Source organism: Chitinophaga sp. S165 (assembly GCF_003182155.1).
In the GTDB taxonomy this organism is placed as follows: Bacteria; Bacteroidota; Bacteroidia; order Chitinophagales; family Chitinophagaceae; genus Chitinophaga.
The window spans coordinates 346,029-576,714 of sequence record NZ_QGTG01000002.1; the positions used below are offsets into that span (position 1 = coordinate 346,029).

Below are 230,686 nucleotides of genomic sequence, written 5' to 3' on the forward strand. Positions count from 1 at the left end.
CATAATATTCATCGGACACAAAATAATAAACTGCTGCGCCCAGCAACAATGCCGGCATTACCCAACGTGCAATATTCAGCCACTTATTATTCAGGAAATCCAGGGGAAGAGATAACCATTTATATAAACCCGATACATCGTCCGGCTGTTCTCCCGTAAGGGATGCCTGTGCCGCAAACAATTGCCTGAATTTAAACCAGGCTGCCATTTCCCTGATCACATCCTGCTGCTTCCTGATCTGCCCCGCTTCCTGCACCGTCAGTTTTAAAGCGTCAGACAGCGCCTTTGCGCCCATCAGCGTACCGGTACGGTTGATATGCCCGTAAAGCGATGAGTGCCCGAATACATCAAGATCTCCTGTGTAAGGATGCTGCTCATCCGCGAAGCGGTTACCATCATCAAAACCCGACTGCCCCGTACCCGCCAGCCGCCATTCTTTTTCGTTCAGCTCAAGCAACGTTTTCAGCAATGTAAGTTTCTCCTGTTGCGCGAGATAACGCACCAGTACAAAAACAAAAGCTGCCAGCGGAACTACTCCCGCCAGCAACCAGGTAGCGTCAAAGCTGCTACGAAAGAACATATATCCACAGTATAAGACGGCCAGGAAACATCCCAGTCTTATCCAACCCAGAAAACTCAATCGCTGCTGTACCTGCGATATCTCTGCCTTATAATTGTTGATCTGCTGCTCGTATATGGCTATAGGGGCCATGGGTTTCGGATTAAGGTTAAAACAGTCCCAAAAATACACATCCTTCGCATGAATACGAAGGATGTGCATGATAAGATATTTATTGAGATCAATTAAGCATATTGTCTTTTGAGCAGTTCCGGATGCTCATTGCTTACTTTCATCATCAGTTCACCGAACAGTGTGTTAGCCCATGCAAACCACTTACGGGTGTATTTGGTCGGATCATCTTTATGATAAGACTCATGGATAAAGCCTGTATCGCCATCCGTATTACGTAATGTTTTCAGACACTCTGCTATTTCTTCCGGATTGCTGCTGGTCAGCGCTTTCATGATGATACTCATCGGCCAGATAAAATCAGGCCCGGTATGCGGACTACCTACGCCATCTCCGTATTTACCCTTGTAGAACCAGCAATGGAAGGTGCTCCATACAAAGTGACGCGAGTTCTGATAAATAGGATCATCTACTGTTGTATAACCCAGGTAAGGAATTGACAGCAGGCTTGGTACGTTGGTATCGTCCAGGAACAGGCGGTTACCATAACCATCTACTTCCAGCGGGTACATGTGCCCCAGCTGCGGATGCTCTACGATAGCATATGCCTTGATAGCCCTGTCCACTTCATCTGCCAGATCGCGGCACTCTTTCGAGAACGCAGCATCTTTGAACACCACATCACTGATCTCGGCCAGCTGACGCAGGGAAACTACGGCAAACATGTTGGATGGGATCAGGAACGGGAACACGGTTGCATCATCAGAAGGACGGAAGATGGACACGATCAGTCCTACCGGCTGCATAGGTGCGCCATATCCTCCGTTTGGTGCGGTATCAGACTGGATCGGTGTTTTACGCTGGAACTTGTAAGGACCTTTACCTTCCTTGCGCTGTTGTTCCTTGAATGTTTTTACAATCAGTTTAGCTGCCTTTTTATAGTTGTCGTCCAGAACGCTCTTATCGCCGCTTTCTTTCCAGTAGTGGTAAGCCAGACGCACGGTATAACACAGAGAGTCAATTTCCCATTTACGTTCGTGCAGTTCCGGTTTCATTTCTGTCAGGTCGGAATCCCATTCGCTACCGGTAGGTCCTTCGTTGAAGGCATTTGCATACGGATCGATCAGGACACATTTGGTTTGCCTGTTCACCACCCCTGCAATCAGTTGTTTCAGTTTCTCATCTTCCTTTATCAGGGCCAGGTAAGGCCATACCTGTGCAGTGGAGTCGCGCAGCCACATAGCATGGATATCGCCGGTCAGTACGAATGTATCCGGACGGCCGTTCTTTTCCACTTTGAACTGAACGGTGGTGTCCAGTGTGTTAGGAAAACAGTTTTCGAACATCCAGGCCAGTTTCGGATCTGCGATCTGTCCTTTAATTGCAGCGATCGTTCTTTCTACTGCCTCGCTGGTAAACTTACGTTGTGCCAGGGGGGGACGCTGGGACGTATAATCTGCCGCCATACCCAGTACCGCTTTAGGGAAACCCAGCGCCACAGCGCCTGCCAGCAAACTGCTGTTCCTGATAAAATCTCTTCTTGCCACCATTTCTGATATAGATTTTCTATTACGATTGCCTTTGTTTCTACGAAATGCAACTCATAAACGTGAATAATAGAGTGTAAAATAAAAAAAAGGTTGAATTTTCCACAGTTACGATTTTCGTAAATTACATGCTTAACCGGCTCCACGTTGCCGTAATACGTAAAACACCAGAACAATATGACTGACATTTCAACTCATAAGATCCGTATCGTAACGGCAGCTTCCCTTTTTGACGGCCACGATGCAGCCATTAATATTATGCGCCGCATCATGCAGACAAAAGGTGCGGAAGTGATCCACCTGGGACATAACCGTTCGGCAGCGGAGATTGTGGACTGCGCCATCCAGGAAGACGCCCAGGGTATCGCCATCACTTCCTACCAGGGCGGGCACCTGGAATTCTTTAAATACATGTATGACCTGCTTCACGAGAAAGGCTGCGGTCATATTAAGATATTCGGCGGAGGCGGAGGTACCATCCTTCCTTCAGAGATCGAAGAGTTGCATCAATATGGCATCACCCGCCTCTACTCGCCTGACGATGGCCGCCATATGGGCCTGGAAGGTATGATAGAAGACGTGATCCGCCAGTGTGATTTCGCCACTACCACGGGCCTGAACGGACATGTACATGAACTGCCTTCCCGGAACGATAAACTGATCGCACAGGCTATTACTGTTGCGGAGAATGATAAACTGGATACTTCCCTCCCACCCGCTACAGCAGGCAAAGGTGTGGTACTCGGCATCACCGGTACCGGCGGTGCAGGTAAAAGCAGTGTGACCGACGAAATTGTAAGACGCTTCCTGCACAGCTTTGACAACAAGACCATTGCCGTTATTTCGGTAGATCCTTCTAAAAAGAAGACAGGCGGTGCTTTGCTGGGCGACCGTATCCGGATGAATGCCATCCACCACCCGCGGGCCTATATGCGCTCACTCGCCACCCGGGAAAGCGATAAGGCCGTTAGCGCACACGTTCAGGAAGCTATCGACATCTGTAAGACTGCCTCTTTCGATTTGATCATCCTGGAGACTTCCGGTATCGGCCAGAGTGATACGGCCATTACCGACCATTGCGATGTCTCCCTCTATGTCATGACACCGGAGTATGGCGCGGCCTCCCAGTTGGAAAAGATCAATATGCTGGACTATGCGGACGTTATCGCCATCAACAAATTTGACAAAGCCGGCGCACTGGATGCCTTGCATGATGTGCGTAAACAATATAAACGTAACCACGGACTATGGACCGCCACCGACGACCAGCTTCCGGTGATCGGCTCCATCGCCTCCCAGTTCAACGACCATGGCATTAACCAGCTGTTCGAAAAACTACTGGCCGTGATCGGTGAGAAAACCGGTGTCCGCTTCGGTGAAGTGACCCACGAAACAACAGATGCTACTACGACCAAATCCCAGATCATCCCGCCTTCACGTACCCGCTACCTGGCGGAGATCGGAGAAAGCATCAAAGATTATGGCAAGTGGGTAGAAGAACAATGTGGTATCGCCTCCCGCTTATACCAGCTGGAAGGTGTCGCTGCCTTGGTGAACGACACACAAAAGGCAGGACTGGCGGATATTGCCGGTCAGCTACGTACACAATTACATCCGGAATGCCAGCAGTTGCTGGACAACTGGGCCAATCTCCAAAAGCAATTCAGCGCTGAATTTTATGAATACCAGGTGAGGGATAAGGTGATCAAACTTCCTCTTTATAGCGAGAGTTTATCACATTCTTCCATCCCCAAGATCAGCCTTCCGAGGTATAAGGACTGGGGCGACATCCTGCGGTGGCAGCTGACAGAGAACGTGCCGGGAGAATTTCCTTATGCGGCAGGCGTATTCCCCCTGAAACGGGAAGGAGAAGACCCTACCCGTATGTTTGCAGGAGAAGGCGGCCCGGAACGGACGAACAAACGTTTTCACTACGTCTCCGTCGACCAGCCGGCCAAGCGGCTTAGTACCGCTTTTGACAGCGTAACGCTGTATGGCGAAGATCCGGCACACCGGCCCGACATCTACGGCAAGGTGGGTAATTCCGGCGTAAGCATCGCCACGGTGGATGACGCCAAGAAACTGTACAGCGGCTTTGATCTCTGCGATCCGAAAACCTCTGTATCCATGACCATCAATGGCCCTGCACCGATATTGCTCGCATTTTTTATGAATGCAGCCATCGACCAGCAGTGTGAAAAATATATTGCACAGCATGGGCTGACCGATAAGGTTAATGCCATTATCAAGGAGAAGTTCAAAGATCATCCCCTGCCACACTACAATGGGGACCTGCCGACAGGTAATAATGGTCTGGGCCTTCACCTGCTGGGTATTTCAGGAGATGAAGTACTTGATAAAGATGTTTACGAAAAGATTAAAGCGCATGCCCTCAGTACAGCCCGTGGCACGGTGCAGGCAGATATCCTGAAGGAAGATCAGGCACAGAACACCTGTATCTTCTCTACAGAATTTGCCCTCAAACTGATGGGAGACGTACAGGAATATTTCATCAGCCAGAAAGTAAGGAATTTTTACTCTGTCAGCATTTCCGGTTACCATATAGCCGAAGCAGGAGCGAATCCTATTACCCAGCTGGCCTTTACGCTGGCAAATGGTTTCACGTATGTTGAATACTACCTGAGCCGGGGTATGCATATAGATGATTTCGCACCTAACCTCTCCTTCTTCTTCAGCAATGGAATGGACCCGGAATACGCGGTTATAGGCCGTGTAGCAAGGAGGATATGGGCGAAGGCTATTAAGTATAAGTACAAGGGTAATGACCGCTCTCAGAAGCTGAAATATCATATTCAGACCTCGGGACGCAGCCTGCATGCCCAGGAGATAGATTTCAATGATATCCGCACCACGCTCCAGGCGCTGTATGCCATTTACGACAATTGTAATTCATTACATACTAACGCCTACGACGAGGCAATTACTACCCCGACGGAAGAAAGTGTACGCAGGGCTATGGCCATTCAGCTGATCATCAACCGGGAACTGGGCACCGCGAAAAATGAGAACCCTGTGCAGGGCTCCTTCTTCATAGAAGACCTGACCGACCTGGTAGAAGAAGCTGTACTGGCAGAATTTGACCGGCTGACGGAAAGAGGCGGCGTATTGGGCGCTATGGAAAGAATGTACCAGCGGAATAAGATCCAGGAAGAAAGCATGCATTACGAACTTCTGAAGCACACTGGCGAGTACCCGATCGTAGGCGTAAACACTTTCCTGAACAAGAAAGGTTCCCCGACCGTTATTCCAGGTGAAGTGATCCGCTCCTCACAGGAGGAAAAAGAGTTCCAGATCAAAACACTGGAGGCCTTCCACCACAGGCACCAGCACCGGAGTACTGCAGCATTGGAGCAATTACAGCAGGTTGCAGTCAATAATGGTAACTTGTTCGAGGCTTTGATGGAAACAGTGAAACACTGTTCCCTGGGCCAGATCACACACGCGCTGTACGAAGTTGGAGGCCAGTACAGGCGGAATATGTAAGCATTTATAGCGGGAAAATTCCCATGGTTATACCAGAACGATGCCCGTGCATAGGCAAAACTGTGTACGGGCTATTTTTATGCCTTTGGCATTCGTTTACTATGCTTTAGCCATGACTTTCGGGTATTGTTATTATGAAATATGGCAGGGAAGTTGGAATAAGGTATGCCCTAAAACAAAATGCCCCTGCATAAAAAATTTATGCAGGGGAAGAAAATCTCACGGATCAATATCACGCTGTGAGACTTCATTGACGTGGAATTAGATAATATTTTACGTGGAATCTATAAAACGTGGAACTTATAAAGACTAATATTCTAACATGGAATTACATAAAAGCATTAACGTAGAATCATAAAAGCACTAACATGGAAATTTATAAAAGCATTTTAACCTAACATGGAAATATTATAAAAGCAATAAGTTCGGATATCTTAATTTCTTCGTTCATTTGAATTTCAGTGTAGCGGGTTTTCGAAAATTGGCACTTGCTACTTCAGAAATTCACGATTTAAATTTTGGCCTTTCAGATACTTTCGTTTCGTTACACAATCTTAATTAAATTTTTGTTAATAAAAAACTTTTTTAACATCTTTTTCTAAAAAAACAATAGTGTAAAAAGTACGAGATTTATTATAAACTAGCCACTAGAGAGGACTACAATCATTTTAAACATAACATTCAAAGTATTTGTATTTTACGTACTGATAGTATTTTCATATGTATACGAAAGAAATAGAAATCACTTTGCTACAATTAGCAAAGGACCTGTTAAGAAAATTGCAGCAAAAAGAAAGCATCACGGACCTTGATGAGACGTTGGACGGGCTGCGCCGTGTCATTATTTACAGCGACTGGCGCTATTACGTGCAGAGCGAACCCGTGTTAAGTGATTACGAATACGATCAGTTGTATGCCTGGTTGAAGGAACTCGAAGCAGAAAACCCCGACAAGGTGAGCGCCGATTCTCCTACGCAGCGTGTAGCACAGGGCCTTACAAAGAACTTCCCTACTGTACAACACCTGGTACCGATGTTGAGCCTCGAAAACTCTTACGATGCCGACGACCTGAATGACTGGGACCGTAAAGCCCGGGAAATCAGCGGACTGGACGAAATAGAGTACTGCATTGAGCCTAAATTTGATGGGGCCAGCATTTCCCTTATATATGAAAACGACCGGCTCACCAGGGGCGCCACCCGCGGTGATGGCGTATCCGGTGAAGATATTACTACCAACATCCGGCAGATCCGTTCCATTCCTCTAAGCGCCAGCTTTGCCACACACGGCATTCAGAGCATTGAAATAAGAGGAGAAGTGCTGATCAATAAGAACACTTTCAAGGCCTATAATGAACAGCGTGCGGCCGATAACCTGCCGCCACTGGCCAATCCGCGTAACGCTGCCTCCGGCTCGCTTCGCATGGTAGACCCGCGCGAAGTAGCGAAACGCGGTCTGGAAGCCTTCCTTTATCATATGAGCTATCACACTATGGACGACGGTAAGAACGAACCCGAAGAGATCAGGACACATAGTAATACCCTGGATATGCTATCCAGCCTCGGCTTCCGCTCTCCTTCAAAGCAAATGAAAGTCGTAAAAGGCATCAAGGCGGTCATTGAATATGTACTGGCTTTCGAAAAGGAAAGAGATAGCCTGCCATATGAGATCGACGGTATGGTGATCAAGGTGAATGACTATGCCCTGCAGGATAAGCTGGGTATGACCACACACCACCCACGCTGGGCCATGGCCTATAAATTCGCAGCCAGACAGGCTACCAGCAAACTCCGGAAAGTAGAATTCCAGGTGGGCAGAACAGGCTCAGTTACTCCGGTAGCTAAAATAGACCCGGTTCCTATCGGCGGGGTTACAGTTGGTTCCATTTCCTTATTTAACGAGGATGTTGTTCGCGAAAAAGACCTGAAGATCGGCGATACCGTGTTAGTGGAAAGGGCTGGTGACGTTATACCATATATCGTTAAATCGCTCGCCGATCTACGAAATGGAGAGGAAGAAGAGATCAAATTCCCTACTCATTGCCCGGTGTGTCACGAACCTCTGTTCAAACCGGAAGGTGAAAGTGTATGGCGTTGTATCAACCTGACCTGCGAGGCGCAGGTAGTGGAAAGGATGATCCATTTTGTAAGCAAAGACGCTATGGATATTCGTAGTCTGGGTGAAAGCAATGTACGTAAGTTCTATGGACTGGGCATCATGAAAAACATTCCCGGCATCTATAAAATGGACTTCGACATACTGGCGAAACAAGACGGCTTTGGCAAGAAATCACTCACTAACCTGCAAACTGCTATAGAACAGTCCAAGAGCCAGCCTTTACACCGCCTGGTGTTTGGGTTAGGTATACGTTACGTGGGAGAAACTACTGCGAAAACGCTTGCCAACGCGGTCAATCATTTACTTGACCTAAGGGAATGGACGGAAGAACAGGTACTTGCCCTGGAAGATATCGGCCCTAAAGTAGCAGGCAGTATAAAACAGTTCTTCCAGACAGAGGATAATATACATATGCTGCAGGAACTGGAAGCCCTGGGCATCAACCTGAAAAGTACTAAGGCTGATCATCCTGTGGGCGGCAGCCTTGACGGGCAGACCTTCTTATTCACCGGTACGTTGAACAAACTGAAACGCAGTGATGCGGAGGCTATGGTGGAAGAACAGGGAGGAAAGATCCTCGGCGGTGTGAGCAGCAAACTGAACTTCCTCGTAGTAGGCGAAGACGCAGGCAGCAAGCTGGAAAAGGCGAAAAAGATCAACACGATCAGGATACTGAGTGAAGATGATTTCCTTAACCTGATGCAATCTCCGGCCACAGAACAATAGACAGCACTATGGACGATAAATATTACATGCAGCAGGCACTTCGTGAGGCCAGGAAAGCTTTTGACGACGGAGAGGTACCTGTAGGCGCTATCGTGGTGCTGAGCGATAAAATAATAGGCAAAGGCTACAACCAGGTGGAAAAACTGAATGACTGTACTGCACATGCAGAAATGCTGGCGCTGACGGCCGCATTCAACTACCTGGGCAGTAAATACCTGATGGAGGCCACCCTGTATGTTACACTGGAGCCCTGCCTGATGTGCGCAGGCGCTCTTTACTGGAGTAAGATCGGACGTATCGTATATGCGGCAAAGGACGACAAGAACAGTTACCGCAGGGTAGCTGGCGATACCTCTCCTTTCCATCCGAAAACCAAAGTAGAGCAAGGCCCTTGTGAAGAAGAAAGCCTTCAGCTTGTTAAGACCTTCTTTGAACAGAGAAGGTTATAAAATAAAACCGGCGTTGCCTTTTACAGACAACGCCGGTTTTATTTTTATTTATCCGGAGATTACCGCTGGTTTTTCTGCTCCATCAGCTTATTCATGGCCATCATCTGCTGCATAGTATGGTCCATACCTTCAGATGAACCATCCAGGAAGATCACATTACCTTTTGAGTTTTCAGCAAAATGTTTGATAGCTTCTGTCCACATAGAGAAGAGGATCACAGAAGTATCAAGGTTAGCCTGTTGCATTTCTTTCGCTGCCATAGTCATACCTTTAGCTACTTCTTCACGGAACAGGGCCACACCCATACCACGTAACTGAGCAGCCTGACGTTCCGCTTCTGCAGCAATCTTGATAGCGTTACCATCTGCTTCCGCAGCTTTGGTCTTGGTGATCAGTAATGCCTGACCTTCATTCTCAGCTGCCGCTTTCAGGTTGTTAGATGCTACTACCTGCGCCATGGATTTCATGATCACTTCGTCAAAGGTGATATCGTTCATCTGCAGGTCTTGCAGGTGATATCCCCACTCTTCCAGCGTCTGGTCGATCTGTTCTTTTACGTGCTCGGTGATATCGCGGCGTAGTCCCAGTACTTCAGATTGACGTTTAGTTGCCACGAAACCGCGGATAGAGCCCTCAATGGTACGCACCAACGCCTGCATGAAGCTACGCTCGTCTACGAACTTGAAGGCAACGTTCTTGATGGTCTCTTCATCCTGGTTCCATACGGAATAGAGCAGCATGGCTTTGAAGTAAACATTGGCCTGATCTATTGTAATGGCCTGAAATTCCAGTTCTACAGAGCGATTCTGGATAGAGATGCGTTTAAATACTTTTTCGATAAGAGGGATCTTGAAATTAAGTCCGGGGAATAACACTCTGTTGTATTTTCCGAAAATTGTGGTGACGCCGATTGTTCCCTGTTGTACCGTCACGAAGCTTGATAGGATGATCAGTACAACCAATACGGCGATAACGATGTATACAGTACCCATATATTGGAGTTTATGGGTATAAATATATGATAAAAGACGACAATATGGTTGTGACTTGGATTGAGAAAGTTAATATTTGAAGAAGATACAAACAACGGACGAAAGCCAGGCTAAAAACACAACGAATGAACAAACTAATCGCTTTACTTATTTATATCCTCTGATTTCTCCTGAAATAGATGTATACATCATCCAGCTCTATCTGTTTTAGTTGATAGGCCAGTCGGGTCTTGAGATCTCCCGTCTCATCTTTAATTTTCTTGTATTGAAATTTCAACATCTCATACCTTGCAATTATCTCCTCCGCCGTTGCAGAATAGTCCAGTTGCAGGATACTCAACGCACTTTCCTCTGTAATCATAGCAATAGGGGGTTTCAGATTGTCTTTCTAACGTTTAAAATCTGTTTTCGGTTAATGCCACTAAATTAGTAGACTTAGTTTTGGCGTCAAATACCCAAGCTTGGGTATTTTTACCGTCCTGCTCTGTCTTCGGGCAGCATAAAAAGATCCATAAATTATTGATAACCAACTTTTCTGGCGAGGGCTATCAACTCGGCTGTATTACGCACCTTGAGTTTGATCCTGATATTCTTCCGGTGGGTTTCAATGGTATACCGGCTCAGGTTTAACTCTGCAGCTATCTCTTTATTATTCAATCCTTTAACTGTCAATTGCACAATATCCCTCTCACGGGGCGTCAGTTTACTGATCAGGTCTTCATGCTTACGCCTCATTACGTCCAGCATGGCTTCTGTTAACTGATCATTCGTGTCCATGGCATGGGTCATATCCACAAATGCACAGATCACCTCCTTTACCTTTCCCTGTTCATCACGGGTATACGGAATGGCAATGCCGGCCAGCCAAACCCAGTTGTCGGTACCGCGTTTACGGAATCTTAATACCCCTCCAAAAACATTCTTATTTTCTTTGAACGACTGTTGGGCTATCACAGCCAGATCAAAATCATCAGGATGCATGATGTCTTTAAAGAAATCCAATCCCATACTGTTCATCTCCGCCATTGTGTATCCTGTTACATCTTCCATATAGCGGTTACACCAGTTGACCGTTTTTGTCGCATTCTGGTGCGTGTAAAGCATCGCGGGTACATTGTTCAGAAGACTTTCCAGTGATTGGATACGAGTCTTTAATAGTTCATTTTCCTTCTGCAAGGCGTTGAGGGAATAGTCGTGGCCCATGTCCGAATCTGTCAACATACATTAAGTTTTATACAAACAATAGCTGAAACCAATAGGTCTAGAATGGCGCAAGAATCCTCACTTCCTATACACTCAGCGTAGGATTTGTATAGTATTGTAACTTTAACGTTTATACGAACAGGAATATAGTACGAAAATTTGTTACAACGCTTAATGTAAATATAAAATAAAAAAGCATATATCCAACACAATTGGTATGCGAATTGGGCAGAACTACCTAATCTGACATGATATATACAACAAAGGGAAAATGACCTGTTTTGATATTTATGATATTAGGCAGTAAATTTGGAAACTCTTTTGGAGACACATATTCATTAACGCAATAAAAACATTAAGTTATGGCATTCACACTTCCGAGCTTACCGTACGCACACGACGCACTGGAACCACATATTGACAAACAGACGATGGAAATTCACCACGGAAAGCATCATCAGGCTTATGTCGACAACCTGAATAAAGCAATTGCCGGTACTGAAAATGAAAATAAATCCCTGGAAGAGCTGGTAGCAAGCGCAGGTAAAATAAGCCCTGCTGTAAGAAACAACGGTGGTGGTCACTGGAACCACAGCTTCTTCTGGAAAGTGCTGGGACCTAATGCAGGTGGTGAACCTACAGGTAAGCTGGCTGATGCTATTAAGAGCACTTTCGGTTCTTTCGCTGAATTCCAGGAGAAATTCGCGAATGCAGGTGCTACCCGTTTCGGTTCAGGTTGGGCCTGGCTGATCGTAAAAGACGGCAAACTGGAAATCACTTCCACTCCTAACCAGGACAATCCGCTGATGGATGTTGCTGAAGTAAAAGGTACACCAGTATTGGGTATCGACGTTTGGGAACACGCTTACTATCTGAAGTATCAGAACCGTCGTCCTGAATACCTGAAGGCGTTCTGGAACGCAGTAAACTGGGATGCAGTTACCAAGAACTACGAAGCTGCTATCTAAGCATTACAAATTGCTATAAACCAGGAGGCCGTATCATATGATACGGCCTCTTTCGTTTGTTATTTTTTGCTTAAAGCGATGCGCTTACAGCTGTTTGATCTTTACATTCTTGAACCATACTTCACTTCCGTGGTCCTGCAGGTCGATGTGGCCTTTCTTGGTTTCGCCATAAGGCTTTGTATCTTTCCACTTTCCTTCTGCTTTTGCTTTCTTCCACTCGGGAGAACCGATCTGATAATCGGCCGTTTTCTGACCATTCAGCCAATGTTCTACATGTCCCTTATTAACTACAATACGGGTATGATTCCACTCGCCTACAGGTTTTGCTGCAGCTACCAATGGTGCGCCCATTGCGTAGTTAGCACCTGTTTTCTGCCAGTCTTCCAGCTTCTCAGGGAAATTCTCATCATCTATTAACTGATATTCCGGACCGCTCTGGTAAGCTGCATCATTATCTTCAGATGCCAGATAAATAATACCGCTGTTACCTTTCGGCGCTATTTTCCAGTCTGTACGGAACTCGAAGTTCTCATATGTATCGTTAGAGGTCAGGTCCGCACGTTTATCACTCTTGTCTTTTTCACTACCCAGGCAATGTAATTCTCCATTTTCAGCTACCCAGCTGTTAGATGTTTTGCCTTTGTAAACGTGCCATCCATCCAAGTTCTGCCCGTTGAACAGTAATACCCAGCCTTCTGCTTTTTCTGTATCTGACAATACATTCTTTGCAGTGTCTGTTACAGGAGCTGTAGCAGCTGCACTACTATCTACCACTACAGTAGAAGAATCGTTACTGGCGGAACCTGTACCACCACCACATGACATTACACTAATCGCCATTACTGACAATGCAGGAACAAATAATTTCTTCATCATGATTACATTTTTATTTGTTTATCGATTTGAGAGCTTTCGGATCCCAATGCATAATACGGTTTTGAAAATAGCTGTCGTTACATAACAGCGCCGGTGCTGCCGCACGATAGCCGAACAGGGCGTCTTCACTTACTTTACCACCGGTACGCATAGCGTTGAACAGGTTGTAGAAGTGGTCAAAATGCGCGCCTTTATATCCTTTCTCTGCAACGTACTCCAGCTTATCTGGTGGCAACATATCCTTACGGTTGTAAACATATTGTTTACCGGAGTCGCCATCTTTTTTACCCTGCAGCAATGGATCGCTTTCATCTACATGGGAGGTGTTACGGTACAATGTCACTTTATCCCATTCCACCGTCATAGAGCCTTCGCTACCTACCATGCGCAGGTAGTTAGTACCACCTGTACCATCTACAAAGTTCACACGCAGTGACAGGTTAAAGGCAGGATGTGCTTCCGTTTCAGGATAGTCAAACATACCCAGCATAATATCGGGTACTTCACGTCCGTCTTTCCAATAACGCAGGCCGCCGGTAGCCATGATCTTCTCAGGACCGACAGACCCTGTTACAAAGTGCAGGCTGGAAAACAGGTGCACAAACAGATCGCCTGATACGCCAGTCCCATAGTCCCTGTAATTACGCCAGCGGAAGAAACGTAGTGGATCAAAATCACGTTTGGTGGCATGTTCCAGATAAGTCGTCCAGTCAACTGTCTTCGGTGACGCATCGGCCGGAATAGGATATTGCCAGGCGCCGAACGGAGACATACGGGCCCAGAAGCCTTCTGCATAGTTCAGCTTACCAATAGCACCTTCTTTTAATAATTGTTTTGCTTTTTCATTTCCGAGAGAGCTCATACCCTGGCTGCCTACCTGGTATACCACCTTGCCATTCTTCTGTTGTGCTTCCACCACGGCAGGGCCTTCAGTAATATCGTGCACCATCGGCTTCTCACAATAAACGGACTTGCCTTTATTCATAGCCGCCACGGAGATATCCTTATGCCAGAAGTCGGGAGTAGCAATGATCACCGCATCCACATCTTTCCTGTCCAGGATCTCGCGGTAGTCGCGTGTTGTAGCAATATCATTACCCCATTTCTTCTTAGCGTCAGCCAACCGGCCGTCATACAGGTCACACGCAGCGATCAGTTTTACGCCCGGCACTGTGATGGCCGTATTGGTATCTGCTGTACCCATGCCGCCTGCACCGATCAATGCGATCTGGATCTGATCGTTGGCACTGTATTTTTCGTTGGCACGGGACAGTGACTCCAGATTACGCTTTCTGTCAGCAGCAGTGATAATATTGGGCAACAAAGATGCGCCTACGACCCCTTTAGCCATCTTGGTAATAAATCCCCGGCGTGAGTTGTTGTTAGAATTTTCAGGCATGTTCTTTAGTTTGGTTTTACGATAACGTGTCTTGCAGAATAAGAGAGGTATAATTTATAATTAAAAAGCGGGAAATCATAATTTTCCCGCTTTTCTCTTAAAATATCAGCGTTGCCAGGACCGGCAGATGGTCCGATGCGTACCGTTCAGGGATCACCTGGTGCTGTACTACACGAAAGGCTTTAGCCGGCGTATACATGATAAAATCTATGGCCCTTTTTGGCATCTCCACGGGTATTGTAAAGGGACAATCTCTACAGGTACGGGTGAAACTGCTGTCAAGTATATTAATGGCCATACTGCCTTCTCTGGCGTTCATATCGCCTGCCAGTATCACAGGCATTCCGGCATTTCCCAGAATGCGGACGATCTCTTTTGTTTGCAGCACCCTGTTACTGTCACTCTTCGTTACATCCAGGTGTGTGCTGGCCATCATGACCTGTCTCCCGTCAGGTAAAGTAACAGTGACAGTGCACAATGCGCGTGGCTCGGCCTTAACACCAGATACGGACGGCAGGGCGTATGCATGTCCTTCCTTCACCGGGAAGCGGGAAAGTACTGCAATACCGTATTCTCCGCCATCATAAGGAATACCCTTTGCGAAAAAGGAATGCATGCCTGTTTTTGCAGCCAGCACCTCCGCTTCATGTACATCCTTGCCGGAACGGCCGGTGTGTACATCCACTTCCTGCAGGGCGACGAAGTCAGGATGTTGTTCATTGATGACCCGCGCTATTGCATCCAGGTCTATTAATCCCGGACGGGAAGGCGGGTTCGCATGATGAATATTATAACTTAATACCTTCAGCGTGTCCTGTTGCTTATCCGTATGCTTTGCAAGCCCTTTTCCACCGCTGCATCCGGCGACTGCCAGCACAATAACTGCAATTGTTAAGATCCTCATATTTCAATCGTTTTTTATCATCACTCCCATCCCGGGTTCTGTCCCAGTGCCGGATTACGTTGCCATTGCGTCAATGGTATCGGCCACAAATAGTTCTTAGGGTCCTGAAAGCGGCGATTAGTGTTGATGATCATATATCCTTTGGCATCTACCGGTACACTGGCCACATATGGCTGCATATAATCAGGAATAAAAGCCTTCTTCATACCTTTCACATCTTCTGCAAGTAATGCTCCTTTCTTCCAGCGCAGCAGATCGAAATAACGTTGTCCTTCCAGCGCCAGTTCCACACGTCTTTCCCGGCGGATCTCTTCACGCAGGTCCATGCCCCAGCCAGCCAGCTCTGTGATGATCATGTGGTGCATGCCCACACGGTCTCTCAGCAGGTTGATTGAAATATCCAGGTCGGCCTGTGTCAGCTTGCCCTGCATTTCCCTGGCTTCTGCATAATTCAACAGCATCTCCGCATAACGCATGATGTGAATGTCGTTCGGGTCTTTATTGTAAGTAGCTACTGCAGATACCTGCACATATTTGGTAAAATAATAGCCGGTTGCCGTTACACAGCCCTTTTTATCGGAATTGAATTTAGGAAGATTATAAATGTCTGCCGGGCTCGCGTCTGCGTCTCCATCATCCTTTCCGCCCCAGGTAGCGCCAGGCGCCAGTACTGTTTGTTTCAACCTCGGGTCTCTGTTGACGAAAACATCAGCGTATGCTGTTTGTGTAGCTTCATTGTACAAAGGAGATTTTTCAATAGGCATACCATCTGTACACAGGTACGCATCCATGAGCGACTTGGTAGGATTGAAACGGGCTGTCTGGTCAGGCACCTGCGCTTCGCGGCTCATGTTATGCATAGAAACATCGATGAGATACAGGCGTGCCAGCATTGTTTCTTTATTAGCACCTGCTGCGAGTTTTCCTTTGTGCGTAAACAGCTCATTGTAGCTGGTAGCAGTATTTCCGTTCGTATAAAGCTTGTATACATTCAGGTCCATTACCGCTTTCGCTGCAGCTTCAGCTACATCATACTTCCCATAGAACATTGCTACGCGAGACTTCCAGCCCAGTGCTGCTCCTTTTGTAATACGACCCAGGTCAGCAGAACCATAGGACGTAGGTAATTCCGCTGCTGCAGAATCCAGCTCCTGCAATATAAAATCCACCACCTGCGCTCTTGGCGTGCGTGTTCCATATACCTGCTCATCACCGATGTTCAGGGTATTTGTTACCAGTGGAACATCTCCAAAAAAGAAAGTCAGATAGCTGTACAGGAAGGCCCGCAGAAAGCGTACTTCTCCTGCATATTGTTTTAGTGTCGTTTCCTTCACACCCTGTGCTTTCTGGTAGTTTTCCAGGAAGTGGTTACATCGGCGGATACCGTAGTATTGATTCACCCATTCGTTATTCAACGTATTTGTTGTGAAATCGTAATTGCCGGTAGAGATATTCAGGTAGTCACTAAGAGGAGGATAAATAGTATTATCTCCCAGGTTCTCCATATCAACTACATTCTTACCCTTCAGGTAGTCATAGCAGGCATTCGCTGCCAGTTTCAGTTGTGCTTCCGTTTTCCAGAACTGTTCGCTGGTAATAGCGTCCAGTGCGGAGCGGTCGAGGAAATCCTTTGAACAGCCGGCGATACAGCCTGCCAGTATTATCAGGATACCGTATAAAATATGTTGACGACGCATTGCTGTAGTTATTTAAAGTTGACATTAATACCGAACACCACGGTTTTTATCTGTGGATATTCACCACCGTTGGTAGTCACTGTTTCAGGATCGTAAGCATAGAAGAATTTAGTCTTCGTAAGCAGATTATCCGCACTTACATAAGCCCTTATTCTCTGGATCCTGGCTTTGCTAAGCCATTGTGAAGGCAGTGTATAACCGATCTGGATATTTTTCAGGCGGAGGTATGCAGCATTCTGCAGCCAATAGTCAGACTGACGGCCGCTATTGCGGGTATCCAGGAAAGTGAAACGAGGGTACCAGGCATCTGTATGTTCAGGCGTCCAGTGGTCTCTGTGTACTTCCTGCGGATAAGAGCCATATGCCTGGAAGGTATGTATACCTATTCCACCTACATAACCGTTGCCCTTACCAACTCCCTGCAGAAAGAAGGCGAAATCGATGTTCTTCCAACCCAGGTTTCCTCTCAGGGAATATGTGTAGCGTGGAAATGCATTACCGATCACTTCACGGTCTTTGTCTGCCGTGATCTTGTTATCGCCATTCAGGTCCCTGTATTTTATATCGCCGGGAGCAACCTTACCCTGGTCTGCATCGAAGATGGCAAATTTAGGGATAAGCTTTCCCGTTGTCGCATCTTTGGTAAAGTCAGCTTCCTGTGCCAAACCATCTGTTCTGTATCCATAGAACGCATCGATCGGATAACCTACCTGGCGGATCCTGTCTTCCAGCACTGCCGGCGCACCGCCCAGGCTTTCTATCTTGTTCCTTACATCGGACAACTGCGCAGTAAGACCGTATGTAAAGTCCTGGATATGATCATTCCATCCTATGCTAAGCTCCCAGCCTTTATTGGATACGTTACCTGCATTCTGATCAGGGACCTGCAAGCCCAGCACATCCGGCTGTGGTACTCTCAACTGTATATCCATCGTGCGTTTGTTGAACCAGTCGGCAGTTACAGCGAGGCGGTTATTCAGGAAAGCCAGATCAACACCAATGTTGAGCATATTTACTTTCTCCCATCTTAACAGTACGTTAGCCAGGTTCGTTTGTGCCAATCCACGGGTCAGTATGTTACCGATAGGCATAGTACCTACACCGGTTACTACCTGCTGATAAGGATACCATTCTGAATAAGCATTGCCATCGGCTCCGTACTGGTTACCAAGATTACCGTAAGACACACGCAGCTTACCTTCATTCAACCAACGCATACTACTGCTTTCTTTCAGGAAATTTTCCTGCGTAAAACGCCAAGCTGCAGATGCAGAAGGGAATGCGCCGTAACGCTCATCAGGTGCATATCGGGAAGAACCATCGTAGCGGAGATTCAGTTCCAACAGATACTTTTCTTTATAGTCGTAATTCACACGACCGAACCAGGAACGTAATGCATATTGATATGCATCTCCTGATGCATTAGGATTATCAGAACCCAGGTTAAACACCGGCACATCATCACTTACGAAGTTTTGTTTGCTTGCCGCCCATGATTCATAACGGTAAGTTTCCTGCTGGTAACCTCCCAGTAATTTCACATGGTGTTGTCTCATCTGGAAATCATAGTTGATCAACAGGGAGAGGTTGTTCATACGGCTGGTGTAGTCTCTCATGTCAAGACTGTTGCTGGTTGAGTTGGTATACCAGAATTCTCCGGAATCAGGATAGTAATAATCGAGCTTGCGACTGAAAGTAGCGCGTCGCTGATTGATGATGTTTGTTCCGTATTGACCAGTTATATCGAGGTGAGGAAGCAGGTGTAATTTACCAGTGATATTTCCTGTTACTTCCTGCGACTTGAAATTGTTGTATCCGCCATCTGTGGCAATAGCCGCAGGGTTGCTGGAACCACCACCATAGCCCCAGCCACCATTGGTGAACTTAACAGGAGTTAATGGCGACATGGTGAGTGCAGAATAGATAGGCCCACTATTATAGTCGGTACCACCGGCTGGCTGATTTTGCGAACGATCGATATAACCGATGTTAGCATCTACATCCAGGATATCAAATAAAGTGAACGCATTAATCCTTGCACGGAGATTATTACGCAGGGCTTTATACTGATCTCCTATTATGAGTCCTTTCTGGTCCAGCCTTCCATAAGAAAGATAATAAGACACGTGTTGCGCGCCACCATTGAGGCTCAGGTTATGTTCCTGCAAAGGTGCATGCCCTTTGGACAATGCCTTTGGCCAGTTGGTATTAGCAAAAAAATCAGGGTCAGTACCATCTTTTGCTTTCTGAATATCTGCTTCGGTATAAGTTTCCGGCAGCCCGACATTCCTTTGTGCTTCATTGAGCATGGACATATATTCGGGAGCGCCTAACATTTTAGGCAATGCGTATGGACGCTGCTGTCCGTAATAACCATTATAGCTAACAGTTGGCGTCTGATTAAGCTTACCTTTTTTGGTGGTAACCAATATCACTCCATTCGCTGCACGTGAACCATAGATAGATGCAGATGCAGCATCTTTTAATACAGACACACTCTCGATATCCGCAGGGTTCAGGAAGTTAATATCGCCGGGCACTCCGTCGATCAGGATAAAAGGATTTGCATTGTTGGTAGTACCGACACCACGCACCCTGATCGTCGACTTAGGATCGCCGGGGAAGCCACTGTTGCTGACAACTGTCAGGCCGGGCATCAATCCCTGCAGGGCTACGGACATAGATGTCAATGGCCTGCTTGCAAGATCTTTCTCTCCTACCATACTTACAGCACCGGTCAGGTTCACTTTCTTTTGTGTGCCAAAACCTACGACCACAACCTGGTTCAGCTGGCGGGTATCTTCATTCAACACCACGTCAATTGATTGCTGACCGCTTACAGGCACCTCTTTTTGAAAATAGCCTACATAAGAGAATACAAGCACAACATCATTACCGGGAACACTGATCTCAAAGCGTCCGTTTGCGTCGGTAACAGTGCCATTCCCTTTCCCTTTCACGGTAACGGTCACACCAGGTAAAACAACGCCTGCTGCACCTTTTACCGTACCGGTCACCCGCATTACCTGGATGCGGTCCCAGCTGATATTGTCACCGGCACCACTGCCCCATACAGTTCTGAGCGCCATGGCAGACGTGCTGCCGGCATCCACTTCCGGAGCTTTATCATTCTTCGACGCATCGTCACTCGAAATGGCAAACTGCCTTTGGGTGATCTGTTTCATCTCCAGCCCATAGGGTTTGATCAATGACTGCAATACGCGGGCAAAGGCTTTTTCGCGGAAGTTTTCTTTGCCTTTATTGATCTTCATTTCTAATAATTCTGACCTGCAGAGAAAGCTGACATTGTGCGCCTTCTCTATATCCTGCAGGATTTGTCCCAGTGTCTGCAATTGACGTTGATCCGACGTGTAGGCAGGCATGATATGTGCCGTGGGGCCGCTCAATAGTGCGAAGTCCTGTGCATAGGCGGACCTCCCCATCAGGCAGGCATATAATAAGGTACATCTGCCCAACGTCTTAAGAGGTACATTTGTGAGCATTACTGATAATTTTATTGGTTACTGGATTGTATGAAAAGTGAATCTGCTTTCCTTTCTATTTTCAGGTTCAATGCAAATGATAACGTTTCCAATAGTGAAGCTTCATCCTTGACCTGCAGCCCCCCTGACAATTGTTGTTTAGCCAGCCTGGCATCGCTGATCTTTACGTGATAGTTATAGGTATCTTCAATATAGTAGGCAATTTCCTGTAATGTTACCCTCTCCAGATATTGCCGCTCTTCCTTCCATACAGCATATAGTGTAGGATTTACTTTCTTTCTGATGATCTTATTGCTGGCAGTACGATATTGTACAAAATCGCCGGGATTGAGTATGAACGGCGTTTCCGGCAGATCCTTAAAGCTAAGTTTGATCTTACCTGTATTCAATGTTACGGTTGTAGCAGCAGCGCCTTCTCTGACATTGAAAGATGTACCTAATACATTGATCAGTACATTACCGCTGTGTACAACAAATTCATTGGCGGCACGTACACCTGCCGGGGATGGTTTAATATCAAAAAACGCCTCGCCCTGTAACCAGATCTCACGGTTTGCACCAGGTGCCCAATTACTACGGAAAGAGAGTTCTGCTCCGGCGTTCAGTCTGACAATTGAACTATCTGGCAATTGTACGGTCCTTACTCCCACGGCATATCCTTTTATGATCGTCATTGCCGGAGGCTGTATCAAAAAATACATAACTGATAATACTACGCCTACTATTGCGGCAGCCGCGGCAGCCCACCAGAACAGTTTTCTGACAGAACGTACCTGTTTTCCCGGCAATACCGGCCTTTCGGCAGCTTCTATAAGTGACAGGTTATGTGCCAGCGATAGGGCAATAGCATCCTCGTCAGGCAATTGTTCTTCAAACTGTAACCGGCTGATGAAAGCGCGGGCGTCTTCCACCTGTTGACGTTTATGCGGGTGGGCTTCCAGCCACTCCTGCCACCATGCATCGCCGGCAGCATCAGGATGTCGTACCCATTTCAGGAATGCATCATCTGCAATAAAATCGTTCGTTGTATAAGTTGCGTAGTTTATAGGTTGCTCCATTTTTGCCTGTTACAACTAAAGGAGCAGGATGGCATCCATTTTACCCCATGGGGGAAAAACTTTTTTTAAAAAATTCAGAATTTGAAATAAGCAGCCGTTCCGAGGATGGCAATTGATAATTGCAGACTGCCTAACGCGGCGGCGAGTGTAGCCAGCGTCATCATGGCGGGTACTAAAGGCATGGTACGATAAGCGTTGCGCAATACATCGATAGCGCGCGCCATCAATTTATATGTGGCCTTTACAGAGATCTGCAGGATCGCTGCTATTTCCTCATATTCCATGTTTTCGTAGAAGCGGAAGAAGATCGCTTCTTTTTGTCTTGGGGTAAGTTGGTCCATGGCACTCTTCAATGCCAGCAGCTGTTCATGTTGTTCTTCCTTTGCTAACCGTTGTTGCTCTGCCGACATTTCGAGGGCAAATACATATTGCTCATCATCCGGCAGGTCTCCCTGTAACTTTCTATGTTGCGATAATAACCGCAACAGGCAATGCCGGAAAGAGACAAAGAGATAGCTTCTGAATTCCCTGACAGCAGACAGCTGCTCACGGTTCATCCAGAAACGCACAAAGATCTCCTGTATGCTGTCTTCGATCAGAACGGCATTGTCCGTTAGTTTGCGCCCGTAGTTGTATAGACGTGGGTAGTACAGTCTATAGATATTCGCATAGGCGCCTTTATCTCCGGCTTTGCAAGCTTCCCATACAACAGGATCTATATGTTGGATTTCATACATCTCGTTCTTAGCGGAAAGGCGTAAAATTATTGATAATGACCTGCTTGTTATGTTATCATTCAATTAACTAAGTGACGGATCTTCGAAAGGGTCGTATGCCTGACAAAAAAATAGCCCATAAACAGACCCTTTTAATGCTGTTCATGGGCTATTTATACCTAAAAGATAATACTATTTTAATAATTGCTGGTAGCGTTCTGGCGCATGTAACACCGCAATTGCCTCATTTACTTCATTATCATTGGACAAAGATTTTTCTATACGCCCGCGCTGCATATAATAGCGGTTAGCGATCTCTTCTTCCAATAAGCGTTTGATCTCCTGTTTATTTTTGAGCAGGTCCTGTTTCTTATCATGTTTCATTTTGGCCTGCAGGGCTTCAAATTCTTTTGCCACGGCATCATAGTACTTTTCTTTCCTGGCGGTTGCCTGGAAACCTTCCAGCGCCTCTTCACTACGTGTTTTGTAGTTATAGTTACGGCCATCCAGGTATTTCAGGAAGTCCCCGAAATCTTCTTCGCTGAGCACAAATTTATTGGCGGCGCTTATTTTCGGATGGCTGTAATAGTATTGGGTAGCGTAGTCAAAAATGTATTGTTTGCGCAACAAGGTAATAGCAACCTGGCTGAGTAAGGTAGGATCTACTGCATCATCCGGCTCAATACCACCTCCGTCTTTCACTTTACGGCCAGCTACTGTGCTGAAAGAGCGGCGAAGGGAATCAGGCATGGATTCGACTTCGCCATCGCTGTTCCGGTGGGAATAGTCAATGGCCTGTATGCAACGGCCGCTTGGGGTATAGTATTTAGCAGTGGTAACTTTCAGTTTCGCATTATAAGGCAATGGACGGGTAGTTTGCACCAGTCCCTTACCAAAAGAACGCTGACCAATGATAACGCCTCTATCGAGGTCCTGAATGGCTCCTGCAACAATTTCGGAAGCTGATGCAGAAGAACGGTTGGTCAATACCACCAATGGAATATGAGCGTCCACAGCAGGACCTTCCGTTTTATATTCTCTATCCCAGCTTTTCACCTTTCCTTTTGTGCTGACAATCAGTTTATTTTTGTCGACAAAGATGTTTGCTACGGCTACTGCTTCGTCCAGCAGGCCACCGGGGTTACCTCTCAGGTCCAGGATCAGCCCTTTCATTGTGGGGTATTGTTTCTTCAGCTCTTCAAAAGCGCTCTGCACCAGTTCTCCGCTGTTTTCGGTGAATTGTGTCATCCTGATATAACCAATATCACTGCCGGTGATACCGGAGAAACTTACTGCCCTTACATTTATTTCTTCCCTGACGATCTTTTTATTGCTTTCAGCACCTGTCACGGGATGTTTGGTCACCATTTCAAGTGTGGAACCCGGTGTGCCTTTCAGTACCCGGCTGATCTCTTCCTGTTCCATTCCTTTGGTAGCCTTTCCGTCCAGGGACAGGATAATATCACCTGGTTTAACACCGGCTTTGTCCATTGGACTGCCTTCATATACGTCTGTGATAACGGTGCGCTCGCTATCGGTATTCACTGAAACCCCTACTCCTCCGTACCTGCCGGTAGCCATAAATTTCAGCTCGTCCAGGTTTTCTTCGGGAATAAAGTCTGTATATGGGTCAGTTTCTTCCAGCATGGCGTCTATGCCCTTGTACATGAGTTTTTCGGGGGGCAGTTCATCCACGTAGTAGGTATTCAGTTCGCGGTAAAAGGCGGCGAAAATGTCGAGGTTCTTGGCTATTTCGAAGTACTTGTCCTTCTCGTTATAAGCCATGATACTCATACCGCCGGCCACCAGCAGTACCAATACCAGCACTATCCTTCTTTTTCTACGAAAAAATGCACGCATAGGTCATTCAGTTAGTATGAGAATATTCTTCTGGTGTGAAATTTACTTAATCTATTAAACATAAACTGTTAAACATTGGGATCTATCCTTATAAATGCTGGTCTTCCATCCGTCAGTACGGGTAAAATTTCCCGCTGGCGGCACATTCCCTGGTTCAGGGTACAGGATCATGTCCGTGTCCACCCCAGGGGTTACAGGACAGTATCCGTTTAATGGTCAGGTAGCCGCCTTTGATCAGCCCGTGTTTTTGCAGGGCTTCCACACCATATTGCGAGCAGGTGGGGGTATAGCGGCATTTATTACCCAGCAAGGGAGAGATGCCCCATTGGTAGATCCTGATGAGCCATATAAACGGGTAACTTAAATATTGGAAGACTTTCATTATTGCACTACTTCTTTTTCCAGCTTCTTTAAAATTACCGAAATTTTGTGGTGCAGGGTGGCGTAGGGGGCTATTTTCTTGTCGGTATAGATGAAGAAGATGGCCAGTTGTTTGGAGTGTTGTTGCAGTACGTCATAGAAGTCCTGCTTTTGCAGGCGCCAGCATTCCCGCGTAAGACGTTTTACGCGGTTCCGGTCCACCGCATGGGGGAACTTCTTCGTAGAGGCAGTAAAACCTGCCTGTACGGGGTATTTATTCACAGGTTGATCTACCGGCATATAGATTACGCGGTAGGGAAAAACAGAAAACGCTTTTCCTTCCCGAAAAAGCGTTTCAATGAGTTTTCTGCTTTTTAACCTTTCTTCCTTGTTAAAAGAATAAGTTTTTATGGCAAGTCTGATTTATCAACCCAATATCGATACAATTCTGTTCTATCAAGAACCAGCCTTAAAGCCTGCCAGCACAAGGCTAAGCAGTTACGCAGCGGCTCTCTACTATTTCAGCTTCCGCTCGTCAGAAACAGTTAATTTCTTACGTCCTTTAGCTCTGCGGGAAGCTAATACTTTACGGCCGTTAGCAGTTTCCATTCTCTTTCTAAAACCATGAACGCTCTTTCTGCGTCTGTTATGCGGTTGAAAAGTACGTTTCATTTTAATATTTTGTTTTTACCTGTACTATACTAAACACTATCCCGGATTGCGGAATCCTGTTTTTAAAACGGAAGGCAAAGGTAGGGAAAATTCTCAAATAGTAAAGTGTTTTCTAAAAAAATCTGCCCCGGAAGCCCCGGGGCAGATCTATTACTTTAATACCTGTGGTATAATATAATTATTTGATACCCAGTTTCAGCTTAACAGCCGGAGCGAGGTCGTCACCTGCAGGTGAAACCAGCAATACGCCTGCTGAACTATCCAATACATAACCGTAGCCTTTTTCTTTAGCTACATCTTCGATCGCTTTACGTGCTTTGTCGTAGATCGGTTTCAGGATCTCACCACGTTTTGCTTCGATTTTCTGCTGTGCAGATTCCTGATAGTCCTGGATGTTTTTCTGTGCAGTCTGGATCTCTTTAGTTTTGATCTCCTTGATGTTATCAGTCATCGTTGCTGCACCTTTATCGAATTCGCTCAGTTTCTTCTGGTATTCTTCAATCAGCCCTTTACCATCTTTATCCAGTTCCTCTGCAAACTGCTGCAGTGTTTTCTGTGCAGTCTGTGCTTCCGGCATAGACTCGATCAGAGCTTGTGCGTTAATATGTCCAACTTTGGACTGAGCCATTGCATTTACGCTGAACAATCCTGAAACTGCCACGAAAGCAATAATTACATACTTCTTCATGATGTTGTCTGTGTTTAAAAAACTTTTAATACTAAAACTAAGGTTATAAAATGGTTTAAAGATTACTCGCCTGCTGTGCCTTTCTTGATACCCAGAGAGCGTAAAATGTCATCGCTCTTATCCAGTTTCGGATCAGAGAAGATCACCGTAATACCTCCCGATTTATCCAGTACGAAATCATACATTCTTGAAGCAGCTAATTTCTGCACTGCATTGTAGACTTTATCCTGAACGGGTTTCACTAATTCTTCACGTTTCTTGAAAAGATCTCCTTCATATCCAAAGCGTTTCTTCTGCAGGTCCTTAGCTTCTTTCTCTTTCGCCACTATTTCATCTTCGCGCTTGTGCTTCAATTCTTCTGTTAACATTACCTGTTCCGCCTGGTAAGACTTGTACATCTTATCAACTTCCAGGAACTTGGCATCTATTTCTTTCTGCCATTGTTCAGCCACCGCATCCAGTTTTGTCTGTGCTTCCTTATAGTCAGGCACATTGTCCAGGATGTATTTTGTATCTATCACACAGTAACGCTGTGCAAAAGCCGTGAATGTGCAACTGAACAGAACGGCGGCTATGAGGGATATTTTTTTCATATTTTCTCGTTTTCAAATTACCTGCCAATTTGGAACCAATGTTCGAATTCGCAATATATAATTTATAATTTATTCAAACATCATTCCCATCTACTACTTTATGTCCATATCCATCTGCTTCGTAATCCTTTCTTATCCATTGACTACCAGATAGTCATTCAACATAGAGCAGCAAACCGGCTGATCAGATCTATTATTCCGGTTCGAAGCCCAGCATGAAGGTGAACTTAGCTGCATCTTTCAGACCGTTGCCAGATTGGATACGATCGAAGCCGATACCATAGTCAAATCCAAGCAGACCAAACATCGGCAGGTAGAAACGCATACCCAGACCTGCTGAACGGCGTAACCTGAACGGATTGTAGTCTTTCACATCCCTGTAACCGTTAGCTGCTTCTATGAACGCCAGACCAAAGATGGTAGAGCTTGGGTTCAGACTGAACGGATAACGCAACTCCATGATGTACTTGTTGAAAACAGTGAAGCCTTCATAACCTGTCGGCTGACCGGTTTCCTGGTTCTGTTTAGGATCGGAGGTATAGTATACCGGATAACCTCTCTGGGAAATGATATCACGGTCATATATCGCAAAGTTACTCAGACCATCACCACCCAATTCAAAACGGCCAAACGGCGACAATGTTGTACGATTATCATAACGGCCGATGTAACCGAATTTAGCAGCCACTTTCAATACAAACACTTTGTTGTCCGAACCCTTAGGTTTAGTCAAAGGCACATACCATTCCGCATTGAAACGATATTTCTGGTACTCGATGAAACTGAACTGATCACTGATAGACTCCAGTTTGTAATCCCTGCTTGGGTTAAATAAGGAGTACGGTGGTGTGAACTGTCCTGACAACAGGAAGTTGGAACCACTGCTCGGATAGATCTGCTGATTCACAGATGAACGGGCCAGTGTCAACTTCAGGTTGACGTTATTGGATGTACCGCTGGAGAAACCAGGGATATTGAAATAGTTATAGTTCTTCAGTTTATACTGCTGATAGTTAACAGAGTATATCAGGGTGAAATAGTCATCCGGCCATTTCAGCTGTTTACCCAGTGATACTGATCCACCCAATACTTTAAAGTATGCATTGTTGGAAAGGGTGCTACCATATATATATGCTGAATAAGCGTTCGGGTTCTGGTAGCTGCTGTAGAAGCTAACGGAGAACTGGTTACGCTTTTTACCTCCCAACCATGGTTCGGTGAAAGAGAAGTTATATGAACGATATGCTTTACCATTGGAAGACACACGTACAGATAATTTCTGTCCGTCGCCACTTGGTAAAGGATCCCATGTTTGTTTATTAAAGATGTTACGCAGGGAGAAGTTGTTGAACGTTACACCGAGCGTACCGGTCAGACCGATATAACCACCCCAGCCTGCAGAAAGTTCCAGCTGGTCATTGGCTTTTTCTTCCACGGTATAGTTAATATCCACAGTTCCATCCTGAACGTTAGGTACAGGGTCCATACCTATTTTCTCAGGGTTGAAGAAACCGAGGTTCGCGATTTCCCTGTTAGAACGGATCAGGTCTGTACGGCTGAACTTTTCACCCGGTAGGGTACGCAGCTCACGACGGATTACGTGCTCGTTGGTTTTTTCGTTACCGGCAATACGTACTTCCTTGATAGTTGCCTGCGGACCTTCAGAGATCCTTACTTCGTAGTCGATCGTATCTCCGTGGATACCAATTTCCACAGGATCGGCACGGAAGAACAGGTAACCGTAGTCCATATACATACCGCCGATGTCACCACCTTCGGAAGATAATAAACGTTTCTGCAGTAATTCCTGGTTGTAAACATCTCCTTTCTTGATACCAAGTACGCGGGTCAGCAGGGAGTCATTATAACGGGAGTTACCTTTCCAGGTAATGTTACCGAAGTAATATTTTTTACCTTCGTTGATCTCCATGCTCACATTCACACCACCATTACGGGAACCATAAACAGTATCCCTTACCAGCACGGCATCACGGTAACCCTGGGTATTATAGTAAGAAATTACTTTCTCTTTGTCTTCAGCATACTTTCCTTCGTTGAATTTCGCGGAAGAGAACAGTTTGAAACGGAAGTAAGGGTCCAGTTGATCGAGTGTGCGGGAAGGATACAGGAAACCAAAAGTTTTCCAGTAGTTCTCCTGCAGGTCAGCTGAATCAGCATATACCGGTTCGGAATCAGGATACAGGGTGAAGCGGGTACGTTCTTTAGTACCTTTCATTTTCTTCTTCACCTTTGAATCGCCGATATTGTTGTTACCGACAACGAATATATCATTCACCTTGGTCTTACCACCTTTCATAACGGTGATCACGAGATCGGCAGCATTTACCTGAGAAGTATCTATTCTTTCATTAATGTTCACCGCAGCATTGCGATAACCTTTATCTGCGTAATGTTTTGAGATCACGCCGATAGCATTTTGCTTCATACTTTCAGTTACAACGGAACCTTTACGCAGTGCAGCTTTTTTGATCAGCTCTTCTGTTTCGGATTTCTTAACGCCTCTGAAGACGAAGTTATTCAGACGGGGACGTTCCTGCAGGTCTATTTCCAGCCAGATCTTTCCATCCTCGATTTTAGTAACATAAATGGCTACGTTAGCAAACAAACGCTGGCCCCAGAGACTCTGGATGGCCTTTGCAAACTGGTCACCGCCAGGGTAAACGATCTTGTCTCCTACATTCAGGCCAGACAAGGAAACCAGCAGCGACTTATCCAGGTATTGGGTACCGGATATAGTGATGTCAGCAATTTCGTATTGCTGTGGTTGAGAATTTCCCAATGGCAAATTTAATCCCGCCGGTTGCTGGTCAGGCGCAGGAGCAATGGTGTCTCTGGTTTGAGCGGACACACGAATGCCGGCACTGCAACATAAAACTATGGCCAGTAGGCTCTTAGGAAATAATTTCTTCATTCTGCTGTATTTGTTCGCTTGTTTTGCCAAAGCGCCTTTCTCTGTTCTGAAAATTTAGGATGGCTTCGTAAAGGTGTTCTTTGCGGAAATCCGGCCAACGCGTGTCCGTAAAATAGAGCTCCGCATAGGCCAGCTGGTATAGTAAAAAGTTACTGATCCTGCATTCTCCACTGGTCCTGATCATTAGTTCCGGGTCGGGCAGTGCAGCGGTACACAGATATTGCTGCCACATTTCCGGGGTTACGGCTTCTGGTGCAAGTTTGCCGTCTTTTACGTCCTGCGCTATATTCTTTGCGGCATTTACAATCTCCCAACGGGCACTGTAACTAAGGGCCATCACAAGATTAAGCCCTGTATTCTGAGCGGTCATGGACATTGCCTCTTCCATCTCATTCTTACAGTTCCCAGGCAGCATGTTCATGTCCCCGATCACATGCAGCCTGATATTATTCTTCATGAGCGTAGCTACCTCATTGCGGATCGTATTTACGAGTAATTCCATAATCCCGTTCACTTCGTAAACGGGTCTGTCCCAGTTTTCGGTAGAAAAAGCATATAAGGTAAGATACCCGATACCTAATTCAGCGCAGGCCTCGGTAATATTACGGACACTTTCGACGCCCTCATGGTGTCCGAAAAGTCTGTCCTGGCCACGCTCTTTCGCCCAGCGGCCATTTCCATCCATAATGATGGCAATATGTCGTGGTAACCGTTGCAAGTCTAATTTATCCTTCAAACTCATGAGTATCTCCGGCGGATTATATATCGATACAGATTTTTAGTAAAGTTTGCAAAGATACAAAAATAGAATTATGCCTTTCCCGGCAAAGGGGGATGGGGGGTTTTAACGTAGTTTTAACAGCGAAATCCTTTACTGATCGCAGTTTAGCGCTAAAAACCTGTTATAGAAATTTCACAAAATAGGCAAAATGCCGTTATTGAACTGCAAACAGGCTGTCCATGACTGCGAAACTAGAATTTACATCTGTAAGAGGTAAATAAAATGGCGATAGTTAACTCTGCGGTAACAAACTGGTCCTTATCACGGCTGTTTCCCCGTTGCCTTCCGGCCACCCCGATACGTTCCCCGGTAGCATAAGACCTGTCCTGCAGCAAATAGGCCGCTGTCGTATGTCCCTGAGCATCAGGCGGGAATACTGCTGGTCCGGCATAAGTAGTGCTTACATCGTCCAGGTAGTCTGTCTGGGTAAAGCGGTACAAAACCTCCAGGCCCAGGTTCACCTTGCGGGAAAGGTTATACTTAAAACCACCTCCCAGTGTAAAGGCAAAAGAGGTCAGGCCGTAAGGTTTCCTTTCCGGGTACATGGCGCTACCCTGCCCTTCCGTACGAAGCGGTTGTAAGCGGTATTTCCGGCCATTCAGATAAGCGTAAGGGTTAAAGTAGAAGAAAGACCCTCCGCCGGTAAAATAGGGAGTAAAACGGTAGTATTGAGAGCCCGGTTCAAACCGGAAGAAGTTGAAGTCACCCTGTACTCCCAGCTCGAACAGATTGGTATTAAAACTCAGGTTCCGTCTTCTCTGGAAGTCATTACTGTTATAAATATCGGAATACCCCAATTGCATAAAACGGCCATGTACCCTCACCCCCACATAATCATTCATATACTTGCGGTAATACACGCCAATAGAAGGCTTTGGAGCATTCAAAGCGCCTCTGGTATTGAGATCGCCAAAATAATGAGCAGCACCCACTGAAAAACCCAGTTCTCCGGTATATGTCAGCTCATTCTGCGCAAAGGCGGGCGTCAGGAACAGGGATATCACTGCTACGAGGCCGGACTTTAAGAAACACTTGAAGAAAAAGTAAGGTTTACCCATAGATCGGTACTGCTTAACGCGACGATAATTCCTTAAACGCGATTATCCCTGCTTTTGGTATTAAATAAATCAAACAAATGTAATGAAAAAACTTAATGTGCTAATTAACAGCTATCTGGACAGTATGATTATTTTAATCTGTTGCGGGTATCGATACCCCAAAGCAACTTATTCCGCAAGGTATGTAGAAAATTGCTATCATCAAGACGTAAGAGACTGATTTTGAAATCTTCTTTCTTAATGGCCAGCTGCACGGTATTGTCAATGGTCTCCATTCTCGAGTCCAGGGTACACAGGAACTGGTCACTACGACCTTCTACTTCGAACGAGATCACGTTATTGTCAGGCACGATGATCGGCCTTACATTGAGGTTATGTGGTGCTACAGGAGTGATCACAAAACTGCCGGCATCAGGGAATACCACAGGCCCGCCGCAACTCAGGGAATACCCGGTAGATCCTGTAGGCGTGGCTACTATCAGCCCGTCCGCCCAGTAAGTGTTCAGGAACTCTCCATTCAGGTAAGTGTGGATCTTTACCATGTTGGACGTATCCTTCTTATGGATAGTAAAGTCATTCAGCGCGTAAGGCACTTCTCCGAAAAGCCCTATATTGGAATCGAGGTGCAGCAAGGCACGTCTATCCACCACATATGTACGTTGCTTTAAAGCCTGCACCACTGCGCCGATGGCCTCTTTCCCGATGCTGGCCAGGAAACCCAGCCGCCCGAAATTGATCCCCAGTACCGGCACATTTGTGTCCCTTACATAACACACGGTATCCAGCAGGGTGCCGTCTCCTCCGAGACTCACAAGGATATCCGCCTGCCCGTGCAGGTCGGCCGCACAACAAAAAGTAGCGGGTGATTTGCTATACCGGATGTACGGCTGCAGCGCTTCGCAGAAAGGTTGATAAATGACGGTCTCCATTTCCTCCCTCGCTAATTCATCCAGCAGCAGCTGGATAATAGGCAGGTCTTCAGGTACAAATCCTCGGCTGTAAATAGCAATTTGCATAATCGGTTCTTGATAGCGCTGCGGGTGATTGCAGCTATTACATATCCAGTTTAGTGTGTAAAAGTAGCCCTTTTTGATCTAACTGATTTATACTGTACCCAACACGCGGACAAGAATTATAAAAAGACGGAGATCCATTCCTACTTCTCCGTTCATAAAAACGGTCTTGCTGTCATTAAGTTCACGATTACGGATATAGGAGAAAATCAGTCCCGCAGCATGCCGGGAACTTGTCCAAATCTACGGAGGCTTAATCTGGCGGTAATCTGCGATAGAAAAAACAAAAAAGCGAAACACATGTGTGTTTCGCTTTGTCGCATCTACCTGGTTAACTATTACATACTGATGTAATTCATCAACAGGTCGTAATTCTTTTTCAGCAGATCTTCTTCCTGCTCTTCAGTAATGGTATATTTAATAATATAATTGAACCGTTCGAAAGTAGCGAGCAATCCCTGCAATTCCTGCCTGTTCGTTTTCAACAACACTTCCAGTCGGCCGGAAACAGGATTTGTGATGGTGCTTACGCTTAATAAGGTAACATCATTCGATTCTGCTATACGGGCAATTTCACTGAGGCTATAATCACGGGGATCGAGGTCCAGCGCCAGGATGCCACCATGTTCTTTTACTCCGTTGTATTGTGCCAGGGCAGACAGCAGGCTGTCTTTTGTAAGAACACCGATGTATTCTTTTTCATGGCTGATGACAGGCAGTACGGTGAGTTTCATTTCATGGAAGAGACGCACTGCTTCGAAGAAATGCGCATTCTCTGCAATAGCCGGTTTGGGGCCATTGTATTCCATGTTTTCCAACGCCACTTCCTGATCTTCCAGGTCCAGTATATCATCTTCCTCCACGAGTGCCAGGTACTTGTTCTCTAATACCAGCGGCAATTGCGTCAGATGATATTCATTCATCAGGCGCAGCGCCCTTGACCCTGGATCCAGAGGATGCAGAATAGGAACAACCGTTGATATGAGATCTCTTGCAAGCATGCTGTATTGCGCTATTATGATACAATAATAAGAAAAGAATCGGGAACAGTGCCTTTACACAAAAGAATTGTGATAAGCGGGTACACTGTTTATATATACGAAACGCCAGGTTATTACGGTTTGTTACATGGGAGACCGGGAATCTTTTTATTACAATGCAAAGAGGCTGTCCGCTTAAGCAGACAGCCTCTCGTAAAATCTTTATTCGCGCAGGTTTATAGCGTTGACTTTTCTATTAGGTTCAGCTTCTATTGTTGCTTTAACTTCTCAAGAAAAGGATGCAGAATTTTGTTAAATTCTTCCGGCTGCTCCATCATAGGTGCGTGGCCACATTTATCAATAAAATATAATTCAGAATTAGGGATGAGCTTTTTGAACTCTTCACCTACCATTGGCGGTGTAACAGTATCGTTCAATCCCCAAACGAGCAGTGTAGGTATTTTAATATCCCGCAGTTCCTCACCAAGATTATGGCGGATAGCGGATTTTGCCAGGGTGATGATCTTGATCACCTTGAGGCGGTTAGTGGTGATATCGAACACTTCGTCCACCAGTTCTTTGGTAGCCATTGCAGGATCATAGAACGTAAGTTCTGTCTTTTTACGGATGTATTCGTAATCACCGCGTTTAGGATATGTTTCTCCCATTCCATTCTCAAACAAACCGGAGCTACCTGTGAGTATCAAGGATTTAACAGGAGCTTCAGGATGTTTCAGCAGGTATACGAGACCTACGTGCCCTCCCAGTGAGTTACCCAGGATGTGTACGTTGGTATAACCCATCGTTTCGATAAACTTATGAACGTATTTTGCCAGTCCTGATACAGACGTGTCCAGAATATTCAGATCAAACAGCGGTAAAAGCGGCACCACCACTTTGTTGTACTGACGGAAATAATCGATCAAACCACCAAAGTTGCTCATCGCACCGAATAACCCATGCAACAGTACTAATGGCTCCCCCTCTCCTTCCTCAATGAATTTAAACTTTCCCTGTGTTTTAATTTCGTAAACCATTGCCAAAGCTTGAAAGTCAATTTTGCGCTAAAATAATTCTTTTTATTAATTCAAATAATCTTTGAAGCGAGCTAAGTAGATTGTAATTCTCTCGCTGCATTGTCAAAAAATGACTGTAGATTTTCAAACATATCTTTAAAAACAGGAACAACTTTTCCCCATAAATTCATAACTGCCGGTCCCAGATGCTCTATGTAGGGATAGACTACAGACTGCATCTTAAGTTCCGGGCTTAACCAGTACAGTTGATTCGCAATCCATAAAAGGATGCTATATACGATGATAAAGATAGCACTATATAATATAATTCCACCTAATTTGTTTAACCATCCCAACATAGCCACTTCCGCTATTTTTTGAATAAGGGTAGCGATGAACCTGACGGCGAACACCACCCCTGCAAATAGCGCGATAAAGCATAAAACCGGTAACCAACGTGTATGGATCCCCCAATGTTCCTGTGCATACAGGGCCGTCACTGTAGTGAGTTTCAACGCGGCTGCAAGTCCCAGAGTGACTGCAATGAAGGAGAAGACAGCTACGATAAGCCCCCGGCTGTATCCTTTATATATGGCTAGTACCATGAGGATGGCGAAAACTATATCTATGCCCATGATTTCAATAGGATAAAAGGGAAAATACCGGATAACTGACAAGATCTTGATCTTCGTAGCTATCCGGTATCCGATATTTATTTAGCCAACAGTTCTTTTACCAGCGCGGAGATAGCCTTACCATCTGCCTTTCCGGCCAGTTGTTTCGTAGCTACACCCATCACCTTACCCATATCGGCAGGTGAACTGGCGCCTGTTGTTGCAATGATCTCTGTAATAGCAGCTTTCAGCTCCGCTTCGTCCATTTGTTTTGGCAGGTATTTTTCGATCACCACCAGTTCTTCCTCCTCTTTTATTGCCAGGTCTTCACGGTTCTGCTGACGGAAAATCTCCAGGGAGTCTCTCCTTTGTTTTGCCAGTTTCTGCAGGAGCTTTGTTTCGTCGCTCTCTGTCAGTTCTGCTCCACCACCTTCTGCTGTTTTGGCCAGCAACACGGCGGCCTTAATAGCGCGCAGTGCACGCAGCTCGGCTTCGCTCTTTGCCAGCATCGCTGCCTTAATGGCGGCGTTGACATTTAATTCTAATGACATATGTGGTTGTTTTAAGGTTTATGGCCTATTGTTCCTGCTTCTGCTTTTCTTCGAACTTCTTATAGAAGTCCTTGGCAAAGGCACGGAGGTCATCCGCCTGGTCTTTATATGGCGTTGCGCGCTGATAAGTATCAGCCATGGTCATTAATGTCTGGAAAAAGAAATCAGCCATTTCATCCACCATCATTTGTTTCGTCCATAAATCTATGCGCAGGGCAGTTTTGTCTCCACCATCCCAAAAAGAGATCAGCATCGCCTTGGCCTGCTGGAAACGGTCTGCTTCAGAGCTGTCAGTCGCCCTCCATTCTATCTTCTCAGGTATCCTGTCATTGTCCAGTCCCACCTGAATCTGTATGGTAGATGTCTTTCCCATGATATTATTTGTTCCCAAATTTTAAGAACCGCAAATTTACTACTAATTGGCTAATCTATTATCAGTGTCTCAAATGCTCCCGCCCGGTCGGTTTTCCTGATCTTATTTAACAAGCGGCTTCTCAGCTCCTCGTCTTTATATAATAGACACATTTTATCTGCCAGGTCTTCCAGGCTCTCGGGATCGGCATAAAGTACGCCTTCCCCTCCTGCTTCCCTTGCCGCAACACCTTCGAGGGCAATAACCGGCACTTCACACTGCATGGCTGCATATACCGGCATGGCCACACCTGCAAAGCGGGTAGAATATACCAATGCATAAGCGCCAGCCACTACTTTTGCCAGCGTCTCCTGATCGGCATCGGGCATCAAGATAACGTCATTCCGGTATTTGTAGGAACTTAATGAGCCGGTAATTTCTGCCCCTGCCGGTGTTTCCGAACCTACAAGCAATAATTTCATATTGGAATGCAGACGGCGCTTCAATGCTGAGAAAGCCTTGAGCAACGGCATCAGGTTATTTTTTGGATGGATGCTGCCTACCGCCACAAAATATTCCACACTACCGGCATAAGTGCTCTTTACATCTTCCCTGTCTTCCCATTGCAATGGCTGGTAGCTACTGTCAATAGCCGGTAACAACACCTTCAGCTTCGCTGCCGCGTCAGGCGCATACTGCAATACGTCCTGCTCCAGTGCATGTGAAAGTACGATCACTTTTTTCGCCTGTTGAATATACCTGGCCAGGTTCTTCTTCAGGAAACGCTGCCTGGATGCGGATATCCCTGCTACGCTGTGCATAAAGCCCATATCTCCGATCACCAGGTGAGCAGGCGTCTTGCTTCGCAAAGGCAACTGCCCGTCCATACCCAGAAAAAGGTCCAGCCGTTCTTTCTTAATAGCACTGACCAGTTTCCATTCCGACCACAGGTATTGCTGCCAGCTACGGTCTCCCTTACGTGGTACTACCACCGTCGTCACATTCTCCGGCCACAGCAAGTCAGCCGGCGGCGCCTGATCAAAAAAGAAAATGAAACTGTGCTCCGGGTGTAACCGGCTCAATCCTGACAGTAGATCTTTTACAATATTACCTGTATCTGCAGGGCTATCCTGCAACAAACAGGAGGCATTCACTCCTATACGCATAGTTTGGCTGCTTATTCTGCAGGTGCAAAGCTATGGAGAAATAAGTATTACGGCGGATGATTTACAGGAATGCAGGGTTAAAATACTATTAAAAAGTTGAAGTTGCCATTTTGTTTCTATGGAGCATCTTCGCTTCTCCTTCCCCGGTTGTATCAGATCAAAGTTTAGAACCTGGAGGGTCAGTATAACTAATATTGACAGTGAAATGAATGAGTACCAACTACAAGCCGACAGGGAAAGTCACGGGTATGTCTATCCACTTTTTTAACAATGGCCATAAAAAGGTCGTTTTGAGGTTAGTACTACAAGTTTGCTATATCTCTTCTCTAAGGTACATATAAGGATACTAAATTGGCATTAAAATATCATTTAAAGGTCACTTCAATATCGATTTGATATATAAATGACCTCTTAATGTCCTTTTGATACCCTTTTAGTAGCCTTATATCAACACGATAGATACCATGTCTGTACGCCGCAGAAAGGATAAGCGATAGATGTTGTAGTCTATTTTGATGTAAGTGGTAAGTTCGGATTGTCGAAACCATTTGGTCCAGGAATGCGATAAGAGGAGCAAGGGATCTGGTTGGACCTGAGTTTAATTAAAAAAAAGCCGGACCCTTACTGTTAAAGGACCCGGCTCTATTATATCATTTCATGCAGCACCGTAAGGTGATACTATTTTAACTTTATTCGTCCGACTTATTCGTGATCCAGAAAGTCTTAACAATCTTGTTGTTCTCATTTCCGCCAGAAGTAATGGTGATGGTCACCTTTACAGTCCGTGGTGCTTCCAGTCCGACGAGCGTAACATCTATCACGCTGTCTTTTGAAGGCGCTACCGGGTTTTGAGGAAAAACAACTCCTCCCGGATCAGTGATCGCTTCTACTTTAATGTTTACACCTGCTTCAGGCATTTTGGAATCGATCTTAACCTGGAAAGTGTAACTACTACCGGGGGAGGCGGTATATTGTCCTTCTGCTACATTTTCTAAAGTTACCTTCAGACCTTCTTCTTCAGGTTTAGGTTCTATAGCTCCTTTCTTTTTGCAGGCAGAAAACGTCAATGCAAACAGGGCTAGTACAGTAAAAAGATATGATTTCAAAGGCATAGTAAAAAATTATGGATAAAGTAAAATTACTCGTTTTTTTAATGCGAAACAAGTACTCACTGTCGTACATCCATAGCATCTCTCAATCCGTTCCCTAAAAGATTAAAGGCCAATACCATCAGCATAATGGCTAATCCCGGAATTAACGCTAACATAGGATTATGAGTAATGATAAAATTGTAATTCTCTTTGATCATCAGTCCCCAGGACGGCTGCGGAGGCTGTACTCCTACGCCCAGAAAGCTAAGTCCTGCCTCGACCACAATGGCGGTGGCAAAATTGCCGGCAGCTACTACCATCACTGGTCCGAGAATGTTGGGGAGAATGTGTTTTACTATTGTACGCGTATGACCAAAACCCAGCGCCCTGGTGGCTTCAATAAAAGGCAGTTCCCGTAATGCCAGCACCTGCCCTCTGATGATCCTTGCCACGTTCACCCACATGGTCAGCCCCACTGCAATGAACACCTGCCAGAAACCTTTACCCAATGCAAGTGTAATGGCAAAAACCAGTAGTAAGGTCGGCACCGACCATATCACATTCACCAGCCACATCACCACATCGTCTGTCATGCCCCGGAAATAACCGGCTACTGCTCCCAGTAAAATACCAATGGTAAGGGAAATGATAACTGCTATACAACCTACGCTCAAGCTCACTCTCGTTCCCACAAGCAGCCGACTCAGAATATCCCTTCCGAATTTATCCGTACCCAGCCAGTAAGTGCGTTCTTTGATCCTGTTGTTAGTAATCTCTTCCTGCCATTGCTTCAAGCTGTTCCCAGGCACGATCTCCTTTGCAAACAGCACCCTGCTTAAACTATAGCGTTCCACCGCTGTTTCCTCTTCATCCAGGTAGCGTTCTACTATCAGTTCATCTCCGGCGAAGTGCCAGTCACGGATAGGGATATAGGTAACCGAATCGGGCTGCCCCTTCATTAACCGTGAAAAGAAGTTCCCCCTGCTCACCTGCCGCTCCTGCTGAATGGCCAGCACACGAACGCTGAAACCAGGCTTTTTCCCTCCGGTTTCCAGCATCATCCTGTTGGCATAAGGCGTACCGTCTGGCGCCAGCAGATAAGCCAGCACACTAATGAGCACAGCCGCAGCTATCAACAGCATACCTATTACAGCGCCGGTATTGCGCCGTAATCTACGCCAGGCATTCCTGCCAAATGATGACCTGCTGTTGCTGTTAGACATACCCTATTTAACTTTTCGTCCTTTCCACTGATAAGACCCGAACTTACCTAACCAACCCGCCACTACAATGTAAGGAATATGAAAGAACTGTCCGGGAATAAACCTTGATAATAAACTGGTTTTATCGAAAAAACGAGCTACCGGTATCAGAAAATAGAACTCCACCAACACCTTATATACCAGCATTCCCAATACCCACATCCGCCATTCCGGCAGGAATAACGCAGCTATACCAGCCAGTAAAAGCCCCACATTCCAAAAGTAGACCAGCGCTAATACCCAGGTCAGTCGTTTATCATCGTATTTATCTGCTTTGGACGACCAGCGGATACGCTGATGCATAAATGCTTTGAAAGTATCTACCGGCAATGTACGTACAATAGCTTCTTCACTTTTCATGTATAATACGCCAGCGGGATAAGCGCGGTAGATCTTGAACATCAGCAACATATCATCACCGGAGGCAATGTTATCTATGCCCTTAAAACCTCCTACTTCATAAAACACCTTCCGCTCGTATGCCAGGTTAGCGCCATTACACATTGTACCCGACTTCAATGCCGCCAGCGCGCCTGTAATACCTTGCATGGTCATAAAGTCCAGCGACTGCAATATTTTGAAGAAGTTATTCTCCTTGTAGAAACTAACCGGTGCTGCTATGAATTTCGGTTGATAGGTTTCATAGAACTGTACCATTCGCGTAATCCATTCAGGCCCCATTACACAATCAGCGTCTGTGGTCATGATGATATCGCCGGTTGCACGTTCCACTGCCATTTCTATTGCTTTCTTCTTATAGGAATTCAGGCGCTGTTCTGCACTCAGGTGCTGGCTCAATTGCAACAGGTGCACATTACCGGCAGGAAAACCTTTTACTATCGCAGCAGTATGATCCGTAGAAAAATCATCGATCACAATCACTTCAAATAAATGCGCAGGATAGGTCTGTGCTTTCAACGCCTGTAGCAGTGGAGGCAAATTCTCTTCCTCATCCCTGGCGGGAATGATCACTGTTACTTTTGTATGGCCGCTTACCGGAGTCACGGGTCTGAAAGCAGGTAATCTTTTCCAACCCTGTCCGTAACGAAACATTAAATAACCGTAAACAATACCTAACAGGAACAGGATCGATAGAATAATATACATAGCTGAGTCGATAGTCTGCCGGCCACATACCTGCAGATAATTGTATGTTGTTGTTAATTAGTTAAAAACTATGGTCCCTGATCGCTTCCGCCGCTTCATCTCCGATCAGGTGATGTCCCTTTTCCATTACCAGCATATCGCAGGGAAATGTACCGTCCATAAAACGCATACCCAGCACAGGAGGTATTACGCGGTCATATTTTCCGAACAACATCAATGTCTGGACCTGATATTGTTTCAGCAGCTGTTTGCAACGTTTCCTGTCGGGCATCATTTTACCCATACAGGTCCATACGAAATATACTCTTTCTCGTTTTTCGAGTGTATTCATACTGTTGAAAGTAAACTTGTGCAGCCCTTTACTGATAAAACGCAGTCCTTTCCATGTATGCAGTAGTCCGAAGAACAATTCCGGATGGTAGGTGCAGTATTTGAACAACTTATTGCCCGTGCGCGTCTGTGTGGCGAACATATGCCAGGAATTGTCTTTGAGTCCGTCGGGCGCCAGCAGGAATAAACGATCGATCTTTTCAGCCAGCAACTGCACGACACACAAAGATACCCTTCCCCCCATACTATAGCCCATCAGGGAAAAGGTAGAGAACCCGTAATGCTGCAGAATGAGTAATACTACTGCTTTCAGATCTTCCATTTCAAACGGCCGCTCTTCATGCCATTCTGTAAGTCCATGCAGGGGCATATCCAACGCCACAATCGTAAAATGCTTTCCCAGTGTGTATTGCAGTCTGTCGAAACTTCCGGCATTCTCTCCAAAACCGTGCAAACAGATAAGCAGTTCCTCTCCTGTTCCACTGCTGACGGCATGGAAACGGCTTTTCCGATATGGGAAAAAGAAGGAAGACATGACACAAATGTATCAACTTTTGCCGTTTGGCCTAAACTAAGTAAATTACAATAAGACCAAAAAAAATTCAGGATGGACGCTACAGTTGATAATAAGCACGCCTTAAAGGGCGTCGAATTCCTCGTTAAAGAAACCCCTGCCAACGAAGTCTTTACACCCGAAGATTTCAATGAAGAGCAACGTATGATCAGAGAAATGGCGGAGCAGTTTGTAACCAAAGAAGTTTCTCCGGTACTAGACCGCATTGACAAACTGGAAGAAGGCCTGATGCCCTCGCTGCTGGACAAAGCGGGCGAACTGGGGCTGCTCGGCGCTGCCTTTCCGGAAGAATACGGCGGACTGGGAAAAGATTTCGTTACCGCAACCCTGATCAACGAAGCGCTCGGCGCAGGCCATTCCTTCTCTGTTGCCATGGCCGCCCACACCGGTATCGGTTCCTTACCTATCCTGTACTTCGGTACAGAAGCCCAGAAACAGAAATACATCCCATCCCTGGCCAGCGGACAAATGAAGGGCGCCTATGCCCTGACAGAACCCAACTCAGGTTCAGACGCACTGAGCGCCAAAACCACCGCAAAGCTGTCTGCCGACGGTAAACATTACCTGCTGAACGGACAGAAATGCTGGATCACAAACTCTGGTTTTGCTGATGTATTCACTGTATTCGCCAAAATTGACGGCGAACAATTCACTGCATTCATCGTAGATAAAGATACTCCCGGTTTCACGCTGGGCATTGAAGAACATAAAATGGGGATCAAAGGATCTTCCACCCGGCAGATCTATTTCCAGGATGCGAAAGTACCCGTGGAAAATGTGCTGGGAGAGATCGGCAAAGGTCACCTCATTGCCTTCAATATCCTGAATATCGGCAGGCTGAAACTGTGCGCTGCCGCTATTGGCGCTGCCAAGAACGTGGCTACCATCACCGTACAGTATGCCAATACCCGTGAACAATTCAAACAACCTATCGCTAACTTCGGCGCTATCAAACATAAACTGGGTGAAATGGTGATCCGGAACTGGGTATGTGAATCAGCCCTGTACCGCACCGCTCAGCTCATTGACGAGAAAGAGAAAGAACTGATCGCAGCAGGTAAACCATTTGCTGAAGCCCTGCTGGGCGCTGCAGAAGAATATGCTGTAGAATGCGCCATCCTGAAAGTGAATGGCTCTGAGGCACTCGATTTCGCCGTGGATGAGGGTGTACAGATCCATGGCGGTAATGGCTTCAGTGATGAATATGTGATCTCCAAAGCATACCGCGACAGCCGCATCAATCGCATCTTCGAAGGTACTAACGAGATCAACCGCCTCCTGGCCCTGGACATGACACTGAAACGTGCATTGAAAGGCCGGCTGGACCTCATGAACCCTGCCATGAACGTCATGAAAGAGCTCATGAGCATTCCTGATTTCGGCAGCGAGGATGAAACACCATTCAGCGCAGAGAAAAAAGCGATCGCCAACTTCAAAAAAGCGATCCTCCTGGTAGCAGGTGGTGCAGTGCAGAAACTGATGCAGGAACTGCAGAATGAACAGGAAATACTGATGAACATTGCTGACATGGCCATCGAGACATTCACTGCTGAAAGTGCATTGTTGCGTCTTCTGAAAAGAACAGAACTGGAGGGAGAAAGTGCCAATGCTATCCAGGCTGATATTGTCCGTACTTATATCAACGATACTGCCGACCGTATCAACAAGTATGCAAAAGACGCGATCAATTCATTCGCCAGCGGCGATGAACAACGTATGATGTTACTTGGTATTAAACGCTTTACAAAAACAGTTCCTTTTAACACCAGAGATGCACGCAGACGTATAGCCGATAAACTGATCGCAGAAAATAAATACGCCTGGTAGAACTTACCATCGCAATTTTTCAATATTTTCGAGTGCCATCCGTAAGAGCGGGTGGCATTTTTTTTGATTACTTTGTCGTGGGACTATGAGGAGATTCGCATTACTACTACTGATACAAACAGCATATACAGGTCTACAACTGCATGCACAGACATTCCTGAAAATGGTACAACCACTCAGGACAGAGATCAATACCAGCAGCGCAAGGCAATATATATCCGGCCGCACGTGTGTAGGCTGTAAGGTACTATTGAACAATGACAGCATTTACGTATATCCAAACGGTGTGTTCGCTTTAAAGCGCGATCTCAAACCAGGGAAAACAACATTGGTACTTTCTTCTATAGATAGCACCGGAAAATTCGTATCACGCACTTACCATTGCTATTATAATCCTCCGCCGCCTTTACGGGTAACGCCATCGTTCCGTATAGACTATGTAACGATATCGCCTAAAACAAACACCACGCTGTCTGCAGGAGATACCTTACGTGTACGTATGAAAGGCTATCCCGGCGGAAATGCCAGCTGGTTTAACGGTACGCCCATACCGGAACTGCCGGCCGCACAAACGAGCGGGATCGCCGGTTTCTACCAGGGTTATTATGTACTGACAGAAGCAGATTCTTTACTGGACGGCAAGATCAATGTATCCCTGAAGTATAAAGGACAGACAGCGGTACTACCCGGCACCTTCCGTTATACCTTTCAACGCAATACACAACTGACAGCCCGCACCATTGACGACCAGACCTACCTGACCATCTCTCCTGACGGGGACAGATTAGGACCTGAGAAAATGGGATACCTTGACAGGGACGTGCTACTGCATATTACCGGCAGGGAAGGCAGTCACTACAGGGTAAAACTCAGCAACAGCCAATCGGCCTATATTCCGGAAAGCCTTGTAGATACGACGACAGTTGCAGAACCGGCCCCTCAAAGCATCGTAAATGAAGCCAGGGTCTGGAGTGATAAACAATTCGACTACATCTCTGTCGGACTGGCCGACAAACTGCCCTATCTCTCTACACAGGAGGTCAATCCCGGCAAGATCATCGTAGACATCCACGGTGCTATTTCAGAACCAGGTTTTCTGCCGGCAACGCAAAGCACAGGAGAGATCAGCCGGATAGACTGGCAGCAAACAGCTCCCGACGTATTCAGGATAGCTATCTCCCTTGCACATAAGCAGCCGTGGGGATATAAAGTCTTCTATGCCGACAGTAACAGGCTGACCATCCGCATCAAACACCAGCCGGCCAGCTTGCAGCTGAAAGACCTGACTATCGCAGTAGATGCAGGACATGGAGGAGGTAATGTCGGTGCGGCAGGCGCTATGGGTGTAGCTGAAAAACAACTGACCCTGAACCTGGCGATGTTGGTGAAAGTAGCCCTGGAGGAAGAGGGCGCCCACGTCATTACCACACGTGTCAGCGATGTGTTTGTCGATAACCAGGCCCGCCTCTATAATTATCGTCAGCTGGACCCGGACCTCTTACTGAGCATTCACATGAACTCATCTGTGAACCCGGTAGATGTGAAAGGTACCGCCAATTATTATAAATACCCTTTCTGCGAACCTTTGAACCGGTATCTTCATAACCGGCTACTGGAAACGGGACTGGCCGATTTTAAGAACAACGCCAACTTCAACTTCATCCTCAATATGCCGACAGAAATGCCGACAGCTCTTATTGAGACGCTCTTCCTCAGTTATCCGGAAGATGAAATAAAGATACTGGACGAAAATTTCCGGCTGTTACTGGCAGATAAGATCGTTCAGGGACTTAAAGATTTCCTCCAGGATGCAGGGAAATAAAATCCATGCAAAAATAGAAACGCCGTCTCTGTATTGAGACGGCGTTTTCTGTTTATTCCCCTTGTCTGTTATCTCTTCTCTATCTTCCCGGCTATTTCTTCCCATGAGTAATAATGGAATACTTTGCCATTACTCATTGCTACAAATAATCCTTTTGAGAACTTGTTTCCCAGCGGTACAGCTGTCACATCCGAACCATCGCTTTCAAGCGTAGATACAGGCACTTCAGCAATAAGCGTATGTTCATTTGCATGTCCATTATCGCCTTCCCTTCTATACACCATAAAAGAATTATTCTGTTGATTGGATACCAGTAAATAACCTGTGGAATCTGTAGTGGGATAGATAGAAATACCTTCATGATCTGAAACAAATCCTTCCTTTGCAAACAACGTCAGCTCTCTGTTATCCCACTTTGAAGGATCGGCGAGGTACTTACGTACGCCAACTGTTTCATCGGAATAGTAGATATATCCCAGTTGATTATCCACCGCAATAGCTTCTATTTCTTTCTTCGCGCTATATGCACCGAACTTACGAACAAGACGGCCTTTCACAATACCACCTTCATCAACCAGGCGGTATTGCCAAAGGTAACCCTCTGCAGGCCCGCTTTTACGTCCTACAACAGCAAAGATGGCTGCATCTGCAGGACGTGTATACAAAGCAACTCCCATAGGTGCTCTTTCTTTTTCACTTTCAAACACTGGAATACCTCCGTTGTCAAGCGGCGTAAGGTCAGGAAGGCGAAACACACGAATTGAATTTGTTTCACGCTCTGTCAGTACCGCAATATCTACAGGCTGACCATTCAATTTAAATCCATAAGCGATATCAACATTGTTCGGGCGTTTTAATCCCAATACCTTATTCACGATCTTTCCTTCGAGATCAAAGGCATACAATCCACCATCACTGTTTTTGTCCGTACCTATAACAAGACTTTTCAGTGTGTCTGCTTTATTGATCCAGATGGCAGGATCGTCTGTATCGTGTCCTGTTTCCTGTGTAACGATAACAGGTTTCAGTCCATCCTGCCTTACAACGGTCTTCGCTGAATTTGCCTGACAGGCAGCAAGCAACACAAGACCACTTAAAGGCGCTAATATATTTTTAAACATGTACTTATCCTTTTTTATAAACAACATATTACAATACCGGCTATCCGATTACAGGTCGAACTTCAGACCAAAGTTATACCTCGGACGATAGTATTCTGCCTGCATAGTTCTGGAAGAAATACCCTGATAATAACGCAGCGGCTGGTTAGTCAGATTATTTGCTTCACCGAATACCCTTAAGCTTTTTGTCAGCTTAAACGAAGCATTCAGGTCAAGGAAGAATTGTTTATCATAAAAGCGATCATCGAAATCATCACCACCCAGTTCATCCAGGTAAGATGCAGTATAGTTACCGGATAATCTTGCAGTGAAACGTTTGCTTTCATAAGAAAGAGACGCGTTGAACATATGCGGTGCTGTTCCCGGCAAAGTTACGTCAGTACGTTTATCGCCGTCAGCATTGTAAATACCATCCGCTTTAGACTTGGTGTAAGTATAGTTTACATACACGCCAAAACCTTTCAGGAAACCTGGCAGAAAATCCAGCTGACGTTGTAAGGCTACTTCAAATCCATATACCTTCACATTGTCGCCATTACGTGCCTGTTTGTAAGTCCACTCTTCACCTGCAGGGATAGGATTAGTAGATACGTCTTTATAATCTGCTGCAAATTTCTCAGTAGTATAAGCATTGTCTCTATAAGTATAGATAAAGTCGCTGATGCTTTTATAGAAAACACCGCCAGACAGGATACCTACAGATTTAAAATACTGCTCTGCCATCAGGTCGAAGTTCAGCGCACGTGCTGCCTTCAGGTCAGGGTTACCAGCACTCAGTTCAGCATCGTCAGCTATGCTGCTTACATACGGAGCGATATCATAGTAATTAGGACGAGCAATAGAGGTTGTAGCTGCAGCACGCAGTACCAGGTCACTATTCACATTGTACTTAAATGTGATACCCGGTAATACGTTAGTATAGCTGTTCTCCACCTTACGCATTCCTTCCAGTTCTTCTTCTTCAGCAACAATGTTGCCTTCGTAATTAATGTGTGTATTCTCAATGCGCACACCTGCTATCACTGACAATTTCTTGGTCAGGTCCTGGTCCCAACGGATGTAGCCTGCTGTGATCCTTTCCTTTGCATTGAAGTTAACGGCGAGGTACTCTGCCGGGTTATCACTCTTTTCAAATTTGCTTGCATCATCCAGTTGCTGAGCACCCAGGAAAGTATTGATCACGAAAGTACCCGGATTATATTTTTCGCCAGGCTGATAACCTTTGCCATTGATCTTGATATTGGAGACCTCTGCCAGGTTACCGAATTCTGTTGTTGGTTCGTATTCGAAGAAGTTGTTCAACCGCTCTTTATCTTTCAGACGCAGTCTGCCACCTACGCGCAGACGGCCTTTCTGGTTAGGTACCACGCTGAAAGGGAAACGCAGGTTCAGTTTGAAACCTAATTCATTCTCGCGGGTATGATCATTATTCTCAGTCAGTGATTTAAAACTAAAATCCTGGTCGGTCAATGTATTGGCAGTCACCAGCGGGAAACGTGGATCTGACAGTTCCAGGTTCACCGGTCCATCGTCAGCCCTGAATTCTATATAACGCTCATGTGGTCTGTTTTCGCTGGCAGTGGAAAAACTTGCACCCCAGTCCAGGTCTACTTTACTACCTAACAGGTGCTCACCACGCAGGGAGTAGTTCTGTACACGCTGATCTTCCAGTCTGCGGTTCTTGTTACGGCTATTGTCAATGCCTCCTTTCGTTTCGCGACGTACGGAACCAACATAACCTGTAATAGCATCATTGTCGTCATATTCAGGTTCAATATCCGTCAGGCGCAGGCGATAACGGTTTTCCCTGTCGTCGCGCCAGTTGTACATGGCATTTGCATAAATGGTATTCTTTGCATTGATCTTATAGTCCAATGCAGCAGATGCACTTCTGCGGATACGCTGAACATTATATTTACGCACCTCTGATTCTGCTGTATAGATATTTCCGAAATCGTCTTTCGCCCAGGTAGCCTCCATATCATCAGAACCGTAATCATTATTATTATAAGAAGCGCTCAATACAGCACCCAGTTTACTGTCGAAGAAGCGGTTGGCGAGTACCAGGCTACCGGTATATAATGCTTTATTACGGATAGGGTTCACACCTCCGGACAGCATAGCGGACACGCGGGGACCATTAGGCGCCGCACGCGTTACCAGATTTACTGAGCCACCTATAGCGTCGGCATCCATATCCGGCGTCAGGGTTTTGTTAACCTCGATGGTCTGCACCATATCGGAAGGGATAAGGTCCATTTGTACGCGACGGTTATCACCTTCTGCAGAAGGGATACGGTCACCGTTCAGCGACACTGAGTTCAGTTCAGGCGCCAGACCGCGGATAATAATGTTACGGGCCTCCCCCTGGTCATTCTGCATGGTGATACCTGGAATACGTTTGATCGCGTCACCGACGTTCGCATCAGGGAAACGGCCGATCTGGTCAGCGGATACGATATTGGTAATATTAGGATTATTCCGCTGCTGGTTCAGCGCTTTGGCTTGTCCGCGGATGCGGTCTCCCACAACCAGTACTTCCTTACCGGCAATACCACCGGCTTCCATTTTCAGTTTCAGGTCAGTTGCTTTACCTACGGCAACGATCACTTCCTGGCTAAAGGTCTGGTAACCGATGTAAGTTACTTCCAGGGTGTAGGTACCGGCAGGTACACTAAGGAATTCGAATTTACCCTGTTGATTGGAGACAGTGTAATGATTGCCCGGTTTTAATTTAAGTGTTGCACCAGGCAGGGACAGTTGCTGATTTTTGTCGATGATGTTACCGGTCACCAGTCCGGTTGTCTGCCCGAAGCATATGATGCTCAGGAAGGAAAAGAAAAAGGTGAATAGAAGTTTCTGCATATTGGTAGAGAGTTAATCCGTTACTTCAGCAAAGGTGCATTTGACAGTTGCGGAAGTCAAATTAGTGGGGTATACAAAAAGGATACACCGTTACAGCGGGCGTATACAACAAGGCAACAGACGAAACAAAATGCAGTTAATCATTTGATTATCAATATCTATTAGCGTAACAAAACGCCGGTTAAGAAAATATTACCGTAACATTAAGGGAATGTTAAGCCCTTGCGCCCTCAATTCATGGCAACCACTTTACCTGTCTCCCAGTCCGATCCTGCTGCACGTTTCAGGTAGCACAAAATGGGCTGTACCTGTTCGGTTGGATTTCTATTTTGCGTTATCAAGCGTATGTCGAACAGCTAAGGCCCATTTTTGTGCTCCTGAAAGGGTGCCTGTTCGGCTCTCCCAATTATTGCATGACGGCTGCATTTCTTGTCCCTGTTTGCGATTTGTAACGCAATATTTATTTACTGACTTAGTCAAGCTCTTAGTTGACATAGTCATTTTTATCACATATCTAATAATGTGTCAATTAGTTAAGTACTTCTGGTAACAGAGAGCCGTATAAATGCTACCCGACATGAACTCACAAACTCTGAATGAAAGCTGTCAGGCTCTCGCCTTGTTGAAGATTGAGTTTCTTGCGTAGTCTGTACCTCACCACGCGCAAACTATCCTGGGAAATGCCTAGCAGGGTAGCTATATCATTAGACTCCATGTTCATTTTCAGGAGTGCTACTAAACGGAGGTCATTAGATGTGAGTGTGTCACAATACTTCTTGAGGTTATCGAAGAAAGCCTGATGCACCTGTTCAAAAATGTTGCGAAAGTCGACCCAATACTGGTCGTGATTAAAACTATGGTTGATCTGTGAGAGGAGTTGCTTCAGCTGCTTCTTCTGATCACGCTTGTCGTCCTTTACCATTTCATCGAGCCTTGCTCTTAACTCCTCCAGCAACTGGTTCTTCTGAATAATATGTAATGTATGTGTGGTGAGCTCGCGGGAACGGACCTCCAATTCTTCTTTTAACTTTCCCTCCTGTAGTTGCTTGTTTTGCAAAGCGGCCTCCATCAGTTCCTTTTCTGTTTCGAAGATCTGACGGTGCTGCATCCGGAGGATCTGCTCATTACGCAACTTGAGGCGCTGGCGGCTGATGATCAGAATGCCCATTGCAACTAAAAGCAGGATCACGACAATGATTGCAGCAGTAATGATGCGGGTAGTCTTACGAACGTTCTGTAACCGGTCTATTTCGTTGTTTTTCTTTTCAATGTCGTAAACGGTCTGTAATAAAGCCACCTGTTTGCTGTTCTCGTCAGAATATGTTCTCAGCAGGTATTGACGGCTTAGTTCCAGGTAATAGAATGCGCTGTCATTAGCGCCGGCAAGATGATGTGCTTTGGCCAGGTCCCGGTATGCACCACTCAGTTGCCGTTGTTCATGGAGGTCAAGTGCGAGTAGTAAAGCGTTACGGGTCTGGAATAGCGCTTCTGTATAATGACCTGTCTTTCTCAGTACATCGCCCAGGTTGTTGAGGATCTCAATACGTGCGATTTTCTCTCCTCCCTGCATGTTAAGGTCCAGTGCTCTGCTAAAATAGTAGGAGGCTGAGTCGTATCTGGCAAGGTCTTCATAAATACTGCCGATATTCTCATAGATCTTGGACATGCCCTTTTTATCGTCCACGAGGAGATAAGCGTTCAGTGCACGGCGCTGGTATAGGAAAGCACTATCGTAATGTTGTTGTTTTTCATACAGGTGGCCGATCTTACCGTAGGTTACTGCAACTCCGGCATTATTGTTCAGCTGGTGATAAATAGCGAGCGCTTCTTCATATTGCCGGCGGGATAGCTCCGGCTGTTTGTTATAATAGTACAACATCCCGATATCGTTCAGGTTACTGGCCAGCTGCTGATGATCTCCTTCTTTACGGAATATGTCGCCGGCCTGTAGCAGGTAGTCCAATGCTTGAGGAAAATGCCCCAGGTGAAAGCAGATCTGTCCCATCTGCACCAGGCATGTGGCGGCAGCCATGGGGTCCTTTTTCTCTATTGCCCGGTTGTAGGCATCTTTTAAAGCCAGGAAAGTGGAGTCCGGCCTTATCTGCTCATATTCATCCTGATCGGACAGCTGTAGTTTAGGAAGGTTGTCGTTTTGCGCAAACAGACTACCGGATAGCAGCCCACTTAAAAATAACAGTAAAAGGAAACGCATCACAAACATAATCAACAGGTAAAGCGCAAAGGAACGGCTTTAATGTTATCTTATTATTAAGCCCGGTAGCCAATTTCAACAACCTGGACAGGCTACCGCATGGTCAATGACCTTGCAATTCTTATCACTTCTTGTTATGAGCAATAACCTATGGTTATTCCATAGCATCTAACTAATTAATTTTCAGCATATAAACATTTTAACACTTTTGTTACTCCGGGGCATAGTCTACTGATCAAGTAGATTGATTTATATTTGGGAATCGTTTCATAGCTTTAAGGTGTGTAAACAAACAATAAAATGGCAGACGAGATAAAAGCTTTCAATGATTACCGGGCCAAAATGAACGAGGTAATCCTGGGTAAACAGAATAAAGTCATTAACCGTTTATTTAATCTTGATACCAACACTTATGCGGAGGGCGCATTAAGTACCAAAGTGAAGGAAATGCTGGGATTGGTGTCTTCGATGGTGCTCCGCTGTGACGACTGTATCAAATATCACCTGGGAAAATGCCACGAGCAGGGCATTACCACGGAAGAAATGTATGAGATCTTTGCCGTAGCCAACATTGTTGGCGGTACTATAGTGATACCACACACCAGAAGAGCAGCCGAATATTGGGAGGCCCTGCTGCAGGAAGGACAGGCTTAATCAGGATCAGGCTAAAGGGAACAATTTGAAGTATTCCTTATTGCGTAAACTGCATAGGACAAACAATTCGTAACTTTGCCAACCGTTTTTCACTTTTTTCTTTAAAATATTCAAATGTCAACAGCTACTATAGCTCCGCAGGCGTTAACGGCGAAGGATTTTGCAACAGACCAGGAAGTACGCTGGTGTCCGGGTTGCGGAGATTATTCGATCTTAAAACAAGTACAAACTATCATGCCCGGTCTGGGCATTCCAAAGGAAAATATCGTAATCGTATCCGGTATCGGCTGCTCTTCGCGTTTTCCTTACTATATGAACACATATGGTATGCACTCCATCCATGGCCGTGCTACCGCTATTGCCTCCGGATTAAAAGCCGTACGTCCTGAACTTAGTGTTTGGGTTGTAACGGGCGACGGTGACGGTCTTTCCATTGGTGGTAACCATACCATCCACTTGCTGCGCCGTAACTTCGATATCAATGTGATGCTGTTCAATAACCAGATCTATGGTTTGACGAAAGGCCAGTACTCTCCTACTTCAGAAGAGAACAAAGTGACCAAGTCCACTCCTTTCGGCAGCATTGACCATCCTTTCAATCCGCTGGCGCTGGCATTAGGTGCAGACGCGACCTTCATAGCCCGCAGTATGGACCGTGATCCAAAACATCTGCAGGAACTGCTGAAACGCAGCCATGCACATAAAGGCGCTTCCTTCCTGGAAATATACCAGAACTGTAACATCTTTAATGATGGTGCATTCGAGATCTTTACCGAGAAAGGCAGCAAAATGGAAGAGACCCTGTTCGTAGAACAAGGCCAGCCACTGGTATTTGGCGCACAGAAGAATAAAGGTATCCGCCTGGACGGTTTAAGACCTGTAGTAGTGGAACTGGGTGGAGAATACAGTGCTGACGATCTCTGGATCCATGATGAGAAAGACTTTTACAAGGCACAGCTCCTGACCCGTATGTTTGACGATCCTCGTATAGAAGGCCACCTGCCACGTCCTTTCGGCGTGTTCTACCAGGCCTTCCGTCCTACTTACGAAGATCAGTTGAACGCCCAGGTAGAAGGCGCTCTTTCCCAGAAAGGTCCTGGCGATCTTGACAAACTGCTGGCAGGAAGAGAAACCTGGACTATCAAATAAGCAATTTACCACCACCAATAAAAAGAAAAAGCCATTCGCAATGAATGGCTTTTCTTTTTATAATATTCTTTCGCTTCTTAGTGTGTAATGGCTCCCGGATCAAAAAGCACCTTGTACAACAGAATCACACCAAACAGTATCAGGCTTCCGCCTGCGATCTTATTCAGCCATACCACATTACTCAGGGTCAGCTTATGCCTGATCTTATCAGCTACAAATACTTTCAAAATATCTGTAGATAATACCCAGATCAAAGCAGTAGTATACATCATGATACGGTGACCCACTGTAGTAGAACTGGAAGATACACAAACACCTAACCAGAAGATGATAACACCAGGGTTCAGCGTATTCATCAGGAAGCCGGCCAGCCAGATCTTCAAATAGTCGTGGGTACGGAACATTTCCGGCCGTTCATCACCTGTACTGATCATTACCTTCTTAAAGAACAGTCCGTATATACCCATGCAAATGAGCATAATACCACCGATGATACCTATGTATTTTTTATATTCTTCAAGGCCGGTAATGAACGAAGTCGCCAGATTACCTGTTAATACAAAAAATATATCACTGAAAGATACTCCTAAAGCAAAGCATACGCCTGCCTTGAATCCATTGTTGATGCTGTATTTTATGATGGCGAAGATAACGGGACCTACAGAAATAGATAAAAATAAGCCCAACGCCATACCCTGTGCCAGTGCTGATATCATGCGCTACAAAATTCCATTACCGTTACTGCTACGGCTATCTTTTATGTAAAAATAAAGGGTAACCTAATTGCTGAAGTTACCCCTCTTTTTATTTATAGAATCGTTAAATTTCTCAGACAGATTTCACACTCAGGAATTGTTCCCAGTCTTTCAGTTTCTCACCCTTCAATACACGTGGGAATTTATTCATTGCGCCTTCTTTTCCTTTTGCCCTCATATAGTCAATGAACACTTCGTTCGGCATAACCTCTACGAATAGTTCTTTCAGCGCAGAAGTCCTTTCCACAGCGTAATCATCATTCACTTCACTCAATGTCTGATCGATGATTTCACGGACACGGTTGCTGTCTACATTCACATCGTCAGTACCAATATACCAACGGTGTGCGAACAGGCTTTCGTAAGGGAAACCGGCTACGGTGAATTCTTTGATGGTGATGCCCATCTTCTTCTGCACCATGTCGATCGCCTTATTCATATTGTCGATGCTCATGTGTTCTCCGCACAAACTCAGGAACTGCTTGGTACGGCCAACGATCGTGATCTCATGTTCTTTTACGGAAGTGAACTTCACTACGTCGCCGATCAGGTACCGCCATGCACCGGCACAGGTAGAAAGCATTACTGCATATTCCACATCTTCTACCACTTCATGGATCATATATGCCTTCGGATTAGGTTTCACCTCACCGTCTGCCGTGAAGTTATCTTCATTGAATGGAATGAACTCATAGAAGATACCTGTGTTCAGCACCAGTTTGATCCCTTTTACACCGGGTCTTGCCTGGAAGCCGAAAGAACCTTCGGAAGCCATATAGGTTTCGATGAAATTGATCGGTTTACCCAGTAATTTCTGGAAGCTGTCACGGTAGGGTTCGAAAGATACGCCTCCGTGGATATATACGGCCAGGTTCGGCCAGATCTCATGAATGTTCTTAACTCCGTGGTATTTGATGATCTCCGCCAGTACGATCTGTACCCAGGCAGGCACACCACATACGGTACCTACGTCCCACTGGGGAGCCTTACGGACGATCAGCTTGATACGTTGTTCCCAGTTTGGCTTTTTGGAAATATTACCGCCGGGCTTGTAGAAACGCCTGAACCAGCGGGGGATGTTTTTAGCCTGAATACCACTCATGTCACCCTCATAATAATCTCCCTTTTCATAGAGGGCAGTTGTGCCGCCCAACATCAGGATCCCTTTGGTAAAGGATTTAGGAGGAATATTGAAGTTCGCCATGGAATACAGTTGCTTTACGCCCACTTTCTTGACGTTCCGCAACATGTCTTTGGTAACAGGTATATGTTTACTTGCCGACTCCGATGTACCGGAGCTAAGCGCGAAGTACTTGATCTTTTCAGGCCAGCTAACGTTTGCCTGACCTTCCAGACATTTATGCCACCACTCTGCGTGCATCTTGTTATAGTTGTGCACAGGGACAGCAGCACGGTACTGGGCCATCACATTTGGGCTATTCAGGATCTCCTGAAATTTATAATGCTGTCCAAATTGCGTGTCCTTTGCCTTCGCCAGCAGTCTGTGTAATACCTGTAACTGGTATTGGCGAGGTGTCCCTAACTTAAATGTAAATTTCTTCCTGATGCGCAGTGACCTGGATATAAGATTACCTAAAATGGCCATTAATTTACCTTCTCATTTATTAACTGCAAAAATACGCCGAATTTCGGATTGCGACGGTTTGATTTTGGATTACAGGTACCTTACCGCTGGCAATCTTATACAAACATATTACTAAAAACGATATGGTTAGAAAAAAAATTCCCGCGTACCTTTGCCCCATGTTAAAAGCTACCCTTCTCAAAGCAACACAGGCCGGTGGAGATGTTCTGAAACAGTACTTTAACGGCTCTTTTCAGGTGTCCAGCAAAAGTTCAGTGAATGACCTCGTAACGGAGGCTGATAAGAATGCAGAGACAGCCATATTCAGTGTGATCAGGGAAACATTTCCCCACCACTTTATACTCAGTGAAGAGTCTGGCGAGATCAGCAGCGATTCAAATACCAAGTGGATCATCGATCCCCTTGACGGTACGGTGAACTTTGCGCATGGTATTCCCATCTGTTGTGTTTCTATTGGCATTGAGCAGGACGGCGAAATGATCCTGGGTGCTGTATACAACCCTTTCCTGAACGAATTCTTCGTTGCTGAAAAGGGCCAGGGAGCTACGCTCAATGATAAACCCATCCGCGTTTCGGCTAAAGAAGAGATGAACAAGGCCTGTATGGTTACCGGCTTCCCTTATACCTGGAAAGAATATACTCACAGTCCAATTGATGTATTCGAGTACTTCGTAAAACAGGGACAACCTGTACGCAGGCTGGGTTCTGCCGCTATCGATCTTTGCTGGGTAGCTGCGGGCCGCTTTGACGGCTATTATGAACACAGCCTGAATGCCTGGGATGCTGCCGCAGGCTTCCTCATGGTAGAAGAAGCAGGTGGAAAGGTTACCGATTTCAAAGGTCACCGCTACTCTCCTTACCAACGTACGCTGATAGCTACAAACGGTCTCATTCACGAGCCACTGATTGACATTGTAAACGGAAAATACTGATCTAATTTCATACACCATGAGTGACGAAAGAACAGAGATAAACTCCCTCGGGGAGTTCGGACTGATAGAACTGCTTACCAAAAATATAGAGATCCAGCAAGTCAGCACCGTGCTTGGTGTTGGCGACGACGCTGCTGTTATTGATCATTTTGGCCGTCAGACAGTGATCTCTACAGATATGCTGATAGAAGGCATACACTTTGACCTGATGTATACTCCGCTCAAACACCTGGGGTATAAATCTGTCGTAGTGAACCTCTCTGACATATACGCCATGAACGCGACCCCTACTCAGATCACCATGAGCATTGCGTTCAGCAATCGTTTTTCTGTAGATGCACTGAATGAGTTTTATGAAGGTGTATATGCTGCCTGCGAGAAATACGGCGTAGATCTCATCGGCGGAGATACCACTTCTTCACAGAAAGGTTTTGTGATCAGTGTAACAGCCATCGGTGAAGTAGCTCCCGACAAGTTCGTAAAGCGTTCCACCGCCCAGAAAGGCGACCTGCTTTGCGTATCCGGTGATCTTGGCGCGGCTTACCTCGGGCTGACACTCCTTGAAAGGGAAAAACAGATCTACCTGGAAAGTCCGCAACTGCAGCCTGACCTGGAGAACCAGACTTACATTATAGGCCGTCAGTTAAAACCTGAAGCCCGTCGCGATATCATTGAATTCCTGCAGGAACAGGATATCCAGCCTACAGCAATGATGGATGTGAGTGATGGATTAAGCTCAGAAATATTGCACATCTGCAAACAGAGCAACCTCGGAGTAGTGTTATATGAGGAGAAGATCCCTATTGCCAATGAAACAAAAGAGATGGCGCTGAAATTTTCTCTTGATCCCACAGCGGCAGCCCTTAGCGGCGGAGAAGATTATGAACTGCTCTTTACTATGAAGCAGGAAGATTACGATAAGATCGTGTTGTCTGAGCAGATCAGTGTGATCGGGTATATGGCCGACATCAGTGAAGGTGCACATATACTGACCAAAGGCGGTAATAAATTCAAACTGGTGGCACAGGGCTGGAACGCTTTCCAGCAATAAGACATAAAAAAAGAACCAGGAATTGGATGCATGCGATCATCTTCGCATAAGTTCAATTCCTGGTTCTTTTTTTATTATTTATTCCACCACTACAGTCACTGTCTGACTATTATGCGTCGGGAAAAGTATGCCTGCAAATACACAGAATTTCAATTGATACGTTCCCGGTTTGTCCGGTACGATCACCTCCATACGGATGATACGTCTATCTATCGCCCTGCTTAATACCAGGTCGGATTTCACGCCGCCCAATACCTTTTCCTTCTGTGCAAATCCGTAGCCTATCACTGCTTCGTGCGCCTTATCTACCGGTACCGGTTCATTATAACCATTCTTTAACTGCAGAATAAAAGGCATGCGCTCGCCCCGTTTCACCTTCACATATTTCATTGCCGGCACAAGTGTGATCAGCGAATAGGAATAATAAGGGTCCTGGTCGTAAGCATTCCATGGTCCTTTAACAGTGTTGAAACTATCTGTATATGGTAAAGTATTATCAGGAGTAAAAGTGATCAGCACTGGTTTTCCCCATAGTTGTTTCTCCGTATCCCAGTAGTTGTATTGGTTCCGGCGCGTATAGCGGTTGTTAACCACATATGCCAGTTCTCCACTGTAGAACATATACTTCGAAGGCCACTGATAACTGTTGATGAAAACAACTGGCCTGCCTGCTGCCTGCCGTTTTATTTCTGCTGCCCAGGGCTTATTGTGATGGATCTCCGGACGCACTTTCACCCCCGGCATAAAGTCCCACACCATATAGACACGTGTGATAGCCACCAGGATCAGTGTGAATACTGCCAGGTAAGGTAGTATGCGGAGTGACCATTTTAGTGAGCGTTTGCGACGTACCGCCTGATGTGCCAATACCATAGCCGGTGTAAACAACATCACTGTCCAGTTGGCCTCTACCCTGCCTTTGAAAGTACTGATCAGGAAGAATGTCAGCACACCTATGAGAGAGAATTTCAAAGCCCTTTCAAAAGCACTCTGAATAGGACAAACGAAGCCATAGTATAAGATCAGCCATCCGGCCACCGGACCAAATAAAAGGAGTTGCCCCAGGATATACTCTACTGTAAAGCTAATATTGTATGTACTGGCATTCCTCTCTACCAGGTGATATTGCAGGGATGGGAAATCATGTGCATACTGCCAGTATAGATGTGGCAGGAACAATATGCTGGTAATGATACAGGCAACATAGAATTTAAATACCCGCAGCAGGTTCAGGTTAGAAATAACGGTGAAGCCTACCAGCAGAATACCGTGGTATTTACTATAGAACATCAGCGCCATGCTTAAAGCCAGCAGCAAGGTATTTTTCCAGCTCTGCTGTTCCAGGAAATTGCGGTATACCAGGAAGTAGAATGCAGCAAAGAAGACCAGCGGTACGTCCGGCACTGCCAGCATACCTCCCAATTGCATAGCCGCCATTACACACAGCAGCAGGTAGAACAGGCGGTTATCCCTTCTGGGTATCAGCTTATCAGTGATGATCAGTGTAAGCACATTCAGGATCACCATACACAAACGAACACCGAACTCATTATGGAACAGCGCATACCCGATCTTGATGAGCAGCGCCACCATTGGCGGATGGTCAAAATATCCCCAGTCGAGGTGACGGGAATATACCCAGTAGTAGGCTTCATCATCCATCAACTCGGTAAATCCAGCCTGTAACAGCCCAAGTAAAAGCCATACCAGGAAAAATAAGTTCTTGTACTGGTCTTTCTTAAAGAAGTGTGTGATGCCCATGAAAATTACAGGTTGAAACCGCTAAGATAACCCAATTAACTGTTTCAAGTCCCAATCAGTATCTAACACGACCATAGTATCCAGGTAACCCGGTGCTATTTTTCCCAGTTCATGAGACACGCCAGCTACGATAGCCGGATAGGTAGAAGCCATACGCAGGGCCTCTTCCGGCAGGATGCCCACCTTTGTGATACAGTTTTTCAGGGCTTTATGCATCGTCAGTTTGGAGCCTGCCAGCACACCTTGTGCATTTACATAACGGTCTGATTCTTCCACATATACATAATCTCCTTCAGCACAGGCCACTACGGCATCGGTGATCAGGAACAAGCGTTCGCCCATTATCTTCTTACTGATACGTACCGAATGAAAGTCAACGTGTACACCATCTGCTACAATGCTGGCATACACAGACGGATGATCGTAGATGGCACCTACCAGACCGGGGGCCCGGCCCTGTAGTGGAGACATGGCATTGAACAAGTGCGTACTGGTGGTAATACCATCTTCAAATGATTGGTAGGCCGTAGCATAATCGGCGTTGCTATGACCGGCAGACACCACGACGCCTGCATCCTGCAATTGCTTTACCAGCGCCGGATCACAGCACTCAGGTGCAAGCGTCATCATTTTAATAACGCCTTTTCCGATAGCCAGCAATTCATTAATATCGGCGGCAGTGGGTTGTTTGATGTATTGAATAAGATGTGCTCCTTTTTTCTCGGGGTTCATGAATGGCCCTTCGAGGTGAAGGCCCAGTACGCCTTTACCTCCTTCCGCCCAGTATTGGCGTACTGCTTCAATGGACTTCCGCATTACTTCCGGGGAGTGGGTAGGAATGGTGGGCAGGAAAAAACCGGCTCCGCCACTACAACAATAGTCGTAGGTAGCTTTTAAAGTAGCCGTATCTGGTGTGAAAGGGAATAGTTTACCGTTACCGCCATAGATCTGCAGATCGATAAAACCAGGTGCGAGTATCGCCCCTTTCAGATCGGTCAGTTCCGCATTTTCCGGCACCTGTGCCTGCGGTACGACTTGTTGTATGCGGCCATTTTCTGTAATAACAGCATAGCCGTCCAGCCATAAATCTCCTGTGAAAATCCGTGAGTTAATGTACGCCCTAAGCATTGACAATGTTTTTAGTATCTATGATAACAGTCATAGTCAATACCAGCCGGCAAATCCCATGAACTGCGTTATACTTCGTATAATTCCAGCGGCAGACCGTCAGGATCGGTAAAAAAGGTAAACCGTCTGCCGGTATAAGGATCTGTGCGTATAGGCTCGGGAGTTACATTATGGGTTTTCAGATGGGCTACCACCTGTTCAATATTATTCACTGAAAAGGCCAGGTGCCTCAATCCGACAGCTTCCGGCCCGCTTACTCTTGGCGGCGGGTCGGGAAAGGAAAACAACTCTATCACATAATGACCGTTCAGTGCCAGGTCCAGCTTATACGACCGGCGTTCCAGCCTGTAAACTTCACGTATGATCTTTAGTCCGAGCACTTCTGTATAAAAACGCTTACTTCGCTCATAGTCAGCGCAAATGATAGCTATATGGTGTATGGCCTTCAACATTAAAATACCTGGAATTTATCTGCATCCTTCAGGAAAGGAAAGTTCTTCCTTACCTCGTCCAGGCGGGAGCGTTCTAGTGTGGTAGTAAAAATATCCTCGTCGTTTGATTTCCTGTAAAGGATCTCTCCCAGAGGGTCTATCAGGCTGGAATCGCCACTGTGATAAATGTTGTTACCGTCGTTGCCTACCCTGTTCACGCCAATAGCATAAGCCTGATTTTCGATAGCTCGTGCATGGATCAGGGTTTTCCAGGGCGTACTTCTCCTTTCGGGCCAGTTAGCAACGTTGATCAGTATATCGTATTCAGGTGCGCCGGTTTCCGGAGATATCGCGTTCCTGGACCATACCGGGAAACGCAGGTCATAACAAACGTTCAGGCAGATCTTCCAGCCTTTTACCTGGGCTATCAGGCGTTTATCGCCAGCCTGGTAATGCTCATGCTCTCCGGCATAGCCGAAAAGATGACGTTTATCGTAGGTACCATAAACACCGTTAGGCTGCATCCATAGCAGTCGGTTCAGGTAATGTCCGTCTTCTTCGATGATCAGGCTTCCGGTGATGATAACATTTTTCTCAGCAGCCTTCTTCTTCATCCACTGTACCGCACTGCCGTCCATAGTCTGCGCCAGTTTTTCAGGGGCCATACTGAAGCCTGTACTGAACATTTCCGGTAATATCACTACTTCCGTCCGTTCCTGAATTGAATTGATCTTTTCATCGAACATGCGAAGATTCTCTTCTATATTTTCCCAGTGCAGGTTAGTTTGTACAAGCGTTACCTTCAGGTCTGACATATTTTTAAATTAAATTTCCTTCTCGCAAATTACGATGACTTCGTTTAAAAACTATGAAAATTATCCGGCATCTATCCGGGTTCTTTTGCGATTTGTTCAACAATATCCTGGATCAGCTCGGGCTCGTACCCCTTTTGCAACAGGTATTGCATAGTTTTATACTTCCTTTTCAGGTATTGTTCCCCTTTCAGCGAAGCGTATTTTCTGGCCGCCAGATTGGTTAACGTTTTGTCATAATCCTCATCATCAATCTCCTCCATCCCCTTTTTAATACAGTAAGCTGAGACCTGACGCTGTTTCAGTTCCTGCTGGATCTTCTTACGTCCCCACTGTTTTGTGCGGAATTTCCCCCCTGCAAAGGCGCGGGCGAAGCGTTCCTCATTCAGGAAATTGTCAGAGATCAGCTCTGCTATGGCTGCATCGATCTCATCGCCGCGAAGGCCCAGCTCAATACATTTGTATTTAACCTCACTGTGGCAGCGCTCCTGATAGGCACAATAATGACGCAGTTTGAGTATGACGGAGGTCATGTCTGTATAAATAAAAGCTGCAAGAGATGGGTATGCCCCTCCTCTTGCAGCCAGTTATAGTACGGTTATTTTTTAACGATCATCAGGCGGGCATAGTTCAGCATGATCTTCTTCTCGCCCCCTCCCTTAGGGAAGTTCACCGTTGCGATACGGTTGTTCATTGGTCCTTCCATGGTCAGGATAGTACCGAAACCGAATTTCTGATGCTCCACTTCCATACCTGCCTCCATAGTAGCCGGATCGTCCGGGGTAAAGTTAGGAGACGGTACATGGTTGCTGGGAGCCGCATTCGGGACAGGTCTTGCTGCCGGACGGGGACCGGAAGGCTGTTGTTGAGCCGCCGGCGACTTCTTCTGCATGCGGTCAAACATATTGCCTCCGCCGCTATTACCCCATAAACCGTTACCGCTGTTGATAGGGCTGCGGTTTACATTGCCTCCACCTGCATAACTGCGGTCGATGTATTTTTCAGGCATCTCTTCCAGGAAACGGCTGGATTCGTTGTTCACCAGCTGTCCGAAGCGATACCGGCTGTTAGCGTATGTCAGGAACAGGCGGGACTTTGCACGGGTGATCACTACATAGAACAGGCGGCGTTCTTCTTCCAGTTCCTCCCTTGAGTTGATGGATAAGCCACTTGGGAAAAGGTTTTCTTCTAATCCCACGGAGAATACTACCGGGAACTCCAGTCCTTTCGCCGCGTGGATGGTCATCAGCTTCACTACGTCGCTGTCTTCGTCATTCCCCTTATCTGCATCCGTCAACAGGGTGATCTGCTGCAGGTAAGTACCCAGGGATTTTTCTGATTCCACCAGTTCACCGTCTTCCGTAGGGGTTTCGGTAAATTCCTTGATGGAGTTCAGCAATTCCTGGATGTTTTCGTAACGCGCCAGTCCTTCTGTTGTTTTATCATTGAACAGTTCCTTCACAATGTTGGTAGATTTACCGACCTGTAAAGCAATGTCGTAAGCATTATGTTTGCCCAGCATAGCCTGGAAACTGCGTACCATGATCACAAAGCCTTCGATAGCTTCCAGTGTGCCGGATTTGAACCCGAACTCCTGTGCTCTTTCCAGTACGTTCCAGAAAGTGATGTTATGATCATTGGCCAGGACAGAAACCTTATCAACAGTGGTTTTACCAATACCGCGTACGGGATAGTTAATGATACGCTTCAGGCTTTCCTCTTCCTGCGGATTCGTAACGATACGCAGATAGGCGATAAAGTCCTTGATCTCTTTACGCTGATAGAAGGACAGACCTCCATAAATGCGGTAAGGAATGGCTTTACGGCGCAGGTTTTCCTCAAAGGCACGGCTCTGGGCGTTAGTCCGGTACAGGATGGCGAAATCCTTGTTTGCGTAGTGGTTGCGGAGCTTTTGCTCTGCGATGGTATCTGCCACAAACTTACCTTCCTCGTTATCGGTCATTGTCCGCACCAGTTTGATCTTTTCACCGTCACCATTATCTGTCCACAGGTTCTTTTCGATCTGGCCTTTGTTATTTGCGATCACCTCGTTGGCTACATTGAGGATGGATTTGGTACTACGATAGTTCTGTTCCAGTTTCACGACTTTAGCATCGTCATAGTCCTTTTCAAACTGGAGGATGTTCTGGATGGTAGCACCACGGAAGGAATAGATACTCTGCGCATCGTCTCCCACCACGCAGATATTTTCGTGAGCGGCACCCAGCAGTTTGATGATCTCGTACTGGGCAGGGTTGGTATCCTGGTACTCATCGATCATGATGTATTTGAACTTATGCTGGTATTTGTGCAATACTTCCGGGAAGCTTTTCAGCAATACGTACATTTTGAACAGGAGGTCGTCAAAGTCCATAGCGCCGTTCTTAAAACAGCGTTTGGCGTACATATCGTACAGCTTACCGGTAAGCGGCCTGTTGGCGCGCATATCTTCCTGCTGAACGGCATAGTCATGCTGGTACTCCTCTGGCCCCATCAGGCTGTTTTTAGCCGCGGAAATGCGATTATATACCAGGTTGGGCTTATAGTGCTTATCATCCAGATTTTGCTCGTTAATGATGGTTTTAAGCACGCTTTTGGCATCATCAGAGTCGTAGATGGTGAAGTCGTTCGGATAACCGAGGCGGTGTGCTTCTGCTCTCAGCAGGCGGGCGAACACGGAGTGGAACGTACCTATGTACAGGCTGCGGGCTTCTGTACCTCCCAGGATCTTTTCCACACGTTCCTTCATTTCACGGGCGGCCTTATTTGTAAATGTAAGCGACAGGATATTAAATGCTTCCACCCCATGACGCATCAGGTGTGCGATACGGGTAGTCAGCACTTTGGTCTTACCGGAGCCGGCGCCTGCCACGATCATCAGCGGTCCGTTAATATGTTCCACTGCCTGGCGTTGCCGCTCGTTCAATTCATCTAAATAATTTGCCTTCATTCGATTTATTAAAGTCCCGGTCTTCATCCGGGAAATGATGTTTGAATATTTAAAAGGGAAGGCATAAAAGTACGAAAGAATGCATTAAGGGAGAAAAGGAAAAAGGAGAAAGGACACAGACCTGCCGCTACGCGTGGTTTTCGCGAGCATATCCTTTCTCCCTTTTTCCGGAAGGGGTCAATATCTTGCAATACGGGATTTCAACATCTTACGGGCAAAATGAATGCGGCTCTTTACTGTTCCCAGGGGTTCGTTCAGCATCGCTGCAATTTCATAATACTTATAGCCTTCAAAATAAAGCATGAATGGCTGTTTAAATATTATGGGCAGGTTATACACCGCCATATGTACATCTTTAATGCGCAGATTAGTCTCTGCAGAATTACCGATACAAGGTTGTTGCTGATGCAGCAGATATTCTCCGGCAGAATTATCGAGCAGGCGGAACTGTCTGTTACCGCGCCGGTAATTGTTGATGAAGATATTGCGCATGATAGTATACAGCCATGCCCTGATATTGGTGCCTGCCAGGTATTTATCACGATTGGCAAGCGCGCGGAACAGCGTTTCCTGATAAAGGTCTTTTGCTGATTCCGAATCTTTTGTCAGTGTAACTGCATACGGTCTGAGAAAATCGGCATTTCCCAGGAGCAACGTATTAAATTCTGTGGATGACATAATGGTGATAGTTTAAGCATCTGAAATAATTGTTGATTCAGCTGATAAACCTGCTTTAAGGGAAACAGTTGATATTGTAAATGTCAATTATCATATGTAAGGGTATTAAGATGTACAAACAGTTATATCAGTAATGCGCAGAATGGACATTCGAATGATACTTGGGGAATAATACTGAAAGGCTGCTTTCTCAAACTAATAGTACACTTTGCTACATTGTTCACGTGTTGTTAAGTACAATAAATTGGCAGTATACGTGATCGCGTTCGAACATGGCTTATCTGCGACTTTCCGGAAAAGTCGGGATTCCGCCACCTAATGATTAAAGGTGATTCCATAATCTCTTAATTTTTGGTTTTACTTATTGGGGAATTGTCTGTGACTCTCTCTTATACGGTTCCTGAAAAATTGTTTTCTTATTGCTTAATGATTTCCACTACCCGACTTTAAGTATTTGATTTGTTCTAGCTACAGAAAATGATCTATTAAGTGTTTCGCAATTGGGTATATCAAATACTTAATCGTGCACATTAAATATGCTAAATGCAATACGAACTAAACATCCAACTAACTGACTCTTAACACAATTTAATGAAAGCAATTGTATTTACCAAAAAAAGAAGGCGGTATAACATATAAATAATAAACGCCGATTATCGCTTTTTCTATATTACGATAATCGGCGTTTTTATGTGTAAAGATGATGCTGTTATATTTTATAAACAGGCTATTTTTCTGACCCTGTTTTCATGACGGCCACCTTCGAATTGCGTATCGATGAACACGTCTACTATTTGTTTTGCTACGCCGGTATCAACAAAACGCGCAGGAATACACAATACGTTTGCGTTATTGTGAGAGCGCGCCAGGCGCGACAACTCTTCTCCCCAGCAAATAGCGGCGCGTATACCCTGGTGCTTGTTTGCCGTAATGGCTACGCCATTTCCACTGCCACATACAAGGATACCAAAAGCAGCCTGTTCTCTCTCTACCAGTGTAGCAACAGGATGCGCATAATCCGGGTAATCCGCAGAATCTTTTGAGTGTGCTCCTACGTCTTTTACTTTTAAACCCTTTCCTTCCAGGTAGGAAATGATCTCTTCTTTATATTCAAATCCCGCATGATCAGAGCCTATGGCTACTGGTAGCGTAAGATTAAATAATGGTTGTGACGACATAAAACAAAAATTTAAAAAGTGAAGCAAAGTTAGAAAGCCCAACGCGGAATACCCTATGTAGTTTACAAGGGATATTCCGCGTCATGCTTAATTATTCGGCGTCAGATCAAGACCATTCTTCTGCTTCTTTCTCTGCTTTCTCCATTCCTTTCAACGCTCTACCTGAAATATAAATACTTATTTCGTATAAAAGATATAACGGTGTAAATACTATCAGCTGATCTATCACATCCGGCGGCGTGATAACAGCAGCCAGCACCAGGATCACCACCACAGCGTGTCTGCGGTAAGTGCGCAGGAATGATGGCGTGATAAAACCGATCTTTGTCAGGAAGAAAACCAATATCGGCAATTCGAATAAAACACCCATACCCAATACGATCTGGGACATCAATCCGAAATAGTCGTCAATGAAAAACTGGTTAACCGCCTTATCTGTAACAGTATAACCTGCCAGGAAGTTGATCGTAAAAGGGGCCATCAGGAAATAGCTGAAGGAAATCCCCAGGAAGAACTGAAAAGACACCCAGAAAATAATTCCACGTGCGCCTCTTAATTCACGCTCTTTCAACGCTGGTTTAATAAAGCGCCAGAACTCCCAGAAAATATACGGGAAGGCTACTACCAGGGCAAATATGAAAGCCAGTTTGAACTGTAACATTACCTGTCCGACCAATACGTGGTTTTGGAATACGATAGGTACCGGAGTGATACAGAGCTTATCGCCCATTCCAACCGCATGACTTAACTTACATAAGGCTACATATGAAGGGAAATTAGCGTTTGTAGGGCCAAAGATCACATCGTCCAGTATTTCTTTGGTATACACAAATCCGAAAATGCTCACTACTATCAGCGCAATGATCGAACGCACTATATGCCAGCGCAGGTCTTCCAGGTGATCAAAGAAAGACATCTCTGCCTTCTCATCATTATTTGCAAAAATTTTCTTGAACATATCAGTTAATCGGGCTGTGAATGTTTTATCCTAAGGAGCACAAATATAGCTGTTGCTTTGAAGAAAACAGAGCAACTACCCTTATTAGTAGAAAGTTTTAAGCGAATTTAAAGGTCAGTGGCGTGAAAAGCTGATCAGTGATAAACCAGACCAGATAAAGGGCTTACAAACAAAATAAATTAATGTGAATTATTTGCCTTCAGGCTATAGAGAATCTTGAGGTAGTTTTAAAAAAAAGAGCCAGCCCGAGAAGAATCAAGAGCCGGCCTTTCATCCATTGTTTGTTAACCCCAAAAAAGTTGAATTCGAGAATGTCTTTGTTTCCAGATTCACATTGCATCCGATTGATGGCAAGCTTTCAAGATGTTAGTGTTTCTGGTTACTTTTAAATTTCTATCACAAAAATAGAAATAAAATATGTTATTATCAATGTTGTAACAATTTTTTTTACATCCTTTTAACAAAAATCAAATCATTGTGTTACATCATCTGCAGCAAATGTATACAATTCGTGTTAATTACCTACTACTTTTTTTAAATCGTTTTAGCAGGTGCGATGCTTAATGACACTGCAAATATATTAAAAAAATAATCACAATATCAACTATTGATTTCTTTTCTTTTATAAAAAGTAGTAAGTTCTCCTAAATAATTGACATCTAAGCAACTAAAAACCTTCATTCAAAGATAAAAAAAGTTAATTTATCCTGGTTTCATCTAAAGAACCTTCATTTTAACCATTTCGATCCTGGTTTCCGTCACATTTAACACATCGAACTCATAATCGTCGATAATGATCCGCTCTTTCAGCCTCGGGATCTTTTCATGGTGATTAATGATATAACCGGACAATGTTTCGCTCTCATCTTCCGGAAAATCAAAACCATATTTTTCATTCAGGAAATCCAGTTCCAGTCTTCCGGAGAAAATATACTCCTTCTCAGCTATCTGCTTTTCCACGAATTCCTCTACATCATGCTCATCCTTGATCTCTCCAAAGATCTCCTCCAATACGTCTTCAATAGTCACTATCCCCGCCGTTCCTCCAAATTCATCTACCACCCAGGCAATGCTCTTACGCTCTTTATTAAACTTGCTCAACAGGTCTATAGCGCTCATCGTTTCCGGTACTGCAAGAATGGGATGCAGGATAGTGGAAATTTCCGCCGGACTTTTAAACATGTCCAGCTGATGGATATATCCGAGTATGTTGTCGATCGTTTCTTCGTAGATAATGATCTTGGAGAGTTTCGTCTCCATGAACTTCGTCTGAGCTGCTGAAATCGGGCTGCCGATCTCCAGTGCTTCTATTTCCTTACGGGGTATGAGGCAACCACGGATCTTAACGTGTGCAAGCGATAATGCATTTTCAAACAGCTCGGTATTCAGCTCCTGGTTTTCCGTCATATGCTGTTGCGACTGACGGATGAAATGTTCCACATCCACCCGGGGAAAAGAAGTGGCACTTTCAACGATCCGCACATTGAACAGGTATTTCAGGATCCATTCAGAAATGGACACCAGCAGGCTGCCTATTACATACAGTGGTTTGGATATCACGGAAATGGGTAAGGCAAAAAAGCTGAGCAATGCTTCAGGGCGTGAACGAAACACGGCCCGGGGAATAAAAAAGCCTAACGTCAGCAGGATCAACGTTCCGAATATCACATCAATGAACAAGAAGATCGGCTGTTGAACAGTGTTTTGCTGGGGGGACAACATGAGGTTCCACAATGGCTGCAGGACGCTATGGAACATAATTCCGTATATCACTACAACAATGGTTAATCCCAGCAAACTGGTAGCCAGAAAGCGGGAAGGATTGTCGTTAAAGCTCGCCAGTATCTTACCGGTAGCCCGCCCCTGTTTCTTTTTCAGCTCAATGCTCAACTTGTTCACATTGGCGAAAGCCGTTTCCAGCCCTGCAAAGAAACCAGCCAGCAATACCAGTATGGCCAGGATCAGGAGTGTATAAGTATCCATAATATAGTTCAAAAGTAAGGAATTATAGATTCCACATAATAGGTACGGTCATTCTTCATACAAAGATTGCACCGGAACATTATGTCATCACTGCAGGAATGCCGTTACCAGTTTTTTTACTGCGGCATACGCTGTTTCCAGGTCATCGTTCACTACTATTTCATCAAATTCATGGGAGAATGACAACTCATAACGGGCCTTACCCAGCCTTTCCTCCAGGGATGCCTGGGTTTCAGTACCACGTTCGCTGAGGCGTACCCGTAAGGTATCCAGTGTTGGCGGTGCTATGAAAATGGTCAGGACGCCGGTGTGGTATTTCTCCTTTATAGACAGGGCGCCTTTTACATCAATATCCACCATGGGTACTTTCGCGTCGTCCCATATACGTTGCAACTCACTTTTCAGTGTTCCATAATATTTCCCGGCATATACCATTTCATATTCCGCAAAGGCGTTATCATCTATTTTCTGATGAAAATCGTCCAGGGACAGGAAATAGTAATCCCTGCCATGAACTTCTGTTTCCCTGGCAGTGCGGGTTGTAGCTGAAATAGAGAATGCGAGCTGCGGCAGTTCTGACAGCAGCTTCTTTACGATGGTGGTTTTTCCTGCTCCGGAGGGGGCAGTAATAATGATGATCTTATTGGTCATGTTCTTAAGCTAGTTATCCCGGTTCCGCTATAAATCACAAGCTGCAAGAGATTGGTGCGGGCATTTACCATATGAAATATGATCGTTCGCGCCAATCTCTTGCAGCTTGTAGTAATCTTATAAATCTCAGACCCTTTTAATATCTGCACCGAGTTTTCTCAATCGCTCATCGATGTATTGATAACCGCGGTCTATCTGTTCAATATTCTGAATGGTGCTCTTTCCTTCTGCGCTCAGTGCGGCGATCAGCAAAGATACACCTGCACGGATATCCGGAGAGGACATTGTAATTCCTCTGAGTGCATGTTGTCTTCCCAGGCCTATCACCACTGCACGGTGCGGATCGCACAATACGATCTGCGCGCCCATATCTATCAGTTTGTCCACAAAGAACAACCTGCTTTCGAACATCTTCTGGTGGATCATTACGCTACCTTTTGCCTGTGTGGCTACTACCAGCACAATGCTCAACAGGTCGGGCGTGAATCCCGGCCATGGATGGTCGGATATAGTGAGGATGGACCCATCCAGGAAAGTCTGGATCTCATATTTCTCCTGTGCAGGAATATAAATATCATTGTCACGGATCTCCAGTTCAATACCCAGCTGACGGAACTTCTCAGGAATGATACCCAGATGTTGCACACCGGCGTTCTTGATGGTGATCTCGGATTGCGTCATAGCCGCAAGTCCGATGAAGGAACCGATCTCGATCATATCCGGCAACATGGCATGGCTGCAACCTTTCAGGGAAGGAACGCCCTGAATGGTGAGCAGGTTAGACCCTACGCCGTTGATGTTAGCGCCCATACTGTTCAGCATTTTGCATAGCTGCTGCAGGTAAGGCTCACATGCTGCATTATAGATAGTCGTTACTCCGCTGGCCATTACTGCTGCCATTACAATGTTGGCAGTACCTGTAACGGATGGTTCGTCCAGCAGCATATATGCTCCTTTCAGGCCACCGTCTCCGGCTTCCAGGCGGAAGTAGTTATCATCATTGTCGTATACGAACTTAACGCCCAGCTTTTCGAACCCGATGATATGCGTATCCAGCCGGCGACGACCTATTTTATCGCCACCTGGTTTTGGAATGTACGCTTTACCGAAGCGGGCCAGCAAGGGACCAGCAATCATTACTGAACCTCTCAACCTGCCGGATTTCTTTTTGAATTCTGCACTCTCGAGGTACGGAAGATTGATCTGGTCTGCCTGAAACTCGCAAGTATCACGGCTGATCCTGTTAATTTTCACGCCCATATCACCCAGCAACTCTATGAGCAGATTCACATCAAGTATATCGGGAATGTTGCTGATGGTTACTTTCTCGGCTGTCAGGAGGACAGCGCTGATAATCTGTAAAGCTTCGTTTTTGGCACCCTGGGGCACAATTTCCCCTTTAAGACGGTTGCCGCCTCTTACTTCAAAAGCACTACTCACTTGTTCCTGTTTTTATTGTATTTGTTGTTACTGTGCTTGTTACTGTTTTTCCCGCTGTTGTTTTTAAACTTGTTCTGCTGGAAGCTTTTACGTTTGTTGCTTCCGCCGCCACTGTTGCTTGTACGTGGCAGGAACTCAGCGCTTGTATTGAAGTTAGGAGCGTTGGCAATTGCAGCTGCACTTGGAGGAGGTGTATACCCTGGCTGGAATTCCAGCTTGCCATCTGTGATGGTGTTTAACTCAGCTTTGATAGCATCGTCGTGTACACTTTCTTTATGCCAGTTGCTATAGGCCAGTTTCATATAGTTGCCCACACATTGTGTGAACCCTTCTTTCTTTTCAGGGTTTTCCTCATTGATCGCTTTATCGATCACCATCTCCAGGTTTTTACCGAAGTGACGGTTACGTGGATACTTCTTAGGGTATGGCAAACGCTCTGGTTTTGCTCTCAGTGTCTCCCTGGTAGGGATCGGATACGGAGATTCAACATCCAGTTTGAAATCGGATATTAAAAACAAATGGTCCCATAGTTTATGCCTGAAGTCCTCTACGTTGCGAAGGTGAGGATTCAGTGTACCCATCAGTTCGATCAGCGACATTGCATTACGTTGACGGTGGTCCATATCCTCGATGCTCAGCACATATTCTATCATCTTCTGGATATTCCTTCCGTACTCCTTCATTATCAAATGATTACGGGTTGTATTGTATTCCATATGGCTAATTAAAAAATAATATCTGTGTAAACGTTGAAAGGTAAGATCTGCTTGCGCATTCACAAAGCAACAAAACGCTGATTGGAGAACATCTTTGTACCTGGTCTTCTAGCCAGGACGGAATGACTTTTAATGTGAAAGCAACCGTTCCTTGCAAACATACCAAAAAAAATACTAATTAAGAATTATTCAAAGGCCAGTTTACCCCAGTTTTCAAGCTCTTCCTCTGTCCAGATCTCCGGGAAGAACACAATACGCTTATGGCGGGGCGGCAGGTACTGCTGCCAGTTAGTACCACCGGTAGCCGCAATATCTTCCGGTTTACGGTTCAGATATCTTACGGCAGATTTATAATGCATCAGCGGCCACTTTACATTGATGTTCAGGTCATACTCCTTTAACAGCGGCATTACCTCTTCCTGTACTTCAGGGGGTAGCTGTTTGTATCGCAGCTGCATATTGTTCTGCTGGTAACGCTCTGCCAGGAACAGGAACTCATGCATGTATTTCTGCTCAAACTGGCGCAGGGTCAGTGTTTTCTTGCCGGTAGCCAGCTCTGTGGCCCCGCTGCGCCAATAGATATTATCCAGTACTTCAGACAGCTCTTTTCCAGCCAGCCCTGCCCTTTGCGGCTCATAAACAAGGTTTACGAGGCCGGTGGAACAGATCTCTATTTTACGGAATTGTCCGCTCTGGAAGCCGCTGGCTGGCAACAAGGCCATTCTGAACTTTAGGAACTGCTCTTTATCCATCCCGTCTACCATGATCTCGAAAGAGTTGATCAGGTTGCGGAAATAGTTATTGATACGCTTTAACTGCGTCTTGAAAAGGTCTGCCGTCAGTTCAGGCGCCTGGCATACCTGCTCGATGGCCTGTAATGTCAGTTTAAAGTACAGTTCTGTGATCTGATGGTAGATAATAAAGATGTTCTCATCAGGTATGGGAGTACGGGGATGTTGCAGATTTAATAATACGTCCAGTTGAATGTAATCCCAATAGGTAAGGTAATCGGCATACAGGAGCCCGTCAAGATAAGAAGAAAGGTCCTGGCCCATAGCGGCATACTTTTCTTCCAGCCGCTTAATTTTGTCGGCAATTTCTGTTGTAACCATAGCAATAAAATTAAATGATCCCTTCCCGGCCACCTGGTTGTCCGGATGCTACAATATAAGCAGACAGGAAGGGTTGGCAGGGGTATCCCCTATTCCACAACGTTGATAGTGCGGTAAAAGCTTTCTTCCAGTGAAATCAGTGTCTCGGTCCTTTCTATACCTTTAATCTTCTGTAATTCGTCATGCAGGATCCTTCTCAGCTGGCTGATGTCCTTGCAGATGATCTCTGCGAACATACTATAACTGCCAGTAGTGTAGTTCAGGCGAACCATTTCGGGGATCTTGCGTAATTCTTTGGCCACAGTGTCATACATGGAACTTTTCTCGAGGTAGATACCGATAAAGGCAATCACGTCATAACCAATCATTTTTAAATCTACGTGCAATTTCGTACCTTTAACGATACCCAGTTCTTGCAATTTCTTCATTCTAACGTGGATCGTGCCACCGGAAACGAAAAGCTTCTTCCCGAGGTCAGCGTAGGAGATTTCTGCATTATGCATCATTTCACTGATGATCTGCAAATCTAGTTTGTCAATATTCAAATTGTGGCTCATTTTTACAATTTGTTTTGGATTGTTTTAAACCTATATGCAAATATTTGAAAAATTTCGAAAATTCAAAAATTTTTCTTAAAAAATTTGCAAGAAAACGGTTATGTCTTTAGATTTGCATCATAATAGTTCTTCAAACGGCGGTTTTCAACAAATAGTTCAGCCTAAAAACTAAACGAAATTGAAAAAACACTGCAAAATATTGAAAAACTAGCTCTTTTAAATTGTGGGGTGATGAAACTGGCAGACATGCCCTCTTGTCTCGGGGGTGGGGATCACAGGATAAACACAGCATAATGGGTTGACCACTAATCTTATTTGTGCTGCGGCTAACTGCCTCGTGAAGGTTCGACTCCTTCCCCTACAGCGATTTAAAACCTGTTCCGTCTCAGATGGAGCAGGTTTTTCTCATTTAAGGCACCTCATCTTCCTCTACAAGCCGACATGAAGTCCAGCTTACCGATACTTTGAGATCCGGAATTAACCACAGACATTAAAATTACAGACCGAACATCCTTTCTGCCTCCCTCAGGTAAGCCATTTATCGGCTTCATGTAAGCTTACTAAAACGGCACTAAAAGGGCATTAAAAGGGTATCTATATATCAAATCGATATTGAAGTGACCTTTAAATGATATTTTAATGCCCATTCAATATAGTTACCTGTGCCTTAGAAATACGAGATAGTAAGATTGACAAAGCGACTTAACCCGGGGCCTCGAGTACGCCTTATACATGCTTTATACACGACGCATACATGACGCATCCCCGACGCATCGTTGGACTTGATCCGAATCATTTCCCCCTCCCTGCCCTACTCCGCCGGGAAAAAACGTTATTTTTGCAACGATGGGACAAAAGAAATTACAACGCTTTGCAGAAATTGAGACGTTTCCGAATGTATTAATATACCCGGAAGGCATGCCAGGAAAATGGCATACGTTCTTCAAGAACAACAATTCCCTGACCCTGGAACTGGCCTGTGGTAAAGGAGATTATACACTTGGGCTGGCCCGCCGCTACCCTGACAGGAATTTCCTGGGGGTAGACCTGAAAGGTAACCGCATCTGGCGTGGGGCTAAAACCGCCCTTGAGGAACCGCTCCCTAACGCCGGCTTCCTACGTACCCAGATCGACAAACTGCCTAATTATTTCGCCCCTGGTGAAATATCAGAGATCTGGATCACCTTCCCTGACCCGTTCCTTCGTAATTCCAAGTCTAAAAAGCGCCTTACACACCCGCGCTTCCTGCAGTTATACCAACCACTGCTGGCAAAAGACGGAACGATCAACCTGAAAACTGATTCCGCCGAACTCTATGCCTTCACACAGGAAGTGATCGCAGCGGCCGGCTGTACCTTAGTAGAAGATATTCCGGATATTTATGCTATGACCGAAGTTCCGCCACTGTTGCAGATCAAAACCTTCTATGAAGGCATGCACCTGGAAGACGGCCGTACCATCCGTTATCTTAAGTTCAGATTACCGGAAGCCCCGCTTGACTGGCGTACCATAAAATTACCTTCCGATGCAGCAACCGTTGAAGGAGGGGATTGATTTCTATTACAATGAAGACGGTTATATGGTCTTCACTGAACATTTCCACCTTGAACGGGGCTATTGTTGCGGGAATGGCTGCAAACATTGCCCCTATGCATACGAAAAGGTACCTGAACCTAAACGAACCGCCCTCCTTGCCAAGCGGCAGGCCGGAAACAAAGGACCGTGAAACTGTACATGAATCTGACGGAAGCGGGAGAGCATCAAAATAAAGGATATTAAATATTAAAGCCGTACTTTGGCTATCAGGAAAGCAACAGGTAAAAACAGACTAAAAACTAAGCCCCTGGCGCATACTGTATTACAAATCATTATATGTCGGTATTAAAGTTAAAGCTGGACCAGGATCAACTGCTGGAAGATTTTTTCGAATCAACCCACGTTATTGGTATTGTGTCTTCCGCCCGCGACTATCAACTCTGCTGGCAGATTAATAACTACATGCACCTTGATTTCCGGGTAAATAATTCCCTGGAAATTAACCTGTCCAAAAACAACAGGGCGTTCTATTTCAGCGTTTTTGAGTTTGAGGAGCCAACTAAATCGTCTGTCCATTACTTCTACAATAATCACTGTCAGGCAGAGTTCCTGCTACCTGAACTGAAAAATGTAGACTATCTCTGGATGGTTAAAGGCGATTACTATCAGTTAGATGACGTTAAGAAGTTAATAGAACAGTTACGCCACGTAGAGCTTGTACAATTAGTATCTTTATTGGATATTAGAGAGATCAAAAATAAGATGAACCTCATCTTCTAACCGGTATGTACCGGTTCCTTCACCGAATTGCACCCGTGAACAAGGCTTTGTTTCATGACTAAATACTTTTGTTATGTGGGAAGAAAAAAAGAACCAACTGTATCGTTCCTTCGAATTTAAAAACTTCAGAGAAGCGTTTGCATTTATGACAAAAGTGGCTCTTGTTGCTGAAAAGATGGACCATCACCCAAACTGGACAAATGTTTATAATAAGGTAGAGATATACCTGAGTACACATGATGCGGGAGATGTGATCACCGAAAAAGACCATAAGCTGGCGAAAGCCATAGATGGTTTGTTGTAAAAATTTATTAGCAAACAGTGATTCGTATTTATTTACTTTTCCTGTTGTTTTGTTACTCCATTAATGCTTCGGCCAGCATGCCCGTCAAAGATACCCTGGTAGCAGATTTCGACCATCTGCCTTCAGCTGTTGATTTGCGGCCGTATGCCATGAGCCTGGAGGATAAAGGGGGCTTACTAACACCGCAACAGATTGCTTCAGCTTCGTTCAACCACAACTATCACCTATTCCATGTAGAGAAAAAACATATTGGAAAGGGCAATAATTGCTGGCTGAAGCTGCATGTAAAGAACACAGGCCATCATGATTCCGTACTAACACTATTCACCGGCTGGCATGATCATATGAGCTGGTACGTGCAGGATACTGTCGGCAGCAATCTCCGCCTGCTGATGCAAACAGGCCTGATGAGAGATCATGGAGGTGTGCAGCGCTGGGAGCATTATGGGTTCAATGTTGCAGTACCACCAGGTCACACACGCACTTTCTTCCTACACATCAACAATAAATATTATAACGAGAACGGGCTGATGCCCGTGCTATTTAATGCGCTCCAGTACGGACAATTTCGCAGTGGACAAATGGAGTATTTCCGGGGAGAGACCATCCTGATCCATGTGCTGCTGGGCATGTTGCTGGTATGTCTTGCCATAGCCGTCATCAATTACATACAGCTGCCTGATAAATCATACATGTATTTTGCAGCGTATATGCTGGGGCTGATCCTGTTCTTTACACTACGGCTCGAAAGTCAGCCGTACCAGCTGTCTGTCTTCTACCGCTGGCCAATGCTCAAGTATTACTGGGATATACCGGCGCTACTATTCTGTTTTTACCTGATGTACCTGGCTTTTGGCAATACCTTCCTGAACCTCCAGGAAAGGTACCCTTTCATGGAAAAGCTATTTACATCAGTAGCAGCGATCATCGGCGGCATCATCATCATCTGTTTCTATTGTATTGCGCTGGAGCAATACCAGGTACCGGTGATGATCTACAGCTATGTCTACATTTCCACCTTACTTCCGCTGCTGGTAGTTTTCATTGCGCTGGCCCGCCGTTCCCGGCACCATCCACTGGTACGCTTCTTCCTGTTCGGTTCTCTCTGCTTTTATATGGCCAGCTTCGGCTCTTTCCTCATGCTTATCCGTCCGCTGGGACTGATCAATGCTTTAGGAGAAATGTCCGCGCCATCCCTACTCATAGTAGCCGGCGTACTACTGCAATCTATGTTTTTCCTGGCGGGGCTCAGTTATAGGAATAAACTGGTGCATCATGAAAGAACACGTACACAGGAACTGCTCATCAAACAGCTGAATAAGAACAAGGAGCTGCAACGCAAGCTGAATGAGCAGTTGGAGGAACTTGTAAAGGAACAGACCACAGAAATACTACGTAAAAAACAGGAACTGGAAGAACAGCGTAAACGGCATATCGAGACTGAATACGATAAAAAGCTGACGGAAATAGAGCTGAAGGCTATTCGTGCGCAGATCAATCCTCACTTCATTTTCAACTGTCTGAATTCCATACAGCTCTTTGTTATGCAGCGCGACTTTGAGTATGCGCAGAAATATCTGTCTGACTTCTCCTATCTTATCCGCAAGACGCTTGACTTCTCCCGCCGTAATTTTATTTCGCTGGCAGATGAAATTGCCTATTTGAATACTTATCTTGGGTTAGAGAAAATGCGATTTGAGCATAAGATGGAATATGAGATATACGTTGATCCCGCTATTGCCACTGCAGAACTGGAAGTTCCTGCCATGTTACTTCAACCGTATGTGGAAAATGCAGTTAAGTATGGTATGACCAACAGCAATCATCCGATCGGCAAGTTGCTGATACAGTTCAACCAGACTGCCCCGGATATGTTGGAATGCCTGATAGAAGACAATGGTATCGGCATTATCCGCTCCAAAACGTTGCGTACGCTCCCCAAACATCACCAGTCTTCCGGAATGGAGATCAGCTTCAACCGGGCGGAACTGCTTAACAAAATGTACAACACGGGGATACATATTGACATCATAGACAAATCAGAAAAAAACAATACAGAAAGTGGTACTATTGTAAGGATCCTCATTCCCCAACTTTAGTCCATATAAGCATATTAGATGACTATGATAAAAGCTGTTATTATAGATGATGAGCGCAATAGCCGGGACATCATATCTCTGATGCTGGAAAAATATTGCCCCGATGTGCAGATCGCAGCAACTGCGTCTGACTGCGCCAATGGTATTGCCACCATCCAGGAGCATCAGCCCCAACTTGTATTCCTTGATCTGGAAATGCCTGATGGCACCGGCTTTGACGTACTGCTGGGCACTAAAGATGTTCCTCCTTTCGAAGCAGTATTTGTGACTGCTTTTGAAAAGAAATTTCTTCACACCATCCGTTTCAGCGAAGTGGAGATCATTCTGAAGCCGATAGACAGGGAAAGTTTGATGACAGCGGTAACGAAGATCACCGGTCGCATTCATGCCAATGCCAGTACTACCCGCTATAAGGTGCTGCTCGAAAACTTTAACAGCGGGAAAAATATCAATATGGACCTGGTGATCCCGGTTACCCAGCATGAGGACATGATCATTTCCCTGAATACGATCAATTACCTGGAGGCGAATGCAGAGAAGTGTACTATTTTCCTGGTGGATAATACCCAGTTACAGGCGGAGCGTTCATTCCGTTATTATACCGATCTGTTTGGCCCTTTACGTTTTTATCAGATCAATAATCACCAGATGGTCCAGCTTTCGCAGATCAGTCATATGGAAAATGACGGAGGTAAAGTGATACTGAAAAATGGGGCGAAGCTGGAGGTTGCGGATAGAAGGAAGAAAGACCTTGTTAGTCACTGGAAACAATACAGATAAAAAGATAAAAGGCCGCATCTGAGATGCGGCCTTTTATCTTTTTATCTTGATGGAGAGATATTATCCATTCATGGAGATCAGGAACTCTTCGTTATTCTTGGTTCCTCTCATGTGTTGCAGCATGAAGTGCATAGATTCTTCTGTATTCATATCTGCCAGGTGATTACGGAGGATATGGATACGTTTCAGGATATCTTTTTCCAGTAACAGGTCATCACGACGGGTAGAGGAAGCGGATACGTCGATAGCGGGGAAGATACGTCTGTTAGCCAGTTTACGGTCCAGTTGCAGTTCCATGTTACCGGTACCTTTGAATTCTTCAAAGATCACCTCATCCATTTTGGAACCTGTATCGATCAGTGCTGTAGCAAGTATTGTTAAGGAACCGCCGTTTTCGATCTTACGGGCGGCGCCGAAGAACTGTTTAGGTTTCTGCATTGCGTTTGCTTCCACACCACCGCTCAATACTTTACCGGAAGCGGGTGCTACTGTATTATGTGCACGGGCCAGACGGGTGATAGAGTCGAGCAGGATCACTACATCGTGTCCGCATTCTACCAGGCGTTTTGCTTTTTGCAGCGCGATGGCAGATACTTTTACGTGTTTTTCAGCTGGTTCGTCAAATGTAGAGGCAATTACTTCCGCCTTTACGCTACGTTCCATATCGGTTACCTCTTCCGGACGTTCATCGATCAGTACTACCATGAGGTATACTTCAGGATGGTTTGTCGCGATAGCGTTGGCCACTTCTTTCAGCAACATGGTTTTACCCACTTTAGGCTGTGCTACTATCAAACCACGCTGACCTTTACCTATTGGTGTAAAGAGGTCCATGATACGGGTTGAGTAGTTATTTGAAGTAGTGGTCAGACGTAATTTCTCGAAGGGGAATAACGGCGTCAGGTAATCAAATGGAACACGGTCGCGTACTTCTTCAGGAGATTTACCATTGATGGTTTCAACTTTCAGCAGTGCGAAGTATTTCTCACCTTCTTTCGGAGGACGAACGGAGCCTTTCACAGTATCACCTGTTTTCAGTCCGAATAATTTGATCTGGGAAGGAGAAACGTAAATATCATCTGGTGAACTGAGGTAGTTATAATCGGAGGAGCGCAGGAAACCGTAGCCATCGGGCATCATTTCGAGTACGCCTTCGCTGATAATTATACCATCAAATTCTATATTAAAAGCAGGTTCTTTCTTATTTGAAGGAAAGCGCTGTTTCTGCGCCAGTACCGGTTCTTCCGGCATTACAAAATCATCTTCCTCTTCTTCTTCTTCCTCTTCTTCTTCAGCTACGGGCAAAGATGTTATTACTTCATCCTCTTCTTCTTCAGCGTCTTCTGTAAACTGTGGAATGATTACATCATCATCATCGTCAAAAGTAAGAGAGGGGATGTCGAGATCTATATCGAAGTTCTTTTTCTTTGGTTTGGTTTCCTGTGATTTAGGTTCTTCTAATTCAGACTCTTTTGTTTTAACACCGCTGGCAGCTGGTTTCCTGCCACGTTTAGGTTTTTCGTCAGCAGCTGTAGCTTCTGCTACATGGGCTTCTTCTGCTTCTTCTTCTTTCTTTGATTTACGTTTACGTGTTTTCTTTTCTTCTCCATTTGCCGGGTTACCTTCGGAGGCCATTACTGCCTGCTTATCGAGTATTTTGTAGATAAGATCCTGTTTGCTCAGTTTTTTGGCGTTTGGCACATCCAGTTTCTCTGCAATGTCAAGCAGCTCAGGAACGAGCATGTCGTTCAATTGTAAGATGTCGTACATCATCGTGTGTTGTCAAATTTAAAAGTGTTGTGAGGTGGGTACCACTACATACCAACATACACCAATTACAAATAATTGTTTTTTGAGTCCAATAAATTTAATCTGGTTATTAAATCTGATAGGGAATGTTGAGTTTAGGACTGCCGATGAAGATGGAAATTAGAACTTAATCAGGCAGATTGTAACGCAAGATTAAAACAAGTTTCGCTATTATCCAAAAAAAATGCACTGCTCCAACCTGTTACAACAGCAGCCAGACAAGCCTCCGTGCCGTGCTCCCCCTTATAGAACCCCGTCCCATAGCCTGTCTATGGTCCCGATCCTCTATAACTATCAACATTCCTGCCAAAGAGCGCCGGAACAGTTGCTATTTAATTTAACATTTTATTGACTCCCTGGCCCGGCAAACCGGTTTTCCCCTATGCATTCTGCTCTATAACTCTTAAATTTGCACTCCAAAATTTATATTAATATGAGCCAAAGAGTGAAAGTCAAGCAGATACTGCAGGACGAAAAAACAGATTACCCTGTTGTGGTAAAAGGTTGGATACGGTCTTTCCGTAACAATCAGTTCATAGCTTTGAATGATGGCTCTACCAATAATAATATCCAGGTTGTACTGGACGCTGAATCCGTTACTCCTGAACTGTTAAAACGCCTTACTACCGGTGCTGCCATCAGCGTATCAGGACAGGTGATCCCTTCCCTGGGTAAAGGCCAGCGTGTGGAAGTAAAAGCAATAGAACTGGAAATACTGGGAGATTGTGATCCGGAGAAATATCCGTTGCAGCTGAGAAACCGCCCAAGCCTGGAATATCTGCGTGAAATAGCGCATCTCCGCTTCCGTACCAATACATTCGGTGCTATTTTCCGTCTTCGCCATTCACTGGCATTTGCCGTACATAAATTCTTCAACGATAGAGGTTTTGTTTACCTGCACACGCCTATCATTACGGCTTCTGACGCTGAGGGTGCAGGTGAAATGTTCCATGTAACATCCTTCGATATTAAAAATCCGCCACTCACAGAAAACGGCGAGATTGATTATAAAGAGGATTTTTTTGGCCGCGCTACAAACCTGACCGTATCCGGCCAGCTGGAAGGCGAACTGGGAGCGATGGCCTTTGGTGATATTTACACCTTCGGTCCAACTTTCCGTGCAGAGAACTCCAATACAGCCCGCCACCTGGCAGAATTTTGGATGATAGAACCTGAAATGGCATTCTATGATCTTGAAGACAATATGAACCTGGCTGAAGCTTTTATCAAATCTGTTATCGGCTATGCCCTGGAAAACAACAAGGAGGACCTGGAATACCTGGCACAACGCCTGGCGGATGAAGAAAAACAGAAGCCACAACAGGAACGCAGTGAAATGGGACTGATCGAAAAGCTCGAATTTGTATTGAATAATGAGTTTATGCGCCTTACCTACACCGAGGCCATCGACATCCTGAAGAACAGCAAACCTAATAAAACAAAGAAATTCAACTACCTGATCGAAGATTGGGGTGCTGATCTCCAGAGTGAACACGAACGTTACCTGGTAGAGAAACACTTCAAGAAACCAGTGATCCTGACAGATTATCCTAAAGCGATCAAAGCGTTCTACATGAAACAGAACGAAGATGGCAAAACTGTTAGGGCAATGGATATCCTCTTCCCAGGCATCGGTGAAATAGTAGGTGGTTCCCAGCGTGAAGAAAATTACGATAAACTGGTAACCCGCATGGAAGAAATGCACCTGCCTGTTGAAGAAATGAGCTGGTACCTGGATACCCGCCGCTACGGTTCTGCGCCTCACGCAGGCTTTGGTCTGGGATTTGAAAGACTGGTATTGTTCGTAACTGGTATGGGTAATATCAGGGACGTAATACCTTTCCCAAGAACGCCTAAGAGTGCTGAGTTCTAGGAACGTTACAAATCATCATAGAAACGCCGTCCACCATTATGGACGGCGTTTTATTTTTATGGAATATTCTTCCCTCCGCATCTATATCATTGAAAGCGCTTTCAGTCATTTATTCTTATACCCTTAAAACTATTCGTCATGGCTGAAATGAATACAGGCAGCTCCGATCGCGGCCACCAAAAAGGAACCCGTTCAAAGAAATTAAGCACTCGTGTAGATATGACACCTATGGTAGACCTGGGATTTCTGCTCATTACTTTTTTCATGCTTACTACTACGATGTCACAACCTAAGGTAATGAAGTTACTGATGCCTGCAGTTCCTAAAGATAATGAGCGGCCGAATGTCATATCAGAAAGCAAGTCGCTCACTATCCTGCTCGGCGCCAATAACTCAGTCAGTTATTATGAAGGCATAGGTAATGATCCTTTACATCCACCGGTAGTAAAGCACACCACTTTTGCAAATAACAATGGCATCCGCGATATCATTATCAACAAACGTGACGAGGTGATAAAAGTACATGGGCGTGATGATCTGACGGTTTTGATCAAAGCAGATAAATCCGCCAATTATAAAAACGTGGTGGACATTATGGATGAGATGCTGATCAATCACGTAGAAAGATATGCCATGGTAGACATCACTCCGGAAGATGAAGCTTACCTAAAATGAGTTAACTTAGTAAGGTAAAACTCACTTACTATGGCTCTAACGCAATCCATTCCAGTTGTGGACCTCGCCGCCTTTACTTCAGGCGATGCTGCCAGTAAAGCTGCTTTTGTTGAGCAGCTTGGTAAAGCTTACGAAGAAGTAGGTTTTGTAGCGGTAAAAAATCACGGTATTTCAGACGATCTCATTGCAAAGCTGTACAAATATGTACAACTGTTCTTTACCTTACCTTCAGAGACCAAGCGATCTTACGAGATCCCCGAACTGGCCGGCCAGCGCGGTTACACCTCTTTTGGGAAAGAACACGCAAAAGGATATGAAGCACCCGATCTGAAGGAATTTTTCCAGTTTGGACAAACCGTGGAAGACCAGGATCCGATCAGCAACGAATATCCGCCAAATGTAGCTGTAAAAGAGATCCCCGCTTTCTCACCAACCTTCTTTGATGCGTACCGCGCATTTGAAAAGTCAGGAAAAGCACTGCTGCAGGCTATCGCTATCTACCTGGGATTGGATGAGCATTATTTTGACAATTACATACACAACGGCAATTCGATACTGAGGGCCATCCACTACCCTCCTATTACGCAGGAACCCTCATCTGCCATTCGTGCAGAGCAACATGAGGATATTAACCTAATTACCCTGCTGGTAGGCGCTTCCGCTGATGGCTTACAGATACTCGACAAACAGGATAACTGGGTGCCTGTAACCTCATTGCCCGAACAGATCGTTGTGAACGTGGGCGATATGCTGCAAAGGTTGACCAACAACCGCTTGAAATCGACTACACACCGCGTAGTGAACCCTCCGCGTGATATGTGGCATACCAGCCGTTATTCCATTCCATTCTTCCTGCATCCCAAATCAGAGATGCCGCTGAATGCCCTGGAAAGTTGTGTAACAAACGAAAATCCACTTTCTTATGAGCCCATTACCGCAGGTGAATACCTGGACGAAAGGCTGAGAGAGATCGGATTAAAGAAATAATTGCCGTTTTCATAAAATATACAGGGGCTGACTAAAGAAGATTGATTGCTTCTTTTAGTCAGCCCCTGGTGGTTTATGAACAATGCGCTAATTTATTTCACTGGAAGCACCCTGCGGCTTCTTTGCCAATGTCTTCTCCTCTTCCAGCACGGCCGTATTACCACTAAACAGCTGTACAAAATAATCTCTCATCTCCGGCGTCATACGATAATCGTTCTGCGGAAAATTCAGGAAGTAACTATGCTGCCGTCCTCCCTGCTCGCGAAAGTTGACGTAATTGGCATTATTAGCCCGCTTACCCTTTAATTTTTCTCCCAGCTGAGCGGTGAGGGTTAACAGGTGCGCCCCCTTTAATTGCCAGTCAGACCTGTTATAATTGATGTAGATCTTATTGGCGAAACGGATCTTCTCTACCCATTCCTTATGTCCTTTTGACGGAACACATGCTGCATTCAATACAACATTGTCAATGAAGGGAACACTATTGAGCTCTTCATAAGGCTGGTTTCTCATCATTTCCCTGAAAATGATGTTTCCCATACTATGGCAAAATGTGGAGACCCTAACGTGCGCTATCCAGTCCTCATTCTCCACGCGGGCCTGCTGGATCGTTTTTAATAGCCGGAAATAATGTGGAGCCGATATCCGGGCATTACTACGGGCGAACTTAAAGTTCTTCGATGGCCGGTAAGTGGTATTGATGCTGGCATAGTCAAACATCACTACGTTCACGTTATACTGTGAACGCATTAAGAGAGCCCGTTGAACATTCGTCGTAAAGATCTTCCCCATCCCCTCCGCATATACGACGATATCCCGCTTTTGCGGCATCATGCTCATAGCCTCTGACAAAGTCGGGACCTGGAATACATTCCATTGGCCTGCATTCTTTTGCAGGAAAAAGTACTTCAGCCCTGCAGTATCTACAAATTCATCCACAAAGCGTAAACTATCCTTGTACAGGTGCCTGTTACTCACAAATACCAGACAGGTGTCAGTCAGGGAAGGTTTTATAGAATCGGTCTGCAAACAAAAGTTAGCCCAATAAGCCTCACTGTTATAATGCGCCAATTGCGCCTGCGCGCTGAATGAAATTGTTATGCATAGGAGGACCAGGAATCTTCTCATAAACTACTTGTATTATTAAACCATTCAATACCAATCCCTTAAAGGCTGATCATACTGAGGTGGGAAATATTGACTAACCTGAAAGTATTCTTTATTTATCACAAGGATTATGCCCATACGTTTTGCGCCTAATGGAAGAAAATCAACTGTTTAAAGTTTAAACGCTTGTTTTTGTCAGGAAATTATTGAAATTCGGGCAGCCGATTAATTGCTTAAACGTGTTTCTACGTCATATTCCTTTCTTACGGGCTGTCTTTATGCACAGCATCACAGCGTACGGTGGGCCTCAGGGCCACCTGGCCATGATGTTGAAGACGTTCGTGCACCAGAGAAGGGATGTAACCGAACAGGAGCTGATGGAGTACAATGCATTCTGCCAGCTGTTACCCGGCGCCTCATCTTCCCAGACACTAACGCTTATTGGTTACAAACGCGGTGGCGTACCGTTGGCCGTGGCCACTCTTCTGATATGGATAGCTCCCGCCTGCCTGCTAATGGGATCTCTTAGCTTCCTGTTGCAATACTTTGATCAGAAAGCGCTGAACACAGATATCTTTAAGTACGTACAGCCGATGGCTGTTGGTTTTCTGATCTATGGAAGTTTGCGGGCATTTAAGATCAGTATCCGCAACCTTGCTACTGCCGCTATCATGGTGGTATCGCTGTTAACTGCCTACTTCTTTAAATCTCCCTGGACCTTTCCTGCCCTGATCATACTGGGGGGGATCGTATCCAACTTCAGTGATAAACGTATCCCTGACATACACGACAAGCCGAAAAAGATACAGTGGACCAATATCTGGCTGTTCGCCCTGCTGTTCATACTGGCGGGTTTCTTTTCCGAGCTGGCACGCCAGCACGACTGGATCACACGCCGGCCGTTTAACCTGTTTGAGAACTTTTACCGTTTCGGTAGCCTTGTATTTGGCGGTGGGGATATCCTGATCGCGATGATGCTTGAGCAGTACGTATCCCGTTCAAATACCCGTTTCATGAATGCGGAGGAATTACTGACAGGAGCGGGTATCATGCGGGCCTTACCCGGACCCACTTTTTCTATCACCGCGTATGTAGGTGGCATGGTGATGCGTAACCTGGGACCGGGTTATCAGCTACTGGGATGTATGCTGGCCCCTGTTGCTATATTTTTACCCAGCCTGCTGCTTGTATTGTTCTTCTTCCCTATCTGGCACAACCTGAAGAAATACGTGGTCATTTACAGGGCGCTGGAAGGTATCAACGCCACTGTTGTGGGGATCATGTGGGCAGCCACGTTTATCCTGTTCATGGCCATCCCACTTACCTGGTATAACATTGCTATCACGATCGTCACATTAACGATCCTCTGCACTTCACGTATACCATCCCCATTTATAGTACTTGCCTGCCTGTTATTAGGCTGGCTGATGTAATGCTTATTTAGGCCTGGTAGTCGTCTGGTCTTTCTTGAATACCATAGCTGCCAGTACTGATGCCAGCAAACCAAGTATACCGTTTGTAAAGAACACATTACTGAACAGATAGATCCAGAAATTATCTTCCCGCTGTGCACCAGAAATAAAGTGCAACGCGATCGTAAGTAAGGTTACGATCAACACTGCCCATATCGTTGTTCTGAACCCCATCGCAAATAATGCCATGGCAGAGGTCCTTTCATGATGCTGGCTATTGTAATGAATAACAGAAAACAACACGCCCAGGAACATCAGCAGATTGCCAAAGTACCCTGTCCATAAGGCGGCTGACATATTCGTGAAGTAAAAGATGATCGTAAACACAATCGAGACAACGGCGATGATGATCCCATAAATGGGAGCAAGATTGACGTGATGATGATTTGCTGTTTGCATAACGGTTCCGTTTTAAGGTGAATAAATTACTGCGCTGCCGCTTCAATAGTCTGAATTACCTTACGCAGATCGTTCTTTGTTTTATCAATATCCTTCCACAGATCTCCCACTTCCCTGAGCCTGTCTGCCATGTTTCCAATATGGAAATCAGATATGGCAAGATCATCTGTCAGTTCATCCCAGTTCAATGGCGCAGAAACAGTGGCTCCCGGCTTTGGCCGTACGGAGTATGGAGAAGCAATGGTTTGTCCACGGCTATTCTGCATATAGTCGATATACACTTTCTTATTTCGCTTTGACTTTGTACGAATCACACTCGTAATATCGGGTAACTGTTGCTGTACCTGTTTTGCAACATACTCTGCAAATAAGCGACAGGTTTCATAGTTATACTTACCACCGGTAGGCACATAAATATGCAGACCGGAAGCACCGGATGTTTTACAGAAAGCCTTTGCCCCAAGTTGATCAAGAAGTTCTTTAATAGCCAGGGCTGTTTCTACGACGTGCTTAAATGCAATGTTTTCCGGGTCCAGGTCCAATACCAGGTAATCCGGATTATCGAGGTTCTTTACCCGCGACAGCCATGGATTGATCTCTATACATCCCAGATTGACCATATAAGCCAATGTAGCGGCATTGTTGCATACCAGGTAATCTACATCCCTCGAAGCAGATGCAGCATGCAACTGTATTGTTTTTAACCAATCGGGAGCTGATTCCGTATCAATGTCCTTCTGATAGAAACCTGCGTCGTTAATGCCGTTAGGAAACCGGTGCAGACTTAAAGGACGATCTTTCAGAAAAGGCAACACGTAATCGGCCATCTCCAGGTAATAATCCAGCAAGGTGCCTTTACTGATCTTTTCATCCGGCCAGTACAACTTCTGCTGATTGGTCAGTGTAACCTTCTTGCCGTTCAGCGTTACCACACGTTCCTTCTCATGTTTAACAGCCGTCGAAGCAGTAGCGTTTACGGCAGCTTTTTTTGTAGCCATCTTCGTAGATTTTGCAGTTTCCTTATGCACTTCCTTTGCCGGTTTATCCTTTCTCAATCCCAGGAATATCGGCTGACGCAGATGCCTGTCGCTCGTCCAGGAGGAGAATTTCACCTGGCATACCAGTTCAGGTTTAATCCAGGTGACGGGTGTATTAGTCCTGATCTTTTCCTTAAAAGGAGACGTCTTCTGCCGGTACGGCTGCATCTTCTCATACAACTCATTGATAAGCGCTCCATTCAATCCACCGCCACAGTTACCGACATATTTCAGTTCATTCTTATCATCATAAACACCCAGCACCAGCGACCCGATTTTCTTTCTGCTGCCCTGAGGATCAGTATAACCGCAGATGATAGCTTCCTGCTCATCTACGATCTTGATCTTCAACCAGGACATAGACCTGCGGCCTTCAGCATACAGGCTCTCTGCTTCCTTTGCGATGATACCTTCCCAACCTTTCTCCCTGGCTGTTTTATACAGTTTTTCGCTATTGTCAGCTACATGCTCGGAGTAGATCACTGTCTTGCTGCCCAGTTGTTTCACAACATCTTTCAACAACTCCTTTCGTTGAATAAGCGGCAATGCCATCAGGTCCTGCCCATCCAGCTGCAACAGGTCAAATACCACATATACCAGGTTGCCCGACGCATCGTTCTTATAGTTCTGCAGTGATTGAAAGTCAGACGTACCATCTTTTTTCATGATCACGATCTCTCCATCCAACACGGCATTGTGCGATAGTTTTTCCAATGCCGTTACCACTTTCGCATAGTCTTTATTAAAAGACAAATGGTTCCTCGAGTACAGCTCCACTTTACCTTTACGCACGTCAGCTATTGCCCGGTATCCATCCCACTTCGTTTCGAACAACCAGCCTTCCCTGCTGAACGGTGCATCTACCAGTGTAGCCATCATGGGAGTGAACAACTCCTTCTTAGCTGCCGCTGCTTTTACCTTTGCGGGTTGTGCTTTTTTTTTAGCGCCTCCTTTCATTTTCTCTTTCTCCTTCACACCTCTGTCCTTAATACGCTGCGGCGTATGATCTTCACTATTGTAGGTCTCTTTTACGGCATAGTTATCTTTATGCTTTAACAGCAACCAGGCATTATCATCTGAATTTTTCATTTTCACCAATGCAAATTCACCTTTCACCTTTTTCCCCTTCAGGCGTATTTTCAGATCACCATCCCGGATCTCTTTATTCGCTTCTTTGTCGAAGTCTTTTCCATCTTCACGCAACAATTCATAGCTTCCTTTGTCCCACACATAGACGAATCCGGCGCCATAATTCCCTTCAGGAATAACACCTTCAAAATCTTTATAATCATATGGGTGATCTTCAACCTGCATCGCAAGTCTTTTATCTGCCGGGTTCATGGACGGGCCTTTGGGCACTGCCCAGCTTTTAAGCACGCCATCTACTTCCAGGCGAAAGTCGTAATGCAAGCGGGAAGCATGATGACGCTGAATAACGAAGATGTGCTGTTTGCCGGTACTCTTTTTCTTCGTTCCTTTCGGCTCTGAAGTGTCCTTGAAATTGCGCTTCTGATCGTATGTTCTCAGGCTCATGATGCACGTTTTTTATTACCACTGGTGTTACCAAGACTAGCCTTCAGCTGATCGAACAGATCAGAGCTCTTGGTATGTACAACTTTCATCTTTTTCACTGTACGGCGTTTGCCGCTTGCCTTAGCTTTGATGATCTTCAGCAGGTCTTCATGATAAGTGTCTTTGTATTGACTGATATCAAATTCACTTGTATAACTTTCCACAAGTTGCACAGCCATATCCAGCTCCCGTTTGCTGATCTTGCTGCTGGAAGGAATTGACAGATCTTCCGGTGAACGGATCTCCTGTTCAAATCTCAGTTGTTGCAACATCAGGTAATTGTCTCTTGGTCGGATAACGGCCAGGTGTTCACTCGTTCTGAGTACAAAACGCCCCAGTCCGGCCTTACCCGTTTTCTGTAATGTTTTCAACAACAATTCATATGCTTTCACGCCGGCTTTATCCGGTTCTATGTAGTAGGGTGTCTCAAAGTAGATATCATCTATTTCTGCCTGCTCTACGAAAGATTCGATGGTGATGATCTTACTTTTTTCGGGAGCGGCCTCCTGGAAGTCTTCATCTTCCAGTATGATATACTCGTCGTTATACAGATATCCTTTCACTATCTGTTCCCAGGGTACTTCTTTACCTGTATTTTCATTCACACGTTTAAACTTAATATGGGCATGATCTTTTTTATCCAGCATGTCCAGGTCCAGCCTGCTGTCCTGTGTTGCGCTGTATAATTTGATGGGTATGTTAACTAACCCGAAACCAATTGTTCCTGACCAAACAGCTCTCATAAAAAAATAATTTAAAGGTGATATGTGATGAAAACCAAACTATATGCCATGGCACGCGTTTTGGATTTTAACACAGTAACAAAAACCTTTGTTTATGGAAAAGCCAGGCGAAATGACCACCCTAAGCCGGGTGATGGAAAAATTACATGAAAGAGGTCTTGATCATGAATTAAAAATGAGTGACCACGGCAGAATGCAAAATGTTGAAAAACAAAAAATCTACAACCCAGAAGAGCTCAAAATCATTAAAACTTACCGGTTTGAAGGAGAGTCTGATCCGGCCGACATGTCAGTACTGTACCTGATAGAAGACAAGGACGGTGAGATTGGCTACGTACTGGATGCTTATGGTGCATATAGCACACATGAGGAGTCCGGATTTGATGAATTTCTCCAGAAGATACCGGTAGAAGACAGGGAAGATCAGCTGATCTTCGCGTAACAATAGTTCATGTAAAATTCTAATTAAGAATTAGGGAATCTGATGCTTAACAATCCGATTCCCTAATTCTTAATTTTTTATACCTTGTTTCCTTACTTTCTGCAGTGTAACAGTTTTCATGAATTTCAGCAGGACCTTTTCGTCGTTATGCAGGCCATCATCAGAAGCCTGATTCCTTCCCGCCCGTAAGTCCTCCAGATACGGTTCCAGTTCACACTGTTCATACGCTTCCAATATCTTCGGATGGATATAGTATTTCTTACAAACGGCCCTTGTATTGCCCAGTTTTCCGGCCACACTGTCTATGATATGCACCAGGTTCTGTTTACACTCGGAGGCTGAGCTGAAAGGGGTAAGATCTGCCAGCAGGTTCAATGCGTTTACCGTTCCGAACCAAGTTCTGAAGTCTTTACAGGTATAGTCTTCCCCTGTCCAGAGTTTCAGGTATTCGTTAATATCGCCGGAGTCCAGGCTTTTGTGATCCTCGCCTTCATAGTATTGAAAAAGTTCCTGTCCGGGAATATCTCTGACCTTTTGTAATAATCGGGCTAACTGGGCGTGTTTAAGCGTTATTTTATGCAGGACGCCCTTTTTCCCCTTGAATCGAAAAAAGGCCGTATTTCCGTCTATTTTGACGTGTTGTACATGTAATGTGGTCAGTCCATACGAGCCATATAGTTTTTCATAGGAAGCATTTCCTACCCTGATCAGGGTTTCCTGCATAACGCTGAGCGCGATGGCTGTAACCTTCTCTTTATCAAGACTTTTCTTACGCAAAGCAGTATCAATATGGTCACGTAATTGCGGTAGTTTCTCTCCAAAATGTAGCAGACGGTCGTACTTGGTCTCATTACGCACCTTCGCCCAGGTGGAATGATAGCGGTATTGTCTTCTACCCAGGGCGTCAACACCGGTAGCCTGTAAGTGCCCATTAGCATATGGACAGATCCATACATCTTCCCAGGCAGGCGGTAATACCAGTCCGCGGATCCTTTTCAGGACCTCTTCATCTTTGATAATATCACCATGCTGATCGCGGTACTGAAAGCCGTTTTTCACTCTTTCACGGCTATACCCTGCTGTACCGGATTTTACATAACGTAGTTTCACAGCTTTGGCCGTAGCCATTGCTTCGGCAATTAAGTCCATAACACGCAATTTCAATCGTTCACAATGTTAGTGTTGACGGGGATTAAGAAAGGCCTCTAACATTAAAGAATGCAGAGGCCTCAGGGTTCCCATCTATACGTTAACCTTATTCAGCAGCAGCTTCTTCATTTATTGAAGATTCTGCCAGTTGAGTAAGTAAAACATCTGTTTCCTTTTCCTCGTTCAGGGTCTGTTCCAGCAATTGAACTGCTTCGTCATGACCCATTTTAGCTGCCAGGGTACGAAGGCTGCCATAGGTGGCAATTTCGTAATGTTCGATCTTCTGGCTACAAATGATCAGGCCTGCATCTCTTACAGCGCTATCTTCTTCTGTATCGTCGATCACTTCCTGCCCTTCTTCTATCAGGCCTTCCATAGCCGGGCATTTTTTTGCCTTTGCGGTCTGGCCTACTGATTCGAATACTCTTTCGAGGCGGCTAACGTGTTCTTTTGTCTGGTCCTGGTGAGTGAGAATAGCGTCTGCCAGCTCCTCGGAAGTAGCCGCTTTCTGCATTTTACCCAGTGCTTTTACCAATGCTTTCTCTGCCCAGTATATATCTTTTAATCCGTCTAAGAAAAGTTGATGGAACTTTGAGTTGGGCATATCTTCATTCTGGCTTTTGCTGCTCCTTGAACGGGAGGCGCTGGTTGATCTCGAAGCAGTGCGAGATGTTGACGTAGATTTACTGCCTGCGGCACTTCTGCCAGTTGTTCTGGACTGGCTGCCTGTTTTTGACTTAGATTGGGTTCTTGTTGCCATGTTATTTGGAGTTTAATAGTGTAACAAATTATTCTTCCGGAATTACTTTTGAATCTTCTTCATCGTAACTGTTGCCAGTTTCCATGATCGTTTTGTCGGGGAATAAATCCGGCGATCTTTCCTGTACATCCTCACGGTCCTGTTCTGCTATCAGCGCTGTCCTTTCTTCCGTTTCAAGTTCTGCCTTCTCGTTTACTGCTTTGGGATTAGGAGGAGAACGTTTAATATCGTGATCCGGCACCTCGTTCGGCACAGGAGGCGGAGGCCCCGGCGGAGACGGTGGAGGTGTTATTTCCGGTCCCGTTGGTCTTGGTGGTTCCTCTTTTGGAGGTGGTTGTTTTTCAGGGACGCCTCCTGGTGAAGGATTGCCCGCTGACATATGATAGTATTGCATAGTTCAGATTTTTTTAGTGAAACGATTGCTTTCAAGTGTGCAGTTGTATCGGACGCTTTCCCTTGTGTGCTATTGATTACCAGTAGCAATAAGACAAAGTTCATTCCATCACGCATCAGCATATGTGGGAGATACATATCACACATAGCTATATTGCTTGTAAATGCTTATCCACAAATGATTACACGGACATATTACATACCTCGACGGTTATATGAAGTTATTGAGCAGCCACGGCAGGAATGCCTGTAGAATAAGTCTTTCACTGTGTGGAAATTGTTGGATAGTAGCCAAAAGAATTGTGTAAATTCGAATGCTTACCACTCAATCATCGGGAAAATGCATATACCTGTACAAAAGAAGATCAGATTAGGATTCTTCGTCGCCTTTACTGTAATCATTGTTGCTTCCATATGTTCCTTCCTGGTGACTAAAACCCTGCTCGACAATGCGCGGTGGCTGAACCGCACCATTGAGATCTCTAAAAGTCTGGAGGTGATCACCAAACAGCTGAAAGATGCTGAATCTGCTGTGAGAGGGTACAGCATTACCAGAGATACGGCTTTTCTGCGGCCTACCATGCAGGAACGCAGTATTAAGATCGAGGAGGAATACATGATGTTGCGCAGGATAACAGCAGATAATCAGCAGCAGCAAAGGCATCTTGATACCCTGAAAAAATTGCTGGAAATGAAATACCGGCAACTGATAGCCGGAGAAGCAAAGCTGACTTCCGTCCAGAAAGACACTTCAGCTGTACAGGAAGGTGAAAAATCGATGGACAGGATAGACCGCAAAGTGCAGGACATGCGGAACATAGAGGACGCAAAGCTTCACCAGAAATCCAGGTTACAAAGTTTCTTTTCAGCGATATGGATACCGGTCATATTCATTTCCTCCCTTATGGCTATCCTCATAGGCATCTATTCGTACATAACACTCACCCGGGAGTTCCGCTTGCAATTACATATAGAGTCACGCCTGAAGTCTTACCAACATGACCTCCAACAGAATATCAAGCTATTGAACAAGTCAAATGAAGAACTGGAGCAGTTTGCCTATGTAGCTTCGCACGACCTGCAGGAACCTTTACGTAAGATATCTACCTTCAGTGACCGTTTGCAAACCAAATACGGTGATCACCTCCCCGCTGAAGCAACAGACCTGATACTCCGTATGACAGGCGCCGTGGGAAGAATGCGGGTATTGATCAACGACCTGCTGCTTTTTTCAAGGGCAGGCCGTATCACACCTGAAAACATCGTAAAAGTGGATATGACCCAGGTGGTACAGGAAGTGGTCAGTGACCTGGAAGTAAGTTTGCAGGAAAAAAGAGCCGTGGTCAATATTATGACCATTCCGGCCATTGAGGGCAATCCTACTTCCTTTCACCAGCTATTCCAGAACATTATTGCCAATGCCATCAAATTTGCTCATCCTGACCGTCAGCTGGTCATCAATATAAGGTCTGAAGAAGAAAATAACCATTGCCGCATTTATATAGAGGATAATGGTATAGGTTTTGACCCTACATATGCCGAGCGCATCTTTTTACTATTTCAAAGGCTACACGGTATGAGCGAATATTCCGGTACCGGTATAGGACTGGCCATCTGCAAAAAAATAGTAGATAGCCATCATGGACACATATCTGCCCTGGGAGCACCCGGTCAGGGCGCAACATTTATTATTACATTACCACTAACGCAAAACCCTTTATCATGAATAGAAGTAAAGGCGCCCGAAAAGTTAGCATTCTTATTGCAGATGATGATGCTGACGACAGAGAATTGATCCGGGCAGCTTTTGAAGAAAGCAGCACACAGCACGACATTAATTTCGTGGAAAATGGCGAAGAACTGCTGCATTACTTAAACCGTAACGGTCACTATGCGGACGAAACGCTACACCCGTTTCCACAGATCATCCTGTTGGATCTCAATATGCCTAAAAAAGATGGAAGGGAGGCATTACGTGAACTGAAAGCAGATAATGTCTTTAAGAGCATTCCTGTTATCATATTGACCACATCTATGGAAGAAAAAGATATCGTTAAAAGTTACGAGCTGGGTGTAAACAGCTTTATCATAAAACCAGTCACCTATTCAGAACTCGTGGAATTTACCCGCGTACTGGGTAAATATTGGTTTGAAATAGCAGAACTGCCAAAAGTATAGAGAATGACAGATCAACCCGTACATATATTGATGATAGACGATGACGAGGACGATTTTTACCTCGTCAGCCAGTTGTTGCAGGACATTTCCCCAGGACAGTATCATCTGGACTGGGCGCCTACCTATTCCAAAGCGGTAGAAGAAATAGACAGGAAGGTACATGACATTTACCTGGCCGACTATCGTCTGGGGCCTTATACAGGTATCGACATCCTTCACCATTTTCAGCAGCTGGATTACAAAGCGCCGGTGATCATGCTTACCGGTAAGGGAGACTATTCCATAGATAAGGAAGCGATGCAGGCAGGTGCATCCGATTACCTGGTTAAAGGTGAGATCAGTGCCGACCTGCTGGAGCGTTCCATTCGTTATGCGCTGGACGAAGCCCGTCATCTTCGCATCATTGAAGAAAATGAAAAGAAGTATTTCGGTGTATTCGAAAAAGCACATGACCTGATCATCCTGGCAGACTGTAACAAGAATGTTATAGACGCTAATCCCGCTGCTATCAGGACACTGCAATACAGCAAAGAAGAGATATTGAAACTGAACCTTAAACATCTCTTTTTCCAGGAAGACCAGTGCAAACATTTCTTTGAGCATATCTGTGGCGTAGATTCAAGCTTACGTACAGAATATAACTTCCTGACCAAACATGGAAAGAAGCTTGACGTGATGGTCAGTGCAGTTACACTGGATGAACAGGAACAGATCTTCCTATGTGTAGTGCAGGATATTACTGAAAGAAAACGGGAAGAACTGGAAAAACAACAACAGCAGAAATTTGTTGTTACCGGCCGTATTGCCCGCGTGATAGCGCATGAAGTGCGTAACCCGCTGACCAACATCCTCCTGGCCGTTAGCCAGTTCAAGGGAGAACCTGTCAGTGTGGAAGACAGCCAGGTGTACGTTGACATTATCGAACGTAACTGTACACGTATCAATCAGCTGATCACAGAGCTGTTGCACTCCACGAGGATGATAGAATTGAATATCCGCCCTCACGGCATCAATGAACTGACAGATAAGGCCCTGGCGCTTGCACAGGACCGCCTGCAGCTAAACGGTATCAATGTAAAGAAAGAATATGTCAAACAGGATGTACTGATCCCGGCAGACGAAGACAAGATGATCATAGCATTGCTGAACATTATCATTAATGCAGTGGAAGCAATGACACCGGGAGAAGGATTACTTACATTACAAACCGCTAAGCAACGGGATAAGGCGGTGATCACCATCGTCGATAACGGACCTGGCATTCCTGAGGATACAAAGAACCGTTTGTTCGATCCGTTCTTTACCAATAAGCCTAAAGGAACGGGATTAGGATTAACCAGTACCCAGAATATAATCATGAACCATAAGGGCACGGTACACGTGGAAAGTGAGATAGGAGAAGGAAGTATATTTACCGTCGTACTGCCATTGAACTAAGTAAACATCAGGAATGAATGCGGAGAAAATCCTTTGTATTCATTCCTGATATTTCTTACATAGCGTTTAATTTCTCATCAGTATTTTCGATCGCCTCTTCCACGGAATGCGACTCTTTCATATCCATTCTTTTCTTTGTTTCTTCCGCCAGTCTGCAATAATAGTTATGCAGTGTATCAAGTTCTTCTTCCGTCAGATCTTCCACAACAATAAGACGGTTACTTGCCAGCTTATTTGCCGCGATCAATTCATTCAGCTTTAGCTGTACTGATTTAGAATCTTTATTCTGTGATTTCTGGATAACGAATACCATCAGAAAAGTGATGATCGTTGTACCGGTATTGATGACCAGTTGCCAGGTATCTGAATACCCGAAAACAGGCCCTGTAATACCCCAGATAATAATTGCAAGCATGGCAATGAAAAACGCCCATTGCGATCCGGTAGCCTGGGCTACCTTACTGGAAAAGCGCTCAAAGAAACTCGCACTTTTCTTCTCCCCGTTATCTGTCTGTTGCTGATTATTTATCGGATTCATAACTGCATGGTTTTATCGCTCATAAAAGTGCAAATAACATACCGGGCAATAGAAAAGGCCCGTTAGAGAACGGGCCTGTGATTGAGTATAAACAAACATTATATTGATATCGCTAGTAGTTAATATTGAGCAACCTTAATTTGTTGTATAAGGTTTTACGGTCGATGTTCAACAGCTGTGCAGCCTTCGTCTTATTGTACTTTACCTCTTTAAGCACATTGATGATCTTATTGTACTCTGCCTGCAGTGCAACTGTTTTCAGATCGTTTTCGTTTGTGATAGAGATCAGTTCACCGGACATATTCACCTGGTGATCTTCCTCATATGGTTGCTGTGCAAATGACTCTTTCATTTCCAGCGGCAATGTGGATAGTGTAATATCATCATGCTCCGGAGTAAGGAGGCATGCACGACGTATCACGTTCTTCAGTTCGCGGATATTACCAGGCCAGTTATACCGGCTGAAACATTCCCATACTTCATTCGTGATCTTACCACAGTTCTTTTGCAATTCTCTTTCCACCTGACGCATGAAGGCATCTACAAACAGCGGAAGATCTTCAACTCTTTCGCGCAGTGGCGGAATGTAGATAGTGAACTCGTTAAACCTGTGGAACAGATCTTCACGGAAGCGGCCTTTCGCTACGGACTCGGACAGCTTCTCATTAGATGCCACGATGATACGCACATCTACAGGGATCTCTTTAAGACTACCTACCCTACGGATCACTTTTTCCTGGATCACGCGCAGCAATGCTACCTGTATATCATAGGAAAGATTGGCTACTTCGTCAAGGAAGAGTGTACCTCCGTGAGCTTGTTCAAAGGCGCCGATCTTCGTATTGATAGCACCTGTAAATGATCCTTTCTCATGACCGAACAGCTCACTCGCTGCCAGTTCTTTGGAAAGGCTGCCGCAATCCAGCGCTACGAAAGGCTGGTTATGCCGTTTACTATGATGATGGATGAGATGTGCTACGGATTCTTTACCGGTACCGGTTTCACCGAAGATGATCACGCTGTAGTCGGTAGGCGCCACCAGTTTGATCTGGCGGAACAGTTCCTTTGCGCCGGTACTTTCACCATAAACGTATTTATGGCTTTTATCCAGCATTTCGCCATCAGGTTCACCATCGCTTGAAGCAGGCGCAGATCCGTTACCGGCAGGAGCGCCATTCACTGTACGCATCGGCATAGATTCTTCACGCTCACGTTCTGCGTCCATGTGGGCAAATGCCTTATGTACCAGGTTCAATATTTCGTCCGGATAAAGCGGTTTTGAGAGGTAATCGTAAGCGCCGTTTTTCACCATATCCACAGCGACCCTAACATCTGTGTAGCCGGTAATGATGATCACGATAGTACGTGGGTTGATCAGCAGGATATCCTGCAGCAACTGTGCACCATCTGTATCTTTTAACCTGTAGTCACATAACACCAGGTCAAAAGTTTTCTCTTTCATCATTTTCAAGGCAGTAGCCCCACTCATTGTAGTATCCACCTTGAAGCCATGTTTACCTAAAAACTTGCTCAGTAACGTACAAATATTGATCTCATCGTCAATTATCAGAATATTTCTCATAATATTTATATGTGGTGTTAGAACAACAGCTAACTTAAATTTACTAATTAAATTTCTTTCTCTATTTCTGGCTTAACATATTACTCATAAGTTCATCCAGATTGGTGACATTAAATGGTTTTGCCATAAAGTAACTGGCGCCGGCATTTAATGCTTTTTGCTTTTCCATACCGTTATCGTATGCACTTATTGTGATGACGGGGAGCGCCGGACATTTCTTTTTAATGGCGGGCAATGCTTCCAGGCCTGAACCATCAGGCAGGTGTATATCCAGGAAAAGCAAATCAGGTTGTTGTTGCTGTAAATATTGCATTCCTTCAGTCAGCGCGTGAACATACTTTACATTATATCCATGTTTTACCAGACTTAATTGCAACAACTTACAGATATCAGGTTCATCGTCAATAATCAGAATAAACGACCCTTTTTTCCCCTCAGAAGTCAATATTTTTTCGGACGGGTGCCCCACACCCGCTTTTATATGCTGTGCCATGCTTTCACTTGTTCCATTAAGATTGATTATCAAAAACTTAGATGTATTCGTACAAAAACCGGTTCTAAATAAACAGTAAGTCCATCCTGATTCGTCCAAAATACCTAGATACTATGCTTTCAAATATCAATCCATTACCAACCCCATGATTTCCATAGGGCATTCTATTCCAGCACCCTGCAAAGTTGTAGAATAATTTCCACACTATTTGTAGAGACTCCCCTAAATGCGATGGTATCGACAACAGTTATAGGGATATGTACAGATGGTATGGTAATTGAATCTTTCCCAATAGAATAAAGGCTTTTCATTCATAGCTGTTGTTTTAGTTATTGTCCCGGGTAGCGATTCCCGGGACAATTTTATTTCATTAACATCTCATTCACATTTTTCTTATTTCAAGCATCTACATTTGGGCATCCAATGTTTAGTTCAATACATCTGCGAAATCAGATGTCAAATATTTTAACAGGTTGTTTTCTTGTTTTAAGTGAAGAGCCAGGTTTTTTAGCCTGGCTCCTTTATTCTTAATAATTTCTTAACCCGCTTTTTTTTGTTCTACCCCTTATTGCAGGTAATATTACCGGTCTATTAACCCAAGTGTTGAACTGACACTACCTAGCCAACATCCCTCAAAGTAAACGCGACTTATATGAATGTGACTATCGAATATGGTATAGTCGGAATTCCTGAGCACCATATTAAAATAACCCACCAGTTACCCGCGCAGTATGCTGCCTATCGCTGTGACTTCGCAGACGGCGTACTTGTTACGAGCCCTCCTATTGATATCATTTATCATACAGCCAGCGCCAATGGCTGCAGCATGAGTAATAACATATTCATCGTGAAAGAACCCGTGCAATTGCTTCCAAAGGTACAGGAAGGCCTCAGTGTTGTATGCTGCATGATAACAGGAAGTGTCAGCCTCTCGTACCTGGACATGACAACCATTCCCCTGCTCCAGGGACAGTATAACTGTTTTCATATTGTTGGGCCGCAGCAGCCTACGCTTTTTAGTCCTGGGATATACGAAATACAGTATTACGGCTTCAGCCGGGAAATGCTTGCCGAATATACCAATCATTCCAAATTAGCTAAGAAGTGGCTCCATAAGATCGATGTGGGGCTTCCCGTGGTCCTCACTTCCACCCCAGGAATTATCTGGGAAGGATTACATCATCTTAATCATGAACTAAAATTCAGTATTGTGAACACAGGCCTACGGAGAACATGGCTGCTGGGAAAGCTGCAGGAACTACTCATCCTCATTCTTGAACAGCAAGATACCAATACTGTTTCTTCCTCACACGATGTTACCTTTAACACCATACGGGCGTTTATCCGTAATAACCTGGATAAGGAACTGACCGTCTCGCAACTGGCGTCCACTTACTTCCTCAGTGCCTCCAAACTGCGCCAAAGCTTTATTAAGTATTGCGGGATGTCATTCAGCGAGTACCAGCTTAAAATGAGGATGGAAAGAGCAAAGTCGCTGTGTATAGCGAATGAAGTGAGCATTGCGCATATTGCGTATATCGTCGGGTATAAGAATCCTTCAGCACTGACCAAAGTGTATAAGAATTTTTATGGCGAGACCCCAAGTGAGACAAGGAAGAATGAAGGGGTATAACATACCTGCATCACTTTTCACTAACAAAAAAAACTAACTGCAGGAATGAATATCAGGGAATAAGCAAATAGCCCTTTTGGACAACTTATGAACCCAATTTTAAGCTTAACTTCAAATAGCCATCTGTTAATCCCAAAACCCCTAAGACAAACACAAACTGTATGAATATACTGTTGATGGTTGACTCGGTCTCCACACTGTTCCCAAAAAAGGTAAACATAACGCTGATACATGCAGAGAGCAGGGAAGTAATTGCTAACCACGCACTCAATGACTTTCCATTGCCCGAACAGTTTAACAAGCCGACAATATTAGATATCGGCGGTAGCCGCTGGCGGGTACTGAAAGTAGAAGCCCTGCGTCCAGGGAACTATTTTCGCGCTGCGAAGATCCAGTTACATGTGCTGCCACCCGATAGCATTGTCAGATCAGATAAATACCTCGTACCGACCCTCGTCCCACCGGAACTTACTCCTACTACTAAAGCAGCCCCGCTGTTTAATAACTTCACGTTGCATATTACTCATGACGAGTGGCTACAGTTCGAATTTCTCCCACTCTCTGCTCTTGAGCAGATCCAGGAAACAACGGCAGTAATAGAGTCAATAATAAATTCGACAGATGATAATAATAATCTGTTGGGATACTCCACTTCCCATACAAGAGATCTGACATCAATAGCCAAACTTGAAATTCCGTTTGATGATTTCTGCACCTTTACGAACATCATAGCCAGAGGAAATATCCTGCTGCCAAACGATACCTATATCGAAAATGGGATTGCGCTGGAATCCGGCGATCATGTTTATTACGGCATTCTAAATAACGGGGTAATTACAACATTGGCAATAAAAGAATTTGACTGCCTTGATGAAGAGCTTTCAAATGTATTATCCAGGTATGACCTGACATTCGTGGACTGGTGCAACGCAAGCATTCTTGGTGAATCCGACCAATAAGGGTTATCGGCCCCCCACCCGAAGACCCCGGCATCCCCTCTGAAAAAACTGCCCTCCAGCCCTTATAACCGGAATGTCGTACTTTTGCCCCAATGCAAAAATACGCTAACATACTCTCCGCCTTCAATATCGACGCGCTCAATGAAATGCAGCTCGCGAGTATTGAGGCCAATACACAGGCTGACAACGTCATTCTCCTTTCCAATACCGGCTCGGGTAAAACCCTGGGGTTCCTGATCCCTGTACTGGAACTGCTCGATAAAAACACTCCCGGCACGCAGGCACTGGTGGTCGCTCCTTCCCGTGAACTAGCCATGCAGATCGAAAAGGTCTGGAAGACCATGGGCACCGGGTTCAAAGTAACCTGCTGCTACGGCGGGCACAAAAGGGAAATAGAAGAAAATAACCTGCTGGAAGCACCGGCATTGGTAATAGGTACACCCGGACGGCTTGGAGATCACATCCGCAGAGAAAATATCAAAACCGCTGGTATCACAACCCTGGTATTGGACGAATTCGATAAATCGTTAGAAATGGGCTTCCAGGAAGAGATCGAATTCATCATCCAGTCTCTTCCCAACCTTAAGAAACGTATCCTGACCTCTGCTACAGAAACAGTGGATATCCCTGACTTCGTCGGCCTGGAAAACCCCGTGAAGCTGAACTTCCTCACAGAGGAAAAGAAAGAAGCCCTGGCCATTCAATATGTAGAAGCGGAAGACAAGGATAAGATAGATACCCTGTTCAGACTGATCTGCTACCTGGGTAACAGGTCAACGATCGTGTTCTGCAATCATCGTGAAGCGGTAGAACGCACGAATGGCCTGTTGAAAGAAAAAGGTATCACAACAGTATTCTACCACGGCGCAATGGAGCAACAGGATAGAGACGCCGCATTATGCAAGTTCAGGAACGGGACATCTAATGTCCTTGTAACTACCGACCTGGCTGCCCGTGGCCTCGACATTCCAAATATCAGGTACATTGTTCACTATCACCTTCCGCATACAGCCGAGACCTATACACATCGTAACGGCCGTACCGCCAGGATGGATGCCAGTGGCACCGCCATCCTCATCATAGGACCGGACGAAAAACTGCCGTCATACGTAGAAGAAGAAGCAACCCTGGTCACCCTTGAAGATCATTACGAACTGCCGGAGAAGCCTAAGTGGACTACCTTCTTCATTGGTGCAGGTAAGAAAGATAAAGTGAATAAGATAGATATCGTCGGTTTCCTCACCAACAAAGGACAGCTAAAGAAAGAAGACGTGGGACTGATCGAAGTGAAGGACTTCTTCTCTTTTGTAGGTATCCGTAAAAGCAAAGCTGCTCAAACGCTTGTGCTTGTCCAGAAAGAAAAGATCAAGAATAAGAAAGTAAAGATCGACGTAGCTAAATAAAAAATCCGGCCATTCGCTTGTAGCGGATGGCCGGACAATGCAAAAAGAGAAAATTACTTCGCTATCCAGGGGCGTGTATTCATGTTATCCGCACCTTGCCTGTCCACCGCAGTTTTACGGTTCGCGCCATTCAATGACTGCTCCTGTTGAGGATAGATAAACCTTACAGGCACCTTGTTATCATTCAGGTTATATTGACCAGGCACGATTTCCGGCATACCTGTCCTTCTCCAGTCAAACCAGGCTTCCAAACCATTGAAATAATAAGCGATCCATTTCTGTAATGCGATCTTTGCCAGCTTCTCTGTCTGAGTACCGGTATATACTACACCAGTCTGAGTCAGATAATTAGCAGGCATGTCTACATTCAGGCCATATTGAGCAGGCACAATGCTCTTCCAATAGTTAAAGTTGGCAGTGATACCATTGGAATAATAGGTAGCAGCATCACCTGTGGTAATCATGTTACGCTCTCTGGCTTCCGCCAGGGTGAATTGTAATTCGGCATAGGTCATGAGTAATGCTCTTGGAGCAGCAGGATCCGGCGGGGCCTGGCCGATGTCATTACATACCAGGCAAGCGAAGGTATAACCCACGCGGGATACGCCCTGAACACCACCATTATATTTCAATGCTAACTCTTCGTTCAATCCGTTAGGGATACCCGCTATTACAGGGGCGCCCTCAGTAACAGACTTCTGTGTAGGACGGCCGAATACGTTCAGACGGGTATCTCCCAGTGCCGACAAACGATCAACCAGTGTCTTACTCACCCTGAACTCATCGAATGAACCTACACGTGAACCGTACAGCGGCCATTGGTTAGGTGCTGCGGCAAGGTATTCCAGCTCCGCATTATCCTCATTACCGGTGAATATAGGATTGTTAGCAGGATCAGCAAGAATAGCGGTCATTTCTGCATCTACGGTTTTCTGTTTTGACAGGCGCAGCAGATAACGAAGACGCAGTGAGTTAGCCAGCTTACGCCATTTGATGATAGCACCGGCGCCACCACCATACAGGATATCGCCGTCGAGAACAGGCGTCGCTTTAGCCAGGAATTCATTTGCCTTTTTCAGGTCGTTCAGGATACCGGCATAGATGTCTTCCTGTTTATCGTACTCAGGTTGGTATTTTCCTTCAGTTTTGGCTTTACCAGCCTGTGAGTAGGGCACATCACCATAAGCATCAGTTACCTGGGCAAACATCCAGGACTTCAGTATCAGGGCAACTCCTAGGTATGCATTAGTAGAATCAGTACCTACAGCAGTAAAAATGTTCTGCAGATTACGGTAGTTATTATAAGTGGCATCCCAGGTGCTGTTCTGCTCTCCCCATAGATAACGGTCTTCGTTCACGAACTGGATCTTGCCGTGATGTTGTACAACAATGTTCCCGATACCCCAGGCTGCATTCACCTGCTGGTTCATCATATTCCTGATCACACCACTCAGCAACAGGTCCGGCGTTACATTGGTAGGACTGTTCTTGTCGGTGTTCGTATCACTAAAGTCTTGTGTGCAGGCAGAAAAGAGACCTGCCAGTAAAAATATCTTTAAGAATTTCATGGTTCGCTTTTTTTGGATGATCATAATTTGAAGCTCAGGTTCAAACCGTAGCTACGGCTGCTCGGTAAACTCATGTATTCAATACCTGGCAACGCAGTACCACCGGAATAGGACATTACCTCAGGATCTACGTGTGGTACATTATCCCACAGGAAGAGGTTACGGCCCACAAGCGATACGTTCATACCTTTGATGATCCCCTTTTTGAAAGAGCCAGGGAAAGAATAACCGATCTGCAGTTCACGCAGCTTTACGAAAGAAGCGTCGTACATTACACCTTCAGCGATATTACGGCCACCAGTCCAGGCAGTATGCCATTCACGTACAGCCACTTTGGTTGTGTTCTGCGTGAACGTTCCATCTGCAGACTGTACAACACCATTACCAATCACACCATTACCGGCTTTTGTAATGTCATAACCATCTGCGCGGCCTTCCAGTGTTTCCTTGATGATACCACCTTCACGACCAACAGTCTGGGTATGTGAATACAGTTGTCCACCATGACGGATATCAAACAGTGCGCTCAGTTTTACACCTTTATAAGTGAAGCTGTTACCAACACCCATCAGCCAGTCTGGATTGTAGTTACCCAGTTTGATCCTTTCTGTTGTAGGGATCGGACGACCGTTTGCCGCGAATACCATCTGGCCGGTGAACTTACCAGTTGGATCATAGTATGCCGCTTTCGCATCATGGCTCTGTACCCTTTCGAAACCGATACCATACAGATCACCCATACGCTCTCCTACTCTGGCTTCTACAGATACGCTCCTGTCAGCCATTACATAATTGGTAAGACCATCGGTCAGTTCCAGTACCTTGCTGCGGTTAGCAGAGAAGTTTACATAAGCATCCCAGGCGAAGTTTTTAGTCTTCACTGGTGTTACGTTCAACATTACTTCCACACCATTGTTACGGATAGATCCCGCATTGATCACACGTCTTGTATAACCGCTGGTTGGGGTCAAAGGAATATTGAGGATCTGGTTCTTTGTATTACTCTGATAATAAGTTACGTCCAGGCCAATCCTGTTCTGCAGGAAGCGGATGTCAGCACCAAACTCGAAAGCAGAGCTGATCTCTGGTTTCAGGTTCAGGTTAGATAAACGGCTGGTTTCTTCATAAACCGCTGCTGAACCATAAGGGTCGCTACGGCTGAAAGTCTGTGTAAAGGCAAATGGATCGGTATCATTACCTACCTGGGCAAAGCTGGCTCTTAATTTAGCAAAGCTGATTGCTTCAGGCAGTTTTACCATATCACTGATAATACCGCTCAATGCCACTGAAGAATAGAAATAAGAATTCTGCTCACTACCGAAAGCCTTCAGATCTTCAGGCAGGGTCAGTGCACTACTCCAGTCATTACGGCCGGTTACATCCAGGAACAGTTTGTTCTTGTAAGAAACACCTGCTGAACCATAGAAGCTGTTGATACGCTTACCAACATTGTTCTGGTTATTCACCAGTGCAATCCTGGAGTTAGTCAGACGGTAAATACCTGGCAGGTTCAATTGTCCCGCTATGTCTTCATTGAAACGGGAAGTCTGACGCATCTGGTTACCACCGAGGGTTGCATTCACAGAGAAATTACTGTTGATCTCTTTGTTAACAGTGAAGAGGAAGTCTGTATTTCGCTCTTCATTAATGATATTCACTTCACGGTATTCACCAAATGGATAACGCTGGGTACTGAAGGCCCTGCGATATTCCCTGCGCTCACTGCTCCAATCGGTAGCTGTACGCACTTGCAGGTTTAACCAGTCAGCGATGTCATATCTTAAAATAACGTTGCCGATCAGACGGTCAACATACTGACCATTCGTATTCTCGTAAACGTTGAAATATGGGTTATCATGATAGTTATAGTTCCAGTTATACTGTTGCTTGCCTTCCAGACCATTCTGCCAGAGACGTTTCAGATCGCTTACACGTACTGAAGCAGGTAACCAGCAGTTGAACAGGTACATGATACTTTCTGTACCATAGCTGATAGAAGGACGGTTGTCGCTTTCACCTTTAATATAACTTACAAAAGCTCTTGCGGTAAATTTAGGTGTGAAGTGAAAGCCAGCAGAAAAACTGGTAGTATGCCTGTCAAGGCCCGTATTAGGAACGATACCCTTCTGATGCAGGTTGGTATAGCTCAGTCGGAAATCGCCATTATCACTACCGCCTACCAGGGCTACGTTATTAGTAATTGTATTTCCGGTTTGGAGGAAGTTCTTCAGGTTATCGTTGTCGGGTTCCCATAAGCTTGGCACGATCACACTACCAGCCGGAGCGTTCATATCACCACCGGTATAAGGAATAGCCTGACCATTCAGTGTACGGGGAGAATTGAACTGTTGGAAAAGCTGTCCTTTAAAAGCAGGTCCCCAACCTTCGTCGGTACCGTCAGATAACCCGGCGCCTCTACCGTCTTCGAATTTGAAATCAAGACCACTGGCATTACCCTGACCATATACTTTCTGGTATTCAGGCAGTTTCAGTGCTGATTCAAAAGTTACATTGCTGTTTACTTCCACACCAAGCCCTTTCTGTTTGCGGCCTGATTTTGTTTTGATCATGATTACGCCATTTGCTGCACGGGAACCATACAGTGCCGCAGCAGCAGGTCCTTTCAGTACGCTCATGCTCTCAACATCATCCGGATTTACAAAGCTGGCGCCGTTACCGAAATCCACTTCCTGGTTATTACCACCAGATCCGCTGGTGATAGCATTGCTGATAGGCACACCATCTATTACATATAATGGCTGGTTCTTATTCAGGTCAACGGAACGTTCCCCACGGATAGATACCCTGGCGGAACCACCTACTCCGGAAGAGCTACCAACAACGGTCACACCGGCTACTTTACCTGCCAGCTGGTTCACAATATTGGATTCTCTCGCAACGGTCAGGTCTTCACCTTTTACTTCCTGGATGGCATAACCCAGTTTCTTACGTTCTTTTTTGATACCCAGGGCGGTTACAACGATCTCGCCCAGGCCTTTTGTGTCAGTCGCTAATACGATGCTGGCGGCAGCGGAAGCACTTACCTCCTGTGTAGTAAAGCCAATGCTGCTGATAATAAGGATGTCATTGTTCCCTGCAGTGATGGAGAAATTGCCGGCGTTGTCTGTAATGGTCGTCTTCGCAGCGCCCTTTACTTTAACAGTGGCTCCGGGTAATGGCTGACGGTCATCTCCGGATATTACTTTCCCGGTGATAGCCTGCTGGGCTATCGCTCCAAAGGAAAATAAAAGTAGGAAGACGCCTGCGAAGAATGCCTTCAGGCGTAGACTGGTTGCGGTCATAGCAGAATATCGGTTTTAATAATTTGATGAATCTGCTGCGAAGGTTACAAACCAATCTTATCCAGGTTTTAACAAAGGGTTAACAATCAGTTAAATAAATCCTTTCTCCAGGGAAAGGAATACTTCCCGGGGATTTAAATGCTGCCATAACATGGTATAAACCGCTTGAGCCACAGGCATATAGGCGCCTACTTCCATGTTCATTTCGAAGAGGCACTTACTGGCATAATATCCCTCGGCGACCATATTCAGTTCTAATTGGGCCGCTTTAACGGAATACCCCTTGCCGATCATATTACCAAAGGTGCGGTTACGGCTATGGAGGGAATAACAGGTTACCAGCAGATCGCCCAAATAGGCGCTGGCGTTATAATTATGCGTGCCGGCTTCCGCATGATCTTTTCCATAGGTGTCCAGGAACTGTTGCATTTCCCTGAAGCAATTTGTTATATATACACTGAGGAAGTTGTCTCCATATTCCAGACCGTGTGCAATACCTGCGCCCATCGCATAAATGTTCTTCAGTACTGCTGCCAGTTGCACGCCTATAACATCACGGTTTACGATCGTTTGCAGGTAACTGTTAGTGAACATATCTGCTATACCCTGGGCTGATTTTTCCTGCAGCCCGGAAAATGTCAGGTAAGACAATTTTTCGTTAGCCACTTCTTCTGCATGACAGGGACCGGTAATAGCAAAATATTGATCCAGCGGAAGATCGAACATATCTGACAGATAATCATTGATCAGCAGGTTGCTGCCCGGCACCAGGCCTTTCACAGCAGAAACCACCTTCTTGCCTTTCAATGCTTCAGGTGGTAATTGTAACATCACCTCTTCCAGGAAAGCGGAAGGCACAGCCAGTACCAGTACATCGCTGGCAGCTACAACCTCTTCGAGATTGCTGCTCAGTTCAACCAGGGTGGTATCAAAATATACCGATGTGAGATAATGCCTGTTATGATGACGCAGTTGCATATAACGGATCGTATCTTCATTCCTGATCCACCAGGAGATCTTATTACTATTATCCGTTAAAATCTTGGCCAATGCTGTTGCCCAACTACCGCTGCCTATAATACCTGCTTTCACGTATCTGTCTTTTTTCGCAAAGTAAGGAAATTACGGGCGAATATTACCATACCGTTAAGCCCTCCTCCCGGATGGTTGAAATGCCTGCATTGCGAAACTTACTCCCGTAGTTCCTCCCTATCCCATTAACTAAGTCAAAATTCGCCCGGGTTTTTACGGTTACTCATATAAAACCCATATATAAGCCACATATAACCCATATATATCCCATACCTTTTAAATATGGGATATATATGGGTTATATATGGCTTATATATGGGACATATATGGGACATCTCAGGTAAAGCACTACTGTAGCAGCTTTACAAAGGAAGTATAAAAACAGGAAGGTGTAAGTTATTTATAATCATATATTTTTATAAACATACAATATGCCATACCTGCTATTGATGACCTATCTCCGCTATCCATTTGTTACCTGCGCCCTGCTTTTCATCAGGCTTATCACTTGCTACAATTTCCAGTTGTCCCCCTCTGGTGATCTCTTCATGAGTGATCCAGTTACGGTCCAGTTTCTTCCCATTTAACCAAACCTCCCGGATGTACACATTGCGGTCGCTGAAGTTCTTCACATGCACAGAAAAGGGTTTAGCTCCCGGCCATTGCCATTCTACCGACTCAAACAGGGGAACATTCAGGTAATATACCGGAGAACCTATACAAGCCGGGAAGATGCCTGTAGATACCAGTACAAACCAGGATGACATCGTACCGGCATCATCGTCCATTGTTCTGACGTAAGCTGCGGGTCGGTTTTTATATATCAGATCGATCTCAGAGCCGATACCACGGCTGTTATCATTAAAGTAGTGCTGCACCATAGTGTCTACAGCTATCTTATGGACCAGGGCCTGCGATTTCCAGGCCTGCCCCGTCACATTATACATAAAGGGCACCTGGAGGTCGGGCTGGTTGGCATGGCAGTAATAATCGTTACCAAAGAATTCGTCCAGCTGGGAGATGTACGCCTGCTCTCCGCCACATAACTCCATCAACCCTTTCAGGTCAAATGGCACGAACCAACGGTATTGCCAGATGGTACCCTGGTACAAACCCCTGGCCTGCATACGGTCAACATCCCTCCTGGAGAGGTCCTTGAAATCTTTCTCCCAGTACTTTTTATATTCTGCGGCCTGTTTTCTATACTGATCACCACGGGTCGAATCTTTAAGGGCATAATAGATCTCTGATAACGCCCAGGCATCGTAAGAGGACTCTAACGCCTTGTCAGGATGCGCGTAATCCAGTGTCTTGATCTCTCGCTCCACCGAATCGGCAATGGCCTTAAAATCGAGTTTATAGCCCTTTTTCATGGCGTCGAGCAATACCACGATGGCATGCTCGGTTCTTACTGTAATAGAAGGCTCGTGTAGAGTGGCGTAGTCTTTCTTTCCATGCTGATATAATCCCGCAATAGAGGTGGTCATATCCTGGTACTCATGCGGAAATGCGATCGATAATAAAGGCAGCTGCGCACGATAGTTATCCCAGATGGCCCAGCCATTGTAAACCTTACTGTTAGTGTGCAGTAAGGTGCCATTGGTAGCAGCATAAGAACCGTCATGCTCCGATACCACATAAGGCGACTGGATAGAGCGGTAGAACAGGGAGTAGAATAATTTTTCCCTTTCAGGATTGCCTTTCACTTTAATATGCCCCAGCATCTTATCCCAGTCCTGTACGCTTTTGCCTTTTACCACATCAAAGGATTCCTTGCTGATGGCAGCCTTTGCATAGGCGGCACTTACGGAAGACAGGCCCACTCTAACGCCCAGGTCATTGTCGGTAGTAGTGGCCAGCAATTCATGGGCGCTGTTAACGTTCCATTTAACCGGATGATCTGTTTCCAGATAATAGTAGATCCTGTAAATACCTGCGCTGCAGGTCGTTTTAGACTCGATCCAGCCACTAATAGCCTTTCCCTCAATAGTATGCTCTTCGTCAACGAAACGGCCTACATGGGCATGCGCAAGGTCAACCAGCAGTCCTTTCTTCCCTGCCGGGAAATGATATTGGTGCTGACCGGCATTTTTGTAAACGGTAAAGGACGCTTTGATACCATTGGTAAACCCTACATGATAATACCCGGGAGACGCCTGTTCCTCATACTTAATGAGGTCTGCCTTCACGGGACCATCGCCCAGGAAAGGGCGTACCAGCAGGTTTCCACCACACCCCTGGCAACCTACACCTTCCATACGGTTGTGTGTAAACCCGAGAAACTCTTTAGCAAGGTATTCATACCCCGTATGTGTATCGGGATAAGTTTCGGGACCAATGCTTAACATGCTGAAAGGATAAGAAGCGGACGGAGACATTTGTCCATGATCCCCGGAAGAACCCAGGAATACATTCACCTGACTTGTTTGCTGAGCGACTGCCGACATAGAAAGCAGGCTCAGTAAGTATATTAGACTCTTTTTCATACAAAAGCCCTAAATATATAGCACACAGCCCACTTATAACAGTTAACTGTTACAAGCGGGCTGTTAAATATATATTACCGACTTCAGTCGCTTCTGAGCGAAGCTATTATTCGGCTGCTTTTGCTGTAGCTTCTGCTTTGGCAGGTTTCACTTTTTTGGCAGCTTTAGCAGCCACTTTCTTCTTGGCAATCGCTTTCTTTTTAGGCTTGTCCAGACCTTTACTCAACAATTTGGCGGCTTTCTTGATCCTGTTTTTGAACTTGGTATCGCCCAGTTCATTTTTCAGGTCTACTAACAGGAGGTCGAGTTTTTTTTCTATGGTGTTGCGTGCTTCTTTACGTGATGCTTTTGCGGGCTTTGCGGGCTTCGCAGTATCTGTACTTGACATAACTAATTAAACGTTGGTTAAATATGATAACATAAATTTAATCTTAAATTAACATAGCCCAATGTTAAGTTTTGGCCGCTCCCACGATACTGACAACAAATTCCCTGTTGTATATAATAGAAAAGTCAACTCCAATGTTAAGCCTTCATGATAATTTGGTTTGCCTCTTTACCGTCAGCCATAAAAAAGGACGGCCCCGTTCTACAACGAGGCCGCCCTTTTTATATCTTAAAACACTTACTTACCAGTGTTTTCGAAGAGTTCTTTCTTTGGTACCACCTTCACTTTCTTCCCCTGATCAAGATCTTTGGACACAGCTGAATAAGGAGCGCTGATCACTGTTTCGCCTTTCTTAAGGCCTGACAGGATCTCAATGTTCGTATCATCCTGTACACCGGTTGTCACTACTACCTGTTTCACTGTTTTATCCGGCTGCAATACAAACACTACTTCCTTCTGATCTTTACCGGTTTCCTTTGCAGCTGCCAGATCTTCTTTTCTGGCGCCTACGGCTTTGGAGCTGTCAACAATATCGCGGGTTGTTACTGCATTGATAGGTACAGCCAGTACATTGTTTTTCCGGCGTGTCTGGATATCTACGCTGGCACTCATACCCGGACGGAAAGGAAAGTTTTTCGGATGTTCAGGATCGATCAGGTCTTTATAGCTATCCTGCAGAATGCGGATGTGTACTATATAACTGGTTACCTGTTCTGCAGAAGAAGCCGTTGCACTGGTAGTGGTAGCGGCGCCTTTGCTGGAGCTGGCTATCTGGGTAACGATACCTTTGAACTTACGATCGCTATAGGCATCTACTTCTACGATAGCGGTATCATTATACTTTACTCGTGGGATATCATTTTCTCCAACATCTACCTGTACTTCCATCACATTCAGGTCGGCAATACGCATGATTTCCGTACCGCTCATCTGGCCGGTACCTACTACGCGTTCTCCTTTTTTAACAGGCAGCAGGGATACCACGCCACTCATTGGAGCTACGATAGTGGTACGTTTCAGGTTTGTGTTAGCTTCTGTCAGACCCGCTCTTGCGCTTTGTACCGCGAAACGGTTGCTGTTCACCTGTTCGGCAGCAGCATTATAGTCTGCCAGGGCAGAACGGTAAGTAGCTTCAGCAGTTTCAAATTCACTACGTGACACTACTTTCTGTGCCAACAGTTCTTTATTACGGTCGTATGCGGATTTACTCTGTTCAAGTTTGGCTTTAAAAGCGTTCAGGGACGCGGCTGCATTTGCCTGCTGGGCCTGTGCCTGACTGAGGGATGCGGTAGCTTTATCACGTACGGAGCCATATACATCCGCATAGATACGTACCAGCACCTGTCCTTTCATTACAGAATCTCCTTCCAATACGGGGAGATCTACAATTTCACCGGATACGTCAGAGCTGACCTTTACTTCTGTTTCAGGGTAGATCTTACCACTGGCAGAAACCACCTCAATAATAGTTTTTTCAGTAGCGTCATCAGATGCTACTTTAATGCTGGTGTCCTTGCTGGCATTTTTTACGGCCACAATGGCAATCAGCACAACAACGATCCCCAAGATCCAGAAAAGTGTCTTTCTCTTCATAATAAACGGCGTATTTCAAAAGGAAGGGAGCTGCTACAGAGTGATCTTCTGATCCCTGTAAAACTCCAGTAGTTTCAATCTAAATAAATATTCGTATTGGGCTGATACCTTATCGATCTGCGCTTTGAACAGGTTGTTTTGGGTAGTAATATAATCAATAGTATTCATTAAACCCAGATCGAACCTTTTAGTGGCAAAATCATAAGCCTTTTGTGAAGACAACACCCCTTTGCTGGAGGCGGAATACTTCTGTATAGCGGCCATTGCATTCGCATGAGCGGTATAAATATCCTGGCGTAATTGCAAAAGGTCCTGCTCTAATGTCAGCTTCTGTGTTTCAACATTCAGTTTAGCCTGTTTCACGTTCGTCCGCTGCTGCCATCCATTCAGGATAGGAATGTTCAGAGAAACCCCCACTGACTGGCGGAAGTTATTATTTATCTGATCGCCGAAAGGGATGGTAGAGGTTACGAAATTCGGAATATCTGTTGTCTTTCTTACTGTATAATTAGTCCCTGCAATTGTTACCGTACCAACATCTTCTGTAAAAGGAGTACTGCCTCCGGTAAGTACCTGGGTTTTTGCACTGTTCGCATAACTAGTGTTCAAATTACCTTGTGCGGACAAACTGGGATATAACAATCCTTTCTGTGCAGCATAAGCGCGTTCGAAAGACTTTATCTTTAACTGGTCGCCTTTTATCTCCGGATTAGTAGTCTGTGCAGCACTGAATACCATTTCCGGGTCTACCTCATCCATACGGGGCACCGGTATCTCATTGATATTCGCCGGCACCTGTGGAACGTAGGGTACATCAAAGCCCAGGTTCAGCAAGGCTTTCATTTCTAATGTAGCGAGGATGACATTGTTCCGTGCAGTAATGATGTTTACACTGTCTGTGGCTAGTTTGGTTTCCAGGTCTGCCTGATTGCTTTCCGGAACGGAACCTGCTATTACAAGTTTCTTTGTATTTTCTAACTGGGACGTGGTCAGTTTTACCTGCAATTCGGCAATATGCACCTGCTCCATGTTAAGGAGGATCTTCAGAAATGCGCCTGCGATATTAAAAGCCACATTGTTGCGGGCCATCTCCAGGAAACGGTTCTGTGCTTCTGCCTCATATTTATTGGATGCTATCTGATTACGACGATAGAACCAGTTGAAGATGTCAACATTGGCAGTTAATCCTCCACCCAGGTTAAAATAAGATTGAGTAATGATAGCGTTGGTATATGGGTCAATGTTACGGCCGGAACCATAAGTACCCTGAAGACCAGCACTCAGAGATGGGATCTGCGCCAACTGACTCTGCTTATACGACAACGCCGCAAAACGTTTCTGTACGTCCTGCTGCCTGATCGATATGTTGTTCTGCATCGCATAGTCTACTGAACGTTGCAGCGTCCATGTGTCCTGCGCCTGAACGGTCGCAGAGTTAGCAAACAAAATGCACAGTGCCAGGATACATCCCGGGATTTTGGATATTTTCATGACATTCCAAAAATATAATAATTGTGATGATAACATAAATAAATTCTTTATGAATGGCGTAAAATGGTCGTAGATAAACAATTCCCGGCGCAGGATTACTCACCAGATCCTGTACCTGCGCACAGTAGCTTGATAAGATTGTCCGATGCCGGGAATTACCAGTTAGAATTTATGCGATCTTTCCGTCACGGATCTGTATGATCCTGTGACCATAAGTTGCATTAAGTTCGGAGTGTGTTACCTGTACTATCGTAATCTTATCCTTTTCATTTAATTGTTTGAATAACTCCATGATCTCTTTTGCCTGATCTGAATGGAGATTACCTGTAGGCTCATCTGCCAGGATCACTTTGGGTTCGCCGACCAATGCACGCGCAATTCCGACCAGTTGCTGCTGCCCGCCCGACAGCTGATTAGGGAACAGGTCCTTCTTGGCCACAATATTGAACCGGTCCAGGATATCGGCTACACGGCTTTTCCGTTCGGCCGCCGCCATATTCTTATACAGTAAAGGTGTTTCGATGTTTTCGTATACGGTCAGCTCATCTATCAGGTGATATGCCTGGAAAACGAAACCTATCGCCCCACGGTGCAACTGTGTACGCTTCTTATCATTCATTTTATGCACCGGCTCCCCGTCAAACAGGTACTCCCCCTGAGAGGGTTCTTCCAACAATCCCAGAATATGTAACAGGGTCGACTTCCCTGAACCGGAAGGCCCCATAATGGATACAAACTCTCCTTCAAAAATTCTGAGATCAATATCTCTCAATATTTCGTTCTTACCAAATCCTACAGGATAATACTTGGAGACATGTCTTAATTGTATCATCAGTTATGCTGTTTTTTGTGGTTTAGCCGGACCAGTCCTCCCCGGTTGCCGGTCATTTATATTTCAATATAATCTATTCTGATCTTAATGCTTTCACCGGATTCGTAGATGCTGCTCTTATTGATTGTATACTCACGGTAACGAGTGCTATAGCAATCGCAATAATAGCGGCCAGCATATACATCCACCATTCCAGGGATATCCGGTAAGTATAATTCTGCAACCATTTTGCCATTACATAAGACGCAATGGGACTAGCAATCAGAATGGCGATCAGCACCGGTTTCAGGAACTCTTTCGACAATAGTACTGTTACCTGTGCAATACCTGCTCCCATTACCTTGCGGATACCGATCTCCTTCTTTCTGCGGGCGGCAGCAAATACCGACAATCCCAACAGGCCCAGGCAACTGATCACAATGGCCAGTGTGGCAAATACATTGATCAGCACCCCAAGCAGTTGTTCATACGCATATTTACGTTTGTAGGTTTCGTCAACGAAGGTATATTCAAACGGATAATCCTGGTTGATAGAACGATACACTTTCTCTAACCGCGCCAGGCATTCACTTACCGATAACTGCGGATTAAGCTTCATGGTAATGGAGCCCCTCCAACCCGGGTTATATGGAATGATCACCGGTGTAGCAGGCATATAGGACTTTATCCACACGAAATCTTTTACGACCCCGGTTATGATCCTGTTCTGTCCGTTCACCCGTACCTGTTGCCCAACTACAGGCGCTTTCAGATGCATTGTTTTTACGGCCTCCTCATTCAGCATAAGCGACAGTGAATCGCCCGGAGAGGCGAAGTCACGTCCTTCCTTCAAGGTGATGCCAAACGTCGATACAAAGTTTTCGGTTGCCGTAAGTACGCCAAAGTTGATATTCTCCTCACCCGGTTGCTGTCCTGGCCATTTTAATGCCCACATACTGGCTCCTGCATCCGCTATTGAACCCAACGTTGCAGTTCCGTCAACAGCAGCTCCGGCTGCGATCGCCTCCTGCCTGAAAGCTCCGTAATTTTCATACACTTTCCCTTCCAGCTGAATGTCCACCAGTCCTTTAGTGTCGTAACCAATAGGCTTATTACGTATGAAATTGATCTGCCCGTATATGACGATCGTCACGATGATCAATATAATGGCCAGTGTGAACTGGAATACCACAAGTATCTGCCGTGGACGGAAATTATCTTTCATTTCCACTACACCGCCCTTTAATACCTTGATAGGTTTAAACCCTGACAGTATAAAGGCTGGATAACTTCCTGAAACAACGGCAGTCAGCAATGCAAGTATTACAATTGCCAGCCAGAAAGAAGATGGAGCTAATGATAATTTCAATGAGCTATTGGTGAGTGTATTAAATTCTGGCAGCACAGCCCACATTAAAACTATTGCCAGTATAAGGGAAAAGACGACCAGTAAAAGCGACTCGCTCATGAACTGCCCGATAAGCATCCCCCTGTTGGCGCCTACACTTTTTCTTACGCCCACTTCCCTGGCACGGCGCTCGCTCTGTGCGGTACTCAGATTCATGAAGTTCACACAGGCAATTAAAAGGATACCCAACGCCAGCAACGCGAAAAGGCGTACAGAAGCAATTTCTCCACCTGCAATTTTACCCTCCTTTATTTCACCATACAATTTCCATTTACGCATCGCGTGCAGCAACAGATAACTGGTAGGCGCAATCGTCTTGTTTTGTTCAATTATTACATTTTTCAGCTTGCGCTCCACTGAGCCAGGATCGGTAGCAGCTACAAGTTGCACAAAAGTATTGACGCCAAAATTTCCCCAATGCTCTTCTCGTACCCAGGGTTCCGTACTTCTGTATAAAGCCCAGCTTAATAAGTAGGAGAACTGCATGGTAGAATTCAAAGGCGGATCTTTTACCACTCCTGCTACAATAAGCGGACGTTTTATATCTAAACTAACCATCTTGCCGATCGGGTTCGTCTCCCCAAAAAGCTTCTTTGCAGTGCTTTCCGTAAGGATGATCGTATTCTCTTCCGTTAACTGGTTCTGTCCTTTTATAATCGGGAATGTAAATACTTCCAGGAATTTAGGATCGGTATAGAACCCCGATAGCTTCAGCGACTTGTCTCCGACCTTCAACAGGTGAGGTGAAGGATAAGATGTGCGCACCACTTCCTTGATACCGGGTATATTCTTTTGCAGGTAAGGGCCCAGTGGAATAGGTGTGCTCATCCCCCCTTTTTCTCCCACTTTAACGTGATAGATATCGCTGTTATTCTTATGAAAATTATCATAACTAAACTGGAACAATACATATAGGATCAATGTGAAACTAACAGCCATTCCTATAGCCAGTCCTGCAATGTTGATAGAAGAGAACACCCTGTTCCTCCATAAATTCCTCCAGGCTATTTTCAGATAGTTTTGTATCATAAAATTTCTTCTTTAATAAATAATTAAAGGATATGGGCTGGTAGACACCTGCCCATGACACATTCACTTGTCATATTTAAACGTAACTACTAAAGAAACTTAGATTATTCAGTTCGTAAAGATTTAACCGGGTTAGTCATGGCAGCTTTCATTGTTTGTATGCTGACTGTTGCCAGCGCAATGAATACAGCAACGCTGCCTGCAGCCAGGAATACCCACCACGGTACATTGATACGGTAGGCGAAAGCCTGTAACCACTGGTACATCAGGTACCAGGCCAACGGTGTGGCTACAAGTAAAGCAACTACTATCAGTTTTATAAAATCTGTAGATAGCAACAACAGTATATTACTAACAGAAGCCCCCAATACCTTCCGGATACCGATCTCTTTTGTGCGCTGGATCACTATATAAGATATCAAACCCAGCAATCCCAGTCCAGCCAGGAAGATAGCCAGTATCGCAAAGCTCAGCACCAGGCGGCCGAAACGGTACTCACCCCGGTATTGTTTATCGAATACTTCATCTGCAAAGACATAATCAAACCTGCCATCAGGCAGATACCTGTTATATATTGCCTCTACCCCCGCAATTGTCTTTTTTATACTTCTTGGGTCAACCGTTACCGTTAGCAGATTGAAGGCATACGGTTCTACCCGCATTGTCAATGGTGATACTTCTTCACGAAGGCTGCGGTAATTGAAGTTTTTGATCACACCAATGACAGTTCCATTCCTTCCCCACTGGCCAAATTTCTTTCCAATGATCTCTTCAGGTTTACTATATCCCAAAGAAGAAACTACTGCCTCATTTACAAGCATAGCCTGCGTGCTATCGGTTCCCATTTCTGCCGAGAACGCTCGTCCCGCCAGCATTTTGATCTGGTATTGTTTTATAAAATCATAATCGACAAAGTACACGTTGATATTGCTGGCCTGCATTTCCCCGTTCTTCATTTCCATGTTCGTATAGGCTGAGTTCTGGAACCTGCCTGGTATTGCTGACGAAAATGTTGCGCCTGATATTCCCGGTACATTCATTACCTGCCGCTTTATGTCCTCCCATTTCTCTTTCATATTGCCGGCGCCGCCAAACTCCACCACCATTTGCTGGTCTTTCCTAAAACCGAGGTCACGGTCCTGCAGGTATAACAGCTGATAATAAACGATCATCACACCAGCTGTCAGCACAATAGTGATCACAAACTGGAACACCACCAGTCCTCTTCTCAAAAAGAGCCCTTTATTACTGCTGCTAAAGGCGCCCTTTAACACAACCACCGGCTTATAAGAAGATAATACCGTAGCGGGATAAATACCCGCCAGTAAGCCTACTCCTATTGCGATCAACAGGAACCATCCAACTGCTCCGGTGAGGAATATGTTATATGCGATCTCTTTTCCGGCCAGCAGATTGAAAGATGGTAACAACAGCTGACATAATACTACGGACAATACAAACGCGAACAGGCTTAGCAACATGGTTTCGCAAAGGAACTGGATTGTCAGTTGTGACTCATAAGCGCCTACTGATTTCCTTACACCTACTTCCCTTGCCCGCTCTGTAGCCCTTGCTGTAGCGAGGTTCACGAAATTGATCACGGCAATCAACAGGATAAAGATGGCCACAATGGAGAATATGTATACGTTCGTCATGCTTCCCTTCACCGGTGCATTTCTTTTTGAAGTCATGTATACATCCTGCAAACGTTCCAGGTGCAAAGTGTAATACATGTTATTCGTCTTCATCATAGGCCCTATATGCCTTTCCATAAAACCGGGAAATTTCTTTTCCAGCTTGGCGGCATCAGCACCCGGTGTCAGTAACAGATAGGTATGTTTACCAAAGTTGCCCCAGGAGTCTCTCAGATCGTCGCCCATCTTCTCGGCAGTCGTCATAGATATGACTGCATCGAAGGGCAGATGGGAATTTGCAGGAACATCTTCCATCACACCAGTTACCTTTACAGTAGTCTTCTTACCGTCTATTTGAAAGGTCTTGCCGATCGGGTCGGTTTTACCAAAATATTTTTCAGCTTGGCTTTCTGTCAATACAACTGCAAATGGCTCCTTCAGAACATCTTTCGCGTTTCCCCTTATCAAACGATAAGAGAACACATCAAAGAAAGTAGAATCGGCAAATATCAGCTCATCTTCCTGATATTTAGCATCGCCAATGTCGACTTGCGTGCTTGTAGGATTTATACGAACCGCTGAAACAACTTCAGGAAAATCAGCCTCAATATTTGGCCCCATAGGAGCAGACGTGATCTCTGCATTTATCACTTCCGTAGGCGTCTTCACATCAGTTACCAGCCTGTATATTCTGTCTTTATTCTTGTGGAATGCGTCGTAGCTTAACTCAAAACGCACGTACATGAATATCAGGAAACAACAGGTCAGCCCTATTGTTAATCCTAGTATGTTAATGAAGGAATAGAACTTTTGTTTTCTGATATTCCTCCAGGCTATTTTCAAATAATTCTTAATCATACCCTCGTTTTTAACGGTTGGACTATTCAGTTCTTAAGGAGCGTACCGGGTTTCTCAATGCGGCTTTTATTGCCTGGAAGCTTACCGTCAGTAAAGCTACCATTACAGCCAGACTACCGGCCGTTACAAACACCGACCAGTTAATAGTGATACGGTATGCATAGTCTTCCAGCCATCTGTTCATGATGTACCAGGAAACAGGCACTGCCAACACAATAGATATTAAAACGATCTTCAGGAAATCGCTTGTAAGGAGTGTAACGATATTGGATACCGAAGCACCCAGCACCTTTCTTACACCTATCTCTTTCACTCTTTGCCCCGTAGTAAATGTTGCAAGCCCGAACAGGCCCAGGCAACTAATAAAAATGGCGATGCCGGCGAAATAGTTAAACAGGTTACCTGTACGTTTGTCCAGTTTATACATCTTGTCGAGACTATCATCAAGAAAGACATATTTGAAAGGAAAGCTGGCATTATAACGCTTATAGAGCCGCTCCGCCGATGCGATAGCTTTATCCGTTTCGCCTGGCTTTGTTTTGATATATACCAGATCACTACCTTGCTGGTAATAGATCACTAAAGGACCGATCTTTTCATGCAGGGACGCATAATGAAAGTCTTTTACTACGCCTATAATAATTCCTTCGTGACTCCACAGCGAAAATTTCTTACCTACGGGATCTTTCATCCCCATCATTTTTGCAGCTGTTTCATTGATGATAAAATGGGTAGAATCAGCTGGAGAATTGGTGAAGTTTTGTCCGCCGCTAAACTTGAATTTCATCATCTCGACAAAATCTTTGTTTCCGGAAAGCGCATGCGCGATCAGTGTTTCGTCCTTCCTTTTGCCATCCCAGTAGGTATCTCCTGTGCTGTTATCAATGCTGGTCATATTCTGATTCGTACTCGTAGCTGCTGCTACACCCGGAGAAGCAGCCAGCTCCTGAAGCGCGCTTTGCAGATGATCGTACATTTTGCCTGTATAGAATACGAACACGTTCTCTTTATCGTATCCCATCGCTTTTGATTTGATGTACTTCAGCTGTTGTCCTACTATCAGTGTGCTAACGATCAGTATAGTGGCAATGGCAAACTGCACTACTACAAGCACACGGCGGAAGTTAATGTTGCTGCCGGAAAGCGTAAGCCCTCCTTTTAATGTTTTCAGAGGGTTAAACGAGGATAAAATTACTGCCGGATAAATACCGGCTACGACCAATGTTACCAGCATAGACAGACCAATAGCAAGGACCATTTGCAGGTTCTGCAAACTGAAGGAGAGATGTTTATCGGTAAGATTATTATAGAAAGGGATCAGTAACAGGATGATAATAACAGCCAGTACCAGGGCCAGCATAAATACCAGCACGGACTCCCATACAAACTGTACGAAGAGTTGCCTTCTGCTGGCGCCTACTATTTTACGGACGCCTACCTCTCCGGCCCTTTGCATGGCCCTGGCGGTAGATAGGTTTACATAATTCACACAAGCTATCAGTAATATTACGACAGCTATGATCAGGAATATCCTCACTATCTTGATGCCACCCTCACTCAGGTCTGCATTATACAGATGTACGTCATGAAGAGGCTGTACATTATACTTTATTCCTCCTTCCTGGTTGCCGTCGGGACGCAATGTTGCCAATGCAGCTGCTACCTTTGACGGCGATGCATTTGGTGCCAGCTGGAGGTAGGTATTATAGAAAAAGTTTCCCCAGTCTTCATCTACCGTTTTCCATTGTCCGTTACCTCCAAAGTTGGCCTGGAGTATACTGAACGGCATCAGAAATTCATGTTTAATACTTGACTGTTCTGGGAAATCTTCCATGATACCGCTGACAACATAATTTTTCCCATCGCCCTGTATCACTTTCCCCATCACATCTGCCGTACCAAAATATTTCAGAGCGGCGCTACGTGTTACTATCAGCGAGTTATTGTCAGGGAAAGGCTGTTTTACACTTCCTTTTAACAGGGGGAAAGTGAATAGCGTAAAAAAGGATGGCTCTACATAAGCCATATTGATATCAAAAAAATCGTTGTTGTTGTATGTGAACTTCCCGATACTTCCCCAGTTATCTCTCATGCGCACAGCGGCCTGCACACCTGGTACGTCTTTCACAGAGTGTATTGCAATAGGCCCGGGCATACCGCTCCAGGTCTGCACATCAGAACCAGAGGTAAAGCTGACGCTTAGTTTATACAGGTTATCTCCCTTTTCATGAAACCGGTCATATCTCAACTCGTCCTGCACCCATACAAGTATCAGGATGCCTACTGCAAGGCCGATGGCAAGGCCGCCAATATTGATGCTACTGTACATTTTGTAGCGGCGCAGGTTACGCCAGCCGATCCGCAGATAGTTGTTAAGCATATGAGTCAGTTTAATGATGGTTGAAGGAAATCACTTGAATATTAGACGTGGAACTGTTCCTTGATATTTTCAGTCACTACACGGCCGTCGAACAGATTTACTACACGATGAGCAAAACCGGCATCGTAAGGACTGTGTGTTACCATGATCATGGTGGTGCCTGCTTCGTTCAGTTCCTGTAGTAACTTCATTACTTCTTCCCCGTTAGTGGAATCCAGGTTACCGGTAGGCTCATCCGCCAGGATCATCTTAGGATTAGCAACTACTGCACGGGCAATAGCCACACGCTGCTGCTGACCACCGGATAATTGTTGCGGGAAGTGATTACGACGGTGCATGATGTTCATGCGCTCCAGTACTTTCTCTACTTTTTCCTTTCTTTCACTGGCAGGTACTTTCAGATATAACAAAGGCAGTTCTACATTCTCGAATACAGTCAGTTCGTCTATGAGGTTGAAACTCTGGAATACGAAACCGATAGAACCTTTTCTGAGCTGTGCACGCTGACGCTCACTCATTTTGGCCACCTCATGGTCCCAGAAATGATATTCGCCGCCGCTAGGGTTATCGAGCAGCCCCAGGATGTTCAGTAAGGTAGACTTGCCACAACCTGAGGGGCCCATGATGGCAACAAATTCACCATCTTTCACTTCCATATTGATTCCATTCAATGCAGAAGTTTCTATTTCTTCTGTTGTAAAGATCTTTTGCAGATTGACTGTACGTATCATCGACTTCGGTTTAATAATTTTTAAAGAACGTATAATTATTCGCTTCTCAATAATCCGGTGGGATTAGCACTGGCAGTACGGAAGCATTGTAAAGCAATCAGAATATAGGTTAAGCTGAAGGTAATAACACCTGCAATGATAAACGGTGTTGCACTCATACTCGTACGGTAAGCATAATTGTCCAGCCAGTGATCGGCTACGACCCAGGCCACCGGCCATGCAATAAGATTAGCAATTAATATAACTGATGTATATTCTTTCAGGAACAGGTAAATAATGTTATGGGTATCAGCACCCAATACTTTCCTTACCCCGATTTCTTTCGTACGGCGGTTAAGACTGAACGCAACCACACCGGCAGCACCCAGCAGGATGATAACAAAGTTTAATCCGGTAGCTACATTAGCGGCTTGCTTCAGACGGGTTTCGCTTGTGTACATTGCCTGGAATTTATCATCCATAAAGAAATAATCAAAAGGAGAATCCGGGAAACGGGCCTTCCACACCTTCTCAATTCCTGCCACAGCCTTTCCGATATCAGCAGTCTCCAGTTTAATACTGAGGAAGCGGTAGTTCATAGTGGTATTCTGAGAAAAGAACACCATTGGAGCTATCTTCTGCTGCATATTGTTGAAGTGAAAATCTTTGACAATACCTTTCACTCTAAGACGGCCCTGGCCGTTGGCAATATCAACCTCCTGACCTACGCCTTCCTTCAGACGCAGGGCCTTTGCGGCCGATTCGTTCAGGACTACATCAGAGGGATTGTCCTGATCCGTAAAGAATGCTCCTGCGATCACCTTCATGCCAAAGGTAGCTGCATAATTACCGTCTGTTACCAATGTTGGTACGGTCACCGGGGTATTACCGTCGCTTCCGGGAGGTATTAATTGTACCTCTCCTCCATTCATGCCATCAGGGACTTCGTAAGAAACCGTAGCGATCTTTACGCCTGTGCTTCGCATCATTTCATCTCTTACCAGCTCTATGCGTTTCAGACCGGCGGCGTCCCACTGGCGGGGCACTGAGGAGATAACCAACAGTTGCTCCTTGTTGTAACCTAATTCTTTTTTGAAAAAATAGTTGATCTGCCTGCTGATGTATAAAGTACAAACAAACACCAGCACCGCGAGAGAGAACTGCACAACGAGCGAGCCCTTTCTGAACAACAATTCTCCTTTGCCTACGGAGATCTTGCCTTTCAGTACTTTCAGCAGGTGACTGGCTGTGAGTATGAAAGCCGGATAAATACCGGCAATCAGACCAACAACTGCAATCAGCAATACGTAAAACAATACCATCATTCCGGAGAAAGACCATACATGGGGCAACGTTTTGTTCAGTAACTGTCCGAAGAAAGGACGGAGCAGTTCAAAAAAAGCAATGGAAAGAAAGGCCGCGATAAAAGTAAGTACCAAAGATTCTGCAAGGAATTGTGCGATGAGCTGTTGACGTTTACCGCCAAATACTTTCCGCAATCCAATCTCCTTCAATCTGTATACAGAGGTGCCTACACTGATGTTCACATAATTGATCACTGCCATCAGCAATACGAAGAAGGCTATGATAGCGAGTATGTAACTCATTTTCCTTACCAGCCCGTTATTTGTATCCAGGTAGAAAGTATCCAGCCCCACCAGCTTGACGCTTATGTTGTCCCTGATTTGCTGATCACAGTTTATGGTAACCAGCTTTTGGATAGGGACAGCCAGTTGTTCCGGCTTTACACCAGGTTGCAACTGTATATAAGAAGCCATGCTTATACTATTCCAGTTTTTGTCCGCATCTGGTCCAAGAAAGTAGTCTACACTTTGCATGGGAAGCAGGACATCCGTTTTATAACCGTTAATTGTTGTTACTGTATTCTCCCGGCTTTCATTCTTCAACACTCCGGTGATAGCATAATTCTTCTTGCCATCCCTGCGGGTATCGAGTGTCAGCACTTCATCAAGGACGTCTGTTCTGCCGAAAAACTTCATGGCTGTTTCCTCGGTGATGACGATAGAATTATTATCACGGAAGGCATTCGCTGGGTCTCCCTGCAACAGTGGCAATCCGTAAGCACTTATCACCGTCGTATCGCCCGGTTGCAGTTCGAGGCGGAAATGCCGGTCCTTATGAGAAGCGTTGGCTGTACATGGAAAGGTCCTGTAATAATTAGCCACCAGCGTGGGATACTGCTCCTTTAATGCTTTAGCCAACGGTGCAGGTGTGATCAGTGGCATGTACATATTGTCGTCCTTCCAGGCTGACTGCAAAAAGTATTGCTGCTGCAGATCTTTCAGATTACCGTTCACCTGTTTCTCTTCCCAGATGTATACTGCTATCAGGAGTGAAAAGGTGATGCCAATAGCAAGTCCGGCAATGTTGATGAAAGAAAATAGTTTCCGTTTAGCGAGATGCCTTAATGCGATAGTGATGTACATGCCTATCATGCTGCATATTGATTTTCAGGTGAGCGTTCATGGCGCGACCTCTGCCAGCTTGCAGAGGTAGGCGCCGGAACTAAAACAACTGTTACTGCCAGATTAAAATACTAAAACCTCTTTGTCCCCGAAATTTTCATACGAAGAGGTAATTACCTGCTCGCCCTCCTGCAATCCTTCCAGCACTTCGAAATACTGCGGGTTTTTCTGTCCGAGGGATATGTTACGTTTCACAGCTCTTTTGCCTCCCTTATCTACTACATATACCCAGTTACCACCGGTATCAGAGAAGAACCCTCCTGCAGGCAGCAATAAAGCTGACGAAGACTTGCCCAGCTCCAGGCGGATAGGAGAGGATTGTCCGCGACGTATACCATCAGGAGTTTCCTGTTCGAATTTCATGTCCACATTAAAGCGGCCGTTCTTTACTTCGGGATACACTTTAATGATAGACAACGGATAATTCTTATTGTTGAATTCAAAATTGGCTTTTAGTCCGGGGAATACCCTGGAAATATAGTGCTCGTCCACTTCAGCACGCATCTTAAACCCATTCAGATCATCGATCTGGCCGATGTTCTGTCCGGCGGTGATGCTTCCGCCTATTTCTGCGTCCACAGAAGACAACTGTCCGTCGATAGGTGCTTTCAGCACGAGATTGGAGAGGTTATCCTTCATCATTTGCAGGTTGCGCTGGGTACGGGCGATGGTTGATTCGAGACGTTCTATCTGTATCCTGGCGTTATCTTCCTGGAAACGCTGGCTTTCTACTTCGATCTGCCTTTGTTTCACAAGGCGCTCATAATCAATCTTATTCTTATTAAACTCCTGGCGGGAGACGATCTTCTCTTCTACAAGCTGTTTGGTACGGTCGTACAGGTCTTTCGCCTGTTCGATCTGATAATCCAGACTGGCCAGTTCTTTCTCCATCGTGAAACGGTTCTGTTTCAGCGTCTGCCTTGTATTCTGCAATTCATTGATCAGGCGGTAGATCTCTGTTTCGTGATTCACGAACTCCATCATCAGATTTTGGTTCTCGAGGCGCAGGATGCTATCTCCTCTTTTTACCATGCTACCACCTTCCAGGTATTTCTGACTTACATAACCACCCACAATGGCATCCAGACGGATGGTCTTCAGTGGCAATACAACTGCTGTAACGGCTATATATTGATCAAAGGTGCCCTTTGTAACGGTAGACACGGTGATTTTATCCTTCTCGACATTCAGTTTCGAGCGGTGATCAGCAAATATCAGATTATACAGAAGTAACAACGCCACAATGGCTCCTCCGCTGATAAGGGAGATCCTCTTCTTTGACCAGTACTTCTTTTCTATTTTCTTGTCCATAAGGTATACTACTTTCCTGACCAGTTAAGACAACCGGCATGCCAAAGCGGGAAACTCAATACCACAAAGGGATTCCGGCAGCAACATCCGTTTTTATCGTCCTGTAGCGCACACGTGACGTCCATTTCCGGACAATTTCCCGTGAGTCGTGTACAGACCTGAGGAAAACCGAAATCTTTTTATAATATTGCCAGTGGCCGCATCCGCTCCGGCTGTCATTCCACCCCGCTTGTCGGGAACACTGTTTGCGGAATCATTTGCAGAAAAACAGATAAGAACTTATTATGACTACACCGTTGCCCGGTAAAATCCTTATAGTAGATGATGACATGGACGTACTCAGGGCCGCCCGGCTTTTATTGAAACGTCATTTTGAACAGGTAGATTTCGAACGTAATCCTCAGAAGATACCATACCTGGTGTCCAATTTTGAGTATGATGTGATCCTGCTGGACATGAACTTCACCCGCGACCTGAGTAGCGGCAAGGAGGGATTTGAGTGGCTGGACCGCATTCTGGACATCCGTCCGGATGTAGCGGTAGTGCTCTTTACAGCATACGGGGATGTTGAAATGGCCGTACGGGCCATCAAAGCCGGCGCTGCCGACTTTGTGCTCAAGCCCTGGGAGAATGAGAAGTTACTGGCTACCATGCAAACCGCCTATAGCAAGAAACACGGTAACAAGGATAAAAGCTCCGCAGCACCGGCAGCACCACAATCTGACGTACATATTATAGGCAGCAGCCCTGCCATGTTACAGGTGCTCGACACCGTGAACAGGGTAGCTGCTACAGATGCGAACGTGCTGATACTGGGAGAGAACGGGACGGGCAAGGACCTGTTAGCCAGACATATTCATCAGCTGTCACAGAGAACTAAACAGCCCTTTGTAAGTGTCGATCTGGGCGCCATCAGTGAGTCCTTGTTTGAAAGCGAGCTGTTTGGCCATGTCAAAGGCGCTTTCACAGACGCCAGGGAAGACCGCAGCGGTCGCTTTGAAGAGGCAAACGGAGGCACTATTTTCCTGGACGAGCTGGGGAACATTTCCCTACCCCTGCAGGCAAAACTACTGACCGTTTTACAGAGCAGGGCCGTTACCAAGGTAGGAAGCAATAAGTCCATACCGATCGACGTCCGCTTAGTTACTGCAACGAACAGAAATATACAACGCATGGCTGCCGAGTATCAATTCCGGCAGGACCTTCTTTACCGTATCAATACGATAGAGATCCAACTACCGCCGTTGAGGGAACGTCTGGAAGATATTATTCCATTGGCAGAATACTTCCTGCAACTATACTCAGCAAAATATAAACGCTCGGTCAATTCCCTGCATGAGTCACTGGTACAACAGCTACGCCAGTATGAATGGCCGGGCAATATCCGGGAACTGCAGCATGCTATGGAAAGAGCCGTGATCCTTTCCCAGGGAAAGACGCTCATGCCTAAAGATGTATTTGTGAAAAATCCGGTACAGGACCAGACCCTCAACACAGGTTATAACCTCGAGGAAATGGAACGCAACATCATTACCCAGGCTATGAAAAAGTGTAACGGCAACATCACTGAAGCTGCGAAGGAGTTGGGTTTAAGCAGGGCAGCCCTTTACAGAAGACTGGAGAAATACAACATATAGCTTTTTAAGATGAATAGGTTCAGTGTCAATATATTACTGCGTATCATTCTACTTACCCTCAGTACTATCACGACTGTATGGGTATGGACGGCGCTGGGCGCCTTTCCGGGTGTGACCATGGGCATTCTGATATGTATGCAGATATATGGCATGTACTATTACATCAACCGGGTGAACCGGAAACTGACCTTATTCCTGGAGTCTATCCGGTATGAAGATTTTTCTATCCGTTTCAGCGCTGACAATAAGCTGGGCAAGAGCTTCCAGGCACTGAACCATCAGTTCAATGAAGTACTGGAAGCCTTCAGGCAAACCAGGGCGGAAAAGGAGGCAAATCTGAAGTATATCGATACCATTGTACAACATATCAGTATTGGTGTACTATCGTTTGACGTGGAAGGACGTATAGAGCTGATCAACCCGGCAGCATTCCGTTTGCTGGGCATCTACCGGTTAAGGAATATTTCAGAACTGAAGAATACCCATCCGTCCCTGCCGGAGTACCTGATGGAAATAAAGTCGGGCAGTAAACTGCTGTACCGCACCCGGCAGGAGCAGCAATTGTCCATTCATGCGGCCAGTGTGCGGTTACAAGGCAGGCTGGTGAAGCTTATATCCATCCAGAATATCCATGCCGAGCTGCAACAAAAAGAGCTGGAAGCCTGGCAGAACCTGACTAAGATATTACGTCATGAGATCATGAACTCGGTGACGCCAATCGTCTCTCTTATCAGCACCATGCAGGATATTGTAGAACAGGACATATCACCAGAAGCCGCACAGAAAGAGGCTATTGCCGACCTTCAGGAGGCACTGGAAACGATCAAGAGCCGGAGCAGGGGTATCATGAACTTCGTAAATGCGTACCGTGATTATACTACGCTACCCAAGCCGCAATTTACCCATGTTAACGTCAAAGAGCTATTAACGGGCGTAAGTAGCCTGTTGTTGCCTGAAATGAAACAGGCAGGTATCTATTATCACTATGAGATCGAATCAGTAAGTACGGAGATACATGCAGACGTTGCGCAGCTGCAAATGGTACTGATCAATCTTATAAAAAATGCCATGGACGCGCTGGAACAAACACAAACACCGTCCATACAGGTAAAAGCAAGCATGAACAACCCAAACCAGGTGCATATAGAGATCACCGACAACGGGCCTGGTATAGACGCTGATGCTATGAATAAAATCTTCATCCCCTTTTATACTACGAAGAAGAAAGGCAGTGGCATTGGATTAAGCCTGTCACAACAGATCATACAGTCCCACGGCGGCCAGTTGAAAGTAAGCCGTTCCGGCAATAACGGCACCACCTTTTCAGTACTGCTACCAGTTGCCTAAATCTATTTAGACAAAGAAATCGTACTTTAATGCATTAATGAAAATCTATGCGCAAAGGAAGTTCCTTTAACTTACTGTACGCTATCATGTTAGCCGTTCACTTATCAGCTATCTTCTTCCACCTGGACATTCTTTCCTACGTTTCCAAGTTTTTTCTGCCTTTTATATTGGCAGCTCATTTTATTACAGGCACAGAAGGGGTACCTGCTATATTCCGTGTATCAATGTTGGCAGCATTGTTCTTTTCAGGCTTTGGCGACATGTTCCTGTTGTTCTCAGAACAAAGTTCGCTCTTCTTTACCTGTGGCCTGGTCACTTTCATGTTTTCACTCGTATCCTATATCGGTTTCTTCCTGAAGATCAGGTATACGAATTACCCGCTTCCGCTATGCCAGTGGCCCTTTATTCTAGGAATGGCTGCAGGCATGATCACATTCATTTTCTTCATGCTGCCTTATCTCGGCGGAATGATGCTACCAGTACTGCTCTTTGCAGTCACGGCATATATCATGTTACAGTCGGTAAAACATGCCGTCAGGCTCAAAGATCAGCCGTCAGGCTGGTATGCCCTGGCAGGGGCATGTGTCTATATACTTTCCTGTGCTATTATTGCCATTCACTATTTCTATCAACCCCTGGAGCTGGGCACGTTCTTCATCATGCTAACCTACGGGATAGCACAGTGGGGACTGGTAACCGGAGGGCTCCGCTATCTCCAGATGCGCCGGGGCTATGCCGTCCAGTGAATGGGAACGAATTAAACCGTACATTTGGTGTTCGCTTGAGTACTTATGCAACAGACAGATTTCTTAGTGATTGGTTCTGGTATTGCCGGACTTACTTATGCTCTTAAGGTAGCTGCAGCATGTCCTGATAAAAAAATTACCATTATCACGAAAACACGTGAGGACGAGACCAATACAAAATACGCACAGGGTGGAGTAGCCGTAGTGAATGATCTTGAGAATGACAGCTTCGAGAAGCACATTGAAGATACGCTGATTGCCGGCGATGGCTTATGCAATGAGCAGATAGTAGAGATAGTCGTAAAGGAAGGGCCGGAGCGTGTCAACGAGATCATAGAATGGGGTGCCAACTTTGATAAGAATGCCGATGGTGATTTCTCTCTCGGTAAAGAAGGCGGCCATTCTGAATTCAGGGTGATCCACTATAAGGACGTTACCGGGAAAGAAATTGAGCGCGCCCTGCTGGATGCGGTACATAAAAATCCAAATATAGAACTCGTCACCCACTGCTTTGTAGTGGACCTCATTACCCAGCACCATTTAGGCTACCTTGTTACTAAAGCCACTCCCGACATTGAGTGTTACGGTGTATATGTACTGAACCTCCTCACTAATCAGATCGAGAAGATCCTCAGCCGTATTACAGTATTAGCTACAGGTGGCAATGGCCAGGTGTATCGCAGTACAACCAATCCAATCATCGCCACCGGCGATGGTGTAGCAATGGTATACCGTGCCAAAGGCAGAATAGAGAACATGGAGTTCATCCAGTTCCATCCAACAGCTTTGTATCAGCCGGGTGTGAACAACGCCTTCCTGATAACTGAAGCAGTGCGCGGCGATGGTGGCATCCTTCGTAATATCCATGGTGAAGATTTCATGCATAAATATGATCCGCGTCTTTCCCTGGCGCCGCGCGATATTGTAGCAAGGGCTATAGACAGTGAAATGAAGATCACCGGTACAGAGTATGTATATCTTGATTGCCGTCACATGGACATCGAGAAGTTCACACATCACTTTCCGAACATTTATGATAAGTGCCTTTCTGTAGGTATAGACGTACATAAAGACATGATACCGGTTGCGCCTGCAGCACATTACAGTTGCGGTGGTATTAAGGTCAATGAATTCGGCCGTACATCCATCAATAACCTGTATGCCTGTGGAGAATGTTCAAGTACAGGTCTGCACGGCGCTAACAGGCTTGCGTCTAACTCATTGCTGGAAGCAATGGTATTCGCACATCGCTGCTTCGTAGATGGCGTGGAAAGAATTGAGTATACTGCTCACAATGTTGATGTACCTGATTGGAATGCAGGGGGTACTACAGCGCCAAAAGAGATGATCCTGATCACGCAGAGCCTTAAGGAGCTGAAGCAGATCATGAGCGACTATCTGGGCATTGTGCGTACCAACGAACGTATGCAACGCGCTATCCGGAGGCTTGACATTCTGCATGAAGAAACTGAATTATTATATGAAAGAACTGAGGTATCCCCACAACTGTGTGAATTAAGAAACCTGATCACCGTTGGTTACCTCATCGTAAAAGGCGCCGCCTTCCGTAAGGAAAGCCGCGGATTACATTTTAATACTGACTATCCTGATAAGAGCACCCTGGTACAGAATATTGTGTTATAGAAATTGATGACATGTATTATTTGTTACTGGTATTTATGTACGGCATTTCAATATTGCCGTTATGGTTATTATATCGCATAAGTGATGTTTTATACCTGATCATTTATTACATTGTTGGTTACCGCAAGTCAGTAGTATTCGACAATCTGCGTCAGGCATTTCCGGAGAAGACTCCCAAAGAGATCACCCGGCTGGCGAAGAAATACTATCTCAATCTCACAGATATGATGGTGGAAACCATCAAACTGCTGACCATGCGCCCTAAAGAATTGCAGCGTCGTTTTACGTGCGATCTCTCTGTCCTCCATCAGCTATATGCACAAGGCAAGAGCTGCCAGATGCATCTGGGCCATAATTTCAACTGGGAATGGGCGAACCTCTTCTGCATGCAGGGCGTAAAATTTCCATTTCTTGTAGTCTATATGCCGCTGACCAATAAAGCGGGCGACCGTATGTTCCGGCACTTCCGTGAAAAGTCGGGCAGCATATTACTGCCTGCGAATGACATTAAGGAGGCTATGCAGCCGTGGATCAATAAACAATATCTTATTGCGCTGGTGGCAGACCAGAACCCTGGTAATCCACGGCGTAGTTACTGGTACCCTTTCCTGAACAGGATGACAGCTTTCTATAAAGGGCCTGAAATGACCGCCAGAAGAAGTGATATTCCTGTAGTATTTGTGGACATCCGGAAAACCAAGAGAGGGTATTATCATGCCACGCTCAAACTGGCATTTGAAGAGCCATCTGCTGTACCTGAAGGAACAGTTACCGAATCGTTTGTAAAATACCTGGAGCAGAATATCCGTGAACAACCCCAAGTATGGGTATGGAGTCACAGAAGGTGGAAACATGAATACAGAGGGGAACAAACAAGCTGAATTGACCGGCAACATGCTGGTCAATTCAGCTGATCAATCTATTTCGTAGCAGTACTGTCTTTCATCATAGATGTGTCAGTAGCTGCTGGTGGGGGTGGCGGAGGAACTGCGGCCTGCACCATAATATTATTTGTAACGGCTTTTACCCCGCTTACGCCTTTAACTGCATCTTCTGCAGCCATTTTAGACGCATCGTCAGGTACTTCACCACTGAGGGTTACCACTCCTTCTTTCACTTCAGCACTGACACCCGGAGTAGCCGTCAGTTTCTCATTAACGGATTGCTGAACATTTGTGTCACTAGGCTGACAAGCAAATAAGCATACGGCCAGGAACATCATTCCAGCCATCAGGAAAGTTCTACATTTCATGGTTAAAAGTTTAACATTTTAAAACAAATAACATGCTAGACTGCAGGATTGTTCTGTCGCAAACTACTGTTAATCAACCATTATCCGCAAACCCGGGATACAATGTCATACCGCCATCCACAAAAAGTGTAGTTCCTGTTACATAATCGCTTTCATCGCTGGCCAGCCACACCGCTGCTTTTGCTACATCTTCAGGCACTCCCACCCTACCATATGGGATCAATTCCAATAGCTTTTTCTCGTCTTCCGGGGTATCCCAGGCATCTTCGTTAATACGGGTTTTAATAGCACCGGGCGCCAGACTGTTTACCCTTATTTTATGCGGGGCCAGCTCCTGTGCCATAGACTGCATCAACAGTTTCACGCCACCTTTGCTGGCAGCATAGTTTACATGGCCTGCCCATGGTATTACCTCATGCACACTACTCATACAGATGATCTTACCGGCAGCTTTTGAACGTCCTTCCACTACTCCCCGTCGCTTAAACTCCCGGGCGGCTTCCCTTGCGCAAAGGAACTGACCTGTAAGATTGGTATCGATCACCTTATTCCATTGTTCAAGGGTCATATCCAGCAGTGAGGCATCCTGTTGGATGCCAGCATTGGCCACCACTATATCGACCGTACCAAAGCGGGAAATTATTTCCGCAAACATGGCTTTCACCTCCTCTTCCTTGCTGATGTCACATTGCTGCACAAAACCATCGCTACCAGCAGCTTTGATCTTTTCCAGTACTTCTTCTGCAGCCTTCCGGCTCTTGTCGCTGTGATGGTTCACTATCACTTTGGCGCCGGCTTCACCGAAGGCCCTGGCTATAGCGGCACCTATACCGCTGCTGCTGCCGGTAACAAGTGCAATTTGTCCGTCTAAAAGTTTGCCCATTACATGGTTTTCCAATAAAGGGTCAAAAAGCATACCTGCAAAAACAAAAAGGTCCCGCAGACATACTGCGGGACCTTTCATTTTCAATATCTTAATATTAGTTTAATACGTTCTTTTCTTGAACAACCTTCAAGCCTTCCTGATTTTTCATAGCATTAAAACCACCTTCCACATTACGCAGGTTGTGAATACCTTCCCGTTTCATCATAGAACAGGCAATAATGCTGCGGTAACCACCCTGACAATGTACATACAGATTGTGATTATCGTCAAAATCAGCCAGATTTCCGGGGTCTGTCATATCACTGAGCGTGATATTCATCGCACCTTCGATATGGCCGTCTGCATACTCTGCAGGCTTGCGCACGTCCACAATTACCAGGTTATGATCATGCGGAAGATCCATTGCCAGTTCATCTGGTTCAACTGTGATGATCAGGTCACGTTCTTCTCCTGCATCTATCCAGGCCTCATAACCACCTTCCAGGTAACCGGCAACATGGTCAAACCCAACACGGGCAAGACGTACTATGGTTTCTTCTTCTTTACCGGGACTGGTCACTAATATGATCTCTTCACCGAATGGCAACAGGCTGCCTGCCCATTCAGCAAAACGTCCTTCGAGGCCGATACTGAGGGAACCTGGTACAAATCCTTCAGCAAATTCCGCTGCCGGACGCGTATCAAGGATCAGGACCTCGTTCTTCATTTTCTCTTTGAATTCTGCGATGGATAATGGACGGTTGCTCTTTTCCATTACTGCCTGTAATGCATCATATCCTTCTTTATTGATACGGGCATTAATGGGGAAATAGGAAGGAGGCGTATTAAGGCCTGAAGTTACTTCTTTGATGAATTCCTCTTTATCGGTAGCCTTCAATGCATAGTTTGTACTCTTTTCATCACCGAGTGTGCTGTAGGTGTGAGGCCCCAGATTTTTACCACAGGAAGAGCCTGGGCCGTGTGCAGGATATACGATCACATTATCGGGCAGTACTTTGATCTTGTTATTCAGAGAATCATACAGGTATCCGGCCAGTTCTTCTTTGGTAAGATTACCACTGAACAGGTCAGGACGGCCAACGTCTCCAACAAAAAGTGTATCGCCGGTAAATACGCTATGAGGCTGCCCTGCTTCATCAGTTAACAGGTAGCAGGTAGATTCAAGTGTATGACCGGGTGTATGTAATACTTCCAGGGTAAGTTTACCAATAGTGAATTTCTCCCCGTCTTTAGCGAGATATATCGGAAAGTTGGTAACAGCTTCCGGTCCGTAAACGATAGGAGCATTGGTAGCAGCAGCTAGGTCAAGGTGTCCCGAGACAAAATCTGCGTGAAAGTGGGTTTCGAAAATATACTTTATTGTAGCGTTACGCTCTTTAGCCAGATCAAGGTAAGCATCTATATCCCTTAAAGGATCTATCACAACAGCTTCTCCCCCGGACTCAATAAAGTAGGCAGCTTCTGATAAGCAATTAGTATAAAGTTGCTTGACGAACATGGTTTTTGATTTCTGCAAATTTACGGATTTATCCGCGGAGGAACATCTGACAAAAAGGCCATATGTATATGGCACAAAATTGTGTCCCGTTATTTGCATAACCGGTATAAAACCTAATGCTTTGTTGCATGTCGCGGTGACATACAAATGCATTTAAAAAATCAGAGCCTAACTAAAAGTTCTTTTACTTACTCTTAGTTAGGCTCAAATATTTTTTGTACTCTGTTCGACCAGTACTCCAAAACCAGATTAGCCTACCAGCTCCTCTACGAATTTGGCAACTTCAGCTATACGTTGTTTGTTGATCGTATAGTGAATGAATTTACCATCTCTCTCTGTAATCACAATGCCGGCACGGCGCAGAATAGCCAGATGCTGTGAAGCTACTGACTGCTCGAGACGCAGCTTAACGTAGATTTCAGTTACTGTCATTTTTTTGTGATCTTCCAGCAACTTAATCATTTGCTGGCGCAACTTATGGTTTATCGCACGCAAAACCATAGCTGCCTTCTTAACGGCAATGTAATCCAATTTAATTTGGTCTTTTTCATTGGTACCTCTAGAAATAATAAGAGTATTAGAAGAGGTCGTTAATAATGTTTTTTCCATCGCATAATAGTTTTAAAAAATGATGAAATGAAAGGGATCAACGGACAGTAAACCCATAACTTGTTAGAAAACAATAACCGGGTATCGATTTATACAAAAATATAATATTAGTCGTAATAAAAAAAACTTCTATACCTTATTTTTTAATATATGGATGCCGTTTACTTGCCAAATAAACATAATTTGACATTTCCATGACACAAATTAACGTAAGTGTAGGGATTACGCTTCTTGATAAGACATAAAAAGCCTGTTATCATGGAAATGAAGGTCATTTTTTACATTACAAATGACCTATTTCTTCATTGTAGAGTGGAAAGGTTTGAGGTAAAAGGGACTGAAATAAGCTACATCTTCGAATGCTTTCCGTTCATAAGCTGCAGTAGCCAGCGGCACCATATCCGCAGCATTTAATATATAAGGAACAAACAAGGCGTTTACATGTGGCGACATCAATTGCTGCCATTTATCACTGCCATTACCAAAGAAATAAGTCTTCTTTTTTGCTATTTGTTGGCTGAAAGCATCTGCTGTGAGTATTAACGCATGCGGGGCTACTGTAATATTCAGAGAAGCGTCATATACAGCAGTATATACTTCCATTCTGCGAGCATCCAGCATAGGGCAATACAAGGCATCAGCGTCTCTCACTTCAGATAATACGCCTTGCGCCATCATCTGTAATGTGGATACTGCTATCAATGGTTTTTCCCAGGTATAGCACAGACCTTTTGCAGTCGCCACACCTACACGTAATCCGGTATACGAACCCGGGCCCGCACTAACGGCAATAGCATCAAGGTCTTTCGGTGTTACCTGCTGCTGACGCATGATCTCCTGAATAAACAATACCATACTGGCAGCATGGTCTTGTTGTTTATCATTCACTAATGTCTGTAAAGGCTGCCCATCTTTTGAAAGGCAAACAGAACCAACTGAAGTAGCAGTATCGATATGCAGTATTAAAGACAATGTATACAGTTTAATTATTTCACGGCGGTTACGTCTATACCCGCTTCCTGTGCCAATAAAGTACTTATTTTATATCGTTCGTTGCCCGTCGCATTATACACAGCATTTAGCACGCCATATACTTGTCTGACGCCAATCTCTTCACACCATTCGAAGGGCCCTTTAGGATAGTTTGTTCCCAGCCGCATTGCGATGTTGATATCATCTCTGGATGCAGTACCTTCTTCAGCAGCCATGTATGCTTCGTTAATGATCATACATATTACTCTGGGCGTAACTAATCCTACCCGGTCTTCCACTATTTCATATTTCCAGCCTAATTCATTCATAATATGCACCAGCTGGAGCTTCTGTTCTTCTTCTATTACTGAAACTTCTGTAACAGGCATGGCCACAAATCCTGGCAACCAGTTACAGCCGATCAGGTTAAAACCCTGTTCAAATGCGTAATTATTCATCACATCAGCGAGTGATGTTTTTACAATTGACGCCAGAACCGGCACCTGCGGATATTTTGCATAAATACCGGCCCGCTCCAAATGTTCATCAAAATCCAGGTCAATGACCAGCCCGAAATCTTCCAGCGTCGCTATACGTTCTGCCGTAGTAACCTGCTGCACCCGGTGCCCACTTAAACCACCCTTTTGAAGGAAAGCAGCATAAAGTGGCTCCATTCCTATAACGAGGATATTCATGTGCAAAATTTTCGCAAACCTATTAATTAATAACTAATAATAAGACCCTATTTTTACGCCCATGGAAAAACATATCATCAACACAAAGAATGCACCTGCCCCTATCGGTCCTTACAATCAGGCCATACAGTCAGGTAAGCTGCTGTTTGTATCCGGGCAAATAGCACTGAATCCGGACACCAACCAACTGGTACTGGATGATATCAAAACCGAAACGCACCAGGTGATGAAAAACCTGAAAGGTATTCTCTCTGAGGCGGGCATGGACTTCGATAATGTACTGAAGACGACCATCTTCATTATGAATATGAATGACTTCGCACAGATCAACGAAGTATACGGTTCTTATTTCTCCGGCGACTATCCTGCCCGTGAAACCGTTCAGGTGGCTGGCTTGCCTAAGGGTGTGAATGTTGAGATCTCCGTGATCGCCAGCAAATAATTTAAAAGGCAGATAGCCTATATAAAGGCTATCTGTCTCTATATATTCAGCAGGCAGCTATTTTGCGCCAAATAACGTAGCCGCCAGTCGTGCGTCATGCCCATACACATCATCCCTGAAATTCAGCCTGCCGTTGCTGTCCACGAAAGCTGTAAAATATCCGATATACACCGGAACCTTCTCTTTCAGGCTGATGAACTTTTCTTTACTCCCATTCATCGCAGTTACTATCTTCTGTTGCGTCCAGGTGGAATCTTTACGTAACAACCATTCCGCCAGATGCTGTGGTTCTGATACACGTATACAGCCATGACTGAAGGTACGCTTGTTTTCGCCGAATAATCCTTTGGAAGGCGTGTCATGCAGGTAAATATTGTACTCATTCGGGAAGAGGAACTTTACTTTACCCAGCGCATTCTTTCCGCCAGGCTTCTGCCGTATGATATAAGGGAAGTTCCCTCCGGAATATTTAGCCCAGTTCAATGAACCAGCATTTACAGGACCACCGCTACCAGTTACTACTTCCATATTCTGACGGGTCAGGTAACCCGGGTTCCGCTTCATGGCAGGTAATACCTCATTTACCAGGATGCCTGGAGGCACGTTCCAATAAGGGCTGAATACCACATACTTCATTTCATTGCTGAAAATAACAGTATTGGCACCCGGTTTCCCCACTACTACGTTACAACTCCAGTCCAGTTTATTATTATCGTACACGTATAATTTAAAAGCGGGAATATTTACCAGCAGATATTCAGCCGGCGCATCCGCTGGCATCCAGCGGATGCGTTCCATGTTGATCAGGATCTGCTGGATACGTTTGTGTGGCGATACGTTCAGTGTATTCAGCAATGCAGGCTGAATGGTGCCGTCGGTCTTAAGCCCCATCCTATCCTGATAGTTGCGTATAGCCGTATCGAGTAAGGGTGTGAAGAATTGTGAAGTATCAGCAGCAGTAAGATCGCCCAGTATATGCAGGCGCTGTTTCACCTTTGCAACGATGCTGTCACTATCGCCTTGTTTATATAGTCTACGGGATGCTTTCAGCGAATCCCATGGCGCCTTCTCCAGTACTGCCAGTTTCTTCAGCTGATCCCTTAATAATTTATATTGCCTGTTCACTGGTTCCTCAAAAGCGTTAGCTGGTTTATTGACCATAGAGTCCAGCAGGCTTTGCATATCTATTTTCTTGCGGGGAATGAACCATTCCAGTGATTTGGCGCTATCGGAAGTCAGCCCGCTCCAAACCTTATTACCATAGGCAAAGAACTGGGCGGTAAGCAGCAGTTCTGCCCTGGGTATGGCTTTATCTCCCCTCCGAAACATCTCTCCTTCCATCAGCAGTGTATCATAGAGTTCACGCAGCGGTTTACTGATGATGGAGCTATCATTTAACCCATAATCAGCGTCTGCTTTCATCATATTGATAAAGTTACCCGCCTGTTCGGTGAGCTGTCCGTCGTTACCAATCCATGCATAGTGAAAATCCCGTTGCCTGTAAAAGTCTCTGATATAGTCTGCATAGGCTGTATCTCCTTGCAGGAAGCCGTTTACGAGATTGCTGTCCAATTTAAGGTCAATATATTCCTGTTGAGTATAATGGCTGGTATCTCTGTCCCGGCCTTTTCTTTTTTTGCGGCCTTCGCCACAGGAGGAAAGCAGTACTGTCGCTGACAATAGGAAATAACACGTGTAACGCAAAGACATAAACGCGATGGAGTTTTAATGATCTGTTAGATTGTCCCCTGGCGGGTGGCTCATTTCATAGAACAACAGCCGTACCCGTAAAATGTTTGACGCCACAAATGTAAAACGCTTAACACAATATTGTGTTAAGCGTTTTAGATAAAGCAGTTAGGATGGAATTATAATTTGATTTCTTCTTCGTTGGCGTCAAAGAAACGATATTCTGTAAGATGGTAGTTGGAGTCAGCTTTGATCTTGACCCATTTCTTGTATTGGAAGTACCATTTCCACCGGCGGGAGGTAAGGAATCCTTTAGCCAGATAGGCATAAAATATAGGGTGTACCCTGATGGTAAGACCTTTATGCTGATGATTGATCAGGTATTGCAGGTTCTTCTCGATCTCGTCAATGATCAATACGGAAGCGCCTATTTTACCGGTACCATGACAGGTAGGGCAATCTTCTGCAACGGAGATAGTGACTTCGGGTTTCACACGTTGGCGGGTGATCTGCATCAGGCCGAACTTAGAAATAGGCAGGATGGTATGTTTAGCCCTATCCTGCGACATGAATTTCTCCATGGCTTCGTAAACTACTTTCTTATTCTCCGGCAACTTCATATCAATGAAGTCGATGATGATGATACCGCCCAGGTCACGCAGGCGTAACTGGCGGGCTATTTCTGCTGCAGCTTCCAGGTTGGATGCGAGGGCATTCTGTTCCTGGTTATTGCTGGAGCTTTTATATCCACTGTTGACGTCTATGACATGTAATGCTTCTGTGGCCTCTATGATAAGATATACACCGCTGTCCAGGTTGACTGTCTTCCCGAAGGAAGCTTTTACCTGACGGGTCACGCCATAGTGGTCGAAAATAGGAGCTCCGTTGTGATAATGTTGAACGATGTCCTGTTTTTCAGGGGCTATTTTCTGAATATAGGCCCTGGTATCAGTGAACATGTTCCTGTCATTGATCACGATGCGGTTAAAGCTCTCGTTAAGAAGGTCACGTAATATGCTGGTTGTCTTAGCCTGTTCACTCAGGATCTTCTGCGGAGGCTGTGCCGCACGCAGATTAGCCTGGATATTTTTCCAGGTTTCGACCAGAGTGGTCAGGTCCTCATGCAGTTCTGCCGTTTTCTTTCCTTCGGCCGCCGTACGGACGATAACACCGAAATTGGGTGTTTTGATCGCCTCTACAATCTTCTGCAATCTCTTTCTCTCTTCGGAAGAATGTATCTTTTTAGATACAGCAACAATGTCATTAAAGGGTGTTAACACGATAAACCTTCCGGGTAGAGAAATCTCGCAACTAAGACGGGGACCTTTGGAGGAAATAGGTTCTTTCAGAATCTGCACCAGGATATTGGGCTTTCCGCCCAGCACGTCTGTGATTTTGCCGGTCTTTACGATTTCCGGCTCATTCTTAAACTTTGTAAAATCAAACCCCTCGGGGGTTTTATCTGAAATAGCCTGCTGGGTAAATTTTAGTATAGAACGTATATATGGGCTAAGATCTGTGTAATGTAAGAAGGCATCTTTTTCAAATCCTACATCCACAAAAGCCGCATTAAGGCCGGGAATTAACTTCTTGACCCGCCCCAGGTATAAATCCCCTACAGAAAAGTTAGGATTGCCGCTTTCGTGATGCAATTCCACCAATTTCTTGTCTTCCAGCAACGCTATTTCCACACCGGTAGGTGCCGCATTTATAATAAGTTCCTTGTTCAAGCGTCCAAAATTTTAACCATTATAACTTCACCTTGAGTTATGCACGGCTATTTAACAACAGCTTACTGCATACCAGATTACAGCTGGCGAAACGCCAGCATACGTGATGATGGATTGCTTAAGGGTTTAGCGATCAGCAGGTAATATCCGGAATTCTAAGCGGGATTTGTGGAAAAACCTGCATGACTCCAGCAATTTAATAATAATCGCTAAAATCATGCAGGATATATAAAAATTTTTGTCCGATCACCGCGCCGCAAATAAAACCTGGTTAGTATAAATGGCGGGAAACAGGAGAAAATTATTTCTTATTCTTCTTATGCCGGTTCTTTCTCAGTCTTTTTTTACGTTTGTGAGTTGCTATCTTATGTCTTTTTCTTTTCTTACCGCAAGGCATACGCTAATAAGTTTTTAAATGTTTAAAAAATGAATATTATTTAATACTCTTGATATAATTATCTATTTCAGCCTTTAGTGAGGGATCCTGTAACAGTGTCTTACATTTTTCCAGCAATTCAACTGCTTTTTTCACATCACCTTTGCCGCGATAAGCTTCTGCTAATACAAATACAGCTTTAGCCTCGTCAGGATGCTTCTGTGTAAACGTCTCCATCCTTTCTATGGCTTTATCAAACTGGTTTGACTGAATAGCAAGATTTGCCAATGTGATCTGAGCTTCTGCATTATCAGGATTGGCTGCTACCACATCCCTGAGTTTCTGGACACCTACCATAGGCTCTGTATTCATATACAGGAGTGCCTGTTTTATTTTAAGGGAATCATTACCCGGACTAAGCGTGATAGCTTTATCCAGCAGGCCGATGGCCTGTTTGGTTTCCCAATTCATTACAGCAGGGTCCTCTGCGTGTTCCAGATGTTCTAAAAATAAATTGGCTGCAAAGGTGAGGCTTTTTTCGGAATTTTCCAACTTGGCGGATTCGCCAAGATAATACGCAGCTATGGGCGCTTGGTTCAAGCTATCCCAGGAGGCATATAATTGTTTGTAAGCGGCTATCTGCTGGTTCTTAACATCGCCACGGCCTATGCTCTCAAGGCGGGCAATATAGATTAATTTTTCAGCTGGGACTTTTTGCTTGGCCGTAGCCAGCAACTCGTCGAAGGCAATAGTTTTTCCCTCCTGACCCTCATGCATATGAGTGGCAGTTGGCATCGCTTTTTTATCCGAATGAGGTACGGTGCGGCCAAACGCTACCAATACAACAAGTATTGTCGCTGCGGCACCGACCAGGAGAATCTGTGATTTTTGCACGCCTTAAATATTAGGCTGCAAAATTACGAACTTTTAAGCTTCTTTACTTCTGCAACGAATTCTTTCGAAGGCTTAAAGGCTGGAATGAAATGTTCCGGAATCTCAACGGCAACGTTTTTCTTGATGTTACGGCCAATTTTAGCAGCTCTCTTTTTCGTAATGAAGCTACCAAAGCCCCTGATATAGATATGCTCGCCATTAGCCAACGCTTCCTTGACCTCCTTAAACATGGCTTCTAGTGTTACTAACACATCTACTTTAGGTATGCCGGTTTTTTCAGCAATATTGTTAATTAAGTCAGCTTTTCTCATAATTGAAGCGAAGGATTACTTGTCCCAAAATTATTTATTTTTTTTTAATTGCTGAATTTTAAGCAAATAAATTTTATCTTTTTTTCTTATACCAGTGTTTTATATAATATATCTGCTTGTAAATCACTTAGTAATACGCACTAAACTCTAATAACGGGCAACCGGAAAAAGAGAGGGACTCCATGCTCTAACCCAGTACAAGTACACTTTCCATTAGGGTAATCACAATATTTCACTAAACCACTCATTAACGAATATACAAAAAATAATATTCATTTAGCCTTTTTTTTCTTGACTTAATGGAAAAAGATCTATCCAGATCAGGCATTAACAAATAAAAGGTCTTTGCTTATTATAACGCGTTTTCCGGCATATTCGTCTATTGCTCAACAAGTTCTGTTCAAATTCACTGCAAAACGGCTACAGCTGAATATTATAAAAAATAAATCTAATGCAATGCCGGTGTTTTTCCAACAGAATTGGTCCACATTTTTACGAATCCGGATTATTCGGTACCACCACCCTTCCGCCACCTTGTCCCCCTTTCCCTCCATCCCATTATATTTGCAGAAATGAAGCAATTTTTTACGAACGCTCTCCTGGAATGGAACAAGCATGAGAACACCCGCTCCATGCCATGGAAAGGTGAGAAAGACCCCTACCGGATATGGCTGTCTGAAATTATTCTCCAACAAACACGTGTGGAACAGGGATGGGCCTATTATGAGCAGTTCATACTCAATTACCCGACCGTAAAGGACCTGGCGGCGGCGCCGGAAGAAGCAGTGTTCCGCCTCTGGCAAGGTCTGGGTTATTATGCCCGCTGTAAAAACATGCTGGCTGCTGCCAAACAGATCGTGTCGGGATACCATGGGCATTTCCCTAACACATACGATACAATACAATCGCTCAAAGGCATTGGCCCCTATACGGCTGCCGCCATTGCCTCTTTTGCGTTCAATCTGCCCCATGCCGTCCTGGATGGTAACGTATTCCGCGTGCTGTCCCGTTTCTTTGATATAGACACTCCTATAGACAGTACGGCGGGCAAAAAGCAATTCTCAGCACTCGCGCAGGAACTGTTGCCTCATGGCGAGTCGGCTTCGTATAACCAGTCTATTATGGACTTTGGTGCTGTTGTATGCAAACCTCAACAACCCGCCTGCAGTACCTGTCCCCTTTCAGGGAAATGTAAGGCATACCATCTGGGACTTACCGGCCTGCTGCCTGTTAAGTCTAAAAAGCTGGTTATTAAAAAGCGGTACTTCCATTATATTGTATTACAGTATAAAGACCTCGTTTACATCCGTAAACGTACGGAAAGCGACATCTGGCAGAACCTACACGAGTTCATTCTGATTGAAACTTCAAGGCCGGAAGACCTGACAGCGTTACAATCTACAGCCGCCTTTAAAGATATAATGAAAGATATACGTTACAACATGGATGCGGCTTCCGGGACATTCAAGCAGCAGCTTACACATCAAACCATTTACAGCCAGTTCCACATGCTATCAGTTAGTAAAAAGCCTGAAATCCCCGGCTACACCGCCGTTCCAAGAGATCAACTAAATCGCTATGCCTTTCCTAAAACCATTACAGACTTCCTCAACAACAGGGAACTTACCCTATTCTGATACGAAAAGTTACTGTGTACCAACAGCGCTCAACTTGCTGCGGCAAGGTATTTGAGCTAAAAACTATATGGTAAAATTTTCACTGTCGATTTGAAAAAAACATTAACTTTAGAAAGGTTGTTCATTTATAAGAAGCGTATATTTTCAATAGTTTAAAATCAATAGATTAAAACCTGCAACAATGAGAGGTGTTAATAAAGTAATCCTGATTGGCAACTTGGGTAGAGATCCAGATGTACAGTTTTTAGAAGGTAATATTGCTGTAGCCAAGTTCTCCCTGGCGACGACAGAAACATTCAAGGACAGGGCTGGCAAACTTATCTCCCAAACAGAATGGCATACAGTAGTATTATGGCGCGGACTGGCTGAACTGGCCCAAAAGTATCTTCACAAAGGAAGTCTTGTTTATATTGAAGGACGCCTCCGTACCCGCAGCTGGGAAGACAAAGAGGGAAATAAGAAATTTGCCACTGAGGTAGTGGGCGACAACCTCGTTATGCTGGACAAACGCATGGACATGAACAACTCCGAACATGCCATACATCATAGCAATACAGGCAGCAACACTGGTGACAATTTCCCCAATATGGAAATCCCCCCCCAATTAAACGATACAGCGGACGATCTTCCTTTTTAACTATCCAATTAAAAAATGCTAATTCTTTCTTGATTGATAATCCCTTTATGGGACATTACTTATATTTGCATATAGGGAAAGCGATTCAATTTAATACCTGAATTACTTTCCCATTTTTTTGGAACTTACTTTGCTATATGCTGGGGGTTCTAATATTTATCACGTCAAAGTTGAACAATTTGTACACCTATCCGGCAAGCATTCTATCTGGTAAGCTTACCCTGTTACAAGCAGCGGCGCCAATCGCCACTCCGAACGTGGTTATTTATCTGCTTGTAATATTCGTACTTCTCCTCATGGCTTTTATCGTTTCCGGTGCTGAAGTAGCCTTCTTCTCCCTGAACTATAAAGACCTGAACGCCCTGAAAACAAGGCAGAATACCAGCGGTAAGCTGATCACCAAACTCCTGGAAAAGCCCCGTTCTCTGCTGGCCTCTCTCCAGATCGCAGGTATCCTCTTATCCCTGGCATTCATTATGGTCACCAGCTATCTCATCACTCAGATGGAGGACCTTCAGACCGTTCCTGTGGTATCTTTCGTGGTGCGTATAGCCATCATCATCTTCGTGCTCCTTTTCTTCGGCCAGGTACTTCCCCGGGTATGGGCAGCTCAGAATAATATCAGATTTGCCACCTACTTCGCCTGGTTTGTCAGCATAATACATGCTACCCTGGAACCGGTAAGCGACTTTTATGTAAGCCTCAGCGAAAGCATAGAAGCCCGCTTCTTTCACCGAGGCAGCGGCGCCGTAAACTACCAGGAAATAGACGAGGCTATTGAAATGAGCGTAGATCCTACTGCTTCCCAGGAGGAGAAAAACATCCTGAAAGGCATCCTCAAATTCGGCAATATCACCGTTAAACAGATCATGCATACCCGCCTGGACGTATCCGGTATCGAGTATGAAGACTCTTTTGACGTCGTCGTAAAAAGAGTGGCAGATCTCCATTACTCCCGTTTACCGGTTTATAAAGGCAACCTTGATAACATCGTGGGCGTGATCCATACCAAAGACCTCCTCCCACATCTCGATAAAGGCAAAAGCTTTGACTGGCATACCGTAATGCGGCAACCGTTCTTCGTCCACGGCCATAAACTCATCGAAGACCTCTTGTCTGAATTCCAGACAAGGCGTATGCATTTCGCCGTTGTGGTGGACGAATTTGGTGGTACTTCGGGTATTGTCACCCTCGAAGACATTGTAGAAGAGGTGATCGGTGACATTAAAGACGAATTTGACGAAGAAGAGTTTAACTACAGCAAAGTAGACAACTATACCTACGTTTTCGAAGGCAAGACCATGCTTAATGACGTTTGCCGTATTATGAACATCGCTCCGGATACCTTCGAGGTAGTGAAGGGCGAAAGTGACTCTATCGGAGGGCTGATCCTGGAACTGGCAGGTAAGTTCCCTGAAGAAAACAGCGTAATATCCCACGAAGAATATGACTTCACCGTGCTGGAAGTAAGCAAAATGAGGATACAGAAAGTACAGGTGACCATCCGACAGAATGTGGAAGACGAGAATTAGTGCAGGACTTTTAACTACAAGAAGCAACTATGAAATTAACCGGGAACACCATTTGTCTGCTGCTACTGCTGGCCTTTTCTGCCTGTCAGGAAACATACACGCCAAAGCCGCGTGGCTATTTTCAGATCAATTTTCCCAAAAGGGAATACCGTGTATTTGACAATCCCGGTTATCCATACACCTTCGAGTATCCTGCATATGCCAACATCGTGAAGGACAGCCTGTTCTTCGGCGAGAAAACCGAAAATCCTTACTGGATCAATGTGGAGTTCCCCTCACTGAACGGTAAGATCTATATGAGTTATAAAGAGATCGGTAAAGGCGGCAAGAACGATTTCCAGCAGCTGGTGAACGACGCCTTTAAAATGACCTATAAACACACCTATAAGGCTGAATATATAGAAGAAAAGACCATCAATACACCTTTTCATGTAACTGGCCTCTTCTATGACGTAGGTGGTAATGCCGCCTCCGCCAAACAGTTTTATGCCACCGACTCCAGCCAGCACTTTATTCGAGGCGCCCTTTATTTTGACGCTACTCCCAATGCGGACTCCCTGGCTCCCGTACAGCAATTTCTACAGCAGGATATGTGGCACATGGTGGAAACACTGAAGTGGCGATAGTCCATTTACTATTTTCGTACCTTTGCGTCTTTAAAGGAATACCCGCCCGGCGGCTCATGCCAACGCATCCGGACGGTCATGCATCGTTTTATTATGATCATCATTGACGACAAGTACATCAGCGACGAATTAATTGAGGAAAAGTTCGTCTGTAACCTGGGAGCCTGTAAAGGCGCCTGCTGTGTTGCAGGTGATTGCGGAGCGCCGCTGGACAAGGAGGAAGTAAAGATCCTGAAGAAGATCTATCCGAAGATCAAGTCTTACCTGCGTCCCGATGGCATCGCTGAAATTGAGAACACAGGCACTAATACCATCGATGATGAATATGGTTATGTTACGCCTATTGTCAATAAAGGTATCTGCGCATATGCTAATATCGACGCCAACGGCATTGTAGGTTGTGGCATAGAGAAAGCCTTTAACGACGGTGTAATAGACTACAAGAAGCCTATCTCCTGCCACCTCTATCCTATCAGGGTAACGAAATATGAATCTTTTGAGGCATTGAACTACGACCGTTGGGACGTATGCAAACCGGCCTGCAAGAACGGTAAAAGCCTGCGTGTGCCAGTTTACCGTTTCCTCCGGGATGCATTGATCCGTAAATACGGAGAGGAGTTTTACCAGGTGCTGGACAAAATCGCCACAAAACAGTATAAGGCCGATTAACAGTCCCTGCAGCTGCTATCCTGCATTTCCCTATCTTTACCAGTACTAATTGTTGTTTAATCATTTCCGGTGTGTTGTAAACCGGTATGGGTTTTGTAATTCCGAATCAGCAATACGACAGCTTATGCATCAGAATGCCTCCACTTTTCTTGAAAACAGTGAGAAGAAAGCGACAAACCTCAGTCATCGCCAGACGATTAATTATAATATTGGTAAGTATAATACGGCTGTTAAAGCCGGCAAGCAGCAGTTTGCCGACCTGAATACTGCGCGGGAAAGAGCGAAGAATATTAAGTGGAAAGCACTGGAAAACCTGGATAAACACCTGGAAGAGTTTGAAACAAATTTCACCGCCCGTGGTGGAAAGGTGATCTGGGCAGAGAACTCACAACAGGTGCTTGACGAGATCCTCGCCATCTGTGAGGCCAAACAGTGCAAGAGCATTGTAAAAAGCAAGTCTATGGCTACAGAGGAAGTACATCTGAACCAGTTCCTCGCCAAGCATAACATAAAATGTGTAGAAACGGATCTCGGGGAATATATCCAGCAGCTGGACGGCGAACCGCCTTATCATATCGTTACTCCAGCAATGCACAAGAGCAAGGAAGACGTAGCACAGCTATTTGCCGAAAAATTAGGCACTCCTCCTAACCTCACTCCCCAGGAACTCACCATGGTTGCCAGGGAAAGGCTGCGGCAGAAATACCTGGATGCGGAAATAGGCATTACGGGCGCTAACTTCATAATTGCTGACATAGGCGGCGTGGCAGTGACCGAGAATGAGGGCAATGCAAGGTTGAGCACTGCTTTTCCTAAAACACATATTGTGCTGGTGGGTATTGAAAAAATGCTGCCATCCATCAATGACCTCGCGCTGTTCTGGCCTTTACTGGCTACCTATGGCACCGGTCAGCAGGTAACAGTTTACAATTCCATTTTTAGCGGCCCACGGCAGGAAAATGAGATCGATGGTCCTGAAGAGATGTATGTTATACTAATGGACAATGGCCGAACCAACATCCTGGAAGACACAGAAGCACGTGAAAGTCTTTACTGCATCCGTTGCGGATCCTGTCTGAATGCCTGCCCTGTCTATAAAAATATAGGCGGCCATAGTTATGGTACTACTTACAGCGGTCCTATTGGTTCAGTCATTACCCCGCATCTGCAGGGAATGGATTCATTCATGCATCTCAGCTACGCATCTTCCCTTTGCGGAAACTGCACGGAGGTATGCCCTGTAAGGATCAATATTCACGAATTACTGCTTCATAATCGCCATAAAGCCGTTGAAGAGAACCATACTTCCGGCGGAGAAAAAATGTCCTGGTTTGGCTGGAAACAGGCCAGTCTGAGTAGGAGGATGATGAACCTCGTAGGAGGCAACTCCAAGAACTTCTTCATGAAAAAGTTCTTTTCAGAGGCATGGGGAGATAACAGGGAACTGCCTGTTTTTGCACCAAAATCCTTTAACCAGTTGTGGAAAGAAAGAAAAAAGTAGTATCTTTTTAATATGACACTTATCGCTATTTTGTTGCCCTGGCTTTCTTTTATGTTAAGAGGAAGAATACTTACGGGGATACTATGCCTGATTTTACAAGTTACTTTGATCGGTTGGATACCTGCGGCTATATGGGCGTGCATATCGCTACAGAATGCCCGCGAAGACAGACGGACACGGAAGCTGATCAAGGCTATGAAACAGAACGGATAATCATTTGGGAGGGAAGTGTACGTCCACCTGTACACGTGTAGCCTTTCCATCGGAAGCGGGAGACCATTCCGGGCCTTCCTTTACTACTCTCAGTGCTTCTGCATCACAGTCTGGCTGTAACCTTCTTGTTATCTTAAAGTCTTCCAAAGTACCGTCCGGCAATACACGGAAGGACACCTTCACTCTGCCGGTCACGTTTCCAGCTGCTGCTGAAGCAGGATAATTTACATTTTTAGAAAGGTATTCTTTATAACGCTCGTATCCTGCTACAGGAATAGGCGGCTGATATACAGATGCTACTTTTTTAGACTTGCTATAGCCACTTACTACACCCTCTGAGAGAGCTTTCTCCTGCTGATTTAAAACAATATCAAGATTATTCTCTTTCTGGCGCAGGTCCATTTTCTTAGAATCGAAGCCGACCATTGCTACAACAAGCTTCAGATTTTTTGTAGTATCGGCTACACGGATGGCGAAATTACCGTCACTGTCAGTTATTGCACCGGTACCAGTACCTTCAATACTGACGGTTGCTCCAGGCATCCCGTCCTTATCATTTGAGGCTTTCACCCTGCCCTGGATCAATCGGGTAGTTACCATAGGGGCGTAAGCTACCGGATTTTTTTCTTCCATTGCTTCTGCCTGCGCCACCGCTTCTACCGGTCGTGTAACGGCTACTCCAGCCATACTGCCTTTCAAACTGTCGGACAGTGGTAATAAAGGAGACGGTTGATGAACAGTATCCTCCCTCCTCATCATAGCACTCGCCATAGGTTGGTCGGCGGCAAGTGCTGCACTGATCCGGCCTTCTTTTGCAGGCAGGAAACCAGTGTCCGACGGAATTGATACCGTCAATGGTTTCTCAGGTGTCGCTTTTCCCCAGGCAACAGGCTCTTCCCTGTTATAATATTGTAGTGTATCAGTAATAGAACTATCAGAGATATTGGTAGCCTTTTGGTGCATGGCAATTTCATTGTCAGGTCCGCGTTGCAATATCCAAATCATGCTTATACCTACCAGCAACAACACTCCTGCGGCAGCCATCCATCGGTAATTCAACCTGAAGACCATTCCACGCTTTTCTTCCCGGTCCTGTACCCGCATTTCCAGGCGCTTATTCAGATCGGCCAGGTGAAAACGCTGATCCGGCTTACGCTCAGCATATCCATCCAGCGCTTCAGCCAGGAACGGATCGTCCAGCGCTTGTTTTTCCAGGGCATGCATCGCCTTGTTATCCAGCTCTCCGGCAAGATAACGGCGGATCAGCTCCGGATCCACGTGATGGTTCATATGACTGTGCTTATCAGGCATCTTGTTGTTCCATACAAATTTTTAGGTTGCGCTTACCGTTCTGGATATAGCTTTTCACTTTCTTCATCTCATAGCCAGTAATATCGGCTACTTCACGATAGCTTTTTTCCTTGAGGTAAAAGAGGTCCACACTGCGCTTTTGCTCTTCAGGCAAAGTTTCCAGGCATTTTTCCATGCCTTGCAAATGTGTTTCCATGCTTACTCCGTTCTCATGATGTCCAAAAGAGTCGTTTTCCATAATGGGTAGCCCCTCCATGGAAATTTCCCTTCCCTCCTTATTTTTCATGGAACGCAATTTCATCAGGCAGTAGTTCCTGGTGAGCACGTGTAACCAGCTTTTAAAGTTCTGTACTTCATGCTGCTTCAACTTACTGATCAACTCCTCAAAGATCTGCATCACGGCGTCTTTACTGGCCTCTTCATCGAAGTAACGGAGGCATACACCATACACGAGGTTCATGTAGCGCTGGTATAACGCCGCCAGATAGTCCAGCTGACCGGAGCGCTTAAACTCCAGGATCAACGTGGCATCATCTGCATCCTTCATGATATTATGGTGTAAAAAGGCCATAGTTAGATGAACAATAGTAAAGAATTTTTAGCAAAAAAGCACTGGCGTTTGCCAGTGCTTTTTAATATGCTTTTGCAGCAGTAAAAGGCTTAGTGTCTGAAATGACGGGTACCTGTCATTACCATTACCATACCGTTCTGCTTGCAGAATTCTACTGAGTCATTATCTCTTACGGAACCACCGGGCTGGATCACAGTGGTGATGCCTTCCTCGTGAGCGATGCGTACGCAATCATCAAATGGGAAGAACGCATCAGAAGCCATAGCGGCACCTCTCAGCTCAAAGCTGAACTGATTCGCTTTCGCTATTGCATGACGTAATGAATCAATACGGGAGGTCTGACCACAACCTTTACCGATCAGTTGTTTATCCTTCACCAAAGCAATAGCGTTGGATTTCAGATGCTTACATACGATATTGGCAAATTCGAGGTCTGCCTTCTCCGCCGCTGTTGCTGGTCTTGCGCCGGCTTCGTTCCATTCCTGGAAGTTGCCTTTGTCATTTTCCTGCAGCAGTACGCCGTTGAGAACGTTTTTATATACATAAGGTGCTTTCACCGGTTGCAGTTGCTGCAACAGGATGCGGTTCTTTTTTGCCTGCAGTACGGTCAATGCATCAGCATCGAAGCCCGGAGCGATCAGTATTTCGAAGAATATCTCGCTGATAGATTCAGCTGTAGCTTTGTCGATCACAGCGTTTGTAACTAATACACCGCCGAATGCGCTTTCTTTATCGCCCGCCAGTGCTGCATCCCATGCCGCTTTTAATGTTGGACGGCTTGCGATACCACATACGTTGGTATGTTTGATAACCGCGAAAGTCGTTTCGGTAAACTCCTGGATCAGCTGGCATGCAGCGTCAACGTCCACAAGGTTGTTATAGGAAAGTTCTTTACCGTGCAGTTTGTTGAAGATCTCGGAAAGGTTACCGTAGAACACGCCTTTCTGATGAGGGTTTTCTCCGTAACGCATTACCTGGCCCTGCGGAGCAGATACCTGGAAGTAAGCAGCCGGCTCATTGTTCAGGAAGTATTGTGAAATTGCCACGTCGTAGTTAGCGCATACTTCAAAGGCTTTTGCAGCAAACGCCCTGCGGTCTTCCACACTGGTAGCCCCGTTATTGTCGGTCAGTACCTTTTCCAGGTCAGCATACTGATCTTTGGAGGCAACGATCACTACATCTTTGAAGTTCTTAGCTGCCGCCCTGATCAGGGATACACCGCCGATATCTATTTTCTCGATAATTGTCTGTTCTTCTTTGGTGCTCTTTACTGTTTCCTCAAATGGGTACAGGTCAACGATCACCAGGTCCAGTTCAGGAATAGCATACTGTTGCAGCTGCTCAAGGTCCTGTGGATTCTCACGGCGGGCCAGAATGCCTCCGAATACCTTTGGATGTAATGTCTTTACACGTCCGCCCAGGATGGATGGATATGCGGTCAGGTCTTCCACTGCTACGCACTTCACACCCAGGTCTTCAACGAATTTCTGGGTACCGCCAGTTGAGTAAATAGTCACTCCCTGTTCACCTAACTTTTTTACAATGTTCTCCAGGTTATCTTTATAGAAAACGGAGATCAACGCTGATTTAATTTGCTTTTGCATGTATGGAAATCATTAGAAATTTACAACATAGGCTCCCTGATCCGGAACCGAAAAGAAGCGCAAAGTTAGCATGTAACAATCACTTTTCCACTGTTCAATATTCCGCAGCCTGCTGGAAGCGTCAAAAATATAGCACCCCACATCGAACATCTGCTCCAATTGTCTGATATCCACATGAGGATTATGTGACAGTAAAAGATAATCTGTCCGTAACTTTTTCTGCAGATCGATCCGCGGGAGCGTGCTATCTACGATAACGAGCCGCTTCCGTCCTATGGACAGCACACGTAAACCGCCCGAGGCATCATCTCCGATTCCTTTTATATGTTTCGTTTCCCTTACACCATAAAAGTCATGGGCTGGCTGTATATAACGTTTATATGAAGATTCAGATAACAGTATTTGAGCATCGCCGGTAGTAGTTGCCTGATGCCCTGATATAGCGTCTACCACGGTATGTCCGGATATGTTATAGATAACCAGTTTGTGTTGGTTGCGTTCATTTATCCGGGAAAACATTTCTCCCATGCTCCATATAACAAGGCCTGTCAATGCCACCAAAAGACCTTTCTTCCATTGTTGCAGCCACCAGGCCAATAGGCCTGCCAGAAATATGTACCAACAAACCAGGCTGCCTATGTCCATACGAATACCGGTGATCAATGCGCCCGGCCAATGTGCTATCCAACTAATGCCGTTATTCATCCATTGGATCGTTATCTGCAATGCAAGGCCTGTACCTTCCGCCAGGAGCGGCGTTCTACCCAGTATTAATAATACTATCTCACCATAAAGCACGACGGTCGATAAGGGCACAGCCAGCATATTTGCCGGAAGAAAGAAAACAGGGAACTGGTGAAAGTAATAGAGGCATACCGGCAATGTCAATATCTGAGCAGATAGTGTTAGCGCCACCATGTCCCATAACTTATCCAGCCATTTGCGACTGCTTTGCCACAGATAATACATCCTCCGATAACAGATGACGATACTTAATACAGCCAGATAAGACAATTGAAACCCCGCATCCATCAATAACCGCGGTTCATAACACAACAACAAAAACGCAGATGCCGCCAGTGAGTTGTATATGTTCGTGTAGCGGTCCAGCATAAATTTTCCGATAGTGATGAAGGTAAACATAACGGTTGCACGTAATACAGATGCAGCGCCTCCGGTCAGTAGTGTAAAGGCCCACAATAACAATATGATAAGCACTCCTTTCATACTTTCCGAAAAACGGTGCTGCGGCCACCAGCGCAATATCCATAATAATCCGCCATAGATCAGCGCCAGGTGCATTCCTGAAATAGCGATGATATGCACAATGCCCGTATCAGTATACTCCTGCACCATATCGCGGTCCAGGTCATACCGGTAGCCGATCAGCAAAGCAGCTGCCAGTCCGGCTTCACGGCCACCAATGTATTGTTGTAATGTATGCAGACAATAGTTCCTGCATTGTAAGATGGGCTGCATACTACCGTTTTCTTCCTTTCGATCCAGGCGCTGCCACTCCCCTGTTCTAAGGAAAGCCTGCCGGTATATCTGCTGGGTCGCACAATAACTGCGGTAGTCGAAGCTTCCGGGATTACCACTGTATTGTACTGGCGTAGTCCTCGATGATATCAATAAACGGTCGCCATATTCTAATCCGGCAGCAGCACTGTCTTTGGTAAGATATACTAACAATTTTCCTTTTGCAGGCATTCGCGTGTTATGACGTATAATACTGCGTACCTGAACTATCGTTCTGTATGTTCCGGCCCTTTCCTGCAATGGCTCCTTAACTGTTGCTATCAACAGATCTCCCGACTTTGACCCGCCATCAAAATAATAGCTGTCATAACGGGTATCTGACTGATATACCAACAGCCCGCCGCCGCAAATCACCAGTATTTGTACTGCTACACCACGGAGCCAGCCATATTGGTAATGCATCCGAAGCGGCAGCTTTTTAAAAATGAGCAGTATCATTCCCGGCAAAGCCGCTGCAGTCAAAAGCATCAGTGGATTAACCGGTATATATAACTGCAGGAATATGCCGATGGATAAGGATAAAACCAGGCGCAGAAATGGTGCGCGCTTAAAAAAGGTAACAAACATGACAACTTTTATGGTTAACGAATTCAAGTAGTGAAAGTAAGTCTTTCACACATAAAATATCTTTTTAAGGTATGATAAATATCCACCCTCTTGATAAGTTTATCGGACGAAAAATATTTTTACAATAGGATGCTTTTTACATATTCATAAAATAAACAATTACTAATACTATGTTTTTCAATATTAAAACAAATTAAACATTCCCACATCTGTTATTGATTAGTTAACATCTTTTTAATATTTAATATTTATAGTAAACTGCATTACCGGTCACGCTATTTATTCACATAAATAGTCGTGTCTTTAATGGTTATTTTGAGGGAAAAGAAAGAGCCTGATCTTCATCAGGCTCTGATTATTTTAAGACGTGACCAATACTACTTCAAGTCAATTGCGATAAATCCTCATTACCATTCCGCACCCAATCCTGACCACTATTACTTTCTCTGCTTCATTACACAGGAAAATATATAAATTAGTAAATACTCTTCAACTGCTTAACACCAACAAAATGCGAAGAAAGCCTATTACCCTGCTTATGCTGACAGGCCTCGCCTGCTTTACAGCTAATGCACAAACAACAGAAACCCTGTTACTGCGTTCCCCATCTATCAGCCAGCACCAGATCGCTTTTAACTATGCCGGCGACATCTGGACAACAGACGACAATGGACAACATCCACAGCGTATTACTGTCAATCCGGATGTAGAACTGGAACCGATGTTATCGCCAGATGGCAAATGGATCGCTTTCAGCGGTAACTACGAAGGAAACGTTGATATCTATGTAGTGCCTGTCAGTGGTGGCATTCCCCGCCGTATCACTTATCATCCTGATGCCGACATTGTACGCGGATGGCATGGTAACGACAAGATCATTTTTGCTTCAACACGTTTTTCCTTTACACCGCGTTTCCAGCAACTGTTTGAAACAAGCATAGAGGGCGGCGGCATGCCGGTACAACTGAAAATGCCAGAAGCACATCAGGGAAATATTTCTCCCGATGGAAAATATATTGCCTACATAAAAAACCCTGATCCGACAGAAAGAGCAGGCGTTTATCGTCCTTTCAAACATTACAGAGGTGGCAATATGCCGCGTGTCTGGATATTCAACAACCAGACAAATGCAGTGACGGAGATCCCCGATGCCGGCGCCAATAATATCCGGCCGGTATGGTTAGGTAATGATGTATACTTCCTGAGTGATCGTAACGGTACGATGAATATTTTCAAGTATGCCGTATCAACACAGGCGGTTACACAAATAACCAGTCACAAGGATTATGATGTAAAGACATTGTTCTCTGACGGCAAAACACTCGTATATGAGCAAGGTGGCCGTGTTAATAAATGGGACGCTGCAACCGGTAAAAGTACTGCGCTTAATATCAGTTTGCAGGCCGATCTGCCTTACAAACGTCCTCATTATGTTAACGCCACCCTTAATACAATTGGCAGCATGAGCCTCTCTCCTACCGGCGTACGCGCTGTTGTGCAGTTCAGAGGAGATATTTTAACGCTGCCGCTTGATAAAGGCGATATGCGTAATCTAACCGCCACTACAACCGTTCATGAACGCACTCCGGCATGGTCTCCCGACGGTAAGTCTATTGCTTACTTCTCTGACGCCAGCGGTGAATATGCTTTACACATCCGTGATCAGAAGGCGGAGAAACCATCCGTTATCATTCAGCTAGAACCAAGCTTCTACTATAGCCCACTCTGGTCTCCGGATAATAAGAAGATCGTATTCCGGGACAAACGTCTGCGCCTGTTATATGTAGACGTTGACAGCAAGAAAGTTTCCCAGATAGATGAAGATACTTACGACAGACCTGACCAGACCTTCAACTCCAACTGGAGCCCTGATTCCCGTTGGATCACATACAGTAAAAGACTACCTAACAGCCTGACGGCGGTATTCCTGTATAACGTTGCTGATAAGAAGAGCTATCAGCTCACAGATGGCCGTAGTGAAGCGAATGAACCCGTATTCAGCAAGGATGGAAAATACCTGTTCTTCTATGCCAGCACTAACTATGCGCAGAATACAGGCTGGCTGGATATGACCTCTTATGAGCGGAATACTTTGAGCAGCATCTACGCAGTAGTACTGGCTAACAATGCTCCATCACCTCTTGCTCCTGAAAGCGATGATGAACAGGAGAAAAAGGAAAATGCTGCAAAAGATACTTCCAAACAAACCCGTATAGACCTGGAAAATATTGACCAGCGTATAGTAGCGCTGCCCATACCGGCACAAAGTTACAGGCAGCTTAACGGCTCTGTAAATGGTAAGCTTTTATACCGGTCCGATAATACACTTTACAGCTATGACATCGCGAAGCGTAAAAGCGATGTGCTCCTTGCCGGTATAAATGGCTATACCGTAAGTCAGAACGGCGAGAAGCTGTTGTATGTAACTGCTACTGCAGCCGGTATTGTTGGTACGGCCAGCAAAGCAAATGTAGGCGAGGGCACACTGAATATCGCCAACCTCCGCACCCTGGTAGATCCCACAGCTGAATGGGCCCAGATGTTTGATGAGTTATGGCGCATAGAGCGTGATTTCTTTTATGTAGATAATATGCATGGTGCTGACTGGAAGGCTGTAAAAAAGAAGTATCAGCGCTTCCTGCCTTATGTTGGCCATAGAGAAGATCTCAACTATCTCTTCAACGAAATGATGGGAGAACTGGTAATAGGGCACAACTACGTGGGTCAGGGAGATGCACCTACCCCTATCAGGGAATCTGTAGGCTTGCTGGGTACAGATTATAGTATTGAAAACGGCCATTACCGCTTTAAGAAGATCTATTCCGGATTGAACTGGAACCCGCAGTTCCAGTCGCCGCTCACACAGCCAGGCATCAATGTTAAGGAGGGCGATTATCTGCTGGCGGTGAATGGAGTACCGCTGGATGGCAAGGCAAATGTTTACAGCTTGTTCCAGGCCACAGCAGGCAAGCAGGTACGTATATTAGTGAATCAACAGCCAGACATGAACGGTGCAAAGGAATATACCGTAGTGCCGGTTACTAATGAGGTGATGCTGCGTAATATGAACTGGGTAGAGGGCAACCGTAAGAAAGTTGACCAGCTCAGTAATGGCAAACTGGCCTACATCTATATGCCTAATACCGGAGGCGATGGCTATACTTATTTCAACCGTTATTATTTCTCCCAGCTGGATAAAAAAGGCGTGATCATAGATGAGCGTTTTAACGGCGGAGGATCTGCTGCAGACTACGTAATAGACCTATTGAACCGCGACCTGCTGAACTACTGGGGTACCCGTGAAGGTCAGCCTATGACCACTCCCGGCAATGCGATATTCGGTCCGAAAGCGATGATCACAAATGGTTATGCCGGCTCTGGCGGCGATCTTATGCCATTCATGTTCCATGAAAAGAACCTGGGACCATTGGTGGGCACTACTACTATGGGCATCCTGGTAGGAATCTACAATTATCCGCAGCTGATGGATGGTGGTTCGGTGACTGCGCCGCGACTAGGCATCTTCAGTAAAGACGGCAAATGGATCATTGAAAATAAGGGCGTAACGCCTGACGTGCAGGTGGAAATGACCCCGGCTGAGGTTATTGCCGGTAAAGATCCGCAGCTGGAAAAGACGGTGGAGCTGTTAATGAATACGTTGAAAGAAACACCACCTGTGAGAAAACCTGCCGGTCCGGTACGGGCAGAGTAGCCGGATGATGTTATTTTAACACAGGGGTATAAAACAAGCACCTATAAGGCATAAACCATTGATAAACATTAAGTAAGCGTGCTGTATACGTGGAGTTAAGGTGGAGTTGATGTGGACTTGATACAGACATGATAGGGATAATATAATATGATAAGAGGTCGTATCAGTTAATTGATACGCCCTCTTTAGTATGATAAAAGGTGATCCTTATTTGTTACTCAGATACATACTTTTCTCTTTATACAAAGTCCTGAAGTAAGGATCCCTGAGATCTTTGATGAAACGGATCGCTTCACCGGTAGATTTCATTTCAGGGCCGAGCTCTTTATTCACGCCCGGGAACTTGTTAAAGGAGAATACCGGTTCCTTGATAGCAAAACCGTCCAGTTTCTTCTCGATAACGAAATCGGTCAGTTTATTAACACCTAGCATTACTTTGGTAGCAATGTTCAGGTAAGGCACCTGGTATGCTTTCGCGATGAACGGTGTAGTACGGGAAGCACGTGGGTTAGCTTCTATCACGTATACATTTCCACCCTTTATAGCAAACTGGATGTTGATCAGACCACGGATGTCCAGTGCACGTGCGATCTTCTCTGCATAATATTCCATGGTTGTTACTTCCATCGGGCTTAAGTTAAATGCAGGCAATACCGCGTTACTGTCGCCACTGTGGATACCAGCTGGTTCGATATGTTCCATCACGCCCATTACATGGAAGTTCTCACCGTCAAAGATACCGTCGATCTCTGCCTCCTGGCAACGGTCCAGGAAGTGGTCGATCAGGATCTTATTACCCGGTAAGTGCTTCAGCAGGCTGAGTACTGATGATTCAAGTTCCTCCTCGTTGATCACGATACGCATACGCTGACCACCCAATACATAAGATGGGCGCACCAATACAGGATAACCTACTTCTTTGGCAACTTCTATCGCTTCATCTGTATTGTAGGCAGTACCGTAGTTTGGATAAGGGATCTTCAGTTCTTTCAGCAGGTCGGAGAAACGGCCACGGTCTTCGGCGATATCCATGTTATCGAAAGAAGTACCAATGATCTTAATTCCTTTTTCCTCCAGGCGTTTAGCCAGTTTCAGTGCGGTTTGTCCACCCAGCTGAACGATCACACCTTCTGGTTTTTCCAGTTCGATGATTTCCCAGAGGTGTTCCCAGAATACCGGCTCGAAGTACAGCTTGTTAGCCATGTCGAAGTCGGTAGATACTGTTTCAGGGTTACAGTTTACCATGATAGCATCAAATCCCGCTTCCTGGATAGCCTGCAAACCGTGTGTACAGCAGTAGTCGAATTCGATACCCTGACCGATACGGTTAGGACCGGAGCCCAGTACTATTATTTTCTTCTTGTCAGAAGGCTTGCTTTCGTTTACTGTATCGAAGGCAGAGTAGAAGTATGGAGTGATCGCTTCAAACTCGGCACTGCAGGTATCCACCATCTTATAAGTACGGGTGATGCCGAGTGCTTTACGTTTTTCGTATACTTCATGTTCTTCACAATTGCCGAACAGATGTACCAGCTGCATGTCGGAGAAGCCCATTTTCTTGGCGTCGCGCAACATCAGTTCAGGTACGGATTCGAGATCATGTTCCTGCAGTTGCTTTTCCATGTTCACGATATCGTTGATCTGGTTCAGGAACCATTTGTCGATATAGGTCATCTGGTGGATGTGTTTCACAGAAACACCTTCCATCAGGGCGTCCTTGATACGGAAGATACGGTCCCAGGTAGGCGTCTTCAGTCTTTCCAGCAGTTGTTCGCTCTTCATAGCGGACTTACCGTAGTAACCGAGGCCTAAGGCATCGTTCTCAAGGCTCTGGCAGGCTTTCTGCAATGCTTCAGGGAAGGTACGGCCAATAGCCATTACCTCACCTACTGACTTCATTTGCAGTCCCAGGGTCTGGTCAGCACCTTTAAATTTATCGAAGTTCCAGCGTGGCACCTTTACGATCACGTAGTCCAGCGCAGGTTCAAAGAAAGCGGATGTAGTTCTGGTGATCTGGTTTTCCAGCTCATCCAGTGTATAACCGATAGCCAGTTTCGCAGCGATCTTTGCGATAGGATAACCGGTAGCTTTGGAAGCCAGTGCGGAAGAGCGGCTTACGCGAGGGTTGATCTCGATAGCGATCAGCTCTTCAGTTTCCGGGTTCAATGAGAACTGTACGTTACAACCACCGGCAAAGTTACCGAGGTCACGCATCATCATCTGTGCCTTGTTACGCATGTCCTGGAAAGCGGTATCGCTCAAGGTCATGGCCGGCGCTACTGTGATAGAGTCTCCGGTATGGACGCCCATAGGGTCCAGGTTCTCTACAGTACAAATGATCACCACGTTATCTTTGGCGTCACGCAGCAGTTCAAGTTCGAACTCTTTCCATCCCAGTACGGCTTTTTCCACCAGTACCTCATGGATCGGAGATGCCTGTAAACCGCGTTGCAGCGCTTCGTCCAGTTCATCCTTGCTATGCACGAAACCACCACCGGTACCACCCAGGGTGAAGGATGGACGGATCACCAATGGGAATCCGATTTCCTGTGCAAATTCCTTTCCTTCCAGGAAAGAGTTGGCGGTTCTGGCCGGAGCTACAGGTATTCCCAGTTGGATCATCCACTGACGGAACTGCTCACGGTCTTCGGCTTTATCGATGGCCTTGATGTCCACACCGATCAGTCGAACATTGTATTTCTGCCATATTCCCAGCTCGTCCACTTCTTTACAAAGGTTCAGTGCTGTTTGTCCGCCCATGGTAGGCAGTACGGCGTCAATCTGCTGTTCTTCCAGTATCTGTTCTATACTTTCCACCGTTAACGGCAACAGGTATACCTTATCGGCCATCATAGGGTCAGTCATGATAGTAGCCGGATTGGAATTGATCAGTACTACCCTGATACCCTCCTCGCGCAGCGAACGTGCTGCCTGAGAGCCGGAATAGTCAAATTCACAAGCCTGACCAATAATAATAGGACCGGAACCAATAATAAGAACAGATTTGATAGAAGAATCTTTCGGCATTTGCGTATTCTATTGAAAAATTTAAAACCTAACTGATTTTAATACCATTCACCAGACAAAAAAATCGTGCAAAATTAAGGGTTTCAAAATTTATTGTTACAATTAAATTTAACGCTCAATAAGCGTCGATTCTGCAAATCCTTTACAGACAAGCGCTTAGCTCAACGAATAATATTAATATACATATTTTCCCTGCAAACCATCACATATCGGGAAAAGTACATATATTTATAGCGAAACTGTTATTGCGCTTTTCTACCCGGTATGTAAAAAACTTTATTCTTAGCACTGTAGCGAAATCCCAGAAAGGGAAGCGATCGTATATAATATGATTTATTCGTCATATTATGGTTATAACAAAAGTGGGTGGCAATATTTTAGATAAAAGACACGAGTAAACGAACGATGAGCAGGAGATCATAGATCCTAATATTTAAATAACAGTAATTATATATCTGATCTTTAATTCAAACCCTGATACCTGATGAAAAAAATTCTCTTTTTCGGGATACTGGCATGCAGTCTTGCATTTTATGCCTGTGAAAAAAACGGTACCGACGATACTGGAGGCGATGAACCACCAGAGAAGATCGATACCATTCACCTCAGTGACAGATCTGCACTGGCTACCAAGGTTAAAGTGGCCTTTGGTATTCCTGTTACAGGAAATATTCCGTCGGCAACAGCCGGAAACGGAGCCCCGGTACTCGTTGAAAACAAAAACATTGTTAATGCCATTAGTGGCCGTTACATTGTTATTACGCCCTCCTTCAGTTATTTCGAGTCGACCATAAAAGGCTATTACGTGTCCATCGTTGGAAGCGGCGCCTATTTCAAGGTTGACTATTCTGCTAATCGCGGTTTTGCCAGAAAGGCCCCCCAGGTACTTCAACCCCTGCTTCGTGAAGGCGACTATGTAGATTCGTCCATCATTGTCAAGTTACCTAAATACATTATTGGAGATACCCTGTCACTTACTTATGCTGCCTACGACTCACTGGGCAACATCAGCAATCAGGTGAAGGCATATGTCCGTATTCACAGCCAGAACGGTATTGCAGATTACCAGGATTTTGTGGGGAGCTGGAAAGTGAACAGGAAGACCGATGTTAACGGCGTTTGGCAGAACTACTATATCCCTGATACTGCCCGCAGCAGCTTTACTTGTGTAGGCGGCAAGGTGCAATACTGCCTGAATAGTCAGCAGGAATGCTTCGAAGGCATCGGTGCAATAACAGGCGTTACTAAATACGACCTGATGTTCACTGATATGAATGAATATGCGGAGCTATTCTCTGCTTCAGCCACCCGTGTTATCCTGGAGACTTCCACGTGCGACAAGCTCGCTTATGGCACCCAGGTATTAAGCAAACTGGAAAAAGGCGGTTGGTCATACAATGCCGAATCTAAAATTATGACCATTGTAGTGGATAATAACGGCCTTGAATACAATAACTTCTATTCTTACCAGGTGAAGATCCTGGAAATGACCCCTCAACAGGTTACTTTAATGAGGGTTGATAACACCTCTTATACGGTGGAACTCGTTAGAAAATAATCATGTCTTTATTTCACAATATGCGAGGGGCTGATCATGGTGATCAGCCCCTCTTATTTTTCTAAAACACTCCTCTTTATTTATAACTCACGCTTTCACTTTCTTGCTCATTACAGCGATACACATACCCATGACAGCAATAACGGAAAAGGAGATACGGAGACTGGTAGCCTGTGCGATCAGTCCGATCAGCGGCGGACCAGCCAGGAAGCCTAAATAACCTATTGTAGATACTGAAGCCAGGGCCCTGCCTGGGGAAGATGGCATACTACGACCAGCCGCGCTGTATACCAGCGGTACTACTGAAGACACACCAGCACCAACTAACAGGAAGCCTAATATGGCCACGTTGAAATAGGGAAACAACACAGCGATCAACAATCCGCCTGCCGTTAAAGCCCCACTAAGTTGTAACACCCGTTTGGTACCAAAACGTACTGTCAGAAAATCGGCTATAAAGCGGAAGCCTGCCATGGTAAACATAAATGCATTATAACCAAGACCTGCTGTTTCCGGTGGCGCACCGATCACCTTTTTGAAATATACACCGCTCCAGTCAAACATTGTCCCTTCACAGATCATGGAACAAAAAGCGATAACGCCTAATGTCAGCAAGATCTTATCAGGCCAGGCGAACAATGGCGTCTTCTCCTGTGCATTTGGAGCATCCTGTGCTACAGCATACCGGATGGCCACCGCTACGATAATGATAGCCAGCACCATAATAAACAGGAAATGCTGGTAAGGCACAACTCTCAGGGCTCCCATTCCGGAACCGATAGACGCACCTGCAAATCCTCCGAGGCTCCATAGTCCATGGAATGAAGCCATAATAGAGCGTCCGTACATAGCTTCCACAAGAACGGCCTGCGTATTTACTGCGATATTAGCCATGTTACCGCAAAAGCCAAATACGACGAGACATGCAAACAGTTGCCAGCTTGTTGCTGCCAATCCCAGTGTTGGTAACACTCCTGCGTACAGCAGACCGGCCAACATCAATACCTGGCGGCTGCCATATTTATCTACCAACACACCTGCAACGGGCATTGATAATATAGAACCTATGGGCAACGCCAGCAGCATGCCACCTAATGCGCCCTCAGAAAGGTGCAGTTTTTCCTGTATAGCAGGAATCCTGGAGGCCCAGCTGGCAAAGCAAAGTCCTGTGAGGAAGAATAAGGCGCTAACGGCAATACGTGAGGTCCTCTTGTACGAATGACTAATGGTCAGTTCTTGTAACATCTGGTTAATACTTTGAAATACTGAAAGGTTTTCCTGTTGATCAGATGACATTTATTCCCAGCTGGCGGTAAGGCGATGCCAATGCCAGCCCGGCTTCATCTGTTATAATGGTGTCCATTGCGGTTATATTACAAACCTTGTAAGGCTCTGCAGTGCCCATTTTGTCGCTCGTTACCAGTGCGATCACTTTATTGGCGGATTGTACCATCACATTTTTGACGGCCGCCTCCTCCATATGAGGGCCGGTTACACCGACTTCGGTATGCAAACTGCAAACACCCATGAAGCATATATCTGCCCGCAGTTTCTCCAGCATCCGGATGGTATCGAGACCTGCAGTGACCTGCGAGCTTTTGAAGATCCTGCCGCCTGTAAGTATCACCTCCACACCTGGGTGCTCCATCAGTTGCATGGCAATGGGAATACTGGGAGTGACTACCGTCAATTGTAGTGAAGGAGGAAATAATTTTACGAGGGCATAGGTAGAGGTACCACCGTCCATGATAATGGTTTGCCCGTCGTGCAGAAAAGCCAATGCTTTAGCGGCAATAGCCTTTTTATCATCTTCATGGATGCCGATACGCTCATTAAAGGTAAACGGATTAGGAGAATGTGGGATAGCTCCTCCCCTGACCTTGATGAGCAGGCCGTTCTGTGCCAGCACTTCCAGATCGCGCCGCACGGTATCTTCTGATACCTGCAGATCATTACTCAGTTCCGTATGCAGCACTTTATGATCTGTCTGCAACTTCTTAAGTATATAATCAAACCGTTCTTCTTTCAGCATTATCTTGCAACTTTCTGCAAAAATATGAAACTTCGTGCAATATTATGCTATGAAATTTCAGTTAAATAGCTAACTTTGCAAAAAACAGCAGAATATGGCAAGAATAGCAATAGATATGGATGGCGTTATGGCAGATACCACCCAGCAGTATATTAACTGGTATGCAGAACGTTATGGCGTACAGGTAGACAAAGCATCATTATACGGTCAGCCGGAAACATCCGGATTTCCTCTTGGCCGTGAGGTCATTCGCGGGTTCCTGTATGAACCAGGATTTTTCAGGACCAAACCTGTTATAAAAGACAGTCAGGAAGTGATCAGGGCATTGCATGACAAACACGAAGTATTCATTGTATCGGCTGCAACGGAGTTTCCGATATCCATACCGGAAAAGATAGAGTGGTTAGAAGAGTTCTTCCCATTCATAGGCTGGCAGAATATGGTGTTTTGCGGATCCAAAACAATTGTGCAGGCAGACTATATGATAGATGATCACGTAAAGAACCTGCAGCCGTTCAAAGGAGAGGCACTGATGTTCACCGCTCCGCATAATATCAACATCACTGATTTCAAAAGAGTTAACAGCTGGGAAGAAGTAGGCGCTCTGTTATTATAATGATTACAGGTCGATATTCGCCCTGTTGTTTACACTGTTATACGGATATCCCAGCGGGTCGGTAGCCAGTCCCTTCCAGACAGGCAGGAATAACAGTTCATTGATCCGGTGCTCAAACGCTTCAGCGTTGGTGATACGTTCACTTGTATAATCGCACCATGATAATCCACCTTCCGGCCACTGTTTATTCAACTGTTCCAGGACTGCGTCCATGAATGGCGGCCACCACATGTCCAGCGGAAGGGCGACTTCCCTTACCATCAGGTGTACGGCTGATGGTAGAAACGTATAGTCTTCCACTTTTATCAGTGCATTGTGCTGGTCGTTATTCAACCTGGTGGCCAGAATATCGGCATATCTTTTCTGGTTGAAGAACTCTCCTGCGGCGCCACAAACAGGCATTACCAGATACCATACAGGCGTATCAAATGCATTCGGCAAATAATTCATTGAAGCAGGTTTGATAATACAGTTATCATTATAGCAACTAACGTAAAACTATAATAATTTTATTATACCGTAAAAAACCAGAGAATCACTTTTTGAAATGTTTTGGATTGATTATGAGAAGAGTATGGTTATTTGAGTGTACAGTGTTTCGACAGCGATATATTTCTTCCTGAATTATCCTTTTTTTGAACGGGCCTGTTTACGTAGTTGCAGTATGTCTTTTTTGGCCGTTTCAAGTCCTTCTTTAAGAGCGGAGTGGCTTTTCAGTAATTGGTTATGCTCTTCCAACAGCTTATAATACTTTTCGCGGAGTGCAAGCATTTCATCATTTTCTACCTGCCGTGAATCTTCAAATGCGCCGGGATGAAGGAAGTTGTTGCTTGTCATTTCGAGGGCCCTTGCCACCCTATCCAGTTCTTCTGCTCCGAACACTTCTTTTTCGAAGAGATTATACATTGTTCTCCGGCTCATTCCTAAACGTTTTGCCAGTCTCGTTTTATTGAGCCCCCGTTCTCCTATCAGCTCCATCAACCGGCCGCCGTGATGTAATACAATGTTCTCGTTTCCTTTTTCACCATTGGAAGCAGGTATGCTGTTCCATTCATAAAACTCTTCGGGTGTGATACTGATGATCTCACAAAATTTTTCGAGTGTACTTCGCTTCATATCACTTTTACGCAAATGATAATGCGCGATCTGATTGGTGAAGCCGGCCATATCGGCGAAGTCGACTATCTTGATTTTCTTCTGCTTTAAGATTTGTTTAAGGCGCTGGCCCATGTGGATTAACCTGGACATCATACTAGATTTTACTAACAGTGGATTGCGGTGGTGTGCAACTCATACAATATAATAATAATTTCCATTTCATTATCATAATTGGAAATTCATATAGACAATATAGTTATCCCAATAATAACGCTAATAAAGCGATCATTTTAAGACAACAATTAAGTTTACAATTCATTTCGGCCAAAATGTTGACAATATTTTTTCCAATATAAAAATGAATTTATGTAATCAACTGTAATTTAATTTATTACAAAAGTCAAAATTCTCAAAAAAAATAGTTGTGCAAAATTTTCTGCAACAAGGGGTTTATAAATACATTTGCTTACATCACAATCATAATTATTACAATCATAAAAAACTCTCAATTAATCATTATCACATTAATCAAAATTCACCAAGATGAAAAAATCGATGCCCTCGACGTCGCAACCAATCAATTTATTGCAAGATGTGCATGCAAGGATGATCAATTTACCGATTTATTTTCGTGAACGCGTATGTGAGGAATGCTCCTGGAGTATCCCAACATTCTATCGCAAGATGCGTAACATTTTAAAGCCCGGTAGTGACAAAGAAAAGATCACTCCGAATCTTAGCAATGCTGAAAAAGAAAAGATCATTGCTGTTCTTGACGAAGTTTACAGCAGCTTCTGGGAGTACTGTGAGAAGTACAGAAAAAAACCGACCAAAGGATAGTTAAATTCCCGGACTTCATGACCTGTGCCAACTAATTTTTAATAACCCACACATTTCCTCTGCAACGAAAATCCCTTTTCCCCTTTCCTTCAGGATTATCACTCATATACAGGATAGTTATTGACTATTCCCCATTTTTACTAAATTTAAGCTGCAGATTGATAACGCGTTATTTACAATGACCAACAAAAACTGATTGCAGCTATGGCTTATCCGTACCAGATCAAGAGCTTAGAAGAGTATCAACAGAATTACCAGCAGAGTGTAATAGACCCGGAGGGCTTCTGGGCAAACGTAGCTGATCACTTTTATTGGCGGCGTAAGTGGGACAAAGTGCTGGAATGGAATTTTAAGGACCCGGATGTAAAATGGTTTACCGGCGGTAAACTGAACATCACTGAAAACTGTCTTGACCGTCACCTGGGAACCCTGGGAAACACCCCCGCTATTATCTGGGAACCTAATGATCCCGAAGAACGTCACCGTGTTATCACCTACCGCGACCTTTACAATAAAGTATGCCAGTTTGCAAATGTGCTGAAGAATAACGGTGTTAAAAAAGGCGACCGTATCTGCATTTACATGGGAATGATCCCTGAACTGGCTATTGCCGTACTGGCATGCGCACGTATAGGCGCTATCCACTCGGTAGTATTCGGTGGCTTCAGCGCCCAGTCTATCGCCGACAGGATCCAGGATGCACAGGCCAGCCTTGTTATCACCTGCGACGGCGCATTCCGCGGTAACAAAGATATTCCGTTGAAGTCCGTGATCGATGATGCCCTCATCGGTTGCCCTTCAGTAAAAAAAGTGATCGTATGTACCCGCACACGTACTCCCGTGAGTATGATCAAAGGCCGTGACCTTTGGTGGGAAGATGAAATAAAACAGGTGGAAACAATGGGCAATCCTCCCTGCCCTGCTGAAGAAATGGACGCAGAAGATATGCTGTTCATTCTTTACACTTCCGGTTCCACCGGTAAACCTAAAGGCGTCGTGCATACCTGCGGCGGTTATATGGTTTATGCCAACTATACCTTCGTGAACACTTTCCAGTATCAGCCAGGCGAGGTTTACTTCTGTACAGCAGACGTGGGCTGGATCACAGGTCATAGTTACATTATTTACGGTCCTCTCAGTGCGGGCGCCACCACCCTGATGTTTGAAGGCGTACCTACCTATCCCGACGCAGGCCGTTTGTGGTCCATCGTTGACAAATACCGCGTTAACATACTGTACACCGCTCCTACCGCTATCCGCAGCCTGATGGGCTATGGTCTTGGTCCGGTGAACCATAAAGATCTCAGCTCCCTGAAAAAGCTGGGAAGTGTGGGCGAACCAATCAACGAAGAAGCATGGCAATGGTTCAAAGAACATATCGGTAAAGGACGCTGTCCGATTGTCGACACCTGGTGGCAAACAGAAACAGGCGGTATCATGATCACTCCTATTGCCGGTATTACCAAGGAGAAACCTGGTTATGCCACACTGCCGCTACCTGGTATACAGCCCATTCTTGTAGATGAATCCGGAAAAGAGGTAACAGGTAATAATGTGAACGGTAACCTTTGTATCAAGTTCCCATGGCCGGGTATGTTACGTACCACCTATGGCGATCACGAACGTTGCCGGACCACTTACTTTGCTACTTACGATAATCTTTACTTTACGGGAGATGGTTGCCTTCGCGACGAAGATGGCTACTACCGTATCACCGGCCGTGTTGACGACGTACTCAATGTGAGCGGGCACCGTATTGGTACCGCTGAAGTTGAAAACGCTATTAACATGCATGCCGGCGTAGTGGAAAGTGCAGTAGTAGGTTACCCTCACGATATCAAGGGACAAGGTATCTATGCCTACGTCATCACAGAAAGGCAGGTACACGACCCTGAACTGACCAAGAAAGATATCCTTCAGACAGTATCACGTATCATCGGCCCGATCGCCAAACCGGATAAGATCCAGTTTGTAAGCGGGTTGCCTAAAACACGTTCCGGCAAGATCATGCGCCGTATACTCCGTAAGATAGCGGAGGGTGAACTGGATAACCTGGGCGACACCTCTACCCTGCTCGATCCGGTAGTAGTGGATGAGATAAAAAGAGGACGACTTTAGCAGTAACAATACTCATATTATAAAAAGGGCTGACATGTTCAGCCCTTTTTTTGTATCTTTGCGTACCCGAAATAAGGCTTAAAACCTATATCTGACTTTGCAATTATTTAACCGGACAATATCCAAACCTCTTTTCCAATATCCCATTATCAACAAAAACATCTATGAAAAGATTATTATTCCTTGCCTTGTCATGTAGTCTGTGGGCGTGCAAAGATGATGAAGTAACTCCCGATGTCCAGCCTCCGCAGGAGGAAAAACCAACAGCTACCGTTACTGTGTGGGACACCAAACAATGGAGTACTGATAATCCGAAAGGCGTTCCTTTAGAAGGCGCTACTGTACAATTATTTGCCTCCCGCCAGGACTATCTGAACCAAAAACCTGCATATACAGCTACTACCAATAAAGACGGTGTCGCCAAATTTGATATTCCTGAAGGCGAGTACTTCATGGTAGCCAATAAAGGTGGTCTGACCAACACCTGGCGTGACGCCCAGGGTAAGACCAGGGTATCCGATACATTGTTCCAATCGGCAGCAGAGATCTTTGACCTGACACAGCCCATCCAGGATAATGTGCTCCCCGGCGATTTCAAATATTCCGACCTGAATGGCGATGGCAAGATTGACAATAATGATGTAGCTGAAGCACCATTTTTTACGCTCACCGTTAAAAAAGATTCAGTAAATACTACCAGGGCACTGATCGGATCTACTATTAATCACGCATATACAACGTATGCCGAAATCGAGGAAAAACTTCATCTGACTGAATTTCCAAAGATAGCTGCAGCGCATCGCCAGATGGTGATGCTGGACGGCATTCTCAGTGATGACGCCGATTGCCAGATCACGAACCTGCCTGCTTCCTGGTGCGATATCGACCAGTTTAAAATTACACCTACCAACACCACTGTTGAAAATATCTGGAAGGAGCATTATGCACGTATTCTTGAGTTAAACAAAATGTTGGCCAGCCTTAACGGCATACAGGGAGATAAGGCCGATCTTATCGCCCAGCTGAGAGCCTTCCGCGCATACCTGTACTTTGAACTGCATACCTATTTCGGAGCACTGCCTATAACAGAAAAGCTGTTAATGTACCCAAGTGTTTCCCGCAGCTCTGTAGACCAGACAAGGAAGTACATTAAAGATGAACTGACTGCTGCTATACCAGGATTGACGGAAGACAGACCTGTAACCAGGCCCTGGTATATGACTCCTTCAGCTGCCAACATGCTGCTGGCAAGAATTGCACTGACTGAAATAGATGGTGGCGCTGCTATCAGTTATACAAATAAGGTTATCGCAACTAAAAAGTATGCGCTGGCAGATTCCGCAGCTGTATTTACAGCTCCTGCCAGTAACGAAATTATCTGGGATATGACTACCAGCCTGACAACTGGTTTGACATCCCCTTTTAAAGATTACTTTGTTCGCGGCGGACTGAAGGTTGATTTCTGCCCTGCTGTCCGTTATACTGAAACATACCTGCTCAATGCGATGGGACATATCTTATACGGTTCTTTTGATGAAGCTAATAAGTCCATCAATGTTGTTCGTACAAGAGGTAAAAAACCAGCTATTACGTTAACAACGCTGGATGAATTAAGGTCTGAGCTTGATGCCTTGTATAAAGAAGAATTATATAGAGAAGGTTTCCGCTTTGCACGCCTCGTATTACACCAACAAGCGAAGGCTGTACTTGGCAGCAAAGGATATCAGCAGGACAAGAATGAACTGCTGCCTATTCCAATGTCAGTGCTTGCAGGGTACCCTAACTTTTATCAAAACGTCGGATATAATTAAGTAAGCTTCTTTAGAAGTAGCTATCATTACGATAACACGAATTGTTAAAGATCGTGTGTAAAAAGCAGATGTGTCAACGACGATACATCTGCTTTTTTTAATTTTACATAATGAAACTGCTGAAACGTACTTTTCGCGTACTCCTTATATTATTCCTGCTGCTGAATGTCATTGCCGCTTTCCACGCCTGGAAGTTCACGCACTTCTACGCTGCAGGCACATTCAAAAATAAACTGCCCGAACAAATGAGCGTTCTGGAGAAAGGTAAGATGTTACTATTTGGTGTACGTCTCTCAAAATCCACTATCAAACATACTCCGGATGTCCGTTATGAAACCATTCATCTTACAACCAGCAATGGCCTGCAGTTGGAGGGTTGGTGGATGCCCATATCATCATCCAAAGGAACTGTCATCCTCTTTCATGGGTATGGCGGTAGTAAGGACGGGCCGATCCCTGAAGCGGAATATTTTCAGCAGCTCGGCTACAATACACTATTGATGGACTTTCGCGCACATGGCAACAGTGAAGGAAGTGTATGTACCGTAGGTTATAAAGAAGCGGAAGACGTTATGCTTGCTTACAACTTCGTACAGCAAAAAGGTGAAAAGCACATCCTCTTATGGGGTGTCAGCATGGGCGCGGCAGCCATTCTGAGAGCTGTGCCAACCTATCACCTGCATCCTGATAAAGTGATCCTTGAATGCTCTTTCGCCACACTCACAGACGCTGTAAAAGGCAGGATGCGGGCTGTTGGCGTGCCTGGTACTCCTTTCTCCCAGGTGCTCACTTTCTGGGGCGGCATAGAGAATGGTTTCTGGGGCTTTAACTATAATCCGGATGAGTACGCGCAGGAAATTACAATGCCGGCTTTGGTTTGCTGGGGCGTACATGACACCCGGGTTAACAGAGAGGAAACCGCCAGTATTTACAAGCATCTCGGTACAAAGAAAAAAGAGCTCGTCATTTTCGGGAACAGCGGCCATCAGTCATTCTGCAGAAAAGAAGGGGAGAAATGGAAGCAACATGTCCGGCAGTTTCTGTCCATCAAATAACAAAAAAAGCACGCTCCACCCGAATGAAGCGTGCTTCACAAGACCAACATCCGCCTTTATGATAATCATGATGACAGGCATTACCCGGCATCACTACAATGCTCCCGGCGAGAGGCCATAGCGGCACTGTTCTTAATCATGAATAGCATGTAAGATCTTCGAATGCGTTTCTTAAAGTAAAGGTAAGCAGGCACACTGCTATGTGCATTACAGCATCAACGTCTTATTACAACGGGTGTTCCCACCTTAATGATATCATACAGTTCACTCACATCGGAGTTCTTCATACTTACGCAACCCAGGGTCCAGTTAATGCGGCCCTCTACATAGTTGTCGCGTATGCCGGAATTCCATTCCACCCCATGAATACCGATACCTCCACCCGGCGTAGCGCCTGAAGATACCTCTCCGTTTTCCTGCATCTGATGGAATTTATTCCACGCCGCTTCATTGGGATAATCCAATAGCATAAAACGATTCCAGAGCTTATCAACTCTCTTGCTTAATATGTGAAACGTCCCTTCAGGAGTCAGGCGGTCACCCTCCTGTCTTTTGGGAGATTGGTCTTTGTTTCCAAAAACAACTTTATAGATCTTCCGCAAAGTGACGTCTTCATACAAATACATACGATAGTCACTCTTGTCGATCAGTAAAAATACCTTCTCAGGATCTATGTTACCCGGGCCTATTTTCACTTTATACAGATAATCCTCATCTCCATTTGTAGTAAATCCTGATACGGTCAGCGTCAGCACCAGGAGCAGCAGCAAGCAATAGCGATTCATTTTCACAGGGATTTTGCAATAATATTAACGTTGAGCGTCAACTGATTATTGCAAATGGTTAAAAAATACAGATGGCAAAAATAAAGAACCATCCGGAATTTCCGTCAGATGATCTCTGTACGGAACCGGATGGTCCTTGATTAATACGGCGATGCCGCGTATGTATTTTGTACTCTTGCTGCGTAAGTTTAGTATCCGAAGATCTCCTCCAGCGACACTTTCTTAACATCTCCATACTTCTTCAGATCGTCCAGGTTGACTTTCTTTTCAGACGCCAGGATGCAATAGGTGTATGGCTTTTTAGCAAGGTTCTCATCATGGAACTGCTTCACATTTTCAAATGTGATACCATCGATCTGTGTATACACGGTTTTGCGATAATCACTGTCAAGTCCCAGCTTCTTTGCTGCCAAGTAATTGAAGATAATACCGTCCTGGGTGATACGCTCGGTTTCGATGTCCTGTTTCAGGCTTTGTCTGGCGGTCTCAAACAGTTTGTCAGAACGCGGAATATCATTCAGCAATTCATTCATTCCGTTGATCGCATCATTCATTTTATCTGCCTGACTACCTACATAGGCCACTACAGAATAGCGGGAATCTTTCTTTTCAGGTGAAGCATAATAAGCGTAGGTAGAATAAGCCAGCGCTTTAGATTCACGGATGGTCTGGAACACGATCGATCCCATGTTACCACCGAAGTAACCATTGAACATGTCTATCAGGGCAGTGTTTTCCGGTTTGTAAGTATCTGTGTTCCTTACCCAGTTCACTTCCGATTGCACCATGTCATAGTCGGTAAATACCACCTGGTTGCTGCTCTGATCTGCCTTATCAAACTTAACGGCAGCAGGTACAGCCTTCAGTGACGCTGCTACTGTATGTTCCTTCTGTATAGCTGCTGTAGCGGCTTCCAGCGTCTGCGGACCATAATAGATAACAGTGTGCTGGTATTCAGGCAGTGTATGCAGGATATCTACCAGCTGTTGCGCAGTAACACCATCCAGTTCTGTCTGGCTCAGCTGATTGTTGAACGGATTTTTAGAACCGTACATAGCGTAGTTGGCCAGTCCTTTCAAAATGTTGCCTTTGTTCAGCTTACTGTCGGAACGGCCTTTTGTTAAACGGCCTTTGAAGGCGGTCAATGCCTCCTCGTTCGGCTGACAGTTCTTAAGTACGTGCTCAAACAAGGAAATCGCTTTATCGAAATTCTCTTGCAAACCGCTAATGCTGATGGTAGTTACATCAGTACCTGGAGTTACGTTGAAATTACATGCGATGTTATAGAACTCTTTACTGATCTGCTCAGTAGTATATTTGTCTGTACCCAGGAACTGAAGATACTGAGCTGCCAGCGGAAGCAGTTTATTGTTCCAGCTACCCATGTCAAAACGGTAATACAGGCGGAACAAGCTGTTATCTTTGTTCTGTACATACAGGATATCAGCAGCGCCCAGTTTACTCTTCTGGATATCCTTATTAAAGTCCAGCCACAGTGGTTGGATCTTCGGTGCAGGCATTTCATTGATCTCTTTCAGGAAAGCGGACTGCGCCTCACGATTTACTTCCACAGGCGTGATGGCGGGCTTTTCTACCTTTTGGATATTCTTGTCCTCGCCTTTACGTTTGTAGAGCAGCACATAGTTATTAGCAAAGTATTTATTGGCGAAATCAACGATCTGCTGTTTTGTGATTTTACCCATATCATCCACAAAAGAAACATCTGTCAGCCAGTTCTTTCCCCTGTGTTTGATAAAGCCGTCCATCAATGAACTGGCACGGGTATTATTGCTTTCCAGGCCCTGCAGTTCAGCAAGCTTTGCGTTGTTCACAATGGCCTTCACCATTGTCTCGTCAAACTCACCTTTTTTCAGGATCTCCAGCTGGCCGAGTAAAAGGTCTTTTACTTCTTCCAGGGTCTGGCCCTGTTTAGCGGTACCGCTCATTTGGAATACGGAATAATCTTTCCAGGGCATTACACCTGCACTTGATTTCAGCACTTTCTGCTGTTTGTTGATGTTCAGGTCAAGCAGCCCTGCCTTACCGTTATTCATCACTTCAGAAACTACTGAAAGCAGTACGTTAGACTTTACGTCCAGCGCTCCGGGCATACGGAAGGCAATGATCACGTTCTCAGCATCGGGACCGAACACTTCTTTTACGATAGGTGCTGTTATCGGCTTTTCTACCGGAGATTTATACTCGGTAACCGGCTTGGATTGCATGTAAGAGAAGTTCTTCTCTACTTGTCTGATCACCTGATCAGGATCAAGGTCGCCTGCCATTACGATAGCCATATTATCAGGCACGTAGTAGGCATTATAGAAATCGCGGATAGCCTTCAGATTAGGATTCTTCAGATGCTCTACGGTTCCAATGGTGCTCTGCTGACCGTAGTTATGTGTCGGGAACAGAGAAGACAGCATCAGTTCATATGACTTACGGCCATCGTTGTCAAGGCCTCTGTTCTTTTCTTCGTATACCGCTTCCAGTTCGGTATGGAATAAGCGGAAAACAGGGTCTTTGAACCGCTCTGCCTGAACGGCCAGGAACTTATCTACCACATTGGAAGGAATATCTTCTTCGTAGATCGTCTCTTCCACCCAGGTATGTGCGTTGGTTCCTTGAGAGCCCATACCGGCCATCAGTTTGTCGTATTCATTGGCAATGGCGTACTTGGCCGCCAGCCCCGATACGCTGTCTATCTGATGATATACTGCTTTACGGGCAGTAAGGTCGGAAGTATGATTGTAAGTATCATACAGCCCTTCGATCTTATCAAGATAAGGCTTTTCTTTAGACCAGTCCAGGGATCCATACTGTTGGGTACCCTTAAAAAGGAGATGTTCCAGGTAATGGGCCAGCCCGGTATGGTCATGCGGATCGTTGTTACTGCCGGCGCGAGTACCGATCAGTGTCTGAATACGTGGATCTTTCTTGTTTACACTGAGAATAACAGTTAATCCGTTTTTCAGTGTGTAGAAGCGCGCCTTCATCGGGTCGTTGGTAATATACTTATAGGTATATCCCCCTGATGTGGCCTCTTTCCATTCATACTTCTTCTGTTGTGCGCCTGCCATAGTGGACATAGTACAGGCTCCCAGGAATAAGCAGACTGCTTTTTTAATGAGGTTCATGTATTGGTTTTTGAAAATAAAAAGAAACATTACCAAATATAATGGTAATGCCCGTATGTAAGGCAAGAGGAATTTGTTAAAAGGAACTATAAGATGAGCAATGGCCTATCTTTTCCAGTCAGGTACCAGGGTATGTCCGTACTCAATATTAACAAACAGCGCGTTAAGGGCTACGGGTGTTTCCACATGAGCTAAAAACAGCGGCCGTTCGTAAGACAGGCCAGTAAACGACATATCATTATTAGGCTCCGGGTCATGGGTATATGTTTTTACCCCTACAATTCTCTTCTCACATGAATGTGCCCATACAATAAATCCGGTACAGGCCAGAAAAGCAATAAAAGAACGCATACGACTAGATTTTGATCCCCCAAAAAAACGTTAAAAGCTGTTAAAACGTATCCCTATTGAAAAAGGATACTGTTCCAGACCATAATCATGTAAGGGAGTTAGTGCAAAATTACCATAGAGTTTGAGAGGTCCGTAACCCACATCTCCTGTCAGGCTCAACTTCCACTTGTTCAGGTTGAAATCATCCACTTTCTTTTCTTTTCCTCTTTCCCTGCTGATCTGTTTGGTCCGGGCCTTTACAAGATATCCGCCCATTACACCCATCCCCATTTTAAATGCTCTTGAGGGGCGGACAGGATTACTATTGAAATTTAACATCAATGGTACGCTCAGGTATTCTGCAAACAATTTATTCTTTGAAAAATTTACGTTGTCCCTTATTATCTGGGTAGGATATCCGGGTACATAGCTAATATTTCTCGCAAAACGGTAATTATTCATTTCAACTCCTAAAGCATAGATCAGGTTTAATTTATGTTTATAGATATTCAGCCTTTGCTGGAATAGCCAGATATTAACATTGATCGACTTTCCGGTGATCAGTTTAAACTCTGACGGCGTAAGCGGCGCACTACCACCTCTCGGTGCGAGTGTGTTCAGTCCTGCAGCGGAATAGGTGAACGACTTATTATAAACGTCGGACACGCCATTAGGTGCGTAGTAAGCCAATGCAACAGCTCCTGTATAATCGCTGCGGTCCATGTAGTTATTGAAACCAAGATCCACTACAAACCACCTTGTTTGCAGATTTTTTTTCAATTTTTCCCTGGCATATGCAGTGTCGCTATAAACCTTGAAGATGCGTTTGCCATTGGCATCTTTTCCCTTCATGATGATCAGCCCTTTTACCTGGATCGTCTCAACAACGCTATCAGTAGTCTGGGCGTTTGCACCAATACTTACAATAAGCAGTAACAATAAATAGCGTAAAACTTTACACTTCATATCAAAAAGTTCATTCATCGATTATTTCTTCTTACGGGACAGGAACCTGGCTACGTTAGTTACTCCATTGAGCAATTTACTATCACCATTCATTGTCACCGCTACAACAAGTTCACCTTTTACGTTTGTCGGTGCTGCGGCGGCAGGGATTGCATCGCTGATCTTTTCCGCATTTGCCATGACAGCTGTTTTCTCGGGTACGGCAGTGACATTTTCTGCCAATATTTTCTCCTGTTGTGTTGCTTTTTCCTGTAGTTGTTGTACCACTTCACCGGAAGTAGACGCCGGTTGTGGTATTTTAGCCAGTGCCGTCAGTCTATTGTCCGGAATATGGTCAATACCTGTTTCTGCTTTCGACTCATTGTTCGTTGCATCAGATGCAGAACGTTGATTAATCCTGTTATCTGAACTGGCTTGTGCAATAGCATTGCTTTGAGCGGTATTCTTGCCGGCACTGTTCATTGTACGTGTAATGCTGGCAGCTTCCCTGTTTTCATCAGCAGTTGTTTTGGACGCCTCTGTGGCAGTACCTGCCGGTTTGCCGGCGTCTGCCAGGGATGGCGTATTGGCCTGTTGGCTTGCTGATGGTTCTACTGCGGATGAATTAACGCTGGTCCCAGGTTTGTTCACAGCTACCTGTGTTCCTTCATCATTGCCTGAACGCTGACCGGGGAGCAACCAAACTGTCAATCCGACCACTACTGCAGCGGCAGCGCTCCACCACCACAATGGGCGTACTCTCGTACGTTCCTTTCTATATAGCGAAGCTTTATTCTCAAATGTTACAGAAAGATCAGGAGTTAACCTGGCAGCCTGTAAAAGCAAAAGGTCTTTTTGTATATGCGGGTGCTGGCTGATGAGCGTTTCCAGTTCCCTTTTTTCAGATACACTCAGTTCATTATCAACATAATCCAGCAGGTAACGCTCGTAATTGGTAGCAGAAAGTACGCTGGTGTTCTTGTAGAGCATGTCTTTGGCGTCGAACGTCATACCGGCGTCAGGGCTGAGCTTTGTGGATTCCAATAAGGCCAGCTCTTTCCGGACATCCGGATGCTCCAGCATAAAGGCCTCCAAAGCCGCCATTTCCTCCCCGTTCAGCTCACCATCAATGGCGCTGAGCAGGAATTCTTCGTAGTTCGATATGTTAATATTTACTGCCAATTCAAAAACATATAATTAATATGCAATATTACTTGATTCCACTCACCTGTACTAGATCACATTTTCCATTTTCACCAGGTATTGCTTCAGGTGCAACCTCGCCCTGTGCAGATAAACCTTTACCTGTGAGGGATTTAGCTGCATAATATCTCCTATCTCTTCGTAGCTGTAACCTTCATAATCCTTTAATAGTATCAATGAACGCTGTACGTCAGTCAATTTATCCAGTGCTTTCTCCAAAACCTTCTTCGCATCATGTATACGCTGCTCGGATATTTTGGCCTCTTCTTTAAAATCATCCACCAAGGTAATACGCTTCACTTTACGGACATGATCTATCATATTGTGGTAGGCTACAGTAAACAGATATGACTTGCCTTTTTCAAAAGGCACATCGTTACAGTGCTTCCACAATATTTCAAACGCATTCTGTACAACATCTCTGGCGTCCTCAGTGTGGTCTAAATTTTTAACAATAAACCGGAAGAGATTGTCCGCGTACAGGTCCACGCATTGATTGTACTCCTTTTCCGTCATCCGGGTGTTGCGGGATTTTAGTGCTAATGTCCGACAATTACTTTATATCCGCCTCATCTCTTCCTCATTTCCAATACGCTATCTATCCATTCCTCATAGTTCTGCACTTACCACGTCCGGACGGAGAGTTCCCGCATGGCTCTGCCATCCTTCAATAGCGCGGAAATTCAAAGTTCGGTCCGGATCCCTACATCTCTCAAAAACCAAGAACAAGCTGGATCGATGTGCAGACATTACTATGACGCAGAGCAGTCCCCAAATGTTACACCCCCGTCAAACTTTTTCCTCCCTGTGACAAAACCCCGTATAGCTGCCGGAATCGTGATACATTTATTGCCATAACTTTGAACCAGGTCACAAAATCTGCTATTTATGAACCAAAAATTCGTTACCCGTATTCAACAGGAACTGGATGAGATACGCTCCGCCGGACTTTTTAAGAATGAAAGAGTGATCACTTCTGAACAAGGAGCCGAAATTCAGGTTGGTGGAAACACCGTTGTTAACTTCTGCGCTAATAACTACCTGGGTCTTTCCAGCCACCCTGATGTGATCAGGTCAGCAAAAGAAGCTATCGACACCCATGGATACGGAATGAGCAGCGTCCGCTTTATTTGCGGCACCCAGGACATTCACCGCGAACTGGAGCTGAAACTGGCCGAATTCCTTGGTACTGAAGATACTATCCTGTACGCAGCCGCCTTCGACGCTAACGGTGGTGTGTTCGAACCTCTTTTCAATGAGCAGGACGCTATCATTTCCGACGCCCTGAACCACGCTTCCATCATCGACGGTGTACGCCTCTGTAAAGCACAGCGTTACCGCTATGAACATAATAACATGGCTGACCTGGAGGCCAAACTGCAGGAATCTGCTCACCTCCGCAGCCGTATCATCGTAACTGATGGCTCTTTCAGTATGGACGGTACCATTGCCCAGCTGGACAAGATCTGTGACCTGGCCGACAAATATGACGCTATTGTCATGATCGATGAAAGCCATTCTTCCGGTTTCCTGGGTAAAACCGGCCGCGGTACCCATGAATACCGCAATGTGATGGGCCGTATCGACATCATTACAGGTACCCTCGGTAAAGCGCTCGGTGGTGCATCCGGTGGTTTCACCAGTGGTAAAAAAGAGATTATCGACATGCTGCGCCAGCGTAGCCGTCCTTACCTCTTCTCCAACTCCGTAGCCCCTAGTATTGTTGGCGCTTCCATTTCAGTGCTGAATATGTTAAGCGCTACCACTGCCCTTCGTGATAAACTGGAATACAATACCCGTTACTTCCGTACTAAAATGACAGAGGCCGGCTTCGATATTAAACCCGGCGACCACCCTATTGTACCGGTAATGCTGTACGACGCAGTACTGAGCCAGCAGTTTGCCGACAAATTGCTGAAGGAAGGCATCTATGTGATCGGCTTCTTCTTTCCTGTGGTGGCCAAAGGCCAGGCTCGTATCCGCGTTCAGCTCAGCGCAGCCCACGAACAGGCCCACCTGGATAAAGCTATTGCGGCGTTCACTAAGGTTGGTAAGGAATTGGGGGTAATTAAGTAATATATTATATATAATATATGCAAGGACCGGTTCCTAAACCGGTTTCCTAAAAATCAAAAACGAACTTCCAGGGGCTGGTCTTAGACCGGCCCTTCTCTTTTTCTAAAACCTGTTATTCTCAAATAAGCCACTACAGCGTAAAAGCATTGAAATTAACATGCTACTTCCTTTAGGACAGCCTCTTTTCTCGCTCCGTCCATATCGCTTCACCGTCACTTCCATATCATTTTAGGGGCATCTCTATATCGAAGGGATATACATGTGACGGTAAAGTGACGGCCAGATGACGGTTTCGCGATATGGAGATATAGAGATCTGGCCCAATTCAGGCCCTGTTTTAAATTACTATTTGCCTTAAATAGCTACTTTTGCACCACTAAAAAGATGTATAATGAAACAAACTGGCTGGATACTCCTGCTGGTAGCCATTTTGGCGAACGCCTGCGCTCCGAACAATGTCAAGATTGAGAAAAGTTGGGAAAAGTACTTTACCGAATACAAGGTTGAAGGATGTTTTATGCTGTTCAACAACAGTCAGGGCACCTTTAAGGTATACAACATAGACAGGGCCAAGGAACGTTTCCTTCCAGCCTCCACTTTTAAGATCTTTAACTCCCTCGTAGGACTGGAAACTGGTGTGCTGAAAGATACAGCGACCGTTATTCCCTGGGACGGTGTTGTACGTTCTGTTCCTGCCTGGAATCAATCCCTCAGTATGAATCAGGCTTTCCACCTGTCTGCTGTTCCTTACTACCAGGAAGTAGCACGCCGTATCAAGAAACCAGAGATGCAGCATTGGCTGGATACTGTCCAATATGGTAATAAGAAGATCAGCCGCATAGATACTTTCTGGCTGGATAATAGCCTGCAGATATCTCCTGATGAAGAACTAGGCTTTGTTAAGAAACTATATTTCGATCAGTTGCCTTTCCATAAACTAAGCATGCAATGGGTACGTGCCGTTATGCTCATGGAGAAAACCGATAAATATGAACTGAGCTACAAGACCGGTCTGGGTATCGTGGGTCCTAAAAAGATCGCCTGGATAACCGGCTGGATAGAAGAAAACGGACACCCGACCTTCTTTGTGCTGAATTTTGAAACAGAAGATCAATCAATGGATATTCCAACTGTACGCATGGCAATGCTGAAAAACCTGCTGAAAGATGCCGGTTATATGGAAGGTTTAAAATAATAAGCTAACTTATTCAAAGCCATAGTTGAACGGGTCAAATACCTGCTGAACTATGGCTTTTTTAGTGGGATCATAAATAGTTGCCAGCGTCAATCATCTTCCAGCGGCAGGAACAAGCCCTCTACTCACATATTTGCCAAAGTCAACAAACTAACACTCAACCCTTTACCACATTGGCTCTCACACGCTGACTACAATTAATGTTTCCATTTAATTGATATATCCAAGCCACTTCCCCTTCCCTCACCTCCCGGATATGATATTCCTGACGAGCCTCCTTTATAACTGCTTCTCTGCCACCTCTCCTGCCCGGATTGCGTTAAAAAACTCCTAAATCAACAACTACAAATGGTGTAAAACGTACTAAAAAAATTATATTTGATCCCTGTGCCCGGTTCCCCTTTTTACCGGGTAGACGAAATCTTTATTGGATGATGTTACGTTTTCAGCATAGTGAATATTTATGGGCACTGGTGTTATTACTAGTGTTGCAACTGGCTTTCCTCAGTATATCCTGGTGGAAACGGCGTTCCGTTCGCAAGCTCGGTGACCCTGTACTTGTAGAAAAACTATTTACCGGCTATTCCCGCAGGCGTTTTACTTTCCGCTTCCTGCTGGTCTTCCTGGCCTTTCTTTTCGGAGTGATCGGCCTGGCCAATATCCAGAAAGGCAGCCGCATGGAAAAGATCACCCGTAAAGGAGTGGACGTTGTGATAGCGCTCGATGTCAGTAAGAGTATGCTGGCCGGCGACGTGAAACCGGACCGCCTCACAAGAGCCAAACAACTGATCTCCAAACTTGCCGACAAACTGGATAATGATCGCGTAGGACTGGTAGTATTTGCCGGTAATGCTTATCTCCAGATGCCGCTAACTATAGATTATTCAGCCGCCAAAATGTACCTGACCACTGTAGGACCAGAAATGATCCCTACCCAGGGTACTGCCATCGGACAGGCTATCCAGGTCAGCAATGATGCTTTCAACAAAAAAGAAAGGAAACATAAAGCCCTTATTATCATCTCAGATGGTGAAGACCACGACGAAGCCGCTATCTCAAAGGCCAATATGGCGTTCGATAATGGTGTTGTGATCAATACTATCGGTATAGGCTCTCCAACAGGATCTCCGCTGCCGGACCCTGAAACAGGTACCAATAAGAAAGATAAAGAAGGGAACACCGTAATCTCTAAACTGAACGAAGATGAGCTCAAATCCATCGCCGCTGCCGGACATGGTATTTATGAGCATCTTGATAATAACACGGAAGAAGTAGTAAATTCCCTCGTACAGAAGATCGATGGCATGGAGCAGAAAGAGTTTGGAGAAAATATCTTCACTGACTATAACAGCTATTTCCAGTATTTCCTGGCTATCAGCCTGTTATTACTGATCGTTGAGTTCTTTATTCCTGAAATCAGGCGCCGTGCACGTACTAATGTTGTCGTTGCCGCTACAGAAAAACCATGACGAAACTACAATTCACATATAAGACATTGCTGGCAGGTCTTTTAATCTGCCTGTGCCAGAGCACATATGCCCAGACGGGAAACAAATTCATCCGTAAGGGCAACGAGCTCTATAAGAACAAAAAATACACTGATGCGGAAGCTAACTACAAGAAAGCGCTGGAGGTAAACCAGCAGTCTGTGGAAGGCCGATATAACCTGGGTAACTCATTGTACGAACAGAAACGTTATGATGATGCCCGCGCACAGTACGCCAACAGCTTTAAAATGGCGCCTACCCGCGAAGGAAAGGCGGATGCCAGCTATAATATAGGGAATACCTATATGGAAGGGAAGAAATGGGAGGAAAGCATCAAGGCATATAAAGAAGCGCTGAAACAGAACCCTACCGATGAACAGGCCCGTTATAACCTGGCATATGCACAGGCCATGCTGAAAAAGCAGCAAGGCGGCGGTGGCGACAATAAAGACAAAAAAGACAAGAACCAACAGAACAAGGACCAGCAAAACAAAGATCAACAGAACAAAGACCAGCAGAATAAAAATAAGCAGGACGAAAACAAGAATAAGAACGACGAGAACAAAGACAAGGACAAGAATAAAAATAAAGAACAGCAGGACGAGAAACCTGAACCACAGCAAAGTAAACTGAACAAGCAGGAAGCAGAGCGTTTGCTCCAGGCATTGGGCCAGGAAGAAAACAAACTGCAGGATAAGATGAAGAAGGCTAAAGGACAGGCTGTTCCTGTTGATAAAGACTGGTGATCTTAGAAGGCCAATTCTATTCATTACCTTTGTTCCATATTTGGATTTCTTTTTATGCAGCTATATTGTAATTCACTGACGGAATATAAGCGACTGGCCACTTTGGAAGTAAAGGTTGGAGACCTGCTCATAGGTAATAATCATCCGGTCCGTATCCAGACCATGACCACTACGGACACCATGGATACGAAAGCCACGGTGGAACAGACCATCCGTTGTATAGAAGCCGGCGCCGAGCTGGTAAGGATCACCGCACCCAGCAAAAAGGAAGCTGAAAACCTGTTGCCTATCCGTAATGAACTGCGTAAAAGAGGATATAACACTCCGCTCGTAGCTGATATACACTTTACACCGAACGCTGCTGAAATAGCCGCCCGTATTGTGGAAAAAGTGCGTATCAATCCCGGCAACTACGTAGACAAAAAGAAGTTTGAAACACTCACATATACAGACAGCGAATACCAGGAAGAAATAGACCGCATCCGTAAACAGTTCACGCCACTGGTAAAAATATGCCGGGAGCACGGTACTGCTATGCGTATCGGTACGAACCATGGTTCCCTGAGCGATCGTATCATGAGCCGCTATGGCGATACGCCAATGGGAATGGTGGAAAGTGCTATGGAATTCCTCCGTATTGCGGAAGACCTGAACTTCAGGAACATCGTGCTTAGTATGAAATCCAGCAATCCGCAGGTAATGGTACAGGCTTATCGCCTGCTGATCCATACCATGCAGGACCAATTGGGCCACTGTTATCCGCTGCACCTGGGCGTAACTGAAGCTGGAGATGGAGAAGACGGCCGTATCAAATCTGCCGTTGGTATCGGTACCCTGCTGGAAGATGGTATTGGCGATACTATCCGCGTCTCTCTTACCGAAGACCCGGAATTTGAATTGCCTGTATGCCGTGACCTGGTAAAACGCTATACTACCCGTCAGGACCATGAGCCTATTCCTGCCGTGGAACAGCTGCATTATTCTCCCTTTGAATACAAACGCCGTGAAAGTATTGCGGTAAATAATATCGGTGGTAAACAAGTACCTGTTGTTGTTGCTGACTTCAGCAGGGAAACTGGCATTATGCCCTTTCGGCTCGAAACAGCCGGCTATCATTATGACGCCGACACTGACAAATGGAATATTGCTGATGCCGCAGCAGATTATCTTTTCACCCGTGAACTGTTGTCCTTTGCCCTACCAGGCACATTGAAAGTGATCGTACCGCATGATGTCTGGAATACGGCCGAAGATAAGGAGAAATATATGCCGCTTTTTTCTGCAGAAGAATACCTGCAATCTAAAGAGCGCTCTTCTATTATCAATTTCATCGACCATAATACAGGAGTAGCTATACCTGAAGCATTGCTGCTGCAGATGGCGAACGATCATACTATTGTACTCTGTCTCCATTCTTCTAATGAGCATGCAATGCCGGAGGTAAGACGAACAATGATCACATTGCTGGAGCGTCAGATACAGCAACCCGTTATACTGAAATGCTTTGCGCAGGATAATACCGGAGATGAACACCTGATACATTACGCGACCGAGACCGGCGCCCTTCTGCTGGATGGTTTTGGCGACGGTACGTGGCTGATCAGTGAATCAGTGGGAGCGTATGCTCCTGGTCATGCACTGCTCAATAATATCGCGTTTGGCATTTTACAGGCTACCAGAACGCGTATTTCCAAAACAGAATACATCTCCTGCCCATCCTGTGGCCGTACCTTATTTGACCTCCAGGAAACCACTGCGAAGATCAGGGCAGTGACCAATCATCTGAAAGGTGTTAAGATCGCTATTATGGGCTGTATAGTAAATGGTCCCGGTGAAATGGCGGATGCCGATTTCGGGTATGTAGGCAGCGGCGTTGGTAAGATCACCCTTTACAGGGGAAAGGAAGTTGTAAAACGGGGCCTGAACAGTGAGGTAGCAGTCGATGAGCTGATCTCCCTCATTAAGGAAAACGGCATGTGGGTAGAAACAACAAATTAAACCAGGTAAGCTTAAATAGAAAAAGCCTCGCAGTTGCGAGGCTTTTTAATTGAGGTTAACAGGATGATTCCTAAATCAATAAAGGGGGTCACTATATGTTCGTCAGACAATCGAATTGTACGCTTCATCAACATTCACACTCCTTAACCACTTATAATAAGTTAAGGGGTTATCAAACATTTGGGGGTTAACTATACTTTGTCAGGTGATACAAAGGTACGTCCAGTCAAGGCCCTTTGTCAAGCGTATCAATACGCAATCTGTTGCGGGAACTACGTTTCAAGAAATTGCAAATCACTACGTTAAAACATCCGAATAAATAATATAAGTCACCACATCTATCTATTAAAAAAATCACTAATTTTTCGGAATAATTCACAACAATGAAGATGAAAAAGATTTTAACCGCCGTGGTAGCGCTGTTAATGGGCGCCACTGTTGCTATGGCCCAGACGCCTGCAACACAGAGTAAAACGAAAGCAGAACACAGATCAGAAAAACCAGGTCAGAAAGCACAACGTCCAGCGCTGGACAGTACCGGCAAGCCAATGAAGAAAGACGGTTCGCCTGACAAGCGCTTCAAAGAAAACAAAGAAGGCAAAGAGGCTAAAGTACAGGGACCATTAAAGCAGGATGGTACGCCCGACAAGCGTTTTAAAGAGAACAAGCAGGCAAAGACAGAAGGCCCTAAAAAGCAGGACGGAACGCCTGACAAACGCTTCAAAGAGAATAAGGAGAAAAAAGCTGAACCAAAGAAAGCTTGATCCACAACCCAAACTTTTCATAAGCGGTTAGCCTGCCCCGGTAGGATAACCGCTTTTTTTCTTCGTACATTTAACCAATGTTGGACTTCAGGTTAAAAGTATTTTACACGGTGGCAAGACGCCTCAGCTTTACAAAAGCTGCAGAGGAACTGTTCATATCCCAACCCGCCGTAACCAAACATATTCATGAACTGGAACAGCAACTGGGAATGGCGCTGTTTGAACGTATCGGCAATAAGATCAAGATCACCCGTGCCGGTCAGGTGATGCTCAAACATGCGGATGATATCTTTACCAGCTACCGCAACCTGGAGTATGAGATCAATCAGCTGAAACATGAACAGGGAGGTTTGCTCTCTCTCGGAGCGAGTACGACTATCGCACAGTATTTCATTCCCCCGCTGCTTGCCCAGTTTAATCAGCGTTATCCTGAAATAACCGCTTCACTCATATCCGGCAATACCGAACAGGTAGAACAAGCACTCTTTGATAAAACTATTCAGTTAGGACTGATCGAAGGCAGGTCAAAAAACCCGGTGCTTAAATATGTGGAGTTTGCGAAAGACGAGATAGCCCTCATCGGTAATGTGAAATACAACTATGGAGATGGAGACCCCGATACCCCACTGACTGCTGCTGAACTGAAATCCATTCCGCTCCTGATGCGCGAACAGGGTTCCGGAACGTTGGAAGTGATCACAGATGAACTCAAAAGGCTCAAACTGAAGCTTACCGATCTTCAGATAGCGATGTACATGGGCAGTTCGGAAAGTATTAAATCATACCTGCATCATGCACCCTGTGCAGCGTTTATTTCTTTACAAGCCGTAAAACGTGAGCTGGAAGCAGGCGAATTCAAGATACTGCCTGTGAAGAACTTCAAACTGGTCAGAAAGTTTCACTTCATTTACTTACAGGGACAACAGGATAAACTGGCGCAATTATTCATGCGTTTCGCCAGACAACATGCCAATCAATCCGGAGATACAGAAAACAAAAACGCTTAACACTTCACACAGTTATCAGCCATGTAAATGTTAAGCGTTGTTATATTAACGTATAGCCTTGTTGCTTATTAAGTACGCTGCAGGGTATATACGATGTAACCGGTTTTGCCTTCAAAGTTCACAGCGGCTCTCCATACCATTGTTGAATTGCTCAATGAACTGATCTCAACACGGTAGCCATCTATAACATTCTTTGCCTTTACACCACCACCTACTTTTTTGAACTGGAACTGATCAACTCCGCCCTGTTTGTATATAGACCAAACGATGGCCTGTGTAGCAGTGCTGCAACCATCTTCAGTAGAAGATAAAGTATACGAACCATTGTTGTTTGAAGGAAGGATCCACTGACTACCTTTGAAACAGTTGAAAGATGCCTCATCAAAAACTGTCACCTTAGAACCCCTGGGAATTCCGTCAAAAGTAATGTCTGTAATAACCCAGTTTCCTTTCACGGAACCTTTGCTGGCACTTTGTTCTGCATCGGTTGCTCCTTTTTGGGATTTACAGGATATAGCAAATACAGCTGCTACCAGGCATAATACTGCAAGTGTAAGGTGTTTCATGTTCAAATAATTTGATGTTTAAGTTGTCTGAATGCAATGCATTACGGACGCAAGGTGTGAAAAAACAAGAAACGTACCAAATCCCTCATCGCTTCGTGGGAGATGGCATTTCTGTATGAGCAGGGTATAGGCGCATTAAACGTTCCTCCATATTGCGGAACTGCTGGTAAAAGTAAACAGTACTGGCTATCAGTCCCATTATGAGCAACATCATGGCAATTACGGTACAACGCCACCAGATGCTAACGGTGATAGTATTATTACGAGGTTGTAATATATAAGTAGGCGACTCCGTCTGTTGCCGCCCGGCTCTTGAATAATAACCGCCCCGGCCGTGAGGGGCCAGCCGTTCAGATATCTTGTTCCATACCTTTGCAGGAGGTGTAACACCGTCTTCTTCCATTACCTTTTGTAACCTGTACTCGGTAGCGGCTATTTCGGTATTCAACTCAGGATAAAGACTACGCATATGCTCAAATAACTCCGACTCTTCAGCCGAGGCTAATCCAAGCAAATAGCTTTCAATAATGCCACTTTCTATGTAGTCGTTAAGATCCAAAGTGAAATATATCTAATTTAATTACGGCAATATTTTTCAGGTCAACGTACCTCTCTCTACATTTTAACCGTCAAATGTCAAATTAAGCTAATTCATTTCCAAATAAAAATCATATGGTAGACAAGCATTCTTCACACTAAATTGATAATGAGAAGATTAATTTGAACCGCATAGGTATAGTCACCTACGTTACCACAAATATCCGATTATTCTGGCGATACTGTCTGTTGAGTATGCAGTTGTTGTTCCATTTTTCTTTCCCGGGACTGCTGATACTTTAGAAAGTAGTAGATGGCAAAGAAAAGGCAGATCTTAGAGAGGATAAAAGTAATGATAAAGAACAAACGCCACCACTTGTGCACGGTGATGTGTTGTCCGTCTTTGGAGTGGATATTGATAAAAGTATAACGGCCTTTATCGTTTCCTATGGGTGGTACTTCGTCCCGCCAGTTAATGTGTTGGAATATACGCTGTTTAAGATAAGGAGATGGCGATACTGCTTCTGCAAGTGCAGTCTTTTCAATTCTTCGTTCCACGGCCATGATCTCGGCATTCAGAGAAGGATATAATCGCCGCATTTGCTGCAATTCTTCCATTTCACTGGTAGTCGCGATCCCAAGCACGTAGCTTTCTATGATCCCACTTTGTATGTAGTGATTAAGTTCCAATTATTCCCCTAAAAATTTTCTGAATGCAACCATGATGTCTTTCAATTTTACCATTACTTCATCAGGTTGTGTCCCCAGCATGCGGGCTACGGCTTCCTTTGGGAGTCCCTTATAATAACATAAATGGAATATTGTCTTGCTTTCTGCCGGTAGCCTGTTTGCGAACCGTTGTAGCAAGCTGCTGTCATGTTTTACAACATCATCGCTGCTATCCTCGTTCACCTCCATTACGGCAGCTTCTTTTAGCGCCTGCTCCCGGGCTATTCTCATCAGCCAGCCAAATAAGGTTGTATTTCCGGTTTCGCGGTAGGTTACAACATTCTTAAATACCTGGATGAATGTCCTGGTCAGGACATCTTCCGCTTTCGCCGTGTCACCGACTACCTGCAGAATGATACTGAATAAAGCTGGGCCATAATAGTCGTAAACCAGTTCCTGGGCACCGGGATCTCCTGCTATGAGGCGTTCAGTTATGATGTACTCGTCGATATGTACAGCCGTCTGCTGCAAATGTTATAGGTTTAAGAGAAAACTAAGATAAACTATTAATTAGTAACCATCAATTTCTTGTTATAACATCTTCTTTTCTCTTATGCCTTTCTCAATAAATGCTCAACTGCATTTTTGCGGAATGCAAAGATGTCCCGCAGCTGCCGCTGCACGAACAGTGCATGGGCTATTCTGCCTAATAATCCTAACGGCAGGGAATAATGGACAATGTCAGTCATCTTTACACCCTCCGGCACCACTTCAAAATGATGCTGGTGATGCCATAATCCGTACGGTCCCTTCCGTTGTTCATCTACAAAATATTTTCCTTCCACCACATGTGTGATCTCTGTCATCCAGTTCAGGGGAATGCCTAATACCGGATGGATCACATAAGTAATGACCTGTCCCGCATATACGGGCTTGCCTGTTTCGGGAGAAGTAACGTCGAATCGCATATACGATGGCGTGATCTTTTCCAGGTTCTCAGCCCGTGAAAAGAATGTCCAGGCATTGTCCAGGCTCGTGTTTAAAACCTGCTCATACTGCAAACGATAGATTTTTCCCATAACTTCATATATGTTTTGTGTGGCCCGATGCCATCTTCAAATATAGTCATGTCAAGAGATCAGTACCAAAGTCATTTCAGGGAAGTGTATGCCCGCCTGAACGGGCAGCAGCGAAAGGCCGTCGATCAGACGGAAGGCCCCGTCATGGTCATTGCCGGCCCGGGTACAGGTAAAACCCAGATCCTGGCTTCCCGTATTGGCAAAATACTGCTCGACACAGACTATCTGCCACAGAATATCCTCTGTCTTACCTATACGGACGCAGGGACAGTGGCCATGCGCAAAAGGCTGACGGACTTTATCGGCCCGGATGCCTACCGCGTTAATATTCACACCTTCCATTCCTTCTGTAACGAAGTGATCCAGGACAACCTGGGCCTGTTCGATAAACATAATCTCGATCCTGTTTCTGAACTGGAGAAGATCCAGCTGCTGAAAAAGCTGATCGACGGTTTTACCAAAGATAATCCCCTGAAGCGTTACCGGGGAGATGTGTACTTTGATATGAAACACCTGGCCCATCTCTTCTCTACCATTAAAAAGGAAGGCTGGTCCGTCGAATATATCAATGCCGCAATTTCCGGTTATATTGAAAGCCTGCCTTCCAGGGAGGCTTTCATTGCAAAAAAAGCGACCCGGCAATTTGCCAAAGGCGATGTACGTACCGATAAGATAGCCCTGGAAAAGGAAAAAATGGTGCGGCTGCAGGCTGCGGTGGAACAGTTCCCTGTATACACAGCACTCATGCATGCCGCTGGCCGGTATGATTTTGAAGATATGATCAACTGGGTCATTCAGGCTTTTGAAACACATCCTGACCTGCTGGCCGACTATAGGGAACGTTATCAATATATCCTGGTAGATGAATTCCAGGATACCAGCGGTACCCAGAACAAACTGGTGCAACTGCTGATCGGTGAACAGGATAGCCCTAACATTTTTGTTGTTGGCGATGATGATCAATCCATCTACCGCTTCCAGGGCGCCAGTATTGAAAATATGGCGGGGTTCGCAGAAACCTTTTCCGATACTCTGCAAACCATCGTCCTGACCAGCAATTACCGCTCTACACAGCCCATCCTGGACGTATCCATGTCGCTGATAGAAAATAATGGCGATGCCAGACTGGTGAACCAGCTACCTGGACTGAGCAAAAAACTGGTTGCCGCCGCTACGCACTTACTGCCACTGGATATTCCTCCTCTTATCCGGCGATACAATACCCAGCAGGACGAGATGATAGATATTACCCGGCAGATTTCAAGGTTGCTGGATAGTGGTGTTCTTCCGGGAAGGATCGCTGTTATCTACAGGGAAAACAAATATGGCGAAGAACTGGCCAGCTATTGCCGCTTTCAGCATATTCCCTTCTATTCCAAACGGAGCATTAATTTGTTTGAGATCCCGTTTGCCCGTAAAGTGCTGACCATTCTCCGGTACATTGCCTGTGAGATAGATACGCCTTATAGCGGAGATGATCTCCTATTCTCTATCCTGCACTACGATTTTTATGACATTCCCGCTATAGAGGTGGCTAAGATCAGTATCAGGGCGGCAGAAAAGGGATACAGGGAAAAGTCTTCCATACGCCAATACCTGCAGGAGTGGCAGCATACCCGTAACCTGACACTCTTTACAGCTGCTCCTGAGCAGGCTTTGATAGACTTTACCCGCACACTGGAAAAACTGATAAAGGATGCTCATAACCTTACCCTGCAACAGTTATTTGCTGCCATTATCAATGAATGCGGCGTGCTCTCATATGTAATGCAATCGCCTGAAAAGCCCTGGCTGATGAAGGTGCTGCAATCGCTGTTCGATTTCATCAAGGGAGAAACACACCGGAACCCGGACCTTACGTTGGTGCCTTTTATGAGCATGACAGACCTGATGGCCCACAACGGCATTACTATTCCTATTGTACAGGTGTCGGGGCACGAAAAAGGCATCAACCTGCTCACAGCACACGGCGCCAAAGGACTTGAATTCGAGTATGTATTCATTGCTGGCGCCAACTCTCATCTTTGGGAAACTAAAAAGAAGACTGCCAGTGGTTTTACCTTTCCGGATACCCTGTTCACCACCGCTGTTACCAGCACCGATGAACAGGAGCTCCGCAGGCTTTTCTATGTGGCGCTGACCCGTGCAGAAAAACATCTGTACATCAGTTATCCTGAGTTCAGAACAGATGGTAAGCCGCTGGAACCCAGCCTGTTCGTAACTGAAATACAGGAACGGCATGCACTGCCTGTTGAGAAGGTCATTATTCCGGAGGATGTGCTGTTCACATTTGAGGCCCTTCAATATACACAAGGCGTAGCTCCAGAAATAGCCAGGACCGACATGCAGTTCATTGACAGCCTGCTGGCAAGTTTCGTCATGAACGTAACGGCGCTCAATAATTACCTCAACTGCCCCCTGGGCTTTTATTATAAAAACCTCGTCCGAGTACCTTCCGGCCGCTCGGAAAACACAGAGTTTGGTTCTGCCGTCCACTATGCACTGGAAAAGCTGTTCCAGAAAATGCAGGAGAACAAGCAATATGAATTCCCTCCTAAAGAAGAATTCATCCGCGACTTTACCTGGAGCATGTTACGCAACCGGGAAAGCTTTACCAGAGAGTCTTTTGAAAGAAGGCTGGAATATGGCAAAGATATACTGGACAGCTATTACAACATTTATTCATCAAAATGGAATAAGGTTGTCAGCGTGGAACGGAATATCCGGAGCGTAGTAGTTAGCGGAGTACCGCTGAAAGGCAAGATCGACAAACTGGAATTTGAGGGCAACCTGGTGAATGTGGTGGATTACAAGACCGGCGACTATGAAAAGGCTATCAGCGAACACCACAAATTTGCACGTCCCACTCCCGAACATCCTGACGGCGGGGATTACTGGCGACAAGCTGTTTTCTATAAAGTGCTGCTGGACAACTACCACCAGAAGAACTGGAAAGTAATAAGTACTGAGTTTGACTTCATTGAGCCTAATAAACAGAAGCTATATCATAAGGCGAAAGTGGCCATTACCCCTGAAGATGTTAGCCTCGTTACCCAGCAGATCGTCTCCACCTGGACAAAGATCCAGAACAGGGAATTCTATACCGGTTGCGGTAAAAAAGATTGTGTGTGGTGCAACTTTGTGAAGGACAATAAGCTCTACGTAGCATTACATGAACCGGAAGCAGAAAATGAGACGGTGCTCCCAGCCCGTTTGGAAGACTGAATAGGGCCAGTGGCAGACTGATTTGGATTTTTCTGTTTGGAATTTGATCTTTGGAGCCGGTTTTTGGTATAATACTTATAGATAATGAATCATAACTTCCGTGGCTGGGCCTACTGGCTGATAGTGATAAGTGTGTCCATCTTTCTGCTCCCGGGCTGCGCCAATATTGTTCCACCCAGCGGCGGACCTAAAGATACGCTAGCCCCCAGGCTGGTAGGGATAACACCTCCCGACTCAACCCTGCAGTTCAAAGCAAAGAAAGTCTCTTTTACATTCAATGAATATGTACAGCTGGACAACATCTTCGAGAAACTGATCGTATCCCCTACCCTGAAACGGGTACCAACGGTAACATCCAAGCTGAAAACCGTAACAATGGTCATCAAGGATACGCTGGCTGAAAATACCACTTATACTTTTAACTTCTCTGACGCCATCCGGGATAACAATGAAAGCAATCCTATAGAGGACTTTCAGTATGTGGTATCAACCGGCGATTACCTGGATTCTCTCCAGGTAAGGGGATATACTATAAATGCAGAAACCGGGAAACCTGACAGTAACGTGTCTGTGATGATATACCGTAATACGATAGACTCTGTCGTATCTAAGGAGAAACCGGTTTACTTTGCACGTTCAAAAGGTAATGGGGCATTCTGGTTCAGGAATATGGCTCCCGGCGACTATAAACTGTTTGCACTGAAAGAGGAAGACCGGGACCTGCAATACAACCAGCCCAATGAGCTGATCGCTTTTAATGACAGTCTGATCCATCTGAGGGAACAAAACCTGAAAGACATTACAATGCTGATGTTCATTGAACAGGACAGCACTATCAAAAAACCGGAAGAAGCGGCGCAGGAAGAGCAACAACAGGTAGAACAGGAAAGCGAGAAAAAAGAAAAAGACAAGGAGAAAGAAAAGAAGAAGAAACGTACGCTGAATATCGGCGCAGAACTGAATGATAATAAACAGGAGCTGGGTCAACCTTTACGGATCACTTTTAGCGCTCCGGTGAAAACACTGGACAGTACAGCGTTCAAACTGACACAGGATACGCTGTTCACACCAGTACCATTCACTACATCCTTTGATCCGCTGGATACCACCCGTACTAAATTACTGGTGCATTATGATTGGAAAGAAGGTAAGCCTTACAGGCTGATCATCCCAAAAGAATCTGTAGCTGATACTGCGGGCATCCAGCCAGCCAAGTCCGATACGATCAGCTTCGCAGCTAAAAAGGAATCTGATTACGGCAAGGCCATGCTGACCTTTACTCTCAGTGACAGTGCGAAGTCAATGATCAGTGATACCATGCACTACGTAGCCCAACTCATCAGGGATAAGAAGATCCAATATTCAGGGAAAATAGAACGGAACACCTGGGTCCAAAAACGTATCACTCCGGGAGAATATGAAGTACAGGTACTGCTGGATGAGAATAATAACGGGAAATGGGACCGTGGCGTCTATTACAGCACACCAAAGAAGCAGCCGGAAAGAGTGGTCAGCTTCCCTAAAAAAGAGAATATCAAAGCCAACTGGGGGGTGAAGATCCAGGTCACATTATAATTCCTAATTTTACATCATGATATTTTCCTCCGCCCTGATAGAAAATGCAGTAAATGAGTTTGCGCGGTTGCCGGGCATTGGCAAAAAAACGGCGTTACGCCTGGTGTTGCACCTGTTGAAGCAGGAACCCGCCCAGGTCAAACTGTTTGGTGACGTAGTGACCCGTATGCGGGAGCAGATCAAATTCTGTAAAATATGCCATAACGTTTCGGATCAGGAGATTTGTAGCATTTGTGGTAATCCTTCAAGGAATAAGGCCCTTGTATGTGTAGTAGAGAGCATCCGCGATGTGATGGCCATCGAAAATACGCAGCAGTTCAACGGGACCTATCATGTATTGGGAGGGATCATCTCACCTATTGATGGTATCGGGCCGGAGCAGCTGAATATTTATTCACTTGTAGAGAGAACGCAGCAACAGGGTATTGAGGAGATCATTATGGCACTAAGTCCTACCATAGAAGGAGATACGACCATCTATTACCTGTCCAAGAAGTTGAAGGAGTTTCCGGTAAAGATCACTACAATAGCACGAGGTATTGCTTTTGGCGGTGAACTGGAATATGCTGATGAGATGACATTGGCAAGATCGATCTCCAACAGGTTGCCGTTGGAAAATTATGTGCAGAAGTGATCACTTTGTAAGAAGGCCTGACGGATCAGATGATCATCAGCCGTAAACGAACATATTAATAAAGCAAAACGCTTAACGCAGAATGGTCGCCCATTTCGTGTTAAGCGTTTTGCTTAAAAAGATACGAGTGCTGAACAACACCCGTGTGTGTTTAACCTGTAATTCCACGTTATGAAAATCGCTATGGTTGGTTTAGATTTTATATAAGTTCATGGATAATCTCTTTCGGTGTCTATAAACACTCGCCCTGGGCGCTCTTCTGAGACAAACGGTCCTGACGTTCTTCTTGCGCTCTCAGTTCACTCCAGCGTTGCATCTCATACTTATTCAAAAAACAGATCTTAAAGATCTCAGACTCCTCCCTGTCAGCATCAGCGGGTACCGGGTACAGTCCATACTGCGCCAGGTGTTGCTGCAAGCTGTGTACATGCTCGGCAATACTCATCGTAATAATGATTTAATGCAGGTTAAAACTAAACGGTCAATGGTGGTGGTGCGCCGATTAGCAACAACAGTTCTGCTTATTAGAACTGTCGTATGTATGAAGCATATTCCGGGTGATGAAATGCCTTAACGATTGTTGTACTACGTCTTTTTGCATCGTAATTCTCATTGTGGGAGCGCCGCTCCCTATTACCCTACAAATATAGTAGACTTTACAGATCAAAACAAATTTTTTCTGCTCCCTGTACATATAAGGTTCTTTTGCTACCTATGACGGCCCCTTTCGGGCATGCTGCCTACCCGCATAATAATACAATTATTAAGTACCTTTGTCTTTTAGTTTCCGCGGGTGGATTTGTTTATTGTTCGACCTGCGGGTATTATTAAACCGTAACTAATAAACGTACAACAATTATGAAATCATTATCCCAGTGCGCCGCAGAGCGCATTCTGATCATTGATGGGGCAATGGGCACCATGATACAGCGTTACAAGCTGGAGGAAGCGGATTACAGAGGTGAACGCTTCAAAGATTATCATATGGATGTAAAAGGTAATAACGACCTGCTCAATCTTACTCAGCCCCATATCATCGAAGCAATACACAAAGAATACCTGGAAGCCGGCGCCGATATTATCGAGACCAATACTTTCAGCAGTACTACTATTGCCATGGCCGACTACGATATGCAGTCGATCGCCTATGAGCTGAATGTGGCAGCTGCAAGTATTGCGAAAAAAGCGGCGAAGGAATACACCGAGAAGAACCCGGATAAACCGAGGTTTGTAGCTGGCGCAATAGGCCCGCTGAACAAGACCTTGTCCCTCTCTCCGGATGTGAATAATCCTGGTTTCCGTTCTGTTTCCTTCGATGAAGTTGTAACTGCCTACTATGAGCAGATCAAAGGGCTTCATGAAGGAGGAGTAGACATCCTGCTCATTGAAACCATCTTTGACACGCTGAACAGTAAAGCAGCCATCTTCGCTATAAAGAAATACTTCAGTGACATTGACCAGCCCGAGCTGCCTGTAATGATATCCGGTACAATTACGGATGCTTCAGGCAGGACCCTCAGCGGCCAGACACTGGAAGCCTTCTATATCTCTGTCATGCACGTAAAGCCATTCTCTGTAGGCCTTAATTGTGCGCTGGGTGGTGAACAGATGCGTCCTTACATTGCTGAACTGTCGCAGATAGCAGCCTGCAATGTGAGCTGCTATCCGAATGCAGGTTTACCTAACGCCTTTGGCGAATACGATGAAACACCCGATCATACGGCACACATCATCGAAGATTTTGCCCGGGAAGGTTATGTTAATATCGTAGGAGGTTGTTGCGGCACTACGCCTGACCATATCCGTCACATTGCGGAACATGTAAAGACAATGCCTCCCAGACCCGTTCCTCTCCAGGTGGAAGAACTGGCATGATCCATACTGATAAAAGGAGTATTCTAACTACTACAGCAACACAAATGAGCGAAACAATCACTTCAGCAGATACGTTACAGGCACCCGAAACAAAAGTGATAAAACCTTACCTCCGCCTTAGTGGCCTGGAGCCACTGGTAGTGAGGCCAGAAACGAACTTCATTAACATCGGGGAGCGTACCAACGTAACCGGGTCGAAAAAGTTTGCCCGTCTTATCAGGGAAGGCCTGTATGAAGAAGCCCTCTCCGTAGCCCGGCAGCAGGTGGAAAATGGTGCACAGGTATTAGACGTGAACATGGACGATGCCCTCCTGGATGGAGAAAAAGCCATGACCACCTTCCTGAACCTCCTGGCAGCAGAACCGGACATTTCCAAAATACCGGTGATGATCGACTCCAGTAAGTTCAGCATCATTGAAGCCGGACTTAAATGTTTACAGGGGAAATGTATCGTAAACTCCATCAGCCTGAAAGAAGGTGAGGCCAAATTCATTGAGCAGGCGAAGATCTGTAAAGCCTTTGGTGCTGCCGTTGTAGTGATGGCTTTTGATGAATACGGACAGGCAGATACCGAAGAGAAAAAGGTGAGCTTTTGCCACCGCTCATATAAGATCCTGACAGAAAAAGTAGGGTTTGACCCGCAGGATATCATCTTCGACCCAAACATCTTCGCGATCGCAACGGGTATTGAAGAACATAATAACTACGCGGTAGACTTCATCAACGCTACCCGTCGCATTAAAGAACTGATGCCCCTTACCAGCGTAAGCGGTGGGGTAAGTAATATTTCCTTCTCCTTCCGTGGTAACGACGTAGTTCGTGAGGCAATGCACTCTGTGTTCCTGTTCTACGCCATCAAAGCAGGCATGAACATGGGTATCGTGAATGCCGGCATGCTTCAGATCTATGACGAGATAGAACCTGAACTGCGTGAGCTGTGTAATGATGCCATTCTGAACCGTAGGGAAGATGCGACCGAACGCCTGATCGCCTTTGCTGAAACAGTAAAGAGCAAAGGTAAGGTCATCGAGAAAGATGAAACCTGGCGTCATGGCAGCGTGGAAGAACGCTTAAGCCATGCCCTGGTGAACGGCATTACCGATCATATTGAGGCTGATACAGAAGAGGCCCGTCAGAAATACCCTCGCCCGCTGGATGTCATAGAAGGTCCGCTCATGGACGGTATGAACATCGTAGGCGACCTGTTTGGCAGTGGCAAGATGTTCCTTCCCCAGGTTGTGAAAAGCGCCCGTGTAATGAAAAAATCAGTGGCGGTGCTCACACCTTATATCGAAGAGGAAAAGCAAAGAATGGTGGAACTGAACGGTGGTGTGGTTAAATCTGCCGGAAAGATCCTGCTGGCAACAGTAAAAGGCGATGTGCATGACATCGGCAAGAACATCGTAGGCGTGGTGTTAGGCTGTAACGGCTATGACATCATTGACATGGGTGTAATGGTACCTGCTGAAAAGATATTACAGACCGCCCGTCAGGAGCAGGTTGATATTATCGGTCTCAGTGGATTGATCACCCCTAGCCTGGATGAGATGGTAAATGTGGCCAGAGAGATGAAACGCCAGCATTTTGAGGTGCCCCTGATCATTGGAGGTGCTACTACCTCCCGGACGCATACAGCGGTTAAAATAGCCCCTGAATACGAACACGGGGTGATCCATGTACTGGATGCTTCCCGTAGTGTGACAGTTACAAGCAGTCTCCTTAATAAAGCGCTCAAAAAGACCTTCCTGGACGATGTGAAGATCGAGTACCAGAAACTGAACGAAAACTTCCGGAACAAAAAACCGGTAAAACAATACCTCCCTATTGCGGAAGCCCGTCAGCATAAGGCAATCACCAACTGGAGCAACTACCAGCCGGTAGTGCCCAAACAGTTAGGCGTGCATGTATTCAAGAATTACGACCTGGGTGAAATAGCTGAATTTATTGACTGGCAACCATTCTTCATCTCATGGGAACTGCATGGCAAATTCCCGCAGATCCTTACAGATGAAATCGTAGGTAAAGAAGCCTCCCGCCTGTTTGAAGATGCCAAAGCAATGCTGAAGCGCATTGTAGAAGAGAAATGGCTGACGGCAAATGGCGTGATTGGCCTGTTCCCTGCAAACAGAAGCGCTGACGATACGATCTCCGTATTATCGCCTAAACCCGGCGAAGGCCCTGTACACCTGGAATGCCTCCGCCAGCAGATCAAAAAAGCTCCTGGTCAGCCGAACCTTTCCCTGGCCGATTTCATTGCTCCGGCAGAAGCAGGCATCCAGGACTATATGGGCGCATTTGCTGTAACAACAGGCGGTGATATTGAAAAATGGCTGGAAAAGTTCAAGGCAGATCACGACGACTATAGTAGCATTATGCTGAAGGCCCTCGCCGACAGACTGGTAGAGGCCTTTGCAGAGCTGATGCATAAACGTGTAAGGCTTGAATTCTGGGGTTATGCTGCAACCGAGCAACTGGACAATGATGCACTGATCAGAGAAGAGTACTCCGGAATCCGTCCGGCGCCTGGTTATCCTGCATGTCCGGAGCACACAGAAAAATATAAACTGTTCGATATGCTGGATGCTACTGAGAATACCGGTATCATCCTTACCGAATCACTCGCTATGTACCCCGCATCCAGCGTTAGTGGCTGGTATTTCGCCCATCCAGAGGCCAAATACTTCGGTCTTGGCAAGATAGAGAAAGACCAGGTGGAAGACTATGCCGCCCGTAAGGGATGGAGCATAGAAGAGGCTGAGAAGTGGCTACGCCCCGTACTCGAATATGACATGTAATAACTCGATATCCGGTAGTCCATCCAACATGGACTACCGTTTTTTTTATAATTAACACCAACATTGTCCATACACCCTGGACGATTGATCTACCACACCATGAGAATTGTATCCTATAATGTAAACGGACTACGTTCCGCCATGACCAAAGGTTTTACGGAATGGCTGAAAACAGATCCTGCAGATATCGTATGCCTGCAGGAGATCAAGGCACACAAAGACAATGTGGACTACCGCCAATTTGAAGAGCTGGGCTACGAGCACTACTGGTACCCTGCAGAGAAAAAGGGATATAGCGGAGTGGCTGTGCTGACAAAGATCACTCCTGACCATGTACAATATGGTAACGGCTTCATGCAGAGTGATGCAGAAGGACGGGTAATTAGGCTGGATTTTGGCGATATTACCCTTATTAATACCTACATGCCTTCCGGCACCAGTGGAGACGAAAGACAGACCTATAAATATCAATGGCTGGATGAATTCTACGGTTATGTAGAACAGCTGAAAGGCACAAGGCCGAACCTGGTCGTATGCGGCGACTATAATATATGCCACAAACCGATAGACATCCACGATCCTGTAGGTAATAAGAAGTCTTCAGGCTTTCTGCCGGAAGAACGGGCCTGGCTGGACAAATTGTTCGATAGCGGCTTTGTAGACACATTCCGTCATTATAACCCTGATCCGCACCAATACAGCTGGTGGAGCGTAAGGTCTAACGCCAGGGCCAATAACAAGGGATGGCGTATCGATTATATTAACGTTACAACACCACTGCAGGCGAGGCTGAAAGATGCCCAGATCTGGCAGCAGGTAAAGCATTCAGACCATTGCCCGGTATATCTGCAACTGGGATCTTAAAGCCGTTTTTCGCACATGATTATCTATAACGTTACTACTAAGGTCACACATTTCATCAATGATAGGTGGCTTCAATGGATGAAAGAAGAGCATATTCCGGCTATTATGGCAACGGGACTTTTCCACGATTACCGCATCTGCAGGCTGCTTGAGCAGGACGATCAGGACGGACCTACTTACTCAGCTCAGTACTTTACAGATACATTGGAGAACTATCAAACCTTCCTGGAAGAGCATGCACAAAGGCTTCGGAAGGTGTCTTACGACCTGTTTGGGAGCCAGTTTGTGGCCTTTAACACCGTAATGCAGGTAGTATAGATGTTAAACTTATCCACAGGAAATCCACTGATTACACGGGGTTTAGACTTTGGTACAATACTTGGAACATATACGCGTTTATATCAAATACAGCAGCAAATAGGCTACCACAGCGGATTTCATGAAAACAAGGGGTATCCCCTATTCATACCGCATCATGTATCAATCTGCTGTAACCGTTACCTGTAGGCGTTTTCAGCCGATGATTTTTTAGTTAAAAAAGATTCAAAAAATTTGGTAATCTGATAAAACGCGCTATATTTGCTCACATCAAACATTTTATTCACTAGTTAAATCTTACTAGCTATGAACAAAGCCGAATTAATCGACAAGCTGGCAAAAGATGCCGCTATCACTAAAACCCAAGCTAACGAAGCGCTGGATTCTTTCACTAAAGCTGTTGCTGATACCCTGAAAAAAGGTGGTAAAGTAACCTTAGTAGGTTTCGGTACTTTCTCTGTTTCTAAACGTGCTGCTCGTAACGGTAGAAACCCACAGACTGGCCAGATCATCAAGATCAAAGCTAAGAAAGTTGCTAAATTCAAAGCTGGTAAGGCTCTGTCCGACAAGCTTTAATCTGTTAGCTTAACTTATTCAAGCAAGGAACACTACTGTTTCTTGCTTTTTTTTTGCATTTAACACCGGCTATTACGTAATTTGCGGCTAATTAGCGGGAGTTACATCCTCAGATTAACAAACAACTATAATAAACATCAAACTGTTTACAATGGGTAGAGGTGATATCAAAACCAAAAAAGGTAAGATTTCTAACGGTTCTTTCGGTAAAGCAAGACCTGCTAAACCAAAGAAAGCTGCTGCTGCGAAAGCTGAAAAAAAGGCTTAAGAGCATTTGGGAATTAGGAATTATGCCTTAAAACAATTCCTAATTCCTAATTTTTATTTAGCGTCCGTCTCACGGCGCCAGGCGCTCGATCTTCCACTCATTCCCTTCCAGCCTGTATAATATCCTGTCATGTAAACGGCTGCTGCGCCCCTGCCAGAACTCCATCTTAACCGGTTTCACAACATAACCGCCCCAGTATGCCGGACGTACCGGATCTTGTAATATATATTTTTCAGCTACCATCCTTACCTGCTCTTCCAGGAAACTGCGGTGTGGTATTACGCGGCTCTGCGGAGAAGCAATAGCGCCTATACGACTACCCGGAGGTCTGCTGTTATAATATTCGTCACTAACATCTGGCGCTACCTTACTAACAGCACCGTCTATACGCACCTGTCTTTCAAGTTCTCTCCAGAAGAATAATAATGATACGTTAGGGTTAGCCGCCATCTCCTGGCCTTTCTGACTTTCATAGTTTGTAAAGAACATAAATCCATCTGCATCAAAATTCTTCAACAGCACAATACGTGCAGAGGGATGGCCGTCAGGCGTACTGGTAGCTAAAGTCATGGCATTAGGCTCATCCAGTTGCCCGCTGGTTGCATCTTTCCACCAACGCCCGAATTGTTCCAATGGGTCTTTCGCCACATCCTCTTCATCGAGAGAGGCCAGGCGATAATCTTTACGCAGATCTGCTACTTCTTTGTTCAACATGGTCCTGATTTTACTGCCACAAAGATACTTATAAACATAGCAGTATCCGGCTACAGCAAGAGATTGATATATGACAGTGGTCAGTTTATTTAGTAATTTTAAGGCATGAGAACCATACTATTATTTGTCATCACCTGTTGTGTGTTCGTCTCCTGCGGAAAGAAAACAAAACAGCAGGCACAAACTCCGAAGATCCCGGATCCCTCCAAAACTGCTTATTACTACCTCCATTTGAAGGGCGTCATTAATGGCGAGCCTGTTACCATGAACCTTATTAAATCCGGTCCGTGGATCTTCCGCGGGTATTATACCTACGATAATATAGGTGAGCCTATTATGCTATGGGGCAGCCCTGACGGGGAGAGGATATTCCTTTATGAGAATACCGACAGAGATGAGGAAAGGTTGTTTGCAGGCAGAATGGACAGCGTAGGGCATTTTACAGGCAAATGGAGAGGTAAGGGTACTTCTTATAATTTTGATCTCAAACCTGACTTTCAGAACACCATTCCACTCGATGTGGTGTATGCTGCCGACTCAGTAGCCCTTTTCGCGGGTAATCCTAATACGCCCACCGGTCAGGCAAGCAATTGCATCGTATGGCCTGCCACAGGCACAGATGAGTCTACAGCAGCCTTCATACGCACGAGCATCACAGATGGCAAACCTATTAACGATCCGGATAAATTTATACGCCGGGATATCGACTCCTTTCTTGCAACCTATAAGGTCAATGAAAAAGACCTCGATACTACCGGTGGTATTCCTGCAACGGCCAACTGGGCTGCAGACGCTGACATGAAAGTGGTGTGGAACCAATATCCGCTGCTGGTGCTGGAGTATTTTACCTATGAGTTCACAGGCGGTGCGCACGGCAACTACGGCGCCCACTATCAGGTATTAGACCTGGAGAAGAAAAAGGTGCTGAAAGTAGAAGATTTCCTGAAACCTGAATATAAGACAGACCTTATACCGGAGCTGGAGCAATCTTTCCGGAAGATCTATAAAATGGAAGATGGGGCTAAACTTGAATCGATGTTGCTCACGAAAGAGATCGCACCTAATGACAACTTCCTGGTAACGGACAAGGGCATTGGTTTCAGCTATACCCCCTACGAAATCGGTCCATATGCTTTAGGTCAGGTGACCCTGTTTGTACCGTACAAGAATATCAAAGCACTGATGAAATAAAAGATCAGGGACCAGGAATTGAGAATAAGGAATAATGCGCAAGTCATCATTCTTATTCTTAATTCCCGGTCCCTGATAATATCAATACAATAAGCTGTTGTTATCCCTTCACCAGCGTACCTACATTTTTACCCATAATAACCTGCAACAGGTTTCCACCCTTATTCATATCAAATACGATAATAGGCAGTTTATTCTCCTGGCAGAGGGTAAACGCGGTCATGTCCATCACGTTGAGTGATTTCTGATATACTTCAGAAAAGGTGATGGATTCGAAACGCGTAGCGGTCGGATCTTTTTCCGGATCTGCGGTATAGATACCATCTACACGGGTACCTTTCAGGATCACGTCTGCCTGTATTTCTATAGCACGGAGAGAAGCGGCAGTATCTGTTGTGAAATAAGGATTACCTGTACCGGCTCCGAAGATCACTACACGGCCTTTTTCAAGGTGACGGATGGCACGGCGGCGGATGTACGGTTCAGCGATCTGTTCCATTTTAATGGCTGACTGAAGGCGTGTATACAGTCCAACTTTTTCCAGGCCGCTCTGCATTGCCATGCCGTTGATCACGGTGGCCAGCATCCCCATATAATCGCCCTGGGCTCTTTCGATGCCGGTTTCTGCCTCATTCATACCACGATAAATGTTACCTCCTCCAATTACTACGGCAACCTGCACACCCAGGTCCGTCACAGCTTTAATATCGTACGCATACTGAGTGATCACTCTGTGATCGATACCATAATTACCTTCTCCCATCAGGGATTCACCGCTCAATTTGAGTAAAATACGCTTATACTTTGGCAACATGACTATAGAAAAATGATATGAAAATGTTAGTTAGTAAATGGTTTACAGTGCCCGAATATATAAAAAAATGCGGAACACGCTATTTCTGGTATTGGGGAGTGGGAAGTATTGACGATGTCCGGCTTATTTGCATTCCCGATATTAAGCACAAAAAAAAGGAGAGAATTGTGATTCTCTCCTTTTAAACAGGTAATTTAATTACCCTAAAGCGATTCTTGTGAATCCTGTTACTTTCAGATCAGCGCTGATAGATTTCAGGTGATCACCAACAGTTTTATTATTATCTTTTACGAAAGCCTGTGGTAACAGGGTATTTTCTTTGAAGAATTTATTCACTTTACCTACAGCGATCTTTTCAGCCATATCGCCGGTTTTACCTTCAGCAGCGATCTGTTCGATAGCGATAGCTTTTTCACGAGCGATCAGTTCAGGAGAAACACCTTCCGCATCAACAGCGATAGGGTTCATTGCTGCGATCTGCATAGCGATATCTTTACCTACTTCTTCAGAAACAGGAGCAGAGAAGCCAACCAGTACACCCATACGGTAGTTACCGTGGATATAAGCGGTTACAGCAGCTGAAGAGATCTTTTCGAATCTTGCCAGGGTGATCTTTTCACCGATCTTAGCTACCTGGTCGTTCACTTTATCATTTACGGTAGCGCCATCCAGGGTAGCAGCACCCAGTTCTTCGATAGTGTTAACACCTGAACTCAGGGCCAGGTCAACGATAGACTGAGCGAATTTTACGAAATCTTCGTTTTTAGCAACGAAGTCAGTTTCACAACCCAGTGCTACAACTACGCCTGATTTACCATCAGCAGCAGTTTTAGCAATGATAACACCTTCTTTGGTTTCGCGGTCAGAACGCAGCGCAGCTACTTTCTGTCCTTTTTTACGCAGATAATCTACTGCTTTTTCAAAATCACCATCACTTTCTACTAATGCTTTTCTGCAATCCATCATACCTGCACCAGTTTGCTGACGCAGTTTGTTAACATCAGCTGCTGTAATTGTTGCTGCCATAACTTATAATGAGTTTAATATAGATTAATATTTATCCTTTATCAACTATTAGCTGAATTGCGAATCATGGAACAAAGAGTCTAAGTCCACGATTCGCAATTGCTTTATATTATTTTATTGTAAACGGAGATTATCTTCCGCCACCGCCTGGTCTAGGACCGCCTGAACCTGCAGGACGGCGTTGTCCGCCGCCACCGCCGCCTGGACGGTTACCGCCACCGCCACCTGGGCGGTTGCCACCACCGCCACCAGGACGGTTACCACCACCGCCGCCGCGGTTACCACCACCTGGACCACGTCCACCGGCACCACCAGGGCCACCAGGACCGCGACCACCAGCACCGCCAGGACCACGACCACCAGGTTTACGGCCTCTTTCGCCACGATCATCGCCACCTTCCAGTTCGAATTTCAGCGCCTGGTTATCAGCTTCTTCTTCTTCAACTACATCGTCAGTTTTCTCATTTGCTCTTTCAGCCAGACCTTCTGCGATTGCAGCAGCGATATAGTTAGTGATGATTGCGATAGATTTAGTCGCGTCATCATTTGCAGGAACTGCGAAGTCTACTTTAGTAGGATCGGAGTTAGTATCTACCATACCGAAGGTAGAGATACCCAGACGACGAGCTTCTGCCAGTGCAATGTGCTCATGGCTGATGTCAACCAGGAACAGCGCAGCAGGAACGCGTGCCAGCTGAGCGATACCGCCCAGAACTTTCTCCATTTTCTCCTTATCGCGGGTTAAGGTCAGACGCTCTTTCTTGGTGATGCTATCCAGGGTACCATCAGCCAGCATCTTTTCAATGCTCTGCATTTTCTTAACGCTCTTACGGATAGTAGCGAAGTTGGTCAGCATACCACCTAACCACCTTTCAGTAACGAAAGGCATGTTAACGCGTTTTGCAGCTTCAGCTACGATTTCTTTAGCCTGTTTTTTAGTGGCTACGAACATGATCTTTTTACCGCTCTTAGCGATAGATTTCAGGGCAGCAGCTGCATCCTGTAATCCTTCAACGGTTTTATTCAGATCTATGATGTGAATACCTTTCTTTTCTGCGAAGATGTAAGGCAGCATCTTCGGGTTCCATTTTTTCTTCAGGTGACCGAAGTGTACACCCGCCTCCAGTAACTGCTGCTGTAATGAGGTATTATTTTCCATGTTATTATACTCTGTTATAAAAGGTCAATGTTAATAATCTGCGTATCACATATAGCTCCACGCATTCATCACGATTAGCGTTTAGAGAACTGGAAGCTTCTTCTAGCTTTAGCTTTACCTGGTTTCTTACGTTCAACGCTTCTTGGATCACGTTTCAGCAGACCAGCTGCTTTCAGTGCCGGACGGTATTCGATGTTCACTTCGCAAAGTGCACGTGCAATACCCAGCTTAATAGCTTCAGCCTGACCCTTGATACCACCACCGGCAGCATTTACCTTTATATCAAATTTATCTGTAGCGTCGATAGTCTTCAACGGCAGTTCTACCTGGTTCTGCAGGTATACCAGCGAGAAGTATTCTTTATAGTCTTTGTCGTTCACAACAACGTTACCAGTACCCTTGCTGATGTACACACGGGCTACGGCTTCCTTACGACGACCAATAGTATTTTTTTGCTTTTCCATGTATCAGAGAAAAATTAGAAAGTTAATGTTTTCGGTTTCTGCGCAGCGTGTGGATGCTCAGCGCCTGCATATACAAACAGTTTTTTGTACATAGCACGTCCCAGACGGTTCTTAGGCAGCATACCTTTTACAGCCCTTTCTATGATCAGTTCTGGTCTGCGACGAACCAGGTCTTTAGCAACTTCTGCCTTCTGACCACCTGGATAACCAGAGAAAGTCAGATATTCCTTGTCATTCCATTTATTACCTGTGAACTGAACTTTTTCAGCGTTGATAACAATAATGAAATCACCACAGTCAGTGTGAGGTGTATAATAAGGCTTGTTCTTGCCTCTTAAGATTGCCGCAATCTTCGCGCTCATCCTACCCAAAGTCAGGTTGGTAGCGTCTACGATGTGCCATTCACGCGTTACAGTAGCGTCATTGGCCGATTTAGTCTTGAAGCTTAAAGTGTTCATTATAGTATATAATAAAGTTTCTACGTCTGATATAACTATCCCAAACAAATTGGGAGTGCAAAACTAATCCTCTTAATTCATATTACCATACTTTTGAGGAACTTTTTTGAAAGACACCCTTGCAATGAATTGATTTTCAATAATAATTTTGACATACAATTATCAACACATGACCTGGATATTTTTATCAGACTATTTTAGTATTGTAAATCATCAGAAAACACTTATTTATATTTAAACATAAGATGGATGCCCAATAAAATAAGCCATTACTGGTAACTTAAAGTGCCATTTCCCCAACCTATACTGCTTTTGAGCCCTTGCCGCCTGATCGCCCATTCCCAGCTCTTCCTTACGTCCTGCACCCTGAACGAGCCCCCTCAGAATAAGGGAAGTCGTCCCTTCCCAGGACTAAAAACCGACAAAAATACGCCTGGAAAGCCTACAATAGGCCATCAACTATGCTTATCCCTTTATCTTCCCTTCAGAAGGGAAGATAAAGGGATAAGCATAGTTGATGGCTTGTTGCACAAGAGCTATATAAGCTTGGCGGTCAGACAACCCACTCGTTCTACTTTTTTTTAGGTCCGGGGCCTTATGAAAAAAGGCCGGGAAAGAAACCTTCCCGACCTAGCATATTGATTAACAGATGATAATAAAATTAATCCCGGTTCCTGGCGCCGGCATAGATCATTATATACTGCAACAGGGTCACAACAGAAGCGATCGCTGCTACCACATAGGTCATTGCGGCCCACCAAAGGGCATTTTTCGCCTTATCATGCTCTTCCCTTCGCATGATATTGGTATTGTCCAGCCAGGCCAGTGCCCTCCTGGAAGCGTCAAATTCCACCGGTAGTGTCACCAGCGCGAAAAGCGTTGTCACCCCAAACAGGGTGATACCTCCCAGTAATAAAGATGGAAATACATTAATAAGCAGGATACCGCCTAAAAGCACCCATTGTACTAGATTGGAACTGAACTGTACAGCCGGTACCAGCTTAGAACGCATATTCAGCCAGGGATAGGCCTTCTGATGCTGCACCGCGTGCCCGCACTCATGCGCGGCCACGGCCGCAGCCGATACATTCGCCCCGGAATATACATCCGGGCTCAGGTTTACAGTTTTATTGGTAGGATCATAGTGGTCAGATAAGAACCCGTCTACGGAAACAACCTGTACGTCATATATCCCATTGTCTTTCAACATCTTTTCCGCAATCTGCTTACCCGTTAATCCCGAAGAGGTCGGTATGGCGCTGAATTCTCTGAATTTACTCTTCAACCTCCAGCTTACCAACATGCTGATCCCGATAAAGATCAGCGACATGAACATAATGCCAGGTGTCATACTATTTCAAATGAAGTTTAAATCAATACAAAATTACAGGTAAGTACGATCAAATTAGTGTCCAAACCGTGCCTTCGGACCGGATTTAGGATTTCATTAAGAAATGGTCCGGCTTCCTAACTTTTTTCCTGCCAATTAGGGAATTTCACTCTGTCAATATGTCGTTTTATAAAGTTTCAGAAGGGCAATCCGGACGATATGACAGATATAATTTATGCTTTTATGACGCCAATTTCATATATAATTTATGGCGGCATCATTCCTATTTATCAACCCTTTACGCTCTTTTAATGAAAGTATAATTCGATGCCTGTAACCGCTGAAACGTGCTATGGTGGCAGATCTGTCACATTACGAAAAGTCGTCAAAAGTTATTCACATCAATTAAATAAACTTTTTTATTCTGTAGCCATTTAGTAATTTAGACGTGAATTTAATGGGTTAGTAAGTAGAAAGAGTCAGCAGAAATTTCTGTTGGCTCTTTTCTTTTTTACCCGATTTTGAGCTGCCCCTTTTTCCGGAAAATTTTAACGCTTTAAACAACCTTTCTCTCATTTTTTTCCATCATCATCTCATCGTTTTTATTTTTCTTTTTAATGGAGCGGAATATTTCCGTTTTAAATTTGCTGCATGAAAATTAAAACTGCGTTCTTCTGTCAGAATTGTGGATACGAATCAGCTAAATGGACTGGTAAATGTCCAAGTTGTGGTCAATGGAATACATTCGTTGAAGAGAAAGTACAAAAGGATATCCCTTTACGTAATACTAACTGGCAACCTGAAAAAGAGAACGGCAGATCTGATAACATTGTGAACCTGTCTGAAGTAAGCGGTATCGAAGAAGATCGTCTGCTTACACCTGATGCAGAGCTGAACCGTGTATTGGGCGGCGGTATAGTGCCTGGCTCTCTTGTACTTGTAGGCGGCGAACCTGGTATTGGTAAAAGCACGTTGTTCCTGCAGAACGCCTTGTTACTCAAAGACATCACCACGCTTTATATAAGTGGAGAAGAAAGTGCACAACAAATAAAAATGAGAGCAGACAGATTACAGGTTAAGAATGACCTCTTCTATCTGTTAACTGAAACATCTACACAAACTATCTTCCAGGAAATTAAGAAACTACGCCCACAACTCCTTATCGTTGACTCGATTCAAACACTTCAATCACCATTCATTGAATCGGCTCCCGGCAGCGTATCCCAGATCAGGGAAACAACAGCTGAACTGCAACGTTTTGCCAAAGAAAGTCATACGCCCGTATTCCTTATTGGTCATATCACCAAGGATGGATCGATTGCCGGTCCAAAGATACTGGAGCATATGGTGGACACCGTTTTACAGTTTGAAGGTGATCAGCATTATGCTTACCGTATACTCCGCACTATCAAAAACCGTTTCGGATCAACTGCGGAACTGGGTATTTATGAAATGACCGGCAGTGGATTAAGGCAGGTTACCAATCCTTCGGAGATCCTGATATCACAACGTGAAGATCAACTAAGCGGTGTAGCTATTGCTGCAACGATGGAAGGTATGCGCCCTATGCTTGTGGAAGTGCAGGCGCTCGTTACTCAATCGGTGTATGGTACTCCGCAACGTACTGTTACCGGTTTTGATCTGCGCAGACTGCAACTGTTGTTAGCCGTACTGGAAAAACGCGGCGGCTTCCACTTTGGTGTTAAAGACGTGTTCCTCAACATTGCCGGTGGTATCCGGGTAGAAGATCCATCTATAGATCTGGCGGTATTATGTGCACTTCTATCTTCTTACGAAGATGCTGCCATCAGCAGCAAGATCTGTTTTGCCGGTGAAGTAGGTCTCAGCGGTGAGATACGTGCAGTAAACCGGATAGAACAACGTGTAGCTGAAGCTGAGAAACTCGGGTTTGAGAAGATCTTCATCAGCCGATATAATAAGAAGGGAACAGACTTCAGCAAGTTCAATATTGAGGTAGTACCTGTTGGACGGGTAGATGAAGTTTACAGAGGTCTCTTTTAATTTTTACTGCTAACAGGGTTTTCATTATTTTCAGTGGACTAACTATCCTATCTGCAAAATGAAAAACCTGTTATCCTCTCTGCTGGATCTCTTCTATCCTCATACCTGTGACGGCTGTGGCACAGATCTTACCCGTACAGAAAGAATTCTTTGCCTGCACTGTCAACGCCGGTTACCACTTACCGGTTATCAGCACCTGCATAATAATCCGGTGGAAAAGATCTTTTGGGGAAGAGTAAACGTCCGGTATGCCATGGCCGCCTATTATTATAGGAAGTCGTCGTTATTACAGCAACTTATTTACCAGTTCAAATACAATCGCCGGGAAGATATTGCCACTCACTTCGGAGAGCAGATGGGGAACCTGTTATTGCAAAGCAAGTGGCTATACGAAATAAGCCATATCATTCCTGTTCCAATACATCCTACCAAATTACAGCAACGCGGATATAACCAGGCATCGCTCCTTGCTAATGGCATAGCTGCCGTTACCGGCAAACCTGTTGCCAATGAAATACTCTTCCGCAATAACTATGTGCCATCACAAACCAATAAAGGCCGGCTGCACCGCTGGCAGAATGTATCCGGCACATTTTCCATACGCGGTACGAACCAGTTGAACGATCAGCACTTCCTGCTCATCGACGACGTGCTTACCACCGGCGCGACCCTGGAGGCATGCAGTGAATTACTGATCAATGCCGGGGCCACTGTCAGCATCTGTACACTGGCCTTTGCTAACCATTAAAATAGTGGCCCACCCGCTTATCATTAACACCTCATATACCATATTTTACTTAATTTTATTTGCTCACTTGTTTTTATATTCAAGCTCAATTAACGTATACATTCACTCTACAATTCTAATTATATGACACTGAAGACACTGTTGATTTCGATATTATTGTTCATGAAAGGCGGCGCTATCTATGATTTTAAAGTAGAAGCTGTTGATGGAGGTAAGATCAATTTTTCAGATTATAAAGGCAAAAAGATACTGATCGTAAATACTGCCTCTATGTGCGGCAATACCCCTCAGTACGCTGAACTGGAAAAGCTTTACAAGAAATATGAAAAGAACCTGGTCATCATCGGTTTCCCTGCCAATAACTTCGGTTCACAGGAACCAGGCAGCAACGCTGAGATCCATGAGTTCTGCACAAAGAAATATGCGGTAACCTTCCCAATGGCAGCCAAGATCTCCGTAAAAGGAACAGACATTCATCCTATCTATAAATGGCTGCTGTCAGAAAGTAAAGCAAAAAACCTTCAACCGGCTGAAGTACAATGGAACTTCCAGAAGTATCTGCTGGATGAAAAAGGCAACCTGGTAGCCGTATTCTCACCTAAAACCCAACCGCTTTCTCCTGAAGTAACGGCCGCGATAGAAAAGAAATACTAATTTGCGTTCATGCTTTTTTCGAATGTAATAGGTCAGGAAGATATACGACAACAATTAATAAAGTCCGCGGAGCAGCACCGTCTTGCCCACGCCAATATTATACTGGCGCCGGAAGGGACGGGTGGCCTTCCGCTCGGACTTGCTTTTGCGCAATACCTGGTCTGTGAAAACAAACAGCCTGATGGTGCTTGTGGTACATGTAACTCCTGTGTGAAAGCGGGTAAATACATACATCCTGATATACATTTCTCTTACCCGGTCATTCCCCGTAAACCGGGCGATAAACCAGTCAGCTCTGACTATGCTGCTGAATGGCGGGAATTCATAGAAGCCCATCCTTATGGCAATGCATATGACTGGTTACAGTTTATAGGGGCAGAGAACAAACAGGGTAATATCACCGCCACAGAATGCCAGGATATCATTCGTAAACTGAGCCTGAAAAGCTTCGAAAGCGTTTATAAGATATTATTGATGTGGATGCCCGAATACCTGGGCAACGAGGGAAACAGGTTACTGAAACTGATAGAGGAACCACCGGATAATACCATTTTCCTGTTGGTGGCCGAAAATCAGGAACAGATCCTTGCTACCATACTATCCCGTACACATCTTATCAAAGTAAATCCGTTACCGAAAGAAGTCATGGTAGATGCGCTCGTGAACCGGGCACAGATACCTGCAGCCAAAGCAAGACAGGCGGCGACGATCGCCGCCGGCAATTACAGGGAAGCTTTGTACATGCTGCAACATTCTGATGACGACTATCATGAACTGCTGCGCAACTGGCTCAACTATATTTTTACCGGAAACCGGGTGGGGCTTCAGGGATGGATCGAAGGTATCGCCAGCACCAAAATGGGACGCGAGAACCAGAAACAGTTCCTCCGTTATTTCATTAATCTGATGGAGCATACCCTGCGGCTGAAGTATATGGACAAAAGCCAGCTGGCCTTTTCAGAAGAGGAAACGGACTTTGCAGCCAAACTGCAGAAGCTTGCAGACCTTCAGCAAATGGAACTGATCATGCAGGAGCTTGACAATGCCTGCTATTATATAGAACGCAACGCGAACGCTAAATTGTTGTTTCACGCACTTTCAGTAAAGCTGCAGTATATCTTTAAAAAGCGGCCGATTCCGGCAGTATGACGCATTAAAGGGCATTTTCCGTTATCTTTGTTTATTCCGGCCCCTATTGAATTGGGGAGGATTACATATATTTAGGCGTCCGGACCAATGCCCGGACGTATATTCATTTAATAATTTAAATCGATTAATATGGCTTGTGCCGGATGTGGTACAGGTGCAGAGGGGAAGCCGTCAGGATGCAAAAGCAATGGAGGATGCAGTAGTGGAGGCTGTAACAGGCTGAATGTATTTGACTGGCTGGCCAATATACCCCTAAGTGACAGCTTAGCACCATTTGATATTATAGAGGTAAGTTTTAACAACGGTAGCAGGAAAGATTTTTTCCGTAACACCACCAAACAGTTGCTCGACAAAGGAGAAATGGTAACTGTAGAGGGCGTAAGTGGATTCGACATCGGACAGATCAGCCTTACAGGCGAACTGGTTAAGTTACAGATGAAGAAGAAGCGTATCGAAGATACACCCGAAGTAAAGAAAGTACTTCGCCGCGCCACCAATGAAGACCTTTCACGGATGAACGATAACAAAGCCCGCGAAAAGGATGCCCTCATCAAAGCCAGGGCCATTGCCCGCAGTATTGGTCTTGAAATGAAACTTGCAGAAGTTGAAATTCAGGCTGATGGCCGTAAGGCTACTTTCTTCTACACTGCCGACGACCGTGTGGATTTCCGTGAACTGATCAAACTTTACGCCGGCGAATTCCGTGTAAAGGTGGAAATGCGCCAGATAGGCGCCCGCCAGGAAGCCGGAAAAGTAGGTGGTATCGGTAGTTGCGGACGGGAACTTTGCTGTTCTACGTGGTTAACTGACTTCAAGAGCGTGAATACCACCGCTGCCCGTTATCAAAATCTGTCAATTAACCAGGCAAAACTTTCCGGTCAATGCGGCCGTCTGAAATGTTGCCTGAACTATGAACTGGATACTTATCTGGATGCACTGAAGGAATTCCCTGAAGATGCAGATAGTATCGAAACCGCCAATGGCGTAGCTACCCTTCAGAAAAGAGATATCTTCAAGAACCTGATGTGGTACTCCTATGGCGACAGTAACAAGCAATATCCACTTACTATTGCTCGCGTAAAAGAAATACGCCACCTGAACAAACAGAACATCAGACCGGAAGATCTGAAACCTGTAGAGGTAGTCGCAGCAAAACCAAAGGAAACAGACCTGGGCTTTGCAGACGTAGTAGGACAAATCAGCTTACGCTCCCTGGAAAAAACCTCCCAGAAGCGCAAACACAAAGACAAGGAAAAACAAAAACACAAACAGAAGCAGGATCAACCGCAGCAACAAGGTGGTGGCAAAAAACCCGAAGGTAAAGGTGAAAACCAACCTCGTCAGCCACAACAACAAAAGCAGCAGGAGAACCGTCAGCAGAAACCACAGGAAAATCGTCCGCAGCAACAGCAAAAGCCTAAACAGGAACAGCGTCCGCAGCAGCATGCTCCAAAGCAGAAGCAGGAACAACGCAATCAACCTAACGGGCCTAAACCGCAGCAGGACAAGAATAATCCTAACGGTCCTAAACAACAGGGAGGCGGAGGACATAACAGGCCACCGAAGCCCCGTGAAAAACAGAAATAACTATCAGTTAAATACCATTAAGAAGGCGCATCAGTAACATGATGCGCTTTTTTTTATTACCACTGGTCAAGCCATGATCTTTATCTAAACCGGTTTATAATAACGCGTGGGAACGTTCCCGGCTATTGTATACTAAAAGGCCGCCCGGAAGAACAGCCTTTGTTTAACAATTGGTTTTTGCTTATGAAAAAAAGATACTTCAACTTTCGTTTTCAAACAATAACTTATAGTAATACATGTTGGTAGTCTCGTCAAATCCACGCTCAATCATCTCTCTGTTACCATGAATGTAAACAGAGAAGTTCCTGTCCAACTTCAATATGCTCTTAAATACTTTTTGTTGTTTTTTTACCGCAGGAGATGAAATGTCAAACTCGTCGGGGAACTCTTGCTGAAACTCCTGCTGAAATTGTTCTTTGTACTCCTTGAATGATGCTATTGCATCGGGATGTCCCAATACCTCCTGTGCAAAATCATCCAATTGGAATTGCTCTTTTTCCTTGAAATAGGTTGCTGATTTATTAAGAAGGTCCACCTGATCTACACGGCTCATCTCGTATTCCACCGGCAGTTTATCATGGATAAACTTCTTACACATGTTCACGGCCAATTCTGTCTGGTGATAACTGTCCTCGCGGCGTTGTACCTGGAGAAAAGCATCCTTCCAGTAAACGGCTTCATTCTGTTTACTTATGCTATCTATTACGCTGACTTTGTACCCATTTTCTTCCTCGGTGTTAAAGACCAGGCAACCTTTATCAAGTTTATTGATATTGATCCCATCTTCATAATTCACCTCGTAATTGTCGTTGGCCAGAAATACCTTGAGATAAGTATCTCTGTTCTCGGATTTAAAAATGCCTATGGCCTCGACCTCTTCTCCATCCACCTGACATTTACTAAAGTAGGCAATATATAGTTCTCCTCCTTTGATCTTTGGATGAGTGGAATGCTTGTACAGATGCTTGGCAATATTTACTGATTGCTCGTGAAAATTGTCCCTGTTTTCAAATATACGGCGGCAATATTGAAATATCTCATTTAATTGTAAATCAGCCTCATGATAAAAACGGAAGTACTCCGCACTGTTGGTAAACGGCTGTATAAAATACGTCAGTAACAGCTGGCTGATTGCTTCATCCTGCAACTCAAGCGGCGCCTGAGAGCAAATCAGCGGTTCTTCCTGTGAGGCATTCCCTACCTTATGTATTGCAAGGTGTTCAAGGTCTTTAAAATCTGAAACATGTATCATGGCCCGGCGAAAATAGTGAAAACTATTTCACAAACTTACCCCCTGGCGTAATGTGCAGTTCCTTACCTGTCAATTTGATAATGGCTTCACAGGTCAGCCTTCCGCGCCGCTCATTGTAATCATCTTCTCTATCCTCCATCTGCTTCGCCTTTACGTCGTTCAGCTTCTGTTTCTTCAGGTTATTATACATTGTATACCGGTCGATGATCTTATTATCCTTATTCACGGTTAAGAACTCCAGGAAGTTTTCCCCATTCTTGCTAAAAGCATGTAATCCGACCAGGATATTGTCTTTCGCACGTATGTGGAACAATGAAGCATAGTGATGGTTACCCCGCTTACTTTTGAAGTACTTAATGCAAGCTTTCTCATTGTACAGTTTTGAGCTATGCACGATAGACGTGGCCTGCCGGCCGATGATCTTTCCTGATGGCAGCACCTCATATTGCATATTGTACACCGTCTTAAACCGGAAGCTGCTATCAAGTTCTCTTGTATCTTCTTCCTGCAGGTTGATGCTGGCATCTTTGTCCACCATACACTTCCTGTATATAGTCTCTGAATGCTCCCCTAAAGTACCCCCGTACACCACAATTCTGTCAACTTCTTTTCCTTTCTTATAAGTGATCAGTTTTACTTCAGGATAGTTCAGTCCTTCGTCCAGGTAAATAGTATCCCTTGCATACAGCAACGCCGTTGCCCTTCCTGCTATATTCAGCCGTCCCAGCGCATACAACGGGTCCTGTCGTTCTTCCTTAAAATCGTAATATGGTGTTAGCCTGGAAACAGGTTTCAGCTCTTTCGTGCTGACTGTATCCAACGTAGCTGGCAGTTTCTGCTCGGGAAAGCGGTCGGCATACTGCTCGAAGGATTCTTTATCACGCGGCACTTCTTTGATCGTTCCCTTCCGTCCTATTTTATAAAAACGGAGAGAGGTATTTACTTTCTGGCTACCCTGCACATAAGTGGAATGCCGGGCCCTCACTTCGATCAGGGAGTCCAGGCCTATATAAAACCATTGGTTAGTGAACTCTGTGGATGTTGTGTCCTTCACCGCCGTAACGGCTTCTTCATCCGTTTCCTCACGCTCTCCGCTCATATTAGCCGCTATCTGCAAACGAGATTTCTCAGCCCCGTTGTCATTATACACTACCAGGAAAGTCCTTTTTTCATGGTCATTTATTTCACAGGCGTAGATGACCGGAGTGAACCCGTTAATGGTGGCAAAACGGCCAGCGGTAACCCGCAGAAAAGTATCGGTACCCAGATAATGACTATAATCTTTTATTTCCTTCAGCTCATAGGCATTCGGATAGGGCAACTTCAACTGTGTCAGCCCATTAATGAAGTCTAAATGCTTCATTACACTATCCGGCACGATAGGCGCAATATTGATGTCTTTGTTCTGTTTAACGGCAGCGGGTTGGGAGCTGTTGTTACATGACGAGTTAAGGACCAGCCAAAGAAGGCAAACAATAGGTATAGCTCTAAGCATAATAGGACGTTTACACAGGACTAATAACACCACAAATATATAAGTACTTCTGTAATATATTAAGGGTTTGATAACCAAATTTTTGAACGGTAGTTATTTGGCATATTTTGCCCCTGGAAAGCGTAGTAGCGGTCAATTTTGTCTTAATAACCTTGATTACGGCTTATCTTTTCTTAACTTGATATCTCAACGTTAATCATTTATCATGAAGCAGCATATCTGTTTAGCACTGGCACTAACAGCCGGTAGTGCAGTCATGGCACAGGGTAATTCCACCACATTGTATCTGGCGAAGGACCTTACGAAGGAGAACATGTTTTCCGTTAACATTGAGGGCCCGAATTTCGACAAAGCAGGCAATCTCTATGTGGTAAACTACCTGCGAGATGGCACCATCGGAAAGATCAGCACAAAAGACGGCAGCGGGGAAATATTTGTGACATTGCCCGATAGCAGTATCGCCAACAGCATCCAGTTCAACAGCAAAGGCAACATGTACCTGCCCGACTTCAAGGGGCACAATGTACTGGAAGTGGATATGAAGACGAAAAAGGTAAGTGTATATATGCACTCTGATAAAATGTCTCAGCCCAATGATCTCTGTATTAACAGAAAAGATCAGTTATTCGCCTCTGACCCCGACTGGAAAAACTCGAAAGGACAGATCTGGCGTATCGATAATGGTGGTAAAGCAGTGCTTCTGCAGGCAGACATGGGCACTACCAATGGTATTGAACTGAGTCCGGATGAAAAAACCCTGTATGTTAATGAAAGCGTCCAGCGTAAGATCTGGAAATTCGATGTGGACAAGGATGGAAATATCAGCAATAAGAAACTTTTCGCTGAGTTTTCAGACTATGGCTTTGACGGAATGAAATGTGATAAGGCTGGTAACCTGTATGTAGCCCGCTGGGGTAAAGGTACCATTGTGGTATTGACGCCAGGTGGAAAACAATTGCGGGAAGTACCGTTGAAAGGTAAGCATTGCAGTAATCTCACCTTTGGAGGCAAAGACGGTAAAACCGTATTTGTGACATTGCAGGACAGGAAGTGTATGGAGACGTTCCGCGTAGAGATAGCGGGAAAACGATATTAAAAAAGTCAGTGACCAGGAGCGATCAATTCACTCCTGGTCACTGATCTGTAATTACATATTCAAACCACCGCAGGCGCTGATCACCTGGCCGGTTACATAGCCACTCATATTGGAAGCCAGGAACAGGCACACATTAGCGATATCTTCGGGACTGCCGAATTTGCCCAGAGGGATCTGATCCAGATATTTTTTAGCACCATCTCCATCTTTCAGGTAATGCGTCATATCAGTTTCTACGAAGCCTGGCGCCACCGCGTTACAACGGATATTACGGCTACCCAGTTCCGCAGCGATAGATTTAGTAAATCCGATTATACCAGCTTTAGAAGCTGCATAGCTACTTTGACCCGCATTACCTTTCATACCGATAATGGAGCTCATATTGATAATGGAACCGCTCTTTGCCTTCATCATCGGGCGGATCACATGTTTGGTCATATTATAAACACTCTTCAGGTTGATGTCCATTACGTCATCCCACTGATCCTCGCTCATACGTAACAACAGGTTGTCTTTGGAAATACCGGCGTTGTTCACACAAATATCTATAGCACCAAATTCCTTCAGTACATCATTGATCAGTGTTTCACTTTCCTGGTAGCTGCCAGCGTTGGATTTATAGGCTTTTGCCTTTACTCCCATTGCCTCCAGCTTTTGTTCCAGTGCTTTGGCCTTTTCATCAGAACTAAGATATGTGAATGCAACGTTTGCACCTTCCTCTGCAAATTTGATGGCGATAGCTTCACCTATACCTCTGCTGGCTCCTGTCACAATAGCTACTTTGTTCTCCAGTAATTTCATATAGACGTAATAGTTGTTAGATAATGATTATTAGATTTTGCCTGTGATGCCGGCGAATTTAAGAATTTCTTCCACATGCTGCCGCTCGTTATTAAGGCGGGGCACTTTATGCTGACCACCCAATTTACCCTTACTTTTCAGCCAGTCTGTAAAGGTCCCTTTGGGCAATACATGTACTACCGGGCGACGCAACGCCATATCCTTATGGCGTTTGGCTTCATAGTCTGAGTTAATTGTTTTAAGGGTATGATCGAGTATATCAATAAACTGTTCCAGGTCGCGAGGCATTACATCAAAGTCCAGCAGCCATTCATGTCCGCCAGCGTCGTTCCCGCTGAAATAGATAGGCGCTGCGGTATAGTCGTTCATCACAGCCCCTGTTACCTCGCAGGCTTTGGCAATGGCCGTATCTGAATTCTCTACGATCAGCTCTTCGCCGAAGGCATTGATGAAAGACTTGGTACGTCCGCTTACTCTCACGCGGTAAGGCGCAAGGGAGGTAAACTGGATCGTATCTCCTACCAGGTAACGCCACAAACCGCCGTTGGTGCTGATGATGAGGGCATAGTTCTTACCCATCTCCACCTCCTGCAGTTGCAGGGTTTGCGGGCATTCCTTTCCGTATTCTTCCATCGGCATGAATTCATAGAAAATACCGTGGTTGAGGAACAGCAACAGCCCCTCCTCTCCTATTACATCCTGTGCAGCAAAGAAGCCTTCGGATGCATTGTAGGTTTCCTGGTAATACATATCCGGCTTACGGATCAGTTTTTTAAACTGCTCCCTGTATGGCGTGAAACTTACACCACCGTGCATATATAGTTCAAGGTTAGGCCATACATCGGCCAGGTTATCTTTACCGGTTATTTCGAATATACGCTTGATGAGTACCAGCGTCCAGGTAGGCACCCCGGCAATGGAAGTCACATTTTCATGTATCACGGCATTGGCCATACGCTCTATCTTTTCCTCCCATTCGTCCATAAGGGCAATAGAGAGGTCGGGCGTACGGATCATGTTACCATAGAAAGGCATGTTCTGGAGCATCACTGCACTCAGGTCTCCGAAATAGGAGTCACTTTCAGCGTCCAGTTTATTAACCTGGTGGCTCCCCCCTATTACCAGCGATTTACCGGTAAGCAGGCGGGAATCAGGGAAATTATTATAGTATAGTGACAATACATCCCTACCGGCGCGATAGTGACAATCATCCAGGCTCTCGACAGAGACAGGTATGAATTTGCTCTTATCGGCGGTGGTACCGCTCGATTTCGCAAACCATTTAATAGGCGTATTCCATAAGATGTTCTGCTGCCCTTCCATTAATCGCTGGATATAAGGTTTCAGGGTGTCATAGTTGTGTATGGGCACCCGTTGCTTGAACTCTTCTATCTTATAAATCTGTGAAAAACCGTATTGCTTGCCAAACTCGGTGTACTGAGCGGCGCTGATGAGGTTCTGGAACACCTGCTGCTGCACCTGTACGGGGTATTGCATAAAATATTCTATGCGCCCCATACGCAAACGTGCCAATTGTGATATTGCAGGACTTAATATTCTCATAATAGGATCAGGAACGTAGTAGTTTATTGTTGTTTAGCAGCTTCGTCCAGGTAATTCTTACGACGTAAAATGAAATTCTGGCCAAGATACACTTTTCTTACCTGTTCGTCTTCGGCTAACTCTTCTGCAGTACCCGCTTTTAATATCTTACCTTCAAAAAGAAGGTAAGCGCGGTCTGTGATGGAGAGTGTTTCCTGCACGTTATGGTCTGTTATGAGGATCCCTATGTTCTTGTATTTAAGGCGGGCTACAATAGACTGAATGTCTTCCACCGCAATTGGATCGATACCGGCGAATGGTTCATCCAGCAGGATGAACTTAGGGTCTACCGCCAGTGCGCGCGCTATTTCAGTACGCCGGCGTTCCCCTCCGCTCAATACATCTCCCGGGCTTTTACGCACGTGGGTAAGACGAAACTCTTCAAGCAGGCTTTCCAGCTTTTCTTTCTGTTCCGCCTTTTTAAGGTTTGTCATTTCCAGTACGGCGGATATGTTATCCTCCACACTAAGCTTACGGAACACCGAAGCCTCCTGTGGCAGATAGCCAATTCCCATCTTCGCCCTTTTGTACATTGGCAGCTTTGTGATATTCAAGTCATCCAGGTACACCTGTCCTTCGTCAGGCTTGATCAGCCCTACTACCATGTAGAATGTAGTTGTCTTTCCTGCTCCGTTAGGACCAAGCAACCCTACTATCTCACCTTGTGTCACTTCTACAGATACATGATTGGCTACGGTTCTTGCTCCATAGCGCTTTACCAGCTGATCTGTATGTATTTTTAATGCCATATGTTCAAACTTAGCAAAAATACACTTTTCATTTAGCTTTCAACAGCTAACTGTTGTCAGTCCCTTACTTTGTGCAAGATCGCTACATTTTTTATCTATGAATGTTGTACAATCTATTAAAATATTCGCCCTTTTCGCGAAAAAACAGATGATAATTCTAACGGATGTATTATTTTTGCCCGGCATTAACTTAAGCTCACTTTTATTTCTATTATGAAAGTAACAGAACATATTGCGCAGGCAAAAGATACGTTGATCTCCTTTGAGATCCTACCTCCCCTTAAAGGTAAGAGTATCGATTCGATATATGACCATCTTGATCCATTAATGGAATTCAAGCCAGCCTTCATTAACGTTACTTACCACAGAAGTGAGCATATGTTTAAGAAAAGGGCTGATGGCACTTTTGAAAAAGTAGAGATCCGCAAGCGCCCCGGTACAGTGGCCATTTGCGCGGCATTAATGAACCACTATAATGTTGATGCTGTTCCGCATCTCATTTGTGGTGGCTTCAGCAGGGAGGAAACAGAAAACGCCCTGATCGACCTTAATTTCCTGGGCGTGGACAATGTACTCGTACTCCGTGGAGATGCCCCGAAAAATGAAACTTTCTTCGAGCCGGAACCTCACGGGCACCGTTATGCAGACGAACTACTGCAGCAGGTGACGCATATGAATAACGGTATCTACCTGGAGGAAGACCTGCAGGGTGGTGTCAAAACAAACTTCTGCATCGGTGTGGCAGGGTATCCTGAGAAACATTTTGAGGCGCCGAATATGCAGACAGACATGACCTATCTGAAGAAGAAGGTGGAGAATGGTGCTGACTATATCGTCACTCAAATGTTTTTCGACAACCAGAAATTCTTCGACTTCGTTAATAAATGCCGTGAAGCAGGTATTACCGTGCCTATCATTCCCGGACTGAAACCGATCACCAGCCGCAAACAACTAACAGTACTGCCACGTACTTTCCATGTTGACATCCCGGCGGAATTTGCCAATGAGATACTGAAATGTAAAACAGATAAGGAAGTAGAGGAAGTAGGCACCGCATGGCTGATACAACAGTCTAAAGAACTGAAAGCCTTTGGCGTACCTGTATTACACTATTACACATTGGGCAAACCCCACGTGATCCGAAAGGCAGTTGAAGCAGTGGTATAATAAGTATTGACGCATCTTCTATAAAGCAAGCGGTCCGCCAGTGGCGGACCGCTTTTTATTTAAATGGTAACCGTTTTCTTATTAAAATGCCATTACGTGGAAACGTAGTAGCATGTCCGAATAACTGTCACACTTTTTGTCTTTTCTTTCGGATAACTCTTGATGAATTATCAATCCCTTAGACGGACATCACAGGCATCCCCCCTATTGTGCCTGCAAAAAATTAAGGGAGCCCCTTCTCAGGAACTCCCTTTTTATAAATAAGTGTAATTGTTATCTAGTAATCTTCTCTGTCCAGTAAGATCCCCAGGCTCAAAGAGAAATAACTGTTGGTGATCCTGGCAGATGCGGTACGGTCAAGGTTAAGAAACCCCCGGCTTAAATTAGCGCCAAACACCATCAGATTGTTAAATTCCAGCCCCAGCGCCAGATTAGCACCAGCATCAAATCTGCTTAACTGCGCACCCGGAGCAATACCCTTGTCCTTGTAATTAAACTCCACCGGGCGTGAATCAGTACTGACAACAGAGCCATTGTATAACACATCCAGCTCATAGGTCCCCCCAAGACCATAAGCTACATAAGGGCCGCCGCCTACTACTATTTTACCCAACGCACTGGGGAATTTAAGCACCACATTCATCGGCACTTCCAGATAACGCAGCTTAAGCTGGTTGGCCGACTCCACAAATACGCCGGGCTTTGAAGGCAGTGGCCGGAGATAGGCGCCTTTGGTAATGTACCTCACCAATGGCTGGAAATAAAGGCTTTTGTAGACAGGTACGTTAACGATCAGGTCAGCGTGCAGATTTGTTAACTGGCTACTGGTACCGATGCTGTTACTCTTATATCCCTGACTATTTTTTATCTGTGTGGCAGATAAAGTATAACCTCCTCTCAGCCCCAGACTGACCTGGGCATGGAGTGCAAATAGGGGAGTTAACAGCGTTAAAAAGAAGAGTGTAAAAAATTTACTCATGCGTTTTACGTTGTGTTGTAATAAAGTTGCGGTATTGTCTCTCAATAGGGTATTCCAGGGCGATAACACGGGGAGCTTGTCCCATTTAACATTCTGCTATAAAAATAATCTAAATACTCAAAAAATGGTTTTAAATAAAGGTTATTCCGTAAAAACCAGTAGCTATAAAAATAAAGCGTCCTCCTCGTCATGAAGACGGGAGGACGCTTTTATTAAATATTGCTTGCCTTAGAATTTATAACCTACATAAACACCGAAAGATGTGTTCTTCCAGCTACGATCGTTATCAGTATTATCATACGCGTTTACCAGTCCCAGGTCGGCATTGATACCGAAGTTAAAACCGGCTTTCAATTCATAACCAGCCACGATTCCGAGACCCGCGTCAAAGCGTTTCAGCTTACCGTTGATAATATTGGATTCATCATCAAAAGCTTTCCATTCTGCGGACACGTTACCAACAGTGCCTTTGTGTTTACCACCCAGACCGTAAGCTACATAAGGACCTGCTCCCAGGTTCAGCCAACCATTACCAACTTCTGGCTTGAAGAGGAAGTTGATAGGTAATTGCAGATACGACAGGGTTGTTTTGAAGTTGTCACTTGCCTTGTTTCCTTTACCAGCAAATAATAAGCCTGTACCAATGAAGAATTCATCTGCCAGCGGTAAATCAGCTGTTACACCAGCTCTTACGCCAACTATCAGATCGCCGGTTTCTTTGTCACCTGCACTTTTTGTAGTTGCACTAGAAAAGTTAGGACCAGCCACGATACCGAATTTTGCCTGACCAAAAGTAATGCCTGCAATCATCAGCGCGGCAACGGATAATAATACCTTTTTCATATAGGTGTTTTAATTTGGGTATAGCATCCTACAGGCGTTGATGGATGCTATACCTGTTTCTTAGCTTTTGTTTTGTTATTAGCAGGTGTTGCCTGTTTACACCCTTGTAAAAAGTGATTGATCAATTGTCATTACTGACTAGAACAGATAACCTACGGATACACTGAATACACGGTTCTTGTTCTTATCGTTTCTGCTGTCATCTCCACCGGAGTTGATCTTACCAAAACCAAGTCCGTACTGTGCCGATACCAGGAAGTTATTAAATTCCGCACCTGCCTGGAGGTTACCACCCCAATCAAAGCGTTTGTACTTGTTCAGTCCCTGGTCAGGATCTCCGTCATTAAAAGGAGTATCGTCGTCCCATTTAATGTTAGACTCTGTGCTGGTAGTTACACCGGCAATAGTAGTAGTTACCTTGTTCTTACCTGCTACACCAAAGGCGAAGTAGGGGCCAATACCGGCAAACAGCCTGGTGTTGGCGCCAACAGGGATCTTACCAATAAAGTTTAAAGGAACTTCAATGTACTGGGGCCTTGTTGTGAACTTCCTGTAAGGATTAGTAGTACTATTGTCCTTATCTCCGGCTTCCAGTTTTGCACCTTTGGTTGTGTAGAACACACCTGGCTGGAAAGAGAGAACTTTAGGCACCAGCGGAAAATCGGCAATTAAACCGACATGATAACCAGATAATGACTGGTCTTTATCGACCGAACCATCATTATCAACAGAAATTGAGGAAAGGTTCCATCCACCTTTAACACCAACGCGCACCTGAGACATTGCTCCGAAAGAAATTGCAAGGGCCGCAAACGAAAGGATAAGCTTCTTTGTCATAATCTTAACATTTTGATTACAAACAGGAATTTCCAAAGACTATGCCAAAGCAATTGACAGCAGCCTTATCTGATTGCAAACAAATGAATTACAACAAGAAATAATTTCTATATCAATTTATTTACGGACTGTTCCCCCTTTGGTTTCCATTTTTTCGAGGAATTCGTTGAGCTGTTCCACCCCCAGTCTTTTAGCCAGGATCTTCTTCTTTTCATCCAGCAGATATACTACAGGGGTGCTGTATACATCATACAGGCGGCGGTAATTGCTCTGTGCATCAGGATCCCATGCATGGATCCATCCACTGAGCTTGTGCTCTTTAATGAAAGATTGCCATTCATCTTTTGTACCTTCTGTTTTGAAGCCAATGAGGGCGACACCTTTGTTCTTCCAGCTGGCATTGAAGGCAGAGTCGAGTTTGGGCACCTCGATCTTACAGTGTCCACAGGTTGGGTCCCAGAAAACAAGTACGGTATATTTTGCTTTAGTGGTGTAAAGAGAAACAGCTTTCATGGAAGAATCTTTCACTTCCAATGGAGGCGCCTGTTGTCCGATCAGGTTAGGCG

The 230,686-nt window shown here is 45.2% G+C and carries 195 protein-coding genes (2 of these 195 only partly in view); 71 read left to right on the top strand and 124 right to left on the bottom strand.

All coding sequences use genetic code 11. The features are described 5' to 3' along the window. Both C7475_RS09545 and C7475_RS09550 read right to left on the bottom strand, forming a co-directional pair. Positions 1 to 712, bottom strand: partial view of a hypothetical protein gene (locus C7475_RS09545; RefSeq protein ID WP_158286470.1) — the beginning only. The gene continues 1,070 nt to the left of window position 1, outside the view; only the first 712 of its 1,782 coding nucleotides appear in the window; its start codon is at positions 710 to 712; the stop codon falls past the left edge of the window. A 92-nt stretch (positions 713 to 804) separates the two neighbouring features. Beyond that, positions 805 to 2,241, bottom strand: coding sequence for a glycoside hydrolase family 125 protein (locus C7475_RS09550; protein WP_110053138.1), 1,437 nt, complete (start codon positions 2,239 to 2,241; stop codon positions 805 to 807). A 174-nt stretch (positions 2,242 to 2,415) separates the two neighbouring features. Here C7475_RS09550 and C7475_RS09555 point away from each other — a divergent pair, with 174 nt between their 5' ends. The 3 genes from C7475_RS09555 to C7475_RS09565 all read left to right on the top strand — a co-directional run bounded on the left by C7475_RS09555 (position 2,416) and on the right by C7475_RS09565 (position 9,035). Beyond that, positions 2,416 to 5,742, top strand: a complete 3,327-nt coding sequence (locus tag C7475_RS09555; RefSeq protein WP_110053139.1) for a methylmalonyl-CoA mutase family protein — start codon at positions 2,416 to 2,418, stop codon at positions 5,740 to 5,742. A 747-nt stretch (positions 5,743 to 6,489) separates the two neighbouring features. Then, positions 6,490 to 8,586, top strand: a complete 2,097-nt coding sequence (gene ligA, locus C7475_RS09560) for an NAD-dependent DNA ligase LigA (RefSeq protein WP_233259808.1) — start codon at positions 6,490 to 6,492, stop codon at positions 8,584 to 8,586. A gap of 8 nt (positions 8,587 to 8,594) precedes the next feature. Next, positions 8,595 to 9,035, top strand: coding sequence for a nucleoside deaminase (locus C7475_RS09565; protein WP_110053141.1), 441 nt, complete (start codon positions 8,595 to 8,597; stop codon positions 9,033 to 9,035). 59 nt (positions 9,036 to 9,094) lie between these two features. Here C7475_RS09565 and C7475_RS09570 read toward each other — a convergent pair whose 3' ends face one another. The 3 genes from C7475_RS09570 to C7475_RS32940 form a co-directional block, all read right to left on the bottom strand. Further along, positions 9,095 to 10,027: an SPFH domain-containing protein gene (locus C7475_RS09570; RefSeq protein ID WP_110053142.1), complete on the bottom strand. Its 933-nt coding sequence runs from the start codon at positions 10,025 to 10,027 to the stop codon at positions 9,095 to 9,097. Positions 10,028 to 10,178: 151 nt separating this feature from the next. After that, complete coding sequence (locus C7475_RS09575; RefSeq protein ID WP_110053143.1) at positions 10,179 to 10,388, bottom strand: hypothetical protein; 210 nt, start codon at positions 10,386 to 10,388, stop codon at positions 10,179 to 10,181. Between the two features lie 155 nt (positions 10,389 to 10,543). Continuing rightward, a complete protein-coding gene (locus C7475_RS32940) occupies positions 10,544 to 11,248 on the bottom strand; it encodes a LuxR C-terminal-related transcriptional regulator (RefSeq protein WP_158286471.1) in 705 nt (234 codons plus the stop codon). A gap of 344 nt (positions 11,249 to 11,592) precedes the next feature. Here C7475_RS32940 and C7475_RS09585 point away from each other — a divergent pair, with 344 nt between their 5' ends. Next, the gene (locus C7475_RS09585; RefSeq protein ID WP_110053144.1) at positions 11,593 to 12,198 is read left to right on the top strand and encodes a superoxide dismutase; all 606 of its coding nucleotides are present in this window, start codon (positions 11,593 to 11,595) and stop codon (positions 12,196 to 12,198) included. Positions 12,199 to 12,282: 84 nt separating this feature from the next. Here C7475_RS09585 and C7475_RS09590 read toward each other — a convergent pair whose 3' ends face one another. The 27 genes from C7475_RS09590 to C7475_RS09720 all read right to left on the bottom strand — a co-directional run bounded on the left by C7475_RS09590 (position 12,283) and on the right by C7475_RS09720 (position 41,312). After that, the gene (locus tag C7475_RS09590; protein ID WP_233259809.1) at positions 12,283 to 13,074 is read right to left on the bottom strand and encodes a DUF1080 domain-containing protein; all 792 of its coding nucleotides are present in this window, start codon (positions 13,072 to 13,074) and stop codon (positions 12,283 to 12,285) included. Positions 13,075 to 13,084: 10 nt separating this feature from the next. Beyond that, complete coding sequence (locus C7475_RS09595; RefSeq protein WP_110053145.1) at positions 13,085 to 14,473, bottom strand: Gfo/Idh/MocA family protein; 1,389 nt, start codon at positions 14,471 to 14,473, stop codon at positions 13,085 to 13,087. Positions 14,474 to 14,570: 97 nt separating this feature from the next. Next, on the bottom strand, positions 14,571 to 15,377 hold the full coding sequence (locus C7475_RS09600) for an endonuclease/exonuclease/phosphatase family protein (RefSeq protein ID WP_110053146.1): 807 nt from the start codon (positions 15,375 to 15,377) through the stop codon (positions 14,571 to 14,573). 20 nt (positions 15,378 to 15,397) lie between these two features. Further along, entirely contained in the window at positions 15,398 to 17,074 is a 1,677-nt protein-coding gene (locus tag C7475_RS09605) for a RagB/SusD family nutrient uptake outer membrane protein (RefSeq protein WP_110053147.1), read from the bottom strand. 8 nt (positions 17,075 to 17,082) lie between these two features. Next, a complete protein-coding gene (locus tag C7475_RS09610; RefSeq protein WP_110053148.1) occupies positions 17,083 to 20,577 on the bottom strand; it encodes a TonB-dependent receptor in 3,495 nt (1,164 codons plus the stop codon). A gap of 11 nt (positions 20,578 to 20,588) precedes the next feature. After that, entirely contained in the window at positions 20,589 to 21,635 is a 1,047-nt protein-coding gene (locus tag C7475_RS09615; RefSeq protein WP_110053149.1) for a FecR family protein, read from the bottom strand. Positions 21,636 to 21,709: 74 nt separating this feature from the next. Continuing rightward, positions 21,710 to 22,372, bottom strand: coding sequence for an RNA polymerase sigma factor (locus C7475_RS09620; RefSeq protein WP_110053150.1), 663 nt, complete (start codon positions 22,370 to 22,372; stop codon positions 21,710 to 21,712). Between the two features lie 171 nt (positions 22,373 to 22,543). Next, a complete protein-coding gene (locus C7475_RS09625) occupies positions 22,544 to 24,211 on the bottom strand; it encodes a S41 family peptidase (protein WP_110053151.1) in 1,668 nt (555 codons plus the stop codon). A 154-nt stretch (positions 24,212 to 24,365) separates the two neighbouring features. Beyond that, positions 24,366 to 24,593 (bottom strand): membrane protein insertion efficiency factor YidD, encoded by a 228-nt coding sequence (gene yidD, locus C7475_RS09630; RefSeq protein ID WP_110053152.1) that lies wholly within the window; start codon positions 24,591 to 24,593, stop codon positions 24,366 to 24,368. Beyond that, complete coding sequence (locus tag C7475_RS09635; protein ID WP_370445425.1) at positions 24,593 to 24,994, bottom strand: ribonuclease P protein component; 402 nt, start codon at positions 24,992 to 24,994, stop codon at positions 24,593 to 24,595. The genes yidD and C7475_RS09635 overlap by 1 nt, the downstream gene beginning before the upstream one ends. 93 nt (positions 24,995 to 25,087) lie before the next feature. Beyond that, positions 25,088 to 25,243 carry a 50S ribosomal protein L34 gene (gene rpmH, locus C7475_RS09640; RefSeq protein ID WP_012788729.1) on the bottom strand — a complete coding sequence of 52 codons (156 nt, stop codon included), beginning with the start codon at positions 25,241 to 25,243 and terminating at the stop codon, positions 25,088 to 25,090. Between the two features lie 178 nt (positions 25,244 to 25,421). Then, complete coding sequence (locus tag C7475_RS09645; RefSeq protein WP_110053154.1) at positions 25,422 to 25,931, bottom strand: OmpH family outer membrane protein; 510 nt, start codon at positions 25,929 to 25,931, stop codon at positions 25,422 to 25,424. Between the two features lie 62 nt (positions 25,932 to 25,993). Further along, on the bottom strand, positions 25,994 to 26,524 hold the full coding sequence (locus C7475_RS09650) for an OmpH family outer membrane protein (protein WP_110053155.1): 531 nt from the start codon (positions 26,522 to 26,524) through the stop codon (positions 25,994 to 25,996). A gap of 193 nt (positions 26,525 to 26,717) precedes the next feature. Next, on the bottom strand, positions 26,718 to 29,456 hold the full coding sequence (locus tag C7475_RS09655) for an outer membrane protein assembly factor (protein WP_110053156.1): 2,739 nt from the start codon (positions 29,454 to 29,456) through the stop codon (positions 26,718 to 26,720). Next, on the bottom strand, positions 29,437 to 30,198 hold the full coding sequence (locus tag C7475_RS09660; protein WP_199236200.1) for an isoprenyl transferase: 762 nt from the start codon (positions 30,196 to 30,198) through the stop codon (positions 29,437 to 29,439). Before C7475_RS09660 ends, C7475_RS09655 begins: the two co-directional genes overlap by 20 nt. A gap of 230 nt (positions 30,199 to 30,428) precedes the next feature. Continuing rightward, the gene (locus tag C7475_RS09665) at positions 30,429 to 31,295 is read right to left on the bottom strand and encodes a DUF6089 family protein (RefSeq protein WP_110053157.1); all 867 of its coding nucleotides are present in this window, start codon (positions 31,293 to 31,295) and stop codon (positions 30,429 to 30,431) included. Positions 31,296 to 31,423: 128 nt separating this feature from the next. Next, complete coding sequence (locus C7475_RS09670) at positions 31,424 to 32,311, bottom strand: NAD kinase (RefSeq protein ID WP_110053158.1); 888 nt, start codon at positions 32,309 to 32,311, stop codon at positions 31,424 to 31,426. Between the two features lie 335 nt (positions 32,312 to 32,646). Next, positions 32,647 to 33,309, bottom strand: a complete 663-nt coding sequence (locus C7475_RS09675; RefSeq protein WP_110053159.1) for a CBS domain-containing protein — start codon at positions 33,307 to 33,309, stop codon at positions 32,647 to 32,649. A 248-nt stretch (positions 33,310 to 33,557) separates the two neighbouring features. After that, positions 33,558 to 34,325 (bottom strand): alpha/beta fold hydrolase, encoded by a 768-nt coding sequence (locus C7475_RS09680; protein ID WP_110053160.1) that lies wholly within the window; start codon positions 34,323 to 34,325, stop codon positions 33,558 to 33,560. A 71-nt stretch (positions 34,326 to 34,396) separates the two neighbouring features. Continuing rightward, positions 34,397 to 34,939: a CvpA family protein gene (locus C7475_RS09685; RefSeq protein ID WP_110053161.1), complete on the bottom strand. Its 543-nt coding sequence runs from the start codon at positions 34,937 to 34,939 to the stop codon at positions 34,397 to 34,399. A 77-nt stretch (positions 34,940 to 35,016) separates the two neighbouring features. Continuing rightward, positions 35,017 to 35,469 (bottom strand): GatB/YqeY domain-containing protein, encoded by a 453-nt coding sequence (locus C7475_RS09690; protein WP_110053162.1) that lies wholly within the window; start codon positions 35,467 to 35,469, stop codon positions 35,017 to 35,019. Positions 35,470 to 35,494: 25 nt separating this feature from the next. After that, the gene (gene gldC, locus C7475_RS09695) at positions 35,495 to 35,842 is read right to left on the bottom strand and encodes a gliding motility protein GldC (protein ID WP_110053163.1); all 348 of its coding nucleotides are present in this window, start codon (positions 35,840 to 35,842) and stop codon (positions 35,495 to 35,497) included. 50 nt (positions 35,843 to 35,892) lie between these two features. After that, on the bottom strand, positions 35,893 to 36,987 hold the full coding sequence (locus tag C7475_RS09700; protein WP_110053164.1) for a glycosyltransferase: 1,095 nt from the start codon (positions 36,985 to 36,987) through the stop codon (positions 35,893 to 35,895). A 689-nt stretch (positions 36,988 to 37,676) separates the two neighbouring features. Next, positions 37,677 to 38,099 (bottom strand): hypothetical protein, encoded by a 423-nt coding sequence (locus C7475_RS09705; protein WP_110053165.1) that lies wholly within the window; start codon positions 38,097 to 38,099, stop codon positions 37,677 to 37,679. 56 nt (positions 38,100 to 38,155) lie between these two features. Beyond that, complete coding sequence (locus C7475_RS09710; RefSeq protein WP_110053166.1) at positions 38,156 to 39,301, bottom strand: ABC transporter permease; 1,146 nt, start codon at positions 39,299 to 39,301, stop codon at positions 38,156 to 38,158. Between the two features lie 3 nt (positions 39,302 to 39,304). Then, entirely contained in the window at positions 39,305 to 40,447 is a 1,143-nt protein-coding gene (locus C7475_RS09715; RefSeq protein WP_110053167.1) for a glycosyltransferase, read from the bottom strand. A 61-nt stretch (positions 40,448 to 40,508) separates the two neighbouring features. Next, entirely contained in the window at positions 40,509 to 41,312 is an 804-nt protein-coding gene (locus C7475_RS09720; protein WP_110053168.1) for an alpha/beta fold hydrolase, read from the bottom strand. A gap of 72 nt (positions 41,313 to 41,384) precedes the next feature. Here C7475_RS09720 and C7475_RS09725 point away from each other — a divergent pair, with 72 nt between their 5' ends. Continuing rightward, positions 41,385 to 43,178, top strand: a complete 1,794-nt coding sequence (locus C7475_RS09725) for an acyl-CoA dehydrogenase family protein (protein ID WP_110053169.1) — start codon at positions 41,385 to 41,387, stop codon at positions 43,176 to 43,178. 85 nt (positions 43,179 to 43,263) lie between these two features. Then, entirely contained in the window at positions 43,264 to 45,000 is a 1,737-nt protein-coding gene (locus C7475_RS09730; RefSeq protein WP_110053170.1) for an N-acetylmuramoyl-L-alanine amidase, read from the top strand. Between the two features lie 68 nt (positions 45,001 to 45,068). Here the strand turns inward: C7475_RS09730 and C7475_RS09735 are convergent, their stop codons facing one another. The 3 genes from C7475_RS09735 to C7475_RS09745 all read right to left on the bottom strand — a co-directional run bounded on the left by C7475_RS09735 (position 45,069) and on the right by C7475_RS09745 (position 51,207). After that, positions 45,069 to 46,121 carry a phytase gene (locus C7475_RS09735; RefSeq protein ID WP_110054025.1) on the bottom strand — a complete coding sequence of 351 codons (1,053 nt, stop codon included), beginning with the start codon at positions 46,119 to 46,121 and terminating at the stop codon, positions 45,069 to 45,071. Between the two features lie 48 nt (positions 46,122 to 46,169). Further along, complete coding sequence (locus tag C7475_RS09740) at positions 46,170 to 48,986, bottom strand: TonB-dependent receptor (RefSeq protein WP_110053171.1); 2,817 nt, start codon at positions 48,984 to 48,986, stop codon at positions 46,170 to 46,172. A 583-nt stretch (positions 48,987 to 49,569) separates the two neighbouring features. Beyond that, positions 49,570 to 51,207: a tetratricopeptide repeat protein gene (locus tag C7475_RS09745; RefSeq protein ID WP_110053172.1), complete on the bottom strand. Its 1,638-nt coding sequence runs from the start codon at positions 51,205 to 51,207 to the stop codon at positions 49,570 to 49,572. Between the two features lie 291 nt (positions 51,208 to 51,498). Between C7475_RS09745 and C7475_RS09750 the strand changes: the two genes are divergently transcribed. Beyond that, entirely contained in the window at positions 51,499 to 51,852 is a 354-nt protein-coding gene (locus C7475_RS09750) for a carboxymuconolactone decarboxylase family protein (RefSeq protein ID WP_110053173.1), read from the top strand. Positions 51,853 to 51,966: 114 nt separating this feature from the next. Continuing rightward, positions 51,967 to 53,001 carry a 2-oxoacid:ferredoxin oxidoreductase subunit beta gene (locus tag C7475_RS09755; RefSeq protein ID WP_110053174.1) on the top strand — a complete coding sequence of 345 codons (1,035 nt, stop codon included), beginning with the start codon at positions 51,967 to 51,969 and terminating at the stop codon, positions 52,999 to 53,001. A gap of 77 nt (positions 53,002 to 53,078) precedes the next feature. Here the strand turns inward: C7475_RS09755 and C7475_RS09760 are convergent, their stop codons facing one another. Together C7475_RS09760 and C7475_RS09765 are read right to left on the bottom strand one after the other, a co-directional pair. Next, positions 53,079 to 53,717, bottom strand: coding sequence for a LysE family translocator (locus C7475_RS09760; protein ID WP_110053175.1), 639 nt, complete (start codon positions 53,715 to 53,717; stop codon positions 53,079 to 53,081). Between the two features lie 112 nt (positions 53,718 to 53,829). Beyond that, entirely contained in the window at positions 53,830 to 55,362 is a 1,533-nt protein-coding gene (locus C7475_RS09765; protein ID WP_110053176.1) for a GH3 auxin-responsive promoter family protein, read from the bottom strand. A 158-nt stretch (positions 55,363 to 55,520) separates the two neighbouring features. Between C7475_RS09765 and C7475_RS09770 the strand changes: the two genes are divergently transcribed. Both C7475_RS09770 and thiL read left to right on the top strand, forming a co-directional pair. Beyond that, positions 55,521 to 56,294: an inositol monophosphatase family protein gene (locus tag C7475_RS09770; protein ID WP_199236201.1), complete on the top strand. Its 774-nt coding sequence runs from the start codon at positions 55,521 to 55,523 to the stop codon at positions 56,292 to 56,294. Between the two features lie 16 nt (positions 56,295 to 56,310). After that, positions 56,311 to 57,345 (top strand): thiamine-phosphate kinase, encoded by a 1,035-nt coding sequence (gene thiL / locus C7475_RS09775; protein ID WP_110053178.1) that lies wholly within the window; start codon positions 56,311 to 56,313, stop codon positions 57,343 to 57,345. A gap of 78 nt (positions 57,346 to 57,423) precedes the next feature. On the opposite strand, the gene C7475_RS09780 is transcribed toward thiL, so the two are convergent. From C7475_RS09780 to C7475_RS09850, 15 genes are all read right to left on the bottom strand, one after another. Beyond that, positions 57,424 to 59,106, bottom strand: a complete 1,683-nt coding sequence (locus C7475_RS09780) for a glycosyltransferase family 39 protein (RefSeq protein WP_110053179.1) — start codon at positions 59,104 to 59,106, stop codon at positions 57,424 to 57,426. A gap of 21 nt (positions 59,107 to 59,127) precedes the next feature. Continuing rightward, the gene (nagA, locus tag C7475_RS09785) at positions 59,128 to 60,234 is read right to left on the bottom strand and encodes an N-acetylglucosamine-6-phosphate deacetylase (RefSeq protein WP_110053180.1); all 1,107 of its coding nucleotides are present in this window, start codon (positions 60,232 to 60,234) and stop codon (positions 59,128 to 59,130) included. Between the two features lie 68 nt (positions 60,235 to 60,302). Next, entirely contained in the window at positions 60,303 to 60,686 is a 384-nt protein-coding gene (locus tag C7475_RS09790) for a VOC family protein (RefSeq protein WP_110053181.1), read from the bottom strand. Continuing rightward, complete coding sequence (locus C7475_RS09795; protein WP_110053182.1) at positions 60,686 to 61,480, bottom strand: amidohydrolase; 795 nt, start codon at positions 61,478 to 61,480, stop codon at positions 60,686 to 60,688. Before C7475_RS09795 ends, C7475_RS09790 begins: the two co-directional genes overlap by 1 nt. Positions 61,481 to 61,551: 71 nt before the next feature. Further along, positions 61,552 to 62,010, bottom strand: a complete 459-nt coding sequence (locus C7475_RS09800; protein WP_110053183.1) for a regulatory protein RecX — start codon at positions 62,008 to 62,010, stop codon at positions 61,552 to 61,554. A 65-nt stretch (positions 62,011 to 62,075) separates the two neighbouring features. Then, complete coding sequence (locus C7475_RS09805) at positions 62,076 to 64,427, bottom strand: ATP-dependent helicase (protein ID WP_110053184.1); 2,352 nt, start codon at positions 64,425 to 64,427, stop codon at positions 62,076 to 62,078. 177 nt (positions 64,428 to 64,604) lie between these two features. Continuing rightward, a complete protein-coding gene (locus C7475_RS09810; protein WP_106600349.1) occupies positions 64,605 to 65,105 on the bottom strand; it encodes an RNA polymerase sigma factor in 501 nt (166 codons plus the stop codon). Between the two features lie 716 nt (positions 65,106 to 65,821). Further along, positions 65,822 to 66,283 (bottom strand): ribose 5-phosphate isomerase B, encoded by a 462-nt coding sequence (gene rpiB, locus C7475_RS09815; protein WP_110053185.1) that lies wholly within the window; start codon positions 66,281 to 66,283, stop codon positions 65,822 to 65,824. A 106-nt stretch (positions 66,284 to 66,389) separates the two neighbouring features. Beyond that, the gene (gene tatC, locus C7475_RS09820) at positions 66,390 to 67,241 is read right to left on the bottom strand and encodes a twin-arginine translocase subunit TatC (protein ID WP_110053186.1); all 852 of its coding nucleotides are present in this window, start codon (positions 67,239 to 67,241) and stop codon (positions 66,390 to 66,392) included. Positions 67,242 to 67,958: 717 nt separating this feature from the next. Beyond that, positions 67,959 to 69,236: a hemolysin family protein gene (locus C7475_RS09825; RefSeq protein ID WP_233259810.1), complete on the bottom strand. Its 1,278-nt coding sequence runs from the start codon at positions 69,234 to 69,236 to the stop codon at positions 67,959 to 67,961. A gap of 75 nt (positions 69,237 to 69,311) precedes the next feature. Next, positions 69,312 to 69,875, bottom strand: a complete 564-nt coding sequence (gene gmk, locus C7475_RS09830) for a guanylate kinase (RefSeq protein WP_110053188.1) — start codon at positions 69,873 to 69,875, stop codon at positions 69,312 to 69,314. 126 nt (positions 69,876 to 70,001) lie between these two features. Then, positions 70,002 to 71,315 carry a UDP-N-acetylglucosamine 1-carboxyvinyltransferase gene (gene murA, locus C7475_RS09835; protein WP_110053189.1) on the bottom strand — a complete coding sequence of 438 codons (1,314 nt, stop codon included), beginning with the start codon at positions 71,313 to 71,315 and terminating at the stop codon, positions 70,002 to 70,004. Further along, on the bottom strand, positions 71,312 to 72,031 hold the full coding sequence (locus C7475_RS09840; protein ID WP_110053190.1) for a DUF4290 domain-containing protein: 720 nt from the start codon (positions 72,029 to 72,031) through the stop codon (positions 71,312 to 71,314). The genes murA and C7475_RS09840 overlap by 4 nt, the downstream gene beginning before the upstream one ends. 185 nt (positions 72,032 to 72,216) lie before the next feature. Next, positions 72,217 to 73,143 (bottom strand): tryptophan 2,3-dioxygenase family protein, encoded by a 927-nt coding sequence (locus C7475_RS09845; protein ID WP_110053191.1) that lies wholly within the window; start codon positions 73,141 to 73,143, stop codon positions 72,217 to 72,219. 89 nt (positions 73,144 to 73,232) lie between these two features. Beyond that, on the bottom strand, positions 73,233 to 73,700 hold the full coding sequence (locus tag C7475_RS09850; RefSeq protein WP_110053192.1) for an Lrp/AsnC ligand binding domain-containing protein: 468 nt from the start codon (positions 73,698 to 73,700) through the stop codon (positions 73,233 to 73,235). An 846-nt stretch (positions 73,701 to 74,546) separates the two neighbouring features. Between C7475_RS09850 and trmB the strand changes: the two genes are divergently transcribed. From trmB to C7475_RS09880, 6 genes are all read left to right on the top strand, one after another. Then, positions 74,547 to 75,254, top strand: coding sequence for a tRNA (guanosine(46)-N7)-methyltransferase TrmB (trmB, locus tag C7475_RS09855; protein WP_110053193.1), 708 nt, complete (start codon positions 74,547 to 74,549; stop codon positions 75,252 to 75,254). Positions 75,255 to 75,279: 25 nt separating this feature from the next. Next, entirely contained in the window at positions 75,280 to 75,426 is a 147-nt protein-coding gene (locus tag C7475_RS09860; RefSeq protein WP_233259857.1) for a DUF5522 domain-containing protein, read from the top strand. 146 nt (positions 75,427 to 75,572) lie between these two features. Continuing rightward, a complete protein-coding gene (locus C7475_RS09865) occupies positions 75,573 to 76,016 on the top strand; it encodes an IPExxxVDY family protein (RefSeq protein WP_110053195.1) in 444 nt (147 codons plus the stop codon). Between the two features lie 73 nt (positions 76,017 to 76,089). Continuing rightward, on the top strand, positions 76,090 to 76,320 hold the full coding sequence (locus C7475_RS09870) for a 4a-hydroxytetrahydrobiopterin dehydratase (RefSeq protein WP_110053196.1): 231 nt from the start codon (positions 76,090 to 76,092) through the stop codon (positions 76,318 to 76,320). A 77-nt stretch (positions 76,321 to 76,397) separates the two neighbouring features. Continuing rightward, complete coding sequence (locus tag C7475_RS09875) at positions 76,398 to 78,419, top strand: histidine kinase (RefSeq protein ID WP_110053197.1); 2,022 nt, start codon at positions 76,398 to 76,400, stop codon at positions 78,417 to 78,419. Positions 78,420 to 78,443: 24 nt separating this feature from the next. After that, positions 78,444 to 79,199 carry a LytTR family DNA-binding domain-containing protein gene (locus tag C7475_RS09880; protein WP_158286472.1) on the top strand — a complete coding sequence of 252 codons (756 nt, stop codon included), beginning with the start codon at positions 78,444 to 78,446 and terminating at the stop codon, positions 79,197 to 79,199. 60 nt (positions 79,200 to 79,259) lie between these two features. Here C7475_RS09880 and rho read toward each other — a convergent pair whose 3' ends face one another. Next, entirely contained in the window at positions 79,260 to 80,972 is a 1,713-nt protein-coding gene (gene rho, locus C7475_RS09885) for a transcription termination factor Rho (RefSeq protein WP_370445416.1), read from the bottom strand. A 469-nt stretch (positions 80,973 to 81,441) separates the two neighbouring features. Between rho and asnS the strand changes: the two genes are divergently transcribed. The 3 genes from asnS (at position 81,442) to C7475_RS09900 (ending at position 84,543) form a co-directional block, all read left to right on the top strand. Continuing rightward, positions 81,442 to 82,881 (top strand): asparagine--tRNA ligase, encoded by a 1,440-nt coding sequence (gene asnS, locus C7475_RS09890; RefSeq protein WP_110053200.1) that lies wholly within the window; start codon positions 81,442 to 81,444, stop codon positions 82,879 to 82,881. Between the two features lie 138 nt (positions 82,882 to 83,019). Then, positions 83,020 to 83,556, top strand: coding sequence for a biopolymer transporter ExbD (locus C7475_RS09895; RefSeq protein ID WP_110053201.1), 537 nt, complete (start codon positions 83,020 to 83,022; stop codon positions 83,554 to 83,556). A gap of 30 nt (positions 83,557 to 83,586) precedes the next feature. Beyond that, positions 83,587 to 84,543 carry an isopenicillin N synthase family oxygenase gene (locus C7475_RS09900; protein WP_110053202.1) on the top strand — a complete coding sequence of 319 codons (957 nt, stop codon included), beginning with the start codon at positions 83,587 to 83,589 and terminating at the stop codon, positions 84,541 to 84,543. Between the two features lie 87 nt (positions 84,544 to 84,630). Here the strand turns inward: C7475_RS09900 and C7475_RS09905 are convergent, their stop codons facing one another. After that, the gene (locus C7475_RS09905; RefSeq protein WP_110053203.1) at positions 84,631 to 85,671 is read right to left on the bottom strand and encodes an alpha/beta hydrolase; all 1,041 of its coding nucleotides are present in this window, start codon (positions 85,669 to 85,671) and stop codon (positions 84,631 to 84,633) included. Between the two features lie 257 nt (positions 85,672 to 85,928). Here C7475_RS09905 and chrA point away from each other — a divergent pair, with 257 nt between their 5' ends. After that, entirely contained in the window at positions 85,929 to 87,083 is a 1,155-nt protein-coding gene (chrA, locus tag C7475_RS09910) for a chromate efflux transporter (RefSeq protein ID WP_233259811.1), read from the top strand. 3 nt (positions 87,084 to 87,086) lie between these two features. On the opposite strand, the gene C7475_RS09915 is transcribed toward chrA, so the two are convergent. From C7475_RS09915 to C7475_RS09925, 3 genes are read right to left on the bottom strand one after another with little or no spacing between them, the layout of a single operon-like run. Next, positions 87,087 to 87,521 (bottom strand): hypothetical protein, encoded by a 435-nt coding sequence (locus C7475_RS09915; protein ID WP_110053205.1) that lies wholly within the window; start codon positions 87,519 to 87,521, stop codon positions 87,087 to 87,089. Between the two features lie 26 nt (positions 87,522 to 87,547). Next, positions 87,548 to 90,091: a DNA ligase D gene (gene ligD, locus C7475_RS09920; protein WP_233259812.1), complete on the bottom strand. Its 2,544-nt coding sequence runs from the start codon at positions 90,089 to 90,091 to the stop codon at positions 87,548 to 87,550. Then, the gene (locus C7475_RS09925) at positions 90,088 to 90,873 is read right to left on the bottom strand and encodes a Ku protein (RefSeq protein WP_110053207.1); all 786 of its coding nucleotides are present in this window, start codon (positions 90,871 to 90,873) and stop codon (positions 90,088 to 90,090) included. The genes ligD and C7475_RS09925 overlap by 4 nt, the downstream gene beginning before the upstream one ends. A gap of 94 nt (positions 90,874 to 90,967) precedes the next feature. Here C7475_RS09925 and C7475_RS09930 point away from each other — a divergent pair, with 94 nt between their 5' ends. Then, positions 90,968 to 91,315 (top strand): hypothetical protein, encoded by a 348-nt coding sequence (locus C7475_RS09930; RefSeq protein ID WP_110053208.1) that lies wholly within the window; start codon positions 90,968 to 90,970, stop codon positions 91,313 to 91,315. A 69-nt stretch (positions 91,316 to 91,384) separates the two neighbouring features. Here C7475_RS09930 and C7475_RS09935 read toward each other — a convergent pair whose 3' ends face one another. From C7475_RS09935 to C7475_RS33140, 3 genes are all read right to left on the bottom strand, one after another. Then, positions 91,385 to 92,464 (bottom strand): DNA topoisomerase IB, encoded by a 1,080-nt coding sequence (locus tag C7475_RS09935; protein ID WP_110053209.1) that lies wholly within the window; start codon positions 92,462 to 92,464, stop codon positions 91,385 to 91,387. A gap of 106 nt (positions 92,465 to 92,570) precedes the next feature. Beyond that, entirely contained in the window at positions 92,571 to 93,224 is a 654-nt protein-coding gene (locus tag C7475_RS09940; RefSeq protein WP_110053210.1) for a ferritin-like domain-containing protein, read from the bottom strand. A gap of 28 nt (positions 93,225 to 93,252) precedes the next feature. Continuing rightward, positions 93,253 to 93,618, bottom strand: a complete 366-nt coding sequence (locus tag C7475_RS33140; protein ID WP_199236202.1) for a hypothetical protein — start codon at positions 93,616 to 93,618, stop codon at positions 93,253 to 93,255. A gap of 339 nt (positions 93,619 to 93,957) precedes the next feature. On the opposite strand from C7475_RS33140, the gene C7475_RS09950 reads away from it, so the two are divergent. Genes C7475_RS09950 through C7475_RS09960 form a run of 3 tightly spaced genes read left to right on the top strand, consistent with a single transcriptional unit; the run spans position 93,958 to position 97,232 of the window. Beyond that, positions 93,958 to 95,343: an ATP-binding protein gene (locus C7475_RS09950; RefSeq protein ID WP_110053211.1), complete on the top strand. Its 1,386-nt coding sequence runs from the start codon at positions 93,958 to 93,960 to the stop codon at positions 95,341 to 95,343. After that, entirely contained in the window at positions 95,340 to 95,795 is a 456-nt protein-coding gene (locus C7475_RS09955; RefSeq protein WP_110053212.1) for a response regulator, read from the top strand. The genes C7475_RS09950 and C7475_RS09955 overlap by 4 nt, the downstream gene beginning before the upstream one ends. Positions 95,796 to 95,798: 3 nt before the next feature. Then, positions 95,799 to 97,232: a hybrid sensor histidine kinase/response regulator gene (locus C7475_RS09960; protein ID WP_110053213.1), complete on the top strand. Its 1,434-nt coding sequence runs from the start codon at positions 95,799 to 95,801 to the stop codon at positions 97,230 to 97,232. Positions 97,233 to 97,287: 55 nt separating this feature from the next. Here C7475_RS09960 and C7475_RS09965 read toward each other — a convergent pair whose 3' ends face one another. The 3 genes from C7475_RS09965 to C7475_RS09975 form a co-directional block, all read right to left on the bottom strand. Continuing rightward, positions 97,288 to 97,770, bottom strand: a complete 483-nt coding sequence (locus C7475_RS09965; protein ID WP_110053214.1) for a low affinity iron permease family protein — start codon at positions 97,768 to 97,770, stop codon at positions 97,288 to 97,290. A 112-nt stretch (positions 97,771 to 97,882) separates the two neighbouring features. Then, positions 97,883 to 99,352, bottom strand: a complete 1,470-nt coding sequence (locus tag C7475_RS09970; RefSeq protein ID WP_110053215.1) for a sigma-54 dependent transcriptional regulator — start codon at positions 99,350 to 99,352, stop codon at positions 97,883 to 97,885. Between the two features lie 61 nt (positions 99,353 to 99,413). Continuing rightward, positions 99,414 to 99,944: a response regulator transcription factor gene (locus C7475_RS09975; RefSeq protein ID WP_233259813.1), complete on the bottom strand. Its 531-nt coding sequence runs from the start codon at positions 99,942 to 99,944 to the stop codon at positions 99,414 to 99,416. A gap of 553 nt (positions 99,945 to 100,497) precedes the next feature. Here C7475_RS09975 and C7475_RS09980 point away from each other — a divergent pair. The 3 genes from C7475_RS09980 to C7475_RS09990 all read left to right on the top strand — a co-directional run bounded on the left by C7475_RS09980 (position 100,498) and on the right by C7475_RS09990 (position 103,840). Continuing rightward, a complete protein-coding gene (locus tag C7475_RS09980) occupies positions 100,498 to 101,478 on the top strand; it encodes a helix-turn-helix transcriptional regulator (RefSeq protein ID WP_110053217.1) in 981 nt (326 codons plus the stop codon). A 161-nt stretch (positions 101,479 to 101,639) separates the two neighbouring features. Then, complete coding sequence (locus tag C7475_RS09985; protein WP_110053218.1) at positions 101,640 to 102,437, top strand: hypothetical protein; 798 nt, start codon at positions 101,640 to 101,642, stop codon at positions 102,435 to 102,437. 92 nt (positions 102,438 to 102,529) lie between these two features. Next, positions 102,530 to 103,840 (top strand): DEAD/DEAH box helicase, encoded by a 1,311-nt coding sequence (locus tag C7475_RS09990; protein WP_110053219.1) that lies wholly within the window; start codon positions 102,530 to 102,532, stop codon positions 103,838 to 103,840. Positions 103,841 to 103,893: 53 nt separating this feature from the next. Here the strand turns inward: C7475_RS09990 and C7475_RS09995 are convergent, their stop codons facing one another. The 14 genes from C7475_RS09995 to C7475_RS10060 form a co-directional block, all read right to left on the bottom strand. Next, positions 103,894 to 105,408, bottom strand: a complete 1,515-nt coding sequence (locus C7475_RS09995; RefSeq protein ID WP_110054026.1) for a SusD/RagB family nutrient-binding outer membrane lipoprotein — start codon at positions 105,406 to 105,408, stop codon at positions 103,894 to 103,896. Positions 105,409 to 105,428: 20 nt separating this feature from the next. After that, the gene (locus C7475_RS10000) at positions 105,429 to 108,710 is read right to left on the bottom strand and encodes a SusC/RagA family TonB-linked outer membrane protein (RefSeq protein ID WP_110053220.1); all 3,282 of its coding nucleotides are present in this window, start codon (positions 108,708 to 108,710) and stop codon (positions 105,429 to 105,431) included. 90 nt (positions 108,711 to 108,800) lie between these two features. Further along, positions 108,801 to 109,802: an NAD(P)H-dependent glycerol-3-phosphate dehydrogenase gene (locus tag C7475_RS10005; protein WP_110053221.1), complete on the bottom strand. Its 1,002-nt coding sequence runs from the start codon at positions 109,800 to 109,802 to the stop codon at positions 108,801 to 108,803. A 383-nt stretch (positions 109,803 to 110,185) separates the two neighbouring features. Beyond that, positions 110,186 to 112,228, bottom strand: a complete 2,043-nt coding sequence (locus tag C7475_RS10010) for a glycoside hydrolase domain-containing protein (protein WP_110053222.1) — start codon at positions 112,226 to 112,228, stop codon at positions 110,186 to 110,188. Between the two features lie 106 nt (positions 112,229 to 112,334). Then, positions 112,335 to 112,616: a hypothetical protein gene (locus C7475_RS10015; RefSeq protein WP_110053223.1), complete on the bottom strand. Its 282-nt coding sequence runs from the start codon at positions 112,614 to 112,616 to the stop codon at positions 112,335 to 112,337. Positions 112,617 to 112,853: 237 nt separating this feature from the next. Beyond that, complete coding sequence (locus C7475_RS10020) at positions 112,854 to 114,209, bottom strand: efflux RND transporter periplasmic adaptor subunit (protein WP_110053224.1); 1,356 nt, start codon at positions 114,207 to 114,209, stop codon at positions 112,854 to 112,856. A gap of 33 nt (positions 114,210 to 114,242) precedes the next feature. Continuing rightward, on the bottom strand, positions 114,243 to 115,700 hold the full coding sequence (locus C7475_RS10025) for a TolC family protein (RefSeq protein WP_158286473.1): 1,458 nt from the start codon (positions 115,698 to 115,700) through the stop codon (positions 114,243 to 114,245). 169 nt (positions 115,701 to 115,869) lie between these two features. After that, positions 115,870 to 116,532: an ABC transporter ATP-binding protein gene (locus C7475_RS10030; RefSeq protein WP_110053226.1), complete on the bottom strand. Its 663-nt coding sequence runs from the start codon at positions 116,530 to 116,532 to the stop codon at positions 115,870 to 115,872. A 73-nt stretch (positions 116,533 to 116,605) separates the two neighbouring features. Further along, a complete protein-coding gene (locus tag C7475_RS10035; RefSeq protein WP_110053227.1) occupies positions 116,606 to 118,948 on the bottom strand; it encodes an ABC transporter permease in 2,343 nt (780 codons plus the stop codon). A 104-nt stretch (positions 118,949 to 119,052) separates the two neighbouring features. Next, complete coding sequence (locus C7475_RS10040) at positions 119,053 to 121,440, bottom strand: ABC transporter permease (protein WP_110053228.1); 2,388 nt, start codon at positions 121,438 to 121,440, stop codon at positions 119,053 to 119,055. A gap of 22 nt (positions 121,441 to 121,462) precedes the next feature. Next, positions 121,463 to 123,820, bottom strand: a complete 2,358-nt coding sequence (locus tag C7475_RS10045; RefSeq protein WP_110053229.1) for an ABC transporter permease — start codon at positions 123,818 to 123,820, stop codon at positions 121,463 to 121,465. 41 nt (positions 123,821 to 123,861) lie between these two features. Further along, positions 123,862 to 124,551: an ABC transporter ATP-binding protein gene (locus C7475_RS10050; protein WP_110053230.1), complete on the bottom strand. Its 690-nt coding sequence runs from the start codon at positions 124,549 to 124,551 to the stop codon at positions 123,862 to 123,864. 35 nt (positions 124,552 to 124,586) lie between these two features. After that, entirely contained in the window at positions 124,587 to 126,986 is a 2,400-nt protein-coding gene (locus C7475_RS10055) for an ABC transporter permease (RefSeq protein ID WP_110053231.1), read from the bottom strand. 93 nt (positions 126,987 to 127,079) lie between these two features. Continuing rightward, entirely contained in the window at positions 127,080 to 128,327 is a 1,248-nt protein-coding gene (locus tag C7475_RS10060) for an efflux RND transporter periplasmic adaptor subunit (protein WP_110053232.1), read from the bottom strand. A 284-nt stretch (positions 128,328 to 128,611) separates the two neighbouring features. Between C7475_RS10060 and C7475_RS10065 the strand changes: the two genes are divergently transcribed. Genes C7475_RS10065 through C7475_RS10085 form a run of 5 tightly spaced genes read left to right on the top strand, consistent with a single transcriptional unit; the run spans position 128,612 to position 134,582 of the window. Beyond that, positions 128,612 to 129,964: a sigma-54 dependent transcriptional regulator gene (locus tag C7475_RS10065; protein WP_110053233.1), complete on the top strand. Its 1,353-nt coding sequence runs from the start codon at positions 128,612 to 128,614 to the stop codon at positions 129,962 to 129,964. 9 nt (positions 129,965 to 129,973) lie between these two features. After that, on the top strand, positions 129,974 to 131,311 hold the full coding sequence (locus C7475_RS10070) for a PAS domain-containing sensor histidine kinase (protein ID WP_110053234.1): 1,338 nt from the start codon (positions 129,974 to 129,976) through the stop codon (positions 131,309 to 131,311). Positions 131,312 to 131,358: 47 nt separating this feature from the next. Next, positions 131,359 to 132,057 carry a lysoplasmalogenase gene (locus C7475_RS10075; protein ID WP_110053235.1) on the top strand — a complete coding sequence of 233 codons (699 nt, stop codon included), beginning with the start codon at positions 131,359 to 131,361 and terminating at the stop codon, positions 132,055 to 132,057. 45 nt (positions 132,058 to 132,102) lie between these two features. Continuing rightward, positions 132,103 to 133,701 carry an L-aspartate oxidase gene (gene nadB, locus C7475_RS10080; RefSeq protein ID WP_110053236.1) on the top strand — a complete coding sequence of 533 codons (1,599 nt, stop codon included), beginning with the start codon at positions 132,103 to 132,105 and terminating at the stop codon, positions 133,699 to 133,701. A gap of 11 nt (positions 133,702 to 133,712) precedes the next feature. Beyond that, positions 133,713 to 134,582, top strand: coding sequence for a lysophospholipid acyltransferase family protein (locus tag C7475_RS10085; RefSeq protein WP_110053237.1), 870 nt, complete (start codon positions 133,713 to 133,715; stop codon positions 134,580 to 134,582). Positions 134,583 to 134,620: 38 nt separating this feature from the next. Here C7475_RS10085 and C7475_RS10090 read toward each other — a convergent pair whose 3' ends face one another. From C7475_RS10090 to C7475_RS10115, 6 genes are all read right to left on the bottom strand, one after another. Beyond that, positions 134,621 to 134,953, bottom strand: coding sequence for a BON domain-containing protein (locus C7475_RS10090; RefSeq protein WP_110053238.1), 333 nt, complete (start codon positions 134,951 to 134,953; stop codon positions 134,621 to 134,623). Between the two features lie 73 nt (positions 134,954 to 135,026). Further along, positions 135,027 to 135,917: an SDR family oxidoreductase gene (locus C7475_RS10095; protein ID WP_233259814.1), complete on the bottom strand. Its 891-nt coding sequence runs from the start codon at positions 135,915 to 135,917 to the stop codon at positions 135,027 to 135,029. Between the two features lie 16 nt (positions 135,918 to 135,933). After that, a complete protein-coding gene (locus tag C7475_RS10100) occupies positions 135,934 to 137,355 on the bottom strand; it encodes a rhodanese-like domain-containing protein (protein WP_370445417.1) in 1,422 nt (473 codons plus the stop codon). Positions 137,356 to 137,586: 231 nt separating this feature from the next. Then, positions 137,587 to 137,946 carry a helix-turn-helix transcriptional regulator gene (locus C7475_RS10105; protein ID WP_012788619.1) on the bottom strand — a complete coding sequence of 120 codons (360 nt, stop codon included), beginning with the start codon at positions 137,944 to 137,946 and terminating at the stop codon, positions 137,587 to 137,589. A 294-nt stretch (positions 137,947 to 138,240) separates the two neighbouring features. Continuing rightward, complete coding sequence (gene tsaB, locus C7475_RS10110) at positions 138,241 to 138,918, bottom strand: tRNA (adenosine(37)-N6)-threonylcarbamoyltransferase complex dimerization subunit type 1 TsaB (RefSeq protein WP_158286474.1); 678 nt, start codon at positions 138,916 to 138,918, stop codon at positions 138,241 to 138,243. A 14-nt stretch (positions 138,919 to 138,932) separates the two neighbouring features. Continuing rightward, a complete protein-coding gene (locus C7475_RS10115) occupies positions 138,933 to 139,613 on the bottom strand; it encodes a 3-hydroxyacyl-CoA dehydrogenase family protein (protein WP_110053240.1) in 681 nt (226 codons plus the stop codon). Between the two features lie 61 nt (positions 139,614 to 139,674). Between C7475_RS10115 and C7475_RS10120 the strand changes: the two genes are divergently transcribed. Then, the gene (locus C7475_RS10120; protein ID WP_110053241.1) at positions 139,675 to 140,055 is read left to right on the top strand and encodes a RidA family protein; all 381 of its coding nucleotides are present in this window, start codon (positions 139,675 to 139,677) and stop codon (positions 140,053 to 140,055) included. A gap of 57 nt (positions 140,056 to 140,112) precedes the next feature. Here C7475_RS10120 and C7475_RS10125 read toward each other — a convergent pair whose 3' ends face one another. From C7475_RS10125 to C7475_RS10140, 4 genes are all read right to left on the bottom strand, one after another. Continuing rightward, positions 140,113 to 141,765 (bottom strand): murein L,D-transpeptidase, encoded by a 1,653-nt coding sequence (locus C7475_RS10125; protein ID WP_110053242.1) that lies wholly within the window; start codon positions 141,763 to 141,765, stop codon positions 140,113 to 140,115. A 158-nt stretch (positions 141,766 to 141,923) separates the two neighbouring features. Further along, positions 141,924 to 143,474 carry an Rne/Rng family ribonuclease gene (locus tag C7475_RS10130; protein ID WP_110053243.1) on the bottom strand — a complete coding sequence of 517 codons (1,551 nt, stop codon included), beginning with the start codon at positions 143,472 to 143,474 and terminating at the stop codon, positions 141,924 to 141,926. A gap of 433 nt (positions 143,475 to 143,907) precedes the next feature. Then, positions 143,908 to 144,744, bottom strand: a complete 837-nt coding sequence (locus tag C7475_RS10135; RefSeq protein WP_110053244.1) for a lipopolysaccharide assembly protein LapB — start codon at positions 144,742 to 144,744, stop codon at positions 143,908 to 143,910. A 23-nt stretch (positions 144,745 to 144,767) separates the two neighbouring features. Further along, positions 144,768 to 145,055 (bottom strand): HU family DNA-binding protein, encoded by a 288-nt coding sequence (locus tag C7475_RS10140; RefSeq protein ID WP_073084475.1) that lies wholly within the window; start codon positions 145,053 to 145,055, stop codon positions 144,768 to 144,770. A gap of 572 nt (positions 145,056 to 145,627) precedes the next feature. Between C7475_RS10140 and mutY the strand changes: the two genes are divergently transcribed. From mutY to C7475_RS33515, 7 genes are all read left to right on the top strand, one after another. Further along, the gene (gene mutY, locus C7475_RS10145; RefSeq protein WP_110053245.1) at positions 145,628 to 146,692 is read left to right on the top strand and encodes an A/G-specific adenine glycosylase; all 1,065 of its coding nucleotides are present in this window, start codon (positions 145,628 to 145,630) and stop codon (positions 146,690 to 146,692) included. A gap of 181 nt (positions 146,693 to 146,873) precedes the next feature. Continuing rightward, positions 146,874 to 147,329 (top strand): single-stranded DNA-binding protein, encoded by a 456-nt coding sequence (locus C7475_RS10150; protein WP_110053246.1) that lies wholly within the window; start codon positions 146,874 to 146,876, stop codon positions 147,327 to 147,329. A gap of 170 nt (positions 147,330 to 147,499) precedes the next feature. Beyond that, the gene (gene gldE, locus C7475_RS10155; protein ID WP_233259815.1) at positions 147,500 to 148,861 is read left to right on the top strand and encodes a gliding motility-associated protein GldE; all 1,362 of its coding nucleotides are present in this window, start codon (positions 147,500 to 147,502) and stop codon (positions 148,859 to 148,861) included. Between the two features lie 29 nt (positions 148,862 to 148,890). Beyond that, complete coding sequence (gene gldD, locus C7475_RS10160; RefSeq protein WP_110053248.1) at positions 148,891 to 149,487, top strand: gliding motility lipoprotein GldD; 597 nt, start codon at positions 148,891 to 148,893, stop codon at positions 149,485 to 149,487. Positions 149,488 to 149,565: 78 nt separating this feature from the next. Then, complete coding sequence (locus tag C7475_RS10165; protein ID WP_233259816.1) at positions 149,566 to 150,156, top strand: DUF3109 family protein; 591 nt, start codon at positions 149,566 to 149,568, stop codon at positions 150,154 to 150,156. Positions 150,157 to 150,280: 124 nt separating this feature from the next. Beyond that, positions 150,281 to 151,657, top strand: coding sequence for a LutB/LldF family L-lactate oxidation iron-sulfur protein (locus C7475_RS10170; RefSeq protein WP_110053250.1), 1,377 nt, complete (start codon positions 150,281 to 150,283; stop codon positions 151,655 to 151,657). 12 nt (positions 151,658 to 151,669) lie between these two features. Continuing rightward, the gene (locus C7475_RS33515; protein WP_110053251.1) at positions 151,670 to 151,870 is read left to right on the top strand and encodes a YqaE/Pmp3 family membrane protein; all 201 of its coding nucleotides are present in this window, start codon (positions 151,670 to 151,672) and stop codon (positions 151,868 to 151,870) included. Here C7475_RS33515 and C7475_RS10180 read toward each other — a convergent pair whose 3' ends face one another. The 4 genes from C7475_RS10180 to C7475_RS10195 form a co-directional block, all read right to left on the bottom strand. Beyond that, complete coding sequence (locus C7475_RS10180) at positions 151,871 to 153,160, bottom strand: TonB family protein (protein ID WP_158286475.1); 1,290 nt, start codon at positions 153,158 to 153,160, stop codon at positions 151,871 to 151,873. Between the two features lie 13 nt (positions 153,161 to 153,173). After that, positions 153,174 to 153,752, bottom strand: a complete 579-nt coding sequence (locus C7475_RS10185) for an RNA polymerase sigma factor (RefSeq protein ID WP_110053253.1) — start codon at positions 153,750 to 153,752, stop codon at positions 153,174 to 153,176. An 89-nt stretch (positions 153,753 to 153,841) separates the two neighbouring features. After that, the gene (gene purH, locus C7475_RS10190; protein ID WP_110053254.1) at positions 153,842 to 155,356 is read right to left on the bottom strand and encodes a bifunctional phosphoribosylaminoimidazolecarboxamide formyltransferase/IMP cyclohydrolase; all 1,515 of its coding nucleotides are present in this window, start codon (positions 155,354 to 155,356) and stop codon (positions 153,842 to 153,844) included. Between the two features lie 12 nt (positions 155,357 to 155,368). After that, the gene (locus C7475_RS10195; RefSeq protein ID WP_110053255.1) at positions 155,369 to 157,462 is read right to left on the bottom strand and encodes a ComEC/Rec2 family competence protein; all 2,094 of its coding nucleotides are present in this window, start codon (positions 157,460 to 157,462) and stop codon (positions 155,369 to 155,371) included. Positions 157,463 to 157,973: 511 nt separating this feature from the next. On the opposite strand from C7475_RS10195, the gene C7475_RS10200 reads away from it, so the two are divergent. Continuing rightward, complete coding sequence (locus C7475_RS10200) at positions 157,974 to 161,174, top strand: S41 family peptidase (protein WP_110053256.1); 3,201 nt, start codon at positions 157,974 to 157,976, stop codon at positions 161,172 to 161,174. A gap of 207 nt (positions 161,175 to 161,381) precedes the next feature. Here the strand turns inward: C7475_RS10200 and carB are convergent, their stop codons facing one another. Next, complete coding sequence (gene carB / locus C7475_RS10205; protein WP_110053257.1) at positions 161,382 to 164,201, bottom strand: carbamoyl-phosphate synthase large subunit; 2,820 nt, start codon at positions 164,199 to 164,201, stop codon at positions 161,382 to 161,384. A gap of 484 nt (positions 164,202 to 164,685) precedes the next feature. Between carB and C7475_RS10210 the strand changes: the two genes are divergently transcribed. Further along, complete coding sequence (locus C7475_RS10210; protein WP_110053258.1) at positions 164,686 to 165,759, top strand: hypothetical protein; 1,074 nt, start codon at positions 164,686 to 164,688, stop codon at positions 165,757 to 165,759. An 87-nt stretch (positions 165,760 to 165,846) separates the two neighbouring features. Here the strand turns inward: C7475_RS10210 and C7475_RS10215 are convergent, their stop codons facing one another. Further along, on the bottom strand, positions 165,847 to 167,004 hold the full coding sequence (locus C7475_RS10215) for an MFS transporter (protein WP_110054029.1): 1,158 nt from the start codon (positions 167,002 to 167,004) through the stop codon (positions 165,847 to 165,849). Positions 167,005 to 167,044: 40 nt separating this feature from the next. Next, positions 167,045 to 167,791, bottom strand: a complete 747-nt coding sequence (locus C7475_RS10220) for a DeoR/GlpR family DNA-binding transcription regulator (protein ID WP_110053259.1) — start codon at positions 167,789 to 167,791, stop codon at positions 167,045 to 167,047. 94 nt (positions 167,792 to 167,885) lie between these two features. Between C7475_RS10220 and C7475_RS10225 the strand changes: the two genes are divergently transcribed. Continuing rightward, positions 167,886 to 168,407 carry a 5'(3')-deoxyribonucleotidase gene (locus C7475_RS10225; protein WP_110053260.1) on the top strand — a complete coding sequence of 174 codons (522 nt, stop codon included), beginning with the start codon at positions 167,886 to 167,888 and terminating at the stop codon, positions 168,405 to 168,407. Between the two features lie 3 nt (positions 168,408 to 168,410). On the opposite strand, the gene C7475_RS10230 is transcribed toward C7475_RS10225, so the two are convergent. Continuing rightward, on the bottom strand, positions 168,411 to 168,857 hold the full coding sequence (locus tag C7475_RS10230; protein WP_110053261.1) for a hypothetical protein: 447 nt from the start codon (positions 168,855 to 168,857) through the stop codon (positions 168,411 to 168,413). A 174-nt stretch (positions 168,858 to 169,031) separates the two neighbouring features. Further along, positions 169,032 to 169,655 (bottom strand): helix-turn-helix transcriptional regulator, encoded by a 624-nt coding sequence (locus C7475_RS10235; protein WP_158286476.1) that lies wholly within the window; start codon positions 169,653 to 169,655, stop codon positions 169,032 to 169,034. 534 nt (positions 169,656 to 170,189) lie between these two features. On the opposite strand from C7475_RS10235, the gene C7475_RS32945 reads away from it, so the two are divergent. From C7475_RS32945 to C7475_RS10255, 4 genes are all read left to right on the top strand, one after another. After that, positions 170,190 to 170,345 (top strand): hypothetical protein, encoded by a 156-nt coding sequence (locus C7475_RS32945; RefSeq protein WP_158286477.1) that lies wholly within the window; start codon positions 170,190 to 170,192, stop codon positions 170,343 to 170,345. Positions 170,346 to 170,549: 204 nt separating this feature from the next. Continuing rightward, the gene (acs, locus tag C7475_RS10245; RefSeq protein WP_110053264.1) at positions 170,550 to 172,463 is read left to right on the top strand and encodes an acetate--CoA ligase; all 1,914 of its coding nucleotides are present in this window, start codon (positions 170,550 to 170,552) and stop codon (positions 172,461 to 172,463) included. Between the two features lie 164 nt (positions 172,464 to 172,627). Next, on the top strand, positions 172,628 to 174,274 hold the full coding sequence (locus C7475_RS10250) for a RagB/SusD family nutrient uptake outer membrane protein (RefSeq protein WP_110053265.1): 1,647 nt from the start codon (positions 172,628 to 172,630) through the stop codon (positions 174,272 to 174,274). A gap of 110 nt (positions 174,275 to 174,384) precedes the next feature. After that, the gene (locus tag C7475_RS10255; protein ID WP_110053266.1) at positions 174,385 to 175,329 is read left to right on the top strand and encodes an alpha/beta hydrolase; all 945 of its coding nucleotides are present in this window, start codon (positions 174,385 to 174,387) and stop codon (positions 175,327 to 175,329) included. Between the two features lie 215 nt (positions 175,330 to 175,544). Here C7475_RS10255 and C7475_RS10260 read toward each other — a convergent pair whose 3' ends face one another. From C7475_RS10260 to C7475_RS10285, 6 genes are all read right to left on the bottom strand, one after another. Then, positions 175,545 to 176,114, bottom strand: coding sequence for a murein L,D-transpeptidase family protein (locus C7475_RS10260; RefSeq protein WP_110053267.1), 570 nt, complete (start codon positions 176,112 to 176,114; stop codon positions 175,545 to 175,547). A 188-nt stretch (positions 176,115 to 176,302) separates the two neighbouring features. After that, a complete protein-coding gene (locus C7475_RS10265) occupies positions 176,303 to 179,251 on the bottom strand; it encodes a pitrilysin family protein (protein WP_110053268.1) in 2,949 nt (982 codons plus the stop codon). Between the two features lie 105 nt (positions 179,252 to 179,356). After that, positions 179,357 to 179,602: a hypothetical protein gene (locus C7475_RS10270; protein ID WP_110053269.1), complete on the bottom strand. Its 246-nt coding sequence runs from the start codon at positions 179,600 to 179,602 to the stop codon at positions 179,357 to 179,359. Between the two features lie 30 nt (positions 179,603 to 179,632). Continuing rightward, the gene (locus C7475_RS10275) at positions 179,633 to 180,547 is read right to left on the bottom strand and encodes an outer membrane beta-barrel protein (RefSeq protein ID WP_158286478.1); all 915 of its coding nucleotides are present in this window, start codon (positions 180,545 to 180,547) and stop codon (positions 179,633 to 179,635) included. Between the two features lie 21 nt (positions 180,548 to 180,568). Next, positions 180,569 to 181,708: a hypothetical protein gene (locus tag C7475_RS10280; RefSeq protein ID WP_110053271.1), complete on the bottom strand. Its 1,140-nt coding sequence runs from the start codon at positions 181,706 to 181,708 to the stop codon at positions 180,569 to 180,571. Positions 181,709 to 181,759: 51 nt separating this feature from the next. Next, positions 181,760 to 182,245: an RNA polymerase sigma factor gene (locus tag C7475_RS10285; RefSeq protein ID WP_110053272.1), complete on the bottom strand. Its 486-nt coding sequence runs from the start codon at positions 182,243 to 182,245 to the stop codon at positions 181,760 to 181,762. A gap of 372 nt (positions 182,246 to 182,617) precedes the next feature. Here C7475_RS10285 and kbl point away from each other — a divergent pair, with 372 nt between their 5' ends. The 7 genes from kbl to C7475_RS10320 all read left to right on the top strand — a co-directional run bounded on the left by kbl (position 182,618) and on the right by C7475_RS10320 (position 191,002). Beyond that, positions 182,618 to 183,805: a glycine C-acetyltransferase gene (kbl, locus tag C7475_RS10290; protein ID WP_110053273.1), complete on the top strand. Its 1,188-nt coding sequence runs from the start codon at positions 182,618 to 182,620 to the stop codon at positions 183,803 to 183,805. A 391-nt stretch (positions 183,806 to 184,196) separates the two neighbouring features. Continuing rightward, a complete protein-coding gene (gene blaOXA, locus C7475_RS10295; protein ID WP_110053274.1) occupies positions 184,197 to 185,000 on the top strand; it encodes a class D beta-lactamase in 804 nt (267 codons plus the stop codon). Between the two features lie 431 nt (positions 185,001 to 185,431). Beyond that, positions 185,432 to 186,469, top strand: coding sequence for a VWA domain-containing protein (locus tag C7475_RS10300; RefSeq protein ID WP_110053275.1), 1,038 nt, complete (start codon positions 185,432 to 185,434; stop codon positions 186,467 to 186,469). After that, positions 186,466 to 187,233, top strand: coding sequence for a tetratricopeptide repeat protein (locus C7475_RS10305; protein WP_110053276.1), 768 nt, complete (start codon positions 186,466 to 186,468; stop codon positions 187,231 to 187,233). The genes C7475_RS10300 and C7475_RS10305 overlap by 4 nt, the downstream gene beginning before the upstream one ends. Before the next feature lie 54 nt (positions 187,234 to 187,287). After that, complete coding sequence (ispG, locus tag C7475_RS10310; RefSeq protein ID WP_110053277.1) at positions 187,288 to 189,231, top strand: (E)-4-hydroxy-3-methylbut-2-enyl-diphosphate synthase; 1,944 nt, start codon at positions 187,288 to 187,290, stop codon at positions 189,229 to 189,231. Between the two features lie 389 nt (positions 189,232 to 189,620). Then, positions 189,621 to 189,995, top strand: coding sequence for a hypothetical protein (locus tag C7475_RS10315; RefSeq protein WP_199236203.1), 375 nt, complete (start codon positions 189,621 to 189,623; stop codon positions 189,993 to 189,995). A 77-nt stretch (positions 189,996 to 190,072) separates the two neighbouring features. After that, positions 190,073 to 191,002, top strand: coding sequence for a LysR substrate-binding domain-containing protein (locus tag C7475_RS10320; RefSeq protein WP_110053278.1), 930 nt, complete (start codon positions 190,073 to 190,075; stop codon positions 191,000 to 191,002). 68 nt (positions 191,003 to 191,070) lie between these two features. Here C7475_RS10320 and C7475_RS10325 read toward each other — a convergent pair whose 3' ends face one another. The 5 genes from C7475_RS10325 to C7475_RS10345 all read right to left on the bottom strand — a co-directional run bounded on the left by C7475_RS10325 (position 191,071) and on the right by C7475_RS10345 (position 193,853). Next, positions 191,071 to 191,568, bottom strand: a complete 498-nt coding sequence (locus C7475_RS10325) for a lipocalin family protein (RefSeq protein ID WP_110053279.1) — start codon at positions 191,566 to 191,568, stop codon at positions 191,071 to 191,073. An 85-nt stretch (positions 191,569 to 191,653) separates the two neighbouring features. Next, entirely contained in the window at positions 191,654 to 192,127 is a 474-nt protein-coding gene (locus C7475_RS10330) for a hypothetical protein (RefSeq protein ID WP_110053280.1), read from the bottom strand. Between the two features lie 206 nt (positions 192,128 to 192,333). Beyond that, on the bottom strand, positions 192,334 to 192,795 hold the full coding sequence (locus C7475_RS10335; RefSeq protein WP_110053281.1) for a hypothetical protein: 462 nt from the start codon (positions 192,793 to 192,795) through the stop codon (positions 192,334 to 192,336). Further along, positions 192,796 to 193,305: an RNA polymerase sigma factor gene (locus C7475_RS10340; RefSeq protein WP_110053282.1), complete on the bottom strand. Its 510-nt coding sequence runs from the start codon at positions 193,303 to 193,305 to the stop codon at positions 192,796 to 192,798. Positions 193,306 to 193,385: 80 nt separating this feature from the next. After that, complete coding sequence (locus C7475_RS10345) at positions 193,386 to 193,853, bottom strand: SRPBCC family protein (protein ID WP_110053283.1); 468 nt, start codon at positions 193,851 to 193,853, stop codon at positions 193,386 to 193,388. Between the two features lie 48 nt (positions 193,854 to 193,901). Between C7475_RS10345 and C7475_RS10350 the strand changes: the two genes are divergently transcribed. From C7475_RS10350 to recR, 3 genes are all read left to right on the top strand, one after another. After that, positions 193,902 to 197,078 (top strand): ATP-dependent DNA helicase, encoded by a 3,177-nt coding sequence (locus C7475_RS10350; RefSeq protein WP_110053284.1) that lies wholly within the window; start codon positions 193,902 to 193,904, stop codon positions 197,076 to 197,078. An 84-nt stretch (positions 197,079 to 197,162) separates the two neighbouring features. Further along, positions 197,163 to 198,653 (top strand): Ig-like domain-containing protein, encoded by a 1,491-nt coding sequence (locus C7475_RS10355; RefSeq protein ID WP_110053285.1) that lies wholly within the window; start codon positions 197,163 to 197,165, stop codon positions 198,651 to 198,653. Positions 198,654 to 198,669: 16 nt separating this feature from the next. Next, positions 198,670 to 199,287 carry a recombination mediator RecR gene (recR, locus tag C7475_RS10360; protein ID WP_110053286.1) on the top strand — a complete coding sequence of 206 codons (618 nt, stop codon included), beginning with the start codon at positions 198,670 to 198,672 and terminating at the stop codon, positions 199,285 to 199,287. Between the two features lie 232 nt (positions 199,288 to 199,519). On the opposite strand, the gene C7475_RS10365 is transcribed toward recR, so the two are convergent. After that, positions 199,520 to 199,732: a hypothetical protein gene (locus tag C7475_RS10365; RefSeq protein ID WP_110053287.1), complete on the bottom strand. Its 213-nt coding sequence runs from the start codon at positions 199,730 to 199,732 to the stop codon at positions 199,520 to 199,522. A gap of 413 nt (positions 199,733 to 200,145) precedes the next feature. Here C7475_RS10365 and C7475_RS10370 point away from each other — a divergent pair, with 413 nt between their 5' ends. The 6 genes from C7475_RS10370 to C7475_RS10400 all read left to right on the top strand — a co-directional run bounded on the left by C7475_RS10370 (position 200,146) and on the right by C7475_RS10400 (position 205,983). Beyond that, positions 200,146 to 201,162, top strand: a complete 1,017-nt coding sequence (locus C7475_RS10370; protein ID WP_110053288.1) for a homocysteine S-methyltransferase family protein — start codon at positions 200,146 to 200,148, stop codon at positions 201,160 to 201,162. A 44-nt stretch (positions 201,163 to 201,206) separates the two neighbouring features. Next, positions 201,207 to 203,957, top strand: a complete 2,751-nt coding sequence (gene metH, locus C7475_RS10375) for a methionine synthase (protein WP_110053289.1) — start codon at positions 201,207 to 201,209, stop codon at positions 203,955 to 203,957. A gap of 99 nt (positions 203,958 to 204,056) precedes the next feature. Beyond that, the gene (locus C7475_RS10380) at positions 204,057 to 204,821 is read left to right on the top strand and encodes an exodeoxyribonuclease III (RefSeq protein ID WP_110053290.1); all 765 of its coding nucleotides are present in this window, start codon (positions 204,057 to 204,059) and stop codon (positions 204,819 to 204,821) included. 15 nt (positions 204,822 to 204,836) lie between these two features. Beyond that, the gene (locus C7475_RS10385; protein ID WP_110053291.1) at positions 204,837 to 205,139 is read left to right on the top strand and encodes a DUF4286 family protein; all 303 of its coding nucleotides are present in this window, start codon (positions 204,837 to 204,839) and stop codon (positions 205,137 to 205,139) included. 306 nt (positions 205,140 to 205,445) lie between these two features. Then, on the top strand, positions 205,446 to 205,715 hold the full coding sequence (locus tag C7475_RS10395; RefSeq protein ID WP_029465307.1) for an HU family DNA-binding protein: 270 nt from the start codon (positions 205,446 to 205,448) through the stop codon (positions 205,713 to 205,715). A gap of 151 nt (positions 205,716 to 205,866) precedes the next feature. Then, positions 205,867 to 205,983: a 30S ribosomal protein THX gene (locus tag C7475_RS10400; RefSeq protein WP_110053293.1), complete on the top strand. Its 117-nt coding sequence runs from the start codon at positions 205,867 to 205,869 to the stop codon at positions 205,981 to 205,983. Positions 205,984 to 206,052: 69 nt separating this feature from the next. Here C7475_RS10400 and pdxH read toward each other — a convergent pair whose 3' ends face one another. Further along, positions 206,053 to 206,697 (bottom strand): pyridoxamine 5'-phosphate oxidase, encoded by a 645-nt coding sequence (gene pdxH, locus C7475_RS10405; RefSeq protein WP_199236204.1) that lies wholly within the window; start codon positions 206,695 to 206,697, stop codon positions 206,053 to 206,055. A 105-nt stretch (positions 206,698 to 206,802) separates the two neighbouring features. On the opposite strand from pdxH, the gene C7475_RS10410 reads away from it, so the two are divergent. Continuing rightward, on the top strand, positions 206,803 to 207,888 hold the full coding sequence (locus C7475_RS10410; RefSeq protein ID WP_110053294.1) for a DUF3298 and DUF4163 domain-containing protein: 1,086 nt from the start codon (positions 206,803 to 206,805) through the stop codon (positions 207,886 to 207,888). A gap of 100 nt (positions 207,889 to 207,988) precedes the next feature. Here the strand turns inward: C7475_RS10410 and pyrH are convergent, their stop codons facing one another. The 6 genes from pyrH to C7475_RS10440 all read right to left on the bottom strand — a co-directional run bounded on the left by pyrH (position 207,989) and on the right by C7475_RS10440 (position 213,160). Then, positions 207,989 to 208,702, bottom strand: a complete 714-nt coding sequence (gene pyrH / locus C7475_RS10415) for a UMP kinase (protein WP_110053295.1) — start codon at positions 208,700 to 208,702, stop codon at positions 207,989 to 207,991. A gap of 198 nt (positions 208,703 to 208,900) precedes the next feature. Continuing rightward, the gene (gene tsf / locus C7475_RS10420; RefSeq protein ID WP_110053296.1) at positions 208,901 to 209,728 is read right to left on the bottom strand and encodes a translation elongation factor Ts; all 828 of its coding nucleotides are present in this window, start codon (positions 209,726 to 209,728) and stop codon (positions 208,901 to 208,903) included. Positions 209,729 to 209,858: 130 nt separating this feature from the next. Beyond that, positions 209,859 to 210,887 carry a 30S ribosomal protein S2 gene (gene rpsB / locus C7475_RS10425; RefSeq protein WP_110053297.1) on the bottom strand — a complete coding sequence of 343 codons (1,029 nt, stop codon included), beginning with the start codon at positions 210,885 to 210,887 and terminating at the stop codon, positions 209,859 to 209,861. A 74-nt stretch (positions 210,888 to 210,961) separates the two neighbouring features. Then, on the bottom strand, positions 210,962 to 211,351 hold the full coding sequence (rpsI, locus tag C7475_RS10430) for a 30S ribosomal protein S9 (protein WP_110053298.1): 390 nt from the start codon (positions 211,349 to 211,351) through the stop codon (positions 210,962 to 210,964). A gap of 14 nt (positions 211,352 to 211,365) precedes the next feature. Next, positions 211,366 to 211,809, bottom strand: coding sequence for a 50S ribosomal protein L13 (gene rplM, locus C7475_RS10435; RefSeq protein WP_110053299.1), 444 nt, complete (start codon positions 211,807 to 211,809; stop codon positions 211,366 to 211,368). Between the two features lie 661 nt (positions 211,810 to 212,470). Continuing rightward, the gene (locus tag C7475_RS10440) at positions 212,471 to 213,160 is read right to left on the bottom strand and encodes a zinc metallopeptidase (protein WP_110053300.1); all 690 of its coding nucleotides are present in this window, start codon (positions 213,158 to 213,160) and stop codon (positions 212,471 to 212,473) included. A 630-nt stretch (positions 213,161 to 213,790) separates the two neighbouring features. Here C7475_RS10440 and radA point away from each other — a divergent pair. The 5 genes from radA (at position 213,791) to ricT (ending at position 219,299) form a co-directional block, all read left to right on the top strand. Beyond that, positions 213,791 to 215,161, top strand: coding sequence for a DNA repair protein RadA (gene radA, locus C7475_RS10445; RefSeq protein WP_110053301.1), 1,371 nt, complete (start codon positions 213,791 to 213,793; stop codon positions 215,159 to 215,161). 58 nt (positions 215,162 to 215,219) lie between these two features. Beyond that, complete coding sequence (locus C7475_RS10450) at positions 215,220 to 215,909, top strand: ComF family protein (protein ID WP_110053302.1); 690 nt, start codon at positions 215,220 to 215,222, stop codon at positions 215,907 to 215,909. A 123-nt stretch (positions 215,910 to 216,032) separates the two neighbouring features. Beyond that, a complete protein-coding gene (locus tag C7475_RS10455; protein ID WP_110053303.1) occupies positions 216,033 to 216,563 on the top strand; it encodes a glutathione peroxidase in 531 nt (176 codons plus the stop codon). Positions 216,564 to 216,572: 9 nt separating this feature from the next. Beyond that, a complete protein-coding gene (locus C7475_RS10460) occupies positions 216,573 to 217,712 on the top strand; it encodes a DNA polymerase III subunit delta' (RefSeq protein WP_110053304.1) in 1,140 nt (379 codons plus the stop codon). 129 nt (positions 217,713 to 217,841) lie between these two features. Beyond that, the gene (gene ricT, locus C7475_RS10465; protein WP_110053305.1) at positions 217,842 to 219,299 is read left to right on the top strand and encodes a regulatory iron-sulfur-containing complex subunit RicT; all 1,458 of its coding nucleotides are present in this window, start codon (positions 217,842 to 217,844) and stop codon (positions 219,297 to 219,299) included. 199 nt (positions 219,300 to 219,498) lie between these two features. On the opposite strand, the gene C7475_RS10470 is transcribed toward ricT, so the two are convergent. Beyond that, positions 219,499 to 220,551 carry a nucleoid-associated protein gene (locus C7475_RS10470; protein WP_110053306.1) on the bottom strand — a complete coding sequence of 351 codons (1,053 nt, stop codon included), beginning with the start codon at positions 220,549 to 220,551 and terminating at the stop codon, positions 219,499 to 219,501. Between the two features lie 22 nt (positions 220,552 to 220,573). After that, the gene (locus C7475_RS10475) at positions 220,574 to 222,046 is read right to left on the bottom strand and encodes a hypothetical protein (protein ID WP_146217517.1); all 1,473 of its coding nucleotides are present in this window, start codon (positions 222,044 to 222,046) and stop codon (positions 220,574 to 220,576) included. Between the two features lie 205 nt (positions 222,047 to 222,251). On the opposite strand from C7475_RS10475, the gene C7475_RS10480 reads away from it, so the two are divergent. Continuing rightward, positions 222,252 to 223,142: an SMP-30/gluconolactonase/LRE family protein gene (locus C7475_RS10480; RefSeq protein ID WP_110053308.1), complete on the top strand. Its 891-nt coding sequence runs from the start codon at positions 222,252 to 222,254 to the stop codon at positions 223,140 to 223,142. 51 nt (positions 223,143 to 223,193) lie between these two features. Here C7475_RS10480 and fabG read toward each other — a convergent pair whose 3' ends face one another. From fabG to lptB, 3 genes are read right to left on the bottom strand one after another with little or no spacing between them, the layout of a single operon-like run. Continuing rightward, positions 223,194 to 223,943, bottom strand: a complete 750-nt coding sequence (gene fabG, locus C7475_RS10485) for a 3-oxoacyl-[acyl-carrier-protein] reductase (protein WP_110053309.1) — start codon at positions 223,941 to 223,943, stop codon at positions 223,194 to 223,196. A 30-nt stretch (positions 223,944 to 223,973) separates the two neighbouring features. After that, a complete protein-coding gene (locus tag C7475_RS10490) occupies positions 223,974 to 225,506 on the bottom strand; it encodes a GH3 auxin-responsive promoter family protein (RefSeq protein ID WP_110053310.1) in 1,533 nt (510 codons plus the stop codon). Positions 225,507 to 225,529: 23 nt separating this feature from the next. Further along, positions 225,530 to 226,294 carry an LPS export ABC transporter ATP-binding protein gene (lptB, locus tag C7475_RS10495; protein ID WP_110053311.1) on the bottom strand — a complete coding sequence of 255 codons (765 nt, stop codon included), beginning with the start codon at positions 226,292 to 226,294 and terminating at the stop codon, positions 225,530 to 225,532. A 213-nt stretch (positions 226,295 to 226,507) separates the two neighbouring features. Here lptB and metF point away from each other — a divergent pair, with 213 nt between their 5' ends. Further along, positions 226,508 to 227,461: a methylenetetrahydrofolate reductase [NAD(P)H] gene (gene metF / locus C7475_RS10500; protein ID WP_110053312.1), complete on the top strand. Its 954-nt coding sequence runs from the start codon at positions 226,508 to 226,510 to the stop codon at positions 227,459 to 227,461. 277 nt (positions 227,462 to 227,738) lie between these two features. Here the strand turns inward: metF and C7475_RS10505 are convergent, their stop codons facing one another. The 4 genes from C7475_RS10505 to C7475_RS10520 form a co-directional block, all read right to left on the bottom strand. Beyond that, a complete protein-coding gene (locus tag C7475_RS10505; protein ID WP_110053313.1) occupies positions 227,739 to 228,440 on the bottom strand; it encodes an outer membrane beta-barrel protein in 702 nt (233 codons plus the stop codon). A 228-nt stretch (positions 228,441 to 228,668) separates the two neighbouring features. After that, on the bottom strand, positions 228,669 to 229,283 hold the full coding sequence (locus tag C7475_RS10510; protein WP_110053314.1) for a porin family protein: 615 nt from the start codon (positions 229,281 to 229,283) through the stop codon (positions 228,669 to 228,671). A 138-nt stretch (positions 229,284 to 229,421) separates the two neighbouring features. Further along, entirely contained in the window at positions 229,422 to 230,120 is a 699-nt protein-coding gene (locus C7475_RS10515; protein WP_110053315.1) for a porin family protein, read from the bottom strand. A gap of 117 nt (positions 230,121 to 230,237) precedes the next feature. Beyond that, positions 230,238 to 230,686 carry the 3' end of a redoxin domain-containing protein gene (locus C7475_RS10520; RefSeq protein WP_110053316.1) on the bottom strand. Its footprint extends 958 nt past the window's final position, so only the last 449 of its 1,407 coding nucleotides appear in the window; its start codon lies off the right edge, out of view — the gene reads right to left on this strand; its stop codon occupies positions 230,238 to 230,240.

Excerpts from the sequence above, each read along its gene's own strand:
- C7475_RS09550 (WP_110053138.1), bottom strand. The coding sequence starts at position 2,241 with ATGGTGGCAAGAAGAGATTTTATCAGGAACAGCAGTTTGCTGGCAGGC.
- C7475_RS09555 (WP_110053139.1), top strand. The coding sequence starts at position 2,416 with ATGACTGACATTTCAACTCATAAGATCCGTATCGTAACGGCAGCTTCC.
- C7475_RS09565 (WP_110053141.1), top strand. The coding sequence starts at position 8,595 with ATGGACGATAAATATTACATGCAGCAGGCACTTCGTGAGGCCAGGAAA.
- C7475_RS09570 (WP_110053142.1), bottom strand. The coding sequence starts at position 10,027 with ATGGGTACTGTATACATCGTTATCGCCGTATTGGTTGTACTGATCATC.
- C7475_RS09575 (WP_110053143.1), bottom strand. The coding sequence starts at position 10,388 with ATGATTACAGAGGAAAGTGCGTTGAGTATCCTGCAACTGGACTATTCT.
- C7475_RS32940 (WP_158286471.1), bottom strand. The coding sequence starts at position 11,248 with ATGTTGACAGATTCGGACATGGGCCACGACTATTCCCTCAACGCCTTG.
- C7475_RS09585 (WP_110053144.1), top strand. The coding sequence starts at position 11,593 with ATGGCATTCACACTTCCGAGCTTACCGTACGCACACGACGCACTGGAA.
- C7475_RS09590 (WP_233259809.1), bottom strand. The coding sequence starts at position 13,074 with ATGATGAAGAAATTATTTGTTCCTGCATTGTCAGTAATGGCGATTAGT.
- C7475_RS09595 (WP_110053145.1), bottom strand. The coding sequence starts at position 14,473 with ATGCCTGAAAATTCTAACAACAACTCACGCCGGGGATTTATTACCAAG.
- C7475_RS09600 (WP_110053146.1), bottom strand. The coding sequence starts at position 15,377 with ATGAGGATCTTAACAATTGCAGTTATTGTGCTGGCAGTCGCCGGATGC.
- C7475_RS09605 (WP_110053147.1), bottom strand. The coding sequence starts at position 17,074 with ATGCGTCGTCAACATATTTTATACGGTATCCTGATAATACTGGCAGGC.
- C7475_RS09610 (WP_110053148.1), bottom strand. The coding sequence starts at position 20,577 with ATGCTCACAAATGTACCTCTTAAGACGTTGGGCAGATGTACCTTATTA.
- C7475_RS09615 (WP_110053149.1), bottom strand. The coding sequence starts at position 21,635 with ATGGAGCAACCTATAAACTACGCAACTTATACAACGAACGATTTTATT.
- C7475_RS09620 (WP_110053150.1), bottom strand. The coding sequence starts at position 22,372 with ATGTATGAAATCCAACATATAGATCCTGTTGTATGGGAAGCTTGCAAA.
- C7475_RS09625 (WP_110053151.1), bottom strand. The coding sequence starts at position 24,211 with ATGCGTGCATTTTTTCGTAGAAAAAGAAGGATAGTGCTGGTATTGGTA.
- yidD (WP_110053152.1), bottom strand. The coding sequence starts at position 24,593 with ATGAAAGTCTTCCAATATTTAAGTTACCCGTTTATATGGCTCATCAGG.
- rpmH (WP_012788729.1), bottom strand. The coding sequence starts at position 25,243 with ATGAAACGTACTTTTCAACCGCATAACAGACGCAGAAAGAGCGTTCAT.
- C7475_RS09645 (WP_110053154.1), bottom strand. The coding sequence starts at position 25,931 with ATGAAGAAGTATGTAATTATTGCTTTCGTGGCAGTTTCAGGATTGTTC.
- C7475_RS09650 (WP_110053155.1), bottom strand. The coding sequence starts at position 26,524 with ATGAAAAAAATATCCCTCATAGCCGCCGTTCTGTTCAGTTGCACATTC.
- C7475_RS09655 (WP_110053156.1), bottom strand. The coding sequence starts at position 29,456 with ATGAAGAAATTATTTCCTAAGAGCCTACTGGCCATAGTTTTATGTTGC.
- C7475_RS09660 (WP_199236200.1), bottom strand. The coding sequence starts at position 30,198 with ATGAGTTTGAAGGATAAATTAGACTTGCAACGGTTACCACGACATATT.
- C7475_RS09665 (WP_110053157.1), bottom strand. The coding sequence starts at position 31,295 with ATGGGTAAACCTTACTTTTTCTTCAAGTGTTTCTTAAAGTCCGGCCTC.
- C7475_RS09670 (WP_110053158.1), bottom strand. The coding sequence starts at position 32,311 with ATGCAAATTGCTATTTACAGCCGAGGATTTGTACCTGAAGACCTGCCT.
- C7475_RS09675 (WP_110053159.1), bottom strand. The coding sequence starts at position 33,309 with ATGCTTGCAAGAGATCTCATATCAACGGTTGTTCCTATTCTGCATCCT.
- C7475_RS09680 (WP_110053160.1), bottom strand. The coding sequence starts at position 34,325 with ATGGTTTACGAAATTAAAACACAGGGAAAGTTTAAATTCATTGAGGAA.
- C7475_RS09685 (WP_110053161.1), bottom strand. The coding sequence starts at position 34,939 with ATGGGCATAGATATAGTTTTCGCCATCCTCATGGTACTAGCCATATAT.
- C7475_RS09690 (WP_110053162.1), bottom strand. The coding sequence starts at position 35,469 with ATGTCATTAGAATTAAATGTCAACGCCGCCATTAAGGCAGCGATGCTG.
- gldC (WP_110053163.1), bottom strand. The coding sequence starts at position 35,842 with ATGGGAAAGACATCTACCATACAGATTCAGGTGGGACTGGACAATGAC.
- C7475_RS09700 (WP_110053164.1), bottom strand. The coding sequence starts at position 36,987 with ATGCGTATAGGAGTGAATGCCTCCTGTTTGTTGCAGGATAGCCCTGCA.
- C7475_RS09705 (WP_110053165.1), bottom strand. The coding sequence starts at position 38,099 with ATGCCTTTGAAATCATATCTTTTTACTGTACTAGCCCTGTTTGCATTG.
- C7475_RS09710 (WP_110053166.1), bottom strand. The coding sequence starts at position 39,301 with ATGTCTAACAGCAACAGCAGGTCATCATTTGGCAGGAATGCCTGGCGT.
- C7475_RS09715 (WP_110053167.1), bottom strand. The coding sequence starts at position 40,447 with ATGTATATTATTCTATCGATCCTGTTCCTGTTAGGTATTGTTTACGGT.
- C7475_RS09720 (WP_110053168.1), bottom strand. The coding sequence starts at position 41,312 with ATGTCTTCCTTCTTTTTCCCATATCGGAAAAGCCGTTTCCATGCCGTC.
- C7475_RS09725 (WP_110053169.1), top strand. The coding sequence starts at position 41,385 with ATGGACGCTACAGTTGATAATAAGCACGCCTTAAAGGGCGTCGAATTC.
- C7475_RS09730 (WP_110053170.1), top strand. The coding sequence starts at position 43,264 with ATGAGGAGATTCGCATTACTACTACTGATACAAACAGCATATACAGGT.
- C7475_RS09735 (WP_110054025.1), bottom strand. The coding sequence starts at position 46,121 with ATGTTTAAAAATATATTAGCGCCTTTAAGTGGTCTTGTGTTGCTTGCT.
- C7475_RS09740 (WP_110053171.1), bottom strand. The coding sequence starts at position 48,986 with ATGCAGAAACTTCTATTCACCTTTTTCTTTTCCTTCCTGAGCATCATA.
- C7475_RS09745 (WP_110053172.1), bottom strand. The coding sequence starts at position 51,207 with ATGTTTGTGATGCGTTTCCTTTTACTGTTATTTTTAAGTGGGCTGCTA.
- C7475_RS09750 (WP_110053173.1), top strand. The coding sequence starts at position 51,499 with ATGGCAGACGAGATAAAAGCTTTCAATGATTACCGGGCCAAAATGAAC.
- C7475_RS09755 (WP_110053174.1), top strand. The coding sequence starts at position 51,967 with ATGTCAACAGCTACTATAGCTCCGCAGGCGTTAACGGCGAAGGATTTT.
- C7475_RS09760 (WP_110053175.1), bottom strand. The coding sequence starts at position 53,717 with ATGATATCAGCACTGGCACAGGGTATGGCGTTGGGCTTATTTTTATCT.
- C7475_RS09765 (WP_110053176.1), bottom strand. The coding sequence starts at position 55,362 with ATGGCCATTTTAGGTAATCTTATATCCAGGTCACTGCGCATCAGGAAG.
- C7475_RS09770 (WP_199236201.1), top strand. The coding sequence starts at position 55,521 with ATGTTAAAAGCTACCCTTCTCAAAGCAACACAGGCCGGTGGAGATGTT.
- thiL (WP_110053178.1), top strand. The coding sequence starts at position 56,311 with ATGAGTGACGAAAGAACAGAGATAAACTCCCTCGGGGAGTTCGGACTG.
- C7475_RS09780 (WP_110053179.1), bottom strand. The coding sequence starts at position 59,106 with ATGGGCATCACACACTTCTTTAAGAAAGACCAGTACAAGAACTTATTT.
- nagA (WP_110053180.1), bottom strand. The coding sequence starts at position 60,234 with ATGCTTAGGGCGTACATTAACTCACGGATTTTCACAGGAGATTTATGG.
- C7475_RS09790 (WP_110053181.1), bottom strand. The coding sequence starts at position 60,686 with ATGTTGAAGGCCATACACCATATAGCTATCATTTGCGCTGACTATGAG.
- C7475_RS09795 (WP_110053182.1), bottom strand. The coding sequence starts at position 61,480 with ATGTCAGACCTGAAGGTAACGCTTGTACAAACTAACCTGCACTGGGAA.
- C7475_RS09800 (WP_110053183.1), bottom strand. The coding sequence starts at position 62,010 with ATGACCTCCGTCATACTCAAACTGCGTCATTATTGTGCCTATCAGGAG.
- C7475_RS09805 (WP_110053184.1), bottom strand. The coding sequence starts at position 64,427 with ATGAAGGCAAATTATTTAGATGAATTGAACGAGCGGCAACGCCAGGCA.
- C7475_RS09810 (WP_106600349.1), bottom strand. The coding sequence starts at position 65,105 with ATGTCATCCACAGAATTTAATACGTTGCTCCTGGGAAATGCCGATTTT.
- rpiB (WP_110053185.1), bottom strand. The coding sequence starts at position 66,283 with ATGTCGTCACAACCATTATTTAATCTTACGCTACCAGTAGCCATAGGC.
- tatC (WP_110053186.1), bottom strand. The coding sequence starts at position 67,241 with ATGTTCAAGAAAATTTTTGCAAATAATGATGAGAAGGCAGAGATGTCT.
- gmk (WP_110053188.1), bottom strand. The coding sequence starts at position 69,875 with ATGACCAATAAGATCATCATTATTACTGCCCCCTCCGGAGCAGGAAAA.
- C7475_RS09840 (WP_110053190.1), bottom strand. The coding sequence starts at position 72,031 with ATGGAATACAATACAACCCGTAATCATTTGATAATGAAGGAGTACGGA.
- C7475_RS09845 (WP_110053191.1), bottom strand. The coding sequence starts at position 73,143 with ATGGTTACAACAGAAATTGCCGACAAAATTAAGCGGCTGGAAGAAAAG.
- C7475_RS09850 (WP_110053192.1), bottom strand. The coding sequence starts at position 73,700 with ATGAGCCACAATTTGAATATTGACAAACTAGATTTGCAGATCATCAGT.
- trmB (WP_110053193.1), top strand. The coding sequence starts at position 74,547 with ATGGGACAAAAGAAATTACAACGCTTTGCAGAAATTGAGACGTTTCCG.
- C7475_RS09860 (WP_233259857.1), top strand. The coding sequence starts at position 75,280 with ATGGTCTTCACTGAACATTTCCACCTTGAACGGGGCTATTGTTGCGGG.
- C7475_RS09865 (WP_110053195.1), top strand. The coding sequence starts at position 75,573 with ATGTCGGTATTAAAGTTAAAGCTGGACCAGGATCAACTGCTGGAAGAT.
- C7475_RS09870 (WP_110053196.1), top strand. The coding sequence starts at position 76,090 with ATGTGGGAAGAAAAAAAGAACCAACTGTATCGTTCCTTCGAATTTAAA.
- C7475_RS09875 (WP_110053197.1), top strand. The coding sequence starts at position 76,398 with ATGCCCGTCAAAGATACCCTGGTAGCAGATTTCGACCATCTGCCTTCA.
- C7475_RS09880 (WP_158286472.1), top strand. The coding sequence starts at position 78,444 with ATGATAAAAGCTGTTATTATAGATGATGAGCGCAATAGCCGGGACATC.
- rho (WP_370445416.1), bottom strand. The coding sequence starts at position 80,972 with ATGATGTACGACATCTTACAATTGAACGACATGCTCGTTCCTGAGCTG.
- asnS (WP_110053200.1), top strand. The coding sequence starts at position 81,442 with ATGAGCCAAAGAGTGAAAGTCAAGCAGATACTGCAGGACGAAAAAACA.
- C7475_RS09895 (WP_110053201.1), top strand. The coding sequence starts at position 83,020 with ATGGCTGAAATGAATACAGGCAGCTCCGATCGCGGCCACCAAAAAGGA.
- C7475_RS09900 (WP_110053202.1), top strand. The coding sequence starts at position 83,587 with ATGGCTCTAACGCAATCCATTCCAGTTGTGGACCTCGCCGCCTTTACT.
- C7475_RS09905 (WP_110053203.1), bottom strand. The coding sequence starts at position 85,671 with ATGAGAAGATTCCTGGTCCTCCTATGCATAACAATTTCATTCAGCGCG.
- chrA (WP_233259811.1), top strand. The coding sequence starts at position 85,929 with ATGCACAGCATCACAGCGTACGGTGGGCCTCAGGGCCACCTGGCCATG.
- C7475_RS09915 (WP_110053205.1), bottom strand. The coding sequence starts at position 87,521 with ATGCAAACAGCAAATCATCATCACGTCAATCTTGCTCCCATTTATGGG.
- ligD (WP_233259812.1), bottom strand. The coding sequence starts at position 90,091 with ATGAGCCTGAGAACATACGATCAGAAGCGCAATTTCAAGGACACTTCA.
- C7475_RS09925 (WP_110053207.1), bottom strand. The coding sequence starts at position 90,873 with ATGAGAGCTGTTTGGTCAGGAACAATTGGTTTCGGGTTAGTTAACATA.
- C7475_RS09930 (WP_110053208.1), top strand. The coding sequence starts at position 90,968 with ATGGAAAAGCCAGGCGAAATGACCACCCTAAGCCGGGTGATGGAAAAA.
- C7475_RS09935 (WP_110053209.1), bottom strand. The coding sequence starts at position 92,464 with ATGGACTTAATTGCCGAAGCAATGGCTACGGCCAAAGCTGTGAAACTA.
- C7475_RS09940 (WP_110053210.1), bottom strand. The coding sequence starts at position 93,224 with ATGGCAACAAGAACCCAATCTAAGTCAAAAACAGGCAGCCAGTCCAGA.
- C7475_RS33140 (WP_199236202.1), bottom strand. The coding sequence starts at position 93,618 with ATGCAATACTATCATATGTCAGCGGGCAATCCTTCACCAGGAGGCGTC.
- C7475_RS09950 (WP_110053211.1), top strand. The coding sequence starts at position 93,958 with ATGCATATACCTGTACAAAAGAAGATCAGATTAGGATTCTTCGTCGCC.
- C7475_RS09955 (WP_110053212.1), top strand. The coding sequence starts at position 95,340 with ATGAATAGAAGTAAAGGCGCCCGAAAAGTTAGCATTCTTATTGCAGAT.
- C7475_RS09960 (WP_110053213.1), top strand. The coding sequence starts at position 95,799 with ATGACAGATCAACCCGTACATATATTGATGATAGACGATGACGAGGAC.
- C7475_RS09965 (WP_110053214.1), bottom strand. The coding sequence starts at position 97,770 with ATGAATCCGATAAATAATCAGCAACAGACAGATAACGGGGAGAAGAAA.
- C7475_RS09970 (WP_110053215.1), bottom strand. The coding sequence starts at position 99,352 with ATGAGAAATATTCTGATAATTGACGATGAGATCAATATTTGTACGTTA.
- C7475_RS09980 (WP_110053217.1), top strand. The coding sequence starts at position 100,498 with ATGAATGTGACTATCGAATATGGTATAGTCGGAATTCCTGAGCACCAT.
- C7475_RS09985 (WP_110053218.1), top strand. The coding sequence starts at position 101,640 with ATGAATATACTGTTGATGGTTGACTCGGTCTCCACACTGTTCCCAAAA.
- C7475_RS09990 (WP_110053219.1), top strand. The coding sequence starts at position 102,530 with ATGCAAAAATACGCTAACATACTCTCCGCCTTCAATATCGACGCGCTC.
- C7475_RS09995 (WP_110054026.1), bottom strand. The coding sequence starts at position 105,408 with ATGAAATTCTTAAAGATATTTTTACTGGCAGGTCTCTTTTCTGCCTGC.
- C7475_RS10000 (WP_110053220.1), bottom strand. The coding sequence starts at position 108,710 with ATGACCGCAACCAGTCTACGCCTGAAGGCATTCTTCGCAGGCGTCTTC.
- C7475_RS10010 (WP_110053222.1), bottom strand. The coding sequence starts at position 112,228 with ATGAAAAAGAGTCTAATATACTTACTGAGCCTGCTTTCTATGTCGGCA.
- C7475_RS10015 (WP_110053223.1), bottom strand. The coding sequence starts at position 112,616 with ATGTCAAGTACAGATACTGCGAAGCCCGCAAAGCCCGCAAAAGCATCA.
- C7475_RS10020 (WP_110053224.1), bottom strand. The coding sequence starts at position 114,209 with ATGAAGAGAAAGACACTTTTCTGGATCTTGGGGATCGTTGTTGTGCTG.
- C7475_RS10025 (WP_158286473.1), bottom strand. The coding sequence starts at position 115,700 with ATGAAAATATCCAAAATCCCGGGATGTATCCTGGCACTGTGCATTTTG.
- C7475_RS10030 (WP_110053226.1), bottom strand. The coding sequence starts at position 116,532 with ATGATACAATTAAGACATGTCTCCAAGTATTATCCTGTAGGATTTGGT.
- C7475_RS10035 (WP_110053227.1), bottom strand. The coding sequence starts at position 118,948 with ATGATACAAAACTATCTGAAAATAGCCTGGAGGAATTTATGGAGGAAC.
- C7475_RS10040 (WP_110053228.1), bottom strand. The coding sequence starts at position 121,440 with ATGATTAAGAATTATTTGAAAATAGCCTGGAGGAATATCAGAAAACAA.
- C7475_RS10045 (WP_110053229.1), bottom strand. The coding sequence starts at position 123,820 with ATGCTTAACAACTATCTGCGGATCGGCTGGCGTAACCTGCGCCGCTAC.
- C7475_RS10050 (WP_110053230.1), bottom strand. The coding sequence starts at position 124,551 with ATGATACGTACAGTCAATCTGCAAAAGATCTTTACAACAGAAGAAATA.
- C7475_RS10055 (WP_110053231.1), bottom strand. The coding sequence starts at position 126,986 with ATGATAGGCATGTACATCACTATCGCATTAAGGCATCTCGCTAAACGG.
- C7475_RS10060 (WP_110053232.1), bottom strand. The coding sequence starts at position 128,327 with ATGGACAAGAAAATAGAAAAGAAGTACTGGTCAAAGAAGAGGATCTCC.
- C7475_RS10065 (WP_110053233.1), top strand. The coding sequence starts at position 128,612 with ATGACTACACCGTTGCCCGGTAAAATCCTTATAGTAGATGATGACATG.
- C7475_RS10070 (WP_110053234.1), top strand. The coding sequence starts at position 129,974 with ATGAATAGGTTCAGTGTCAATATATTACTGCGTATCATTCTACTTACC.
- C7475_RS10075 (WP_110053235.1), top strand. The coding sequence starts at position 131,359 with ATGCGCAAAGGAAGTTCCTTTAACTTACTGTACGCTATCATGTTAGCC.
- nadB (WP_110053236.1), top strand. The coding sequence starts at position 132,103 with ATGCAACAGACAGATTTCTTAGTGATTGGTTCTGGTATTGCCGGACTT.
- C7475_RS10085 (WP_110053237.1), top strand. The coding sequence starts at position 133,713 with ATGTATTATTTGTTACTGGTATTTATGTACGGCATTTCAATATTGCCG.
- C7475_RS10090 (WP_110053238.1), bottom strand. The coding sequence starts at position 134,953 with ATGAAATGTAGAACTTTCCTGATGGCTGGAATGATGTTCCTGGCCGTA.
- C7475_RS10095 (WP_233259814.1), bottom strand. The coding sequence starts at position 135,917 with ATGAAAGGTCCCGCAGTATGTCTGCGGGACCTTTTTGTTTTTGCAGGT.
- C7475_RS10105 (WP_012788619.1), bottom strand. The coding sequence starts at position 137,946 with ATGGAAAAAACATTATTAACGACCTCTTCTAATACTCTTATTATTTCT.
- C7475_RS10115 (WP_110053240.1), bottom strand. The coding sequence starts at position 139,613 with ATGAATATCCTCGTTATAGGAATGGAGCCACTTTATGCTGCTTTCCTT.
- C7475_RS10120 (WP_110053241.1), top strand. The coding sequence starts at position 139,675 with ATGGAAAAACATATCATCAACACAAAGAATGCACCTGCCCCTATCGGT.
- C7475_RS10125 (WP_110053242.1), bottom strand. The coding sequence starts at position 141,765 with ATGTCTTTGCGTTACACGTGTTATTTCCTATTGTCAGCGACAGTACTG.
- C7475_RS10140 (WP_073084475.1), bottom strand. The coding sequence starts at position 145,055 with ATGAGAAAAGCTGACTTAATTAACAATATTGCTGAAAAAACCGGCATA.
- mutY (WP_110053245.1), top strand. The coding sequence starts at position 145,628 with ATGAAGCAATTTTTTACGAACGCTCTCCTGGAATGGAACAAGCATGAG.
- C7475_RS10150 (WP_110053246.1), top strand. The coding sequence starts at position 146,874 with ATGAGAGGTGTTAATAAAGTAATCCTGATTGGCAACTTGGGTAGAGAT.
- gldD (WP_110053248.1), top strand. The coding sequence starts at position 148,891 with ATGAAATTAACCGGGAACACCATTTGTCTGCTGCTACTGCTGGCCTTT.
- C7475_RS10165 (WP_233259816.1), top strand. The coding sequence starts at position 149,566 with ATGCATCGTTTTATTATGATCATCATTGACGACAAGTACATCAGCGAC.
- C7475_RS10170 (WP_110053250.1), top strand. The coding sequence starts at position 150,281 with ATGCATCAGAATGCCTCCACTTTTCTTGAAAACAGTGAGAAGAAAGCG.
- C7475_RS33515 (WP_110053251.1), top strand. The coding sequence starts at position 151,670 with ATGACACTTATCGCTATTTTGTTGCCCTGGCTTTCTTTTATGTTAAGA.
- C7475_RS10180 (WP_158286475.1), bottom strand. The coding sequence starts at position 153,160 with ATGAACCATCACGTGGATCCGGAGCTGATCCGCCGTTATCTTGCCGGA.
- C7475_RS10185 (WP_110053253.1), bottom strand. The coding sequence starts at position 153,752 with ATGGCCTTTTTACACCATAATATCATGAAGGATGCAGATGATGCCACG.
- purH (WP_110053254.1), bottom strand. The coding sequence starts at position 155,356 with ATGCAAAAGCAAATTAAATCAGCGTTGATCTCCGTTTTCTATAAAGAT.
- C7475_RS10195 (WP_110053255.1), bottom strand. The coding sequence starts at position 157,462 with ATGTTTGTTACCTTTTTTAAGCGCGCACCATTTCTGCGCCTGGTTTTA.
- C7475_RS10200 (WP_110053256.1), top strand. The coding sequence starts at position 157,974 with ATGCGAAGAAAGCCTATTACCCTGCTTATGCTGACAGGCCTCGCCTGC.
- carB (WP_110053257.1), bottom strand. The coding sequence starts at position 164,201 with ATGCCGAAAGATTCTTCTATCAAATCTGTTCTTATTATTGGTTCCGGT.
- C7475_RS10210 (WP_110053258.1), top strand. The coding sequence starts at position 164,686 with ATGAAAAAAATTCTCTTTTTCGGGATACTGGCATGCAGTCTTGCATTT.
- C7475_RS10215 (WP_110054029.1), bottom strand. The coding sequence starts at position 167,004 with ATGTTACAAGAACTGACCATTAGTCATTCGTACAAGAGGACCTCACGT.
- C7475_RS10220 (WP_110053259.1), bottom strand. The coding sequence starts at position 167,791 with ATGCTGAAAGAAGAACGGTTTGATTATATACTTAAGAAGTTGCAGACA.
- C7475_RS10225 (WP_110053260.1), top strand. The coding sequence starts at position 167,886 with ATGGCAAGAATAGCAATAGATATGGATGGCGTTATGGCAGATACCACC.
- C7475_RS10230 (WP_110053261.1), bottom strand. The coding sequence starts at position 168,857 with ATGAATTATTTGCCGAATGCATTTGATACGCCTGTATGGTATCTGGTA.
- C7475_RS10235 (WP_158286476.1), bottom strand. The coding sequence starts at position 169,655 with ATGTCCAGGTTAATCCACATGGGCCAGCGCCTTAAACAAATCTTAAAG.
- C7475_RS32945 (WP_158286477.1), top strand. The coding sequence starts at position 170,190 with ATGCGTAACATTTTAAAGCCCGGTAGTGACAAAGAAAAGATCACTCCG.
- acs (WP_110053264.1), top strand. The coding sequence starts at position 170,550 with ATGGCTTATCCGTACCAGATCAAGAGCTTAGAAGAGTATCAACAGAAT.
- C7475_RS10250 (WP_110053265.1), top strand. The coding sequence starts at position 172,628 with ATGAAAAGATTATTATTCCTTGCCTTGTCATGTAGTCTGTGGGCGTGC.
- C7475_RS10255 (WP_110053266.1), top strand. The coding sequence starts at position 174,385 with ATGAAACTGCTGAAACGTACTTTTCGCGTACTCCTTATATTATTCCTG.
- C7475_RS10260 (WP_110053267.1), bottom strand. The coding sequence starts at position 176,114 with ATGAATCGCTATTGCTTGCTGCTGCTCCTGGTGCTGACGCTGACCGTA.
- C7475_RS10265 (WP_110053268.1), bottom strand. The coding sequence starts at position 179,251 with ATGAACCTCATTAAAAAAGCAGTCTGCTTATTCCTGGGAGCCTGTACT.
- C7475_RS10270 (WP_110053269.1), bottom strand. The coding sequence starts at position 179,602 with ATGCGTTCTTTTATTGCTTTTCTGGCCTGTACCGGATTTATTGTATGG.
- C7475_RS10275 (WP_158286478.1), bottom strand. The coding sequence starts at position 180,547 with ATGAAGTGTAAAGTTTTACGCTATTTATTGTTACTGCTTATTGTAAGT.
- C7475_RS10285 (WP_110053272.1), bottom strand. The coding sequence starts at position 182,245 with ATGACGGAAAAGGAGTACAATCAATGCGTGGACCTGTACGCGGACAAT.
- kbl (WP_110053273.1), top strand. The coding sequence starts at position 182,618 with ATGAACCAAAAATTCGTTACCCGTATTCAACAGGAACTGGATGAGATA.
- blaOXA (WP_110053274.1), top strand. The coding sequence starts at position 184,197 with ATGAAACAAACTGGCTGGATACTCCTGCTGGTAGCCATTTTGGCGAAC.
- C7475_RS10300 (WP_110053275.1), top strand. The coding sequence starts at position 185,432 with ATGATGTTACGTTTTCAGCATAGTGAATATTTATGGGCACTGGTGTTA.
- C7475_RS10305 (WP_110053276.1), top strand. The coding sequence starts at position 186,466 with ATGACGAAACTACAATTCACATATAAGACATTGCTGGCAGGTCTTTTA.
- ispG (WP_110053277.1), top strand. The coding sequence starts at position 187,288 with ATGCAGCTATATTGTAATTCACTGACGGAATATAAGCGACTGGCCACT.
- C7475_RS10315 (WP_199236203.1), top strand. The coding sequence starts at position 189,621 with ATGAAAAAGATTTTAACCGCCGTGGTAGCGCTGTTAATGGGCGCCACT.
- C7475_RS10320 (WP_110053278.1), top strand. The coding sequence starts at position 190,073 with ATGTTGGACTTCAGGTTAAAAGTATTTTACACGGTGGCAAGACGCCTC.
- C7475_RS10325 (WP_110053279.1), bottom strand. The coding sequence starts at position 191,568 with ATGAAACACCTTACACTTGCAGTATTATGCCTGGTAGCAGCTGTATTT.
- C7475_RS10345 (WP_110053283.1), bottom strand. The coding sequence starts at position 193,853 with ATGGGAAAAATCTATCGTTTGCAGTATGAGCAGGTTTTAAACACGAGC.
- C7475_RS10350 (WP_110053284.1), top strand. The coding sequence starts at position 193,902 with ATGTCAAGAGATCAGTACCAAAGTCATTTCAGGGAAGTGTATGCCCGC.
- C7475_RS10355 (WP_110053285.1), top strand. The coding sequence starts at position 197,163 with ATGAATCATAACTTCCGTGGCTGGGCCTACTGGCTGATAGTGATAAGT.
- recR (WP_110053286.1), top strand. The coding sequence starts at position 198,670 with ATGATATTTTCCTCCGCCCTGATAGAAAATGCAGTAAATGAGTTTGCG.
- C7475_RS10365 (WP_110053287.1), bottom strand. The coding sequence starts at position 199,732 with ATGAGTATTGCCGAGCATGTACACAGCTTGCAGCAACACCTGGCGCAG.
- C7475_RS10370 (WP_110053288.1), top strand. The coding sequence starts at position 200,146 with ATGAAATCATTATCCCAGTGCGCCGCAGAGCGCATTCTGATCATTGAT.
- metH (WP_110053289.1), top strand. The coding sequence starts at position 201,207 with ATGAGCGAAACAATCACTTCAGCAGATACGTTACAGGCACCCGAAACA.
- C7475_RS10380 (WP_110053290.1), top strand. The coding sequence starts at position 204,057 with ATGAGAATTGTATCCTATAATGTAAACGGACTACGTTCCGCCATGACC.
- C7475_RS10385 (WP_110053291.1), top strand. The coding sequence starts at position 204,837 with ATGATTATCTATAACGTTACTACTAAGGTCACACATTTCATCAATGAT.
- C7475_RS10395 (WP_029465307.1), top strand. The coding sequence starts at position 205,446 with ATGAACAAAGCCGAATTAATCGACAAGCTGGCAAAAGATGCCGCTATC.
- C7475_RS10400 (WP_110053293.1), top strand. The coding sequence starts at position 205,867 with ATGGGTAGAGGTGATATCAAAACCAAAAAAGGTAAGATTTCTAACGGT.
- pdxH (WP_199236204.1), bottom strand. The coding sequence starts at position 206,697 with ATGTTGAACAAAGAAGTAGCAGATCTGCGTAAAGATTATCGCCTGGCC.
- C7475_RS10410 (WP_110053294.1), top strand. The coding sequence starts at position 206,803 with ATGAGAACCATACTATTATTTGTCATCACCTGTTGTGTGTTCGTCTCC.
- pyrH (WP_110053295.1), bottom strand. The coding sequence starts at position 208,702 with ATGTTGCCAAAGTATAAGCGTATTTTACTCAAATTGAGCGGTGAATCC.
- tsf (WP_110053296.1), bottom strand. The coding sequence starts at position 209,728 with ATGGCAGCAACAATTACAGCAGCTGATGTTAACAAACTGCGTCAGCAA.
- rpsB (WP_110053297.1), bottom strand. The coding sequence starts at position 210,887 with ATGGAAAATAATACCTCATTACAGCAGCAGTTACTGGAGGCGGGTGTA.
- rpsI (WP_110053298.1), bottom strand. The coding sequence starts at position 211,351 with ATGGAAAAGCAAAAAAATACTATTGGTCGTCGTAAGGAAGCCGTAGCC.
- rplM (WP_110053299.1), bottom strand. The coding sequence starts at position 211,809 with ATGAACACTTTAAGCTTCAAGACTAAATCGGCCAATGACGCTACTGTA.
- C7475_RS10440 (WP_110053300.1), bottom strand. The coding sequence starts at position 213,160 with ATGACACCTGGCATTATGTTCATGTCGCTGATCTTTATCGGGATCAGC.
- radA (WP_110053301.1), top strand. The coding sequence starts at position 213,791 with ATGAAAATTAAAACTGCGTTCTTCTGTCAGAATTGTGGATACGAATCA.
- C7475_RS10450 (WP_110053302.1), top strand. The coding sequence starts at position 215,220 with ATGAAAAACCTGTTATCCTCTCTGCTGGATCTCTTCTATCCTCATACC.
- C7475_RS10455 (WP_110053303.1), top strand. The coding sequence starts at position 216,033 with ATGACACTGAAGACACTGTTGATTTCGATATTATTGTTCATGAAAGGC.
- C7475_RS10460 (WP_110053304.1), top strand. The coding sequence starts at position 216,573 with ATGCTTTTTTCGAATGTAATAGGTCAGGAAGATATACGACAACAATTA.
- ricT (WP_110053305.1), top strand. The coding sequence starts at position 217,842 with ATGGCTTGTGCCGGATGTGGTACAGGTGCAGAGGGGAAGCCGTCAGGA.
- C7475_RS10470 (WP_110053306.1), bottom strand. The coding sequence starts at position 220,551 with ATGATACATGTTTCAGATTTTAAAGACCTTGAACACCTTGCAATACAT.
- C7475_RS10475 (WP_146217517.1), bottom strand. The coding sequence starts at position 222,046 with ATGCTTAGAGCTATACCTATTGTTTGCCTTCTTTGGCTGGTCCTTAAC.
- C7475_RS10480 (WP_110053308.1), top strand. The coding sequence starts at position 222,252 with ATGAAGCAGCATATCTGTTTAGCACTGGCACTAACAGCCGGTAGTGCA.
- fabG (WP_110053309.1), bottom strand. The coding sequence starts at position 223,943 with ATGAAATTACTGGAGAACAAAGTAGCTATTGTGACAGGAGCCAGCAGA.
- C7475_RS10490 (WP_110053310.1), bottom strand. The coding sequence starts at position 225,506 with ATGAGAATATTAAGTCCTGCAATATCACAATTGGCACGTTTGCGTATG.
- lptB (WP_110053311.1), bottom strand. The coding sequence starts at position 226,294 with ATGGCATTAAAAATACATACAGATCAGCTGGTAAAGCGCTATGGAGCA.
- metF (WP_110053312.1), top strand. The coding sequence starts at position 226,508 with ATGAAAGTAACAGAACATATTGCGCAGGCAAAAGATACGTTGATCTCC.
- C7475_RS10505 (WP_110053313.1), bottom strand. The coding sequence starts at position 228,440 with ATGAGTAAATTTTTTACACTCTTCTTTTTAACGCTGTTAACTCCCCTA.
- C7475_RS10510 (WP_110053314.1), bottom strand. The coding sequence starts at position 229,283 with ATGAAAAAGGTATTATTATCCGTTGCCGCGCTGATGATTGCAGGCATT.
- C7475_RS10515 (WP_110053315.1), bottom strand. The coding sequence starts at position 230,120 with ATGACAAAGAAGCTTATCCTTTCGTTTGCGGCCCTTGCAATTTCTTTC.